General features: G+C 65.8%; 218 protein-coding genes, 2 tRNA genes and 2 pseudogenes (2 of these 222 only partly in view). 90 read left to right on the forward strand and 132 right to left on the reverse strand.

Annotation, left to right across the window (positions count from 1 at the left end; all coding sequences use genetic code 11):
• The 3 genes from E5554_RS20100 to purM all read right to left on the reverse strand — a co-directional run.
• Window positions 1-458 carry the 5' portion of a MipA/OmpV family protein gene (locus tag E5554_RS20100; RefSeq protein WP_136187866.1) on the reverse strand. Its footprint begins 334 nt before the window's first position, so only the first 458 of its 792 coding nucleotides appear in the window; its start codon is at window positions 456-458; its stop codon lies off the left edge, out of view.
• 200 nt (window positions 459-658) lie between these two features.
• A complete protein-coding gene (gene purN, locus E5554_RS20105; RefSeq protein ID WP_136187867.1) occupies window positions 659-1,609 on the reverse strand; it encodes a phosphoribosylglycinamide formyltransferase in 951 nt (316 codons plus the stop codon).
• Between the two features lie 116 nt (window positions 1,610-1,725).
• The gene (purM, locus tag E5554_RS20110; protein ID WP_136187868.1) at window positions 1,726-2,820 is read right to left on the reverse strand and encodes a phosphoribosylformylglycinamidine cyclo-ligase; all 1,095 of its coding nucleotides are present in this window, start codon (window positions 2,818-2,820) and stop codon (window positions 1,726-1,728) included.
• A 91-nt stretch (window positions 2,821-2,911) separates the two neighbouring features.
• Here purM and E5554_RS20115 point away from each other — a divergent pair, with 91 nt between their 5' ends.
• From E5554_RS20115 to E5554_RS20130, 4 genes are read left to right on the forward strand one after another with little or no spacing between them, the layout of a single operon-like run.
• The gene (locus E5554_RS20115) at window positions 2,912-4,195 is read left to right on the forward strand and encodes a hypothetical protein (protein ID WP_037510195.1); all 1,284 of its coding nucleotides are present in this window, start codon (window positions 2,912-2,914) and stop codon (window positions 4,193-4,195) included.
• Window positions 4,192-4,824: a hypothetical protein gene (locus E5554_RS20120; protein ID WP_004211120.1), complete on the forward strand. Its 633-nt coding sequence runs from the start codon at window positions 4,192-4,194 to the stop codon at window positions 4,822-4,824. Before E5554_RS20115 ends, E5554_RS20120 begins: the two co-directional genes overlap by 4 nt.
• Window positions 4,825-4,827: 3 nt before the next feature.
• Window positions 4,828-6,966, forward strand: a complete 2,139-nt coding sequence (locus E5554_RS20125) for an RNA degradosome polyphosphate kinase (RefSeq protein WP_004211118.1) — start codon at window positions 4,828-4,830, stop codon at window positions 6,964-6,966.
• A 7-nt stretch (window positions 6,967-6,973) separates the two neighbouring features.
• Window positions 6,974-8,497, forward strand: coding sequence for a Ppx/GppA family phosphatase (locus E5554_RS20130; protein ID WP_136188423.1), 1,524 nt, complete (start codon window positions 6,974-6,976; stop codon window positions 8,495-8,497).
• A 21-nt stretch (window positions 8,498-8,518) separates the two neighbouring features.
• On the opposite strand, the gene E5554_RS20135 is transcribed toward E5554_RS20130, so the two are convergent.
• The 8 genes from E5554_RS20135 to E5554_RS20170 form a co-directional block, all read right to left on the reverse strand.
• Window positions 8,519-8,704, reverse strand: a complete 186-nt coding sequence (locus E5554_RS20135) for a Trm112 family protein (RefSeq protein ID WP_247594316.1) — start codon at window positions 8,702-8,704, stop codon at window positions 8,519-8,521.
• A gap of 8 nt (window positions 8,705-8,712) precedes the next feature.
• Window positions 8,713-9,327, reverse strand: coding sequence for an LON peptidase substrate-binding domain-containing protein (locus E5554_RS20140; protein ID WP_136187870.1), 615 nt, complete (start codon window positions 9,325-9,327; stop codon window positions 8,713-8,715).
• Window positions 9,328-9,341: 14 nt separating this feature from the next.
• Entirely contained in the window at window positions 9,342-10,253 is a 912-nt protein-coding gene (locus tag E5554_RS20145) for a tetratricopeptide repeat protein (protein ID WP_136187871.1), read from the reverse strand.
• A 95-nt stretch (window positions 10,254-10,348) separates the two neighbouring features.
• The gene (locus tag E5554_RS20150) at window positions 10,349-10,786 is read right to left on the reverse strand and encodes a DUF2141 domain-containing protein (protein ID WP_136187872.1); all 438 of its coding nucleotides are present in this window, start codon (window positions 10,784-10,786) and stop codon (window positions 10,349-10,351) included.
• Window positions 10,783-11,523 carry a sterol desaturase family protein gene (locus tag E5554_RS20155; RefSeq protein WP_136187873.1) on the reverse strand — a complete coding sequence of 247 codons (741 nt, stop codon included), beginning with the start codon at window positions 11,521-11,523 and terminating at the stop codon, window positions 10,783-10,785. Before E5554_RS20155 ends, E5554_RS20150 begins: the two co-directional genes overlap by 4 nt.
• A gap of 190 nt (window positions 11,524-11,713) precedes the next feature.
• Entirely contained in the window at window positions 11,714-13,027 is a 1,314-nt protein-coding gene (locus E5554_RS20160; protein ID WP_247594453.1) for a reverse transcriptase domain-containing protein, read from the reverse strand.
• 9 nt (window positions 13,028-13,036) lie between these two features.
• Window positions 13,037-13,609, reverse strand: coding sequence for an SLATT domain-containing protein (locus tag E5554_RS20165; RefSeq protein ID WP_136187875.1), 573 nt, complete (start codon window positions 13,607-13,609; stop codon window positions 13,037-13,039).
• A 571-nt stretch (window positions 13,610-14,180) separates the two neighbouring features.
• Entirely contained in the window at window positions 14,181-15,071 is an 891-nt protein-coding gene (locus E5554_RS20170; RefSeq protein ID WP_004211109.1) for a prephenate dehydratase, read from the reverse strand.
• Window positions 15,072-15,243: 172 nt separating this feature from the next.
• On the opposite strand from E5554_RS20170, the gene E5554_RS20175 reads away from it, so the two are divergent.
• On the forward strand, window positions 15,244-15,867 hold the full coding sequence (locus E5554_RS20175) for a c-type cytochrome (protein ID WP_037510216.1): 624 nt from the start codon (window positions 15,244-15,246) through the stop codon (window positions 15,865-15,867).
• A 41-nt stretch (window positions 15,868-15,908) separates the two neighbouring features.
• On the opposite strand, the gene E5554_RS20180 is transcribed toward E5554_RS20175, so the two are convergent.
• Both E5554_RS20180 and E5554_RS20185 read right to left on the reverse strand, forming a co-directional pair.
• Window positions 15,909-16,715, reverse strand: coding sequence for a kinase (locus E5554_RS20180; RefSeq protein ID WP_136187876.1), 807 nt, complete (start codon window positions 16,713-16,715; stop codon window positions 15,909-15,911).
• A 2-nt stretch (window positions 16,716-16,717) separates the two neighbouring features.
• The gene (locus E5554_RS20185; protein WP_136187877.1) at window positions 16,718-18,034 is read right to left on the reverse strand and encodes a hemolysin family protein; all 1,317 of its coding nucleotides are present in this window, start codon (window positions 18,032-18,034) and stop codon (window positions 16,718-16,720) included.
• Window positions 18,035-18,181: 147 nt separating this feature from the next.
• Here E5554_RS20185 and E5554_RS20190 point away from each other — a divergent pair, with 147 nt between their 5' ends.
• From E5554_RS20190 to E5554_RS20205, 4 genes are all read left to right on the forward strand, one after another.
• The gene (locus E5554_RS20190; protein ID WP_136187878.1) at window positions 18,182-18,862 is read left to right on the forward strand and encodes an OmpA family protein; all 681 of its coding nucleotides are present in this window, start codon (window positions 18,182-18,184) and stop codon (window positions 18,860-18,862) included.
• Window positions 18,863-19,022: 160 nt separating this feature from the next.
• A complete protein-coding gene (fdxA, locus tag E5554_RS20195) occupies window positions 19,023-19,361 on the forward strand; it encodes a ferredoxin FdxA (RefSeq protein WP_004211101.1) in 339 nt (112 codons plus the stop codon).
• A gap of 246 nt (window positions 19,362-19,607) precedes the next feature.
• Entirely contained in the window at window positions 19,608-20,135 is a 528-nt protein-coding gene (locus E5554_RS20200) for a CarD family transcriptional regulator (RefSeq protein WP_004211100.1), read from the forward strand.
• Between the two features lie 145 nt (window positions 20,136-20,280).
• A complete protein-coding gene (locus tag E5554_RS20205; RefSeq protein WP_136187879.1) occupies window positions 20,281-21,438 on the forward strand; it encodes a pyridoxal phosphate-dependent aminotransferase in 1,158 nt (385 codons plus the stop codon).
• 38 nt (window positions 21,439-21,476) lie between these two features.
• Here E5554_RS20205 and E5554_RS20210 read toward each other — a convergent pair whose 3' ends face one another.
• The 10 genes from E5554_RS20210 to E5554_RS20255 all read right to left on the reverse strand — a co-directional run bounded on the left by E5554_RS20210 (window position 21,477) and on the right by E5554_RS20255 (window position 31,718).
• Window positions 21,477-21,722 carry a hypothetical protein gene (locus tag E5554_RS20210; protein WP_004211096.1) on the reverse strand — a complete coding sequence of 82 codons (246 nt, stop codon included), beginning with the start codon at window positions 21,720-21,722 and terminating at the stop codon, window positions 21,477-21,479.
• 81 nt (window positions 21,723-21,803) lie between these two features.
• On the reverse strand, window positions 21,804-22,307 hold the full coding sequence (locus tag E5554_RS20215) for an asparaginase domain-containing protein (protein WP_004211094.1): 504 nt from the start codon (window positions 22,305-22,307) through the stop codon (window positions 21,804-21,806).
• 62 nt (window positions 22,308-22,369) lie between these two features.
• The gene (locus tag E5554_RS20220; protein WP_069335575.1) at window positions 22,370-23,185 is read right to left on the reverse strand and encodes a pyrroline-5-carboxylate reductase; all 816 of its coding nucleotides are present in this window, start codon (window positions 23,183-23,185) and stop codon (window positions 22,370-22,372) included.
• 23 nt (window positions 23,186-23,208) lie between these two features.
• Window positions 23,209-23,715, reverse strand: coding sequence for a YbjN domain-containing protein (locus tag E5554_RS20225; protein WP_004211091.1), 507 nt, complete (start codon window positions 23,713-23,715; stop codon window positions 23,209-23,211).
• A 42-nt stretch (window positions 23,716-23,757) separates the two neighbouring features.
• Window positions 23,758-24,069 (reverse strand): accessory factor UbiK family protein, encoded by a 312-nt coding sequence (locus E5554_RS20230; RefSeq protein ID WP_004211090.1) that lies wholly within the window; start codon window positions 24,067-24,069, stop codon window positions 23,758-23,760.
• A 40-nt stretch (window positions 24,070-24,109) separates the two neighbouring features.
• Complete coding sequence (locus E5554_RS20235) at window positions 24,110-24,658, reverse strand: TspO/MBR family protein (RefSeq protein WP_136187880.1); 549 nt, start codon at window positions 24,656-24,658, stop codon at window positions 24,110-24,112.
• Window positions 24,659-24,676: 18 nt separating this feature from the next.
• Window positions 24,677-27,781: an efflux RND transporter permease subunit gene (locus E5554_RS20240; RefSeq protein ID WP_136187881.1), complete on the reverse strand. Its 3,105-nt coding sequence runs from the start codon at window positions 27,779-27,781 to the stop codon at window positions 24,677-24,679.
• Window positions 27,782-27,785: 4 nt separating this feature from the next.
• Complete coding sequence (locus E5554_RS20245) at window positions 27,786-28,850, reverse strand: efflux RND transporter periplasmic adaptor subunit (protein WP_168708744.1); 1,065 nt, start codon at window positions 28,848-28,850, stop codon at window positions 27,786-27,788.
• An 88-nt stretch (window positions 28,851-28,938) separates the two neighbouring features.
• Window positions 28,939-29,676, reverse strand: a complete 738-nt coding sequence (locus E5554_RS20250) for a TlyA family RNA methyltransferase (protein ID WP_136187882.1) — start codon at window positions 29,674-29,676, stop codon at window positions 28,939-28,941.
• Entirely contained in the window at window positions 29,676-31,718 is a 2,043-nt protein-coding gene (locus tag E5554_RS20255) for a protein-disulfide reductase DsbD domain-containing protein (protein WP_136187883.1), read from the reverse strand. The genes E5554_RS20250 and E5554_RS20255 overlap by 1 nt, the downstream gene beginning before the upstream one ends.
• Window positions 31,719-31,794: 76 nt before the next feature.
• On the opposite strand from E5554_RS20255, the gene E5554_RS20260 reads away from it, so the two are divergent.
• Window positions 31,795-33,474, forward strand: coding sequence for an alkaline phosphatase family protein (locus E5554_RS20260; protein WP_136187884.1), 1,680 nt, complete (start codon window positions 31,795-31,797; stop codon window positions 33,472-33,474).
• 37 nt (window positions 33,475-33,511) lie between these two features.
• Here the strand turns inward: E5554_RS20260 and epsC are convergent, their stop codons facing one another.
• The 9 genes from epsC to E5554_RS20305 form a co-directional block, all read right to left on the reverse strand.
• The gene (gene epsC / locus E5554_RS20265) at window positions 33,512-34,513 is read right to left on the reverse strand and encodes a serine O-acetyltransferase EpsC (protein WP_136187885.1); all 1,002 of its coding nucleotides are present in this window, start codon (window positions 34,511-34,513) and stop codon (window positions 33,512-33,514) included.
• A 115-nt stretch (window positions 34,514-34,628) separates the two neighbouring features.
• Window positions 34,629-35,963 (reverse strand): ATP-binding protein, encoded by a 1,335-nt coding sequence (locus E5554_RS20270; RefSeq protein WP_136187886.1) that lies wholly within the window; start codon window positions 35,961-35,963, stop codon window positions 34,629-34,631.
• Complete coding sequence (locus E5554_RS20275) at window positions 35,960-36,670, reverse strand: response regulator transcription factor (RefSeq protein ID WP_004211079.1); 711 nt, start codon at window positions 36,668-36,670, stop codon at window positions 35,960-35,962. Before E5554_RS20275 ends, E5554_RS20270 begins: the two co-directional genes overlap by 4 nt.
• 194 nt (window positions 36,671-36,864) lie before the next feature.
• Entirely contained in the window at window positions 36,865-37,713 is an 849-nt protein-coding gene (locus E5554_RS20280) for a TorF family putative porin (RefSeq protein WP_017500223.1), read from the reverse strand.
• A gap of 285 nt (window positions 37,714-37,998) precedes the next feature.
• On the reverse strand, window positions 37,999-39,495 hold the full coding sequence (locus tag E5554_RS20285) for a SulP family inorganic anion transporter (RefSeq protein WP_004211076.1): 1,497 nt from the start codon (window positions 39,493-39,495) through the stop codon (window positions 37,999-38,001).
• A gap of 3 nt (window positions 39,496-39,498) precedes the next feature.
• Window positions 39,499-40,197 (reverse strand): carbonic anhydrase, encoded by a 699-nt coding sequence (locus tag E5554_RS20290; RefSeq protein WP_004211075.1) that lies wholly within the window; start codon window positions 40,195-40,197, stop codon window positions 39,499-39,501.
• Window positions 40,198-40,380: 183 nt separating this feature from the next.
• Window positions 40,381-41,091, reverse strand: coding sequence for a response regulator transcription factor (locus tag E5554_RS20295; protein WP_004211073.1), 711 nt, complete (start codon window positions 41,089-41,091; stop codon window positions 40,381-40,383).
• Window positions 41,091-41,528, reverse strand: coding sequence for a hypothetical protein (locus E5554_RS20300; RefSeq protein ID WP_004211071.1), 438 nt, complete (start codon window positions 41,526-41,528; stop codon window positions 41,091-41,093). Before E5554_RS20300 ends, E5554_RS20295 begins: the two co-directional genes overlap by 1 nt.
• A gap of 126 nt (window positions 41,529-41,654) precedes the next feature.
• Window positions 41,655-42,179 (reverse strand): hypothetical protein, encoded by a 525-nt coding sequence (locus E5554_RS20305; RefSeq protein WP_247594317.1) that lies wholly within the window; start codon window positions 42,177-42,179, stop codon window positions 41,655-41,657.
• Between the two features lie 262 nt (window positions 42,180-42,441).
• Here E5554_RS20305 and E5554_RS20310 point away from each other — a divergent pair, with 262 nt between their 5' ends.
• Genes E5554_RS20310 through E5554_RS20320 form a run of 3 tightly spaced genes read left to right on the forward strand, consistent with a single transcriptional unit; the run spans window position 42,442 to window position 45,049 of the window.
• Window positions 42,442-43,128: a DUF969 domain-containing protein gene (locus E5554_RS20310; RefSeq protein ID WP_136188425.1), complete on the forward strand. Its 687-nt coding sequence runs from the start codon at window positions 42,442-42,444 to the stop codon at window positions 43,126-43,128.
• Window positions 43,125-44,063, forward strand: a complete 939-nt coding sequence (locus E5554_RS20315; RefSeq protein ID WP_136187888.1) for a DUF979 domain-containing protein — start codon at window positions 43,125-43,127, stop codon at window positions 44,061-44,063. The genes E5554_RS20310 and E5554_RS20315 overlap by 4 nt, the downstream gene beginning before the upstream one ends.
• On the forward strand, window positions 44,060-45,049 hold the full coding sequence (locus E5554_RS20320) for a DUF2891 domain-containing protein (protein WP_136187889.1): 990 nt from the start codon (window positions 44,060-44,062) through the stop codon (window positions 45,047-45,049). The genes E5554_RS20315 and E5554_RS20320 overlap by 4 nt, the downstream gene beginning before the upstream one ends.
• Before the next feature lie 8 nt (window positions 45,050-45,057).
• On the opposite strand, the gene E5554_RS20325 is transcribed toward E5554_RS20320, so the two are convergent.
• Complete coding sequence (locus tag E5554_RS20325; protein WP_136187890.1) at window positions 45,058-46,233, reverse strand: cellulase family glycosylhydrolase; 1,176 nt, start codon at window positions 46,231-46,233, stop codon at window positions 45,058-45,060.
• Between the two features lie 267 nt (window positions 46,234-46,500).
• Here E5554_RS20325 and E5554_RS20330 point away from each other — a divergent pair, with 267 nt between their 5' ends.
• Complete coding sequence (locus E5554_RS20330) at window positions 46,501-46,836, forward strand: GIY-YIG nuclease family protein (protein ID WP_136187891.1); 336 nt, start codon at window positions 46,501-46,503, stop codon at window positions 46,834-46,836.
• Between the two features lie 19 nt (window positions 46,837-46,855).
• Here E5554_RS20330 and E5554_RS20335 read toward each other — a convergent pair whose 3' ends face one another.
• A complete protein-coding gene (locus tag E5554_RS20335) occupies window positions 46,856-48,142 on the reverse strand; it encodes an HD-GYP domain-containing protein (RefSeq protein WP_136187892.1) in 1,287 nt (428 codons plus the stop codon).
• Window positions 48,143-48,390: 248 nt separating this feature from the next.
• Here E5554_RS20335 and E5554_RS20340 point away from each other — a divergent pair, with 248 nt between their 5' ends.
• From E5554_RS20340 to E5554_RS20360, 5 genes are all read left to right on the forward strand, one after another.
• Window positions 48,391-48,741, forward strand: a complete 351-nt coding sequence (locus E5554_RS20340) for a YciI family protein (protein WP_136187893.1) — start codon at window positions 48,391-48,393, stop codon at window positions 48,739-48,741.
• Window positions 48,742-48,912: 171 nt separating this feature from the next.
• Window positions 48,913-50,163 carry an NAD-dependent epimerase/dehydratase family protein gene (locus E5554_RS20345; protein WP_136187894.1) on the forward strand — a complete coding sequence of 417 codons (1,251 nt, stop codon included), beginning with the start codon at window positions 48,913-48,915 and terminating at the stop codon, window positions 50,161-50,163.
• Window positions 50,160-51,749 (forward strand): cellulose biosynthesis cyclic di-GMP-binding regulatory protein BcsB, encoded by a 1,590-nt coding sequence (locus tag E5554_RS20350; RefSeq protein ID WP_136187895.1) that lies wholly within the window; start codon window positions 50,160-50,162, stop codon window positions 51,747-51,749. The genes E5554_RS20345 and E5554_RS20350 overlap by 4 nt, the downstream gene beginning before the upstream one ends.
• Window positions 51,749-53,620 carry a glycosyltransferase gene (locus E5554_RS20355; protein WP_136187896.1) on the forward strand — a complete coding sequence of 624 codons (1,872 nt, stop codon included), beginning with the start codon at window positions 51,749-51,751 and terminating at the stop codon, window positions 53,618-53,620. The genes E5554_RS20350 and E5554_RS20355 overlap by 1 nt, the downstream gene beginning before the upstream one ends.
• Window positions 53,617-54,516, forward strand: coding sequence for a hypothetical protein (locus tag E5554_RS20360; RefSeq protein WP_063142013.1), 900 nt, complete (start codon window positions 53,617-53,619; stop codon window positions 54,514-54,516). Before E5554_RS20355 ends, E5554_RS20360 begins: the two co-directional genes overlap by 4 nt.
• 66 nt (window positions 54,517-54,582) lie before the next feature.
• On the opposite strand, the gene E5554_RS20365 is transcribed toward E5554_RS20360, so the two are convergent.
• The 7 genes from E5554_RS20365 to E5554_RS20395 form a co-directional block, all read right to left on the reverse strand.
• Entirely contained in the window at window positions 54,583-55,551 is a 969-nt protein-coding gene (locus tag E5554_RS20365) for a 2OG-Fe(II) oxygenase (RefSeq protein WP_136187897.1), read from the reverse strand.
• 67 nt (window positions 55,552-55,618) lie between these two features.
• Window positions 55,619-58,711: a TonB-dependent receptor gene (locus E5554_RS20370; protein WP_136187898.1), complete on the reverse strand. Its 3,093-nt coding sequence runs from the start codon at window positions 58,709-58,711 to the stop codon at window positions 55,619-55,621.
• A 285-nt stretch (window positions 58,712-58,996) separates the two neighbouring features.
• Window positions 58,997-59,073, reverse strand: a tRNA-Arg gene (locus tag E5554_RS20375).
• Window positions 59,074-59,109: 36 nt separating this feature from the next.
• Window positions 59,110-59,595 carry a DUF1178 family protein gene (locus E5554_RS20380; protein ID WP_136187899.1) on the reverse strand — a complete coding sequence of 162 codons (486 nt, stop codon included), beginning with the start codon at window positions 59,593-59,595 and terminating at the stop codon, window positions 59,110-59,112.
• Entirely contained in the window at window positions 59,592-60,422 is an 831-nt protein-coding gene (locus E5554_RS20385) for a carbon-nitrogen hydrolase family protein (protein WP_136187900.1), read from the reverse strand. The genes E5554_RS20380 and E5554_RS20385 overlap by 4 nt, the downstream gene beginning before the upstream one ends.
• 5 nt (window positions 60,423-60,427) lie before the next feature.
• Window positions 60,428-60,685, reverse strand: a complete 258-nt coding sequence (gene grxC, locus E5554_RS20390) for a glutaredoxin 3 (RefSeq protein WP_017500202.1) — start codon at window positions 60,683-60,685, stop codon at window positions 60,428-60,430.
• A 50-nt stretch (window positions 60,686-60,735) separates the two neighbouring features.
• Window positions 60,736-61,482 (reverse strand): ComF family protein, encoded by a 747-nt coding sequence (locus tag E5554_RS20395; protein WP_136187901.1) that lies wholly within the window; start codon window positions 61,480-61,482, stop codon window positions 60,736-60,738.
• Between the two features lie 41 nt (window positions 61,483-61,523).
• Here E5554_RS20395 and E5554_RS20400 point away from each other — a divergent pair, with 41 nt between their 5' ends.
• Window positions 61,524-62,384, forward strand: coding sequence for a class I SAM-dependent methyltransferase (locus E5554_RS20400; RefSeq protein ID WP_136187902.1), 861 nt, complete (start codon window positions 61,524-61,526; stop codon window positions 62,382-62,384).
• Window positions 62,385-62,387: 3 nt separating this feature from the next.
• On the opposite strand, the gene E5554_RS20405 is transcribed toward E5554_RS20400, so the two are convergent.
• Both E5554_RS20405 and E5554_RS20410 read right to left on the reverse strand, forming a co-directional pair.
• Window positions 62,388-63,932, reverse strand: a complete 1,545-nt coding sequence (locus E5554_RS20405; RefSeq protein ID WP_247594454.1) for an EAL domain-containing protein — start codon at window positions 63,930-63,932, stop codon at window positions 62,388-62,390.
• Between the two features lie 170 nt (window positions 63,933-64,102).
• The gene (locus tag E5554_RS20410) at window positions 64,103-65,032 is read right to left on the reverse strand and encodes an AEC family transporter (RefSeq protein ID WP_136187904.1); all 930 of its coding nucleotides are present in this window, start codon (window positions 65,030-65,032) and stop codon (window positions 64,103-64,105) included.
• A gap of 97 nt (window positions 65,033-65,129) precedes the next feature.
• Between E5554_RS20410 and E5554_RS20415 the strand changes: the two genes are divergently transcribed.
• Window positions 65,130-66,005, forward strand: coding sequence for a LysR substrate-binding domain-containing protein (locus tag E5554_RS20415; RefSeq protein ID WP_136187905.1), 876 nt, complete (start codon window positions 65,130-65,132; stop codon window positions 66,003-66,005).
• A 184-nt stretch (window positions 66,006-66,189) separates the two neighbouring features.
• On the opposite strand, the gene E5554_RS20420 is transcribed toward E5554_RS20415, so the two are convergent.
• Window positions 66,190-67,971 (reverse strand): diguanylate cyclase, encoded by a 1,782-nt coding sequence (locus tag E5554_RS20420; protein ID WP_099232367.1) that lies wholly within the window; start codon window positions 67,969-67,971, stop codon window positions 66,190-66,192.
• 166 nt (window positions 67,972-68,137) lie between these two features.
• Window positions 68,138-69,016, reverse strand: a complete 879-nt coding sequence (locus E5554_RS20425; RefSeq protein ID WP_136187906.1) for a metallophosphoesterase — start codon at window positions 69,014-69,016, stop codon at window positions 68,138-68,140.
• Window positions 69,017-69,085: 69 nt separating this feature from the next.
• Between E5554_RS20425 and E5554_RS20430 the strand changes: the two genes are divergently transcribed.
• Window positions 69,086-69,979, forward strand: a complete 894-nt coding sequence (locus E5554_RS20430; RefSeq protein WP_136187907.1) for a YegS/Rv2252/BmrU family lipid kinase — start codon at window positions 69,086-69,088, stop codon at window positions 69,977-69,979.
• Window positions 69,980-70,225: 246 nt separating this feature from the next.
• Here E5554_RS20430 and E5554_RS20435 read toward each other — a convergent pair whose 3' ends face one another.
• Window positions 70,226-71,191, reverse strand: coding sequence for an acylglycerol kinase family protein (locus E5554_RS20435; RefSeq protein WP_010337966.1), 966 nt, complete (start codon window positions 71,189-71,191; stop codon window positions 70,226-70,228).
• A gap of 7 nt (window positions 71,192-71,198) precedes the next feature.
• Window positions 71,199-71,693 carry a DUF2141 domain-containing protein gene (locus tag E5554_RS20440; protein ID WP_010337967.1) on the reverse strand — a complete coding sequence of 165 codons (495 nt, stop codon included), beginning with the start codon at window positions 71,691-71,693 and terminating at the stop codon, window positions 71,199-71,201.
• A 137-nt stretch (window positions 71,694-71,830) separates the two neighbouring features.
• Here E5554_RS20440 and lptF point away from each other — a divergent pair, with 137 nt between their 5' ends.
• Together lptF and lptG are read left to right on the forward strand one after the other, a co-directional pair.
• On the forward strand, window positions 71,831-73,042 hold the full coding sequence (gene lptF, locus E5554_RS20445; protein ID WP_004211025.1) for an LPS export ABC transporter permease LptF: 1,212 nt from the start codon (window positions 71,831-71,833) through the stop codon (window positions 73,040-73,042).
• A 4-nt stretch (window positions 73,043-73,046) separates the two neighbouring features.
• Window positions 73,047-74,147 carry an LPS export ABC transporter permease LptG gene (lptG, locus tag E5554_RS20450; protein ID WP_136187908.1) on the forward strand — a complete coding sequence of 367 codons (1,101 nt, stop codon included), beginning with the start codon at window positions 73,047-73,049 and terminating at the stop codon, window positions 74,145-74,147.
• Window positions 74,148-74,666: 519 nt separating this feature from the next.
• Here the strand turns inward: lptG and E5554_RS20455 are convergent.
• A complete protein-coding gene (locus tag E5554_RS20455; RefSeq protein ID WP_037517982.1) occupies window positions 74,667-75,734 on the reverse strand; it encodes a fatty acid desaturase in 1,068 nt (355 codons plus the stop codon).
• A gap of 301 nt (window positions 75,735-76,035) precedes the next feature.
• On the opposite strand from E5554_RS20455, the gene E5554_RS20460 reads away from it, so the two are divergent.
• Window positions 76,036-77,193 carry an N-acetyltransferase gene (locus E5554_RS20460; protein ID WP_136187909.1) on the forward strand — a complete coding sequence of 386 codons (1,158 nt, stop codon included), beginning with the start codon at window positions 76,036-76,038 and terminating at the stop codon, window positions 77,191-77,193.
• Window positions 77,194-77,209: 16 nt separating this feature from the next.
• Here E5554_RS20460 and E5554_RS20465 read toward each other — a convergent pair whose 3' ends face one another.
• Window positions 77,210-78,118: a LysR family transcriptional regulator gene (locus E5554_RS20465; RefSeq protein WP_136187910.1), complete on the reverse strand. Its 909-nt coding sequence runs from the start codon at window positions 78,116-78,118 to the stop codon at window positions 77,210-77,212.
• 231 nt (window positions 78,119-78,349) lie between these two features.
• On the opposite strand from E5554_RS20465, the gene E5554_RS20470 reads away from it, so the two are divergent.
• The 3 genes from E5554_RS20470 to E5554_RS23145 all read left to right on the forward strand — a co-directional run bounded on the left by E5554_RS20470 (window position 78,350) and on the right by E5554_RS23145 (window position 79,950).
• Window positions 78,350-78,604, forward strand: coding sequence for a hypothetical protein (locus tag E5554_RS20470; protein ID WP_004211015.1), 255 nt, complete (start codon window positions 78,350-78,352; stop codon window positions 78,602-78,604).
• Between the two features lie 23 nt (window positions 78,605-78,627).
• The gene (locus tag E5554_RS20475) at window positions 78,628-79,524 is read left to right on the forward strand and encodes a bestrophin family ion channel (protein WP_069336090.1); all 897 of its coding nucleotides are present in this window, start codon (window positions 78,628-78,630) and stop codon (window positions 79,522-79,524) included.
• 174 nt (window positions 79,525-79,698) lie between these two features.
• Window positions 79,699-79,950, forward strand: coding sequence for a hypothetical protein (locus tag E5554_RS23145; RefSeq protein WP_168708745.1), 252 nt, complete (start codon window positions 79,699-79,701; stop codon window positions 79,948-79,950).
• Window positions 79,951-80,240: 290 nt separating this feature from the next.
• Here the strand turns inward: E5554_RS23145 and E5554_RS20480 are convergent, their stop codons facing one another.
• The 8 genes from E5554_RS20480 to E5554_RS20515 form a co-directional block, all read right to left on the reverse strand.
• Window positions 80,241-80,552 (reverse strand): YdeI/OmpD-associated family protein, encoded by a 312-nt coding sequence (locus E5554_RS20480; protein WP_136187911.1) that lies wholly within the window; start codon window positions 80,550-80,552, stop codon window positions 80,241-80,243.
• A gap of 30 nt (window positions 80,553-80,582) precedes the next feature.
• Complete coding sequence (locus E5554_RS20485) at window positions 80,583-81,098, reverse strand: DUF2239 family protein (RefSeq protein ID WP_136187912.1); 516 nt, start codon at window positions 81,096-81,098, stop codon at window positions 80,583-80,585.
• Between the two features lie 67 nt (window positions 81,099-81,165).
• Complete coding sequence (gene xth, locus E5554_RS20490; protein ID WP_004211011.1) at window positions 81,166-81,942, reverse strand: exodeoxyribonuclease III; 777 nt, start codon at window positions 81,940-81,942, stop codon at window positions 81,166-81,168.
• Between the two features lie 71 nt (window positions 81,943-82,013).
• Entirely contained in the window at window positions 82,014-82,340 is a 327-nt protein-coding gene (gene erpA / locus E5554_RS20495) for an iron-sulfur cluster insertion protein ErpA (RefSeq protein WP_004211010.1), read from the reverse strand.
• Between the two features lie 82 nt (window positions 82,341-82,422).
• The gene (locus tag E5554_RS20500) at window positions 82,423-83,142 is read right to left on the reverse strand and encodes a M23 family metallopeptidase (RefSeq protein ID WP_210729778.1); all 720 of its coding nucleotides are present in this window, start codon (window positions 83,140-83,142) and stop codon (window positions 82,423-82,425) included.
• Window positions 83,143-83,251: 109 nt separating this feature from the next.
• Window positions 83,252-84,061: a ferritin-like domain-containing protein gene (locus tag E5554_RS20505; RefSeq protein ID WP_136187913.1), complete on the reverse strand. Its 810-nt coding sequence runs from the start codon at window positions 84,059-84,061 to the stop codon at window positions 83,252-83,254.
• A complete protein-coding gene (gene bcp / locus E5554_RS20510; protein ID WP_136187914.1) occupies window positions 84,058-84,519 on the reverse strand; it encodes a thioredoxin-dependent thiol peroxidase in 462 nt (153 codons plus the stop codon). Before bcp ends, E5554_RS20505 begins: the two co-directional genes overlap by 4 nt.
• The gene (locus E5554_RS20515) at window positions 84,512-87,205 is read right to left on the reverse strand and encodes a bifunctional [glutamine synthetase] adenylyltransferase/[glutamine synthetase]-adenylyl-L-tyrosine phosphorylase (RefSeq protein WP_136187915.1); all 2,694 of its coding nucleotides are present in this window, start codon (window positions 87,203-87,205) and stop codon (window positions 84,512-84,514) included. The genes bcp and E5554_RS20515 overlap by 8 nt, the downstream gene beginning before the upstream one ends.
• A gap of 86 nt (window positions 87,206-87,291) precedes the next feature.
• Here E5554_RS20515 and E5554_RS20520 point away from each other — a divergent pair, with 86 nt between their 5' ends.
• Both E5554_RS20520 and E5554_RS20525 read left to right on the forward strand, forming a co-directional pair.
• On the forward strand, window positions 87,292-87,483 hold the full coding sequence (locus E5554_RS20520; protein WP_136187916.1) for a hypothetical protein: 192 nt from the start codon (window positions 87,292-87,294) through the stop codon (window positions 87,481-87,483).
• Between the two features lie 84 nt (window positions 87,484-87,567).
• The gene (locus tag E5554_RS20525) at window positions 87,568-87,879 is read left to right on the forward strand and encodes a hypothetical protein (protein WP_247594318.1); all 312 of its coding nucleotides are present in this window, start codon (window positions 87,568-87,570) and stop codon (window positions 87,877-87,879) included.
• A gap of 6 nt (window positions 87,880-87,885) precedes the next feature.
• On the opposite strand, the gene E5554_RS20530 is transcribed toward E5554_RS20525, so the two are convergent.
• Window positions 87,886-88,779 carry a neutral zinc metallopeptidase gene (locus tag E5554_RS20530; protein ID WP_017502757.1) on the reverse strand — a complete coding sequence of 298 codons (894 nt, stop codon included), beginning with the start codon at window positions 88,777-88,779 and terminating at the stop codon, window positions 87,886-87,888.
• A gap of 152 nt (window positions 88,780-88,931) precedes the next feature.
• On the opposite strand from E5554_RS20530, the gene E5554_RS20535 reads away from it, so the two are divergent.
• The 4 genes from E5554_RS20535 (at window position 88,932) to E5554_RS20550 (ending at window position 92,770) form a co-directional block, all read left to right on the forward strand.
• On the forward strand, window positions 88,932-90,110 hold the full coding sequence (locus tag E5554_RS20535) for a DUF3734 domain-containing protein (RefSeq protein WP_069337711.1): 1,179 nt from the start codon (window positions 88,932-88,934) through the stop codon (window positions 90,108-90,110).
• Window positions 90,107-90,898 carry a 3-hydroxybutyrate dehydrogenase gene (locus E5554_RS20540; protein ID WP_136187917.1) on the forward strand — a complete coding sequence of 264 codons (792 nt, stop codon included), beginning with the start codon at window positions 90,107-90,109 and terminating at the stop codon, window positions 90,896-90,898. Before E5554_RS20535 ends, E5554_RS20540 begins: the two co-directional genes overlap by 4 nt.
• Before the next feature lie 94 nt (window positions 90,899-90,992).
• Window positions 90,993-91,859, forward strand: a complete 867-nt coding sequence (locus E5554_RS20545; RefSeq protein ID WP_136187918.1) for an SDR family oxidoreductase — start codon at window positions 90,993-90,995, stop codon at window positions 91,857-91,859.
• Window positions 91,856-92,770: an LLM class F420-dependent oxidoreductase gene (locus E5554_RS20550; protein ID WP_136187919.1), complete on the forward strand. Its 915-nt coding sequence runs from the start codon at window positions 91,856-91,858 to the stop codon at window positions 92,768-92,770. The genes E5554_RS20545 and E5554_RS20550 overlap by 4 nt, the downstream gene beginning before the upstream one ends.
• Here E5554_RS20550 and E5554_RS20555 read toward each other — a convergent pair.
• Entirely contained in the window at window positions 92,767-93,297 is a 531-nt protein-coding gene (locus E5554_RS20555; RefSeq protein ID WP_234792423.1) for a hypothetical protein, read from the reverse strand. The two genes, E5554_RS20550 and E5554_RS20555, sit on opposite strands and share 4 nt — an antisense overlap.
• Window positions 93,298-93,508: 211 nt before the next feature.
• Here E5554_RS20555 and E5554_RS20560 point away from each other — a divergent pair, with 211 nt between their 5' ends.
• On the forward strand, window positions 93,509-94,930 hold the full coding sequence (locus E5554_RS20560) for an amino acid permease (protein ID WP_048939004.1): 1,422 nt from the start codon (window positions 93,509-93,511) through the stop codon (window positions 94,928-94,930).
• Window positions 94,931-94,934: 4 nt separating this feature from the next.
• Here E5554_RS20560 and E5554_RS20565 read toward each other — a convergent pair whose 3' ends face one another.
• From E5554_RS20565 to glmM, 5 genes are all read right to left on the reverse strand, one after another.
• Window positions 94,935-95,537 carry a L,D-transpeptidase family protein gene (locus E5554_RS20565; RefSeq protein ID WP_210729779.1) on the reverse strand — a complete coding sequence of 201 codons (603 nt, stop codon included), beginning with the start codon at window positions 95,535-95,537 and terminating at the stop codon, window positions 94,935-94,937.
• 79 nt (window positions 95,538-95,616) lie between these two features.
• Entirely contained in the window at window positions 95,617-96,216 is a 600-nt protein-coding gene (locus tag E5554_RS20570) for a ribonuclease HII (protein WP_136187921.1), read from the reverse strand.
• Window positions 96,209-96,970 (reverse strand): bifunctional hydroxymethylpyrimidine kinase/phosphomethylpyrimidine kinase, encoded by a 762-nt coding sequence (gene thiD, locus E5554_RS20575; RefSeq protein WP_136187922.1) that lies wholly within the window; start codon window positions 96,968-96,970, stop codon window positions 96,209-96,211. The genes E5554_RS20570 and thiD overlap by 8 nt, the downstream gene beginning before the upstream one ends.
• Window positions 96,967-97,191 (reverse strand): DUF1272 domain-containing protein, encoded by a 225-nt coding sequence (locus tag E5554_RS20580; RefSeq protein ID WP_004210980.1) that lies wholly within the window; start codon window positions 97,189-97,191, stop codon window positions 96,967-96,969. The genes thiD and E5554_RS20580 overlap by 4 nt, the downstream gene beginning before the upstream one ends.
• A gap of 126 nt (window positions 97,192-97,317) precedes the next feature.
• A complete protein-coding gene (gene glmM, locus E5554_RS20585; protein ID WP_069337719.1) occupies window positions 97,318-98,658 on the reverse strand; it encodes a phosphoglucosamine mutase in 1,341 nt (446 codons plus the stop codon).
• Window positions 98,659-98,751: 93 nt separating this feature from the next.
• Here glmM and E5554_RS20590 point away from each other — a divergent pair, with 93 nt between their 5' ends.
• Window positions 98,752-100,119, forward strand: a complete 1,368-nt coding sequence (locus tag E5554_RS20590) for an amino acid carrier protein (protein ID WP_004210978.1) — start codon at window positions 98,752-98,754, stop codon at window positions 100,117-100,119.
• A gap of 159 nt (window positions 100,120-100,278) precedes the next feature.
• Here E5554_RS20590 and E5554_RS20595 read toward each other — a convergent pair whose 3' ends face one another.
• The 7 genes from E5554_RS20595 to E5554_RS20625 all read right to left on the reverse strand — a co-directional run bounded on the left by E5554_RS20595 (window position 100,279) and on the right by E5554_RS20625 (window position 106,790).
• Window positions 100,279-100,461, reverse strand: coding sequence for a CsbD family protein (locus tag E5554_RS20595; protein WP_004210977.1), 183 nt, complete (start codon window positions 100,459-100,461; stop codon window positions 100,279-100,281).
• 87 nt (window positions 100,462-100,548) lie between these two features.
• On the reverse strand, window positions 100,549-103,314 hold the full coding sequence (locus E5554_RS20600) for a DUF3857 domain-containing protein (protein WP_136187923.1): 2,766 nt from the start codon (window positions 103,312-103,314) through the stop codon (window positions 100,549-100,551).
• Between the two features lie 184 nt (window positions 103,315-103,498).
• Window positions 103,499-104,035, reverse strand: a complete 537-nt coding sequence (gene rpsI / locus E5554_RS20605) for a 30S ribosomal protein S9 (protein ID WP_004210975.1) — start codon at window positions 104,033-104,035, stop codon at window positions 103,499-103,501.
• Window positions 104,035-104,514, reverse strand: coding sequence for a 50S ribosomal protein L13 (rplM, locus tag E5554_RS20610; protein ID WP_004210974.1), 480 nt, complete (start codon window positions 104,512-104,514; stop codon window positions 104,035-104,037). Before rplM ends, rpsI begins: the two co-directional genes overlap by 1 nt.
• 130 nt (window positions 104,515-104,644) lie before the next feature.
• The gene (locus E5554_RS20615) at window positions 104,645-105,436 is read right to left on the reverse strand and encodes a hypothetical protein (protein ID WP_136187924.1); all 792 of its coding nucleotides are present in this window, start codon (window positions 105,434-105,436) and stop codon (window positions 104,645-104,647) included.
• Window positions 105,433-105,750, reverse strand: coding sequence for a divalent-cation tolerance protein CutA (cutA, locus tag E5554_RS20620; RefSeq protein WP_136187925.1), 318 nt, complete (start codon window positions 105,748-105,750; stop codon window positions 105,433-105,435). Before cutA ends, E5554_RS20615 begins: the two co-directional genes overlap by 4 nt.
• Window positions 105,747-106,790, reverse strand: coding sequence for a COX15/CtaA family protein (locus E5554_RS20625; RefSeq protein ID WP_136187926.1), 1,044 nt, complete (start codon window positions 106,788-106,790; stop codon window positions 105,747-105,749). The genes cutA and E5554_RS20625 overlap by 4 nt, the downstream gene beginning before the upstream one ends.
• A gap of 134 nt (window positions 106,791-106,924) precedes the next feature.
• Between E5554_RS20625 and E5554_RS20630 the strand changes: the two genes are divergently transcribed.
• The gene (locus tag E5554_RS20630; RefSeq protein ID WP_136187927.1) at window positions 106,925-108,964 is read left to right on the forward strand and encodes a PAS domain-containing sensor histidine kinase; all 2,040 of its coding nucleotides are present in this window, start codon (window positions 106,925-106,927) and stop codon (window positions 108,962-108,964) included.
• Between the two features lie 5 nt (window positions 108,965-108,969).
• On the opposite strand, the gene E5554_RS20635 is transcribed toward E5554_RS20630, so the two are convergent.
• Together E5554_RS20635 and E5554_RS20640 are read right to left on the reverse strand one after the other, a co-directional pair.
• Window positions 108,970-109,602, reverse strand: a complete 633-nt coding sequence (locus E5554_RS20635; protein WP_004210969.1) for a 2-dehydro-3-deoxy-6-phosphogalactonate aldolase — start codon at window positions 109,600-109,602, stop codon at window positions 108,970-108,972.
• A gap of 3 nt (window positions 109,603-109,605) precedes the next feature.
• Window positions 109,606-110,508: a 2-dehydro-3-deoxygalactonokinase gene (locus E5554_RS20640; RefSeq protein ID WP_004210968.1), complete on the reverse strand. Its 903-nt coding sequence runs from the start codon at window positions 110,506-110,508 to the stop codon at window positions 109,606-109,608.
• Between the two features lie 135 nt (window positions 110,509-110,643).
• On the opposite strand from E5554_RS20640, the gene E5554_RS20645 reads away from it, so the two are divergent.
• The 5 genes from E5554_RS20645 to E5554_RS20665 all read left to right on the forward strand — a co-directional run bounded on the left by E5554_RS20645 (window position 110,644) and on the right by E5554_RS20665 (window position 116,848).
• Window positions 110,644-112,446, forward strand: a complete 1,803-nt coding sequence (locus E5554_RS20645; protein WP_010337622.1) for an IlvD/Edd family dehydratase — start codon at window positions 110,644-110,646, stop codon at window positions 112,444-112,446.
• A gap of 158 nt (window positions 112,447-112,604) precedes the next feature.
• Window positions 112,605-114,182, forward strand: a complete 1,578-nt coding sequence (locus E5554_RS20650; RefSeq protein WP_136187928.1) for an aldehyde dehydrogenase (NADP(+)) — start codon at window positions 112,605-112,607, stop codon at window positions 114,180-114,182.
• Window positions 114,179-115,159 (forward strand): AraD1 family protein, encoded by a 981-nt coding sequence (araD1, locus tag E5554_RS20655; protein WP_136187929.1) that lies wholly within the window; start codon window positions 114,179-114,181, stop codon window positions 115,157-115,159. Before E5554_RS20650 ends, araD1 begins: the two co-directional genes overlap by 4 nt.
• Entirely contained in the window at window positions 115,156-116,079 is a 924-nt protein-coding gene (locus tag E5554_RS20660) for a Gfo/Idh/MocA family oxidoreductase (RefSeq protein ID WP_037509830.1), read from the forward strand. Before araD1 ends, E5554_RS20660 begins: the two co-directional genes overlap by 4 nt.
• Window positions 116,080-116,095: 16 nt before the next feature.
• Window positions 116,096-116,848, forward strand: a complete 753-nt coding sequence (locus E5554_RS20665) for an FCD domain-containing protein (RefSeq protein WP_004210963.1) — start codon at window positions 116,096-116,098, stop codon at window positions 116,846-116,848.
• Here E5554_RS20665 and E5554_RS20670 read toward each other — a convergent pair whose 3' ends face one another.
• The 9 genes from E5554_RS20670 to E5554_RS20710 form a co-directional block, all read right to left on the reverse strand.
• Window positions 116,849-117,538 carry a S8 family serine peptidase gene (locus E5554_RS20670; protein ID WP_247594319.1) on the reverse strand — a complete coding sequence of 230 codons (690 nt, stop codon included), beginning with the start codon at window positions 117,536-117,538 and terminating at the stop codon, window positions 116,849-116,851.
• Window positions 117,504-119,204: an ABC transporter ATP-binding protein gene (locus E5554_RS20675; protein WP_136187930.1), complete on the reverse strand. Its 1,701-nt coding sequence runs from the start codon at window positions 119,202-119,204 to the stop codon at window positions 117,504-117,506. Before E5554_RS20675 ends, E5554_RS20670 begins: the two co-directional genes overlap by 35 nt.
• Window positions 119,201-120,193 (reverse strand): hypothetical protein, encoded by a 993-nt coding sequence (locus E5554_RS20680; RefSeq protein WP_136187931.1) that lies wholly within the window; start codon window positions 120,191-120,193, stop codon window positions 119,201-119,203. Before E5554_RS20680 ends, E5554_RS20675 begins: the two co-directional genes overlap by 4 nt.
• Window positions 120,194-120,296: 103 nt before the next feature.
• Complete coding sequence (locus E5554_RS20685) at window positions 120,297-121,388, reverse strand: hypothetical protein (RefSeq protein WP_136188430.1); 1,092 nt, start codon at window positions 121,386-121,388, stop codon at window positions 120,297-120,299.
• A gap of 8 nt (window positions 121,389-121,396) precedes the next feature.
• Entirely contained in the window at window positions 121,397-121,777 is a 381-nt protein-coding gene (qhpC, locus tag E5554_RS20690; protein WP_136187932.1) for a quinohemoprotein amine dehydrogenase subunit gamma, read from the reverse strand.
• Complete coding sequence (peaB, locus tag E5554_RS20695; RefSeq protein WP_136187933.1) at window positions 121,774-123,222, reverse strand: quinohemoprotein amine dehydrogenase maturation protein; 1,449 nt, start codon at window positions 123,220-123,222, stop codon at window positions 121,774-121,776. Before peaB ends, qhpC begins: the two co-directional genes overlap by 4 nt.
• The gene (gene peaA, locus E5554_RS20700; protein WP_136187934.1) at window positions 123,219-124,955 is read right to left on the reverse strand and encodes a quinohemoprotein amine dehydrogenase subunit alpha; all 1,737 of its coding nucleotides are present in this window, start codon (window positions 124,953-124,955) and stop codon (window positions 123,219-123,221) included. The genes peaB and peaA overlap by 4 nt, the downstream gene beginning before the upstream one ends.
• Window positions 124,956-125,131: 176 nt before the next feature.
• Window positions 125,132-127,315: a molybdopterin cofactor-binding domain-containing protein gene (locus E5554_RS20705; protein ID WP_136187935.1), complete on the reverse strand. Its 2,184-nt coding sequence runs from the start codon at window positions 127,313-127,315 to the stop codon at window positions 125,132-125,134.
• A complete protein-coding gene (locus E5554_RS20710) occupies window positions 127,312-127,779 on the reverse strand; it encodes a (2Fe-2S)-binding protein (protein ID WP_004210954.1) in 468 nt (155 codons plus the stop codon). The genes E5554_RS20705 and E5554_RS20710 overlap by 4 nt, the downstream gene beginning before the upstream one ends.
• Window positions 127,780-127,967: 188 nt before the next feature.
• Here E5554_RS20710 and E5554_RS20715 point away from each other — a divergent pair, with 188 nt between their 5' ends.
• Window positions 127,968-129,794, forward strand: a complete 1,827-nt coding sequence (locus E5554_RS20715) for a DUF885 domain-containing protein (protein WP_136187936.1) — start codon at window positions 127,968-127,970, stop codon at window positions 129,792-129,794.
• Between the two features lie 69 nt (window positions 129,795-129,863).
• Here E5554_RS20715 and E5554_RS20720 read toward each other — a convergent pair whose 3' ends face one another.
• The 3 genes from E5554_RS20720 to E5554_RS20730 form a co-directional block, all read right to left on the reverse strand.
• The gene (locus E5554_RS20720; protein WP_136187937.1) at window positions 129,864-132,035 is read right to left on the reverse strand and encodes a TonB-dependent siderophore receptor; all 2,172 of its coding nucleotides are present in this window, start codon (window positions 132,033-132,035) and stop codon (window positions 129,864-129,866) included.
• 301 nt (window positions 132,036-132,336) lie between these two features.
• The gene (locus tag E5554_RS20725) at window positions 132,337-133,104 is read right to left on the reverse strand and encodes an energy transducer TonB (protein WP_136187938.1); all 768 of its coding nucleotides are present in this window, start codon (window positions 133,102-133,104) and stop codon (window positions 132,337-132,339) included.
• A gap of 4 nt (window positions 133,105-133,108) precedes the next feature.
• Window positions 133,109-135,202, reverse strand: coding sequence for a TonB-dependent receptor (locus tag E5554_RS20730; RefSeq protein WP_004210946.1), 2,094 nt, complete (start codon window positions 135,200-135,202; stop codon window positions 133,109-133,111).
• A gap of 133 nt (window positions 135,203-135,335) precedes the next feature.
• Between E5554_RS20730 and E5554_RS20735 the strand changes: the two genes are divergently transcribed.
• A complete protein-coding gene (locus E5554_RS20735; RefSeq protein ID WP_136187940.1) occupies window positions 135,336-136,142 on the forward strand; it encodes a DUF4198 domain-containing protein in 807 nt (268 codons plus the stop codon).
• Between the two features lie 17 nt (window positions 136,143-136,159).
• A complete protein-coding gene (locus E5554_RS20740) occupies window positions 136,160-136,651 on the forward strand; it encodes a hypothetical protein (protein ID WP_136187941.1) in 492 nt (163 codons plus the stop codon).
• A 228-nt stretch (window positions 136,652-136,879) separates the two neighbouring features.
• Here the strand turns inward: E5554_RS20740 and E5554_RS20745 are convergent, their stop codons facing one another.
• Together E5554_RS20745 and E5554_RS20750 are read right to left on the reverse strand one after the other, a co-directional pair.
• On the reverse strand, window positions 136,880-137,158 hold the full coding sequence (locus tag E5554_RS20745) for a DUF2218 domain-containing protein (RefSeq protein WP_004210943.1): 279 nt from the start codon (window positions 137,156-137,158) through the stop codon (window positions 136,880-136,882).
• Between the two features lie 4 nt (window positions 137,159-137,162).
• Window positions 137,163-137,831: a PadR family transcriptional regulator gene (locus E5554_RS20750; RefSeq protein WP_210729780.1), complete on the reverse strand. Its 669-nt coding sequence runs from the start codon at window positions 137,829-137,831 to the stop codon at window positions 137,163-137,165.
• 295 nt (window positions 137,832-138,126) lie between these two features.
• On the opposite strand from E5554_RS20750, the gene E5554_RS20755 reads away from it, so the two are divergent.
• Window positions 138,127-140,331 (forward strand): TonB-dependent receptor, encoded by a 2,205-nt coding sequence (locus E5554_RS20755; protein ID WP_136188431.1) that lies wholly within the window; start codon window positions 138,127-138,129, stop codon window positions 140,329-140,331.
• 39 nt (window positions 140,332-140,370) lie between these two features.
• Here the strand turns inward: E5554_RS20755 and E5554_RS20760 are convergent, their stop codons facing one another.
• The 3 genes from E5554_RS20760 to hrcA all read right to left on the reverse strand — a co-directional run bounded on the left by E5554_RS20760 (window position 140,371) and on the right by hrcA (window position 143,303).
• Window positions 140,371-141,612 (reverse strand): threonine synthase, encoded by a 1,242-nt coding sequence (locus tag E5554_RS20760; protein WP_136187943.1) that lies wholly within the window; start codon window positions 141,610-141,612, stop codon window positions 140,371-140,373.
• 87 nt (window positions 141,613-141,699) lie between these two features.
• Window positions 141,700-142,263, reverse strand: a complete 564-nt coding sequence (gene grpE, locus E5554_RS20765) for a nucleotide exchange factor GrpE (RefSeq protein ID WP_004210939.1) — start codon at window positions 142,261-142,263, stop codon at window positions 141,700-141,702.
• A complete protein-coding gene (gene hrcA / locus E5554_RS20770) occupies window positions 142,260-143,303 on the reverse strand; it encodes a heat-inducible transcriptional repressor HrcA (RefSeq protein WP_037510582.1) in 1,044 nt (347 codons plus the stop codon). Before hrcA ends, grpE begins: the two co-directional genes overlap by 4 nt.
• A gap of 328 nt (window positions 143,304-143,631) precedes the next feature.
• Here hrcA and E5554_RS20775 point away from each other — a divergent pair, with 328 nt between their 5' ends.
• Window positions 143,632-144,546, forward strand: a complete 915-nt coding sequence (locus E5554_RS20775) for a hypothetical protein (protein ID WP_136187944.1) — start codon at window positions 143,632-143,634, stop codon at window positions 144,544-144,546.
• Here E5554_RS20775 and E5554_RS20780 read toward each other — a convergent pair.
• Window positions 144,523-145,347: an IS5 family transposase gene (locus E5554_RS20780; RefSeq protein WP_125990377.1), complete on the reverse strand. Its 825-nt coding sequence runs from the start codon at window positions 145,345-145,347 to the stop codon at window positions 144,523-144,525. The two genes, E5554_RS20775 and E5554_RS20780, sit on opposite strands and share 24 nt — an antisense overlap.
• A gap of 573 nt (window positions 145,348-145,920) precedes the next feature.
• The gene (locus E5554_RS20785; protein ID WP_210729781.1) at window positions 145,921-146,457 is read right to left on the reverse strand and encodes a DUF6438 domain-containing protein; all 537 of its coding nucleotides are present in this window, start codon (window positions 146,455-146,457) and stop codon (window positions 145,921-145,923) included.
• A 96-nt stretch (window positions 146,458-146,553) separates the two neighbouring features.
• Between E5554_RS20785 and rph the strand changes: the two genes are divergently transcribed.
• Both rph and rdgB read left to right on the forward strand, forming a co-directional pair.
• The gene (gene rph, locus E5554_RS20790; protein WP_004210935.1) at window positions 146,554-147,270 is read left to right on the forward strand and encodes a ribonuclease PH; all 717 of its coding nucleotides are present in this window, start codon (window positions 146,554-146,556) and stop codon (window positions 147,268-147,270) included.
• Between the two features lie 96 nt (window positions 147,271-147,366).
• Window positions 147,367-147,996, forward strand: coding sequence for an RdgB/HAM1 family non-canonical purine NTP pyrophosphatase (gene rdgB / locus E5554_RS20795; RefSeq protein ID WP_136187945.1), 630 nt, complete (start codon window positions 147,367-147,369; stop codon window positions 147,994-147,996).
• 27 nt (window positions 147,997-148,023) lie between these two features.
• On the opposite strand, the gene E5554_RS20800 is transcribed toward rdgB, so the two are convergent.
• The 3 genes from E5554_RS20800 to E5554_RS20810 form a co-directional block, all read right to left on the reverse strand.
• Window positions 148,024-148,644 (reverse strand): CAP domain-containing protein, encoded by a 621-nt coding sequence (locus E5554_RS20800; protein ID WP_136187946.1) that lies wholly within the window; start codon window positions 148,642-148,644, stop codon window positions 148,024-148,026.
• Window positions 148,645-148,778: 134 nt separating this feature from the next.
• Window positions 148,779-149,504, reverse strand: coding sequence for a hypothetical protein (locus tag E5554_RS20805; protein WP_136187947.1), 726 nt, complete (start codon window positions 149,502-149,504; stop codon window positions 148,779-148,781).
• Between the two features lie 119 nt (window positions 149,505-149,623).
• Window positions 149,624-150,184 carry a CAP domain-containing protein gene (locus tag E5554_RS20810; protein ID WP_234781600.1) on the reverse strand — a complete coding sequence of 187 codons (561 nt, stop codon included), beginning with the start codon at window positions 150,182-150,184 and terminating at the stop codon, window positions 149,624-149,626.
• 67 nt (window positions 150,185-150,251) lie between these two features.
• On the opposite strand from E5554_RS20810, the gene hemW reads away from it, so the two are divergent.
• On the forward strand, window positions 150,252-151,427 hold the full coding sequence (gene hemW, locus E5554_RS20815; RefSeq protein ID WP_136187948.1) for a radical SAM family heme chaperone HemW: 1,176 nt from the start codon (window positions 150,252-150,254) through the stop codon (window positions 151,425-151,427).
• Window positions 151,428-151,433: 6 nt separating this feature from the next.
• On the opposite strand, the gene E5554_RS20820 is transcribed toward hemW, so the two are convergent.
• The 8 genes from E5554_RS20820 to E5554_RS20855 all read right to left on the reverse strand — a co-directional run bounded on the left by E5554_RS20820 (window position 151,434) and on the right by E5554_RS20855 (window position 157,798).
• A complete protein-coding gene (locus tag E5554_RS20820) occupies window positions 151,434-153,032 on the reverse strand; it encodes a M56 family metallopeptidase (protein ID WP_136187949.1) in 1,599 nt (532 codons plus the stop codon).
• Complete coding sequence (locus E5554_RS20825; protein ID WP_004210924.1) at window positions 153,029-153,397, reverse strand: BlaI/MecI/CopY family transcriptional regulator; 369 nt, start codon at window positions 153,395-153,397, stop codon at window positions 153,029-153,031. Before E5554_RS20825 ends, E5554_RS20820 begins: the two co-directional genes overlap by 4 nt.
• Window positions 153,398-153,831: 434 nt before the next feature.
• Complete coding sequence (grxD, locus tag E5554_RS20830) at window positions 153,832-154,164, reverse strand: Grx4 family monothiol glutaredoxin (RefSeq protein WP_004210908.1); 333 nt, start codon at window positions 154,162-154,164, stop codon at window positions 153,832-153,834.
• Between the two features lie 65 nt (window positions 154,165-154,229).
• On the reverse strand, window positions 154,230-154,463 hold the full coding sequence (locus E5554_RS20835; RefSeq protein ID WP_004210906.1) for a BolA family transcriptional regulator: 234 nt from the start codon (window positions 154,461-154,463) through the stop codon (window positions 154,230-154,232).
• Window positions 154,464-154,476: 13 nt separating this feature from the next.
• Window positions 154,477-154,800 carry a DUF1476 domain-containing protein gene (locus E5554_RS20840; protein ID WP_004210904.1) on the reverse strand — a complete coding sequence of 108 codons (324 nt, stop codon included), beginning with the start codon at window positions 154,798-154,800 and terminating at the stop codon, window positions 154,477-154,479.
• A gap of 57 nt (window positions 154,801-154,857) precedes the next feature.
• Window positions 154,858-155,451 (reverse strand): 3-isopropylmalate dehydratase small subunit, encoded by a 594-nt coding sequence (leuD, locus tag E5554_RS20845; RefSeq protein ID WP_004210902.1) that lies wholly within the window; start codon window positions 155,449-155,451, stop codon window positions 154,858-154,860.
• A gap of 109 nt (window positions 155,452-155,560) precedes the next feature.
• Entirely contained in the window at window positions 155,561-157,012 is a 1,452-nt protein-coding gene (gene leuC, locus E5554_RS20850) for a 3-isopropylmalate dehydratase large subunit (protein WP_010337588.1), read from the reverse strand.
• A 99-nt stretch (window positions 157,013-157,111) separates the two neighbouring features.
• Window positions 157,112-157,798, reverse strand: a complete 687-nt coding sequence (locus tag E5554_RS20855) for a glutathione S-transferase family protein (RefSeq protein ID WP_048938740.1) — start codon at window positions 157,796-157,798, stop codon at window positions 157,112-157,114.
• Window positions 157,799-158,527: 729 nt separating this feature from the next.
• Here E5554_RS20855 and E5554_RS23540 point away from each other — a divergent pair.
• Together E5554_RS23540 and E5554_RS20870 are read left to right on the forward strand one after the other, a co-directional pair.
• A pseudogene (locus E5554_RS23540) lies at window positions 158,528-158,850 on the forward strand (LysR family transcriptional regulator).
• Between the two features lie 310 nt (window positions 158,851-159,160).
• Entirely contained in the window at window positions 159,161-160,969 is a 1,809-nt protein-coding gene (locus E5554_RS20870) for a DUF885 family protein (protein WP_136187951.1), read from the forward strand.
• Between the two features lie 443 nt (window positions 160,970-161,412).
• Here the strand turns inward: E5554_RS20870 and E5554_RS20875 are convergent, their stop codons facing one another.
• Window positions 161,413-163,005: an isocitrate lyase gene (locus E5554_RS20875; RefSeq protein WP_136187952.1), complete on the reverse strand. Its 1,593-nt coding sequence runs from the start codon at window positions 163,003-163,005 to the stop codon at window positions 161,413-161,415.
• Between the two features lie 147 nt (window positions 163,006-163,152).
• Here E5554_RS20875 and E5554_RS20880 point away from each other — a divergent pair, with 147 nt between their 5' ends.
• From E5554_RS20880 to E5554_RS20900, 5 genes are all read left to right on the forward strand, one after another.
• Window positions 163,153-164,550, forward strand: a complete 1,398-nt coding sequence (locus E5554_RS20880) for a helix-turn-helix transcriptional regulator (protein WP_136187953.1) — start codon at window positions 163,153-163,155, stop codon at window positions 164,548-164,550.
• A gap of 144 nt (window positions 164,551-164,694) precedes the next feature.
• Window positions 164,695-165,972 (forward strand): MFS transporter, encoded by a 1,278-nt coding sequence (locus E5554_RS20885; RefSeq protein WP_136188434.1) that lies wholly within the window; start codon window positions 164,695-164,697, stop codon window positions 165,970-165,972.
• 67 nt (window positions 165,973-166,039) lie between these two features.
• Window positions 166,040-167,554 carry a peptidase S10 gene (locus E5554_RS20890; protein WP_136187954.1) on the forward strand — a complete coding sequence of 505 codons (1,515 nt, stop codon included), beginning with the start codon at window positions 166,040-166,042 and terminating at the stop codon, window positions 167,552-167,554.
• A gap of 228 nt (window positions 167,555-167,782) precedes the next feature.
• Window positions 167,783-168,790, forward strand: a complete 1,008-nt coding sequence (locus tag E5554_RS20895; protein ID WP_136187955.1) for a DUF2279 domain-containing protein — start codon at window positions 167,783-167,785, stop codon at window positions 168,788-168,790.
• Window positions 168,791-168,885: 95 nt separating this feature from the next.
• Window positions 168,886-170,262 (forward strand): amidohydrolase, encoded by a 1,377-nt coding sequence (locus E5554_RS20900; RefSeq protein ID WP_136187956.1) that lies wholly within the window; start codon window positions 168,886-168,888, stop codon window positions 170,260-170,262.
• Window positions 170,263-170,264: 2 nt separating this feature from the next.
• Here the strand turns inward: E5554_RS20900 and E5554_RS20905 are convergent, their stop codons facing one another.
• From E5554_RS20905 to bdcA, 3 genes are all read right to left on the reverse strand, one after another.
• Window positions 170,265-171,245: a phosphatase PAP2 family protein gene (locus E5554_RS20905; RefSeq protein ID WP_136187957.1), complete on the reverse strand. Its 981-nt coding sequence runs from the start codon at window positions 171,243-171,245 to the stop codon at window positions 170,265-170,267.
• An 87-nt stretch (window positions 171,246-171,332) separates the two neighbouring features.
• A complete protein-coding gene (gene chrA, locus E5554_RS20910; RefSeq protein WP_136187958.1) occupies window positions 171,333-172,523 on the reverse strand; it encodes a chromate efflux transporter in 1,191 nt (396 codons plus the stop codon).
• 172 nt (window positions 172,524-172,695) lie between these two features.
• A complete protein-coding gene (bdcA, locus tag E5554_RS20915) occupies window positions 172,696-173,409 on the reverse strand; it encodes an SDR family oxidoreductase (RefSeq protein ID WP_037510644.1) in 714 nt (237 codons plus the stop codon).
• A 72-nt stretch (window positions 173,410-173,481) separates the two neighbouring features.
• Here bdcA and E5554_RS20920 point away from each other — a divergent pair, with 72 nt between their 5' ends.
• Complete coding sequence (locus tag E5554_RS20920; RefSeq protein ID WP_136187959.1) at window positions 173,482-174,075, forward strand: TetR/AcrR family transcriptional regulator; 594 nt, start codon at window positions 173,482-173,484, stop codon at window positions 174,073-174,075.
• A 1-nt stretch (window position 174,076) separates the two neighbouring features.
• Here the strand turns inward: E5554_RS20920 and E5554_RS20925 are convergent, their stop codons facing one another.
• The 5 genes from E5554_RS20925 to E5554_RS20945 all read right to left on the reverse strand — a co-directional run bounded on the left by E5554_RS20925 (window position 174,077) and on the right by E5554_RS20945 (window position 177,989).
• A complete protein-coding gene (locus E5554_RS20925; protein ID WP_136187960.1) occupies window positions 174,077-175,066 on the reverse strand; it encodes a nucleotidyltransferase family protein in 990 nt (329 codons plus the stop codon).
• Complete coding sequence (locus E5554_RS20930) at window positions 175,063-175,926, reverse strand: HprK-related kinase A (protein WP_136187961.1); 864 nt, start codon at window positions 175,924-175,926, stop codon at window positions 175,063-175,065. The genes E5554_RS20925 and E5554_RS20930 overlap by 4 nt, the downstream gene beginning before the upstream one ends.
• Entirely contained in the window at window positions 175,923-176,207 is a 285-nt protein-coding gene (locus E5554_RS20935; RefSeq protein ID WP_136187962.1) for an HPr-rel-A system PqqD family peptide chaperone, read from the reverse strand. Before E5554_RS20935 ends, E5554_RS20930 begins: the two co-directional genes overlap by 4 nt.
• A gap of 65 nt (window positions 176,208-176,272) precedes the next feature.
• Window positions 176,273-177,451 (reverse strand): glycosyltransferase, encoded by a 1,179-nt coding sequence (locus E5554_RS20940; protein ID WP_004210875.1) that lies wholly within the window; start codon window positions 177,449-177,451, stop codon window positions 176,273-176,275.
• 97 nt (window positions 177,452-177,548) lie between these two features.
• Window positions 177,549-177,989 carry a hypothetical protein gene (locus tag E5554_RS20945; RefSeq protein ID WP_048938756.1) on the reverse strand — a complete coding sequence of 147 codons (441 nt, stop codon included), beginning with the start codon at window positions 177,987-177,989 and terminating at the stop codon, window positions 177,549-177,551.
• A gap of 99 nt (window positions 177,990-178,088) precedes the next feature.
• Between E5554_RS20945 and E5554_RS20950 the strand changes: the two genes are divergently transcribed.
• From E5554_RS20950 to phoB, 7 genes are all read left to right on the forward strand, one after another.
• The gene (locus E5554_RS20950) at window positions 178,089-179,342 is read left to right on the forward strand and encodes an ATP-binding protein (RefSeq protein ID WP_136187963.1); all 1,254 of its coding nucleotides are present in this window, start codon (window positions 178,089-178,091) and stop codon (window positions 179,340-179,342) included.
• A gap of 143 nt (window positions 179,343-179,485) precedes the next feature.
• On the forward strand, window positions 179,486-180,541 hold the full coding sequence (locus tag E5554_RS20955) for a substrate-binding domain-containing protein (RefSeq protein ID WP_004210869.1): 1,056 nt from the start codon (window positions 179,486-179,488) through the stop codon (window positions 180,539-180,541).
• 7 nt (window positions 180,542-180,548) lie between these two features.
• Window positions 180,549-181,943: a phosphate ABC transporter permease subunit PstC gene (gene pstC, locus E5554_RS20960; RefSeq protein ID WP_004210867.1), complete on the forward strand. Its 1,395-nt coding sequence runs from the start codon at window positions 180,549-180,551 to the stop codon at window positions 181,941-181,943.
• The gene (gene pstA / locus E5554_RS20965; RefSeq protein ID WP_010337565.1) at window positions 181,943-183,187 is read left to right on the forward strand and encodes a phosphate ABC transporter permease PstA; all 1,245 of its coding nucleotides are present in this window, start codon (window positions 181,943-181,945) and stop codon (window positions 183,185-183,187) included. The genes pstC and pstA overlap by 1 nt, the downstream gene beginning before the upstream one ends.
• Window positions 183,188-183,195: 8 nt before the next feature.
• On the forward strand, window positions 183,196-183,984 hold the full coding sequence (gene pstB / locus E5554_RS20970) for a phosphate ABC transporter ATP-binding protein PstB (protein ID WP_004210863.1): 789 nt from the start codon (window positions 183,196-183,198) through the stop codon (window positions 183,982-183,984).
• A 23-nt stretch (window positions 183,985-184,007) separates the two neighbouring features.
• Complete coding sequence (gene phoU / locus E5554_RS20975) at window positions 184,008-184,703, forward strand: phosphate signaling complex protein PhoU (protein WP_004210862.1); 696 nt, start codon at window positions 184,008-184,010, stop codon at window positions 184,701-184,703.
• 3 nt (window positions 184,704-184,706) lie between these two features.
• Entirely contained in the window at window positions 184,707-185,405 is a 699-nt protein-coding gene (gene phoB, locus E5554_RS20980) for a phosphate regulon transcriptional regulator PhoB (protein ID WP_004210860.1), read from the forward strand.
• An 85-nt stretch (window positions 185,406-185,490) separates the two neighbouring features.
• Here phoB and def read toward each other — a convergent pair whose 3' ends face one another.
• Complete coding sequence (gene def / locus E5554_RS20985; RefSeq protein ID WP_004210855.1) at window positions 185,491-186,021, reverse strand: peptide deformylase; 531 nt, start codon at window positions 186,019-186,021, stop codon at window positions 185,491-185,493.
• Window positions 186,022-186,120: 99 nt separating this feature from the next.
• On the opposite strand from def, the gene E5554_RS20990 reads away from it, so the two are divergent.
• From E5554_RS20990 to E5554_RS21000, 3 genes are all read left to right on the forward strand, one after another.
• Window positions 186,121-186,729 carry a TetR/AcrR family transcriptional regulator gene (locus E5554_RS20990; RefSeq protein ID WP_136187964.1) on the forward strand — a complete coding sequence of 203 codons (609 nt, stop codon included), beginning with the start codon at window positions 186,121-186,123 and terminating at the stop codon, window positions 186,727-186,729.
• 90 nt (window positions 186,730-186,819) lie between these two features.
• Window positions 186,820-188,013: an aromatic ring-hydroxylating dioxygenase subunit alpha gene (locus E5554_RS20995; RefSeq protein WP_247594321.1), complete on the forward strand. Its 1,194-nt coding sequence runs from the start codon at window positions 186,820-186,822 to the stop codon at window positions 188,011-188,013.
• Window positions 188,010-188,348, forward strand: coding sequence for a hypothetical protein (locus E5554_RS21000; RefSeq protein ID WP_136187965.1), 339 nt, complete (start codon window positions 188,010-188,012; stop codon window positions 188,346-188,348). The genes E5554_RS20995 and E5554_RS21000 overlap by 4 nt, the downstream gene beginning before the upstream one ends.
• Window positions 188,349-188,469: 121 nt before the next feature.
• On the opposite strand, the gene E5554_RS21005 is transcribed toward E5554_RS21000, so the two are convergent.
• The 6 genes from E5554_RS21005 to E5554_RS21030 form a co-directional block, all read right to left on the reverse strand.
• Window positions 188,470-188,922 (reverse strand): hypothetical protein, encoded by a 453-nt coding sequence (locus tag E5554_RS21005; protein WP_136187966.1) that lies wholly within the window; start codon window positions 188,920-188,922, stop codon window positions 188,470-188,472.
• Between the two features lie 183 nt (window positions 188,923-189,105).
• Window positions 189,106-189,960, reverse strand: a complete 855-nt coding sequence (locus E5554_RS21010; protein WP_136187967.1) for a hypothetical protein — start codon at window positions 189,958-189,960, stop codon at window positions 189,106-189,108.
• Window positions 189,961-190,064: 104 nt separating this feature from the next.
• Complete coding sequence (locus E5554_RS21015; protein WP_136187968.1) at window positions 190,065-190,658, reverse strand: histidine phosphatase family protein; 594 nt, start codon at window positions 190,656-190,658, stop codon at window positions 190,065-190,067.
• Complete coding sequence (locus E5554_RS21020; protein WP_281729013.1) at window positions 190,655-191,422, reverse strand: NTP transferase domain-containing protein; 768 nt, start codon at window positions 191,420-191,422, stop codon at window positions 190,655-190,657. The genes E5554_RS21015 and E5554_RS21020 overlap by 4 nt, the downstream gene beginning before the upstream one ends.
• A gap of 41 nt (window positions 191,423-191,463) precedes the next feature.
• A complete protein-coding gene (locus tag E5554_RS21025; protein WP_136187969.1) occupies window positions 191,464-192,471 on the reverse strand; it encodes a KpsF/GutQ family sugar-phosphate isomerase in 1,008 nt (335 codons plus the stop codon).
• A gap of 298 nt (window positions 192,472-192,769) precedes the next feature.
• Window positions 192,770-193,768 carry an NAD-dependent epimerase/dehydratase family protein gene (locus E5554_RS21030; protein ID WP_136187970.1) on the reverse strand — a complete coding sequence of 333 codons (999 nt, stop codon included), beginning with the start codon at window positions 193,766-193,768 and terminating at the stop codon, window positions 192,770-192,772.
• A 172-nt stretch (window positions 193,769-193,940) separates the two neighbouring features.
• Between E5554_RS21030 and E5554_RS21035 the strand changes: the two genes are divergently transcribed.
• Together E5554_RS21035 and E5554_RS21040 are read left to right on the forward strand one after the other, a co-directional pair.
• Complete coding sequence (locus E5554_RS21035; protein ID WP_136187971.1) at window positions 193,941-195,077, forward strand: GNAT family N-acetyltransferase; 1,137 nt, start codon at window positions 193,941-193,943, stop codon at window positions 195,075-195,077.
• Window positions 195,074-195,946, forward strand: a complete 873-nt coding sequence (locus E5554_RS21040) for a cupin-like domain-containing protein (protein WP_136187972.1) — start codon at window positions 195,074-195,076, stop codon at window positions 195,944-195,946. Before E5554_RS21035 ends, E5554_RS21040 begins: the two co-directional genes overlap by 4 nt.
• On the opposite strand, the gene E5554_RS21045 is transcribed toward E5554_RS21040, so the two are convergent.
• The 3 genes and pseudogenes from E5554_RS21045 to E5554_RS21055 form a co-directional block, all read right to left on the reverse strand.
• Entirely contained in the window at window positions 195,924-196,994 is a 1,071-nt protein-coding gene (locus tag E5554_RS21045; RefSeq protein ID WP_136187973.1) for a GNAT family N-acetyltransferase, read from the reverse strand. The two genes, E5554_RS21040 and E5554_RS21045, sit on opposite strands and share 23 nt — an antisense overlap.
• 149 nt (window positions 196,995-197,143) lie before the next feature.
• Window positions 197,144-197,507 (reverse strand): annotated as a pseudogene (locus tag E5554_RS21050) (DUF962 domain-containing protein).
• 31 nt (window positions 197,508-197,538) lie between these two features.
• On the reverse strand, window positions 197,539-198,606 hold the full coding sequence (locus E5554_RS21055; RefSeq protein ID WP_247594323.1) for a serine hydrolase: 1,068 nt from the start codon (window positions 198,604-198,606) through the stop codon (window positions 197,539-197,541).
• 96 nt (window positions 198,607-198,702) lie between these two features.
• Between E5554_RS21055 and ung the strand changes: the two genes are divergently transcribed.
• Complete coding sequence (gene ung, locus E5554_RS21060) at window positions 198,703-199,395, forward strand: uracil-DNA glycosylase (RefSeq protein WP_136187975.1); 693 nt, start codon at window positions 198,703-198,705, stop codon at window positions 199,393-199,395.
• Window positions 199,392-200,468, forward strand: coding sequence for an ATP-grasp domain-containing protein (locus E5554_RS21065; RefSeq protein WP_136187976.1), 1,077 nt, complete (start codon window positions 199,392-199,394; stop codon window positions 200,466-200,468). The genes ung and E5554_RS21065 overlap by 4 nt, the downstream gene beginning before the upstream one ends.
• Before the next feature lie 90 nt (window positions 200,469-200,558).
• Here the strand turns inward: E5554_RS21065 and rpoZ are convergent, their stop codons facing one another.
• Window positions 200,559-200,903, reverse strand: coding sequence for a DNA-directed RNA polymerase subunit omega (rpoZ, locus tag E5554_RS21070; RefSeq protein ID WP_004208279.1), 345 nt, complete (start codon window positions 200,901-200,903; stop codon window positions 200,559-200,561).
• An 87-nt stretch (window positions 200,904-200,990) separates the two neighbouring features.
• Between rpoZ and E5554_RS21075 the strand changes: the two genes are divergently transcribed.
• Entirely contained in the window at window positions 200,991-202,220 is a 1,230-nt protein-coding gene (locus tag E5554_RS21075; RefSeq protein ID WP_136187977.1) for a phospholipase D-like domain-containing protein, read from the forward strand.
• On the opposite strand, the gene E5554_RS21080 is transcribed toward E5554_RS21075, so the two are convergent.
• A complete protein-coding gene (locus tag E5554_RS21080) occupies window positions 202,180-204,231 on the reverse strand; it encodes an FUSC family protein (RefSeq protein ID WP_136187978.1) in 2,052 nt (683 codons plus the stop codon). The genes E5554_RS21075 and E5554_RS21080 overlap by 41 nt on opposite strands.
• 355 nt (window positions 204,232-204,586) lie before the next feature.
• Here E5554_RS21080 and E5554_RS21085 point away from each other — a divergent pair, with 355 nt between their 5' ends.
• A complete protein-coding gene (locus E5554_RS21085) occupies window positions 204,587-206,020 on the forward strand; it encodes a M20/M25/M40 family metallo-hydrolase (protein WP_136187979.1) in 1,434 nt (477 codons plus the stop codon).
• Window positions 206,021-206,085: 65 nt separating this feature from the next.
• Here the strand turns inward: E5554_RS21085 and E5554_RS21090 are convergent, their stop codons facing one another.
• The 6 genes from E5554_RS21090 to ald form a co-directional block, all read right to left on the reverse strand.
• A complete protein-coding gene (locus E5554_RS21090) occupies window positions 206,086-206,478 on the reverse strand; it encodes a hypothetical protein (protein ID WP_004208283.1) in 393 nt (130 codons plus the stop codon).
• A gap of 175 nt (window positions 206,479-206,653) precedes the next feature.
• Window positions 206,654-207,217: a hypothetical protein gene (locus E5554_RS21095; RefSeq protein WP_097384343.1), complete on the reverse strand. Its 564-nt coding sequence runs from the start codon at window positions 207,215-207,217 to the stop codon at window positions 206,654-206,656.
• A complete protein-coding gene (locus E5554_RS21100; RefSeq protein WP_136187980.1) occupies window positions 207,210-208,562 on the reverse strand; it encodes a HAMP domain-containing sensor histidine kinase in 1,353 nt (450 codons plus the stop codon). The genes E5554_RS21095 and E5554_RS21100 overlap by 8 nt, the downstream gene beginning before the upstream one ends.
• The gene (locus E5554_RS21105) at window positions 208,555-209,253 is read right to left on the reverse strand and encodes a response regulator transcription factor (RefSeq protein WP_069338082.1); all 699 of its coding nucleotides are present in this window, start codon (window positions 209,251-209,253) and stop codon (window positions 208,555-208,557) included. Before E5554_RS21105 ends, E5554_RS21100 begins: the two co-directional genes overlap by 8 nt.
• Window positions 209,254-209,366: 113 nt before the next feature.
• Entirely contained in the window at window positions 209,367-210,197 is an 831-nt protein-coding gene (locus tag E5554_RS21110) for a sulfite exporter TauE/SafE family protein (protein ID WP_004208288.1), read from the reverse strand.
• 360 nt (window positions 210,198-210,557) lie between these two features.
• A complete protein-coding gene (ald, locus tag E5554_RS21115; RefSeq protein WP_136187981.1) occupies window positions 210,558-211,673 on the reverse strand; it encodes an alanine dehydrogenase in 1,116 nt (371 codons plus the stop codon).
• A gap of 175 nt (window positions 211,674-211,848) precedes the next feature.
• On the opposite strand from ald, the gene E5554_RS21120 reads away from it, so the two are divergent.
• The gene (locus E5554_RS21120) at window positions 211,849-212,316 is read left to right on the forward strand and encodes an Lrp/AsnC family transcriptional regulator (protein WP_069338080.1); all 468 of its coding nucleotides are present in this window, start codon (window positions 211,849-211,851) and stop codon (window positions 212,314-212,316) included.
• Here E5554_RS21120 and E5554_RS21125 read toward each other — a convergent pair.
• Window positions 212,313-213,215, reverse strand: a complete 903-nt coding sequence (locus E5554_RS21125; protein WP_136187982.1) for a peptidylprolyl isomerase — start codon at window positions 213,213-213,215, stop codon at window positions 212,313-212,315. The genes E5554_RS21120 and E5554_RS21125 overlap by 4 nt on opposite strands.
• 138 nt (window positions 213,216-213,353) lie before the next feature.
• On the opposite strand from E5554_RS21125, the gene E5554_RS21130 reads away from it, so the two are divergent.
• Window positions 213,354-213,444: transfer RNA gene (locus tag E5554_RS21130), tRNA-Ser, on the forward strand.
• 240 nt (window positions 213,445-213,684) lie between these two features.
• Window positions 213,685-213,996 (forward strand): Arm DNA-binding domain-containing protein, encoded by a 312-nt coding sequence (locus tag E5554_RS23425; protein WP_234781465.1) that lies wholly within the window; start codon window positions 213,685-213,687, stop codon window positions 213,994-213,996.
• A gap of 299 nt (window positions 213,997-214,295) precedes the next feature.
• Here the strand turns inward: E5554_RS23425 and E5554_RS23545 are convergent, their stop codons facing one another.
• Window positions 214,296-214,595 (reverse strand): winged helix-turn-helix domain-containing protein, encoded by a 300-nt coding sequence (locus E5554_RS23545; RefSeq protein WP_081260945.1) that lies wholly within the window; start codon window positions 214,593-214,595, stop codon window positions 214,296-214,298.
• 253 nt (window positions 214,596-214,848) lie between these two features.
• Between E5554_RS23545 and E5554_RS21145 the strand changes: the two genes are divergently transcribed.
• The 13 genes in view from E5554_RS21145 to E5554_RS21205 are tightly spaced (at most 22 nt apart) and all read left to right on the forward strand, a layout consistent with a single transcriptional unit that may run on beyond the window.
• Window positions 214,849-217,440, forward strand: coding sequence for an ATP-binding protein (locus tag E5554_RS21145; protein ID WP_168708746.1), 2,592 nt, complete (start codon window positions 214,849-214,851; stop codon window positions 217,438-217,440).
• Entirely contained in the window at window positions 217,440-218,012 is a 573-nt protein-coding gene (locus tag E5554_RS21150) for a Pvc16 family protein (RefSeq protein ID WP_063976147.1), read from the forward strand. The genes E5554_RS21145 and E5554_RS21150 overlap by 1 nt, the downstream gene beginning before the upstream one ends.
• Window positions 218,009-218,740 (forward strand): hypothetical protein, encoded by a 732-nt coding sequence (locus E5554_RS21155; RefSeq protein WP_017498961.1) that lies wholly within the window; start codon window positions 218,009-218,011, stop codon window positions 218,738-218,740. Before E5554_RS21150 ends, E5554_RS21155 begins: the two co-directional genes overlap by 4 nt.
• A 19-nt stretch (window positions 218,741-218,759) precedes the next feature.
• Window positions 218,760-219,758, forward strand: a complete 999-nt coding sequence (locus tag E5554_RS21160) for a hypothetical protein (protein ID WP_017498960.1) — start codon at window positions 218,760-218,762, stop codon at window positions 219,756-219,758.
• A gap of 18 nt (window positions 219,759-219,776) precedes the next feature.
• On the forward strand, window positions 219,777-221,309 hold the full coding sequence (locus E5554_RS21165; protein WP_017498959.1) for a phage tail sheath family protein: 1,533 nt from the start codon (window positions 219,777-219,779) through the stop codon (window positions 221,307-221,309).
• Between the two features lie 22 nt (window positions 221,310-221,331).
• On the forward strand, window positions 221,332-221,766 hold the full coding sequence (locus tag E5554_RS21170; RefSeq protein ID WP_125987001.1) for a phage tail protein: 435 nt from the start codon (window positions 221,332-221,334) through the stop codon (window positions 221,764-221,766).
• A gap of 22 nt (window positions 221,767-221,788) precedes the next feature.
• Entirely contained in the window at window positions 221,789-222,187 is a 399-nt protein-coding gene (locus tag E5554_RS21175) for a hypothetical protein (protein WP_125987003.1), read from the forward strand.
• Entirely contained in the window at window positions 222,187-222,366 is a 180-nt protein-coding gene (locus tag E5554_RS21180) for a DUF6760 family protein (RefSeq protein WP_017498956.1), read from the forward strand. Before E5554_RS21175 ends, E5554_RS21180 begins: the two co-directional genes overlap by 1 nt.
• 3 nt (window positions 222,367-222,369) lie before the next feature.
• Window positions 222,370-222,822 (forward strand): phage tail protein, encoded by a 453-nt coding sequence (locus tag E5554_RS21185; protein WP_017498955.1) that lies wholly within the window; start codon window positions 222,370-222,372, stop codon window positions 222,820-222,822.
• Window positions 222,822-223,886 carry a hypothetical protein gene (locus E5554_RS21190; RefSeq protein ID WP_168708747.1) on the forward strand — a complete coding sequence of 355 codons (1,065 nt, stop codon included), beginning with the start codon at window positions 222,822-222,824 and terminating at the stop codon, window positions 223,884-223,886. Before E5554_RS21185 ends, E5554_RS21190 begins: the two co-directional genes overlap by 1 nt.
• Window positions 223,887-224,588, forward strand: coding sequence for a LysM peptidoglycan-binding domain-containing protein (locus E5554_RS21195; RefSeq protein ID WP_136187985.1), 702 nt, complete (start codon window positions 223,887-223,889; stop codon window positions 224,586-224,588).
• Entirely contained in the window at window positions 224,566-225,690 is a 1,125-nt protein-coding gene (locus E5554_RS21200; RefSeq protein WP_136187986.1) for a phage late control D family protein, read from the forward strand. The genes E5554_RS21195 and E5554_RS21200 overlap by 23 nt, the downstream gene beginning before the upstream one ends.
• Window positions 225,687-226,280: the 5' portion of a phage baseplate assembly protein V gene (locus E5554_RS21205; RefSeq protein WP_136187987.1), read on the forward strand. The gene runs 42 nt beyond the window's last position; 594 of the gene's 636 nt are visible here — the first part of the coding sequence; its start codon is at window positions 225,687-225,689; the stop codon falls past the right edge of the window. Before E5554_RS21200 ends, E5554_RS21205 begins: the two co-directional genes overlap by 4 nt.

Genomic DNA, 226,280 nt, shown 5'->3' on the forward strand with positions numbered 1-226,280 from the left:
ATGAAGCCGCCGGTGCTGCCCGTAATGCCCTGCGTCGCGCCCAGCGTCGCCACCACGCCGCCGCCGGTCAGATTGGCGAACACGCGGCCACCCACGCCCCAGGACAACCGATCGACGCCCGTGGGCACGTCGCGCCGGCGATAGCCGGGCATCGGCGTGACACCCGCGCCGATGGTCAGCGCCCGGTCATCGACCAGATTGAGCCCCACGCCATTGCGGAAATTGGCGAAGAAGCGCCCCTCGACAATGTCGATCGCGGGCAGCGGCAGCACGCGATAATCGTCGGCGCCCTGATAGACCGGCGTCACCGCCGCACCCAGGCCGATGACGATCCGGTCCTTGCTCGGCTGCCCCACCGACTGGCGCGAACTGCTGAGATCCTGCGCCTTGACTGCCACCTGCGCTGCTGCGCCCATGGCAAGCAGCGCGATGCTCGATCGGACCATCGTCGATTTCATTATGCAAATCCCTGTCGAAACGGCCGTCCGAAGATCGACCAGCCCCCGTGCCGGCGCACGGGCACCATGGCCCGGCACAATAATTTCCAAGCAATATACTGTAAATACAGCACAATGTTTCCGGACAATGTCCAGCATCGGCCCGACGCAGGAAGATCACAACTCATCCTGCATATTTGTTCGGCCCATCGAGCAGATGGTCAGAACTGGTCGGCGATATCCTTCAGGCCCAGCAGCTTCTTCGGCGCAATCTGGCGCCAGCTGGCGTGGAGCCGCTCGCCGATATGGTCCCAGTCGGTATCGCCCAGGTCGAGGCGGATGCCGACCCAGTCATTGCCGAAATAGGCGGGGCGATAATAGCGGGCCGGGTCGGCTTCGATCAGGGTCGCCTGCTCTTCCGGCGCGGTGGTCTTCACCAGCACGGCGATGATGCCGTCGCCATGATGGTCGCGGGTGAAATAGGCGAATTTCTTGCCCTTCACGATGCCGAAGCAGGGCATGCCGTGCGACACGATCTCGTCCGCCTGCGGCAGCGCCAGCGCGGCTTCACGCACCTTGTTCAGCAGCCAGTCGGGCTGACGCTCGCGGGTGACGAAATCAGCGAGCGTGCGCGAATAGAGCTGATGTTCGGCGATCAGGATGCGCCCGGCCAGGCTGTCGGCCGTGTCGCCGGGCAGGATCGCCACCGGGGTCAGGCCCAGCACCGGGCCATCGTCCAGTTCGGCGGTAACGATATGGACCGAACAGCCGGCGTGGCTGTCGCCCGCATCGATCGCGCGCTGATGGGTGTCGAGGCCCTTATATTTGGGCAGCAGGCTGGGATGGATATTGAGCATCCGGTCTTCCCAGCCGGACACGAATTCGGGCGAGAGCAGGCGCATATAGCCGGCCAGCGCGACATATTGGACGCCGGCAGCACGCAGTTGCGCGTCGATCACTGCGTCGAACTCCGCGCGCTTTAGCCCCTTGTGGCTCTGGCCGAAGGTGGTGATGCCCTCGGCCGCGGCAAGCGCCAGGCCGGGGGCTTCCGGATCATTGGCGGCGACCAGCACGATCTCATAGGGGCAGTCCGCGGCCTTCGCCGCGTAGAGCAAAGCCGCCATGTTCGAGCCGCGACCGGAAATCAGGACGCCGATCTTTGCTTTGGTCATAGGGTCTCCCCTCCCGCTGGCGGGAGGGGTCGGGGGAGGGCCTGTCTTAAAGGCGATCCCCTGGAAAACCCTCCCCTAACCCCTCCCGCAGGCGGGAGGGGGATTGGTGGTGCTTGTCAGCCCAGATGCGTGGCGGACCAGTCGGCCTTGGCGCTCCAGGTTTCGGTGCTGCCCCTGACGGTGCAGCCCTTGTCGCCTTCGCTGACAGTGCCGACGCGGAACACGGTTTCGCCCGCATCCTCCAGCGCCTGGGTGACGCCCACAACATGCGCCTCGTCCACGGCCAGGATCATGCCGATGCCGCAGTTGAAGGTGCGCGCCATCTCTTCCGGCTCGATATTGCCCTGGGCCTGGAGGAACGCCATCAGGCGCGGCTGTTCCCAGGCGTCGGCGTCGACCGTGGCATGGGTGCCTTCGGGCAGGACGCGCGGGATATTTTCCAGCAGGCCGCCGCCGGTGATGTGGGCGAGCGCATTGATCATGCCGGCGCGGACCAGCGGTAGCAGGCTCTTCACGTAGATCTTGGTCGGCGCCATCAGCGCGTCGATCAGCAGCACTTCATTGTCGAACAGCGCCGGGCGATCGAGCTTCCAGCCCTTGTCGGCGGCGAGGCGGCGGACCAGCGAGAAACCGTTGGAGTGGACGCCCGAGGAGGCGAGGCCGATGAGGACGTCGCCAGCCTTCACCTTGTTGCCGGTCAGCGCCTTGGAGCGCTCCACCGCGCCGACGCAGAAGCCGGCCAGGTCATAGTCGCCGTCAGCATACATGCCCGGCATCTCGGCGGTCTCACCACCGATCAGCGCGCAGCCGGCCTGGCGGCAACCCTCGGCGATGCCGGCGATGACGCGCTCGGCGACGCCCGACTCCAGCTTGCCGGTGGCATAATAGTCGAGGAAGAAGAGCGGCTCGGCGCCCTGCACGATCAGGTCGTTGGCGCACATGGCAACGAGGTCGATGCCCACGCCGTCATGGCGGTCATGGTCGATCGCGAGCTTCAGCTTGGTGCCGACGCCATCATTGGCCGCGACCAGCAACGGGTCGTCATAGCCCGCGGCCTTCAGGTCGAAAAAGCCGCCGAAACCGCCCAGTTCGGCGTCCGCGCCGGGGCGACGGGTGGCCTTGGCCAGGGGGGCGATGGCACGGACAAGGGCGTTGCCCGCGGCGATGTCGACGCCAGCCTTGGCGTAGCTGTAGGATTCGTTGTCGCTCATGAGGCTGCGCCCTAGAACAATAGCGCCGAAAACGGAAGGCTGGATGGGTTGGCGCTTGGCAGGCGAGGCTAAACTCGCCAAAAGGACGCCCGTGATCCTTGCCAAGACTCTTCGTCGCCTGTCGTTTCCGCCAGCGCTTGCTCTCCACGCCCTGTCCCGCCCGGCGCAGATCGTCGGCGCGGTAGGAATCGGCTTGGTCGGCGCGGCGCTGTTCGCCCAGATGGAGGGCGAACGCGGCGTCCCGCCGATCGCCAGCGGCGGCGATTATGAGGTGCGCGGCGTGAAGGTCGACGTCCAGGCCGGCAGCGCCGACGCAGCCCGATATGCCGGATGGCGGCTGGCCCAGCGCCAGGCGTGGAAGATGCTGTGGACCCGCACCCATGGCGGCACCGGCGTGCCTAGCCTTTCCGATTCGCAGCTCGAAGCCATGATCTCGGGCATCGAGGTCGAATATGAGCAGGCCGGTCCCGGTCGCTATGTCGCGACGCTCGGCATCTTGTTCGACCGCGCGCGCACCGGCCAGTTGCTCGGTGTTTCCGGCAATGTGATGCGCTCGCCGCCGCTGCTGGTGATTCCGGTCATGTGGGATGGCGGCTCCGCCGTATCCTATGAACGGGTCAATGAATGGCAAAAGGCCTGGGCGCGTTATCGCACCGGCGACAGCGCGATCGACTATGTCCGCGTCGCGGGCTCGGTCGCCGACCCGGTATTGCTCAACGCCGGCCAGACCGGGCGGCGCGGCCGCCTGTGGTGGCGCGTGCTGCTCGACCAATATGGCGCGGCCGATGTGGTGATCCCGATGGTGCGGCTCGACCGGCAATGGCCCGGCGGCCCGGTGACGGCCAATTTCACCGCGCGCTATGGCCCGGACAACAGCCTGATCGGCAGCTTCGCGCTGCGCGCCTCGAACGACAGCGGCATACCGCAGATGCTGGACGAAGGCGCGCGCCGGATCGACGAGCTTTATATCCGCGCGCTCAATGACGGCCGCCTGCGGCCCGATCCGTCGCTGATCATCGAGGAACCGGTCGATCCCAGCGCGCTGGCGATCGAGAATGCGACCGAGGCGCCGATCGAGGCGGTCGACATGCCGCTGCCCACCGCCGGCGCCAGTGTCGCCAGCTTCGCGATCCAGTTCGACACGCCCGACGTCGGATCGGTTACCGCCGGCGAATCGGCCTTGCGCAGCATTCCGGGCGTCCGCTCGGCCGCGACCAGCAGCCTGGCGCTGGGCGGCACTTCGGTGATGCAGGTCAGCTTCGAGGGCACGGCCGACGCGCTGCGCACCGGATTGCAGGCGCGGGGCTATAGCGTGGCGGTATCGGGCAACACCATGCGCATCTCGCGCCGGCAGGCGCCCGCAGGACAGCCATGAGCCAGATCAGCCTGCCCTTCGAATGGCAGGGCCAGGGCGAGGAGTTTCTGGTGAGCGAGGCCAATCAGCTGGCCGTTGCCCATCTGGAACGCTGGCGCGACTGGCCTGTGTCCGTGACCGTGCTGACCGGCCCGCCACTGTCGGGTCGTTCGGCGCTGGGCCGCCAGTTCGTCGCGATGAGCGGCGGCAGCGTGATCGACGATGCCGAGGGGCAGGACGAGCATATGCTGTTCCATGCCTGGAACGAGGCGCAGACCGAACATCGCCCGCTGCTGATGATCGGTCGCACGTCCCCGCTGCGCTGGACGGTGGCGCTGCCCGACCTGCGATCGCGGCTGGCCGGATCGCCCCATGTCGCGATCGAGGAACCGGACGAGGCGCTGGCGCTCGCGCTGATCGAGCGGCGGCTGGGCGCATCGGGCGCCAGCTTCGCGCCGGACCTTGCCCCCTGGCTGCTCCGGCGGATCGAGCGCAGCTATGGCGCGATTGCGGCGGTCACCGCGCTGCTGGATGAGGCGTCGCTGTCATCTGGACGTAAGATTTCGGTCGCACTGGCGAAAGAGGCCCTGCAATCTGCAGGAATCTTGCCTATAGTCCCGCCCGATCCCACCAACGACCAGCGCGAGTAATCCGTGGCCGAAGCCGATCCCATCGCCAGCCTTTCGCCCGCGGGCGAGCGCTATTTCAACCGCGAGCTTTCCTGGCTGGCCTTCAACCAGCGGGTGCTGGAAGAGGCGATGAACCGGGCCCACCCGCTGCTCGAACGGCTCCGCTTCCTGTCGATTTCGGGCGCCAATCTCGACGAATTCTTCTCCGTTCGCGTCGCCGGCCTCAAAGGGCAGCAGTTGCAGGATGTCGATCTGCGGTCGGCCGACGGCCTGACCCCGGCGCAGCAGCTCGGCGCGATCACCGAAACCACGGCCAGCCTGATGCGCGCCCAGCAGAAGGTCTGGGGCGCGCTGCATGGCGAGCTGGTGCAGGTCGGGATCGAGGTGATCGGTCCGTCCGCGGAAATGGATGTCGGCTGCGCGGGGTGGCTGCGCGAGCATTTCCTGACCCAGATCTTCCCGATCCTGACGCCCCAGGCGCTGGACCCGGCACATCCCTTCCCCTTCATCCCCAATCAGGGTCTGTCGATCGTCTTCGATCTGGAGCGTCTGTCGGACAAGCAACCGATCCGCGAACTGGTGATGATCCCCTCCTCGCTCGCCCGCTTCGTGCGCATTCCGGGCGAACCGATGCGCTACATGGCGCTGGAGGCGGTGATCCGCCGCTTCTCGGCCGATCTCTTCCCCGGCTATCGCGTCCGCAACAGCGGCGTGTTCCGCATCATCCGTGACAGCGACATCGAGATCGAGGAAGAGGCGGAAGATCTGGTCCGCTATTTCCGCAGCGCCATCAAGCGCCGTCGCCGCGGCCGGGTGATCCGCATGGAGATAGAGGAACGCATCCCCGAACCGGTCGAGGAAATGCTCCAGGACATGCTCCAGGGCCATGAGGCGATCGTGGTCGAGGTGGAGGGCTTCATCGGCATCGGTGACCTTAGCGGCATCGTCGACGCCGACCGGCCGGACCTCAAGTTCGAACCCTATGCGCCGCGCTTCCCCGAGCGCATCCGCGAATATGGCGGCGACTGTTTCGCCGCGATCCGCGCCAAGGACATCGTCGTCCATCATCCCTATGAGGCGTTCGACGTCGTCATCTCCTTCCTGAAGCAGGCCGCGTCCGACCCGGACGTGGTCGCGATCAAGCAGACCCTCTATCGCGCGGGCAAGCAGTCGGCGATCATCCGCGCCCTGATCGACGCGGCCGAGGCCGGCAAGTCGGTGACCGCCGTGGTCGAACTGAAGGCGCGTTTCGACGAGGAACAGAATCTGATGTGGGCCGACGCGCTGGAACGCGCGGGCGTGCAGGTCGTCTATGGCTTCATCGACTGGAAGACCCATGCCAAGGTGTCGATGGTGGTGCGGCGCGAGGGCGACCAGTTCCGCAGCTACTGCCATTTCGGCACCGGCAACTACCACCCGATCACCGCGCGCATCTATACCGATCTCAGCTTCTTCACGGCTGACCCCGCCTATAGCCGCGATGCCGCCGCTTTGTTCAACTACATCACCGGCTATGTCGAGCCGCAGCGGCTGGAAAAGCTGGTCATGTCGCCCCGCGACCTGCGCGACACGCTGTGCGCCTGCATCGATGCGGAGATCGACCATGTCCGCGCCGGCCGCCCCGGCACCATCTGGGCCAAGATGAACAGCCTGGTCGACCCGGCGATCATCGAGAAACTCTATGCCGCCAGCAATGCCGGGGTGCAGATCGACCTGATCGTGCGCGGCATCTGTTGCCTGCGTCCGGGCGTGCCGGGCATGTCGGAAAATATCCGGGTCAAGTCGGTCGTCGGCCGCTTCCTGGAACATAGCCGCATCACCGTCTTCGGCAATGGCAAGGCGCTGCCCAATAATGGCGCGAAGGTCTATATCAGCTCGGCCGACTGGATGCCGCGCAACTTCGACCGCCGCGTCGAATTCCTCGCCCCGGTCGAAAATCCCACCGTCCATGACCAGATTCTCGACCAGGTGATGGTCGCCAATCTGATCGACACCGAACAGAGCTGGGTGCTGGACCGCGACGGCCATTATACCCGGCTGGAGCCGGGCGACCGGCCGTTCAACCTGCACCGCTATTTCATGACCAACCCGTCGCTGTCCGGGCGTGGCGCAGCGCAGGAGCATGGCGCGGTGCCGACCCTGCGCCTGCGTGGCCGGGCCTGATCGCGCGATGAACTCGATGCTCAGCCGCGTGCGCGCCATGGCGGAGACCATGGCGACCTCGCCCGAACCCGCTACCGCGCGCTCGGCGATCATCGACATCGGCTCCAACAGCGTCCGCCTGGTCGTCTATGACGGGCCACGCCGCATCCCCTTCATCCTGTTCAATGAAAAGGTGATGGCCGGTCTGGGCGCGTCGCTCGCCAAGACCGGTGCGATCGAAGCGGAGGCGATGGAACGCGGCCTGCGCGCCATCGGCCGCTTCGCCCATCTGTGCCGCGACATGCGCGTCACCGACATACGCTGCGTGGCGACGGCCGCCGTGCGCGACGCCACCAATGGCGCCGAGTTCATCACCCGTGCCAAGGCGATGGGCCTGACCGTCGAACTGCTGTCGGGCGCGCAGGAGGCGATCGGCGCCGCCATGGGCGTGCTGTCGGGCATTCCCGATGCCGACGGCATTGTCGGCGACCTGGGCGGCGGCAGCCTGGAACTGGCCCGCGTGCGCGAGGGCGCGGTCGAACAGACCATCTCGCTGCCGCTGGGCGTGCTGCGCCTGCCGCAGATCCGGGCCAAGGGGCCGCGTGCGCTTGATCGCTGCGTCGCCAAGATGCTGGAAAAGGCCGGCTGGCAGGCGGAACCGGACCTGCCCTTCTATCTCGTTGGCGGCTCCTGGCGCTCGCTCGCCCGCTTCGACATGCAGCTCACCCATTTCCCGCTACCGGTCGTCCATCAATATGAGATGAGCGCCGCCCGTGCCGAGCAGCTTACCCGCATCATCTCCCATGTCGACAAGGGCCGGCTGAAGCAGATCCCGGCCATGACCGGATCGCGCGTGCCGACCTTGCCGGATGCCGCCGCGCTGCTGTCGGTGGTCGTGCGCCAGCTCAAGTCCAGCCGGATGATCGTGTCGGCCTATGGCCTGCGCGAAGGGCTGCTCTACGAAAATCTGCCCGACGACATCCGCGCCCATGATCCGCTGCTGGTCGCGGCCGAGGCGGAGGGCGAGGCACAGGCCCGCTTCCGCGGCCATGGCGACCGTATCGACCGCTGGATCGCCCCGCTCTTCCCCGACGATGACAAGGGTGCGCGCCGCATCCGCCGAGCCGCCTGTCTGCTGGCCGATGTCAGCTGGCGTGCCAATCCCGATTTCCGCGCCGAACGCGGCGTCGAAATCGCCCTGCACAGCAATTGGGTCGGCATCACCGCTGCCGAGCGGGCGATGCTGGGCCAGGCGCTGCACACCCATTTCGGCGGCGATGTCGGCACGCTGCCCAACCTCGACCGCATGGCCAGCCCCGACGCGCTGCGCCGCGCCGCGCTCTGGGGCCTCGCCATCCGCCTGGCCCAGCGCCTGTCGGGCGGCGTCGAAGGCCCGCTCGCCATTTCCCATCTGGAACGGCATGGCGACCGCATCGACCTCCACCTGCGCGACGAGGATGCCGATCTCTACGGCGAAGCGGTCGAACGCCGCCTGCGCAACCTCGCCCAGGCCATGGGCCTCAAATATCAACTGCTGGGCGGGCAGGGTTAGGCCGACACCGACCGCGCCCGGTCAGGAAAGGGCGGTCGCTTCCCGCACCACCAGCACCGGCACGCCGTCGCGCACCGGATAGGCGAGGCCTGCCGCATCCGACACCAGCGCCTGGCGCGTCGCGTCCCAGCGCAGCGGCGTGCGCGTCGCCGGGCAGACCAGCTTGTCCAGCAGCCAGGGATCGATCGGGGCCGTTTCTTCGCGCATAATCTCGCTCATTGCATCGTCGCGCCGCCGTCGCGCTCGGCGCGGCCGACGATCTGCATCAACTGGATGATCCGGTCGGCCCGCTCGCTCAGCGTGTCGGCCTCCAGCAGCGTCTGCTTGGCCGCCGGGTCGAACGGCGCGATCTGGGCGATGCCGTTGACCAGCGCGGCATCGTCCAGCCGCGACACCGCCGTCCAGTCGACCGCATAGCCCAGCGCATCGGCAAAGCGGCGCGATTCCTGCTCCAGCGCCGCCCGCTCGACCATGTGCAGCGCCTCGTCCTCGGGCGGCGCCTGCTCGACCTCCGCCTCGATCTGGCGGAACAGCGTCGACACCTCCAGCTCGCGCACCAGCCGGAACCGGGCCAGCCCGGTCAGGATGATGTTGAACCGGCCATCGTCCAACGCCTCGATATGGCTGATCCGCCCCAGGCAGCCGACGTCGAACAGCGCCGGCTTCTGCCCCTCGCTGCGTGGCTGGATCATGCCGATGCGCCGGTCGCGCGCGGACGCATCCTGCACCAGCGCGCGATAGCGCGGCTCGAAGATATGCAGCGGCAGCTCCATGCCCGGCAGCAGCAGCGCGCCGGACAAGGGAAAGATCGAGATGCGCGCGCGATTCACCGCTCACCGATCCTTTAGGAAAACAGGATCTGCGACAGCTTGCGGCGCTGCGCCGACACCCACGGATCTTCCAGCCCGACCGCCTCGAACAGGGTCAGCAGCTGGGTGCGCGCGGCGCCGTCATTCCAGGCCCGGTCGCGGCGCACGATCTCCAGCAGCTGCTCGGCCGCACCATCGCGGTCGCCATTGCCCATCAGCCCGGTCGCCAGCTCGAAGCGCGCCACATGATCGTCACCATCGGCCGCCAGACGCGCCTCGACCCCCGACAGGTCGGCCACGGGCTTGGCATTACGGGCCAGCGCCAGCGCCGCCTTCGCGCGCTCGATCGCCTGGTCCTTCTGCATCTCGGCGGGCAGTTCGGCGAGCAGCGCATCAGCCTCGTCCAGTTGCCCCAGCGCCACCAGCGCGCGCAGCAGGCCGCTCAGCACTTCGGCATTGTCCGGCGCGATGTCGGCAATCTGCTGGAACACCGACAGGGCGCGCTCCGCCTCGCCGCCGGCCAGCATCTCCTCGCCCATCGCGATCAGCGGCGCGATCTCCTGCGCCTGCGCCTTCTCGTCCGATTCGATCGGCAACTGGCTCAGCAGCTGGTCGAGATATTGCTTCAGCTGTCCCTCGGTCCGCGCCTGGCTCAGGTCCGCGACCGGCTGGCCCTGGAACACGGCATAGACGGTCGGGATCGACTGGACGCGGAACTGGCTGGCGATGAAGCCATTTTCATCGACATTCACCTTCACCAGCTTGACGCCCTTGCTGGCATAGTCGGCGCAGACCTTCTCGATCACCGGCGCCAGCTGCTTGCACGGGCCGCACCATTCGGCCCAGAAGTCGACGATCACCAGGCTCGTGCGCGAAGGCTCCACCACATCCTGGCGAAACGCCTCCACGGCCGCCTTGTCGGCCTCGCTCAGTCCCAGGGTCGCCACGCTTCATTCTCCTGCAATGCGGTTAGTCGCCGCCGTCATACAGCGCCTTATGTGGGGCGTCACCCCTTGCCGACAAGTCGCGGCGGCCCGCATCGTTACAGGAAATATTTGAGCCGGATCGCCTGCCGCACCGGCGCGCCGCTCACCACGAACTCGGCCGACCGAAAGCTGGGCGCGCCAAAGCGCAGCACCGGATTGCGCGAAAAGCCCACGCCTTCGCGCGGAATGCCGGCAAAAGTGTCCAGCTTGCCATTGCCATTTTCGTCATGGATGATCGCGATCGCATAGTCGCCCGGCGCCAGATTGCCGAGCGGGATGGCATTGCCCGTCGTCGCCACGATCAGGTGGCGCTTGTCGGGATCCTTGCTGCAATCGGGGAAATAATCGGCCGATCGCGCCACGCAGATCAGGATGCGCCCCTTGGCCGATCGCAGCCCCTCGGCCGTCATGCTGATCGGCTGGGCCAGGTCCACCGGCGCCGCGCCCGCCAGCCCTGCCAATGCCGCCACCGCAAACAGCACCCGACCGATCACGCCTGTTCCTTCCTCAAATCACCGCCAAATTCACCCAGCCCCCGGTCGGTGCCGCACAGCCGGTCCCAGACGCGAAAATAGAGGCCATAATTGCACCGATATTGTTCATGATGCCGCTGATGATGGCTGGCGGTGATCAGCCAGCGGCCGATCGGCCCGCGCACCATCCAGCGCGGAAACATCTCCCACCCCATATGGTTGGACACGCCCATGATCGTCATGATCGACAGCACCACGCCCAGCGCGCCGACATGGATCGGGATCAGGAAGACCAAAGCCGGGATCACCACCGCCCCGGTCAGCGCCTCCCACGGGTGAAAGCTCATCGCCGCCCAGGCGGTCGGTGGCCGGCTGGCATGATGGACGGCATGGGCGATGCGGAACAGCCGGGGAGCGTGCATCCACCGGTGCGTCCAGTAGAACCAGGTATCATGCGCGGCGAGAAAGAGCAGCACCGACACCGGCAGATACCAGAGCGGATAGCGGCCCATATCCTCATAGATGCGCGTCCACCCCCGCGCCTGCCAGCCCCAGGCGACGATACCGGCGGGAATGCCATAGATGGCGGCGGACGCCAGCGACCAGCCAATCTCCCGCCCGATCTGCCGCCCCTGCCCGCGATAGAGGCCGGGCTGCCGCATCCGCGTCGCCAGCGCAAAACCGCCACTGGCAATCAGATAGCGCACCCCGACGATCAGCGTCATCGCCAGCGCGGACAAGAGGATCGCAGCGACCATGGCGGGGCTATAGCGGTGATTGCGGGGCAGCGGAAGCGGAGGGGTGGGAGGGGGTGGCCCAGCCAAGTAAAGCGCTGAACTTCGTTCTAGAAAGCCGCTATTCGTCATTACAAGGCAATTGGACCATGAGCATTATCACACGTGGCCGAATTTCAGTTTAGCAACTAGGCGAAACCCAAAACACCCGCGATCATGATATCGCAGTGAGAACGTCTTGTTCCAGATCAGCTACCTCTTTCGCAACCAGATTACGAAAATCTGCCTGCGTTACCTCTACTGATCGGCTGTCCAGTTCTTCGAACGGAACTCCAGTAAGATTATTTATAAGCGCATACTTCTGTTCAAGAGTAAAATTGTCGAAGTTTGGAATGTATCCGTTAACGACCCCCTTGAACCTGATCTCGTGGTAAGCTTTAACGAAGCGCGCGATATCGGAGGCTTTAGGGTTGATGCCAACGCGTCGACACTGAGTCGCAACAAACTCATCCAGATAACGAAGTTGGGATAAATCATCCGTTTGCGAAAAGAAAAGCAGCCACCCTTTTCTTTTACCATCAACAACACAACCTGTTATTCTTAAATTTAATTTGAACAAAAATTGCTGTAAGTTTTTCTTGTATTTATACTGAGTAAATACCTTACTAAGATTTTTGAACATTCGATGATAAGATGACGTTCGCACGGAAATTTTCCGGGGCGTAAGATGATATCCCAAATAGTCTATGCCTTCAGAAATCCGCTTTATTTCAGTTTTTCCGGAACGCCCCATCGGATGGGGATCAAGCCTCAGCTCGAGCAGGCCAGCATGTATCTCCTTAAAGCGGGCAGTTATCTCATGGGAGGGCGCAACAACCAATATGTCGTCCACGTACCTGTGGTAAACTGAACGCTTCGCGGCCTCAGCATCAAATTCTTGCATATACACAGATGCGAGCAGATTTGAGATACTGAGCCCTTGCGGCACACCGACACCGGACACAACGTAGTCAGGAGCCGAGCCTGTCTGATTTTCTATTGCCTTCTGAATCTGGGTCAGGATCAATGATTCAACGCCAAGATCTTTCAGCTTGGAAAGTAAAATATTGTGCTGAATCGAAGGAAAGAAATCACGAACATCCACCCGGAGAAAAGATAGAGGCTCGCTTGTCCCTTTGATCAGGCTGGCAATGGCCTTGATGTAGCTATGCGGCGGCGCCGAACGAGCGCCCGGAACCGCTTCAGCGAGCAGATTGCAAATCGCTCTCAAAGCTAGCCGGTCTCTGACAGTAGGTATGGAAATGCGCCGGGGTAATCGCGTCGCCCCCTTCAGGATCAGCTTCTCGCGATAGCGGGTGAAGGTATAAGTGCCACAAAGCACCTTCCGCTCAATGAGCGCACACTCTTCGTCTAATCGGCTTGTGAATGCCTCCAGCCGCGTACCATCTAAACCGACAGCGCGAGACTTAATGATGCGCGAGCTAAAAAGCGCTTTAAGCGATGACTCGCTAAAATGAAGCTCCTGCACGGTAGCCAACTACGAACCCCAAAGGCCAAAAAAGGAAAAACCTAAAGGAATAAAAAATAGAGAAAATGTAACCAAGTTTCGAACAAAATGACGAAAATATGATGCGACCACTTTCCGCCAACCAAACAGGATTGGCTGACCGTCCGTCCCACTTAGTGTTCTTCCAAACCGCCAAGCATCGAACAATAAATCATCGTAGTCACTATCCGAGTGATTTGGATAATGCTCAAGAAGACTGCTGTATCTTTCTAACTTAACATCGTCAGATTCTGGTGATTGGTAAACTCTCTGCATCGATATGTAGCATTCTCGATGGATTCGAGCGAGATCATCAAATCTCAAGCCATAAATAATCAGCGACAAACCAAAGGTAAGAACCGACATAACCAAGGCAGCTTGAGAAGCGCCAACCACTCCTAAGCTTTGGGCAAAACGATCTTGATAGATGCTAAAAACGATTGAGAGAAATGCATACCAGCTAAGAGCTAGATGGCTTACGATCGCGTATCGTTGATAACGCCGCTCAGATATGATCCGCGTTTTGTAAGTTAACCAAATACGCGAAATCGGATCGGCAGCCATCAGGCACCAAGACTAAAAGTGGTACGGGCACGATAGATTGGAAGGATCTTTTTCCTCAAACGAAGAAAGCCAAGGCTGGAAAACCCGACATATAAGAACAGCTCGTGAGAGCTGACGCCGCGTGGCGTCCTGCCCGTACCATTGTGCGCGATACAGTAGCTCGATAGCCTGCACAAGTACCACGTTTGCCGCATCTACTTAGATGCCAAGCAACGAACAGAAGTCAATGTGCTCCTGCTAGCGCAGCCACTCCCTTAACGGCCAATCCAACCCCAGCTTTCCTACTCAGCCAATATCTGATCTATCCTCCGCGATGGAGCAGCCGCGATCCCGCCCCTATGCGCACACCGATGCGCCGCCACCCCCGCAACCCAACAGGCGCGTCACCGTGACCCTGATGGCGCTTCGCCATGCCCCGGATGTGATCCAACAGGCGCGTCGGCGGCGCGTGGCAGGCGCGAAAACGGCGAAAAACGCCGATATCGTCGCGTCACGACACTGTGAACTTCGCGCCATGCCCCTGGAGAGACCCAGGCGTGACCCAAAAACCGCCCTTTATCGGGCGCACCACTCAGGTACGGGGGCGGGCCTGGCGGTAGCTGCCCAGCACGCGCACCCATTTGGTGTGGAATTCCAGTTCGGCGAGCGCGCGGTCGACCGCCGGGTCGCCCGGCATCCCTTCGATATCGCAGTAGAATTCGGTCGCGGCGAAGCTGGCGCCGCGCTGGTAGCTTTCCAGCTTGGTCATGTTGACGCCATTTGTCGCAAAGCCGCCCATCGCCTTGTAGAGCGCGGCCGGGATATTCTTCACCTCGAACAGGAAGGTGGTCATGACCGGGCCGACGCCCGCCGCCGGTGCCTTGGGCTCGCGCGCCAGCACCAGGAAGCGGGTCATGTTGTCGTCGCTATCCTCGATATTCTCGGCGATCAGGCGCAGGCCATAGATTTCGGCGGCCAGATAGGGGGCGATCGCCCCCTCGCCCGGCGCCCGCGTCTCCGCCACCAGCGCGGCGGCGCCGGCGGTGTCGGCATAGGCGACCGGCTGGATGCCGCGCTCACGCAGATAATGGCGGCACTGGCCCAGCGCCTGCGGATGGCTGATCGCGCTCTTCACCGGCACCGTGTCGGGCGCCATCAGGCAGTGGCGGATGCGCAGGAAATATTCGTCGACGATGTGCAGCCCGGATTCGGGCAGCAGGAAATGCATGTCGGCGACGCGGCCGTGCAGGCTGTTCTCGATCGGAATGATCGCTCGGGCGGCAAGGCCATTGCGCACGGCGTCGATCGCATCCTCGAACGCAAAGCTGGGCAGCGGCACGCAATCGGGGGCGTAGCCAAGCGCGGCCAGGTGCGAATTGGCACCGGGCGCGCCCTGATAGGCGACGGCGCGCGCCGGATCGGCAGCGGCCTTTTGCGACATGTCGGCGACCAGCGCGCGAGCGGGGGCGGGATAATTTTCCATGCGTGCCTGCGCGCTTAGGCAGTTGGGGGATCGCGCGCAAGCATCGGCGGGGCGGCGGGGCGCGAAAAGCGCCACGGCGGGTTGCACCCCGGCCTATCCCCCATTATGGCAAGTGCTTAAGTGGGGGAGCGCACGACAGCCTCCATAACAAAGATGCGAGGGAAATCTGCGGATGGGCGATCGATTCAACACCGTTGCAGGGTGGGCGTTGTTTGCAGGCATCATCGCGCTGGGTGGCGCGATCGTCAGTTCCAAATATTTCCACGATGAACGGCCCGAAAAGATGGGCTATGCGATCGAGGGCGTCGAGGTGGAAGGCGAAGGTGGCGGCGACAGCGGCCCCGGCCTCAACACCCTGCTCGCCAGCGCGGATGTCGCGGCCGGCGAAAAGGTGTTCGCGAAATGCGCCGCCTGTCACACCGTCAATCAGGGCGGCGCCAACGGCATCGGTCCCAATCTCTATGCCACCGTCGGCGAAGGCATCGGCCAGGGCAAGGGCGGCTTCGCCTTCTCCGAAGCGCTCAAGAGCAAGGGCGGCGAATGGAGCTTCGACAATCTCGACCATTGGCTGAAGAGCCCGCGTGAATTTGCCCCCGGCACCAAGATGACCTTTGCCGGCCTCTCCAACCCAGCCGATCGCGCCAACCTGATCGCATGGCTGAACACGCAGGGGTCCAACCTCCCCCTGCCCGCCGCCGATGCCGCGCCCGCTGCGGCGGACAATGCGGCCCCGGCCGAAGGCGGCGACAACGCCGCCAACGCGACCGAGGCCCCGGCCGAGAACGCGGCGCAGTAAGATTTCTGGAAGGGCGCGGCCGGTGGCGGCGCTCTTTTCGGCTATCGGCCGCGAACCGCCGTCACGCCGCGCTGGGCATCCAGCGCCACGACCAGATCGGCCCGCCCCGGCATCTCGTCCAAGATATGCCGGGTCAGCCGCTCATAATGCTGGATGAAGCGGGCAACCTGCGCATCGTTCATCACCGCGCTGCCACCGCCACCCGCGCGCAATTCGGCCTCCTGCTGCGTCCGCCAGCCCTGCACCACGTCGAACCCCGGCGCCGCCAGCAGCGCCAGCGCATCGATCCGCCCGAACAGCGTCTGATAGTCCCCCGCCAGCGCATCATTGACGAAGTGCCGCCAGCGCCCGTCGCCATCCTCGTCCCGCTCCAGCGCGTTGACCGGGGCATCCAGCTCACTTGTCTCCTGCGCCCGCGCGCCCACGCACCAGCCCTCCAGGATCAGCAACCGCAGCCCCGCCCCTGCCTCCGGCCACGCGCTTTCAGGCAAGCGATCATCCACCGCCTTGTCGAACCGCGGCAGCCGCACCGCTTGCCCCGCCGCCAGTGCATCCAGCACCCGCAGCCCCAGCGCGACATCATGCGTCCCCGGCACGCCCCGAGTCCGCAGCAGCGGATGCACGCTCTGCGCCAGCCCTTCCCGCTCACGCTTCGTCAGATACAGATCATCGATCGACAGGATCGCGCTCGCCACGCCACGCGCGCCCATGCGCGCCTGCAGCGCCTGCGCCAATGTGCTCTTGCCGCTGCCCTGCGCCCCACACAGGCCGAGCACGGCCAGGCCGTCCTTCTCTTCCAGCAGGCGCAGCGCCAGGCGGTCGACTGCATCGAGCGCCGACGCCACCATCGTCAGAGCTGCGCGACCAGCAGCTTGTCGATCTTGCGCCCGTCCATGTCGACAATCTCGAAGCGCCAGCCCTGATCCTCGGCATAGTCGCCGACTTCGGGCAGGCGCTTGAGCAGCCAAAGCACATGGCCCGCGACCGTCGCATAATCGCGGTCCTCGGACAGGTTGATGTCGATCTTCTCGGCCAGTTGGTCGATCGGCATCTGGCCCGACACCAGCAGGCTGCCATCCTCGCGCTCGACCAGATCCGGCTCGTCATAGACGTCGCGGTCGGATGCGAAATGGCCGGCAATGGCGGACAGCAGGTCGGCCGGGGTCACGATCCCCTCGAAATGCCCATATTCGTCATGCACCATCACCATCGGCACGTCGGACTTGCGCAGCACTTCCAGCGCATCCATCGCGTCGACCTGGTCGGGCACCACCTCCGCCTTGCGCAGCAGCGCCTCGATATTCAGCGCCTCGCCCCGGAACAAGGCGGTCATGATGTCGCGCGCCTGGACGATGCCGATAATATCCTCCACCGATCCGCGCCCCACCGGCAGGCGGGTATGCGGCGTTTCCAGCAGGCGCAGGCGTACTGTTTCCTCGTCGGCGTTGATGTCGATCCAGTCGACATCCATGCGCTGGGTCATCACCTCGCGCACCGGCCGGTCGGCCAGCCGCACCACGCCGGAGATGATCGCCCGCTCGCTTTCCTCGATGATGCCCGACCGGCTCGCCTCGGCGACGATCAGATGCAGTTCCTCGACCGTGACATGATGTTCGGATTCGCGGTCCAGCCCCAGAATCTTGAAGATCAGGCCGCTCGACTTGTCGAGCACCCACACCACCGGCGCCGTCAGCTTGGCCAGATACAGCATCGGCGTCGCCACCAGCACGGCGATCGGCTCGGGCTGACGCAGCGCGAACTGCTTGGGCACCAGTTCGCCGATGATCAGCGAGGCATAGGTGGTGAGGCCGATGACCAGCGCAAAGCCAAGATTTTCCGCCATATTGGGCGACAGGCCCAGCGCCGCCAGCCGCTCGCCGGTCGGCCCGCCCAGGCTGGCGCCCGAATAGGCGCCCGAAATGATGCCGATCAGGGTGATGCCGATCTGGACGGTCGACAGGAACTTGCCGGGGTCCGCCGCCAGCTGCAAAGCCGACTTGGCACCGCGCTTGCCCGCCTTCTCCATCGCCTGCAGCCGCGGCTTGCGCGCGGACACGATGGCCAGCTCCGACATCGCGAAGACGCCGTTCAGCGCGACCAGCGCCAGGATGATGATGAGGTCTACCCAGGGGAAGGGCGTCGGAGCGGGAGGGGGGATCGTGGCCATGGTGGTCCCCTCCCCTATAACCTTTATTCTTTCGTTTTCACAACCATCCCATCATCACCCGTTCAGTTCACTTGTGGAACAATCCATCGCCTGGGTTATTAGGGACGCATCCATCCACGCGGATGCCAAGGACAAGGGAATAGAAGAATGAGGATTTCGCACCGGATCATGATGGCCGCCGGCCTGGCCGCGATGCTGACCACCACGGCCTGCACCACCGACCCGGAAACCGGGCAGAAGCGCATGTCGAAGGCGGCGATCGGCGGCATTGGCGGCGCGCTGGGCGGCTATCTGCTGGGCGATCTGGTCGGCGGCCGGCATGACCGCACCGAAAAGATCCTGGGCGCCGGCATCGGCACGATCGCGGGCGCCGGTATCGGCTCCTACATGGACGAACAGGAACGCAAGCTGCGACAGCAGACCGCCGGCAGCGGTGTCGACGTGATCCGCCAGGGCGACGACCTGCTGCTGCGCATGCCCTCGGGCATCACCTTCGCGTTCAACGACGCCAGCGTCCAGCCGCAGTTCCGCCCCACGCTGGACGAGGTATCCTCGATCCTGTCGCAATATCCCAAGACCTATATCGACGTTTATGGTCACACCGACAGCGACGGGTCGGACGCCTATAACCAGACGCTGTCGGAACGCCGCGCCCAGTCGGTCGCCGGCTATCTGACCAGCCATGGCGTCCAGTCGGCGCGCATCGCCACGCGCGGCTTTGGCGAAACCCAGCCGATCGCGTCGAATGCGACCGAGGAAGGCAAGGCCGCCAACCGCCGCGTCGAAATCAAGATCTCGCCCGTCACCGAATCCGACGTGCGCAACTGACGATGGCTCGGGCCGCTCGAACGGGCGGCCCGACCGACCATCTGCGCTGCCGACAGCACAAAACCGCCCCTACGCGCCCGTCAACATTATCCTCATTGACCTTCGCGCGCGCCGGGCATAGCAGGGCCGCCGCTGTCGCAACCCAAAGAGTGCCCTGACAATGACCTATGTCGTGACCGACAACTGCATCCGCTGCAAATATATGGATTGCGTCGAGGTCTGCCCCGTGGACTGTTTCTACGAGGGCGAGAACATGCTGGTCATCAATCCCAACGAGTGCATCGACTGCGGCGTGTGCGAACCGGAATGCCCGGCCGAGGCGATCCTGCCCGATACCGAGAACGGCCTCGAAAAATGGCTGGAACTCAACACCAAATACTCGGCCGAATGGCCCAACATCACGGTCAAGGGCGAGGCCCCGGCTGACGCCGACGCGATGAGCGGCGTAGAGAACAAGCTGGAACAGTTCTTCTCGCCCGAACCCGGCGAGGGCAGCTGATCGATATTATCCTGCGCCATCAAGGCGCAGCGTCCCATTTTGTGCCGCACCCCCAGACTTTGTGTCCGGGGGTGGCAATTTTGTTACGAATCTGCTAAATAGCGCCCAGCGGACGAACATGGTCGCGTTCGTCCTGGAGTATTCGCATCATGTCTTGACGGTGACGCCGCGGACTTTCCCCGACTCGTGCCCCTGCTGCACCTGCCCCGCGACGGCCCGTTCCCCGGTTGAATAGAAAGGTTTCAAATGGCTGCCAAGGCGCTGTCCTTTGACGTTGGTGATTATGTCGTTTACCCCAAGCACGGCGTGGGCCGTGTGATCGAACTCCAAAAGGAGCAGATCGCGGGCATGGAACTGGAGCTGTATGTGCTCCGTTTCGAAAAGGAGCGCATGACGCTGCGCGTCCCCACCAACAAGGCCGAAGGCGTCGGCATGCGCAAGCTGTCCTCCAACAAGACGCTGGAGGAGTCGATGGAAACCCTGAAGGGCAAGCCCAAGGTCAAGCGCACCATGTGGTCGCGCCGCGCCCAGGAATATGAAGCGAAGATCAATTCGGGCGACCTGGTGTCGATCGCCGAAGTGACCCGCGACCTGTTCCGGGCCGACGACCAGCCCGAGCAGAGCTATTCCGAGCGCCAGATCTTCGAAGCCGCTTCCAGCCGCCTCGCCCGCGAACTCGCCGCGATGGAAGAGACCGACGAGCCCACCGCGCTGCAGAAGATCCTGCGCATCCTCAATGAGGCCGCGCCGAAATATGCCAAGGTCGAAGGCTGATCGCTTCGCCCGAACAGGCTGAAACATGACGAAGGGCGCCCTCCCAGGGGGCGCCCTTCTTCGTTACAGCAAGGCCATTGCGGGAATCCCGTCCTCGTCCGTTGACTCCCCCGAACCGTTCTTCAGGACGCATAGGGGAATAGCCATGAACGACCAGAATGACGCGCAGCAGGATCTGATCCAGCGCGGCTATTCGCGCCGCGACGCCGCCCGCATATTGGGCGTGCTGGGCGCGGGCGTGGCGGTCGCCACCGCCGGCACCCCGGTCTGGGCGCAGCGCAATGACGGCCCTGAAGAAGGCAATTTCCCCAAGGTGCGGATCGGCTCCAACGAATGCTGGACCGGCCCCTTCCCCGTCGCCCAGGCCGCCGCGGCGAAGATCGTGTCCCACGCCAATTTCTACCATCCCGGCACCGAAGTCACCGACTTCAAGAAGACGCTCGCGACCATCGAGGGCGTGCCGGTCGATTATGTCCTGCCATGGCCGGGGTCCAGCGACCCGCTCTCGCGCATCGTCGTCGCCTTCTGCTCGCCGCAAAAGGGGCTGGTGACCGCCGATGTCAGCTATGAACAGCCCTGGGGCACGGCGGAATGGGCCGGTGCCAAGGTAACGAAGGTGCCACTGACGCCCGATTATCGCCATGACGTGAAGGCGATGCTGGCCGCCAATCCGGACGCCGGCCTCTATTATATCTGCTCGCCCAACAACCCTACCGGCACGCTGACGCCGGTGGCCGACATCGAATGGCTGGTCGCCAACAAGCCGGCCGGATCGATCGTCCTGGTGGACGAAGCCTATCTCCATTTCTCGCACGGCCAGTCGGCCGCGCCGCTGGTTGCGCAGGGCAAGGACGTGATCGTGCTGCGCACCTTCTCCAAGCTGTTCGGCATGGCCGGCATGCGGCTGGGCGCCACCATCGCGCGACCGGACCTGCATGCCAGGATGATGCGCTATGACGGCAAGCGCATGTCGACCAACCTGCCCCTCCCCTCGGTCGTGTGCGGCACGGTGGCGCTGACGCAGAAGGCGCTGATCGAGCAGCGCCGGGCCGAGATGATCGCCGCGCGCGACTTCACCTTCGCCCACCTCACCAAGCGCGGGGTCAAGTTCATCCCGTCGGACGCCAACATGTTCATGGTCGACTGGGGCAAGCCGGCGGCCGGCGTGCAGGCCCAGTTCCTGGCGGCGGGTGTCGGCATCGGCCGCAACTGGGCGCCCTGGCCCACCATGTCGCGCGTCACCGTCGGCTCGATGGCCGACATGCAGGCCTTCTGCGCCGCGCTCGACAAAATCATGGTCTGAAAAAGGGCCGGCTTCGCTGTGGAAGCCGGCCCCTTGGATCAATTGCCCTTTACCGAATCGGCGGCATCCTTGGCGGCGTCGCCGACATCGCTCGCGGCCTGCCCGACCTGGCTCGCCGCGCTCGACACCGCATCATCCTTGCGGGTCTGGCTGCTGATCAGGAAGAAGGCGGCAACCGCCACCACCACGACCAGCAACAGGATCGCGATGGTCGTGCCACCGCCGCCGCTGCGCTTTTCGATGATCGTCGTCGTGGGCGCCGGGCGTTCCTGATAATCTGCCATATAGTCTCTCCTCTTTGTCACCCCGTGGGGGCAACAATGCCGGAGAGCGGGCAAAGGTTTCAGCCGCCCCGCTGGCCCGCCTTACTCGCCGGTCGGGACAAAGGCGCCCTTGGCGCGGTCCTTGACCACCTTGTCGGCGCGGAACACCGATCCGCTCATGGTGATATAGACGCCCGGCTCGGCGACCTGCGCGGTGGCAAAGGCCATGCCAAGGTTGAAGCTCGCATCGCTCTCGCCAAAGCGCGCCGGGGCCAGCGCACCGACCAGCACGACGGTCTTGCCGGGAATATCCTGCAACAGCTTGGCCGTCTCGGTCATGGTGTCAGTGCCATGGGTGATGACGATATGCTTCTCACGCGCTGCAGCGACGCGGGCGGCGATCAGCGCACGATCCGTGTCGTCCAGTTCCAGGCTGTCCTTGCGGGTAATTTCCTCGATGCGGAAGGGCCGCTTGACCCGCGCCACCTGCAACAGCTTGGCCATCACCGTCTCGCCGACCTGATAGTCGGACAGGGCGTCGAAATAGACCTTGTCGATCGTGCCACCGGTGGTGAGCAGCAGGATGGGGGTTTCGGGGGACAGCATGAACGGACTCCGTATATCGATCGCGCCCCCTTAACGGATAATGGCGCCGACCGGAACCGTCCCTATTCGCCCCGCGCCATCGCCGCACCCCGGTCACGCGCGGCGACCAGCGTGTCGGTCAGAAGGTCGAGCAGGCGATTGTCGGCGTCCAGCACATTGAGGCCCTGGCGCGTCATGCCGCCGGGGCTGGCGACCTGATCCGCCAGGGTGGCCGGACTGACGCTGGCGCGCGCCGCCATGTTCGCCGATCCCTGCACCGTGGCCAGCGCCATGCGTGCGGCCTGATCGGCAGGAATGCCCAGCGCCTCGCCGGCGCGCGACAACGCATCGATGAAGCGGAACAGGAAGGCCGGACCGCAGCCCGACAGGGCCGTCACCTGATTGAACAGGGCTTCGTCACCCATCCATTCCGCCAGACCCAGCGGCGCGATCAGCGCGGCAATGTCGGCCTTGGCCACCGCATCCGTCGCCGCATCGGTGTAGAGCGCCACCACGCCCTCGCCCAGCCCGACCGGCAGGTTGGGCATGGCGCAGACGACATCGCGCGGCGCCGGGAAATGCCGGCGCAGATCCGCGATCGGCGTGCCGGCCAGGATCGACACCAGCCGCGTTTCCGCCGTCAGCAGCGGCGCAAGCCCCGCCGCTACGTCGGCAATCTGATAGGGCTTCATGCCCAGCAGCACGGTCGTGCCGGCCGGCAGCGCCGCGGGATAGGCGGTGACGACGGTCACGCCGTGCGCCACCGGCTTGCCGCTTGGCCGCAGCACGGTGACGCGGGCGGGATCGAGCCCGCACGCCAGCCAGCGGGTCAGCATCTGCCCCGCCATATTGCCGCAGCCGACAAGGAAAAGATGATCGGGCCAGCAGGCAATGGTCATGGTCAGGCTTTCAGGCAGAAATGTCAGGCTTCGCCGCGGGTTTCGATCAGGCTCGCGCTGATCGCCTCGCTCGGGCTCTTGCCGCCCCACAGGACGAACTGGAACACCGGATAGAAACGCTCGCACTCGTCGATCGCGGTCTCGATCAGCACCTGCGCCTGGTCCAGCGTCAGCGTGCCGCCCTGCCCCAGCAAGGCGCCATGGCGGAACAGGATGATGCCGCTCGACGACCACAGCTCGAAATGGCCGAGCCAGAGCTGCTCGTTGATCAGGCCCAGCGTCTCGTAGATGACGGCGCGCTTGTCGTCATTGACGCGGATGTCGGGCAGCGCGAGAAGCTGCAGCACCTGATCCTCGTCACGCCAGATGCCGCGCAGCTCATATTGCGCCCACGACCCTTGGGTGCTCGCGACGATCTCGTCCTCGCCGACCTGCTCATAGCTCCAGCCATGCGCCTCGTAAAAGGCCGCCAGCATGTCGATCGGCGCGGCCTCATGGCCGCCATTCTCAAATTCGTCGCTATCCATCATCGGCGCGCCTTTATCACCGCAAGCGGCGAAAGGACAGGGCGCTTACTCGGCGCCCGCATCCTTATCCACAGCTTTCGTCTTGGCGGCGCGCACGGTCTTGGTGACCGGCTCGGGTGCCTTGCCTTCCAGCGCGTCGAGGCGAGCCTTGAGCAGTTCGACTTCCTCACGCGCGGCGGCGGCCATCGCCTTGACCGCGTCAAATTCCTCGCGGCTGACGAAGTCGACGCCGCCGATCCATTCCTTGGCACGTTCGCGCGCGTTGGATTCGAACTCGCGGGTCATGCCCGCGACCGTGCCGGCAGCGCCGTTCACCAGCTTGGCCAGGTCGTCGAAAAAGCGGTTCTCGCTCTGCATGATCGTCTATCCTCGTATCAGGCGCGTGGATGCGCCGAAATCATATCTGGGTCTGGAGTGCCGGCGCGACAAGCCTGTGCGCATCCGGGTTCAGGCGGCCGACCTCATAGTTGAGGTAGGAGGCAAAGACCAGCCAGACCAGATAGGGCAACATCAACGCACCGGCAAAGGGACGGATCCGCCAGAACAGGGCGGTGGTCAGCGCCACCAGCAGCGCCAGCACCAGGATCAGGCCCAGCGCCGCCCCCACCTGATGCGCGCGAAAGAAGAGCGGCGACCAGGCAAGGTTGAGCGCCAGCTGCACCAGGAACAGCGTGACCGCCGCCCCCCGACCCCTGGCCCCGCGCGCATGCAGCACGATCGCGAAGGCCAGCGCCATCAGCACATAGAGGATCGTCCAGGCGACGCCGAAGGCCCAGCCCGGCGGCATCAGCGCGGGCAGGTTGAGCGAGGAGAACCAGCGATTGCCAAAGCCGCTATTGGCGAGCCTGCCCGACAGGAAGCCGAGAAAGACGATCGCGGGCACCGTGACCAACGCCCAGCGCAGATAGGCAAGACGCAACTGACCCTGGGACGCGATCTCGTTCATCGGCAACGCAGCTCCAAGCTATTCGGCGGGTTCGGGCGAATCCTTGAGCGCCGAATCCAGTTTGCGACCAACGGTTTGCGGAGAAACCGTGCGCTTGGCAACGCGCGAATAGAAAATGGGAATGAGGAACAGGGTGATGAGCGTCGCCAGGCTGACACCGAACACGATCACCACGCCGATCGAATGGCGCGCCGCCGCGCCGGCCCCGCCGCGCAGCACCAGCGGCACCGCGCCGATGACGGTCGCGATCGACGTCATCAGGATCGGGCGCAGACGCCGCTTGGCCGCCTCGCGGATCGCCTCGGCAATCTCCATCCCCTCGTCGCGCAACTGGTTGGCGAACTCGACGATCAGGATGCCATTCTTGGCGGCCAGACCCACCAGCATGACGATGCCGATCTGGCTGTATAGGTTGATCGACCCGCCGGTGATCGCCAGGCCCAGCGCGCCGCCCGCCACCGCCAGCGGCACCGTCGCGATGATGACGCCGGGGTGGATGAAGCTTTCGAACTGGGCGGCGAGCAACAGATAGACGATCAGGATGGTGAGGCCGAAGACGATCCAGATCGACCCGCCGGTCTCACGCAGCGACTGACTTTCGCCGCGATAGCCGATCGCCAGCACCTCGGGCGACTGGCGCGCCTGATCCTCCAGGAAGGCCAGCCCCTGCCCCAGCGATGTGCCCGGCGCCAGCGCGGCGGTCAGAGTGATGGCGCGCAGCTTGTTATAGCGGTTGAGCTGACGCGGCCCGGCCACTTCGCGCACGGTCACGACCGCCGACAGTGGCACCAGCACGCCGCTGCGGCTGCGCACCTGGATACGTTCCAGATCGGCCAGCGTCTGACGCCCGTCACGCTCCGCCTGCACCAGCACGCGATATTCCTCGCCCCGGTCGACATAGGTGGTGACGCGGCGCGAACCGAGCAGGCTCTGCAGCGCCTGGCTGACATCGTTCACCGACACGCCCAGGTCGCCGGCGCGCTGCAGATCGGTTTCGATCCGCATCTGCGGCTTGGTTTCCTTGTAATCGCTGTCGAGGTTGATGAGGCCCGGATAGCTCGCCGCCGCCAGCATGATGCGGTCGCGCGCCGCCACCAGCCCTTCATAGGTAGAGCCGGCCAGCACGATATTGACCGGCAGGCCGCGACCACGGCCCAGCCCCGATCGCGGCGCGGCATTGCCGCGCACGCCCGGCTGGTCGGCGATCACCTTGTTGATGATGGTCGCGACTTCCGCCGTGGTGATGGTGCGGTCTTCCCACGGCCTCAGGAAGGCGATGACATTACCATTGTTGTAATCGTCGGTGGTGCCGAAGCCGCCGGGGGTGCGGATCACCAGATTCTGCAGCGTGCCGTCCTTGCGCAGGAAGGCGAGATCATTCTCGATCTTCTGCATATAGGCCATCATCCGGTCGAAGCCGGTGCCTTCGGGCGCGTTGACATTGGCCTCGACCACGCCGGTATCCTCGGCCGGGGCCAGTTCGGCCGGCAGGCGGGTGAAGAGGAAGAAGGCGACGCCCAGGAAGATCGCGACGCCCAGCAGCGGCATCAGCGGCTTCTTCAAGGTCCAGTCGAGCCAGCGGCCATAGCCATGCTCGATCCGCTGGAAGCGATCATCGACCCAGCGCGCCAGCCGGCCGCGCTCGGCATTTTTCAGCAGCTTGGAGCAGAGCATCGGCGCGAGGCTCAAGGATATGAAGCCCGAAAAGCCGATCGCCGCGATCATCGCGATGGCAAGTTCGCGGAACAAGAGGCCGGTCTGGCCGGCCAGGAACATCACCGGCACGAACACGGCGCAGACGACCAGGGTGGTCGAGATGATGGCAAAGCCCACCTGCCGCGTGCCGAGATAGGCGGCGACCAGCGGATCATCGCCCTGCTCGACGCGGTGATAGACATTTTCCAGCACCACGATCGCGTCGTCGACCACCAGGCCGATGGCGAGGACGAAGGCGAGCAGGGTCAGCAGGTTGATCGACAGGCCGAGCAGCCACATCACCGCGCAGGTGGCGAGCAGGCAGATCGGCACCGTCACGGCCGGCACGATCGTCGCGCGCACCGATCCCAGGAACAGGAAGATGACGAGGATGACGAGCAGCGCCGCCTCGATCAGCGTGTCATAGACATTGTCGATCGCGCGTTCGATGAACAGGGATTCGTCGGTGCCGATCGCCACCTTCATGCCCTTGGGCAGGGTCGGCGCCAGCTCCTTGATCAGCGCCTTGGCCTTCTGCGCCACTTCCAGCGTGTTGGCGCCCGACTGGCGGATGATGCCGATGCCGATCGCCGTGCCCTGGTTGGAACGGAAGCTGCTATAGGGGTTTTCGGCCCCTTCCTCGATCCGGGCGACATCGCCCAGCTTCACCTGATAGCCATCCTCGCCCCGGCCCACGACCAGCTGCGCGAACTGGTCCGGCGTGGCGAAGGGCCGCTCGACGCGCAGCGTCTGGTTCTGGTCCTTCGATTCAAAACGGCCGGCGGGCAGTTCGACATTCTGGGTGCGCAGCGCCGCCTCGACATCGGCCGGGGTCAGGCCGAAGGCGGCCAGCTTTTCCGCGTTGAACCAGATGCGGGTCGACGGGCGCGCCTCGCCGCCGATGGTAACGCGGGCGACGCCGTCGATCGCGGCAAAGCGGTCGGCAATGTTGCGGTCGAGATAGTCGCTGATCTGGATCGGCGACCAGCCGGGGCGCGAGAAGGCCAAGAACAGGATCGATCGCGCGTCGGAATCGACCTTGCGGATCTCGGGCGCCAGCGCATCCTCGGGCAGATCCTGCGTCACCGACCCGACACGGTCGCGCACGTCATTGGCGGCGCTGTCGATGTCCCGCGAGGGATCGAACTCGATATTGATGTTGGACGTGCCGTCCTGCGAGGTCGAGGTGATGGTCTGGATGCCCTGCACGCCCGCGACCGCATCCTCGATCTGCTGGGTGATGCGGGTTTCCACCACCGACGCGGCGGCGCCGGTATAGGTCGTCTCGACCGAGACGATCGGCGGATCGGTATCGGGATATTCGCGGACCGACAGGCTGAAATAGCCAACCAGGCCGACGATGCACATCAGCACCGCGACCACCGCCGAAAAGACCGGCCGGCGGACCGAGAGATCGGAGAGCTGCATCGGCTTAGCCGGCGGCCTTGGCGGCCTTGCCGCCCTTGTCGTCATCACCCTTCTTGTCGCCGGCCAGGCGCACCGGTGCGCCATCGGTCAGCTTCACCACGCCCTCGGTCACGATCTGCTGGCCGGCCTTCACGCCGCCCAATATCTCGACCAGGCCGTTCTGGCGGATGCCGGTTTCGACCTTGGTCCGCTTGGCGGTGCGACCGTCCAGCACGAAGACGAAACGCTCGTCACCATCGCCGATCACGGCCAGTTCGGGCACGCCCAGAGACTGGCGCTCGCGCGAGAAGACGCTGACGGTCAGCAGCATGCCGGGCTTCAGCGCCTTGTCGGGATTGGGCATGATCGCGCGGACCCGCACGGCGCGGGTGGCGGGATCAATCACCGGATCGATCGTCGCGATCGTGCCGTTGAAAGGCCGGTCGGGCCAGGCGGCGGACAGTGCCTTGATCGGCATGCCCTCGCGGATCATCGACAGGCGCGTCTCGGGCACGGTGAAGTCCAGCTTGATCCGCGAAATGTCGCTGACCGTGGCGATCGCGGTGCCGGCGGTGATGACCGCGCCGGGCGAGACCGTGCGCAGGGAAACCCAGCCGCTGAACGGCGCGCGAATGGTGCGGTCGCCGATGCCGGCACGGGCGAGGTCGGCATTGGCGCGGGCGCTGCTGGCGAGCGCGATCTGCTGCTCGACCGTGGCACCGGTGGCAAAGCCGCGCGACTTGAGCGCCTGGATGCGCTTCAACTGCTGGTCGGCCTGCAGCGCGGTCGCCTCGGCGGCAGCCAGTTCGGCCTTTTCCTGGCCCACGGCCATGCGGGCGATCACCTGCCCCTTGGACACGAAGCCGCCATCGGTGAAGTTCAGCACGTCGATCCGCTCGGTCACCGGCGCGGACAGCACCACCTGCTCATTGGCGAGCGCGGTGCCGACCGCCTCGACATTGTCGGTGAAGCGGGTGGGCGCAATCGCCACCGCCTCCACCAGCGCCGGCGGGCGAGCTTTCTTTTCCTTCTCTCCGCCGCAACCGGCAAGACAAAGGGCAACGAGAATGACAGGCAGGGTCGAGCGCATGACGAGGGGCTAACGGGCCTTTGTGACGGACACAACCGCATGGAATGTGTCAAAATGTATCGCAGGGCGGGTAACGAAGCTGGCGCGATTATCCGCCAAGCCGCGCGTGAATCAGAAATTCGACATTGCCTTGCGGTCCGGTGATCGGACTGGTCGTGATTCCAAGCACTTCCCAGCCCTTCTCACGGACCCAGGCAGCGACCTCGTCGCAGACGCGCTGGTGGATGGCGGGATCGCGCACCACCCCGCCCTTGCCCACTTCCTCGCGCCCTGCCTCGAACTGCGGCTTGATGAGGGCGACCATCTGCGCGCCGGGCCGGGCGAAGCCGATCGGCTTTTCCAGCACCTTGGCCAGGCTGATGAAGCTGGCATCGCACACGATGATGTCGACCGGCTCGGTTATGTGGGCGTCGGTCAGGATGCGGGCGCTGGTCTGTTCATGGACGATGACGCGATCGTCGGAGCGCAGTTTCCACGCAAGCTGGTTGGTGCCGCTGTCGACGGCATAGACCTTTGCCGCGCCCTTGGTCAGCAGCACGTCGGTAAAGCCGCCGGTCGAGCTGCCGACGTCGATCGCGACGAAGCCAGTGACGTCGATGCCATATTCATCGATCGCATGCGCCAGCTTGATGCCGCCGCGCGAGACCCAGGGATGGTCGCGCCCGCGCACGTCCAGTTCGGCGTCGGCCGCCACCTGCTGTCCCGCCTTCTCCACCTTCTTGTCGCCCATATAGACGAGGCCGGCGAGAATAAGTGCCTGCGCCCGCGCCCGGCTTTCGGCGAGGCCATTGTCGACGAGCAACTGGTCGGCGCGAATCTTGGCCATCAGCGCACCAGTCCGGTGAGGGTCGACGGAGTAAGCAATTGCGGCAATGTCTGGGCCTCCTTGCCCGGTGCGTACCAAAGGTAGAGCGGCACGCCCGAACGGCCCTGCGCTTCGAGGAAGCGGGTAATCGCCGGATCGGCATTGGTCCAGTCGCCCATCATGACGGTGACGCCCGCCTTCTCGAACGCCGCGCGCACCTCCGCCCGCTCGATCGCGGCGGCCTCATTGGCCTTGCAGGTCAGGCACCAGTCGGCGGTGAAATAGAGAAAGACCGGCTTGTTCGCGGCGCGCAGCCCGTCGAGTTTCTCCGCGTCGAAGGCGACGACGTTGCCTTCATCCTGATGTTGGAGGCGAGGGTCGGCATAGGGCACCGAGGCTATGGCAACAACGCAGATCAGGGCAGCGCCAACCAGCCATGTCATGCCGCCCTTTTTTCCGGATCGCTGCCTTTCGCCATAGAATGCCAACGCACCGCCGAACACCAGCACGGCGAAGAAACCAATGCTCAAGCCCTCCAAGCCCCGCTGCCGCCACAACAGCCAAGCAAGGCCCAAGGCTGTCAGGAACATCGGGATCGACAGGATACGCTGCAAGCGGCCCATCCACGCACCAGGACGTGGCAGGCGATTGCGCAAAGCCGGCAGATAAGCGAGCAACAGGAAGGGCAGCGCCAGACCAAGGCCAAGGCCGGCAAAAATCGCCAGTGCCGCGCCCAGGGGCAGCACCAGCGCTGTGCCCATCGCCGCGCCCATGAACGGCCCGGTGCAGGGCGTCGCAACGAAGGCGACCAGCGCGCCGGTCCAGAAGGCACCGGCCGCGCCTTGCTGGCGGGTCAATCGATCGCCACCACCAAAAGCGGGCAGGTCGAACAGACCGGCAAGATTGAGCGCTATGGCCGTCACGAGCAGAAGCAACAGGATGATAATCTCGGGCCGTTGCAACTGGAACGCCCAGCCCAGCGCCGCGCCACCAGCACGAAGTCCGAGCAAAAGACCGCCCAAAGCCAGACAGGCGACGATCACGCCAAGGGTGTAAGCCAGCGCCTCGCGACGCGCCGCCCGCTCGTCGCCGCCCGCCTTGGCCAGGCTCAGTGCCTTCAACCCCAGGATCGGGAAGACGCAGGGCATGACGTTGAGCAGCAGCCCGCCCAATATCGCCCCGCCCAGCGCCAGCAAGATCGTGCCCGCCAGCCCCTTGGACGCGATCGCCGCGACCTCGCCGGGCTTGGCGCTCAGCAGGAAGCCGACATGGTCGCCGGTCCGCAGCACCGCCTGCGCAGCGCCGCCCTTGAAGCCCTCGCCCGCCTCGGTCTCGACCAGCAGCCGGTCGCCATCGCGGCTGACCTTCTGCGCGGCGGCGAAGCGAGCCAGCCCGTCGCTCAACGGGAAGAGGTGAACCTCGCGCGCCTGCGCATCGGCGGGGAACGGCACCGACAGGCGCAGCTTGCCATCGACGATCTGATAGATCGCCTCGCTGCCCAGCGGCCGGGGCAGATGGCCGCGCCAGCCATCGAAGCGCGCCTGCATCGCCGGCACGACCTTGCCATCGCCCGCGACCAGTTCGAGCGCCAGTTCGCCGCTTTCGGGCACGCAGATCTTGTCGGTGCAGGCCAGCCATTCCGCCTTCACCCGGATCGGCAGGCGGGTGCCGGCCGCCACGTCCGGCGCGACGCCCAAATTGGCGAGCACCGCATAGGGGCCTTCATAGACATGGTTCATCAGGCCCGAAATCAGCAGCGTCTCGGGCACCGGATAGCGCAGCGCGCCAATCGTCACGCCCTTGGGCAGCGTCCAGGTCACGGTCATGCCCAGACCCGCATCGCCCGGATTTTCCCAATAGCCGTGCCAGCCCTTTTCCGGCTTCATGGCGAAGGCGATGGTCGTGCCCTTGCCGGGCGCGGGCGCCGCACTTTCGGCCATCAACTGCGCGGCGATATGCGCCGGGCCGCCGCCAAAGGCCGCCTGGGCCTGCACCACGGGAGATGCGATCGACAGCCCCGCCAGCATGGCGAGCGTCACGAATATGACTTGAAAAATCCGCATCGGGCCTCTGGTCGGGTGGATGCAAGGGGGCTAGGTCGCTCCCTATCCGCCGTCAAGGCATGAGAAGGTACCCATAATGTTGAAACACGTCGCCGCTGCCCTGTTGCTCGCCACTGCCATGCCCGTCGTGGCGCAGAGCCCCGCGCCTGCTGCCGCTCCTGCGCCAGCCGCCAGCAGCATTGCCGCGACGCCGCCCAAGCTGATCGTCGCCATCTCGGTCGACCAGTTTTCGGCCGACCTGTTCAGCGAATATCGCCAATATTATACCGGCGGCCTCAAGCGCCTGACCAGCGAAGGCGCGGTCTTCCCGCGCGGCTATCAGAGCCACGCCGCGACCGAGACCTGCCCCGGCCACTCGACCATCCTGACCGGCAGCCGCCCGTCGCGCACCGGCATCATCGCCAATAACTGGTTCGACCTCGACGCCAAGCGCGAGGACAAGAATCTCTATTGCGCCGAGGATGAAAGCCAGCCGGGCAGCAGCAGCGACAAATATGAAGCCTCGCCCCTGCACCTCAAGGTGCCGACGCTGGGCGGCCGGATGAAGGCGGCCAATCCCGCCACCCGCGTCGTGTCGGTCGCTGGCAAGGATCGCGCCGCGATCATGATGGGCGGCGCGACCGCCGATCAGGTCTGGTGGCTCGGCGGGCCGCAGGGCTATGTAAGCTACAAGGGCGTCGCCCCCACCCCGCTCGTCACCCAGGTCAACCAGGCCTTTGCCCAGCGCCTCGCCCAGCCCAACCCCGGCTTCGAACTGCCGGCCCAGTGCGTGTCGAAGGATTTCCCGGTCCAGGCCGGCAACCGCACCGTGGGCACCGGCCGCTTCGCGCGTGACGCGGGCGACTATAAGGGCTTCCGCATTTCGCCCGAGCAGGATGCGATGACCCTCGCCTTCGCCGCCGCTGCGATCGAGAGCATGCAGCTGGGCAAGCAGGCGCAGACCGACATCATCTCGATCGGCCTGTCGGCGACCGACTATGTCGGCCACACCTTCGGCACCGAAGGCACCGAAAGCTGCATCCAGGTCGACCGGCTCGACACCGAACTCGGCGCCTTCTTCGACAAGCTCGACAAGGACGGCATCGACTATGTCGTGGTGCTGACCGCCGACCATGGCGGCCATGACCTGCCCGAACGCCACCGCATGAACGCCATGCCGATGGAACAGCGGGTCGACATGGCACTGACGCCCAAGGCGCTCAACGCCACCATCGCCGAGAAGGCCGGCCTGCCCGGCAAGAAGGTGATCTGGAGCGACGGCCCGTCGGGCGACATCTATTATGACAAGGGCCTGACCGCCGCGCAGCGCGCCAGGGTCGAGACCGAGGCGCTCAAATATCTGCGCGCCCATCCGCAGGTGCAGACCGTCTTCACCAAGGCGGAAATCGCCGCCACCCCCTCGCCCTCGGGTCCGCCCGAAAGCTGGAGCCTGATCCAGGAAGCGCGCGCCAGCTTCTACCCCAGCCGCTCAGGCGACCTGCTGCTGCTGCTCAAGCCACGCGTCATGTCGATCCCCGAACAGGCGGTGATGGGATCGGTCGCCACCCATGGCTCGCCCTGGGATACCGATCGCCGCGTGCCGATCCTGTTCTGGCGCAAGGGCATGCAGCATTTCGAGCAGCCGCTCGGCGTCGAGACGGTGGACATCCTCCCCAGCCTCGCCGCGCTGATCAAGCTGCCCGTGCCCAAGGACCAGATTGACGGCCGCTGCCTCGACCTGGTCGCCGGCAACGGCGACAGCTGCGCCGGGCAATAAGCCCTTGCCGATCCTCCCCCCGTCAAAAGGGGGAGGATCAGATATTCTCGCCGATCCCGTCCGTGCTTTCCAGCAGCGCATGGACGCGATGCGGGGCAGATACCTCGACCCGGCTGGTCACTTCATGCCGGGCCTTGGCCTGGCGCACATTGCTGTCGGCCGGCACGCTCTCGGTCAGCCAGACATTGCCGCCGATGACCGATCGGCTGCCGATGATGATCCGGCCCAGCACTGTCGCGCCGGCATAGATGACGACATCATCCTCGATGATCGGATGGCGCGGCTGCGCCTTTTCGAGCGCGCCCTTCTCGTCCGAGGGGAAGCTGCGCGCGCCCAGCGTCACGCCCTGATAGAGCCGCACCCGATCGCCGACGATCGCCGTCTCGCCGATGACCACGCCGGTGCCATGGTCGATGAAGAAGCCGTGGCCGATGCGTGCGCCGGGATGGATGTCGATGCCGGTATGGGAATGGGCGATCTCGGAAATGATCCGCGCCACCAGCGGCGCGCCCAGTTCATAGAGGCGATGCGCCAGTCGATGATGGATGATCGCCAGCATCGATGGGTAGCAGATCAGCACCTCGTCCACGCTGCGCGCGGCCGGATCGCCCAGGAAGGCCGCCTCGACATCGCTGTCGAGCAGGGTGCGCAGCGCCGGCAGGCTGCGCGCGAACTCGCCGATGATCCGCGCCGCCGCCGCGTCGACTGCGGCAATCGGATCGTCCTTCATCGCATAGATGAGTTCGAGCCTGATCTGGCCATAGAGGCGGCTGAGCACGGTCTGCAGCGTCTCGGCGACATAGGCGTCCTCATTATGCAGTCGCACGAAGCTCGGCCCCAGCCGCAGCGGGAACAGCGCGCCGCACAGCGCACCGGTGATCTTCACCAGATTGGCGCGAGACGGGAATCCTTCGGCGCCATATTCGGCATGATGCTGCTGTTCCTGCCGCCAGCGACTGCGCGCGGCGGCCAGGTCCGTGACCAGCCGGTCCAGATCCCAATAGCCCACGCCTTCACCCTGCATATCGCCGTCCGCCATTCCCTGCGCCTCTTGTCCGATGGGCAACCGGAATAACCCGCGTCTGCACGCCAGGATAAACGAGTTTTGCTTGGGGGTCGCGAGATTCTCTTTGCCGAACGCGCCGGGAGGCCGATCAGACCTTGGCTTCCGGCCTGTTCAGATAGAGGCAGATTTCGACGCGCAGCCCGCCCTCGGGTCGGTTGGCCAGCGTCAGGCGACCGCCCTCCTGCTCCACCGTCTTGGCGACGATGGCCAGGCCCAGCCCCATGCCGCGCGTGTTGCGCTGACGCGCCGTATCGAGCCGGTGGAAGGGTTTCAGCACTTCCTCCAGCCGGTCGCGCGGAATGCCGGGGCCATCATCGTCGACGCGGATCAGCACCTCATTATCGTGCCGCGCCACGCTGACCCGCGCACGCACCCCATAATGGAGCGCATTCTCGATCAGGTTGCGCACGGCGCGGCGCAGCGACAGCGGGCGAACCTCCATCTCCAGATGATCCGGCCCGTCATAGATCACATCGTCGCCATGATCCTGGAAGGCGTCGACCACCGTCGCGATCGTGACCGCCAAGTCGATCCGCACCGCCGGCTCGGGATTCTTCTCGCCGCCCAGAAAGGCCAGCACGGACTCGATCATCTCGCCCATCTCGGCCAGATCCTCGCCCATCGCCTCGCGGATTTCGGGGTCGTCCACCGCTTCCAGCCGCAATTGCAGCCGGGCGAGCGGCGTGCGCATGTCATGACCGACCGCCGCCAGCGTCTCGGTCCGCTCGTTGATCAGGCGATGGATGCGGGTCTGCATCGCGTTGAAGGCGCGGATCAGGTTGCGCACATCATTGGTGCCCGCTTCCGCCACCGCCACCTGTTGGGCCAGGCCGATCCGCTTGGTCGCATGCGTGAGGTCGCGCAGCGGCGCCAGGGTCCGCCGGATCAGCACGCCGCCCGCAATCAGCAGCGCCAGCACGGGGATCAGCGCCAGGCCGAAGCGGCCGAAGGTGAAGGCCCATTTGCCGCCACTATGGTGCATGCCGAAATAGAGCCAGCTGCCGTCCGCCAGCTGCAGCCCGCCATTGATCTGCGAGGAACGGCCGGGCGAATTGAGCCGCAGCCACAGCCGCGATTCATGCAGGCTGGGTTCCCAGTCGACGATCTGCTGCCGCATCCGCGCCAGTTCGGGCGACAGCGGCGGCGGCGGCGGCGCGGCCAGCGTCCAGTGGATATCATAGCGGTCGGTGGTCAGTTGCGCGCTGACCCCGCCGCGCTGGCTGACCGGCGCCTTGGCCACCAGCTTGCGCGCGATCACCAGATGCTCGGCCAGGCGGCGCGCCTCGTCATCCTGCAAAGACAAATGGCTGGCGCGCTCATAGATGAGCGTGCCGACCACGAATTCCAGCAGGACGGTCAGCAGCAATATGCCGAAGATGCGGCCGACCAGCCCGAGCGACCGGCTGAACCGCTGTCGTCTCAAGCGCGCGCGACTTCCGCGTTGAACATGTAGCCGACGCCGCGCACCGTGGTGATCGGCGCTGGCCGGTCCTCGGTCGACAGCTTGCGGCGCAGGCGGCTGACCAGCACGTCGATGCTGCGGTCGCTGCTATCACCCATGCGGGTACGCGACAATTCGATCAGCCGCTCGCGCGCGATCACCCGCTGCGGATGGCTGAGGAAGCTGCCCAGCAGGTCGAATTCGGCGCCGGTCAGGTCGACGATCGCACCAGTCGGCGACCGCAGTTCACGACGCGGGAAGTTGACGATCCAGCCGTCGAAGCGCGCTTCATTCTCGCGCTGCTCGTCCGGGCCACGCTCCACGCCGACGCGGCGCAGGATGGCGCGGATACGGGCGATCAGTTCGCGCGTGCCAAAGGGCTTTGGCAGATAATCGTCGGCGCCCAATTCCAGCCCGACGATACGGTCGGTCTCGCTGCCCTTGGCGCTGATGAAGATGATGGGCACGTCGCTCTTGCGACGGATCTGGCGGCACAGGTCGATGCCGTTGGTGCCGGGCAGCATGACGTCCAGAACGACCAGGTCGACCGGGCCGGCATCGAAGGCCACCCACATTTCCGGGCCGGACGAGGCCGGACGGACCTGATAGCCATGTTCCTGCAACGCGCGCGCCGTCAGCGTGCGGAGCGGCGGATCGTCTTCGACAAGGATGATCGAGGGGGCGGTCATGCGCGGAGCAACATCAGGCTGTTCATGATGTTGGGAGATAAGCAGCGACCGGTGGAGGGTCAACCGCAGCTTGCTGCCGAAACAGTTGACGGGGGCCACAGCAACAATTTGTCACGCCGGCGACAGCTCGGCACAAGATAAGGCCCGGAAATACAGCAGATCGGGCCCGCGCGAACGGGCCCGATCCGTAAAGATCAGAAAGCGGCCGAGATCGAGAAGACGACCGTGCTGCGTGCGATCGACTTGCCGAAATTGTCGCCGTCCGCGACCTGGAAGTTGGGACGCAGATAATTTTCCTCGACGCGGGCAATGTCGGTGTCGACATAGGCGATGCTCAGCGTGAGCGGCGTGCCCGGCACGGCCAGGTCGGCTCCGACCAGCCAGTCGAGATATTTGCCGGTCGGCGCGACCGACGTGCCGTTCGGGCCCAGGCCGCTATTGCCGTTCGACCAGCCCAGATGCGCCTTCAGGCTAACCGGGGTGTTCGGGATCGCACCGCTGACATCGCCCCAGATGTAGAAATTATCTTCCTTGTCACCCGGATCATAGACGGTGCAAGCCGCGTCGCTGCACCACTTGCCCAGCGCTTCCTGCTTGGGGGCATAGGCCACGCCGAGCAGACCCTTGACCGGGCCGACCTGGCTCGACAGCTTCACATAGGGCTCGGCGAAGTCGGTCTTGTCGGCGCCCGACGGGTACATGTACCAGGTCAGGCCGAGGTCCAGCGTCGCGCCGCTGTCACCCAGAGGAATGGCATAGCCTGCGAACAGGTCCAGTTCCATGTTGGCGCCGCCGAAGGTGCCCCAGCCCGACAGGTTGGAACCCCAGGTGCCGACATAGACGCCGCTTTCATGGGTTGCGGTCAGGCCACCCTGGATCGCCATGCCGCGATCGGACTGCGAAACACCACGGAAGCGATAATCGGAAACCAGGCCGACGCTGCCGGTCACGGTGACCGGGCCTGCGGGTTCTTCCTGGGCGAAGGCCGGCGCACTCGACATCAGAGCCAGAGCGGCACAAGCGATTTGATACTTCATGAACATTCCCCTTTTACGAAAGAATGTTCCGTCCTGCATCCGCGGCCCGAAGATCTGTTGGAATATCGTCTTCCGTACCGGCGGATGACTACTCGACTATTCTCGCCAGCCCTCGGCGCAAACCTCTATCTTCGCATCTGCACAAGGGAAGAGGGGCGCTGTGATATAGCGATCACGGTTCTTTTCCAAAGACCGTTCATATTGTTTCTATTCGATGTCCAAATTGCGTCTGAACATGAAAAAGCCGCCGCATCCGGGGATGCGGCGGCTTTTCTATCATGCAGGCTCGTGTCAGGCGACGAGCTGGCGCATCCGTCCGGTCGCGCCGAACAGCTCCACCTTGGCGCCCGCGCCGGTGCGGCGATCGGCCCATTCGCGCACCATTTCGGCGCAGGTATGGTCGATATGGGTCAGGCGCTCGACATTGAGGATGACCAGTTGTCCCGCCGGCACCGATTCCAGCTTGGCCGACAGCTTGGGCAGGCTCAGGAAGCTCGCCGTGCCGTGCAGCGCCACTTCATGCGCATCGCCGCGGCTGGCTTCCTCGACGCCCAGACGCAGGCGGCTGGCATGGGGGATCAGTTCGATCAGCGACAGGCCGATGCCCACCAGCACGCCGGTCAGCAGGTCGGTCGCGACAACGCAGATCAGCGTCGCGGCCCACACGATCGCCGGCAGCGGACCATAGAGGTGGAACAGATGCTTGACGTGCGACAGGCTGACCAGGCGGAAGCCGGTCACGACCAGAATGCCGGCCAGCGCCGCCATCGGCACTTCGCGCAGCAGCCAGGGCAGCAGGGCGACGAAGCCCAGGATCCAGGCGCCGTGCAGGATCGCCGACAGGCGGGTCTTGGCGCCGGCCTGGACGTTGGCGGACGAACGGACGATGACGCCAGTCATCGGCAGCGCGCCAGCCACGCCGCAGAGCAGGTTGCCCACGCCCTGCGCGCTCAGTTCGCGGTTGTAATTGGTGCGCACGCCATCATGCATGCGGTCGACCGCCGCGGCCGACAGCAAAGTCTCGGCACTGGCGATGAAGGCGATGGCAATGGCGGTGGTGATGATGGTCGGGCTCATCAGCTGCGCCAGCAGGCCCTGTTCGGGCAGGCTGATCGCAGACAGGATCGATTCCGGCACCACAACACGGGCGACCGGCAGGCCGAGCGCGAAGGCGACCAGCGTCGCGGCGACAACGCCGACCAGCGCCCCCGGCACCAGCTTCATCGATGCAGGACGGAACTTCTCCCAGCCCAGCATCGCGCCGATGGTGACCAGGCCGACAGCGAAAGCGGTGGCTGCGTCCTGATTGGTCAGGCCCAATATCTGGCCCGGCATCGCGATCAGATTGTGCAGGCCGCTCGACAGCGGCTTGTCATCGAACAGCACATGGAACTGGCCGACGACGATCAGCACGCCGATGCCCGCCAGCATGCCATGCACGACCGCCGGCGAAATGGCGCGGAACCAGCCGCCGACCTTCAGCAGGCCGGCGACGATCTGGATCGCGCCTGCCAGGATCAGGATGGGGCCAAGGGCCGACAGCCCCTGTTCCCGCACGATTTCGAAGACGATGACCGCAAGACCGGCCGCCGGACCGCTGACCTGCAGCGGCGAACCCGCCAGCAGGCCGACGACCAGGCCGCCGATGATGCCGGTGATCAGGCCTTTTTCCGGCGGCACGCCGGAGGCAATGGCGATGCCCATGCACAGCGGCATGGCCACCAGGAACACGACGATCGACGCCGTGAAGTCGCGGCTGAACGTGCCGCCGGAAAAGGCCTTCAACATGATTTACTCCGCAGCTTGTGCGATGAGCGATTCGCCGGCCAGGCGACGCCCATGCGGCAGCGCCACGGGCAGCTTCTGCCCTTCGCGCAGCACCGAGAAACGACCGGTTTCGCCGTCCAGGCCCAGGACCTGACCGGCATGGATGTCGACATACCAGCCATGCAGGGCGATCTCGCCGCGGGCGATGCCCGACGCGACCGACGGATGGGTGCGCAGGTGCGACAGCTGTACGACGACATTTTCCAGCGCCATGTTGCGCAGCTTTTCGGCGGCATCCAGGTCGGCAGGATAGGATTCGCGGCACAGCTTCTGCGCGGCATGGCTGTGGCGCAGCCAGGCGGCGACATTGGGCATGCCGGTCAGATCGGCGTCGGTGGCCAGCGCCTTCATCGCGCCGCAGTCGCTGTGACCGCACACGATGATGTCGCGCACGCCCAGCACCATCACGGCATATTCCACCGTGGCGGTCACGCCGCCCAGCTGGCTGTCATGCGGCGGCACGATGTTGCCGGCGTTGCGGCAGACGAACAGGTCGCCCGGCTGGGCCTGCATGATGTGCTCGGGAACGATGCGCGAGTCGGCGCAGGAGATCATCAGCGCCTTGGGGCTCTGACCATGGCTGGCCAACTGATTGTAGAGCGTGCTTTCGTTCGGGAAGACCTTGGTCTCGAAACTGAATACACGACCGATAAGCTCGTTCATGGCTTTCATCCTCTTATTGCTATTGCGTTGCCGGTCAGGGGGCGGACCGGCCTAGCTTGCAAAATACGCAGCAGATTTTGCTGCGGCGCAGCGGAATTGTTAAAAATCATGTCTGGGATGCAAAGCGCCCGACAGGCGCGCCAAATGGCGGAAAACCGCCATCAGCGCGCCTTTTCGAGGGGGTCAGCGCCGGTCGACGACCGCGCTGAACATGTATCCGACGCCACGAACAGTCACGATCGCGGCGGGCCGCCCCTCATGGGACAGCTTGCGCCGCAACCGGCTGATCAGCACGTCGACACTGCGGTCGGACGAGGGCGCGTCGCGCACGCCCGCCAGTTCCATCAGCCGCGCACGGGCAATCACCGCCTGGGCATGATCCAGCAACACGGCGAGCAGCGAAAATTCCGCTGCCGTCAGTTCGACCAGCGCGCCGGCCGGGTCGGTCACTTCGCGCCGGGCGAAATCGACCACCCAGTCGTCGAAGCGCGCCTGAGTCTGGCGCCGCAGGCCCAGCGCCCGTTCGCTCCGCCCGCGCCGCAGCACGGCGCGCAGACGCGCCGCCAGTTCGCGGGTCGAATAGGGTTTGGCCATGTAATCGTCGGCGCCCAGCTCCAGGCCGACCACCCGGTCCACCTCGCTGCTGTCGGCGCCGACCAGAATGATCGGCACGTCGCTACGCTCACGCACGTCGCGGCACAGGTCCATGCCGTCCGGCCCGCGCAGTCCTGCATCCAGCACGACCGCGCCGACCGGCATCCGGTCCATGGCACTGAATATATCGCTCGACGAGGCCGCAGGCAGAGCGCGAAACCCGCTCTGCTCCAGGAATTCGCGCACCTTGTGCCGCAAATCCTGCTGCGTCTCGGCGACCAGTATCAGCGGTGGACTCATCAGCCCTTCACGGTCAGCGCGCGTACGCTGTCCAGTTCATTCACCAGCACGGCACGGTCCTGCTGCGCGACCGACACGGCCTCGGCATTGCGGGCGCTGGCATAGCGGGCGACCTCGGCGTCCACCTGGCTGCGGGCGGCGGCGCAGGTGCCGGCATAGCTGCCCGACAGCGGGGCGAAGCGATGGACCGCCTTGCCGAAGGCCGGCACCGACTGGCCCTGGGCCGCGACGGCGCGGTCAACGCGCACATCGGCCTGCCAGCGGCAGACCGGGATGGCGTTGCGATTGCCGAAGCGCGGCTCGACCTGGGTGAAGCGCACCGACGATGCGGTGTGATAGCTGGCCGTATAGGCCTGGGCGCCGTGGGTCAGTTCAGCGCTGTGGATCGGGGTGGAGGAAGCGGCGAGCGCCGCGACACTGGCAAGGATCGGCAACATGGGTGGCTTCCCTTCGAAACAGACAATATCCAGCAATAAGCGGGATCCTTCCGACGGGTTTAGGCAAGGAGAATGTCTCCCCAATATGCCGAACGTTACAAATTATTGCTGTGTCGCAGCATGCCGTCAAGCGACCCTTGCGATCACCGGGCTGGCCTGAAGCGGCCGCGCCGCCCCCGACAGGGCCTCGATCAGCCCGGAAAGCCACAGCGCATCGGCCACGGCGCGGTGCCGCGCGCTATGCAGCGCATCGGCATGGGCCATGGCCGCCGCGATCCGCGGCTCGTCCGCGCCCCATTCATCCAGCAACAATGAGACATGATCGATCGCGAACGGCGCCACCACGGCCTGCGTATCGGCCAGCGTCTGCAGCCAATATTGGTCGATCACGCTGTCGGCGACCACGCGGCAGCCGGCCACCGCCGCCGCCAGTTGCGCCAGCACCACGTCCGCCGGCTCGCCCTCCGCCTCGATCCGGGCGCGCGACAGGCCGTGCAGCGCCTCAGCTTCGGCGGTCCAGTCCCAGCCGGCCCAGGCTGCATGCGGTCGAATGATCCAGCTGCGGGCAATGCCGCCGCCCGCTATGCCCACTTCGATCGGGAAGGACCGTCCGTGCCGGGGCAGGCACGACGCCTCGAAATCGATCGCCATGATGGTCAAAGGCTCTCTCCGAATAATTCCACGTCCGCCCCATTTTTGGGTCTGGCCGTCCACGTCTGATACGCCCCTGTCTCCTCCAACTATGTCAGGCCGATGTCATTGGCCATCAGGATTTTCGGAAAAGATGCGAACCGACGGTCCGGTGCGACCGGTGCGACCATCGCACCGGATTTCAACCGCCTATGGCCAGCGGCCTGCATTGCCGCTACCCCATGGCGATGACGGACGGACGACTGCGGGACGCGAACGACTGATGTGGGTGTTGCTGGGCATCGCCCTGATCGTCGCGGGCTTCGTGCTGCGCTTCAATCCGCTGCTGGTGATCCTCGCCTCGGCCATCGCCACCGGCCTTGCCGCCGGGCTCGATCCGCTCACCATCCTCGCCGCCTTCGGCAAGGCGTTCAACGACTCGCGCTATGTCTCGGTCGTCTGGGTGGTGCTGCCGGTGATCGGCCTGCTCGAAGCGCATGGGCTTCAGGAACGGGCACGCGGGCTCATCGACCGGATGCGCGGCGCCACCACCGGCCGCTTCCTCCTATTCTATCTGGTCGCGCGCCAGATTTCCGCCGCCATGGGCCTGATCTCGGTTGCCGGCCATGCCCAGACCGTGCGCCCGCTGGTCGCCCCGATCGCCGAAGCCGCGGCCGAGAAACAGGCCGGCGCGCTCGATGAGGAGCAGCGCGACGAGATCAAGGCCTGGGCCGCCGCAACCGACAATGTCGGTGTCTTCTTTGGCGAGGATATCTTCCTCGCCATCGGGTCGATCCTGCTGATCAAGGGACTGCTGGAGCAATATGGCATCCTCCTTGAACCGCTCCAGCTCTCGGTCTGGGCGATCCCGACTGCGATCGCCGCGCTGCTGATCCACGGTTTTCGCCTGTGGCGGCTCGACCGCCGGCTGAACGCGCAGGGTGCCAAGGAAGCGGAGCACATGGCATGATCACCCTCCACTGGGTCTATGCGCTGATGGGCGCGGTGTTCGCCGGCTATGCCCTGCTCGGCGCCGCCGACCGCAGCAATCCGCGCCGCTTCACCACCGCCGCCTTCTGGGCCCTGCTGGCGCTCAGCATGTGGGCGGGCGACCGGATCGGCGACATCGGCAATGGCGTCCTCGTCCTCGGCCTCGTCGCGATTGCCGGCTTCAAGGGGCTGGGGCGCGGCAGCGGCGGCGTGCCGCTGGCGGAGCGGCAGGCGCGGGCCGACCGCCATGGCAATGGCCTGTTCGCCATCGCCCTGGTCATCCCCGTCACCGCGCTCGCCGGCACCTTCCTGTTCAAGGCGTTCCCCGCCTGGATCGATCCCAAACAGACCACCCTCATCTCGCTGGCGCTGGGCGTCCTGATCGCGCTCGCCATCGGCTGCACCTGGCTGCGCGCCCGGCCGATCGTCGCCCTGCAACAGGGGCGGCAATTGATGGACTCGGTCGGCTGGGTCGGCATCCTGCCGCAAATGCTCGCCAGCCTCGGCGCGGTGTTCGCGCTGGCCGGCGTTGGCGATGTCGTCGGCGGCATCGTCCGCCTCGCCATTCCCGATGGCAGCCTGCTCGGCGCGGTGATCGCCTATGGCCTGGGCATGGCGCTCTTCACCATCGTCATGGGCAATGCCTTTGCCGCCTTCCCGGTGATGACCGCCGCGATCGGCATTCCGCTACTGATCCACCACTATCATGGCGATCCGGCGATCATCTGCGCAATCGGCATGCTGGCGGGCTTCTGCGGCACACTGCTGACCCCGATGGCCGCCAATTTCAACCTCCTCCCCGCCGCGCTGCTGCAGCTCAAGGATGAATATGGCGTGATCCGCCGCCAGGTCGGCACCGCCCTCCCCCTGCTCTGCGTCAACATCCTCCTGATCTATTGGCTGGCTTTCCGATGACCCGACTGACCCAAGATATTGCCGATCGCTTCGCTGCGCTGACCCTCTCTCATCTGGGGCGGCAATATCCCTACAAGATGGACCTGACCTATCAGGGACCGGAGGATGCGCGCATCCCGGCCGACCATCATCCGATCTTCCATGGCAGCTATGACTGGCATAGCTGCGTCCATGGCTGGTGGCAGGTGATGCGCCTGCGCCGCCTCTATCCCGCCATGGCCCAGGCCGATGCCATCCGCGCCCGCGCCGACGCGATGCTTGTGCCGGACAAGGTCGCGGGCGAACGCGCCTTCCTCACCCGCCCGACCGCCGGCGGGTTCGAACGGCCCTATGGCTGGGCCTGGCTGCTCGCGCTCCATGCCGAACTCGCCCGGCAGGACGGTCCCTGGGCCGCCGCGATCGAGCCGCTGGCGCTGGACTTCGCCGCGCGCTTCCATGCCTTCCTGCCGAAAATGACCTATCCGCTGCGCGTCGGCACCCATTTCAACAGCAGCTTCGCGCTGATCCACGCCCATGGCTGGGCCAAGGACCGCGATCCCGCGCTCCAGGCCCTGATCCGCGAGCGCGCCCTGGCCTGGTTCGGCCAGGACCGCGCCTGCCAGGCCTGGGAACCGGGCGGCGACGAGTTTCTCTCCTCGGCGCTCACCGAAGCGCTGCTGATGAGCCGGCTGCTCGCGCGCGATGAATTTGCCGACTGGTTCGGCGCCTTCCTGCCCGATCTTCTGACCGGCCAGCCGGCCACCCTGTTCACCCCGGCCACCGTATCGGACCGCAGCGACGGCAAGATCGCCCATCTCGACGGCCTGAACCTCAGCCGTGCCTGGTGCTGGCGCGGCATCGCCGCCGCGCTGGGCGCCGACGCGCCGATCGCACCGATTGCCGAGCAGGCGGCCATCGCCCATCTCGACGCCGCGCTCCCCCACATAGCCGGTGACTATATGGGGGAACATTGGCTGGCCAGCTTCGCCCTGCTGGCGCTGGAGTAACCCCAGCCTCAGGGCATGTTGGCGAGCAGCAGCTTCATATGTGCCGTCGGCGTGGTCGTGCGCGACTGGAGACGGAACATATAGTCATAGGCCCACCAGGCGCCGCCGCCCCAGGCGGTCCAGCCCAGCACAGCCGAAGACGTCTTCAGACGGCGCAGCATGTCGGGATATTCCTTCGCGCATTGCGGCTGGCCCGACGCGGCGATCTCGCCGAAGAACAGCTTCACCTTGTATTTCTCGGCCCAGGTCAGCGCGGCATTCACGCGCTGGCCTGCCTTGACCTCGCACTTGTCGGTGGTGCCGGTCGACCAGGCATCCAGATATTGATGCACTTCAAAGGCGTAATTCTTGCCGGGATCGACGAACTTCACCGCCTGCGCGGCATTGCCCGAACTCACCCAATTATGCGCCCCGGTCCAGGCCGTGCCGGGGATCAGCAGCTTGTTGCTGATCTTCTGGGCGCGGATATCCTTGGTCACCTGCCCGGCAATGGCCCACCATTGCGCCGCCGTCTGGCGATTGGGCTCGTTCATCAGGCCGATCCAGACCTTGGGGTTGGACCGATAATCCTCCATGATCTTGACCCAGGCATTGGTCAGCGCCGTCGTCGCCAGCGTGCCGCTGCCGACCAGGGCCGCAGAGCCGTTCACCTGGCGCGCACCATAATTATGCATGTCCAGGATCACCGTCAGGCCGAGCGCATTGGCCTGGGTCACCACCGACTTCAGCGCCTTGCGATCGACCTCCGACAAGGGGCCGTAGAGATTGGGCTGCAACCGTTCCCAGCGGAACGGCACGCGCAGCAGCTTGAAGCCCTGCGCCGCATAGCTGCGCATTTCCGCCGTGCTGGGATAGATATAGTTGGTGCCCAGCTTGCCGCCGGCGCCGCCAAATTCGCCGCCGGAAATATTGATCCCCGGCAGAACCTTGGACGTGCCGGTCGCCGTAGCCGCCGGCACGGCGGCCGCTGCCGCCGCAGCATAGGCCTGCGCCGCCGTCGTCGTCGGCACCGTCGTGCTGGCGCCAGTGCTGGCGGCTGACGCAGAACTGGCCGATGACGGGATGGTGATCACCCGTGCGTCCGGCGCATCCGCCTCGCCCCCCGATAGTGTAACGGCCGCAAGAACACCCGTCGCGGCCAGCGCAACCACAGCGGCGGCAACGCCGCCCCCCATCTTCTTCATGAATTGCCTACCCTGTCAGACCCAAAAGGAGGCGGGCCCTTAGCTAGCCTAGTTAGACAATGTCTTCACCCGGTTGCGGGATTTGGTTAAGCCTCCGACAGGCTGTTCCAATAATGCGCCATACGGGTTTTTCCTTAGGCAAAACTCCCGATCCGCCAGGGAAAACGGGGGCAGACCATTATTCCCATGACCGCAAAATCAAGCCGGCCCATTTGACCCGGATAAATATCATTTGCCAATATATCCGGGTAATATTAAAGGCGCCTCATGACCGAAGAGGAAAAGCGGGCCGCGATCGCCGCCTACAGGGAGCAGAAAGTCGAAAGCGGCATCTATGCCCTATCCTGCCTGCCCTCGGGCCAGCGCTGGGTCGGCAGCGCGCTCAATCTCGGCACGATCCGCAACCGGCTCTGGTTCACCCTGCGACTGGGCCATGATCAGCACCCTGGCCTGCAGGACGCCTGGAATACCCATGGCGAAGACGCCTTCGACTTCGAGATTCTCGAACGACTGAAAGCGGATGATCTCGGCGCCGGCCGCGACCGCCGGTTGAAGGAGCGCCTGGTCCAATGGACGGAAGAGTTACAGGCGACGCGGATCTGACCGAGCCGCCCGCCCTGTTTCAGCTTGCGACTGCCAGCAGCTTGGCACTCATCGCCGGCCATTCGCTCATGTCCCATCCTTCGGGCGTCTCGCGGGTGATGATCTGGTCCGCGCCGAAGCAATTGCCAAGATCGATATCCTCGCTCTTCTCGAACGCCCGGTCGGAGAGCGAATAGAAGGGACGGACCTTGGGCAGGGTCAGATCGTCCGGATTCTGCTCGACCACGATCGCCAGCCGGTGCGATCGCAGCCGCACCAGCGATCCGATCGGATAGATGCCGACCGCGCGCTGGAACGCCTGGAAGATTTCCGCGTCGAACAGCGCGCCGCCATCCTCATCGATCTTCAGCAAGGCGCGCGACGGGTCTTCGCCACTGCGGTGCAAACGATTGGACGTCATGGCGTCATAGCTGTCGCAGATCGCGGCCATGCGCGCGAACATGCCGATCTGCTCGCCGGCCAGGCCATTGGGATAGCCGCTGCCGTCCAGCCGCTCATGATGGTTGAGGCACACGTCCAGCACTTCCGCCGGCATTTCGCCACCCAGGGTCAGGAATTCATGCGCCAGCGTGGTGTGGCTCTTGACCACGTCCCACTCCTCCGGCGTCAGCGGTGCGTCCTTGTCCCACACTTCCTGCGGCACATGGGCCATGCCCATGTCCATCAGCAGGCCGGCCAGGCCAGCCTTGCGGATATCCTCGGGCGACAGGTGCATCTGCTGGGCAAGGCCGATCATCAGCGCGCAGACCGACAGCGCATGCTGATACAGATATTCGCCGCTATTCTTCATCCGCGTGATCGCCATGAAGGCGTGCGGGTTGCGCTGCACGGAGCTGGAAATCTCGTCGACCATGGTTTCCAGCTTGGCCGCCTTCACCGCCTTGCCCAGCCGCACATCCTCATAGAGTTTGCGCATGGTGCGACCCGACTTGCGCGCCAGCCGCTGGGCATGGACCATCTCGGCGCGGATCGGCAGCTTGTCCTTGGACAGCGGATCGAAGGGACGGTCGACCGGCTGGGGCGCGGCGCGGCGCACGATCGTCGGCCCGGCGCGACCGAACACCCGTTCGCGCGGCTCGGCCATCTGCACCACGCGGGATGGCACCGGCTGGGCCGGGGCCACATCCGCACCGCGCGACACGTCGATCGTCACCCACTCGACCTTGCTGGCATGCAGGTCCGCCAGTTGCTCGGGATCGTCGAGCAGCATCTTGCGCTTCCAGAAGGGGTGGGAAAACCACGACCCGTCCAGCTTGTGCAAGAACATCCCCAGTTTCACGTCCTGGGTGCGGATTTTTTTCAACATTTATACGGCCCCGTAGTCCCCGCTTTCATTTCGCAGGTCGTGCCTTTCCAAAAGGTTAAGACACATGATCCCGGCAGCAAAAGGGCCGCATCGTTTCACCGCATAAACGCGCGCCAACTGCTTGAAAGTCGTCAATTCTCTTCCTGGTTGCGGGAGACGGCACCTCGCGCCGACCAATGATGTCGCTGCGCCTACCGCAACCGGCCATTTTCGCTTATCCTCCTGCGGTCCGGACAGGGAGGCGATCGATGCGCGTGATGGTGCTGGTGAAGGCAACGCAGGACAGCGAGGCAGGCGGCCCGCCCGATCCGGAGATGATGGCGGCGATGGGCCGCTTCAACGACGAACTGGAAGCAGCCGGCATATTGCGCATGGCCGACGGCCTGCTCCCCTCCTCTCATGGCAAGCGTATCGCCTTCGACGGCGCCGATCGCCGCGTCATCGACGGCCCCTTTCCCCAGGTCGGCGAACTGGTCGCCGGCTTCTGGCTGTGGGAGGTGGCCGATATGGACGAAGCGGTCGCCTGGGCGATACGCTGCCCCAATCCCATGCCCGGCCCCAGCGAGATCGAGATCAGGCCGTTCCACGAATGGGCCTAGCGCCCCTCATATCCTTGCATTGCATTGATCTGCTGCCGTTTTTCCCGGCACTCGGTATTTACCCCGATAGCTCTTGGGCCGACGAAGCGGAATCATCCGACCTCCCTTCTTCTCGATTGCCGGCCGCCCCGCACATTTCCGCTCCGGGGCACGCCAGGGACAGGAGATCGTGTGGCGAAAAAGATTTTCGTGCTCGGCGGCGACGGCTTTTGCGGCTGGCCGACAGCGTTGCATCTGTCCGAACTGGGCCATGAGGTCGTCATCATCGACAATCTTTCGCGTCGCCGGATCGACGCGGAACTGGGCGTCCACAGCCTGACGCCGATCGCCATGGTCGACCAGCGGCTGGATGCCTGGCACCAGGTCAGCGGGCGGACCATCCGCTTCCATTATCTCGACGTCGCCCAGGATTATGCCCGCCTCCTTGCCCTGCTGGCGGAGGAGCGCCCCGACGTGATCGTCCATTTCGCCGAACAGCGCGCCGCCCCCTATTCGATGCGCGGGCCGGCCGAGAAGCGCTATACCGTCAACAACAATGTCGGCGGCACCCACAATGTCCTGGCCGCGCTGGTCGCCTGCGACCTCGACGCGCATCTCGTCCATCTCGGCACCATGGGCGTCTATGGCTATGGCGGCGCCGGCTTCGAAATTCCCGAAGGTTATCTGACCGTCCAGATCCACGACGATGCCGGTGCCCCGCATGACTGGGAAATCCTGTATCCGACCCGGCCGGGCAGCGTCTATCACATGACCAAGTCGATCGATCAGCTGCTGTTCCAATTCTATGCCCAGAATGACCGGCTGCGCATCACCGACCTGCACCAGGGCATCGTCTGGGGCACCCAGACGGCGGAGACGCGGCGCCACCCCGCGCTCGTCAACCGGTTCGATTATGAGGGCGAATATGGCACCGTGCTCAACCGCTTTCTGGTGCAGGCGGCGCTTGGCCATCCGCTGACCGTCCATGGCACCGGCGGCCAGACCCGCGCCTTCCTCAATATCCAGGACACGGTGCGCTGCATTGCGCTCGCCGTCGCCCATCCGCCGGAGCGCGGCGACCGGGTCAAGATCATCAACCAGATCGCCGAAAGCCTGCGCGTGCGCGACCTTGCCCGGCTGGTATCCGACCTGACCGGGGCGGCAATCGAATATCTGCCCAACCCCCGCAAGGAAGCGGCAGAAAATGATCTCGACGTCAGCAACGCCACCTTCCGCGCACTGGGCCTCGACCCGATCCTGCTGACCGACGGCCTGCTGGCCGAGACGCTGGAAATTTCCGCCCGTTATGCCGACCGCGTCGACCAGCGCCACATCCCGGCGCGCACGGCCTGGACGCGGGAGCAGCAGGCGGCGCTCGACCAGGCGGGGCCGATCGAGACGATCCGCCCCGTCCTGCCCGGCGTGGCGGGAGCGGGCCGATGAGATTATGGGTCATCTGCCTTCAGGCGCTGCTGTTCATCGGCCTGCTCATCGCGATCGGCCAGAGCGGCCTGTTCGACACGATCATGGGCCGCAACGTCCGAATGGGCGACCCTCTGTTCGAGGATTATCAGCGCGGCTCCATCCCCTTCATCGATGTCGATGGACGCGACGTGTTCGTCGCTCAGTCGCACCCGGACAATCCCCTGATCCTGTCCGGCTTCCCGGCCTATGCCAGCAAGCTCTTCCGCCTGCCGACCGACAGCCGGCCGCTCAGCGGCACCTATAATATCGCCTTCGCGACCGACGCCGTGCCCGATGCCGAGGGTGCGCTGCGGATCAGCATCAACGGGGTCAAGCGCGCCGACGTCGTGCTGAACCAGGGGCGCTTCAAACGGCGTGCCAAGATCGAACTGACCCCCGCCGAACTGGCCTCGGGCCAGCTGGAGGTCAAACTGGCGCTGGTCGGGCGTGGCCCGATGGCCGAATGCACGCCCAATGAAGCGCTGGCCGCCGTCGTCACGATCCTGCCGGAAAGCGGCCTGCACCTCAAACTGGACAAGGCGCCGTCCACCACCCGCGACCGGCTTGCCTTGTGGGGCGACCTGATCCCGGTCAAATGGGACGAGGATGACAAGGTGGCGGATCTCGCCACCCTGCTCGCCGCCGCACGGCTGAGCGAGAAAGGCTATGGCATCTATTTCGGCGAAAGCGGCTATGCCGCCCAGGCACTGACCGACATCGACAAGGGCGCAGCCATCCGTCCCGGCCGGACGCAGGCGCTGCGCTATCCGGTCAGCCTGGTCAGCGCGATCGAGAATGGCGGCGCACGCCGCTTCGATCGGGAAACCACCTGGCGCTATCGCTATGATGTCGGGCAATTGCCCAATGGCGAACTGCCGTCCGCGCTCGACCTGCGCCTGCTGCTCGGGCCGATTGCCGAAACCCGCACCGCGCTGTTCGTGACGCTCAACGATCATCTGCTCTTCACCCACACCCTGACCGATGAGGATCAGCGCTTCAGCCATTCGATCGCTCTGCCGACCGCCGATCATCTGGATCGCAACCTGTTGGAAATCACCCTGACCGCACATGAGCGGGAAGAAATGCGGTGCGGCGCGCGCCGTCTGATCGCCGCGGAAATGCTGCCGGAAACCATCTTGCGGGGCGGCGGCGAACGGCTTGTGCCGGCGATCGTCCAGTTGCGGGGCCTGCTTGCCGCCAATCGCCCGGTCGCCTTGAAGGCCGGCGCACTGACCGCACCGCAGGGACAGGCCACAGCCCAGTTGCTGGGTCAGATGCGGCCCAGCGCCCTTGCCTTCGGCACCCAAAGGCCGGGCACCACGATCGAGGTGCTGACGGGCGACATTGCCGGCGCGCTGGCACGGGTCCGCCCCGCCGGACGGCAATGGCTGCTCCACTTCCCCGATGACCGGCGCGAAGGCGTCATGGTGGAACCCTTCGCGCGTGGTGCATCGGCGGCCAGGGCGGCCGTGGCCCTGCTGGTGACGGTCCATCGCCCGGTTCCCGTCCCGCCGCCCGCCACGCCGGCGACCACCCCGCTACGCGCAACAGCCCCTGCCCCCTGATGCCGCCGCCCCCGGATTATGACCGGACCCAGGCCAATTTCCAGTCGACGGACAGTTTCGCCGGCGGGCTGGCCCGCCCGGTATCGATGTTGCGCGCGCCCGCCCTGCTGCTGACCTTCACGACCATCGCCCTGTTCCAGCTATGGCTGTTCGAACTGGGCTTTCTCGACCGCTTCTTTCGCACCCATGATTATGTGTTCGGCCCCTATCTGGGCTTCAGCGCGATCTCGATCCGAACCTTCATCTATTCCTATTTCATCTCCTTCTCGCTCTATGCGGCGGGATCGGTGCGGGCGCGCATCCTGCTCTGCCTCGACCTGTGCCTGCGCTACATGGCGCTCTGCACCATCCTCGACCTGGGCAGCGTGGCGCTGTTCGCCTATGTCGGCACCCCCTTTTCGCTGGCCGCGATCCAGATCATGGCGGGCCTTGCGGGCATGGCGGTCTTCGCCTTCGTCATCATCCGGCGCGGCACCATGCCTGCCCCGGTGCCGGTGCTGCGCGGCCCCCAGCCCAAGGGGCGCGCCCTCTACCGCCTCGCCATTGCCGGCACGATCGCGGCGATCATCGCCATCTGGGCGGCACAGCAACCGATCCTGCTGTTCGAGGAGATGCGCGACATCAGCCTGCTCGGCGGCATCGGTCCGGGCGTCATCCTGTTCGTGCTGCTGACCTTTGCCCAGCTGTACATCGTTGCCGTCGCGGAACGCTATCGCCTGTCGCGCCCCGACTTCGCCGCCCCGGTCAGCGTCATCGTACCCGCCTTCAACGAGCAATATGTGATCGGCCAGACGATCCAGCATATCGACCGCGCCGCCGCCCATTATGGTGCGGAGGTCGAACTGATCGTGATGGACAATGGCTCGGTCGATGGCACGGCGGACATCGCCCGCGCCGTCATCGACGCCTGCTCCGCGCTCAAGGGGCGGGTCGTGCATGTCGCGACGCCCGGCAAGGCCCATGCCCTGAACGAAGGCGTGCTGCATGCGCGCCATCCGTTCATCGTGCGGATCGACGCCGACACGCTGGTGGGCGAGGACAATCTGACGCTGGCAATGCAGAATTTCGCCGATCCCGATGCTGGCGCGGTCGGCGGCGTGCCCTTGCCGCCAGGCGGCGCGATCTTCGATGCCGGGCGCCTGGTCGAGGTGATCGTCAAGCATGGCTATTATTCGCCCGCGCTCAGCGTCATGGCCGGGCTGGTCGGCATTCCCGGCATGTTCGTCATCTATCGGGCGGACGCGCTGCGCCGGGTCGGCCAGTTCGCCTCCGGCATGAATGGCGAGGATACCGACATCTCGCTGCGCATCGCCGAACTGGGCTATCGCACGCTGGTCGATCATCGGGTCAGCTATGTGTCCGAAGTGCCGACCAGCTTCGCCCATCTGCGCGAACAGCGGCTGCGCTGGTTCCGGTCGGTCTATCATGTCAGCGCGCGCGCCCATTCGCTCATCAGCGCCCCGGACTTCAGCATCCGCGGCAAGCTGGTCCTGCCCTATATGCTGATGAACACCGCGCGCCGGGCGATGATGATCCCACTCGTCATCTTCGGCCTGCTCGAACTGTTCATCACGTCGAGATCGATCGCCTTGCCCCATTGGCAGGCGATCGTCGCCGTACTGGTCGGATCACCCATGGTTGCCGCGGCGATCGCGATCCTGGCGAATAACCGCCCGCGCGCCCTGCTGGCGCTGCCTCCCTATATCTTCTTCCGCGCGCTGCGCGCCTGGTACACGCTCGAATCCGCGCTCACCATCCCGATCACCTCGATGTCCACGCGCATCCAGATCGGGCGCGACCCTTGGCCGCAAAGCCCGCCGCCCGATCCGCTTCCCCCGCCATCCCCCCCTTCATCGCCGGAGGTCTCATGAAACAGATCGTCATTCCCGCCGCCCTGCTGGGCCTCGCCGCCATGCCCCAGGCCGGCTGGGCCAAGCCGGGCGACCTGTCGGTCGAGGGTGAACTTTCCTACGGGCTCGACGTGGTGCCACCCGACGTGGTCGACAACAGCCCCGATCAGGATCGGATCAAATCGCTGTTCACCGGCGAAGTGGGCCTGGCCTATGATGCTGGCCCGGCGATCCTGCGCGCGTCCGCGGGCGCCCACATCTATCCGTCGGAAGCCGATTATAATCGCTATCCGCTGACCGTCGGCGCGCAGATCGACTGGCCACTGGCAGCCAGGGGGCGGACCAGGCTGCGCTTCCAGCCCAGCTATGAATATGTGCTGGGCGATGATGGCCGGGTGTTCGATCGCGCGCGCATGGATGTGCAGCTCATCCACCGCCACAATCCTGCCCACACCAGCACGGTGCGCCTGCGTTACGGCTATCGCAACCAGAGCGAACAGCGCTTCCAGGGCTATGACCAGAGCGAGTGGCTGGGCGAACTGCGCCATCTCTGGCGGCCGGGCGGCGGCCAGACCCGCATCATGGGGTCGCTATTGGGCCTGCACGCCAATGCCCAGGCCAACCGCTTCAGCTATAATGGCTATGGCACCATGCTGATCGCCCGCACGCCGCTGCGCGAGGGGCTGGAAGTCTATGGCCGGCTCTATCTGGTTCATCGCAACTACAAGGCGGCCTTCTCCAACGCCTATCCCTTCAAGCGGGAGGATACGCAATTGCGCCTGACCGGCGGCGTCGAACAGGCACTGACCCGGCGGATCAACCTGTTCGGCGAGGCCGGCTATGCCAGCAATGATTCCAACGTCCCCACCCGCGACTATAGCGGTTTCGTCGGCCGCATCGGCATCCGCTTCCACTGAGCGTGAAAATGCGGAGAAGCTCCGATCGGGCGCAGCCCCGACACGACTTGGGCCCGCCCCGCATGCTCACGGGTCCCAGGGATCGTGACGATCATGCCTGATCCAGCGGGTGCATAGCCATTTCTGTCCCGCCATGACCGGCGCGCCCAGATGCATGGCGGCTTCCGCCGCCTGCCCCTGCGCATCGGTGTTGCGGAACAGCAGGGCATCGCCCTTCCGCCCCTTCACCGACAGGCCCAGCCGCGGGAAGATCGTTTCCCCGCCAGCATAGCCTTCGTTGAGATAGATCAGCATCGTCCATGCCCGCTGGTTGCGGACATGGGGCAGGCAATCATGATGCTGCCGATATTGCTGGCCGACGGCATAGCGCAGCAATGTCAGCGGCTCGCCGCCCGACAGCATCGTCCCGCTTGCCGCCGCAATCCGCCGGTTGATCGCCTGGATCACCAGATCCTCGCGCGCCGGGCCGAAAATCCCGCCATCCGACGTGCGGACCGGATGCGGCATGGGCCGGCCACTGCGCGGATCGATCACCATTGCCGGTTCCAGCAGCGCCTGGCCTTCGCTGATGACATGATGGCATTCATCGCCCGTCAGGAACTGGCGGAACAGCCGGACATCCCAGCCACCGGCCAGCGCTTCGCCCTCGGGCACGGCCACAGGCGCACCGTCCGGGGCCAATGCCATGCGATCGATCAGCGCCAGTTGCTGCTGCGCGACCGGATCCCCCTGCGCCGCGATCTTCAACCGGGCCAGCGCCTCCGTCCAGTCGACCGGCCCGCCGCTGCCATTGGCGGTCAGCGCGATTTCCATCAACGCTGCATCGACATGGCCGATCTCGACCGCGCGGCGCAGCAGGCCCCTCGCCCGTTCCAGATCGCGCACCACGCCATGGCCCGCCAGATGCCAGGTGGCGAGGCAGAAGAGCGCATCGACATCGCCCTGCAACGATGCCTGTTCCAGCCGGGCGACAGCCTGCGCCACTTGGCCGGATGCGGCCAGTTGCCGGGCATGGGAAACGATGGGGGAAGTCATGGCCAAGCAGAAAACGAAAAGGGCCGGAAGTCAATCCGGCCCTCTCCCTTACAGCATGTCGCTGCGATCAGAACTTGGCGACGGCGCCGATATAGCCATAGCGGCCGCGGACGTCGTAGATGCCCGAACCCGCACCCACGCCGGTCAGGCCGAAGGGCGGTGCGCGGTTGCCGATATTGTCGACACCGACATAGATGTTGAACTTTTCGGTCACGTCATAGCCCATACGTGCGTCGTGATAGAAGACGTCGGGATATTTCTTGAGCGAGGCATAGTCCGCATTCTGCGGCGGCAGCCCGTTGACCGAGTTATAGTCCTCATAGGTGTTGAGGTACATCTTGTCGATCCAGCGCATCTGATAGCCGATCGTCAGCTTGCCGAACTTCACGTCGCCGTTGAAGTTGACCTGGTTCTTGGGATCGCCCAGTTCTTCCAGGATCTGGTTGCGGAAGCTCGGATCAGCCGGATTGAGATATTCGTTCCGCTTGATCATGCGCGTGTAGACCGTCTTGAAACCAGCCGAGCCCCAGCTGAAATCATGACGATAGTTGAGTTCGGCGTTGATGCCTTCCGCGGTCAGCTTCGCATAGTTGAGCGTGGTCTGCTGCAACGAACCCTGAAGCACCTGATAGGCCGCTTCACCCGACGGACCTTCGGTCGCGCCGTTACGCGTGAACAGGCCGCAGAACGGATTGTCCAGATTGGGTGCGTCATAGCAGGCGTTCAGGATCTGCTGGGCCGACGGCGCGGTGATGACGTCGTCCACCTTGATGTTGAAATAGTCGACCGACAGCGACAGGCCCGGAATCCAGCGGGGCTGCAGAACGCCACCGACGGTCCAGCTGGTCGAGGTTTCTTCCCGCAGATTGGGGTTGCCGCCCGAAATCAGCTCGATCGACGAGGTGTAGACGAAGTCATAGTTGGTCGGCACGCCGGCCGCACGGCAATTGGCCTCGCGATAGGAGGAACCGGTGCCGATGTTGCGCAGCGAGCAGGGATCGTTCGGCGCAGGCGCAAAATTCTGGCTCTGCTCCGAATAGAGATCGACCACGTTGGGCGCACGGATCGCCTTGTTGTAGGTGCCGCGGAAGCGGATGTCCTGAACCGGGGTCCAGGTCAGTTCCGTGCCCCAGGTGTAGACGGTGCCGGTCGCGCCCTTATAGTCGGACACGCGGCCCGAGGCATTGGCGGTCAGTTCCTTGAAGAAGGGAACGTCCTTCAGGATCGGCACGCTGATTTCGCCGTACAGTTCCTTCACTTCGAACGCCGGGGCGCGGAAGGTCGGGATCGCGTTGTAGAAGGCGTAGCCCTGCTGGGTCAGCTCATCCAGGTCATAATAAACCTTCTCGCGGCGATATTCGCCACCGACCGAGAAGCCGACCGGGCCGCCGGGCAGTTCGAACCAGGCGCTGGTGTCGCCCGCCACGAAGCCGGACGCCACGAACTGCTTGATCTTGCCGGTCGCGACCGTGTCCATCAGCACATAGTTGCGCGCAGCCTGCGAGACCGAGCCCTGGCCGAAGGGATTGATCGGAACGCATGCCGCAATGTCGGCGGCCAGGATGGCCGCATCCGCGCCATAGTCGACCGTGCCGGCCGGATTCAGCTTCGAACGGCAGACGATGTTGCCGGCGGCGTCGCGGGTGGTGTCGATACCCAGGAGGTAGCGCTGGACGTTGACATTGCCCTTGACGACATTCTTCTCGCGATGCTCGCCATAGTTGACGGACAGTTCATAGTTCCAGTCGTCGTTGAAGTCGCCGCGGACACCGACAACAGCGCGATAGGTTTCACGACGGATGGCTTCGTCACGAATGCCGAAGTCGACCCAGTTGCGACGCAGGTTGAACCGGAACGTGCCGGCGTTGATCGCGGCGCGCTGCGCGTCGAGCTGCGCCGCCGTCAGGGCTGCGCCGGTATTGGCGTTGACGGTCGTCGCCAGCAACTGCTGGGTCAGGAGCGTGCGGGCCTGGTCCGACAGGAACGGGTTGTCGAGACGGATGCGTTCGCGACCGCCCGGATCGCCCAGCGTCGTGCCCTGCGAGAAGAAGGGACCGCTCTGCGAGCCATAGGCATCGGCCCGGACATATTTCGCTTCCCAGAAGGGCACGAAGGACGGGCTGAACTCATAATGGCCCATCAGGTTGACCGAAATGCGTTCCAGATTGGGGCTCAGCGCCAGTAGCTTGCCTTCGCGGCTGCTCGTGCCGTTGCCGCCGACATAATTGCCGTTGGGGCCCAGACCGATGCGTTCACCGGTCTGCGGCACCAGCGTGCCGTCGGGCTGGAACAGCATGTTGCAGACGAAAGCCGCGCCTACCGCATCACGACCGCAGGCCGCGTTGCCGGCGCTCTGGAAGATGCCGGTCTGGCCGCCCAGCGAGATGGTGGCCGAACGCACGTCGCGGAAGAACTGGCGGTCGAACACGCCGTCCGAACCGTTGGCGGTGCCGGCCGGATCGGTGTCGACGACGATGAACGCATTGTTCTGGCGCATGGTCGGACGGTTGGAACCGTAGAAATCGTCCGACTGGGCATATTCGACGTTGATCGCGATATTGCCGCGGCCATCGGCGAAATTCTTGCCCGCCAGGATCGAAGCATAGCGGTTGCCGGCGTCGCCATATTTGCTCGCGCCATTCTGGCCGCGCACCTGGACGCCTTCATAGTCCTGCTTCAGCACGAAGTTGACCACACCGGCGATCGCGTCCGAACCATAGACCGACGATGCGCCACCGGTCATCACGTCGACGCGTTCGATCAGGTCGGTCGGGAAGGTGTTGGTGTCGGGCGACACGCCGTTCGACAGGACGTCGGAACCGACATGGCGGCGACCATTGACCAGCACCAGCGTGCGCTGCGTGCCCAGGCCGTAGAGGTCGAGCAGGTTGAGGCCGCGCGTGCCCAGGAAGCGGGTCGAGTTCTGCTGGCTGAAGGTGCTGCGCAGCTGCGGCAGCTCGTTCAGCGTATCACCGACCGACAGCTGGCCCGTCTCGAAGAACTGCTCGCCCGAAATGGTGGTGATCGGCGCATTGGCTTCCAGATTCGGACGACGAATGCGCGAACCGGTCACGACGATCGACGACGCGACCTCCCCGGTCGCTTCCGGATTGCGATCGGCTTCGGTCGTCTGCGGCGTGGCGCTGCTCCCCTGCGCCATGGCCCCCGTTGCAAAGGCAAAACTGCCCGCCAGGGCAGTAAATGTCAGAAAGCTATATTTTTTCACGAAGCTTCGGTCCCTGTTAAGACGTACGCGGGCCCTCTCCCGCGCCGCTGCGCACAGGGTGCCCCAACTGGGACGCAAGACAAGCGATATTGTAATATCCTTGTCACACATTGAAATTTTCGTGAAACATGTGACCGTCGTGCAACAGCATGACGCGCAACAAAATGTCACGCTCGCGCCCCACCGATGAGCGCGCAAGTCATTATAATTTCAGGAAAATGGTGCATCCGACGGGATTCGAACCCATGGCCCTCAGATTAGGAATCTGATGCTCTATCCTGCTGAGCTACGGATGCACGCAGCGCCGGCTCTATTATGCGCGGCGCGCGCGGTCAATTCTTCGCTTCGGGCGGAATCACGGGAAAGGGCAGTTGCGCGACATTGATGCCTTCCTCGGCCAGCGCCTTGGCCTCGGCCGGGGCAACCTCGCCATGGATGCTGCCCTTGTCCTGCTCGCCATAATGCATGGCCCGCGCCTGCTCGGCAAAGCCGCGCCCGACCCAGGTGGAGCCTTCCAGCACCTTCTTCTGTGCGTCCACCAGCGCCTCGACCAGCGCGCGCATCTTCGCCTCGTCCGGCCCGGCCGCCACCGGTGCCGTCTCCGCTTCGGCCGCCGGCTGCTGCTGGACGATCTCGCGCCGCTGGTTGCCCTTGGCCGCCACCGCCGGCGCCATCAGCGCCTTGCCGACACGCGTGTCGCCGCACAGCGGACAGGCGAGCAGGCCCCGTTCCTTCTGGTCCGCATAGTCTGCGCTGGAGCCGAACCAGGCCTCGAAGACATGGCCCTGGCCCTCGCACTTAAGGTCGAAAACGATCACCTGATCTCAACATCCTGCGGTATCACGCGCCGATTGGCGATGGCGGGCACCCGCCCGCGCACCGCCTCTACGCGGCTGAGGTCAAGATCGGCAAGGGCCAGCCCCGCGCCCTCGCCCATGTCCAGCAGCACATCGCCCCATGGATCGACCACCAGGCTATGGCCATAGGTGGTGCGCCCGTCCTGATGCTCGCCGGCCTGTGCGGCGGCGATCAGGAAACAGCCCGCCTCGATCGCGCGGGCGCGCAGCAGCACATGCCAATGCGCCTGCCCCGTGGGCACGGTGAAGGCCGCTGGCGCCAGCAACACGGTCGCCCCCGCATTGGTCAGCGCCCGATAGAGGTCGGGAAAGCGCATGTCGTAGCAGATGGAAAAGCCCATCCGCGCCCAGGGCGTATCGACCGCCACCACGCTTTCCCCCGGCCCATAGACCGAGGATTCGCGCCAGCTTTCGCCCGATGCCAGGTCGACGTCGAACAGATGGATCTTGTCGTAGCGCGCCCGTATTTCGCCCTGATCGTCGATCATGAAGCTGCGATTGGCCCAGCGCCCGTCGCTGCGCGCATCTTTCAGCGGCAGCGATCCGATATGAACCCACAGCCCCTCGCGCGCCGCCGCCTCGCGCACCGCCGCCAGCACGATGTCGTCCGCCTCGCCGCGCAGCGTTTCCGCCGCGCGCTTGCGATCACGGTCCAGATAGCCCGCCATTTCCGGGGTGAAGAGCATGTCCGCCCCCTCCCCCTTGGCGCGCTTCGCCGCCTCCTCAATCGCGGCGGCATTGGCGGCCGGGTCGATCCCGGTCGTCATCTGGAAGATCGCGGCGCGCATCGGGCTTACAGCCCCAGCAGCGGGTCGAGCTTGCCCTCGCGGTTCAGCGCAGCAAGGTCGTCGCTGCCGCCGATATGCTGGCCGTCGATGAAGATCTGCGGCACGGTAGTGCGTCCGGGCGCCCGCTCCAGCATTTCCTCGCGCCTGGGACCGCCCAGCGAGATATCATATTCCTCGAAGGCAACACCCTTGCCTTCCAGCAGTGCCTTGGCCCGCGCGCAATAGCCGCACCAGTCCTTGGTATAGATTTCGACCTTTGCCATTATCTCGGTAAAACTCCTTTGCCCCGAAATTGGGGGGAATGCGCGCTTTGTCAATCGTCGCCGGTTCTGGGCAGGGCCCGCGCCCAGCACAGCAGATGCACCTCGCGCGCGCCGCCGGCCTTCAGCAACTTCGCGCAGGCCGCCGCCGTCGCCCCGCTGGTATGGACATCGTCGACCAGCCATATCACCCGTCCCGCCAGCCCGTGCCCCTGCGCCAACGCAAAGGCGCCGCGCACCGCTTTTTCCCGCTGCTTGGGGTTCATCCCCCGCAGCGGCTGCGTCCGCTTCACCCGGCGCAAGCCATGCTTGTCCACCGCCAGCCCCGTCAGCCGCCCCAGATGATCGGCGATCAGCGCCGCCTGGTTGAAGCCCCGCCCCCATAGTCGCCAGCGATGCAGCGGCACCGGCACGATCAGCGCCTCCTCCATCTCCGGCCGCACATGGCGCAGCATCTGCCCCGCCACCAGCCGGGCCAGGCCGATCCGCCGCCCATATTTCAACCGCAGCGCCACCGTCCGCGCGACATCGCCATAGGCCAGCACCGCCCGCGCGCTGTCGAACGGCGGCGGATTGGCCAGGCAGGCGCCACAGGCCGCGCCCTCGCCCATCTCATGCTCAAACGGCAGGCCGCAGCGCGCGCAGCAAGGCGGCCCCAGAAACCGCATTCCGCTCCAGCAATCGAGGCAGAAACCATGGTCCGCGCCAACGATCGCGCCGCAGCCGGGGCAGCGGGGCGGAAGGGCATAATCCATGACCGGACGCATCACGGTCTTGAGAAGCGGGACCAGCGACATCATCTGCCTTGTCCCCGCTTCGTCCCCGATGCACAAGGCCCGCCATGACTGCCCCCGAAACCCGCCCCGACATTTTCGACCGTGCCCTGCGCGCCCGCCACCGCGACCGGATGCTCGGCGCCTTTGCCGATCACGACTTCCTCCACCGCGCGATGCTGGACGAACTGCTCGAACGGCTGGCTGATGTGCAGCGCGACCTGCCCGAAGTGTTGCTGGTCGGCTGCCCGGACGGCAGCGCGAAGGCTGCGCTCGAAGCCATGGGCAAGCGCGTCGCCTGCGCCGATCCCGGCTTCCTCGCCGCGCAACGGGCCGGCGGCGTGCAGGCGGACGAGGATGCGCTGCCCTTCGCCGACAATAGTTTCGACCTGGTCATCGCCTGCGGCACGCTCGACAGCGTCAATGATCTGCCCGGCGCGCTGATCCTGATGCGCCGTGTGCTGCGGCCTGACGGGCTGATGCTCGCCGCCTTTGCCGGCGCCGGCAGCCTGGCCCGCCTCAAATCCGCCCTGCTCGCGGCCGAAGGCGACCGGCCCGGCCAGCATGTCCATCCCCAGGTCGATGTCCGCTCGGCCGGCGATCTGCTGAGCCGCGCCGGCTTCGCCATGCCAGTCGCTGATGGCGAGACGCTCAATATCCGCTACGGCGACATCGTCCGGCTGATGCATGATCTGCGCGGCATGGGCGCGGGCAATGCGCTCGCCACCCGCCCGCCCGCCCTGTCGCGCGATGTGCTGATGCGCGCAGCCGCCCATTTCGCCAACGCCGCCGATCCCGACGGTCGCACCGCCGAACAGATGGCGCTCATCTATCTGTCCGGCTGGAAACCGGACGCCAGCCAGGCCGCCCCGGCCCGCCGCGGCAGCGCCACCGTCTCGCTGGCCGCCGCCTTGAAGGGCAAGGACTGATCCTCAGGCCGCGACGCTCAGGAAACGGGACCGCTTGCCGCGATTATAGTCGCGATAGAAGGCCATGAACTCGTCTGCCGGCAGCGCCTTGGCATAATACCAGCCCTGCGCGAACTGGACGCCGGCCTTGCGGACATAGGCATCCTGTTCGCGCGTCTCCACCCCTTCGGCGATCAGGTTCAGCTTCAGCGCCCGCCCCATCCCGATGATATGGGGCGTGACCACGCTGGCCGCCGCATCCCGGCCGATCGCGTCGATGAAGCATTTGTCGATCTTGAGCGCGTCGAGCGGCAATGTCTCCAGCAGCGACAGGCTGGAATAGCCGGTGCCGAAATCGTCGATCGCCATCAGATGCCCGGCATCGCGCGCACGGGCAATGGTCGCGCGCGCCGTGTCCGGGTTGATCAGGCTGCGCTCGGTCACCTCCAGCCAGATCTGGCCCGGCGCGATGCCGGCCTTGGCTATCTCGCGTTCCAGCACGTCCAGGAAGCGGCCGCTTTCCAGGTCGCGCGCGGAAATGTTGATCGCCACATGCACCTGCTGCTCGGCCAGCAGCATGGCGTGCAGGTCCGCCACCACCTGCTCGATCACATGGTCGGTAATGTCCAGGATCAGCCCGCTCTGCTCGGCCAGCGGGATGAACAGGTCGGGTGCTATCCACCGGCCATCGGGCCGCCGCCACCGCACCAGCGCCTCGGCGCCCACGCAATAGCCGGTCGCAAGCTCGATCAGCGGCTGATAATGAACCTGGAACTCACGCTTGCGGATGGCCAGCTTCAGTTCCTTTTCCGGCGACAGGCGCTGGCGTGACACCCACAGGATCAACAGCATCAGGATCGCGGACGCCACCAGCCCGATCGGCAATAACAGGCGCATCTCGCTGCCCAGCTTCGCATCGATGGCGCTGCGGTCGGCAATGGCAAAGGCGGTCAGGTCGCCGCGCTGCACCGACGCATAGATGTCCGTCTCGTCCATCCCGGTCATCGCCTGCCGGCTCAATTGTCCCACCAGCCCGTCATTGGCCCGCCCGGTAATGGCGATCAGCGTCCCCTGCCGCGTCGCGATGCCCAGGATCATGTGGCTGTCGGACAATACATCGACCAGCCGCTGCGGCAGGATCAGCACATTATGGTCGCGATAGCCCAGCACCATTACCTCGCGGGCATGGCTGATGCGCGGCTTCACATGCAGATGCAGCGCATAACCGCCCGCCAGCGTCGCCGAAGGCGTCCCGCGCCCGATGACGACATCCGCCGGCACCTTGCCCCAACCGGTGCAGGCCAGCCGATCGCCCTCATAATGGCCCACCTCCTCCACCGCCCCGCTGTCGATCGCCAACTGGCGCATCCGCTCGATATGGCCGACGGAACAATCGCCCTCGCCGACCTGCGCCAGCACATCCTTGGCGTCGGTCAGCACCTGCTCGGCGCGCAGCAGCGTCCAGTTGGCATATTCCTGCATATGCACGCGCTCGGCGGCGATCGCCCGCTCGCGCGAAAAATGGACGGTCAGTGCCAGTGGAATGACGATCGCCAATATCGCCAGCATCAGGGCCAAAAAGATAATGATCCGTCGCCGCAAGTCCGGCCCCCATCTTCATTCGCCATCGGAGCAGCAAAACCTGCGCCGTCAGCAGAGCAAAGACGAGTATTTATTTTGTTAACGGCCTGTCCTTGCGCGCGAAAGCGCAACGCCCTGTCGCCCTGTCGCCCTGATGCTCAGCGCAGGCTCAGATAGAAGGTGATGGTCGCCAGCGAGGCGATGGTGGAGAGCAGCACCACCCGCGCGGTGATACCCGCTTCCCGGCCATAGAATTCGGCGACCATGAACGGACCGGTGCCGGTCGGCAGCGCCGCCATCAGCACCGCCGTCGCCGCCAGCGCCGGCGGCAGGCGGAAGATCAGCGCCAGCGCCCCGGTCAGCAGCGGCTGCACCAGCAGCTTCATGCCCACCAGAAAGCCAACCGCTCCCGCCGCCGGCGGCGCGCCCTCCCGCTTCTCGGCGATGAACAGGCCCAGCGCGACCAGCGCACAGGGCGATGCCGCGCCGCCCAGCAGCGACAGGAACTTGTCCAGCGGCGCCGGCAGCGGAATGGCAAAGGCCAGGAACAGCCCACCGACCAGCGGCGCGACCAGCAGCGGATTGGTCGCCAGCGACCATGCGACCTTGGCCATCATGTGCCCCGGCCGTCGCTCGCTCTGCACGCCGATCTCGATCAGGATCAGCGCTACCGCAAACAGCAGGCAGACGGTAATGATCGTCGCCACCAGGGTCGGCGCCAGCGATGCCGGCCCCAATATCGTCGCCGCCAGCGGAAAACCGATGAAACCGGTATTGGCATAGCCCGCGTTCAGTCCGTCGACCGTCGCATCCGCCAGATGCCGTCCCCTACGTCGCCGCAGCAGCAGCGTCGCGCCAAAGGTCAGTCCCGCGCCAATGCCGAAGACAGCGACAAATCCGGGCTGCCAGATGTCGCTCCACCGCGCCTTGGCGACAATATCGAACAGCAGCGCCGGCAGCGCCAGCCACACCACGAAGCGATTGATCTCGCCGGTCGCATGCGGCCCCAGCACGCCGCTCCTGCGGGCGATCCATCCCGCCCCGATCAGCGCGAAGATGGGCAGGACGATCAGCAGCACGGACAACATCGGACGGACTTTCGAGACAGCGGAAACAGCGCTCGCCTACGCCGCCGGATCGATGCATACCAATGCCATTGCATGGAATGATTGATACTGTTTCCGTATGATTGATATTCGCCAGCTCCGCTATTTCGTCGCCGTCGCCGAAACGCTGCATTTTGGCCGCGCGGCCGAACGGCTGCATGTCACCCAGCCGCCGCTCAGCCGCCAGGTGGCCGCACTGGAACAGGATTTGGGCGTCCGCCTGATCGAGCGCCATTCGCGCCGCGCCGTGCTGACCCCGGCCGGCGCCCGCTTCCTGGAGGATGCGCGACAGATCATCGCCGCGCTCGACCGCGCCTGTCGCGATGCCCGCGCCTGGCAGGCGGGGGATCTGGGCGAACTGACGATCGGCTTCATGATGCATGCCGCCTATAGCAGCGTGCCCCTGCTCACCCGTCGCTTCGCCACCGCCCATCCAGACGTGACGCTGCACCTGCGCGAAACACTGCCGATGATGCTCGCCGACGGCGTGATGGAGGGGCGCTTCGACGCTGCCATCGGCTTCGATCCCGGCGCCCGGCGCGGCCTTGCCACCAGCCCGCTCTATCGTGAGCCGCTCGCCGCCGTCGTCCCGTCGGACCATCATCTGGCCAGTGCCAGCGCCCTCACCCCCGACCAGTTGGCCGGCGAACGCTTCATCCTCTCGCCCGCGGATGTGACGCCCACGCTGCGCCGCGCGATCCTGGGCTGGCTGGCCGCGCCACCCGCCATATTGCTCGAAACCCAGTTGCAGCAGACGATCGTCAGCCTGGTCGGCGAAGGGCTAGGCGTCGCGATCGTGCCGGAATCGCTGCGGCGCCTCGCCATGACCAGTGTGCGCTTCGTGCCGCTGATCGACGCGCCGATGGTCGAACAGTTGCTGATGGTCCGCCCCGACGCGCGCAATCCGGCGCTCACCCATCTGCGCGCGATCGCCGACAGCCTCCAGCCCGCATGAAACGGCCCGCTGTCCTACAGCGCGCCGAACTGCCATGATCGCGCCCGGCTCTTTCTCAACTCAGGCAGGCGGGACGACGTAAGGAAATTTCCAACCATCGACATAAAATGTCGAAATGTGCAGGAAATATGCGAAGTTAAGCGGCGATTTTCCTATTTCCGCCGCCCCTTTCAGGCCACCTAGATCAGGCTGATAGCGCTTCCGCCCGCGCGTCCAGCACCACCCGGTTCCGCCCCTCGCGCTTGGCGCGATAGAGCGCAGCATCGGCCGCCTTGATCAGCGTCGAGCCGTCGCGCTCCATGCTCTCTTCCCAAGTGGCGACGCCGAAGGACATGGTCGTCGACCCCAGCGTGCGCCCACCCTGGTTGACCATCAGCTCGCTGATCGCCTGGCGCACGATCTCCACCCGGTCGGCCAGCACCACGGCCGACGTGCCCGGCGCGATGATGGTGAACTCCTCGCCGCCAAAGCGGCAAACGACGTCGCCGTCGCGGAAGCGGCTGCGCATTTCCGTCGCGACCGCCTGCAACACCGCGTCGCCCGCCTCATGGCCGAACTCGTCGTTGAAGCGCTTGAAATGGTCGACGTCGCACATCACCAGGCTCAGCGGGCTGCCGGTGCGCGTCGCCCGCGCAATCTCCAGCGCCAGCGTCTCTTCCATGTAGCGGCGGTTGAACAAGCTGGTCAGCGGATCGCGGATCGTCTGTTCGCGCAGGCCGCGCTGCAGGCGGTGATTGACCAGGGCCGACGCGATATTCTCGGTCAGCACGGTCAGGCGGAACCGGTTTTCGGCCCCCACCACGCCGCGCAGATACAGCACGCCGATCACCTCGCCACCGGCCAGCAGCGGCTCGCAATGATAATGGTCCGCCTCGGCCCCGACATGGGCACAGACGATGTCCGATCCCTGCTCGGTCACATAATGGCTCTGCCCGCGCCGCAGCGCCCAGCACTGGTCGGGCGCAAAACCCGCCTGCTCGACCTCCAACCCGCCCCAGGCCGCGATCGGCACCAGCAGGTTGCGGGAATTATTATGGGCATAGAGGGCGCCGGGAATATCGGGCAGCACGCGCGGCACGAACACCCGGATGATCGACGCCAGTTCCTCGTCGGTGCGGGCCGCCTGCATCCGGTGGGCCATGCCGCCCAGCAGTTCGATCACCTCGCCCCGTTCGCGCAGCACCTGCGCATTGGCGCTCAGTTCCTGGTTGGCGATCTTCAGCCGCCCCTCGCTGTCCACCTGGTCGGCAACCGCCGCCTCCAGTTCGCGCGCCATTTCATTATAGCCGCCGGCCAGCCGCTCGAACTCGCTTGACCGCATCTCGACATCGATGCGCGCGCTGCGGTCGCCCGCGCCCAGCTTGCCCATCACCGTCATCATCGCATCGACCGGACGGCGGATGCCGCGGATCAGCGCAACGCCCATGATGACGATGATCGCCACCGTCAGCGGCGTGCCCAGCAGCACCAGCCAGCGAATATAGTTGAGCCGCCGTTCCACCGCGCCCATGCGCTCGACCGACAGCGAACGCTCCTCGGCCAGCAGGTCGCCGACCCGCGCCTCGACCATCAGCATCAGATAACGGCCCCGCCCGGTCGCGGTCGATGCCTGCGCCCCGGCAAAGTCGCCCGCGCGGGTCATGGCCGCCGACTTCTCCAGGCTCGCGGCCCGTTCCGTCACCAGCGCACGCACCTGCTGCGCCCGTTCATTCTGCGGCGGATTGTCGGCCGTCAGCCTGACCAGCGCGGCCGCATCATGCTTGGCGGCGGCGATCTCGGCGGCGACGGTCTCGGCAAATTCGGGATTGCGGGTCAGCACATAGCCGCGCTGTCCCGACTCCGCTTCCTGCAGATGGCCCAGCGTCCGGTTCGCGGTCTTGAGCACCTGCGAGGAATGGGTCACCCAGCCCAGGCTGCCGCGCATCTGCGCCGACCCGTCGAGCAACAGCCCGGCGAGCAGCACCATAACCACGCACAATATGCCGCACAGCACCACAATCCGATGGGACAATGATCCGACCAACTGACACTCCCTGGGTCCGCAAGCCCATCGCCTTTGGTCAATCGCTTCGCCGATGCAACATGAATCATTGTTTTTTAGGGAGAATTGCGACCGATCGAAGACTCCTGCCTCAGCCCGCCCCTTGTAGCACAGCCAGACTGCCAACCGTTGGCGGATCGATCACATCCCGTCCCGTCCATGCCTCGCCTTCCCGCACATAGTCGACATGGCTGGCCCGGCGAAAGGCGTTGCCGTCCCAGACGATCACCTGCAGTTCGATCGCATTGTTACGCCGGACATGCAGCCAGTTGAAGCTTTGCGGCTCGGCATTGCGCAGCCGGGTCGATGTCGCCGTCCCCGCCTGGATCACCAGCGCCCCGCCGCTATGCGCCACCATCTTCTGCGCGGCCTCTGCATAGGTACGATGAAAATGCCCCGCCAGCGCGACATGCACCCCCGCCTCGCACGCCGCCTGCACCGCATCCTCATGCCGCCCCACCGCCTCGCTCAACTCCCCGCCCCGGCCGATCGGCATGGCGAACAGCGGATGATGGGTCACAAGGATGCGGGTCTTGGCCGGCGCGACCTGCGCGAAACTCTCGCGCAGCCGGTCCATCTGGTCATGGTTGATCCGCCCGTCCTTGATCGTCAGCGACCGGGCGGTGTTGAGGCCCAGTATCGCGACCTCGTCATCCTCGTAGAAGGGACAGAGATCGCGGCTGATATAGCGTTTGTAGCGCGCCAGCGGCCGGGCGAAGCGCCGCACCACGTCGAACAGCGGCACGTCATGATTGCCGGGGATCACCAATATCTTCAGCCCCGCCCCGCGCAGGCGATTGAGCCAGGCCGCCGCCGCCCTGAACTGCTCCACCCGCGCCCGCTGGGTCAGGTCGCCGCTGATGACGACCAGGTCGGGCCTGCGCTCCTCCAGCCAGGCGGTGGCGGCGTCGACGATGCGCGGATCATGCGCGCCGAAATGAATGTCGGACAGATGGGCGATACGGGCCATGCCTCCCCAACGAATCCATCGCTATTCGTTTCCGATGGACCCGAATTGGTTGCGCGGTGTTATTGCGGCATGGAAACGAAAACGCTCCCCCAGCAGGCGATCCTCGTCGTCAACGCCCATAGCCGACGCGGTCAGGACAATTTCAATCAGGCAAGGGAAAAACTCGAAGCCGCCGGCGTCGAGCTGATCGCCGCCCATGCGGTCGATGACCCCGAACAGATGGCCACCACCGTCCGCCAGGCGGTGGAGAGCGGCGCGCCGATGGTCATCGTCGGCGGCGGCGATGGCTCCATGTCGGGCACGGTCGACGAATTGGTCGGCAAGGATTGCGTCTTCGGCGTGCTACCGCTCGGCACCGCCAACAGCTTCGCCCGCACATTGGGCCTGCCGCTCGACCTCGATGGCGCGGTCCGCGCCATCGCCACCGGCCAGCGCCGCCGCGTGGACCTCGGCATGATCGATCGCGACTATTTCGTGAACGCCGCTTCATTGGGCCTGTCGCCGATGATCGGCCAAACCGTGCCGCACAAGCTCAAACGCTATCTCGGCCGCATCGGCTATCTGCTCTGGGCGGTCAAATGCTCGGTCGGCTTCCGCGCCTTCCGCCTGACCATCGACGACGGCGTCAAGGAACGGCGCCTGTGGTCGACCGAGGTGCGCATCCTCAACGGCCCCTATCATGGCGGGGTGGAGCTGTCGGACCATGCTGCCGTCGATACCGGCGAGATCGTGATCCAGGCCGTCGTCGGCCGCTCCAAGCCGCGCCTCGCCTGGGACTGGTATGCCAAATTCTTCAAGCTGCGCGACCGCAATGCCCATACGGAGGAATTTCACGGCCGCCAGTTCAAGCTCGCCTGCCACCCGCCGCAAAAGATATCGATCGACGGCGAAGTGCTGGCAAAGACCCCGGTCACGGTAAAGATCGCCCCCGGCGCGGTCGATGTAGCGGTGCCACGCGACTAGGGGCGAGGACAAGTCTAAATTGTCGTGAAACGATCAGGAGCGGACGTTCCTCCCCGGAACGGGGAGGTGGCAGCGCGAAGCGCTGACGGAGGGGCAGGTGCCTCTTGCGCTGCGCTATCCGGCCTGTGCCCCTCCACCACTCGCTACGCGAGCGGTCCCCCTCCCCGTGCCGGGGAGGAATGTCTTGTCCCCACCCATCTCGACCATTCAGCGGGCGCCGAAACAGCCCCCGCCGCTCGACCGATCTCAGGCGGCCAGGCGCAGGAAGGGCACCGGTTCGGTCGAGCGCAGCAGTATCGGCTTGCCTTCCGACGCGCGGAAGATTTCGCCGTCCAGGATGACGCTGCTCTGCGCACCCTCGATGCGGATCGTGTCGCCCTGCTCCAGATGGATGCCCTGCATCTGCTGCTTGCCCATCCGGCGGAAGACGCTGGCCCACACCAGGCGCAACAGCGCCGACACGCTCTGGTCGACCGCCATCAGCTTCATGTTGCCGCGACGGCTGTCACCCGGATCGACGCCCAGCAGCAGCCGCTCCAGCGTGGTCACGATCAAGACCGAAAAGCGCCCCGCCAGCTGCCCCTCGCGCATCAGCGAGATGCTGACCGGGTGGCTGGATTGTGGCAGGAATCGGGCACGAATGCCGAAAACCAGCGACGCCAGCACGGCGAGCGCGGTCAGGAAATGGCTGAACCCGTTGGACAGGCCCAGCGGATAGATCTTGTCCCGGCAATAGAGGATATAGTCGGCCAGGCCCGCACCGCCCAGGAACATGCCCAGCACCGGACGGGTCGTCTGCCCGTCGGTCAGCGCGATCAGCTCGCGCTGCACGACATGGTCGCCCAGCCCCGACTTGGCGATCTCGACGATGCGCTCCAGCGCCTTGATCGGGTCGCCATGGATGCCCAAGTCCAGCGCGATCAGGTTGGTCTTGCCATTGGGCAGCACCGCGATCGGCGGCACCCGACCGCAGAAATGCTCGCCCTGATAGAGTTCGGTCAGCGCCGCCTGCACCGTCCCGTCGCCGCCATTGATGACGATGACGGCCGGATCGACCCGCGCAATCGTCTGCAGCGCGCGGCCGATCTGGTCGACATGCTCGACCTCATAATGGAAGATGTCCGGGTTGTTGGCACAAAAACTGCGCACGCGCGGCAGGGTCTGCCGGTTGCCCGTGGACTTGGGATTGGACAGGAGCGCGACGCGAACCATGACGACCTTACATATATTTGAGGTTGATGGTGATCCGGGTCACGCCCGGTCCAGCATAGAAGGCGGCCTTGTCGACCGACGGCTTGCCCAGATTGAAGATGTTGATCGACGGATTGTTCGAAAAGCCGCCGCCATCCCGCGAAATGTCCGTCTTGCCATTGCCGTCCCGGTCATGCCGCACGGCGATGCCGTATTTGCCCGGCTCCGGGATCGGCATGCAGAATCGCATGCCGCCTTCGGACGGGCGGACCACGGTGTCGATCCGGTTCAGCCATTCGCCCTTGGTCAGCCAGCTCGCCTTGGTGGCGTGATAGGACTGCATGCGCACGCGGCCGGTCGCCTCGGCAAAGCCGCGCACATCGACCAGCACCGCCGGCCCCTTGGCCGACGCGGCGCAACGGGACAGATCGTTCGTGATTTCCTGACCATGGGCCAAGGCAGGCGTTGCGGCCAACAGAACCGCCACCGGCATCAGACCCATTGCAACTTTCAACATGACCATCAGACTCCTGGAAGCTATAGCCGCCCGATGTGATCGGACGGCGAGCCCCTGTTCGCCCCGCGACTCTTTTATTAGCTGACTCGCATATGGGCGGGGTTTGCGGCCAAAACATGGTGATGGGACGACGACATAGAGAAATGCTGACTGCCATCGACCGATATCTCGCCCGCCTGATCGCGCTGCCATTGCTTGGCACGCTGGTGATCGCCGCGATGCTGCTGGTGCTCGACAAGATGTTGAGCCTGTTCGATTTTGTCGCGGCCGAAGGCGGCCCCGTCAGCGTCGTGTGGCGCATGCTCGCCAACATGCTGCCCGAATATCTCTCGCTCGGCATTCCGATCGGGCTGATGCTCGGCATCCTGCTCGCCTTCCGCAAGCTTGCCACCTCGTCCGAACTCGACGTGATGCGCGCCGTCGGCCTCTCCTATGGCCGGCTGCTGCGCGTCCCCTACATGTTCGCCTTCGCCCTCGCCCTGCTCAACCTCGGCATTGTCGGCTGGGTCCAGCCCTTGTCCCGCCACGCCTATGAGGCATTGCGCTTCGAACTGCGCTCGGGCGCGCTGGGCGCGTCGATCAAGGTCGGCGAGTTCACCAGCCTGGGCAAGCGCATGACCCTGCGGATCGAACGCAGCCTGGACGAAGGACGCAACCTGCGCGGCATCTTCGTCCGCGCCGTCGGCAAGGATGGCCAGTCGGTCGCGGTCACGGCGGCCCAGGGCGCCTTCCTCGCCACCGACGATCCCGACACCATCATCTTCCGCCTGCGCGACGGCGTGCTGGTGAACGATGCACCCAAGTACAAGACGCCGCGCATCCTCTCCTTCTCCAGCCACGATCTGCCGATCGACCTGCCGCAGATCGAGAATTTCCGCGGCCGCGACGTCGACCGGGAAAAGACCCTGCCCGAACTCTTCTCGATGGGGCGCGATCCCGCCACGCCGACCAAGCTGCGCAACGAGGTCCGCTCCAACTTCCATTTCCGCATGGTCGAAGTGGTGATGATGATGCTGCTGCCGATGGCCGCGCTCGCCTTCGCGATCCCGCCCAAGCGCTCGACCTCGGCGCTCGGCGTGTTCCTCTCGATCGTCTTCATCGTCACCTATCACAAGATCAACCAATATGGCGAAAGCATCGGCTCGCTGGGCAAGATCGACCCGATCATCGCGCTATGGGGGCCGTTCCTGCTGGCATCCGGGCTGATCTTCTGGATGTATCATGTCATCGCCCACCGCCCCGGCGGACAGCCGATCGCGGCGCTGGAATATGCCTTCGCCAAGCTCGGCAAGCAGATCGGCCGCCTGCTGCGCTTCGTGACGAGGCGCGGCGAGCCGGCGCAAGGAGCAGCCTGACCCCATGCAGTTCGATTTCTTCCCCTCGCGCCAGATCAGCTGGTACATGGTACGGCTGTTCCTGACCCGCACGCTCGCCGTGCTGGCGATGCTGGTGGTCGTGCTGCAGATGCTCGACCTGCTCGGCAATTCGGGCGACATCCTCGCCTATCCGGGCAATGGCGATGCACAGCTCTGGCATTATGTCGGCCTGCGCGCGCCCCAGATCGTGGCCCGCTTCCTGCCCTTCTCGGTGCTGCTCGGCACCCTCATCATGCTGGCGACGCTCAACCAGAATAGCGAAATCATCGCGATGAAGGCGGCGGGCCTCTCCGCCCAGCAGATCCTCGCCCCGCTGATCGCCGCCGCACTCGGCGTCTCGGTCCTCAGCTACGCCTTCAACGAACGGATCGTCGCCCGCTCGACCGCGATGCTCAGCGCCTGGCAGGCGGTCGACTTCGGCCCCGTGCCCGCGGACAGCGGCATCAAGACCAATCCCTGGGTGCGCGACGGCAATAATCTCGTCACCGCGGCAATCGTCGCGGGCCATGGCCAGGACGTGCAGCTGCGCAAGGTCGAGATCTTCAACCGCATCAACAACAGCCTCACCACCATCATCACCGCGCCCAAGGGCCATTATGACGCCGCCAGCAAGAGCTGGGTGCTGGAAGGCGCGCGCCAGTTCGACGTCGCCCGCGGCACGCTCCAGAATGTCGGCACCGTGCGCTTCGGCAGCGACATCCGTCCCGACCAGTTCACCCTGGCCAAGGTCGATCCCGACGCCCTGACCTTCAGCGAGTTGCAGGCGGCGATCGGCGACCTGCACGATGCCGGGCGACCGACCGCGGAACTGGAAGGCAGCCTGTGGCACAAGCTGTCCGGGCCGCTCTCGGCCGTGCTGATGCCGATCCTCGGCTCCGTCGCCGCCTTCGGCCTCGCCCGCTCGGGCCAGCTCTTCCTGCGCGCGGTGATGGGCATGGCGCTGGGCTTCGCCTATTTCGTCGCCGACAATTTCTCGCTCGCCATGGGCAATCTGGGCGCCTACCCCCCCATTCTCGCCGCCTGGGCGCCCTTCCTCCTCTTCCTGCTGCTCGGCGAGACGGTGCTGTTCAGAACCGAGGAATAGGCGTGGTTAAGGGCTGGCAAATCCCGTCATGCCAGCGAAGGCTGGCATCTCAGGCAGGCGAACGCCACGTCAACGAATAGCGAGACGCCCGCCCTCCCTCGACCACCGCCTGAGTCCCCAGCCTTCGCTGGGGTGGTGGAGTTGGGTGGGAACAAGACATTCCTCCCCGGTACGGGGAGGGGGACCACTCGCGCAGCGAGTGGTGGAGGGGCACAGGCCCAATAGCTCAGCACTAATAGGCTCCTGCCCCTCCGTCAGGCGCTCCGCGCCTGCCACCTCCCCGTGCCGGGGAGGAATGTCTGCTTCTGGTCGCTTCCCGCCATCCCCGGTGCGCAGTTTTCCTGCTCGGACATTCCCTGTTCTGGAAGCCAGGCCCTCCGCTTTGCCGGTTGGATCGCGACCACCTGATCGCCGCAAAAGCGTCGCCCCACGGTCGCCTTGCAAACCGTCTCCCTCATCCGCTCACAAAAAAAGGCCAGTATTTCCACCGGCCTTCTTTCCTGTCCCGATTCACCGCGATCAGCGCGCGTGCATCGTGCTCCGGGCGATCTTGGCGACCAGCGGGAACATGCCGGTATAATTGCCCTGGCGATAGGGCGAGTCGATGTCGAGCGTCGCCATCAGTTGCCGATGCGCGGCCGCCAGATTATGATAGGGCACGCTCGGCAGCAGATGATGCAACGCATGATAGCGCAGGCCGACCGGCGCCCACAGTTCGGGCAGCGTGCCGGGCGGCGGCACATTGACCGAATCCAGATATTGCGCCGTCACGGTCATCGCCTCGCCCTCATTCTCCCACAGATGGGCGACCAGGGTGCGCAACTGGTTGATGACGGTCATCGCCGAATGGATCGCCATATAGACCAGTAAGGGCTTCCAGCCGAAGGCGAACACGCTGCCGACCAGCGCCAGCGCGAACAGGCAGGCGCCCGCTTCCTGCCAATGCCACATGCGGGCAAACTCGCCCTCGGGCGCACGGCGGCGATAGGCGGGATTGATCGACAGCGCCGAAAACTCCGCCACCACCTTGCGCCGCAGCGGCGGGATGAGGAGGCTGAGCGGCGTCAGCACGCCAAAGCGCAGGATCAGGCCAACCGGCGCCAGCGCGGCGACGACGATGAACAAGGGCAGTGACCAGGGCTTCATCAGCGCCAGCGGCAGATATTCCGGGTCTTCCGCCGTGCCATAACGGGTGCGGGCATGATGCTGGGTATGCACGCCTTCATACAGGAAGGACGGGATCATCAGCGGAATGCCGACCAGCAGATTCCAGCCGAAGCGGAAGCCGGGCAGCGCGCCCTTGCGGATATGGGTCAGCTCATGGATGAAGCTGGCCGCGCGATAGAGCGCCATCATCGACAACAGGGCGCAGCCGATCGCGATCGCCACATTCTGGGCCAGAATCGCGCCGGCCAGCGCGCCATAGCCGATCAGCGCCGACGCCAGCATGTCCGGCCAGTAGATGGCCGGGTTCGCGGTCGACAGGGTGCGCGTCAGATCCGCGGCAGCGCGCAGCATCTTCGTATCGTCGGGTATAGCCGACCGCGTACGCGACGCGGCGGCCAAAATGGGATCATGCACAGTCATGCTGCCTTCCCTACACTCCAAATGCGCTGCAATCGTGGCAGCAACGTGACATATTCACCCCGGCTTGGGCTGTTTGAAAATGCGCGAAAGAGCGCATTTTCAAGCGCCGCACCGGCCCACACCCCCACCCGACCTCCCATCAGGCTACCATGTCTGGGTGGCCGGGTGAGGGTGTGGGCCGGTACAGATGCGCAAGACGCGCATTTCCAGACCGACTCTTAGCGCTCCTGCCCCGGCCCGAGATTGACATTCCGCAAACAAGCGCCGAACTGCTCGACACATTTCTTCAAGGGCCTGCGCCGTGGCATCTACCGATCTCCTCATCACCCCCGTTTCCTCCAAGGCCGATCTCAAGGCCTTTGTCGACCTGCCCTGGCGGCTCTACGCCAATGATCCCAATTGGGTGCCGCCGCTCAAGTCCGAAGTCTACGGCCTGCTGACGCCGGGCAAGAATCCCTTCTTCGACCATGCCGAGGCCCAATATTTCCTCGCCAGGCGCGGGAACAAGGTGGTCGGCCGCATTTCCGCGCATTTCGACAAGCTGGCGCTGGCCCAGCCGGTCGAACAGGGCATGGGTCCGGGCACCGGCAATTTCGGCCTGTTCGAGGCGGAAGATGCCGAAACCGGCGCCGCCCTGATCACCGCGGCCGAAGGCTGGCTCAAGGCCAAGGGCATGACCCGCGTGCTCGGCCCGATCTCGCTGTCGATCTGGGAAGAACCTGGCCTGCTGATCCAGGGCCATGACCATCCGCCGACGGTGATGATGGGCCATAACAGCGCCGCCTATCAACCGATGGTCGAAGGCGCCGGCTATCAGCCGGTCAAGCAGCTCAAGACCTATGAGCTGGACATCACCAAGAATTTCCCGCCGCTGATCGAGCGCATCGTCGCCTCCGGCGAAAAGAGCGCGCGCATCACCATCCGTAAGGTCGACAAGTCGAAATTCGATCAGGAAGCCGCGATCATCCTGGGCATCCTCAATGACGCCTGGGGCAAGAATTGGGGCTTCGTACCGATCACCGACGCCGAAGTCGCCTTCACCGGCAAGAAATTGAAGCCGCTGGTGTTCGAGGATCTGATCATGATCGCGGAGCTGGAAGGCGAACCGGTCGCCTTCATGATGACCCTGCCCGACCTCAACGAGGCGTTGAAGCCGCTCAACGGTTCGCTCTTCCCGTTCGGCTGGATCAAGTTGCTGCGCTGGCTGCGCAAGCCGCAGGTCCGCACCATGCGCGTGCCGCTGATGGGCGTGGTCCAGCGGCTGCAATCCACTCGCATGGCCAGCCAGCTCGCCTTCATGATGATCGAATATATCCGCCGCAACGCCCTGGCCCATTACAGCGCGACGCGGGGCGAGATCGGCTGGGTGCTGGACGATAATCAGGGCATGAACGCGATCGCCGACGCCATCGAATCCAGGGTCAACAAAATCTATCAGGTCTACGAAAAGACGCTGTAATCCAGTCAGCGCGCCATCAGGCGGCGGCCGGGGTTGCCTCGGCCGGCTTCAGATGGCGCGCTAGGAAGTCGAGGCAACTGCGCACCTTGGCACTGTCCCCCTGCGCCGGCAGATAGAGGGCAACGATCGGCGATTCCGGCAGCGCGACGGCGGGCAGCACCGTCTGCAACCGCCCCTCTTCCAGATCGTCCGACACCGCCCATAGCGACTTGATGACAATACCGGCGCCATTGAGCGCCCACATCCGCGCCAGTTCACCATCATTGGTGCTCAGCACCCGGCTCGCCCGGCTGTTGTCCCGCCCCATATCCATGTCGATCGCGCGCCACATATCCTGCCCGCCGCCAATGACGATCCGGTCATGGCTGGCCAGATCCTCGATCGTGCGCGGCACGCCGCGTCGGCTGAGATATTCGGGCGAGGCGCAGAGCATGCGCGGATTGTCGGCCAGCCGCTTCATGATCAGGCCGCAGTCGGGCGGCGGATCGAAACAGATGGCGATGTCATGGCCGGTCTCGACGATATTGGCCGCCTGCCCCGCCGCCTCCAGATGCACCGCCACCTCCGGGTGCAGCGTCGCATAATGCTGGAACAATGGCGCCAGCCGGCTGCGGCCCGAATGCAGCGTCGTCACCACGCGCAGCGCCCCGACCGGTTCGGTGGCGTTGCGCATCACGACATTTTCCGCCTGGTCGATGTCGGACAGCGCCTGCCCCGCCTTCTCGTAGAAGATCTGCCCTTCCTGGGTCAGCGTCATGTGCCGGCTGTTGCGGCGCACCAGCATCACCCCCAGCCGCGACTCCAGTTGCGACAGGCGGCGACTGGTCGCGGCAAGCGACAGGTCCAGTCGTTTGGCCGCTTCGGACAGGCTGCCCGATTCGGCAATTTTCACGAAGGACAGGATTTCAGCATAGCGATCGGCCATGCGCAAAAAGCTATGCGCGTTACGCTGCATTGCAATAGGCGCAAGGTTGCAGTTCCGTGTGAAAACATTGCCACGTCTCCCAAACGGCACGGAAATGCGACGGAATTTTGCTGGCGTTACCGCTACCGCAAGGCTGGCTTGCATGGCGTGGACCACGTTGACCCTCGCTTGTGCGTCGCATCATTTTTCCAACAAAGGCCGCCCGTCGGCTCCATTTCGGAAAGGACCGCCATGATCCGCACGCTCGCCGCAACGCGCGCCGCGCCCACGCCCAAGACCAATCAGCGTCTTGCCTGGAACGATATCGAGGCGCTGCCCATCTATGCCGCCATGGCGCTCTGCTTCGCCTGCGCCTGGCTGGCGATCAGCGACAGCACCCCCACCATCTATGCGACGATCCTGAAGGCGGTCGGCATCATCGGCGGCATGGCGCTGCGCCATGCCTGGCTAAAACTGGATGAAGCCGACGGCACGGACATCGCCTGATCCTGTAGAGAACCGCTCCCCCTATGATCGTCGGACGTGCTCCACGTATCCGCCAGAGTTTCCAGACCGCGTGGCGCGCGCTGATCGCGCTGTTCTTCTGGGATCTGGCGGTCACCATCTTCTACTTCATCTCGCCCTTCAAGGCGCCGGCCCTGCCGCTCACCATCTTCGGCACCGCCCTCGCCCTGGTACTCGGCTTCCGCGTCAACTCCGCCTATCAGCGCTGGTGGGAAGGCCGCATCCTGTGGGGTGCGATGGTCAATGTCTCGCGCAGCTGGGCACGCGCGGTGATGAACTTCATCCCCGACCGGGCCGAAACGGCGGACCTGCGTCAGACCCTGGTCGAACGCCATATCGCCTATGTCCAAGCGCTGCGCTGCCAGCTCCGCCGGATCGATCCGGCGCCCGATGTGCGCCGCGTGCTCGCCGGCCCGGAGATTCCGGAGGAGATTCCGGAACTGGGCCGCCGTAACCCCGCCAACGGCCTGCTCGACGGATCGGGTCGCCGGGTCGAACAGGCGCGCGCGGATGGCTGGATCGACAGCATCCAGCAGACCCAGATCGAACGGCTGCTGGTCGACATGTCGAACGCGCAGGGCGGCATGGAGCGGATCAAGAACACGCCGCTGCCCGCCCAATATCGTAGCTTCCCCAAATTCTTTACCCGGCTCTTCTGCATCCTGCTGCCGATCGGCCTGGTCGAAACGCTGGGCATCGCCACCCCGGTCGGATCGGCGGTCGCGGGCTTCATGTATCTTGCCGTGCTGCAGATCGGCGACGACCTGGTCGATCCGTTCGGCAACGACGTCCACGACCTCCCGCTCGACAGCATCACCACCACGATCGAAGCGGACATGTGCGACACCCTCGGCCGCGAAGGGCCTCCGCCGGTCCAGCCGGTCGACGGCGTACTCTGGTAAAGCCAAAGATCGTCCGCCAAACCCACCGTCATCCTGCATTCGATGCGGGATCCATTCAGCGCTCCCTATCTGACCTAGCGCAGAATGGATCCTGATTTTCGTCAGGATGACGCCCGTAGAGATTGGCAGGCTTCAACCACTTGCGGTCGCTTCATATCGCCATATGTTTGCCCAATGACTACCATTCGTTCCTTCCTACTAGAAGCGCTTCAGCGTGTCGTTGACGGCGGCGATATCGAACACGAAGAACTTGACGCCGCGGTGCCGAACCCGTTGACCCTTGGTCCTGTCGAGAAGGATGCTTGGCAGCAATTGAGCCATTGGGCAGACGACGCGGACATTCGGCAAAGGGACGCGAATTACGCGACGTTCAAACGTGACTGGATGCAAGATCGCATAGCGGCATTAAAAGCGAACGGCAGCTAACCACCCTCGATCGCTGTCCACAGAGCCGATCGCACAAAGCGCTCCCCGCAGCGGCCTGTCCGCTTATGGCCGGAAAAACTGTCCGGCGCGACACGATCAGAAGTGGACCTGTTCCCCCTCCCGCAGGCGGGAGGGGGTTAGGGGGTGGGCTGGACGTCGCGAAAGCCCACCCCGCTGCGACTAGCGCGCTGCGCGCGCAAGTCTCGCTGCCCCTCCCGTTTACGGGAGGGGAAAGGCGGGAAACCACCCATCCCGGCCCGTCGGCGAGCGTCGAATCTGTCCACGCCGGCCTAGCGCCGCTTCCCCCTCCCCTCGATCAGCACCGCCTGCTGCCAGCGGCTTGGCGCCTTGTCGGTGCGGTGGATGCAGCCGGCCCAGCAGCAGGGCCGCTTCTTGCCCTCCTGCAACTCCTCGACAGTGCGTGCAATGCGTCGCGCGCGGGTCGCGGCCTGCTTGGCATCCTCGACCCAGCAGATGAACTCGTTGCGGCCAAGCGGCGTCAGCCCCTGCCACAGCGCGAAGATGCCGGCATCGGCCCGGATCGCCGCCTGCATGTCGTCGGCCGCCTCATGCACTATGCCCCGAAGGAAATCGTCCGCCATCCAGCCTCTCCGATCATTGCGATGCGCAGGCTAGGCGGAAAAGGCCGGCTCCGCCAGCGCCAGACCATGCGCCCGGATCGCGCCGGGCCAGCCTTCCGCCGCCGCGTCGAACGCCGCCCTGTCCCTGGCATAAAGCGCACGGATCGCCGCTTCATAGCCGGGCCGGTCGCCCGCCATCGCGGTCAGGAAATGATAGGCCGCGTCCATCGCCGCGCGGGGCGACGGCCTGTCCGCGCCCGCCTTCATCGCATCCTCCACCAGTTGCCGCAACGTGGCGGAGGCGCCGCGCGGCTGCGCCGCCAGCCAGTCCCAATGGCGCGGCAGCAGGGTGATCTCGCGCGCCTGCACCCCCATCTTGGGTCGCCCCCGCCCCCGCGGTGCCGCATCGGCCTGCAGGTCGATATCCACCTGCCGTCCGGTGCGATCGTCGAACAGCAGGATATTCTGCGCGTCGTCCCCCATCGCACGCAGCGCCGCGCGCACCTCATCCTCGTCGCCGGTCGCGATCCAATAGTCGCCCGAAAAGGCCGTCAATGTGCGATCCATGCCGAATCTCCTTCGACACGGATTTTATTACCCGGATATAATAGAGTCAATAATATCCGGATTAAATTCAGATATCGCGCAGTTCGACCCAGGTCGGCGCATGGTCGCTCGCCTTTTCCCGGCCACGAAACGCCTTGTCGACCTGGGCATCGACCAGCCGGTCGGCGGCCGCCGGGCTCAGCAGCAGATGGTCGATGCGGAAGCCCGCGTCGCGCGGCCAGGCGCCGGCCTGATAGTCCCAATAGGTCCACACGCCCCCGGCCGGATGGCGGGTCAGGATCGAATCGGTCCAGCCGTCGCCCAGCAGCCGGCGATAGGCCTCCCGGCTTTCGGGCTGCATCAGCGCATCGTCCGCCATCGCCTTGGGCGAATAGATGTCCACGTCGCGCGGGATGACATTATAGTCGCCGGCCAGGATGGCGGGCACTTCCTCCGCCCAGATTTCCGCCGCCCGCTCCCGCAGCCGCTTCATCCAGCGCAGCTTGTAATCGAATTTCGGCCCCGGCTGGGGATTGCCGTTGGGCAGGTAGATGCTGGCGACCCGCACCCCCTTCACATCGGCTTCCAGATAGCGGCTCTGCTCGTCCTCGGGCTCGCCCTCCAGGCCGCGGCGCACTTCCACCGGCTGGTCGCCGCGCGCCAGGATGGCCACGCCGTTAAAGCCCTTCTGCCCGTGCCAGATCACGCCATAGCCGGCATCCTCGATATCCTTGACCGGGAAGGTCTCGTCGGACGTCTTGATTTCCTGCAGGCAGGCAATATCAGGCCGGGTCTCGTCCAGCCATTCCAGCAGGCGCGGCAGCCGCGCCTTGATGCCGTTGATGTTGAAGGTGGCGATACGCATAATGGACCTGTCTCGTTCGCTGTCCACTTCCCTTTAGAGAAGTGGGCTGCGTCTACAAGCCAATGCGCCGATCAGACCGAGAAGCTGGTGCCGCAGCCGCAACCGGCGGTCGCGTTGGGATTGGTCACCTTGAACGCCGCGCCGCCCAGGTCTGACACGAAATCGACCGCAGAGCCGCGCACCAGGTCCAGACTGACATCGTCCACGACCAGCGTCACGCCATCGCGCTCCACCGCCAGATCCTCGGCCTCCACCTGCTCGGCCAGGCCAAAGCGATATTGGAAGCCCGAACAGCCGCCGCCTTCCACGGCCAGCCGCAATATGGCGGGCTTGCCCTGCTTGGCGGCGATCGCCGCGACGCGCGCAGCAGCGGAGGGGGTGAGGTCAATATCGGCCATGGCGCCTAGATAGGATCAAGCAAAAGCCCCGGCAACCCATGGGCGCCGGGGCTTTGGAAAAGTCGGGATCAAAAGCGGTCGATCAGTCGACGGCCTTTTCGTCCGCCTTGGTCGGGCCGCCCATGGCGACCGGCGGCTTGGTGTTCATCGCGATCAGATAATCGGGACCGGCGACGAACGGGATCGGGTTGATCGCCGCGCCATCGACGCGGACTTCATAATGGAGGTGGCTGCCGGTCGAACGGCCGGTCGACCCCATCAGGCCGATCACCTGGCCGCGATGGACATAGGAGTTGGGCGCAACCAGCAGCTTGGACATATGGCCGTAGCGGGTTTCCATGCCATTGCCGTGCGAGATCTGGACCAGGTTACCATAACCGCTGGCCCAGCCGGCGCGGCTGATGATGCCGTCTGCGGTCGCGTGGATCGGGGTGCCGATCGGGCCGGGGATATCGATCCCCTTGTGCATGCGGGCGCTGCGGTTGAACGGGTCGGAACGCACGCCGAAGTTCGAGGTCAGCGACAGCTTCTCGACCGGGCGGCCCGAGGGGATATAGGCCGCGGTCTTGGCGTTGCCGTCCATGCGCTGCAGGCTGGAGAAGATATTGGAGAAGCCGACATCGGCCGGGCCGAGCGCGCTGGTGTTGATTTCCGACGCGTCGCCATAGGGATCATCTTCATCCTTGGCGTTGGCCGGGGCTGCGGCGCACATCACGCCTACCATCCCGAAAATCTTGGCCGTCTTGCTGGCCGATTGGAACCAACGCGCACCCAGCGCATTCACAGTACGAAGAATCAACATGCCGACCCCGACTTATGCCCGCGAAGGCTTTTGCCTCTCGTGGGTTCCCCATGTTCAATAAAATGGCGACCTAGATCGCCCCCGCTGGATGCAGACTGCAAATCGCCGCTCAGCTTGCAAGCGCGTCGTAGAAATCCCGCGTCAAACCGGCCTGCCGACGCGCCGAGTCGTTGAACGGTGGCTTAACGCTCCCCCGAAAATGGCGTTTCACAAGGATTTGGTAATGTTTGACGGGGTCTAGCCCCAATCGGTTCGTCGCCTGGTTGAACCATGTCGTCCCGGCCGACACATGGCGAATCTCATCCGTCATGATCCGCTGCAACATCCTTGCGGATATATGGTCGCCCACCCCCTCGAACCGCGCGATCGTGGCCGGCGTGATATCCAGCGCCCGCGCCTCCAGCACCATCGGCACCACGGCCAGCCGCGCCAGCGCATCGCCCGCCGTCTCGCTCGCCGCCTGCCACAGCCCGTCATGCGCGGGCAACGCGCCATAATGGCTCCCCAGTTGCCGCAGCCGCCGGTCGAGCAGCGCGAAATGCATCGCCTCGTCCGCGCCGACCCGCATCCATTCATCGGTAAAGCCTGCCGGAAATTCGCCGCCGAACCGCCCGATCAGGTCGAACGCCAGGTCGATCGCGACAAACTCGATATGCGCCAGCGCGTGCAGCATCGCGATCCGCCCGCGATCCGTGCCCATCTTGCTGCGCTTGGGCATTTGCCCCGGCGGCAGCAGTTCGGGCGCATCGGGCCGGGCCGGCCGATCGGGCATCGCCACGTCGAACCGATGCGCCAGCCGGCCCAGTCGCCAGCTACGCGCCACCGCCCGCGCCGCCATCAGCTTGGCGGTCGGGTCGGCAATGGTCAGCACATGGGCACACCCCGCGCCCACGGAATCAATCGCAGGTGGCAGGGTCAAAGCGCCTTCGCCGCCTCCAGCACCTCGGCGGCATGGCCCTTGACCTTCACCTTGGGCCAGACCCGCACGACCTTGCCGTCCGCGTCCGCCAGGAAGGTCGCCCGCGCGATCCCCATATATTGGCGGCCATAGAGCGACTTTTCGACCCAGGTGCCGAACGCCTCGCACGCCGTGCCCGGCTCGTCCGACGCCAGCGTCACCGCCAGCCCATATTTGTCGCCGAACTTCTGCAGCTTTGCCGGCTTATCCTTCGACACGCCAACCACCGCCACGCCCAGCGCTGCAAATTCGTTCGCCAGTTCGGTGAAGTCCTTCGCCTCGCTGGTGCAGCCGGGCGTATCCGCCTTGGGATAGAAATAGACCACCACCGGCTTGCCGCGATAGCGCGCCAGGCTGAAGTCCGCGCCATCCGCATCCTTCAGCGCCACGTCGGGCAGCATCGCTCCCTGTTCAAGCATCTTGATCCTCCTGATAGGGCGCGGCCAGCGCGCGCCATGCGTCGCCGACGCTTTGCCGGGCCTTGGCATAGCTTTCAAGCAGCGCGTCCCAATCGGCCGCGCCACAGGCCCGCGCCACCAGCGGCCGGGTCGCCTCCGGCGGCTCGGTCGACTTGGGCGATACCAGCCGCGACACGATCAGGAAGCGGGTGATCAGCTCCTGCGCCGGGATCAGCTCGGCGGGCAGATGGCCGGCCGCCACCAACTCGGCCAGCGCCTCGCCCAGATCCGGGTCGAACCCCAGGCGATAATGGAACTGGCTGATGTGGATCAGGAACTCGATGTCGACCAGTCCGCCGGGCACCAGCTTGACGTCCAGCTCGCTTGCCGGCGGCTTGTGCCGGGCAATGTCGCCGCGCATCTTCACCGCCTGCCGCGCCAGTTCGTCGAAGTCGCGCGGCCGTTGCAGCGTCTCGGTCAGGATCGCCTCCAGCGCGCTACGCGCCTGCGCCGATCCGAACACCGGCCGCGCCCGCGTCAGCGCCAGATGCTCCCAGGTCCAGGCTTCCTCGCGCTGATATTTGGCGAAACTGTCGAGGCTGACCGCCAGCAGGCCCTGCGCGCCCGACGGCCGCAGCCGCGTATCCACCTCATAAAGCGGCCCCGCCGCCGTCGATACCGACAGCGCATTGGTGATGCGCTGGCCAAGGCGGTTGAAATATTGGGTCGCGCCCAGCGGCCGCGCCCCATCCGATTCCGTCAGGAAATCGCCGGTGAAGAGATAGACCAGGTCCAGGTCCGACGCATGGGTCAGCACCCCGCCGCCCATCCGCCCCAGCGCCAGGATCACCATCTCGCCGCCCGGCACCTTGCCATGCGCGCTCTCGAACTCGGCGACGGTGGCCCCCGCCAGCGCCTCGATCGCCGCTTCCGCAACCCGGCCATAGCCGCGCCCGGCTTCCAGCGGATCGCCGCCGCGCACGATCTGCACGCCCAGCGCGAAGCGGCGATCATTCACCCGCTGCCGCACCCGGTCGAGCAGGGCCTGATAATCCTCGCCCGCCTCCAGCGCGGAAAATTGCTGTGCCAGGACATCGACCGGCGGCACCGGGTCGAAGGCCGACGCATCGATCAGCCCTTCGAGCAGTTCGACCCGGCGGCTCAGCACATCGGCCAGCGCCGGCGCATGGCTCAATATCTCCGCCAGCAGTTCGACCAGCCCCGGTCGCGCACCCAGCAGCTTGAAGAAATTGATCGCGCTCGGCAGCCGGCCGATCATGTCGTCCAGCCGGTTGAGCGCCCGGCCCGGATCGGGCGCGGTGGCAAGCGCCGGCATCAGCACCGGCAACAGCCGCTCCAGCGCCTCGCGCGATGCGCCGCTCCGCAGCGAGCGGATCGTGCCGTCGCGCCAATGGGCGACCCGCGCCGCCGCCCAGTCGGCATCGGCAAAGCCCATCTCCTTGAGCTGCGCCTTCAGCCTGTCCTCGTCATGCGACAGGCTGCCATCGTCGGGCGCGGCGGTCAGCCGGTCATAATTGGCGCCGACCCATTCGACATGGGGCCGCAGCAGGTCGAGCAGCGCCGCCCCGTCCGTCAGGCCGTGCAAGCGCGCGACATTATCCAGCGAGTCCGGATTCTTGGGCAGTTCATGGGTCTGGCGATCCTCGACCATCTGCAAGCGATGCTCGATCGTGCGGAACAGGACATAGGCCTCGTCCAGCCGCGCGGCCACCTCCGCCTCGATCACGCCCGCCGCCGCCAGCGCCCGCAGCGCCGTGCGCGTATGGCCCGACCGCAAACTAGGGTCGCGCCCGCCATGGATCAGCTGATGGACCTGCGCGAAAAACTCCACCTCGCGAATGCCGCCGCGCCCGCGCTTCAGGTCATAGCCCGGCCCGAACGCCTGCCCCTGCGCATAATGGTCGCGGATGCGCCGGCTGATGTCGGTGATCGCGTCGATCGCACCGAAGTCCAGGCTGCGTCGCCACACGAAAGGGCGGATCTGGCGCAGAAAATAATCGCCCAGCGCCATGTCGCCCGCCGCCGGCCGGGCGCGAATGAAGGCGGCCTGCTCCCATCCCATCGCGGTCGATTCATAATAGCCGATCGCCGCCTCCACCGGCAGCGCGATCGGCGTGGCTTCCGGGGACGGCCGCAGCCGCAGGTCGACGCGGAAGACATAGCCGTCGCCATCACGCGCGTTCAGTATCTCGCTGACCCGCCGACCGATCCGTACCGCCGCGTCGGCCACATCCTCCCGCTCGCCATGTGGCAGGGTGGTGGGATCATAGAGCAGGATCGGGTCGATATCGGACGAATAATTGAGTTCCCGGCTGCCATGCTTGCCCAGCGCCAGCACGACGAACCCCTGTGGCACGGCATCGGGATAGCGTTCGGCGAAGGTCGCCGCCAGCGCCTCCTCCAGCGCCTGGTCGGCAAAGTCGGACAGGGTGCGCGTCACCCGGTCCATGTCCCAGGCCCCGGCCAGGTCTGCTGCCGCCGTCACCAGCGCGATCGCCCCGCGCCGCCGCCGCAGCGATTTGGCCACGCCGTCCTCCGGCACGCCCTGCGCCTGCGCCGCCGCCATCGCCGCGTCGAAATCGCCCGCCGCCAGCAGCGCGACGACGGCCGGATAGCGGTCCATCTGCCGCGCCAGAAAAGGCGAATGCGCGCGTATCCGCGCCTCCAGGTCGATCCAGTCCGTCACGCTTCCGTCTCCTTGTTGACGGCGATATCGCGTCCGAATGCGACGAAATCCAGAAACTTTTGGCTTAGATGGCCGTTCCGTCTCTCATGGAAATGCAGCGCAAACCTCTTGGCCGATCGGCACCGGGACAGGACAGCGGCGGCGCCCGCGTCGTCAACGTCGCCCTGCCCCTGCCCTATGAGGGCGTGGGCAAGGCGCTGCGGTCCAGCTTCTCCACGCAGCGCGACACTCTGCCGGACGACATGCTGGCCCTGCTGGCAAAGCTTGATCAGCATTAACCAATAAAGCGCAGACATTTTTTCATGTCTTCCCGCTAAGGCCCGAATCTCTTTCCATTTTCAGGCGGGAATGCGGGTCAATCGATGATGTACAAGGTCTTTGCCGGCGGCACGCTGGTGGTCGCACCGATGATCGTCCTGGCGCTGCAGAATTTCGCGCCGCATCACCAGCCGGTTTCCCAGCCTAGCGAAGCTCAACCGGTCGCCACGCCGGTCGCGCCGCCGCCTCCGCCCGTCGCCCCCAGTGCGCCGCAGGACTTTGCCGTCCCGGCTTCGGGTGAGCCCATGGCCGATGCCGGCCAGCCCAGCATCATGCCGCCGCTGGACGCGACCGCGTCCGTCAGTCCGGGGTCATCAGATTTGCCGCCGCCAGGTTCCCCCAACGCCGAACATTGATCGCGCCTACAGCGCCCCCTTGAACGTATCGCACTGGGCCGGATCGCCACTGTCCAGCCCCTTGCGCAGCCAGCTCATGCGCTGCTCGCTGGTGCCATGGGTGAAGCTTTCGGGCACGGGCCGCCGCCCGGCCGACTTCTGCAGCGTATCGTCGCCGATCGACTGCGCCGCCTTCATGCCCTCTTCCAGGTCGCCCGCTTCCATCAGGCCCGTGCGCTTGGCCCAGACACCGGCATAACAATCGGCCTGCAGCTCCACCTTCACCTGCAACGCATTGCCCTGTGCCTCGCTGACGCGGCGCTGCTGCTGGTTCACCTGGCCCAGCGTGCCTTCCAGATCCTGGACATGATGGCCCACCTCATGCGCGATCACATAGGCCTGGGCGAAATCGCCCGGCGCGCCGAAGCGGTCGCGCAATTCGGTGAAGAAATCGGTGTCGAGATAGACCTTCTGGTCGTTGGGGCAGTAAAAAGGCCCCATCGCGCTCTGCGCCGCGCCACAGCCCGACGTGCCGCTCTGCGCATAGAAGGACAGGATGGTCGGCTGATAGGTCTGGCCCGCTTCCTTGAAGATCTGGCCCCAGACCCGCTCTGTCGATCCCAGCACCTTCAACGACCAATGCTGGATCTCGGTCAGCTTGCTCGCATCCTGGCTGCCCGCCGGCGCACTCTGCGGCGCCTGCTGCTGCACGCCGCCACCGCCGCCCAGCAGGCTGAGCGGATTGACGCCCATCACCGCCAGGATGATCAGCACAACGACGATGCCGCCACAGCCGAAGCGACTGCCGATCAGCGGCAGCAGCAATCCCAGGCCGCCCATCCCGCCGCCGCCGCCGAAACCGCCGCCGCGTCCGTCCTGCACCTCGAAATTGCTGCTTTCCTGTTCGTCGTCGAGCCGCACCCTGGCCTCCCTCGCATCCTGTTCCCGTGCCTACTGCATAACCGGCTGGCTGCAAACCATCGGCTGACGATGCACGTTCCATCGACGGGAAGGACTTTGTTACGAGACATTAAGTTGGAATGGCCGGACCAAAACCTATATTGCAGTGCGACATGGCCGACACCGAATCCCGACCGCGCCGCCGCGCCACCACGCCCCTCCCCCTCCCCCGCGAAGTCGCATTGCTGTTGCAGGGCGGCGGCGCGCTCGGCTCCTTCCAGGCTGGCGTCTATCAGCGGCTCGATGAACTGGGGGTCGATGTCAGCTGGGTCGCGGGCATTTCGATCGGCGCGGTCAATGCCGCGATCATCGCCGGCAACCCGCCCCACCGGCGCCTGAGCCAGCTCAAGAAATTCTGGCTGACCGTCTCGGGCGGCATGCCCAACATGATCCTGCCGGAAATCGACCATATCCGCGAAGCCGCCCATCTGATGGCCGCCGGCACGGTCGCGACCCTGGGCGTGCCCGGCATGTTCCGCCCGCGCCTGTGGCCAGCGCCGCTGATGCCCGAAGGATCGGCCGGCGCGATCAGCTTCTATGACAGCGCGCCCTTGAAGGACACGCTCGACGCCTGTGTCGACTGGGATCTGCTCAATGACGGGCCGGTCCGCCTGTCGGTCGGTGCGGTCGATGTCGAAAGCGGCAATTTCGCTTATTGGGACACGCGCGGTCCTGGCGGCAACACCCGCATCGACGCCCGCCATATCATGGCCTCGGGCGCGCTGCCGCCGGGCCTGCCCCCGGTCGAGATCGATGGGCGCTGGTATTGGGATGGCGGCATCGTCTCCAACACGCCGCTCGCCCATGTGCTCAACCACCAGACCGACGACATGCTCGTCTTCCAGGTCGATCTCTTCCCGGCCGAAGGGCCGATGCCGCGGCAGATGACCGATGTCTATTCGCGCATGAAGGACATCCAGTATAGCAGCCGCACCCGGCAGGTGACCGACCAGTATCTGCGCCTGCGCCGCGAGCATGGCGCGATCAAGGCGCTGCTCGACAAGCTGCCGCCCGAACTGCAGGACGGGCCGGAGGCGCAGAAGCTGCGCGACATGCTCGATGGCGGTTCGGTCAATATCGTCCACCTCATCTACCGCACCCGCGCCTGGGAAAGCGGCGCGAAGGATTTCGAATTTTCCCGCGCGACCATGCTCGACCATTGGAGCCAGGGTCGCGAGGCGGTGGAAGAAGTGATGCACAAGGGCGACCTCATCGCCCGCAACATTCTCGACGGAAAGAGCGCGACCTTCGATCTCGACGCGCCGGATCATCTCAAGGAGAAAATGGCATGAGCAAGTCCCTCGCTGGCAAGACCGCCCTGATCACCGGGTCCACCTCGGGCATCGGGCTTGCCTATGCCAAGGCGCTGGCCGGCGAAGGCGCCAATGTCGTGATCAACGGCTTTGGCGACGCGGACTCGATCGAGAAGGAGCGCTTGGGCCTTGAAGCCCTTTCGGGTGCCAAGGCGCTCTACAGCGGCCATGACCTGACCAAGGTCGACCAGATCGAGGCGATGATGAAGGAAGCGGCCGATGCCTTCGGCGGCATCGACATCCTCATCAACAATGCCGGCATGCAGCATGTCGCCCCGGTCGAGGAATTCCCGCTCGACAAATGGGATCTCATCATCGCGCTCAACCTCAACGCCGCCTTCCACACGACGCGCCTTGCCATTCCTTACATGAAGGACAAGAAGTGGGGCCGGATCATCCAGACCGCTTCGGCCCACTCGCTGGTCGCCTCGCCCTTCAAGAGCGCCTATGTGACCGCCAAGCATGGCCTCAACGGCTTCACCAAGACGGTCGCGCTGGAAGTCGCCACCTTTGGCATCACCGCCAACTGCATCTCGCCCGGCTATGTCTGGACCCCGCTCGTGGAAAACCAGATTCCCGACACGATGAAGGCGCGGAACATGACCCGCGAGCAAGTGATGAACGACGTGCTGCTCGCCGGCCAGCCGACCAAGCAGTTCGTCACCGCCGAACAGGTCGCCGCCACCGCGCTCTATCTCTGCAGCGACGCCGCCGCCCAGATCACCGGCGCCAATCTCTCGATCGACGGCGGCTGGACCGCCCAATAAGCGCCATCGCCCGGTCGATATGACCGGGCACGCGATTGACTCCCCTTCCCCCTTGGCCGCGAACTGACGGCCAAAAGGGGAAGAGGATCGCGCCATGGCGCCAGACCAGTGCCGCATCACCGATCAGGTCGCCATCGTCACCGGCGGCGGCGCGGGCATAGGCCGCGCCATCGCGCTCGCCCTGGCAGAGGCCGGCGCCGACATCGTCATTGCCGACATCATCCCCGAACGCGGCGCGGAAGTGGCGGCGCGGGTCGCGGAGCATGGCCGCGCCTGCCTCGCCATCCCGACCGACATGGCCCAGCCCGATCAGGTCGCCGCCATGGTGGACGCGGCCCAGGCCCGCTTCGGCCGCATCGACATCCTGGTCAACAATGTCGGCGGCGTCAGCCGGAAGGCCTTTCTCGACCAGAGCCAGAATAGCTGGCGCCGCCATATCGACCTCAACCTCGTCTCGATGCTCGCCGCCACCTCGGCCGCCGTGCCGCACATCATCGCGGGCGGGCGCGGCGGCGCCATCATCAACGTCTCCAGCATCGAAGGATCGCGCGCCGCGCCCGGCTATGCCGTTTATGCCGCGTGCAAGGCGGGGATGAACAATTTCACCCGGACCATGGCGCTGGAGCTGGCCGACCATGGCATCCGCGTGAACGCGATCGCGCCCGATTTCACGACGACGCCGGGCACACGCGGCAATCCCCCCGGCCCGGTGGACGAAGCGACATGGTTCCCCGTGTCGCCCGCCATGGCCGATGCCACGGCGCGCCGCATCCCGCTGCAACGGCCCGGCATCGACCGCGAATGCGGCCAGGCCGCCCTGTTCCTCGCCTCGCCCATGAGCAGCTACATCACCGGGACCATATTGCCGGTCGACGGCGGCAGCTGGGCCTCGTCCGGCTGGATCCGCAATGCCGCCCGCCAATGGGTGCTGGTCGAACCGCATGGAGTGTCCGACACATGAAGATCAACGTCCCCCTGCCGTTCGATCATGCCGATCTGCCCGACGAGTTCGGCACGATGGAGGCCGTGGCCCAGATTGGCCGCACGGTAGAGCAGGCCGGGTTCCACGCCGGCCTCGTCACCGACCATCCGGTGCCGACCGACCGCTGGCTCGACGCCGGCGGCCATCATGCCCAGTCGCCCTTCGTCATGCTGGCCCTGCTCGCCGCCCATACCACGACCCTGCGGCTGCAGACCGGCATCCTCGTCCTGCCCTATCGCAATCCCTTCATCGTCGCGCGCGATATCACCACGCTCGACGCCTTCGCCGGCGGCCGGGTCACGCTCAGCGTCGGCGCGGGCTATCTCAAGGGCGAATATCGCGCGCTCGGCGTCGATTTCGACCAGCGCAACGAGCTGATGGACGAATATCTGCGCGCCATCCGCGCCGCCACGACCGGCGAGGAGTTTGTCTTCGAGGGCAACGGCTATCAGGCGTTCGGCAATCGCATCATCCCCGGATCGCCGCAAAAGCCGGGCCTGCCCCTCTATGTCGGCGGCAATGCCAAGCGCGCCATCCGCCGCGTGGTCGATCTCGCCGATGGCTGGAACCCCTTCTTTACCGCCGGCGACGGCGTCAACAGCGCCACCACCCGCACCGCCGCGATGGAGAATGAGGCCGATCTTCAGGCCGGCATCGCCTATATGCGCGACTACGCCGCGCAGGTCGGCCGCACCGACCTGCCCGATGTGATCCTGGGCGGTGTCAACAAGCCGGGCGAGGATCTCTCCAACCAGCAGATCGTCGACCGCATCGGCACCTATGCGGAATTGGGCGTCACCGCGTGCGGCGTCACGGTCAAGGGCCGCAGCCGTTCCGAATGGTGCGACAATGCCGCCCGCATCGGCGAAGAGGTGATCACGAAAATCTAGGGGACGCCGATCACCGTTTCGGGCTGTTCGGGATAGGCACGCAGCAGCGCGTTGCACAGCGCCGTGGCAGCACTAGCCCGCTTGTCGGCCGGGCGGACCGTCACCGCGCTGCCGCTCCAGATCACCGCCGCGTCGCCACGCCGATGCAGGCGCATCTCCAGCTCGGTGCGTTCGAGCGCGACATGGCGCGTCTTGCCGGACGGCACCGCCAGCGAGAGGCTCGATCCGACCGCGCCGGACACGCCGCCAGGCATCAGGTCGGAATTGCTCTTCTCGACCTTGCCGGTCCCGGTCCCGACCTCGGACGCGCGAATGACCAGTTCCATGACCAGCGCGGCATGGCCGTCGTCCAGCAAGGTGAAGCCCTTGTCCGACAGGGCCAGGGTGGCCGCATCGACAAAGGCATCCGCCGCGCCCGCCTGCCCGCTCGCATCCTCCCGCATGGACACCGATATGGTGCCGCCGCTCGGCACATCCGCCGCCGATGCCATCGCCGGCAGCAGCAGCGCCGCTGCAACCATCAGCATGGATCGCGCCCATTTCCGCGCGCCAGGCAATCGCTTCTGATCCATCAAGGCTCGATCATCCATCCCAAGCCGAACAGGTCGGCGGCCAACACCGCCATGCCTAGCCGAGCAGCAGCCTGCCGACAATCGCGCGCCCTAGCACTGGTCCCACCGCGCCAATCTCACACGATATTCATTTGCCTTCCCGCGCGCGGCATGACAGCGGCGGAGCATGACGAACCGATCGCCCCGCCATCCGCTCCTGATCGCGCTGCTGCGCTGCAAGCCGGTGCTCGACTTCATCGGCGACGATCCCGACGCGAAACCGCTCGCCCGCAATATCGGCCTGTTCCAGCTGACCATGTTGGGCGTCGGTGCGACCATCGGCACCGGCATCTTCGTGGCGCTGACGACCGCCGTGCCCGAAGCGGGGCCGGCGGTCACCTTGTCCTTCGTCATCGCCGGCATCACCGCCGCGCTGACCGCGCTCTGCTATGCCGAAATGGCATCGGCCGTGCCGGCGTCGGGTTCCTCCTATTCCTATGCCTATGCGACCATGGGCGAACTCGCCGCCTTCCTGATCGGCAGCTGCCTGCTACTGGAATATGGTGTCTCCGCCTCCGCCATTGCCGTGGGATGGGGGCAATATCTCAATGAACTTCTCTCGATCAGCACCGGCTGGCGCCTGCCCGACATCATCGCCCGGCCACCCGGTGCGGGCGGTATCGTCAACCTGCCCGCCGTGCTGCTGGTGGGCCTGTGCCTCATCCTGCTGCTGCGCGGCACGCGGGAATCGACCACCGCCAACGCCATATTGGTGATCGCCAAGCTCGCCGTGCTGGCGCTGTTCGTGGTGGTCGCGCTCGCCCATTTCCAGCCGACCAACTTCCACCCCTTCGCGCCCAAGGGCATGGTCGGCATCGGCGCTGCGGCCTCCTCCATCTTCTTTTCCTATATCGGCATCGACGCGGTCTCGACCGCCGGCGAGGAAGTACGCAATCCACGCCGCGACCTGCCGCTTGCCATCATCCTGTCGCTGCTGATCGTCACCGCCGCCTATATATTGGTCGCGGTCGCGGCGATCGGCGCCCAGCCCTGGACCGAGTTTGCCGGGCAGGAAGCGGGCCTGGCCGTCATCCTCCACAACCTCACCGGCGCGGGCTGGCCGGCGGTGATCCTGTCGCTGGGCGCCATCGCCTCGATCTTCAGCGTCACCCTGGTGGTGATCTACGGCCAGACCCGCATCCTCTATGCCATGGGTCGCGACGGGCTGCTGCCCGCCTTCTTCTGCCGGGTCGATCCGGTGCGCCATGTGCCGCGACAGAATACGTGGATCGTCGCGATCGGCGTCGCCCTGCTCGCCGCCTTCGTGCCGTTGGACGTGCTGGTCAACCTCACCAGCATGGGCACGCTGATCGCCTTTGCCACCGTGTCGATCGGAGTCATCATCCTGCGCCGCACCCGGCCGGACCTGCCGCGCGGCTACAAGGTGCCTTTCTATCCGGTCCTGCCGATCGCCAGCACGCTCTTCTGCGCCTATCTGATCTTCGGCCTGCCGGCCGACACCTATGCGCTGTTCGCGGTCTGGGTTGGTGCGGCGGCCCTGCTCTATTTCGGCTATTCGATGCGGCGTTCGGCACTGGCCCAGCGCTGACCGTTTACCTCCGCGATACCCTCGGCACGAAGATGATCGGGTCGATATCCAGCACCGGCTTTGCCGGGGCCGGCGCAGCGACCTTGGCCATGGAATCCGCCGCCGCCATCTGCTCGATCGTCAGCGAGGGATGCAGCCGATCCCTGGTCACCGTCACCAGCCCTCCCAGGCTGGTCATGCCGAACAGCTTCTGGGCAAAGGCATAGGGCAGGCGGATGCAGCCATGGCTGGCCGGATAGCCCGGATTATGCCCGGCATGCAGCGCAATGCCATCCCAGGTCAGCCGCTGCATGAAGGGCATGGGCGCATTGCTGTAGAGATTGGATCGGTGCCACTGGTTCTTCTGCAGGATCGGATAGTCGCCGGTCGGCGTGCTATGCCCGGCCATGCCGGTCGACACGCTCGCCATGCCGACCAACCGGTCCCCGCTATAGACATGGGCCATCTGCCGATCGATGCTGATGACCAGATGGATCGGCCCATCGAGCGGCCCTTCCTCCAGCCAGCGATAGCCACCCGGCGCCAGCGCACCAGCCTTGGCCACCGGCAGCGATAGCGCGCCGACAAGCAGGAACAGGCAGGAAAGGCCGGAACGGGCGAAGGACATGAATCCCTTCTTAAGCATGCGCCACACCCGCGCCAGCCCTCAAATCATCCCCATCCCGCCCCGCGACGGGACAGCATCGTCAGATCAGCAGCAGTTGCGCCACCGGCGAAAAACTGCGCCGGTGCAGCGGCGTCGGCCCATGCTCACGCAGCGCCGCCATATGCTTGGCGCTGCCATAGCCCTTGTTGCTCTCCCACCCATAATGCGGATGCTCGGCGGCCGCCGCGATCATGATCCGGTCGCGCTCTTCCTTGGCCAGGATCGACGCGGCGGCGATCGACAGGCATTTGGCATCGCCCTCCACCACTGCGGTCGAGGGCCAGCGCCAGTTGGGACAACGATTGCCATCGACCAGTATATGGGCGCACTCCTGCGAAAGCGCCTCGACCGCGCGGGTCATGGCCAGCATCGTCGCCCATAATATGTTGAGTTCGTCGATCTCGGCTACGCTGGCGATGCCCAGCCCCCAGCACAGCGCACGAGCCTTGACCTCCCCCTCCAGCGCGGCACGGCGCTTGGCGGTCAGCTTCTTGGAATCATTGAGGCCCTCGGGGCAATCCTCCTGCCGCAGGATGACGGCGGCCGCGACCACCGGCCCCGCCAGTGGCCCGCGCCCGGCTTCGTCCACCCCCGCCACCAGGCCGGGATGATGGATCAGTTCATGCGCAAAATCAGGCATAGGCGTGGAAGCCGAAGGGATTGCCCATCGGGCCATGGCCCGCGCCAAGCCCCGGCGCCAGCGCCAGCGCCTCGCGCACATATTTGCGGCCACGCTCGACCGCCTCGATCAGGTCCAGCCCCTGCCCCAGGCCGGTCGTGATGGCGCTAGCCAGGGTGCAGCCGGTGCCATGGCTGTGCCGCGTATCGATCCGTGCATTGCTCCACGCCTTGCGCACGCCCTGCGGCCCGATCAGCCGGTCGGTCAGCATCGGCCCCTCGCCATGGCCCCCCTTGGCCAGCACATGGGTGGCGAAACGGATCGCGATTTCCTCGCCGCCCAGCGCCGCCAGTTCGGGGATGTTGGGCGTCACCAGTGTGGCGATGGCCATCAGCCGCTCGAACGCCGCGATGGTCGCGTCGTCGGCCAATAGCGACCCGCTGGTCGCGACCATGACGGGATCGAAGACGATCGGCACATGCTCCAGCAGCGCCAGCCGCTCGGCGACGGCGGCGGCCGTCTGCGCCGAACCGATCATGCCGATCTTTACCGCATCGACACCAATGTCGCTGATCACGCTGTCCATCTGCGCCAGCACCATCTCGGTCGGCACCGGGTGGACGCCCTGCACGCCCAGCGTGTTCTGCGCGGTGATCGCGGTGATCGCGGTCATGGCGTGGCCGCCCAGCAGCGTGACCGTCTTGATATCCGCCTGGATACCGGCACCGCCGCCGCTGTCCGACCCGGCAATGATGAGAATGCGGGGCACGCTCATCCCTTGAACTTGCGCTCCGTGGAGGCGGGGTTGTTCGCCAGCGCCTTCCCCATGCGGGTCGGCCGGTCCATCAGTTCGCCGCCGCAATTGGGGCAGCGATCGTCCAGCGCCTCGGCACAGGGCGCGCACCAGGTGCATTCGAACGAACAGATGAACGCGCCGGGCTCATCGGCCGGCAGGTCGGTGCCGCAGCGTTCGCAATCGGGCCGCATCTCAAGCATGGTTCATAACTCCGTTCGGGCTGAGCGAAGTCGAAGCCCTTGTCTGAGCGGAGGCGAAGACACCTCCCTGCGGTCGGCGCTGCCCTTCGACTTCGCTCAGGGCGAACGGGATAATAGCGGCAAGCATCACGCCGCCGCCTTCTCGACCGCGGCGCAGATGCGTTCGACCACATCCTTGACCTGATCCTCGCGGTCGCCTTCCGCCATGACACGGATCACCGGCTCGGTGCCGGACGGGCGGATGACCAGCCGGCCCGATCCGTTCAGTTCCGCCTCGGCCTGGGCGATCACGCGTTGCACCGCCTCATCCTCCAGCGGCTTGCCGCCGGCAAAGCGGACATTCTTGAGCAATTGAGGCACCGGATCGAACTGATGCAGCGTCTCGCTCGCGGGCTTGCCCGAGCGGACCAAAGCGGCCAGCACCTGCAGCGCCGCCACCGTGCCGTCGCCGGTGGTCGCATAGTCGGACAGGATCATGTGGCCGGACTGTTCGCCGCCGACATTGAAGCCGCCCTCGCGCATCCGCTCCAGCACATAGCGATCGCCTACCTTGGTGCGTTCCAGGCCGATGCCCTGCCCGGTCAGGAAGCGTTCGAGGCCCAGGTTCGACATGATCGTCGCCACCAGCCCGCCACCGCGCAGCGTGCCGGCGCGGGCGAAATTGGAGGCAATCAGCGCCATGATCTGGTCGCCGTCGACAATCTGGCCCTTTTCATCGACCACGATCAGCCGGTCGGCGTCGCCGTCCAACGCGATGCCGATGTCGGCGCCGGAGGAGACGACGGTTTCCTGGCACAGCAAGGGCGAGGTCGATCCGCATCCGTCATTGATATTGGTGCCATTGGGCGTGACGCCGACCGCGACCACTTCCGCGCCCAGTTCCCAGAAGGCCGACGGCGCGACCTGATAGGCGGCGCCATTGGCGCAATCGACGACGATCTTGAGGCCGTCGAGGCGCAGGTCGGCGGGGAAGCTGGACTTGACCGCATGGATATAGCGGCCACGCGCGTCCTCGACCCGGCGGGCGCGGCCGATATCCTTGGACGCGGCCAGCGGCACGTCCTGGTTCAGCAGCGCCTCGATCTTCAGCTCATCCTCGTCCGACAGCTTGTAGCCATCCGGGCCGAACAGCTTGATGCCATTGTCATAATAGGGATTGTGACTGGCCGAGATCATGACGCCCAGGTCGGCGCGCATCGAATGGGCCAGCATGGCGACGGCCGGCGTCGGGATCGGCCCGAACTGGACCACGTCCATGCCGACCGCGGTGAAGCCCGCAACCAGCGCATTTTCGACCATATAGCCCGACAGGCGGGTATCCTTGCCGATCACCACCCGGTGGCGATGGCTGCCGCGCTGGAAATGGGTGCCGGCCGCCATGCCGACCTTCATCGCCAGTTGCGGCGTCATCGGCCACTGGTTGGTGCGACCACGAATACCGTCAGTGCCGAAATATTGTCTGCTCATGCGATCCTGCCCCAGGGCGGCTATGGGTAAAACTCACCTCCCCCATAGCAATCTTTGATCGACTTTCCACCGCTGTCCCGGCATCGCCGCCGCATGGAAAATTTCAATGCCGCCGTCGATGCGCTGTCCAGCGCGGTCTTCTTCAAGGTTCCCCTGTTCGGCGCGCAGATCGAGCTGATCGTGCTCTATCTGGCGCTCCCCATGCTGTTCTTCACCATCTGGCTGGGCTTCCCCAATGTCACCCAGGTCGGCCGGGCGATCCGCATCCTGCGCAGCCAGCCGCATGAGGGCGAGGCGAAGGGCGATGTCAGCCAGTGGGGCGCGCTGTCCACCGCCCTGTCCGGCACCATTGGCCTGGGCAATATCGCCGGGGTCGCGGTGGCGCTGACCATGGGCGGGCCGGGCGCGATCCTATGGATGTTCATCATCGGCTGGTTCGCGATGACGGTGAAGATGGCGGAGGTCACGCTGGGCCTCAAATATCGCGTCTTCGACGAACGCGGCCATGTCCATGGCGGGCCGATGTATGTGCTCAAAGCCGTCGGCGCGGCGCGCGGCTGGCCCAAAGTCGGCCTGGTGCTCGGCGGCGCCTATGCCTTCTTCGCCCTGTTCGGCGCCATCCCGATGGTGCAGGTGAACCAGAGCTTCGCCCAGGTGAAGGTGGTCACCGGCATGACCAATGGCTGGGCCTATGGCGTGTTCATCGCCGCCGCCGTCGCGCTGGTGACGATGGGCGGCGCGGCCTGGCTGGGCGAAGTGTCGAAGCGCCTGACCCCACTCAAGGTCACCGTCTATCTCGGCGGTGTCGCGGCGATCCTGATCCTCCATGCCGACGCCATTCCCGGCGCGCTGGCGCTGATCTGGCACGGCGCCTTTTCCAGCGATGCGGCCACCGGCGGCGCGATCGGCGCCTTTGTCGCGGGCATGCGCCGCGCGGTCTTCGCCAGCGAGGCGGGCGTCGGCTCCGCCGTCATGGCGCACAGCCTGGCCCGCGCCCGCCATCCGGTATCCGAAGGGCTTGTCGCGCTGCTGGAGCCGCTGCTCGGCACCATGATCGTCTGCGCGCTGGGTGGCCTCGCGCTGGTCGTCGCGGGCACCTGGAACAATGGCCTTGAGGGCATCGCCATCACCTCCGCCGCCTTTGCCAAGGTGTCGCCCTGGTTCCCCTGGCTACTCGCCGTCGTCGTCTTCCTCTTCGCCTATTCGACACTGGTCGCCTGGGGCTTCTATGGTCTTCAGGCCTGGGGCTATCTGTTCGGCAATGGGCCGCGCGCCCAGTGGGTCTACAAGATCCTCTATGTCGTCGCCCTGCCCCCGGCCGCCGCGATCGACCTCGGCCGGGTGGTCGGCATCGTCGACAGCAGCTTCTTCCTGATGGCGATCCCCAATGTCATCGCCCTCTATCTGTGCGCCGGCGAACTGCGCCGCGACGTGAAGGCCTATCTGGCGGAACAGGCTTAACTTCGCACATTTCCCGCACATTCTGACATAATATTGCGGGGCCGCGATCCTATCGGAAAGCGGCCCCGTTCTTATAGCATGAGCTTAACCAGATAGGACAGAAACGAAAAAGGCCCCGCCTGTTGGCGGAGCCTCTTCGATCGTGCAGACGGTGGGGCGTCAGATCTTGTCGCCGAGCGCACCCTTGACGGAGCCGGCCACATCCTGGGCCGTACCCTTAGCCTTCTGCAGCTTGCCTTCGGCTTCCAGGCGTTCATTATCCGTGGCCTTGCCGATCGCTTCCTTCGTGGCACCGGCGGCCTTGTTGCCCGCAGCCTTCACCTTGTCGGTCAGTTCACCCATATGGTTTCTCCTTGGAAGTGGCTTTCCCCCTGTCAACCATCGGGCAGGGGGAAAGGTTTCCATCGAAACGCGGGCGTCACGACAAAATCAGGGCTTGATCCCGTAGCGCGCATAGACGGCGTCGATGCGCGGATCGATGCGGCGGGCGACCGCGATTTCCGCATCCCCCTCGCTCGCCCGGCCCAGCCGGTGCAGCACGATGCCGCGCATGTAGCGGCTCGGCTCCTTGCCCGGCTCCTGCGCGACGACGACATCTAGGTCGCGCAGCGCATCGTCGAACCGGCCCATGCGGAACCACAGCATCGCCCGGCTGTCGAGCGCGGCCATGCTGCCCGAACTCAGCTCCACCGCCTTGGTGCAATCCTGCATCGCGCTGTCCAGTTCGACATTGCGCGATCCCTTGACCCAGCAGCGCTCGTTGAACAGCCCGGTCATGCCCGGCTTTTCCGCCAGTTGCGCATCGATGATCTCGATCGCCTTGGCCGGATCGCCATAGGTGCCGAGCAGCGTCGCCTTGAAGCTGCGATAGCCGTCGCGCGCCTCGCCACCGATCGCGATCTTGGCGTCGACCATGCCCAGCGCATCGTCCAGCTTGCCGCTTTCCGCCAGATAGGTCGCGACCGTGCCGACCGCCGCGCCCGACGCCGGGTCGAGCTGGCGCGCCATGCGGCCATCGGCCAGCGCGCCGGTCACGTCGCCGGTCTGGAACCGGCGATAGGCCCGCTGCAGATAGAGGTCGACGTCTGGCTTGATCCCGATCGCCTTGTCGAGATCGACCAGCGCATTCTTGTAATCGCCAATGCCCCAGCGGAAATTGCTGCGGCTGGAATAGCCGGTCGCATCCTCCGCATCGGCGGCGATCGCCTTGGCAAAGGTCGCCTCGACCGCCTTGGACTGCGGCCAGGCGGCGATGGTCGCCGGGCTGTAATCCCACAAATAGGTGGGCTTGGCCGGGCCGATCACATGCGGCGACATGGCCTGCACCGTGGCCAGCGCATCGCGCTCGTCGGGCAGGCGATCGGCCGCGATCTCGACGCCGGTGGCGTCGGTCCGCTCCTCGACATCCAGCACGCCGTCCTTCAGCTGCACGGTCCGGCGCAGGTCATAGCCGGCCACCGTCTTGCTGAGGCCCTGCTCGCCTTCGATCGCATAGCCCTTGCCGCCCTGGGGCAGGCGCAGGCGCAGATGATAGCGAATGCCGATCGGCGCGCTCGTCGCCACCGGGATCGCCAGCCAGGCGGGGCGTGCCCGGTCCGGCGCGAAGCTGATCTCGTCGATCAGCTTGCCGGCGTCGCGGCGATAGCGCCGGTCGCTGAGCTTCCAGGGCGAGCTGGTAACGCCATGGGCGGTGAAGGTGACGGTGGCCGACGCCGCATCAGTGGTGACGCCAACCTGGCTATATTGGGCGGTGCCGACCTGCTCGCTGAAAAAGCCCTGCACCATCTCGTCGCGCCGCTTGGCATCCATCTGGCCAAGGCCGGTGCTGATCATCGTCGCGATCTGCCCACGCAGCACCGCCCTGGCATCGAACACGGTCGGCAGCTTCTCATGCCCGCTCTCGTCCGCCTCGACACTGACGTCGATCGTCGGCCGGGCATTGGCATGGGTCTGGATCGGCATCAGTTCAGCGCCGGCGGTGCGCACCGGCAGCACCGATCCGAAGCGCGGCGTATCGCCGATATCCTCCAGCCGCGATCCCAGGCCCGTGCCGTCGAGCCAGTAGGACTGGCCATCGATCACCGCACGCACCAGCACATGGTCGAAGGCCGCGGCCGTGGGCAGCCGTTCCGGCACGGAATCGCCCAGGGTCGAACTGGCCAGCACCGGCTCCGCCTCGATCCCCAGCCCGCGCAGCAGCGAAAGCAGCAGCAGCGTCTTCGCCTTGCAGTCGCCATAGCGCAGCGTCCAGGTCTCGGCCGGCTTCTGCGGGACATAATTGCCGCCATTCATGCCGACCATCAGATAGCGGACATGGTCCTGCACCAGTTGCAGCGCGGCCGCAGCCTTTTCCTTCGGCGATCCCGGCAGCGCCTTGAGCTTGGCCAGTTCGCCCGCCAGCGGAGATCCATCGGCGATCAGCCCGTCGGTCGCATAGAGCGGCGCCATCGTCTTCGACACATCGGCCCAGCTGGCGAAGGTCGACAGTTCGAACAGCGGTGGATGGGTGAAGCGGGTCGGCGCGTCGGCCGGCATTTCCGGCTGCTTGGCCAGCGGCACGGCAAAGCTCAGCTCGGTGAGGCCACCCTTCTTGACCGGCTTGGCATCGACGCCGCTCGCCAGCAGCTTCCAGCGCGGCGCGTCCGCATCATCCCAGAGCAGGCGGACCCGGCCATAGCCCAGCCGCAGCGGCGCGGCCGGCAGGGCCGAGACATTCTGGACATGGCCGCCCAGCGCATCATCCTTGCTGGTGGTCGAATAACGCAGCCGCACCACATCGCCCACCTGCACCCCTTCGACCGCCATGGTCGCGGTCAGGATGCCACTGATCTGCAACGCTTCCAGCCCCTGCTCGCGGCGCAGCACGGTGAATTTCTTGCCGCTGGCCAGCGCATCGATCACCTGATCGCCGCGCAGGATCGACAGTTCATGGATGATGAGGTCGCCCTTGTCCGGCGCCCAGGGCAGCGTCAGCGACGACAATTGGGTCAGCGCCTCGGCCGAACCGGCGCGGGTGGCGATGTCTGCATAGCTCCACAGCTGGCCCTTCTCGACCCGCTGCTGGCTGTCGAGGATCATCATCGAAGGCGGATCGCCATCGGCCGCCAGCTTGGGCATCGCCGCCTTGTCGATCCAGCCGGGGGCCGGCTGATACAGCGGCACCTCTCCGGCAAAGGCAGGCGCCACAACCGTCATGGCCGCCGAAGCCGCCAACCACCCAAAATGTCTCATTTCCCCCCGAACTTCCTTTTGCACTAAGCCCCGTTTGACCGAAGGCTATGGCATCGCGGCGAAGCGCTCAAGGGGAAGCATCACGCGCAAAGAAAAAGGGGCCGGAAAACCGGCCCCTTCTCGAAATTCGCGGCAGTCGCGAAGCGGATTAGCGCTTCGAGAACTGGAAGCTGCGACGGGCCTTGGCCTTGCCGTACTTCTTACGCTCGACGACGCGGCTGTCGCGGGTCAGGAAGCCTTCGGCCTTGACCGCGCTGCGCAGCGCCGGCTCATACTTCGACAGAGCCTGGGCGATGCCGTGCTTGACCGCACCGGCCTGGCCCGACAGACCGCCGCCCTTGACGGTGGCGATCACGTCATACTGACCTTCGCGGTCGGTGACGCCGAAGGGCTGGTTGATGACCAGACGCAGGGTCGGGCGAGCGAAATAGACTTCCTGGTCACGGCCGTTGACCGTGATCTTGCCGGTGCCGGGCTTCACCCACACGCGGGCCACGGCGTCCTTGCGGCGGCCGGTGGCATAGGCGCGGCCGAGGCCGTCGATTTCCTGGGCGCGCAGCGGAGCCGAGGGCTGGACCGGCGCGGCAGCGACGGGCGCTTCGCCTTCGACGGCAGCCGGGGCAGCGGCAGGAGCGGCAGTGGCCAGCGACGCGAGGTCGGACAGGGACTGACGGTTATCGGACATTATGCACCCACCTTGTTCTTGCGGTTGCGCGACGCGAAGTCGAGCACTTCGGGGTTCTGGGCTTCATGCGGATGCTCGGTGCCGGCGAAGATGCGCAGGTTGCGCATCTGCTGGCGGCCCAGCGGACCACGGGGGATCATACGCTCGACGGCCTTTTCCAGGACGCGCTCGGGGAAACGACCTTCCAGGATCTTCTGGGGGGTGGTTTCCTTGATGCCGCCGGCATAACCGGTGTGCTTGTAGTAAACCTTGTCGGTCAGCTTGCGGCCGGTGAACTTGACCTTGCCCGCGTTGATGATGATGACATTGTCACCGCAATCGACATGGGGGGTGAAGCTCGGCTTGTGCTTGCCGCGCAGGATATTCGCCACAGTCGAAGCGAGACGACCCACGACCAGCCCTTCGGCGTCGATCAGGATCCACTTCTTTTCGACCGTTGCCGGGGTTGCCGGCTTGGTGGTCTTCATCAGCGCCTTCATGGTGCCAATTCTCCAAGAATGAACAGTGAACCAGCTACCCTAGGGTCGCCGGAAGATGGGCGCTAATGACGTTTGGGGGCCGACAAGTCAAGAGATTCGGCGGCTTTCACGACGGGTAAAATAATACCACTCACTTGCCGGCGACGGTCAGGCTCCGCTTTTCGGTCAGCGTCTGGGCGCCCAGGGTCAGGGTGCGCTCCTGCGCATCGACCAGTCCCGTCTGCGCCGACACGATATAGCGCATCGCGACATGGGCGCCCTCCCCCTGCAGATCCTCCTGCAAGGTCAGGCGCTTGCCGTCATGGGCAGCAAGGACGGAATCACCCTCCACCGCGACGGCGCGGCCCAGCGGCGGGCCGGCCATGGTGCGCACGCCACGCGGCCTGGCATCGTCAACTTCGCTGTCAACGAACAGCAGCAATGGCTGCACCTCGCCCGACAGCAGCGCCAGCCGCCCTTCGGGCGTCAGCCCGTCGAGCAGGGTCAGGACATTCTTCGCCGTGCGCTGCCCCGCACTGCCCTCCGGCGCCTTTGCCACCATGGCGTTGAGCGCCTTTTCCATCGTCGCCCGGACATCGTCGATATTGTCGAGGCCGACAATCTTGCCATGGACATCGAGGCGGAAGCGATGCTCCACCCCGATCAGCGGCGACAGGGCGGCGCGATAGGCATCGGCACCCGCGCCGGGCGCATCGCTGTCTAGGCTGCGCAGCGTGACATGCAGGATGTAACCGTCCCCTGCCTTCTCGAAACGCAATATCCGGTCGGCCCGGAACAGGCTGTCACGGCCGTCGACCGGCCGATGCTGCTCGATGCGATAGAGCAGATCCTGCCCGGTCGGCGGCGCGAAGCCGATCGCAACCGGAGCGGCCAGCGCCGGTGAGGCGAGTACCAGCGACAGGAAGGCGATCGCTCGCTTCATGCCAGTTGCTCCGCGACCCAGGCGGCGAAGGGCGGATGGGCAGCATCGACCGGCAGCGCCAGGATCGCCGGCACATCATAATCGTGCAACTGCGCGATCCGCGCCATCAGCGCGTCGCGCCGGTCAGCGCTGGTCTTGAACAGGACCGGGACTTCGGCGCCTTCCTCCACCTTGCCCTGCCATTCATAGATGGAGGTGCAGGGACCAAGGATATTGGCGCAGGCGGCCAGCCTCTCTTCGACCAGCGTGCGGGCGACGGCACGCGCCTGCTCGGCCGATCCGAAAAGGCTGTAGACCAGCACGACCCCACTCATGCCCGGCGCGATCCCACGGCATGGGCGCCCCAGGCGGCCGAGGCCACCACCAGCGCGCCGACCGCCTGGTGCAGCACGGCCAGCGGCAGGGCGATGCCGCTGATGACGGTGGCGATGCCCAGCAGCACCTGCGTGCCGACCGCCGCATTGATCGCGATCGACGCGCCGCGATGGCCCGCCGCCTTGGCCTTGCGCGCCAGGATGATCAGCATCGCCGCCGCAACCCAGGCCCACCAGCGGTGGATGAAATGGACCAGATAGGGATCGCTGGAGACGGTCGCCCAGAGCGAGCCGAGCCATTGGATGCCTTCGGGCACCAGATGATCGTTCATCAGCGGCCAGGTGCTGGAGACATAGCCGGCGTCGAGGCCCGCGGTGAAGGCGCCGAACATCAGCTGGACCAGCAGCACCAGCAGGGTCGCCAGCGCAAAAGGCTGCAACGCGGCGGGCCGGGCATAGGGATTGCGTGCCAGCGCCAGCAGGTCGAGCGCGGTCCAGATCAGCCCGCCAATGATGAAGAGCGCGGTCAGCAGATGCACGGCCAGCCGATAATGGCTGACATCGGTGCGCACCGACAGACCCGACTTCACCATCCACCAGCCGATCGCGCCCTGCAACCCGCCCAGCGCCAGCAGCGCAACCAGCCGCCAGCCATAGCCGGCCGGGATAGCCCGGCGCGCCGCGAACCAGATCAGCGGCAGGGCAAAGGCGACGCCGATCAGGCGGCCGAGCAGCCGGTGCAGCCATTCCCAGAAGAAGATGAACTGGAAGGCCGCCAGGCTCATGCCCTTGTTGATCTCCTTATATTCGGGGATCTGCTGATAGTCGCGAAACGCCTCCATCCACTGGTCGTGGGTCAAGGGCGGGATCGCGCCGGTGATCGGCTTCCACTGGGTGATCGACAGGCCGGATTCGGTGAGGCGCGTGATGCCGCCCACCACCACCATGCAGAAGACCAGCGCCGCCACGATGAGCAGCCAGCGGGCAATGGCAACGGGACGCGGAGCCGCGCTGAACGCGGTCGGGGAAGAACGTGTCATGCCCGGTCCATGCGCCCATGCCGCCCCCTATTCAAGAGGCACGGACTGGGACAAAAGGTCATGGGGCTGCCATCGCCGGGGGATACAAATCGGCGCACGGGCGTCTCCCACCAACGCATTGCAACGACAGGGTTATGATGAGCCAGCAGAGGGACATTGCCGACATGATCGCCGAACAGGGGCCGATGGGCGCCCTGACCGCGACGATCGACGCATCCTCGCCTCTGGGACCGGCGTCGGACTGGTCGCCATCGCTCGTCTCGACGGTGCGGCTGATGCTGTCGTCGCGCGCGGAGATCGTGCTGTTCTGGGGGCCGGATTATTGCGCCCTCTATAATGAAGCCTATGCCCCCACGATCGGCGACAAGCATCCGCGCGTGCTTGGCCGCCCGGCCCGCGAAGGCTGGGCCGAGCTGTGGGATGATCTTGGCCCGCTGCTGCAATCGGTGCGGGACACGGGCGAAACCTTCCATGCCAAGGACCGCCCCTTCTATATCGAGCGCGATGGCGGACGCGGCGAGGAGGTCTTCTTCGACATTTCCTATTCGCCGGTGTTCGAACTGGATGGGTCGATCGGCGGCGTGCTGTGCATCGTCAGCGAAACCACGGTGCGCGTGCTGGCCGAGCGCGAGGCACGCGCCGACCGCAACCGCCTCTGGGCGCTGGCGCGCGACCCCTTCCTGATCGCCGACAGCGAGGGGATCTGGCTGTCCGCCAGCCCCGCCTGGACCGACATATTGGGCTGGTCGCAGGAGGAACTGATCGGCCGCACATCGGAATGGATGGAGCATCCCGACGATGTGAAGCGGACGCGCGGCGAGGTGCAGGATCTGGCCGACGGCCATCCGACCATCCGGTTCGAAAACCGGTTCCGCACCAAGCGGGGCGATTATCGCATCTTCAGCTGGACCGCCGTGCCCGAGGGCGACCTCATCTATTGCGTCGCCCGCGACGTGACCCGGCACCGCGCCGACGCCCAGGCCCTGGCCGAAACCGAAGCCGCACTGCGCCAGGCGCAGAAGATGGAGACGCTGGGCCAGCTCACCGGCGGCGTCGCGCATGACTTCAACAATCTGCTGCAGATCGTCACCGGCAATCTGGACCTGCTGCAACGCGCCCTGCCCGACGACCAGCCGCGCCTGCGCCGCGCCGCCGACAATGCCATGGCCGGGGCCGAACGGGCGGCGATACTGACCCAGCGGCTGCTCGCCTTTTCCCGTCGCCAGCCCCTGGCCCCCGACCGGGTCGATCCCAACCGGCTGATCGCCGGCATGTCGGATCTGCTGCACCGGACGCTGGGCGAGATGATCGAGGTGGAAACGGTGCAGAGCCCGCGGGTCTGGCCGGTCGAGATCGACGTCAACCAGATGGAAAATGCGCTGCTCAACCTGGCGGTCAATGCGCGCGACGCCATGCCGCAGGGCGGCAAGCTGACGATCGAGGTCGCCAACACCCATCTCGACAGCCATTATGCCGCGACCGAACAGGAAATCACGCCCGGCCAATATGTGCTGATCTGCGTGTCGGACACCGGCATGGGCATGGACGCCGACACGCTGTCCCACGCGATCGAACCCTTCTTCACCACCAAGGATGTCGGACGCGGCACCGGCCTTGGCCTGTCGATGGTCTATGGCTTCGTCAAGCAGTCGGGCGGCCATGTCCGGGTCTATTCGGAGGCCGGCCATGGCACGACGGTAAAAATCTACCTGCCGCGCTATCATGGCCTGCTGCCGGTGGCCGCGGAGATCGTGCAGGCCCCGCCCCCGCCCTGTCCGCAGGCCGGGCGGGAGGTGATACTGGTGTGCGAGGATGACGAGAATGTCCGCGCCTATTCGGTCGAGGTGCTGCGTGACCTGGGCTATCGCGTGATCGAGGCGGGCGATGGCCCGACTGCGCTGGCCGCACTGGACGCGGCGGCGGAGCCGATCGACCTGCTGTTCACCGATGTGGTGCTGCCCGGTGGCATGACCGGGGCGGACATTGCCCGCGCCGCCAAGGCGAAGCAGCCGGGACTACGCGTGCTGTTCACCACCGGCTATGCCCGCAACGCGATCATCCATCATGGCCGGCTTGATCCGGGGGTCGAGCTGCTGACCAAGCCCTTCACCTACAGGGCGTTGGGCGAGAAGATCCGCGATATGCTGGACCGGGTGGAAAGCCCGGTCCAGTAAAAAGGTCAGCCCTTGGCGCGCTGCCAGGCGGCGACCAGATCGACCGCGCGTTCGCGCACGGTCAGCGCATCGTCGCCCGGACGATAGAGCGCGCCGCCCACGCCGATCCCTTCGCAGCCACCGGCGAGCCAGTCGCCGATCGTGTCCGCGCCGGTGCCGCCCACGGCCCAGACGCCGACATGCTTGGGCAGCACATCCTTGACCGCCTTGACATAGGCCGGGCCGAGCTGGGCGGCGGGGAACAGCTTCACCCGGCGCGCGCCGGCCTCGACCGCGCGGAACGCCTCGCTCGGTGTCATGAAGCCGGGCAGCAGTTCAAGGCCGAGTTCCGCGCCGCGCGCGATGACGTCGGGAACGGTATTGGGCGTCACCATGATGCGGCCGCCCGCGCCCGCCAGCGCCTCGACCGCCTCGACCGTCAGCACCGTGCCGCCGCCGATCAGCGCGCGATCGCCAAAGGCCTGCTGCATCGCGGCGATGCTGACCAGCGGCTCGGGCGAATTGAACGGCACCTCGATCACGCGGATGCCGGCTTCCACCAGGGCGGCGGCGATATCGAGCGCCTCTTCAGGCTTCACGCCACGCAGAATGGCGGCGATCGGCGGCGCGCCGTCGGCCAGCAGGTCGTCGAGGATCATCGGTCAGTTCTCCAGAAAGCCAAGGCCAGCCCGCGCACAGGCGTCGCCGTCCAGCGATTGCGAAGCGATGCCCTGCGCATCGAGGGCACGGGCATAGCGATCCGAAAGCCGCGCGTCACCAATCAAGACGACGCCGGTGTCGCCAGCCAGCGCGGCGCGCGCTTCGGCAATCTCGCAGCCGATGACGAGGCCCGACAGATAGCCCAGCGCCCAGTCGGCCGAACGCCCGGCGCGCAGCCGCATCGCCCGCGCCGCAAACAGCGAGGCAAGCAGCCGGCCCGCGCCGGCCCGTTCCAGCCCCTCGGCAAAACCGGCCGCTTCCTCCGCCGGATCGGCATCGGCGGCGGCGATATTGGGGCTGAGCGTCGAACGATCGCGCAGCAGCGCAAACAGTTCGCCGGTCGGCACGGTGCGGAAGCGGATCACCCGACCATCCTCGACCAGCGTCCATTTGCTGTGGGTGCCGGGCAGCACGATCAGGTGACGGCCGGTGGCGAGCCGGGGATCGAGCGCCATCGCGCCGAAAATCTGCGCCTCCTCGCCGCGCATCACATCGGCAATGCCGTCGGCGTCGGTGCAGGCCAGGCCCGCCATGATCGCCAGCGGCGCGCCGCGCCAGTCGAAGCGCACGGCAACCTCTGCCCAGCTATCGGCATCGGCGGGACAATCGGCATAGGGTGCCTCGACCCAGCCGTCGCGCGCGCCGACCATGCCGCACAGGCGGATCGATGTCGGCAGGCCGTCTTCCAGCCAGGGGGCGATCGTCTCGGCAAAGGCCGCTTCCGCCTCGCGGCCGACCACGCCGATGCCCGGCCCGTCGCGGCGCGCCACGATCCGCCCCGCTTCCACCCGGAACAGCCGCAGATTGCTGGTGCCCCAGTCGCCGATCACTGCATAGTCGCTCATCGATGGTCCGCCCGATTTTTCGCGTTCAACCGCACTTTCCCTCTCTTTGTATCCTTGAAAAGTTATTTGTCTGAGTATATCGGAGAGGCAAGCGCGTCAACGTGCCAAGCCTTTTCAAAGTGTCAGGATGCCCACATGAGCGATTCGTCCAAGCCTACTCCCAAGCTGCGTAGCCGCGCCTGGTTCGACAACCCAGACAATATCGACATGACCTCGCTCTATCTGGAGCGCTACCTGAACTTCGGCCTCAGCCTCGAAGAGCTGCGCAGCGGCAAGCCGATCATCGGCATCGCCCAGACCGGCAGCGACCTGTCGCCCTGCAACCGCCATCACCTCGTGCTGGCCGAGCGTATGCGCGAAGGCATTCGCGAAATGGGCGGCATCGCCCTCGAATTCCCGGTCCATCCGATCCAGGAAACCGGCAAGCGCCCGACCGCCGGCCTTGACCGCAACCTCGCCTATCTGGGCCTGGTCGAAGCCATGTATGGCTATCCGCTCGACGGCGTGATCCTGACCAGCGGCTGCGACAAGACCACCCCGGCGCTGCTGATGGCCGCCGCCACCGTCAACATCCCGGCGATCGCTTTGTCGGTCGGCCCGATGCTCAATGGCTGGCACAAGGGCGAGCGCACCGGTTCGGGCACGATCGTGTGGCATGGCCGCCAGCTGCTGGCCGCCGGCAAGATCGACGATGAAGGCTTCATCAAGCTGGTCGCCTCGTCGGCTCCCTCGACCGGCTTCTGCAACACCATGGGCACCGCCAGCACCATGAACGCGCTCGCCGAAGCGCTGGGCATGATGCTGCCGGGCAGCGCGGCGATCCCCGCCCCCTATCGCGACCGTCAGGAAGCCGCCTATCGCACCGGCAAGCGCATCGTCGAAATGGTGCATGAGGATCTCAAGCCCTCTGACATCATGACGCTCGACGCCTTCCACAATGCCATCGTCGCCAACTCGGCGATCGGCGGCTCGACCAACGCGCCGATCCACCTGGCCGCCATCGCCCGCCACATGGGCGTCGACCTGCCGCTCAAGGATTGGGAAACCGTCGGTCACAAGGTGCCGCTGCTGGTCAACATGCAGCCGGCCGGCGAATATCTGGGCGAGGATTATTACCGCGCCGGCGGCCTGCCCGCCGTCATCAGCCAGCTGATCGACCAGGGCCTGATCAAGGAAGGCGCGATGACCGTCAATGGCAAGACCATGGGCGAGAATTGCAAGGGCGTGGAGATCGAGGATGAAAAGGTCATCCGTCCCTTCGGCCAGCCGCTCAAGCAGGAAGCCGGCTTCCTGGTGCTGACCGGCAACCTGTTCGACGAAGCGGTCATGAAGACCAGCGTCATCAGCGAAGAATTCCGCATGCGCTACCTGTCGAACCCCGACGATCCGGAAGCCTTTGAAGGCCCGGCGGTCGTGTTCGACGGTCCGGAAGATTATCACCACCGCATCGACGATCCGTCGGTCGGCATCACCGCCGACACGCTGCTGTTCATGCGTGGCGCCGGCCCGATCGGCTATCCGGGCGCGGCCGAGGTCGTGAACATGCGTCCGCCCGCCTACCTCATCACCGAAGGCGTGTCCGCCCTGCCCTGCATCGGCGATGGCCGTCAGTCGGGCACTTCGGGCAGCCCCTCGATCCTCAACGCTTCGCCCGAAGCGGCGGCGATGGGTGGCCTGGCGCTGCTGGAAACCGGCGACCGCGTCCGCATGGACCTGAAGGCCGGCGTGGTGAACGTGCTGATTTCCGACGAGGAACTGGAAGCCCGCCGCGCCAAGCTGATCGCCGAAGGTGGTTACAAATACCCCGCCTCGCAGACCCCCTGGCAGGAAATCCAGCGCTCGGTTGTCGGTCAGATGAACACCGGCGCGATCCTGGAAGGCGCGGAGAAATATCAGCGCATAGCCCAGACCATGGGCCTGCCGCGCGACAATCACTGATTTGGCATTGATCCGGTAAACGGCGCGTCATTCAAAGGAGGCAACAGGACGTAATTTCCATGCAGCGATGCTCGAAATTGCGTCCCCTCGTCCCCATCTGATGGGCGCGCCGTTCCGGCAAATATTACCCCCTTTCCACGACATTTCGGGAGATATCCATGTTCAACGGAGCCATTCTGGTCGGTGCTGCCGAGCGCACCGGTGGTGAGCCCTTCTTCGCGGTCGATCCGTCGACCGGCGCCAAGGGCGACGTCGCCTTCCACAACGCCTCGACCGCCGATGTCGCCGACGCCTGCGCGCTGGCCGACAGCGCGTTCGAGGGCTTCTCGACCCTGTCTCCCGAAACCCGCGCTTCCTTCCTGGAAGCCGTGGCCGACCAGATCATGGAAATCGGCGACCTGCTGATCACCACCGCCATGAGCGAAACCGGCCTGCCGCGTGGCCGCCTGGAGGGCGAGCGTGGCCGCACCGTCGGCCAGCTGCGCCTGTTCGCTTCCTATGTCCGTCAGGGTGACTGGCTCGACGTGACCATCGACAAGGCGCTACCGGAACGCACCCCGCTGCCCCGCAGCGACCTGCGCCGCGTCAACCATGCCGTCGGCCCGGTCGCCGTGTTCGGCGCCTCCAACTTCCCGCTCGCCTTCTCGGTCGCGGGCGGTGACACCGCATCGGCCTTCGCCGCCGGCTGCCCGGTCGTCGTGAAGGGCCACCCGGCCCACCCCGGCACCGGCGAACTGGTCGCCCGCGCCATTGCCGCCGCGGTCAAGGCCAGCGGCCTGCATGAAGGCGTCTTCTCCTACCTGCCCGGCACCACCAATGATCTGGGCGGCGCGCTGGTCGCCGACGCCCGCATCAAGGCGGTCGGCTTCACCGGTTCGCGCGGCGGCGGCATTGCGCTGATGAAGATCGCCGCCAACCGCGAAGAGCCGATCCCGGTCTATTCGGAAATGTCGTCGATCAACCCGGTCGTGCTGCTGCCGGGCGCGCTCGCTGCCCGCGCCGAAGCGCTGGGCACCGCCTTCGTCGGTTCGCTCAGCCTGTTCGCTGGCCAGTTCTGCACCAACCCCGGCATGGTGATCGCGCTCGACAGCCCCGATCTCGACCGTTTCGTCGCTTCGGCGGCAACGGCCCTGTCGGCCAATCAGCCCCATGTCATGCTGACGCCGGGCATCCACGCCGCCTATGAAAAGGGCGTCGCGGCGCTGGCCGGCGCGGAAGGCGTCACCACCGTGGCGCGCGGCGCCGAAGCCGAAGGCGTGAACCTGGCCCAGTCGGCCCTGTTCGCCACCAGCGGCGAACAGTTCCGCACCAACCCGGCGCTGTCGCATGAAGTGTTCGGTTCCTCGTCGATCCTGGTGAAGTGCGCCACGATCGAGGAAGTGATCGCCACCATCGCCCAGATGGAAGGTCAGCTGACCGCCACGCTGCAGATGGACGAAAGCGACAATGACAATGCCGCCAAGCTGCTGCCCACCCTGTCCCGCAAGGTCGGCCGCGTGCTCGCCAATGGCTGGCCGACCGGCGTCGAAGTGACCCATGCCATGGTCCATGGCGGTCCCTTCCCGTCGACCTCGGACGGCCGCACCACCTCGGTCGGCACGCTGGCCATGATGCGCTTCCTGCGTCCGGTCTGCTATCAGGACGTCGTCGACGCCGTGCTGCCGCCGGCGCTGAAGGCGGCCAACCCCTGGAAGCTCAACCGCCGCATGGAAGGCAAGCTGGAGCTGGCGCAGTGACCGTCATTTCGCTGGTTCAGTTCAAGGATGGCGACGCACGGGGCGTCGCCGCCATTGACGAAAACGGCGCGGCGAAGCGGGTGACGGGCGCAAGCTCCACCCGCCAGCTGGCGCTGGACGCGATCGCGGCGGGCCAGGGCCTGGCCGCCTTTGCGGAAGGCAAGCTGGGCGACGCGGTGGACCTGTCCGCCGTCACCCTGCTGTCGCCGATCGACCATGAGGATGCGGCGCATCTGCTGGTCGCCGGCACCGGGCTGACCCATCTTGGCTCGGCCGAAGGCCGCGACAAGATGCACAAGGCCGCCACCTCGGGCGACCTCACCGACTCCATGCGCATGTTCCTGATGGGCGTCGAAGGCGGCAAGCCCGCCGATGACGGCATCGGTGCGCAGCCCGAATGGTTCTACAAGGGCGACGGCCAGATCCTGGTCGATCCGGGCCAGGACTTCACCATGCCGGCCTTTGCCGAGGATGGTGGCGAGGAACCCGAAGTTGCCGGCATCTACCTGATCGACGCCGACGGCACGCCAGTGCGTCTGGGCTTTGCGATCGGCAATGAATTTTCCGATCACATCACCGAACGCGGCAATTATCTGTGGCTCGCCCACTCCAAGCTGCGCCAGGCCTCGCTCGGCCCGGAACTGCTGCTGGGTGACCTGCCGCAGGATCTGCGCGGCACCAGCCGCATCGTCCGCAATGGCGAGACGGTGTGGGAAAAGCCGTTCCTGTCGGGTGAGACCAACATGTCGCACACGATCGCGAACCTGGAACATCATCATTTCAAATATGGCCTGTTCCGCCGCCCCGGCGACATTCATGTCCATTTCTTCGGCACCGCCACCCTCTCCTTCTCCGATGGCTTCGCCACGCAGGAAGGCGATATGTTCGAGGTCGAGGCCAAGCCCTTCACCCTGCCGGTCCGCAATGGCCTCACGCGCGCAGCGGACGAGGGCAAGACCAAGGTAAAGGCGCTATGAGCATCAAGGCCGGCCTCGTAGGCTTGGGCAAGATCGCCCGCGACCAGCATCTGCCCGCGATCGCCAAGATCGACGGCATCGACCTGGTCGCCGTCGCCAGCCGCAACGCGCAGGGCGAAGGGGTAAATAATTATCCCGATCTCGGCGCGATGCTGGCGGGCGAGCCCGACATGGATGCCGTCATCCTGTGCCAGCCGCCGCAGGTCCGCTATCAGGCGGCCCGTCAGGCGATCTTGGCCGGCAAGCATGTCTTCCTGGAAAAGCCGCCGGGCGCGACCGTGTCGGAAGTGGACGCGCTGATCGCCCTGGCCAAGGCCAAGGGCGTCACCCTCTATGCCAGCTGGCACAGCCGCTATGCCGCCGCCGTGGCCCAGGCCAAGGACTGGATGGCGTCGCGCACGGTCGAGCGCATCTCGATCCAGTGGCGCGAGGATGTCCGTCACTGGCATCCAGGCCAGCCCTGGATCTGGGAAGCGGGCGGCTTTGGCGTGTTCGATCCGGGCATCAACGCCCTGTCGATCCTGACCGAAATCGTCGCCGAACCGATCACCCTGCTGTCGGCCGAACTGGAAGTGCCGTCGAACAAGCAGGCGCCGATCGGCGCGACGCTGGCGATGGCGACCGCTTCGGGCGCGCCGATCGACACCGTGTTCGACTGGCGCCAGACCGGTCCCCAGACCTGGGACATCGCGGTCGAAACCAGCAATGGCAAGCTGCTCCTGTCTGAAGGCGGCAACACGCTGACCCTGGACGGCGAAGTCCAGTTGAAGGCGCCGGACGAGGAATATCCGACCATGTATCGGCGCTTCGTCGGGCTGGTGGCGGACAAGGCGATCGACGCCGACACCGCGCCGCTGCGCCTGGTGGCCGACGCCTTCCTTTGTGGCCGGCATTGCCCTACGGCTGATTTTGAGGACTAAATTCAACGGAGGTAGAATGGGGAGCGAGCGCAAGGACGGACCGGAACGCAAGTTCGCGTCGGACGAAGGCTCGCTCCGCATTCACCAGGCGATCGCCCGCGACATGGGCACCGCCATCCTGACCGGCAGGCACAAGCCCGGCGACCTGTTCGAGGGCGAGATCGAGGCGTCCGAACGCCTTGGCGTATCGCGCACCGCCTATCGCGAGGCGATCCGCATCCTGATCGCCAAGGGCATGTTGGAAAGCCGCCCGAAGGCCGGCACCCGCGTCCTGCCGCGCGCGCGCTGGAACGTGCTCGACCCCGAAATGCTCGCCTGGATGTTCGCCGGCGAACCCGACCGCGCCTTCATCCGCGACCTGTTCGAGCTGCGCGGCGTGATCGAGCCGGCAGCGGCAGAATTTGCCGCGCGCCGCCGCACCGACGATCAGCTGGCGATCATGGACGCGGCGCTGGCCGAGATGGAACGCTATGGCCTGTCCACGCCGGAAGGGCGCGCCGCCGACCAGCGTTTCCACAATGCGATCCTGGCCGCGACCCATAATGACGCGCTGGAGGCGCTGGCCAGTTCGGTCGGCGCGGCGGTGAGTTGGACCACCACCTTCAAGCATCGCAAGAAGCTGTTGCCGCGCGATCCCCTGCCCGATCATCAGGCGGTGCATCGCGCCATCGCCGCGCGTGACACCGCGGCCGCGCGCAACGCCATGGCCGAACTGCTGCGCCTGGCCTTTGCCGACATGGATATTGCGCTCAGCGAACCGGGCGCCTGATCAACCGGCCTGTGCGCGGGCGCCGGCCGGCATCCATTGGGCCAGCCCCGCCCGCCCCTGCCGCGCGATCAGACCGGTCATGTTGGCGACAGCGAAACTGACACCATGAAGATTGCGGCGCTGCGCCACGCCGGGGATCGGCCGGGGATGGCCAGAGGCGAAGGCCAGCCCCGCCCGCAGCCGAAAATCGTCGCGCGGACACTCCCAGTCGAGGCCGACGCCCAGCACCATGTCCAGACTGCCGGGATAGCAGGGCGTGCCGTCATTATCGCGCGCCGCGACGATCAGTATGCCGGCCTCCAGCGCCCGTTCGGCCGCTGCCGCGAACGCCTCGCCATGGGCCGGATTGATCGTACCGAGGCTGAGGTTGATGAGGTCCACCCGTGCCACGACCGCCCGGTCGATCGCCGCGACCAGTGCCCGCGCCGTAGTGCTGAGCGCATCATGGAACACCCGGATCGGCAGGCAGAGCGCATCGGGCGCCTGATCCTGAATCGCGGCGGTGACGGCGGTGCCATGGCCCAGCCGGTCACCTGTGTCAGCTTCGCTGTCACCTCCATCCCTGGCGATGGCGAGGCCGGGCAATAGCCGGGCGGCGTCGATATGGGGATGGGCGGGATGGACGCCGCTGTCGATCACGGCGATGCGCAACGGATCAGGCATGGGCAGGCTCGGGCTGTTGCGCCACATGCGCCTGCCCGTCGGTGATCGTCACGATCCGGTCGGCGACCCGCGCCAGCGCCGGCTTGTGGGTGATGAGGATGATCGTCGCATCGGGCAGCGCACCGCGCAGCCGTTGCGCCACCAGCGCCTCGGTCTCGCCATCCAGCGCCGATGTCGGCTCGTCCAGGATCAGCACCGATGGCCGGCGCAGCAGCGCGCGGGCGATGACGATGCGCTGCCGCTCGCCCGCCGACAGCGCCAGCCCGCGCTCGCCGGTGCGGGTGTCCAGCCCCTCGGGCAGGCGCGCCAGGAATGCGTCCAGCCCGGCGGCATGGGCCGCCGCCTCGATATCCTCGATGCGCACATCCAGCAGGGCAAAGCCGATATTGGCGGCGATACTGCCGTTGAACAGCCAGGGCGACTGGTCGACCAGCATCACCTCGCGCCGCACATCGTCGAGCCGCAGGTCGCGCAGATCATGGCCGTCGAGCAAAATACATCCCGCGGTCGGATCGGCATGGCGCACCATCAGGTCGGCCATGGTCGACTTGCCGACGCCGCTCGGCCCCAGGATCGCGCAAATGCTGCCGGCGGATATGGTCAGGTCCATGTCGCGCAGCACCGGATCGCGATCATAGCGCATCGCCACCTGCTCGAAGCGGATGTCGCCGCGCACCCGGCCGATCGGCGCGGCATCGGCGCGCTCCTCGACTTCGGGGCGGGTATCGAACAGTTCGAAAATGCGACCCAGCGACACCCGCGCCGACGCCAGCCCCGAGGTCAGCCCCATCAGCGTCTGGATCGGCGACAAGAGCCGCATATGATAGGTCATGAAGGCGACGAGCGTGCCGATGCTCATGTCGCCCTCAATGATCCGCCAGCCGCCATAGAGGATCACGGCGGAGGTCGCCCCGGTCATCAGCGTGCCGGGCAGCGCCCCGGTCATGTAGGAGGCGAGCTGCATCCGCAGCATCGCGCCGACAAAGGCGTCATTCTTCGCCTTGAAGCGCCCGACCTCATGCTCGCCGGCGCGCAGCGCGGTGACCACGCGCATCCCCATCACCGTATCGACCAGCAGACTGCCGAGATCCGCGCCCCGCTCACGCATGTCGCGGGTCAGCGCGGTCAGCCGCCGCTGATAATGAGTGAAGGCGGCAAGGCTGGCCGGCACCAGCAGTATGCCGACCAGGAACAGCCGCCAGTCGAGCCAGAGCATCATCGCGACGCAGCCGATGAAGAAGAGCAGATTGCTGACCACCGAGAGCAAGGTGTCGGACGCGATCCGCTGCACGTCGCTCACATCGCTGTTCATGCGCGAGACGAGATCGCCCAGCCGGAAGCTCGCATAGAAGCGGGGCGAGAGCGTCTGGAGATGGCGCAGCAGCGCGGCCCGCATGTCATAGAGCATCGCCGCCGACAGCCGGACATAGCGATAGCTTGCGAGGATGTTGACGCCAAAGCCGAGTATCGTGACCGTAATCATGATGCCGGCGATCCGCCACAGCGCACCCATGTCCCGCCGCAGCAGCGCCTGATCGATCATCAGCTTGGACAGATAGGGCTGCGCCAGCCCCAGCGCGGTCGACAGCACACTGATCGCCAACACCAGCATCAGCCCGCGCCGATAGGGCCGGATATAGGGGAGCAGCCGGCGATAGCTGCGCCATTCGGCGACAGGCGCAGGCCCGTTCATGCCGCCACCCGCCGTGGCACCAGCCGCAGACCATGCAGCGCATATTGCGGCTCGGGCAGCTTTGCCAGCAGCCCGGTACACCAGCGATGCCCCTGCATCAGCGCCTCATGCTGGGTGCGCCACCAGTCGCCCCGGCCGCCATCGGCGTAAAATTGGGCACAGAGCAGCAGATGCCGGCGCATCGCCGCGATCAGCATCGCCTGATAATGGCCGAGCAAAGCGGCCCGGTCGCCGCCTGCCGCGATGCCCGTCAGCACCGCACTCGCCAATATCGCCTCGCGCACCGACTGGGCAGTACCGTCGCCGCAGATCGGATCGAAACCGATCGCCGCGGTGCCACAGGCCAGCCAGTCGTCGCCGACCAGCGGCAGATGCAGACGCGGCGCGGCGAGAAAGGGGCGCGACGACCCGCCGATCGGATCGACCACCGGCGCGATCAGCCGACTCTGTGCCAGCAGCGCGTCGATTTCGCCACCGACACCCAGCAACCACCCCTCGCCCCCGTTCGCCGGCACCAGGAACAGCCAGCCACTCTCGACCGCCTCGACCCGGCCTTCCTCGCGGCAGGCCGGGTCGCGCAGCCGCACGCGGGCAGCGACGGCATGGCGCTCGCCAAAGACGTGCAGTTCGCCCATCGGCAGCGGCGGCGCGGCATGGATGGTGAAATCGGGCGCAGCCATCGGCGCTGTCTCCGCCACCGCGAACGCGGCCTGCACCCGTTCTTCCGACGCCAGCACCGCCTCATGCGGCACCATCACCGGCGCCCCGCCCCAGGCGACCAGCCGGCGCCGCACGCGCGGCGCGTCCGCGAGCAGGTCCGGCCGCGCGAACAGCTCCCGCATCAACGCCAGCGCCGCCTCGCTCAACAACAGGCTGGGCACGGGCGGGCGATGGGCGGGCTCCTGTCCGACGCAAAGCCCCGCCCCTTTCAGCAGATGCGCGCAGGCATTGGCGGCCATCCCGCTACCCCGGATGGCCACGGACCTCATGCCCCCAACCCCCGTTCGTTTCGAGCGTGTCGAGAAACGGGCAAAATTGTGCTTCGCACTTCTCGACTTCGCTCGAAGCGAACGGAAAGTGAGCGTATTACTTTCACGGCACCGCCACCATGCCGGCGCCGGTCGCGTCATTGCCCAGATCCCAGGTCGCTTCCAGCTTCAGCGTCTTCGCGTCATAGACTTCGATGTCGAAGCTGGCGCCGTAGATATAGAGCTTGGCCCCATCCATCGACATGCCGAAGCGGAAGCGCGATCGGCAGGGGAACTCCGCCTTGTCGACCACCGCGTTGGTGGAAAGGTCCATGTGCCAGAATTCGCAGCGCTTCGATCCCAGCGTGCCGTTGGTCACGACGGTATAGGCCTGCTTGCCGTCTGGCGTGATTTCCAGGCCCGCCATGGCGGCCGGCGCCGGGCCGATCGGGGTGAAGTCGAACTGGCGGCTGTTGAGGTCGAACCGGGCCAGGCCGAACATTTTGCTGTGGATATAGGGGTCGGCCGCGTTGAACAGCGACACATATTGGCCGGGCGTCCGCAGCGTTTCGAGCGATCCGCCAAAGCCGACATTCTCCAGCCCCGTGCCTTCGGGCCGGGCGAGATCGATGCGGTCGGTGGCCTTCAGCGTCGCGGTGTCGATGACGATCACCTTCTCGCCAAAGGCATAAAGATATTTGCCGTCGCCCGACACCTTGAAGGCGACGCGAAAGCCGCCGATCGCCTTCTCGTCCTCCTTCTCGATCTCGGCGGTACGCACCAGCTTGCCGAGCTTCAGGTCGACCACGCCATAAAGCGGCTTGCTGACCTTGTAGCGGTCCATTTCCTTGTCGATCCTGGTGATGATCGTGTAGAAATAGCGGCCCGCCGGGTCCGCCACGCCGCCATAGAAGCGCACGCGATTGGGGCCGTCGTTCAGGCTGAACTTGCTCACCACCTGCCGGCTGGCGGCGTCGATCACCTCGATCCCGCTGGTGGTGATGGTCGACACATAGATGCGCTTGCCATCGTCCGACAGGCTCATGGCGGTCGGCAGGCCGGTATCCAGCTTGATCTTCTGCGTGACCGCGCCCTTGCCCTCGTCAAAGACCAGCAGGACGTCGGGATAGGCGCCCATGAACAGGGTCGCCGCATGGGTGGGGATGGTCGCCAGCGCGGCGAAGCCCGCCGTCAGGACAAAGCGGATTTTCTGCATCGCGCGCCTCATGGGAATACCAGGTCGAGATTGCGCCAGTCCTTGGTCGCGGTGGCGCAGTTGCTGGCCCAGTCGGGCGAATAATTCACATGGTCGGGCACCTGCACCGGCCAGAAGCAGGTGACGTAGCAGTCATAGATGTCGCGCTCGACCGGCTGGCACAGGCCCGCCGTGCCGCCGCCCGCATCCACTTCCCAGCCGGGCGAGAAGGACAGGGTACAGCCCATCGGCACATGCGGACGCGGCGCCTGTTGCAGGGCGACGACATCCTCCTCCATGTTGGATGGCGTGGTGCCAGACGCAGCAGCGGCCTCGCTCGCCGCCTCCATCTGCGTCACGGCGTCGTCGATCCGCCGCGCCTTTTTGTTGATGGCACGAAGATGCTTCATGACAGCCCCTTTCGTTCAGCGAAATGCTCGAGGAAGCCGGGATTCTTCACCGCCAGCTCGCCATAGATATGCAGGCAGGTATCGGTCCATTGCCGGATCCAGTCGCAATAATGGAGATTGGCATGGCCGGTGTCGCCATAGCGGACGAACGCCTCATGGTGGCAGCCGCCGGCGCAGAGCGGCCGCGCCCAGCAGCTCTGGCAATCATATTTGGCGCCGACATGGCCCCGGCTCAGGAAATCGCCCTGCTTGGCCCGGTCGATGCCGCTCGAAACATGGCCCATCACATGGGTGTCGGCGTCGGTGAAGCGGTGGCAAGGCGACAGGTCGCCCGACGGGCTGACCCCCATCAGCCCCATGCCCGCGCCGCAGGGATGCGATTTGTTGACGCCCGAAATCAGCTCGCTGATGGTCTCGCTGACATTGGTGAAGCCATGGACCTGCCCGCGCAGCGCATATTCCAGCCATTCGCGCGCCAGCAGGTTGAACTGCGCCAGCACGCTGTCCATGCCGTCGGCATCGATCGAATAGGCCCGCGTCTCGCCTGTGGTCACCGGTGCGAAGCCGACCTCGTGAAAACCCAGATCATCCTTCAGATGGCGGAAGATGCGCACGACATCGGTCACGCCCTCGGTCAGGGTGACGCGCGCGGTGACGGCGCGGGTGCGATGATGGGCGATCAGCGTGCGCAGCCGCGGCTCGATCACCGCATAGCTGCCCTTGCCATTCTTGTAGACGCGATGCTTGTCCTGCAACTCCGGCGGGCCATCCATCGACACGGTCACGCCGACCCGATTGTCCGACAGGAAGGTGACGATCTCCGGCGTCAGCAAGGTCGCATTGGTGGTGAGGCTATAGGTGATCCCCTTGCCCGCTGCCGCCGTCGCGCCATTGGCATAATCGACCACATCGCGCAGAAGCTTGAAATTCATCAAGGTTTCACCACCGAAGAAGGTGATGTGGACCGACGGACGATGGGCCGCCTCGGTGATCAGCAGGTCGACCGACGCCTTCGCCGTGTCCAGCGTCATATATTTGGGCTTGCCGGCCGGGGTCGCGATCTTGTCCGCGCCAAATTCATAGCAATAGGTGCAGGCAAGGTTGCATTGGTTGGTGATGTTGAGCACCAGCGCCTGCAACGGGAAATCGGCCGGCGGCGCTTCGGGCACCGACACCGGCGCCGCGCCCAGATGGATCAGCTGCACCGCGCGCAATTCACGCACCAGCGCCTCCGCCTCGGCCAGGTCGCCATCTTCGCCGGCCAGTTCGCGGACCAGCGCGGCATGGCCCAGTTCCTGCCCGTCGATCCGGTCCAGCACATCCTGCACCTGCACATCGATCTCGAAAATCGCGCCGGCGCTCACCAGATAGACGAAGTCGCTGCCGCCGGCGGCAAAGCCATGATATTCGGCGCGGCGATAGGCGGGGGCCTGCATGACGGTCATCGCGACACCTCCGGCTGGTCGAAGCGCTGATACATGGGCACGGTCACGACCAGATAGGACCGCGCGCTCAGGGGCTTGCCGAATTTGTCCTTTTCCGCCTTCGCCGTGGCGACGACCCAGACCTCGCCATAATTGTTGCGGCTGAACCGGCGCTCGGGATTGGGGCCTTCCAGCCCCGGCGTGAAGAAGGCGGTGGGGCTCAGCGCCCCCACATATTTCATGTCGTCATCATAATAGACCGACATGAATTCCTGCATCGACCAGGTCGCGTCGACCGGGCCGATGGCTACGTCGTCGCTCGTGTTCGGCTTGCCATCCAGGCCATTGTCGTAACCGATCGCCTCGAACTGCTGGTATCCCTTGGCGAACTTGGTGCCGCCCAGCCGCGCCAGGCTCGTTTCCGGCGTGACCTTGAGATAATCGACCTTGCGATAGACCGGGAACGCCTTTTCCAGCACCGCGCCGCCAATGCCGACATCGCGCTGGCCGGCGGGCGCGCTGGCCGCGACATCGACGCTCAGCACCGCCTTGCCCGGCGTCGCCGACACGACCCTGGCGACGGTAACGCCCGCGCCCAGATCGACGTCCGCCGCCGTCAGCGAGGCGGGCAGATTATGGCCCCAGATGGTGACATCGACGCCCTTCGCCCCGGCCTTCACCGCGCCCGGCGTCACCGCCAGGATCGCGGGTGCCGCGGTCGCGCGGACCAGCTTCACATCATAGCCGAATTCCTGATATTCGCCCCAGAACCAGCGCCCTTCGGCGCGCTGCTGGTCGGGTGCGAACCACATGGTCTCGCGCGCCGGACTGCCCAGATCATCGGGCTTGCCCGGCGTCGCGCTGCCCTTGGACGAGCCGCGCCAGCTATAGCCGGAATAGACGAGGCCGGTGCCGCTGCGGCTGATGGTCGCGCCATTGCTTAGTGAGGTGAGCGACGCACTGGTCTTGAACTCGTCGGCCGCCGCGCCCGGCGCCACCGTCATCGTGCCGACGAAGCGGCCCTGCCCCGGCACCGACGCCACCACCAGCCAGTCACCCGCCAGCCGCGGCGCGCGCAGGCGCGAGCTCCAGGCGGCCCATTCGGACGTATGCAGCCCCGCCACCTTGGGGAGATAGGTCAGCGCATATTCGCCGCGCGTCATCTTGTCCTTGGGGTCGCGGCCGGCGGGCTGCTCGCTATCCTCGGCTGGGCGGCGATATTGGGCGTCGGCCTGCGAATAGAGGGCGACGTGCAGATCCTGCAGCGTCTTCCATTCCAGTTTCGACCGGCGCCAGGACAGGGGCTGGGCAAAGGCATGGCAACTGGCGCAGGCGCCGCGCATCGTCTCGTTGGGCAGCACTTCGTCGATGATCCGCTTTTCGGGCAGATACATGACCGGCCGCGCCTCCTCCGGCGCCAGCCCGTGCGAGGCGGAGAGCGACTTGATGACCGCGCGCGATTCCTCGGGGGTGATCCCCAGACCGTTCAAGCGCACCATCCGCTTGATCGCCTGCGCCCAGCCCTCCGGCGTGGTGCGCACCCAGCTGATGCGGGACAGGTTGCCCTTGGCATCGGGGGCGTGACAGCTGCCGCATTTTTCCTGGACCAGCGGATCGGTGACGGGGATGCCCTCCTCCGTCTCCTTCATCGTCGCGCCGTCGGGACCGCCATCGGCCCCGCTACCCCCTTGGGCCAGCACAACCGACGCAGAGAACAACGCCAACAGACCGAACTTCACCGGAAGCTGCTTCACCCTGATGTCCCCCTTTGGCGTCCGGTCTTTTGCCCTGGACGCGGCCCAATCTCAGGCGGGGGCTTTTTTGCCCCTCTGACCGGCATGACGGATGACGCCATGTCGATCCGCCATCAGATTCTTGACGATCATCAAGATTTTTCAGACCAAGTAAAGAGGGGGTCGGAAAACAGGGTTCAGGCGAACATCTCCGGCACGATCGGCAGGGTGCGGATGCGCTTGCCGGTGGCCGCGTGCAGCGCATTGACCAGCGCCGGGATCACCGGGGGCAGCGCCGGTTCGCCCATGCCGGTCGGCGGATAATCGGTCTTCACGAACTCGACGATGATCTGCGGCGTATCGGGGATGCGCTGCAGCGGATGGGTGTCGAAATTGGCCTGCTCGACAGCCCCCGCCACCTGCGTGATCTTCTGCCCGGCCAGCGCCTGGCCCAGCCCCTCGATCACCGACCCCTGCGCCTGGTGCAGCGCATTCATCGGGTTGATGATCTGGCTGCCGGCATCGCCCGCGACCCACACGGTCGCGACCTTCGGCATGCCATCGACCAGCGCCACCTCCAGCACCTCGGCGAAATAGCCCATATGGCTATAGTAAAAGGCAAAGCCCTTGCCCCGCCCCTTGGGTAATTTCCCGCGATCGGCCCAGCCGCTCATCGCCACCACCTTCTCGACCACGCCCCTGGCGCGGCCGGTGACGAAGGGCGGCGCATTGGGGCCGCGCGGCAGTTCGCGCGGGTCGCCCAGCAATTCCAGCATCAGCGTCGGCAGATCCTTGCCCGCCGCCTGGGCCACTTCGTCCAGGAAGGCCTGGGTGACGAAGGCCAGCGCATTGGAGCCGGGCGCGCGCAGCCAGCCGGTCGGCATGTTGGAGCTGAGGAAACTCTGTTCCAGCAGCACCGTGTCGATCAGGCCGGCGGGGATTTCGGTCGCCGGCATCTCGGCCGACCGCACCGGCTTGCCGTCCTTGCCGAAAGTCACGAAATGATCGTGGAAGGCGGTCAGCTTGCCCGCCTTGTCGAGCGCCGCGCGAAACCCGTGCCAGCCGGCCGGACGATAGAAATCCCGCTGCATATCCTGCTGCCGGCTATAAAGCAGCTTCACCGGCACGCCCGGCACTTGCGCCGCGATCGCCGCCGCCTGCACCATATAATCATTCATCAGCCGTCGACCGAAGCCGCCGCCGATGCGGGTGAAATTGATGCGGATTTTCTCCGGCGGCAGGTTCAGCGCCTTGGCCACCAGCCCGCGCCCGCTTTCCGGATTCTGCGTCGGCGCCCAGATTTCGATCGCCCCATCCTTGAACAAGGCGGTGCAGTTCTGCGGTTCCAGCGTCCCATGCGCCAGGAACGGATAGTCATAGCGCGCGCTGACCGTCTTTGCCGCAGCGGCAAAGGCCCCATCGACATCACCGGCACGGACGATGTCTCCGTCGGCTTTGCCCTTCAGCCGCTCGGCCGCCTGCGTGGCATAGCCCTCGGTCGAAAAGCCGCTCACCGCGCGCATATCCCATTCGACCTTCAGCGCCTCACGCGCCTGATTGGCGCTCCACCAGCTTGTCGACAGGATGGCGACGCCGTCGAACAGCGATTCCGGCGTGCCATCGCCCTTGATCGTCAGCACATGGGCCACGCCGGGCAGTGCCTTCACTTCGTCCAGATTGGCCGATTGGAACGTCCCGCCAAAGGCCGGGCAGGTTTCGAGCACGGCATAGAGCATGCCGGGCAGCTTGAAATCGATCCCGAACAAGGGCTTGCCCGCAACGATCGCGGGCGTGTCGACGCCGCCGATCGACTGGCCGATGATGCGGAAATCCTTGGGGTCTTTCAGCGTCAATGTCGCCGGATCGGGCGCCGGCTGCTGCGCGGCAGCAGCGGCGAGCGCGGCATAGCTGATGCTCCTGCCCGACGCCGGATCGCTCACCTTGCCGCTGCCGGTCTTCAGCGTCGCGGGCGCCACGCCCCATTGTTGCGCCGCCGCCGCGACCAGCATCGCGCGCGCTGCCGCCCCGGCCTTGCGCGTCGGCAGCCATTCGCGCGGCGTCGTGCGACTGCCGCCGGCCGTCTGCCCGCCGAAAATCTTCTGGTCGGCATGGGTCTGCTCGATCGTCACCTGCGCCCAGTCGACGTCCAGTTTCTCGGCGATCAGCATCGGCAGCATGGTCTTGGCGCCCTGCCCGATCTCGGCATTTTTCGCGCCGATGATGACGCGATTGTCGGGCAGGATGCGCACGAAGGCGGTCAATATCTGCGGCGCACCCTCGGCCGCGCCCACCAGCGGGATGTTGAGATCGAACAGCAAACCACCGCCCGCAACCAGCGAGGCGCTCAGGAAGCGGCGGCGCGACAGGATCGGCGCGTTCATGCCTTCGCTCCCGCCCTGGCCGCATCCTTGATCGCGGCGCGGATACGGACATAGGTGGAGCAGCGGCAGAGATTGCCCATCATCGCCGCATCGATGTCCTCGTCACTGGGATCGGGCGTGGTCGCCAGCAGCGCGCTCGCGCTCATGATCTGCCCGGCCTGGCAATAGCCGCATTGCGGCACGTCCAGCTTGACCCAGGCATCGGATATCCGCTTGCCCGCATCGCTCTGCGCCACCGCCTCGATCGTGGTGATCGCCATGCCCTGCGCCTCGCCGATCGGCGTCTGGCAGGCCCGCGCCGGGCTGCCGTCGATATGGACGGTGCAGGCGCCGCACAGCCCCGCGCCACAACCGAACTTGGTGCCGACCATGTCCAGATCCTCGCGCAGCGCCCACAGCAAAGGCTTGGCCGGATCGGCCTCCACCGTGCGCGTCTGTCCATTGACCTTGAGACTGATCGCCATCGCCCTACCCCCGCTCAACCTATGATCGTCGCGCGCAAAATAGATGGCAGAAAGGCACGGCCTGTCCAGAGGCTTCGAGGACGGCCGCCCAAGCCCCGGAAAAGCGATCGCTTTCGCATGGCCCGGCTTGACTTGGCGCCCGCGCGCCTGTCTCTCCCTGTCCATCCCTATTCGCGACAGGAATTGCCATGACCGTCCGTATCTCGCTCGCGCTGCTCCTTGCCCTCGGCGCCTCCGCCCCGATCCTGGCCCAAGCCCCAACCGCGTCCCCAACCACGGCGACCGCTCAGGAAGACAAGGCGCTGCTCGCCTTCCTCGACCAGGCGTTCGACCAGCAACTGGCGCTCAGCCCGGAATCGATGACCAGCCTTGGCCTCAAGACCGACTATGGCAAGCTGGACGATTATAGCGAACGGGCCGACGCCCGCAGCCTGGCGCTGCAGGAACAGCAGCTTGCCGAACTGCATCGCCGCTTCTCGCCCGAACGGCTCGGCCCTTCCGCGCGCCTCAGCTATCGTCTGTTCGAAGCGCAGGTAGCGACGTCGAAGCAGCAGGCGCCCTTCGCCAAATATGCCTTTCCCGTGTCCACCAATGGCAGCCCGGCCGGCAATATCCCAGTCTTCCTGATCAACGAGCATCGCGTCGACAGCGTCGCCGATGCCCAGGCCTATATTGCCCGCCTGCGCGACAGCGAGCGGGTGATGAACGAGGTCGCGACCAAGATGCGCGACCAGGCCGCACAGGGCATCGTCCCGCCCAAGATGGTGTTCGCCCCTGCCCGCGCCGACGCGAAGAAGGTGATCAGCGGCGCCCCCTTCGATCAGGGGCCGGACTCCACCCTGTTCGCCGATTTCAAGAAGAAGGTCGGCGCGCTCAAGGCATCGGACGCGGAGAAGGCCAAGCTGATCGCGGACGCACAGGCCGCGCTGACCGGCCCCTTCGCCAAGGGCTTCCAGACCCTGTTCGCCGCGCTCGATGCGATCGAGCCCAAGGCCAAGGGCAATGACGGCGCCTGGAGCCTGCCGGGTGGCGAGGCCTATTATAACGCCCGCCTCGCCTTCTACACCACCACCAGCCTCAACGCCGACCAGATCCACCAGATCGGCCTCGATCAGGTCAAGGCGATCCGGGCGGAGATGGAGGCGGTAAAGGCGCGGATCGGCTTTGCCGGATCGCTGACCGATTTCTTCCAGGCGCTGCGCACCGATCCCAAGTTCAAATATCCCAATGATGCCGCCGGCCGCGAAGCCTATCTGGCCGATGCCCGCGCCGCCATCGCCCAGACCATGGATGCCGCGCCGCGCTTCTTCCGCGTCCTGCCCAAGGCGAAGCTGGAGGTGCGCGCGGTCGAGGCTTGGCGGCAGGAAACTGCCTCGGTCGCCTTCTACAACCAACCCGCGCCCGACGGATCGCGCCCCGGCATCTTCTACGTCAACCTCGCCGACATGAATCAGGTGCAAAAGCCCCAGGTCGCGGCGATCGCCCATCATGAAGGCGCGCCGGGCCATCATTTCCAGATCGCCCGCGCGCAGGAACTGCCCGACCTGCCCAAATTCCGCCGCTTCGGCTATTATGGCGCCTATACCGAAGGCTGGGGCCTCTATAGCGAGCGCCTGGCCAAGGAAATGGGCGCCTATCAGGATCCCTATTCGGAATTCGGCATGCTCTCGCTGCAGATGTGGCGCGCGATCCGCCTGGTCACCGACACCGGCATGCACGCCAAGCGCTGGACGCGCGAACAGGCGATCCAGTATTTCCGCGACAATGCGCCCCTGTCGGAACGCGACATCGTCAAGGAAGTCGATCGCTACATCAACAATCCGGGCCAGGCGACCAGCTACATGATCGGCCAGATCCGCATCGCCCAGTTGCGCAAGGAAGCCGAGCAGGCGCTGGGCCCCAAGTTCGACATTCGCGACTTCCATGAAGTGGTGCTGGCCAATGGCGCCCTGCCGCTCGACGTGCTGGGCGAACAGGTCCAGGCCTATATCGCCGCCACCAAGGCCAAGGGCTGAACCAGCCTACGCACCCGGCTTGTCCCGCCAGCAGGGGGCAAGCCGGGTAAAGGCGGCGCTCCCCTGCCCTTACAGCGTGCCGCGCAGGGTGAACTTCACCGCACGGGGTTCGCCGTAGCGGGCGCTGCCGAGATAGAGGCCCGAATAATAGGTCTTGTCGAAGATATTCTCGACATGGACCGACAGCGAGAGATGGTCGGTGAAGCGATAATTGGCGAGCAGGTCGACCACCGCCAGGCTGCCCTGGCTGTAGGTTTCGCCATTCGGCCCTTCGCCATCGGCCGTGGTCTTGCCCTGCCACTCGACATTGCCGCCGATCGTCAGCGCGCTGAAATTGCCGGGCAGCGTATAGGCGCTGAACATCTTGAAGCTGTTCTTGGCGATCTGCGGCATCTGGCGCACGCCGTCGCGATCTTCCGCACGAGCATTGGCAAAGCCGCCGGCGATCCGCCAGCCGGGCAGGATTTCGCCCTTCACCTCCAGTTCGAAGCCCGACGACTTCATGCCCGACACCGCATGATAGGCCGAACTGCCATCGGGCGCGAAAATGCCGGGGCCGTCGGCCAGGGCATAATTATCCTGCTGCATCTTAAACACGGCGGCGGTGGCGCTAAGGCGGCCATCGAGGAAGTCGGCCTTGAGGCCGGCTTCATAGGTATTGCCTTCGAGCGGGGCGATGACGTCGCCATCGACGGTGCGCGATGTTTGCGGCGTGAACACGCTGGCATAGCTGACATAGGCCGAGAGGGTCTTGGTAAAGTCCAGCACCAGCCCGGCATAAGGGGTGAAGACCGCCTTTTCATCGACCACCGGGCTCCAGACCTTGGGGCCGGTGACGTCCTGCGCATAGCTGTCCTGCTTCCACCAGGTGAGGCGGCCGCCGGCGATGATCGAGAGCGGGCCGATCGGCTTCAGCCGGGCGACACCGGCGAGCGAACTGGTCTCGATCCGGTTGCCGGCGGTGCCGCCCGATGGCGTCAGGTCGGGCTTGGCCACGTCGCCGGTCGGGAAATAGCTATAGGCATTGATCGGATACATATAGTCGCTGCCACCCCACCAGCCGGGATAGGGCGTCTGGTCATCGTCGAAACGGGTGTGGCTCACGGTCAGGGCGACATGCTGTTCCTGGCCCAGCGCCTCGAACGCGCCGCGCAGATTGGCATAGACCGCGTCGAGCGTCAGGTCCGACGCCCAGCGGGTGGCGTAGAAGGTGCCGCCATCACCGGTTTCCTTGTCGATCGCGGTGCCGAAATAATAGCCGATCGTCTCGTCATAGGAGCCAGACTTGTGCTCGGCATCGACCTGCAAATGCCAGTTGGCGTCGAAATCATGGGCGATCGAGGCGAAGATGTTGACGCTCTTGCGGCTGAAGTCGGACCAGTCGGCACCGCCATTGGTGGAGCGGGCGAAATCGGTCTTCGTGCCGTCGGTGAAGAAGAGCGGCACGCCGCCGCGCGAGGCGCCTTCGTTGCGGAAATTCTGATATTCGATGCCGGCGGTCAGCAGCGTGCTGGGGCCAAGATCGGCCTCGATCACGCCATAGAGCGCCTGGCGCTTGGCATGTTCGCGGTCGATGAAAGTATCATTATCCTGCCAGGCGCCGGCGACGCGGGCGCGGATATGGCCGCTGGCGGTCAGCGCGCCGCCGATATCGCCTTCCAGCCGGTACTTGTCCCAGGAGCCGATGGTCGCCGCGATCGTGGCGCTCAGGTCCGCGCCGGGGCGCTTGCGGATCATGTTGATCGCCGCCGACGGCTCGCCGGTGCCGGTCATCATGCCGGCCGAACCGCGGATCACCTCTATCCGGTCATAGGCGATCATGTCGGCGGTATCTTCGGTGAAGCCATAGATGTTGGACGGTCGGGCGACGCCGTCGACCAGATAATTCTGCACCGCAAAGCCGCGCGCGGTATAGTTGGTGCCGTCGGTGCCGAGCGCGCTGGAGCGGTTGGTCTGGATGCCGACGATCTGCTGCATCACTTCGGAAATGTCGGTCAGCCCCTGTTCCTGCATGCGCAGGCTGTCGAGGCTGGTGACCGACTGGGGCGTTTCGCGGGCGGTGAGGTTGAGGCCGTTGGTCTCATTCTGGCCGGTGACGACAATGGAGTCCGGGGCGGGCGCGTTTGCATCAGGCTCGTCCGCTGGCGCCTGGGCCTGGGCGCCGGTGTTAGCCAGCAGCAAGCAGGCAGCGATCGACGCCGCGCCGTAGCGGACGAAATTCTTCTTCGATGCAAAGGACATAAGGCACTTCCCCCATATTTCGCCATGCCCTGAACATGGCGCCCTGGATGTTGGGGCGGCGCTTTAATGCGATTGATTTGCAAATGCAATGATTCGGAAACAAGCTGATGCGAAATATGCGTCGGGGCGCAATATGGCGCTATCGATCAGTCATATTGGCTGCCGGGACAGCTCCGGCCGTTGCTTTCGTCTGCCTCTTCGCATCGCTGCACGGGATCGTTTCGCGCGGAGTCGCAGACAAGAATAGTGAGGATGGGAAAAGGCAAGGCCCGCTTCTGCTCGCTTTCAGACCATCCCCCCGCTACACCGGCAGCACGAACTCCACCGGCGCGGTGAATTCGATGCGGTCGCCGGATATGTCGGACGGGGCCTTGGGATAGGGCGAGGCGCGGTGCAGCATGGCGGCGGCTTCCTCGTCGAGCGAGGCGCGGCCGGAACTGCTGATCACCCGCCCTTCGATCAGCATGCCGGCGCGGTCGATCACGAAGCGGACCTTCACCACCCCTTCCTCATGCCGCATCTTGGCGCGGCGGGGATAAATTTTGTGGGCATAGAGCCAGGAACGCACCCGCGCGGCATAGGCGCGGCTGTTGCCGGCCGGGGCGTTGGCGTCCAGCCCGTCGGAGATCCCGCGCCGGGCCGGCGGCGCGCCGGCGCTGGCGGCCATGACCGGCGCCGCCCTGGCCGCAGGCTGCGACGACGGCGCCGCCGCGGCCGCCGGCGTGGACGGAGCAGCCGGCGCCACCGCGACGGGCAGCGACAATGCGGAAGGGATCGCCACCATCGGCGGCGGCACCGGCTGCGGCGGGCTGACCGGCGTGGGGGGCGGCGCCTGCGTCGGCACCGGGGCTTCGGGCTGCGCCGTCGCCTCCGCTGCCTCGGCCTGCTCCGCCCCCTGCTCTACGCCTTTCAGCGCCGCCAGCGACATGACGGTCAGTGCAGCCCCCTCCTCGCGCTTCGGCGCGCGGCCCATGCCCAGGTTCAGCAACGCCGCGATCAGCAGCGCGTTGATCCCGAGCGAGGCCGCCGCCGGCCCCGTGACGCGAAAGGGACGCCGCACGCCCGTCATGGCGTCAGAAGGTGTTCGCCACGGTGAAGCGGAAGCTCTGTCCCTCGGCGGCGAGCGACGACAGATGGCGGCGATATTGCTTGTCGAAGATATTATCCATGGCGATGCGGAATTCGAAGCCCTTGGCCACGCCACCCTGCGGCTTGAAGGCGAAGAACAGGTTGTGGACGCTGTAGCCCGGCGTCGCCAGGCCCGACCCGGCCGAGGCGAAGCTGCCCGGCGTCACCTTGTCCTGCCGCTCGGCAAATTCGCCGGTCCAGCCGCCCGACAGGCCGCTCGCCACATCATTATAGCCCAGCGTCAGGCGATAGTCGTTCGCCGGGATGGTGTTGAGATAATCGCCGGTCAGCCGGTTCTTGCCATCGATGAAGCTGGCATTGCCGCGCGCATAGAAGCCGCCCATGCCATATTCGGCTTCCAGCTCGATGCCCTTGAAGCGCGACCGGTTGATATTCTGGAAATAGGGCGTGCCCGCCGCGGCCGAGACATTGACGATCAGATCCTTGACGTCGTTCTGGAACAGGGTGGTCTTCGCGCGGAAGCGGTCATTCTTGCCCAGCATATCGTCGAAGGACAAAGTGAAGCCGGCTTCATAATTGTCCGATTTCTCGGGCTTCAGGTCCGGATTGTTCGGCCGGGTCGCGCTGCGGGTGAAGATTTCGTCGATATTGGGCATGCGCACGGTGCGCGCGACCGACCCGAACAGACCGAACCAGGGCGTGATATTGTAGAGCGCCGCGAGCTTGGGCGACACGCCGCTATCCTTCACCTTGTCGGTCAGGACAGTGCCGCCGACCACCGTGTCGCCCGGCGTCAGGCGGGTCCAGTCGACGCGCACGCCGGGCATGATGGTCAGCTTGTCGGACCAGACGATCTCCAGCTGACCGAACAGGCCATAGCGGTCCATGTCGCCTTCGGGATGGGTGCCCGCGCCCGGCGTCACCGTGCCGTCGAAATTGACGCGCGGGTTGCGCCGTTCCTGCGTGCTCCACTGGCCGCCCAGGATCAGGAAGGTCGTCCAGTCGCCGCCCATGGCGAACTCGCTGGTATTCTGGACCTTGGCCTGCCAGCTTTCATAGGAGAAATCGGAATATTCCAGGTTCGCGCCCAGGAAGGTCGTCTCGGTCTGGTGGACCTTGGACAGCGAATAGGCGACCTGCGCCTCGACATTGAAGAATTTGCTGCCGTTAAAGTCGTTCACATAGCCCAGCACGGCGGTCTTGTCGTGGACCCGGCGGCGCATCAGCGAGCTGCCGGTGGCGGCCGAAATCTGGTCATAGACCTGCGGCGCGTCGCTGATCCAGTCCTGGTAGGACGCCCAGATCGCATGCTTCTTGTTGCCGCCGATCGCGACCCGGCCCTTGACCAGCCAGCTGTCGGATTCGGTGGCGGAGGCAGCGACGGTGTCGCCATTGCCGCTCTTGTAATCGTCGGTGCGGCGATAATTATAGCTGCCCAGCAGTTCGACGCCGTCGACCGGCTCGGTCGCGACGATGCCCGACAGGGTATGGCCCTGCGCATTGGTTTCGGTCGCGCCCTTCAACCGCACGGCCAGCTTGTCGCCGTCGCGCAGGAAGTCCGACGCATCCTTGGTGGTGAAGTTGATCACGCCCGCCAGCGCGCCCGCGCCATAGAGGGTGGAGGATGCCGGCCCGCGCAGCACCTCGACCCGCTTGTAGAGTTCGGGCTCGCTGAAGAAGGCGCCCATGCGATATTGTTCGTAGAATTTGGTGACGCCATCGACCGTCATCAGGATGCGGTTGTCGCTGTCGCCGATCGCCGTGCCCATGCCGCGAATGTTGAAGCCCTGGCCGAGCTGGCCGACGCCGCCCTGCACATTGACGCCCGGCATGCCTTCCAGCAGGTCGCCGATCGTCGTCGCCTGCAGCTGGTCGATATCCTCCTGGTCCAGCGCGGTCACCGCCTGCGGCGTGTCCAGCGCGACCTTCTCGACGCCTGCGGAGATGATCATCCGGTCGAGCGCGAACTGCGAATCGCTCGCCACCGCGATGTCGTCACTCTGCGCCTGGGCCATTGCCGGCAACGGCAGTGCAATCAGCGCGGTGCCCAGCAGAAGCAGGGTCTTGGACTTGGTCATGAAAAATGCCCCCGTATCATTGTTGCGGCGCATCACGCGCCGGGTTGGCCGCTCTCTACCGGCATTAAATGCTATTGCAAGTGATTCTCACTATATATTATAGAGGCGCGTAACGAAACCAAGGGGAACCCCATTGTCCAACCATCGCCGCCCGGTGAACGCCCTGTTCGCCGCCGCCTTGCCTGTGCTGCTATTGGCCGGCGCCACCGCTGCCCAGGCGCATATGCCCTATGTGCTGCCGACCCTGTTCGACGCCGGAAAGGCCGATCATGTCACCGTCACATCGGCCTTTGCCGAGGACGCCTTCGTCCCCGAAGTCGCGATGCGCGACGCGCCCTTCCACCTGGTCGCGCCGGACGGCAGCCAAGCGACCACCGGCCCGGTAACCTATCTGCGCGACCTGTCGGTGTTCGAGGCCGATCTGAAGGCGGACGGCACCTATCGCATCACCACCGGCCAGCGCGCCGGGCGCAAGGGCAAGATGTTCCGCGTCGGCGATGCCTGGGTGATGCGCGGCGAGGGCGGCGATCCCAAGCCCGGCGCGCAGGAGGTCGAGGTGCAGAGCATGACGCTGGCCGACGCCTATGTCACCCGCGGCCAGACGACGCAGGCCGCGCTCAAGCCCGTCGGCACGGGCCTCGAAATCCAGCCGGTCACCCATCCCAACGCCATCGTGTCGGGCAGCGACGCCACCTTCGTGCTGCTGTTCGACGGCAAGCCCCTGCCCGCCACGCAGGTCACCCTGTTTCGCAGCGCCGGCGTGCATGACGGCCGCAAGGTCGCGACCGAGACCAAGAGCGACGCGCAGGGCCGCTTCAGCCTGAAGCCGGACGACGCCGGCACCTATCTGATCCTGGTCCGCCATCGCGGCGCCGCGCCGGCCGGGTCGGAAACACCCTATCGCAGCTACACCTACACGCTGGCCTTCGACGCCGCCTGATATTCCGGAGACACATCATGAACACCCGTTCCATCCTGATCGCCGCCGTCGTTGCCGCCGCCGGCACGCCCGCCTTCGCCGCCCCGCATGAAGGCGGCGCCTTCGTCCACGACTATGACAGCGACCATGACGGCCAGGTCACCCGCGCCGAATTCGACGCGGTGCGCGTCACCCGTTTCAAGGCGACCGATGCCAATGGCGACGGTTGGGTGTCGGAGGAGGAATATGTCGGCGAATATGCCGCCCGCCTCGAAAAGCAGCTCGCGGAATCGAGCCTGACCGAAGAGAAGAAGACCGAGGAGCGCCAGCGCCAGATCCGCCAGGCCCATGTCCGCTTCAACGTCCTCGACAAGGACAAGGACGGCAAGATGGCCCAGGCCGAATATGACGCATCGGGTGCGCGTGCCTTTGCCGAGCAGGACGCCGACAAGGACGGTATCGTCACCGCCGCCGACGTGCAGGCGACCAACGCCCGCATGGCCGCCATGCGCGCCAAGACCGACAGCTGACACAAAGAAGGACCGGGTTTGCCGGTCCTCATGGAGCTTACCAGGGAAGGGGCCGGGCCGTGCAGACCCGGCCCCTTTCGCGTGTCAGAGACTGTTTGAGAAAGCCGGCTCCAGCCCGCTCCCCCGCCCAACCACCCGATCCAGTGTCATCCTGTCGGGCGGTTGGGCGGGGGAGCGGGCTGGAACCGCGCTGAAAAATCGCTCTTTCGCGATTTTTCAAACAGGCTCTCAGGCCCAGTTGAAGGGCAAGGGCGCCTCGCGGAAGGCGAAGCGGTCGAGATGGTCGGCGACGACCTGCTTGAACTTCTCGACATCGGCGTCCGCATTGGGCTCCAGCACCACGGTCAGCAGCTCGGCATCGGCGGAGAGGTGGATCGGCCCCATCGGAAAGGCGATCTCGCCCTTGTCCGCGTCGAAGCTGGTCTCGAACTTGTGGCTCCAATGCTTGCACAGCTGCTGCAGGTAACGGCTGCCATGGGTGGTGGGCACGGTGGCGGTCAGCGTCATGGGGTCAGAGCCTTTCGATCTTGCTGGCGGCCTCGTCGATCAGGGCCGCGACGTCGAACATGGTTTGGGAATCGGCGCCTTCCTTTTCAAGCCGATGCTGGATCGCCACGCGCATATTCTGCAGCGCGCGGCGGACCGGCGCGGCATCATTGCGCTGCGCCTTGCTGGCCAGATGCGCCAGCTTCTCCATCACCTCGGCAACGCCGGCCTCATGCTCGGCCAGATGGGCGGTGCCCGCGTCGGTGATGGCGAACAGCTTGCGGCTGCCTTCGCCGGGCTGCTCGGCGATCAGGTCCATGTCGGCCAGCAGGGTCAGGGTCGGATAGACGACGCCCGGACTGGGCGCATAGACAGACCCCGACAGGCTCTCGATCTCGCCGATCAGGTCATAGCCGTGGCGCGGCGCATCGGCGATCAGCTTGAGCAGGATGAGCTTGAGCGCATCATTGCCGAACAGCCGGCGGCGCCCACCGCCACGCCCGCCCCGGCCACCGCCGAAGGGACCGTCACCAAAGCCGTCCTCACCGAACGGACCGCCCCGGCCACCTGCCCGACCGCCGCCGAAACCGCGTCCAAACCCCTCAGGGCCAAAGCCACCCGGTCCGAAGAAGCGGCCATGGCCGCGTTCACCGCGATGGCCAAAGCCCCGCGGATCGAACCCGCGATCGGCCATGGCGTCATCCATGTGCCGGCCCGGCCGGCAACCCCGGCGCCCAGCGCCGCGATCGGAATGGGAAAAATGCATATTCTCTCTTTCAAAATGCTTCATGATGCATTGTGATATATCTTAAAACTCACCAGCGTCAACACATGAGATATATCTTTAAGCATCTTATGATAGAGGCACCCACCCGAAACGCCGGAAAACCAGGCTTATCGCGTCAGGGCATAAGCGTTATGCAGAATGTGATTGTTCTTGCGATCGATTGTCGTTAGCAGCCCTGCCCAACATGGATCAGGGGATCGCGATGCTGCATCATATCGAAATTCGTCACTCTGCAATCGCGCTGGCGGCGCTGACCATCGCCCTCGCATCGCCAGCCATGGCGCAGCAGGCCGAGGCCGACGCTGACACCAAGAGCAGCGAATCGATCGTCGTCACCGCGGCCCGCTCGATCCTGCCGCCCAATGCGCTGCCGCTGACGATCGACCTGATCGACAAGCAGATGCTGGACCAGCAGATCGCGATTTCCGGCTCGGTCACCGATGCCATCTCCACCCTCACCCCCAGCTTCTCGCCGACGCGCGGTAAGCTGTCGGGCGCGGGCGAAACGCTGCGCGGCCGCTCGCCGCTCTACGCCATCAACGGCATCCCGCAATCGACCCCGCTTCGCGACGGCAGCCGCGACGGCTTCACCATCGACGGCTTCTTCATCGACCGGGTCGAACTCATCTATGGCTCCAACGCGCTGCAGGGGATTGGCGGCACCGGCGGCATCGTCAACCAGGTGACGGTCGGCGCGCCCAAGCAGGAGGGCATCAGCGGCCGGGTGCTGCTGCAGGGATCGGCAAGCGACGATTTCGACGGCGACGGCTTCGGCGGCAAGGCGGCCGGGCTGGTCCAATATAAGGCCGGCGCTTTCGATGCCACGGTCGGCGCCTCCTATGAAAAGCGCGGCGCCTTCTACGACGCGCGCAACCGCCGCATCGGCATCAACCTGACCCAGGGCGAGACCCAGGCATCGCAGACCACCGATATCTTCGCGCGGCTGGGCTATGCCGTGGGCGATACCGGCCGGCTCGACCTGATCCTCAATCGCTATGAGCTGAAGGGCGATGGCGATTATGTCCCGCTCCCCGGCAGCCGCGCCAACGGCCTCCCCACCACCGCGGTCAAGGGCGACGCCCCTGGCACGCCGGGATCGAACCGCACCGAAAGCGCGTCCCTCTCCTACACCGACAGCGATGTCGCCGGCGGCAACCTCGTCACCCAGCTTTTCTTCAACCGCAGCCGCGACATTTTCGGCGGCGAATTCGCCGCGATCGCGACCTTCCAGGATCCCGCCATCGCGACGCCCGGCACCCTGTTCGACCAGTCGCAGAACCGGTCGCGCAAGATCGGCGGCAAGATCAGCTATGAACGCGCCCTGCCCGGTTTCGAGGCGCTGACCACCACGGTTGGCCTCGACGTCCTGTTCGACAAGACGGAACAGCGACTGATGGTCACCGGCCGCACCTGGGTGCCGCCCAGCGATTTCCGCTCCATCGCCCCTTTCGCTCAGGCCAATCTCAAGATCGCCGACGGGCTGTTTCGCGTGGCGGGCGGCGTGCGCTGGGAAAATGTGCAGGTGAAGATCGACGATTTCCACACCTTGGCATCGACCACCTATGACGGGAAGAATGTAGCGACCTATGGCGGCGTCGATGTCGCGGGCGGCAAGCCCAAATTCTCCGATGCGCTGCTGAACGGCGGCCTCATCTTCGAGCCGCTTGAGGGCATTCGGGCCTATGCCAGCTATGCCGAAGGCTTCACCATGCCCGATGTCGGCCGCGTCACCCGGTCGATCGGCGTCGCGGGCGTCGACCTCGACGATTATCTCGACATCAGCCCGATCGTCTCCAACAACCGCGAAATCGGGCTGGAGGTGAAGCGCGGCCCGATCGACGCCAGCGCCACCTATTTCTGGTCGTCCAGCGACAAGGGCCAGATATTGATCGCACAGGGTGACGGCATCTTCACCGTGCAGCGCCAGCGGGTCGAGATCGAAGGGCTGGAAATCAACCTGGGCGTGCAGACGCCGCTGCCGGGGCTCAAGCTCTCCACCGGCTATGCCCATCTCAAGGGCCGCTATGACAGCGACAGCGCCAATCCCGACGGCATCGTCGATACCGATCTGGACGGCACCAACATCTCGCCGGATCGCCTGAACGTCGCCGCCGACTATCGCCATGGCGCCATCTCGGCGCGGCTACAGACCCAATATTATCTGTCGCGCAATTTCCATGGCAAGGCGAACCCGGACCGGAGCAACAATTTCGGCGGCTATGCGGTCACCGACGCCTATCTCCGCTACGACACCACATCACTGGGCGGCGTCTATCTCAGCGTCCAGAATCTGTTCGATAAATTCTATATCGACTATAATAGCGACACGCGCCTGCCCAACGACAGTCTGGCCTTCTTCGCCGGTCGCGGGCGGCTCTTCACCCTGGGCTGGGACTATCGCTTCTAACGGCGAATGGGCGGGTTCAGGCCCGCCCATCCCGCCTTTTCAGAGCGACGCGAAATCGATCGGCGCGTGCCGGTCGAGCGTGCGGCTCTGGTCCTCCAGCGGATATTTGAGGCCGCTGGCGCAATTGAACAGCACCGCGCGTTCATCCCGCCCGATCAGCCCCTCGTCCAGCGCTCGGCTGTAGGCCGCCAGCGTCGCCCCACCCTCGGGACAGAGCAGCAGCCCGTCGTCGCGCGCCACGTCGCGCACCGCCGCCGCGATCGCCGCATCCGACACCGCCAGTGCCGCGCCGCCGCTTTCCCGCACCGCGCGCAGGATCAGGAAGTCGCCCACGGCCTTGGGCACGCGAATGCCCATGGCTATGGTCTGCGCATCCTCCCAGCGCTCGGCAAATTCCACGCCTTGCTCGAACGCACGGACCATCGGCGCGCAACCCTCGGCCTGCACCGCGAACATCTTGGGGCGCTTCGATCCGATGAAGCCGATCTTCTCCAGCTCGTCGAACGCCTTCCACATGCCGATCAGGCCGGTGCCGCCGCCGGTGGGATAGAAGATCGCGTCGGGCAGTTCCCAGCCAAGCTGTTCAGCCAGTTCCAGCCCCATCGTCTTCTTGCCCTCGATCCGATAGGGCTCCTTGAGCGTCGAGAAATCGAACCAGCCGCGTTCCTTGACGCCCTGGCCGACGATCGCGCCACAATCATCGATATAGCCGTTGACGCGATAGACCCGCGCGCCCTGTGCCGCGATCTCGCGCACATTCACTTCGGGCGTGTCGGCCGGGCAGAAGATCACCGATTCCATGCCGGCGACCGCCGCATAGGCGGCCAACGCCGCGCCGGCATTGCCATTGGTCGGCATCGCCACCTGGGTCACGCCCAGTTCCTTGGCCATGGAGACCGCCATGACGAGGCCGCGCGCCTTGAACGACGCGGTCGGCAACCGCCCCTCATCCTTGGCGAGCAGTTGCGCCCCGCCCAGCCGCTTCGCCGTGCGCGGCAGCGGAATGAGCGGCGTCGCATTTTCGCCCAGGCTCACGATGTTGCTGGTCTGCCGTACCGGCAGCAATTCGCGCCAGCGCCACAGGTCCATCGGCCGCGCGGCCAATGCCTCCTTGGTCAGCGTGCCCCGCACGCCGTCCAGATCATAGCGCACCAAGAGCGGCTTGCCCGCCGCCGACAGCCCATGCAGCCGATCCGCCTCATAACGCTCGCCGGTCAGCGAACATTCGAGATGGGTGACAAAGGTCGGACGGTCGGTGGTGAGGTTCAGGTCGTGCAGCAAAAGGGCCTCCGTTCGGGCAAGGATTCGGTGCGTTCGCGGCCCCACGGGGGACCCTGACCGATCCAGCCCGAACGGGGCGGATATTTGTCAGTCCGGCTTCTTCGCCACGCTGACCATGGCGGGGCGCAGCAAGCGGTCCTTGATGCTGTAGCCGGCCTGCATTTCCACCAGCACGGTGCCCGGCTCGGCGTCCGCCGACGGCAGTTCCATCACCGCCTGATGCTTGTTCGGGTCGAGCGGCTGGCCGACCGATTCGATCTTGGTGATGCCGTTGCGGCCGAACACCGCCTCCAGTTCGCGGCCGGTGGCTTCCAGGCCGGTCACCAGCCCCTTGAACTTGTCGTCCTCGCGCAGATCGGCGGGGATGGCGGCCAGTGCCCGGCCCAGATTGTCGGCCACCGACAGCATGTCGCGGGCAAAGCTGGTCGCGGCATAGGCGCGCGCGTCGGCGAGTTCCTTCTCCAGCCGGCGCCGTACATTCTGCGTATCGGCATGGGCGTAGAGAATGTCCTGCTTGGCCGTTTCCAGCTCGGCTTCCAGCGCTGCGATACGCTCGGCATTGGCGTTTTCAGGGGCGTCCACGGGGGTCTCCTCCTCGGGCAGCTGGTCCAGGGTTTCGGTATTTTCGATAGTCTGCTTGTCTTCGCTCATCTCATCAATCTCGACAGCGTCTGTGCGGTGAAATCCACCATGGGGATCACCCGGGCATAGTTCAAGCGCGTGGGGCCGATCACGCCGACCACGCCGACGACCCGGCCGTCCCCGCCGCGGTAGGGGGCGGCTATGACCGATGAACCCGAAAGGGAAAAGAGCTTGTTTTCCGAACCGATGAAGATTTTGGTCGCGCTGCCCGCCAGCGCGCTCTCCAGCAAGCGCGAAATCTCCTGCTTGCCCTCCAGCTGCTCCAGCAATTGCCGCACCCGGTCGAGGTCGGCGGCGGTGCCATCGTCGATCAGATGCGCCTGGCCCCGCACGATCAGCACGGGCCTGTCATCGGCGTCATGGCTCCAGATCGCGATGCCTCGCGTCACCAGCTCGCGCGCCGCGCCCTCCAGCGTGGAGCGCTCCTGCTCCATCTCGCGCGCCAGCAGGTCGCCGGCCTGGCGCAGCGTCAGCCCGCCAAAGCGCGCCGACATGAAATTGGCCGCCTCGTTCAGCATCGATGGCGTCACCCCGCGCGGCAGGTCGAGCACGCGATTCTCGATCGATCCGTCCTGACCGACCAGCACGGCCAGCGCCTGCCGATCATTCAAGGGCACGAAGCCGAACTGGCGCAGCACCGGCTCGCGCCGGGGCACCATGACGATGCCGGCACAGGCAGACAGGCCCGACAGCGTCGCCGTCGCCGCCGACAGCGCTTCCTCGATCGGCCCGCCCTCGGCCAGCCCCGCCTCGATCGCGCGGCGCTCCTCGACCGATGGCTCGGCCGCCTGCATCATCCCGTCGACGAACAGCCGCAGCCCGGTCTCGGTCGGCATCCGCCCGGCCGAGGTGTGCGGCGCGGCGAGCAGCCCCAGTTCCTCCAGATCCTGCATCACATTGCGGATCGAGGCGGCAGAGAGGCTGAGCCCCATCTTGCTGATCGTGCGCGATCCCACCGGCAGTCCGGTGCCCAGATAGCTGTCCACCACCATGCGAAACACGTCGCGCGCGCGGTCATTCAGTTCGGCGATGGAGGCAGTGGCGGCCATGGCGATGATGTAGGCGGCTTTGATCGCTGGCTCAACGGGGGAGATTGGCCATTTCCCTATCCGTCATGCCGGGCCTGCCCCGGCATCCCGCTTTTCTTGGTCCAAGAGGAAAGAAGCGGGACTGCAACTCGAAGCCGAGGTGGTGATACCCGCAAATGGCCGGTAGGGGAATGACTGGTTCCGGACGTGAATCCGCTGAAGAAGACACTCCGCCTAAGCCCACCATTGTCTATTCATTGGTCATCTCGCTCCGCTTAGAAACGCTCGTAGCAGAGGTTGCAAAAGGGATCAGTAAAAAGCACTAAAAGTTCATGACGAGGTTCAATCTATGACGGTTTCAGTCGATCTCATGCGTGCAAGGCTTCGCATCCATGAAGAGCGGCACACCGAATTCGAAAATCGTGCCAAGGCGAACGGTGGCAGCCTGCCAAGGAGCGATTGGTGGCGGTTCGAATATGTCGCCAATCCCTACCTGCTAGGCTGCCCGGACGATCGCCTTGCAATCCGTTTTCATGACGTTTTCACCAACCAAACAGAATTAAGCCGGGAGGCGTTGATCGGGATATTGCCGGTTGATGACGGCAACCACTTCATACGGAAGTTCACGCACCTACTAGAGGAATATGCCGTTCGGGGTGGGCTACCAAACCTCAACGATATTCCGAGAACTAACGTCGATTATTTTGCCGATGGCGGCCCCATCGCCAAGCGCATCTTTGCCGACTATGTTGAACCCCCACGCCCCTTTCTAGTCAAGTACGGTAGCCGACAATTCCTTGAGCCGATGCTGCGGAAGGGCGAGATTCGGATCTGCCCCGCGAGCTATTACAGCGATACCAGCCACAACGCCGCAATTCAGGACGACGAGGTTAGCCGAGTTTTTTGTATTCCGACTTGGCGGGAACGCTTGGCTGGAAAAAATTACACAGACATTCAAGGGCATAGGATCGAATACAAGCACGACGACATCGTCTTACCGGTCGTGTTCGACGACTATTATCTCTACAGTCTGTGTGACCATATCTATTACCGGATGCCAACTGACTTCGGTGCAGACGCTGCGCTAATTATCCATGATCCTGTCCGTTTCACTCAACGATTCATCTCCACTTTTCTCGCCGCTTACCCTGATTGGGAGCCATTAGAAGGGCCAGTCACGTATTATGACCCTTACTTGGACTATACCGGATTTCGGGTGCCTGAGAGTCCGTTTGGAAAATCAGGGATGAGCGTTTCGGCGTAGTAGGTTTCCACCCATGGCGACGAGGATCATCGCCTGTGAGACGTCGATGCGCTTTTCGTAGTCGCGGACCAGACGGCGCCATCGGGTCATCCATCCGAAGGTGCGTTCGACGACCCAGCGGCGCGGAAGCACCTTGAAGCCCTGCTGGCGATCGCTTCGACGGATGACCTCCACGACAAAGTCGAGGTAGCTGGCCTTGTCCATGAGCTTGAGGCGATCATAGGCGCCATCGGCAAAGAGATGCTTCACCCACGGCCAGCGCTTGCGGATGCCATCGAGGATCGCCTGAGCGCCTGCACTATCGGAGATATCGGCGGTAGTGAGGTTGACCATCAGCAAGCGTCCATCGGTGTCGACTGCGATATGCCGCTTGCGACCGACGATCTTCTTGCCTGCGTCAAAACCGCGCTTTTCTGCGGAAGGCGCCTTGACCGACTGGCTGTCGATGACCGCCGCACTGGGGCTGGCTTCTCGCCCCTCACGTTCTCGGTCCAACATCAATTCGATGTCGTGGATCGTCTGGAACAGGAACCTGCGTGCCAGCTCCCGAAACCAGCCATAGACCGTCTGCCAGGCGCCAAAATGGATCGGCAGCATCCGCCAACCACACCCCGATCGCACCAGATAGCGGACCGCGTTGATCACTTCGCGGAAATCCACCTCGCGGGGACGGCCTCGACGACCCGGCTTGGGCATCAACGGCGCAAGGCGATCCCATTCCTCATCGGTCAGGTCACTGGGATAACGCTTCGTCTTCTTCGCAATCTGGGCCATCCGCCCCCGGCTCTGCTGCGTCCACATCCAGAGCCTGAATCACGCAGATACGCCTATGACAACCCCTGCCGCCGATTTCCCAAACAGCCTCTGAAATGGCAAAGCCTTTCGGCTACTCATACCAGCGGGAAGTAAGGATCGCATTCAAACCTCGGCGGCGCCCTGCGAAGAAGCTGGAGCCTGTTTTCCTAAACATCGGACAAATGGACGACTATGCTGAACTCCTTTGGGCTTGATGTCGGACCTCTAGGTCGGAATGTCCGTTGCTAGGCGCGAAAAAATCTTCGCTAAGGACCGGCTTGGGCGCAACCCCGCCTTCCCTTTCCTACTCGCCGCTCTTCTGATCTACCCTACACGATGGAACAGGCCGCTCTCACGCCCCGCTTAACACCCCCGCCCCACGCGCGAACCTGTCGCGTCGCTGTCGTTTCAGTGTCGCCTCGCTGTCGCGTCAGAGGCGCGCTACTGTCGCGTCGGCGTGCCCCGCGTGTGACGTGCCTGTCGCTTCGCTGGCGCGCGGCAGGCGCAATTCGCCGGAATCGACGCAATTTACCCCTGCGACACTGTGAACTTCGGACTGTCGCGTCGCGGGGCGGCGGTTCAGCTGGCCGGCTTGGGCTTCAGCATCGGTTCGATGCCCAGCGTCTTGGGTATCCCGCCGATCGTCGTGCGGAGTTTCGCATAGCGGCTATCCATGCAGCCCGACTGGAAATCGAGCCGGGTCGGTTTCGTCCCCTTGCCCCCGCCCTTCCCGTCACCGCGTGTCCATTCGATCGTGTAGCTGGGCATGTCGGTGGCGAAGCGGGTGCAATTCTCGCCCTGGGCGATGCGCTTTGCCGTGCCGGTCGCCGGCTTCCACGGGGCAAGGCCGTTGCGCAACTGGCGATATTGCGCGGCGCTGACGGTGAAGCGGGTCGGACCGGGGACGGAGGTGAAGCGCTCGGGCTCCAGCAGGCCCGAGCCATCGGGCGTCACCGTGAGCCTATAGGCGGGACAGGCGCCGAAGCAGCGACCGGCGGTGAAGCGGATCGTGTCGCCGGCGGCCGTCGGCGGCTCCAGCTCCACCTTCTCCCGGTCGGTCACGCATCCCGCCAGCGCCAACATCGCAACCGGCCCCATCATCATCGCTCTCTTCATGGCGCCTCTCTTATCGCAACTTTTGGCGGATGGCACTGGCATGACGCGCATCCCGGCGCTATCCCCCGCCACCTGACCGCTTCGGAGTAGAATATTATGCGTCCTTCCGGCCGCGCGCCCGACCAGATGCGCGACATCACCATGGAACCCGGCTTCACCATCCATGCCGAGGGCTCGTGCCTCGTCAGTTTCGGTGACACCCGCGTCCTCTGCACCGCCTCGATCGAGGAAAAGGTGCCCCCCTTCCTGCGCGGCAAGGGTTCGGGCTGGGTCACGGCCGAATATGGCATGCTGCCCCGCGCCACCCACACCCGCGGCAGCCGCGAGGCGGCCAAGGGCAAGCAGTCGGGCCGCACCCAGGAAATCCAGCGCCTGATCGGCCGCTCGCTGCGCACCGTCGTCGACCTCAAGAAGCTGGGCGAGCGCCAGATCGTGATCGACTGCGACGTGATCCAGGCCGATGGCGGCACCCGCACCGCCGCTATCTCGGGCAGCTGGGTTGCGCTGCGCATCGCCGTCGACAAGCTGCTCGCCTCGGGCGCGCTCAGCGAAGACCCGATCATCCAGAAGGTCGCGGCGATCAGCTGCGGCATCTATGAAGGCACGCCGGTGCTCGACCTCGACTATGCCGAGGACAGCAATGCCGAGACCGACGCCAACCTGATCCTGACCGGCGACGGCAAGTTCGCCGAAGTGCAGGCCACGGCCGAGGGCGCCGCCTATGACGAGGAAGAGCTGCTCCGCCTGCTCCGCCTCGCCCGCATCGGCTGCGCCAAGATCTTCGCCGCGCAGGATGTGGCGACGGGTCGGTAATTGAAATCCGTTCGCTTCGAGCGAAGTCGAGAAGCAGATAGCGCATTCGTGCGTTTCTCGACTACGCTCGAAACGAACGACACAGGGTAGAGCCAGATGAGCGACGAATACGGACAGGAACAGGCGATCCGCAAGCTGAAGCCCGGCAAGCTGGTGATCGCCAGCCACAATGCCGGCAAGGTGCGGGAAATCGCTGCCCTGCTCGCCCCCTATGGGATCGAGCCGATCTCCGCCGCGTCGCTCGACCTACCCGAGCCGGAGGAGACCGGCACCACCTTCATCGCGAACGCCGAGCTGAAGGCGATGCAGGCCGCCGACCTCTCCGGCCTGCCCGCCTTAGCCGACGACAGTGGCCTGTGCGTCGAGGCGCTGAACGGCGATCCGGGCCTCTTTTCCGCCCGCTGGGCCGGCCCGGACAAGGACTTCGGCATGGCGATGCAGAAGGTGTGGGACGGGGTCCAGGCCAAGGGGCCGGACGCCGGCCATGGCGCGCATTTCATCTGCGCCCTCGCCCTCGCCTGGCCCGACGGCCATGTCGAGGCGTTCGAGGGCCGGGTCGACGGCCTGCTGGTCTGGCCGCCGCGCGGGGCAAATGGCTTTGGCTATGACGCGATGTTCCAGCCCTTGGGCCACGACATCAGCTTCGGCGAGATGGACCCGGACGCCAAGCACGCAATGAGCCACCGCGCCGACGCCTTCGCCCAGCTGGTGAAGGCGGTGCTCTGATCGGATGGGGGGCGGTCCCGGCCGCCCCTATTCCTCGCCGCCCGCCAGCACCGGCGCCGCATCCAGCGGTCCCATGCCGAACATGTTGCCGGCGGGGTAATAGCGGCAGACGAGATAATCGAAGCTGCGCCCCTCGGCCAGCGCGCAGCCAACCGACCGGGTGCCGCGCCAGATGATCTGGGTATAATGGGCGACATCCTGCCAGCGGCCGGTGGTGCTGAAATTGGGCATCTTGCCCGCCCGCCGGAAATAGCGCCGTTCATTGAGGAAGGCGCCGACCATCACCTCATAATCATAGAGGCCCCGGCTTCCCATCCACAGATTTTCGCCGCTCGGCACCGCGCGGGTCGCGCGCGGGCTGTGGGCAAAGATGTTGGTCCGCGCCATCTGCCGCGCATAGCGCGCCGCATCCGCCGCCAGCGTCCGGTCCCAGCTAAGCGGGGTCAGGCCCCAGCGGCTGCGTTCGTCATTATGCATGCCCAGGACCACGTCCTGCAGCAGCCCATCGTCGCGATCGGCCTCTTCCATGCCATATTGTTCGGCCGGGCTGGGCGCGTGCCGCGCCGGCACCGCCTGCCCCTTGTCACCGAAAATCCCCAGCATCATGGCGGCCGTCGCAACGGCCAGCCCCCATTTCCACCCGCGCATCGTCTTTATTCTTTCGACCCAATAGCCCGCGCCTCTCCCCCGGCCCGGCCGGTTCGGAACGCGATGCTGCGGCTAAACGCCCGATCGTGTGAAGCAGGGATGAATGGTCCGGCACAGGCGATCGCCTGTCCACGTCACTCCGACGAAACGGGTCGCAGCTTCGCCGAATCGATATGCCAGCGCCGCTGCGCGGCCGATGCCCCGTCGACATCATTGACGCGCCGCACGACATAGGTGCCGGCAAAATGCTGGCGCGTACCATCCGCCAGCTCCGCGTCGATCGTCACCGGCACCGGCTGGTAGACGGAGCCCGCACCCGCATCGCCCGGCGTCATCCGGCCGATCGTCACATGGGTCGTGCGGGTGGCGGCAAAGCCGGCCTGGAATCTTTCCATCGTCTGCCCTGCCGGCCCAGTCTCGCCCCACTGGCTCCAGGCGGTGCCATAGTCGCGCGCGTTGATCGCGGCATAATAACGCTGCACCACGGCCGCCGCGGCCGCCATGCTCTTGGGTTCGGGCGTGCATCCCGCCATCGGCTCGCCCTGGCCGTCGAACAGCGCGCAACTGCGCGCGATCTCGTCCTCGATCATCGCACAGCTATTGGCGGCAGTGCAGGGCGGATGGGTGGCGGGCGACACGCTGATGCACAGCTTGACGCGGCGCTCGGCGGCAGCAGCGCCAATCTCGGCGGTGCAGGACAGGGGCGACAGGTCGGCCTGGGTGGATTGGGGGACCGGTGCCTTGTCCGGCTGGGCGGCGTTGGCGGAGGCACTTTCGGGCGCGGCGGGCGCAGCTCCCTGATTGTCGGGCGTCGGGGACGGTGAACCGCACGCGGCCAGAGCCAGCAGCGCGATCGTCATGCTGAGGCAGGCCCATGGCCTTGTTCTTGAAACGGGCTGCATTTTTCCTCCCCCCCTTTTGCCGACTGCGCTTCAAGGCATAATCGACAGAGAGGAAAAATGATCCGCTTGGGAAAACGTCAGCCCTGCCAGCCGCCAAAGTCGCGGTCGAACGGGCTCATGCCATAGACATTGCCGGCCGGATAATAGCGGCAGACCAGATAATCATATTGGGCGCCCTCGCCCAGCGCGCAGCCGACCCGACGGGTGCCGCGCCAGATCATCTGGGTATAGTGGCCGACATCTTCCCAATTGCCGGTCGTGCTGACATCGGGGAAGCGGGCCTTGAACACGAAGGCGCGGCGTTCGTCCATGAAGGCGTCGAGCATGGCGGTATAGCCATAGGCCCGGTGCGTCCCCATCCACAGATTTTCGCCGATTTCCTCGTCGCGCTCACCGCCGTGCGAATGGCGGAACTGGTTGGTATGCACCATCTGGCGCGCATAGCCGGCCGCATCGGCCGCCAGGCGATCGTCCCAGGCCAGCGCGGGCACGCCCAACGACTGGCGCTCGCGATTATGCACGTCCATCACCACCTGGCGCAGCATCGCGTCGGAACGCGGCGCCGGCTGGATATTATAATAATTCCACACGTCGCGATTGACCGAAGCCGATGCCGGTGCGACCGCCCCTGCGATCATCCCGCCGAAAAGCATAAGTGCAGCCGCTAGCGGGCCGCGCTGAACGCGTCTAAAGATATGTCCACTCATGTCACCCGAAGTCCTTCTCGCCCCACCGGCTTTCACCGAGGCTCTTGGCCTATATGTTCATTGGCCATTTTGTGTTTCGAAGTGTCCTTACTGCGATTTTAACAGTCATGTGCGCGACCGGATCGACGCCGATGCGTGGCAGGCTGCGCTGCTCGCCGACCTTGCCCATGAGGCGAAAAAAACCGGCCGGCGACCGCTCCGTTCGATCTTCTTTGGCGGTGGCACGCCGTCGCTGATGCCGCCCCGCATCGCCGCTTCCCTGATCGAGGCAGCGGAAAGACATTGGGGCTTTTCCAACGACATAGAGATCACGCTTGAGGCCAACCCGAACTCGGTGGAAGCCGCGCGTTTCGGCGATCTGGCGGCCGCCGGGATCAACCGTGTGTCGCTCGGCCTGCAGGCGCTCGACAATGAGGCGCTGGCCTTCCTGGGGCGTGCTCATGACGTCGATGAGGGGCTGGGCGCACTCGACACGGCTCGTCGCATTTTTGACCGGGTGAGCTTCGATCTCATCTACGCGCGCCCCGGCCAGAGCGAATCGGACTGGGAAGCGGAGCTGGCACGCGCCCTCTCCTTCGGCACCGGCCATCTGTCGCTCTATCAGTTAACGATCGAGCCGGGCACGCGCTTCGCCACGCTCGCCGCGCAGGGTAAGCTGACACCGGTCGACCCGGATCATGGCGCCACCCTTTATGAGCTGACCCAGGCGATGACGGCGCAGGCCGGCATCCCTTCCTACGAGATCAGCAACCATGCCCGGCCGGGGCAGGAAAGCCGCCATAACCTCATCTACTGGCGCTATGGCGACTATGTCGGCATTGGCCCCGGCGCCCATGGCCGCCGCGGTGGCATGGCGACATTGCGCCACAAGAAGCCGGAAAACTGGATGGGCGCGGTCGATCGCAACGGCAACGGCCTGCAACAGGAAGTGCCGCTGCAGGCCGAGGACAAGGCGCGCGAGGCGCTGCTGATGGGATTGCGGCTGGGCGAAGGGGTCGATCTGGCCCGGATCGCCGGCCTGTCGGGCCTGCCGATCGGCGCACTGGTGGATGATCGGGCGATCGACCGGATGAATGATCTGGGGCTGGTCTGGCGAACCGGCAACCGGCTTCAGGTCAGCCCGGCGGGCATGTTGCTGCTCGACGCCATCCTGCCCGAAGTGGTGGCGGTCTAAAAAGCCTCAGTCCGGATTGCGATCGAGATCGGCCAGTTCCTGGTCGATGTCGCGCAGTGCCTCGGCCCGATCGCTTTCCGGCATGCGGCTGGCGGCGATCTGGGCACGGGCGGCGGTCAGCCCGGCACGCGCGGCATTGCGCCCCGCCCGTTCGGCATTGCGGGACATGCGCTCGGCATCGCGGGCGTTCAGCATGGCGATCCGCTCCGCCTTGCGGGCCTGCGCCTCGATCGCCCGCTCGCAGATGCGCACCCGGATGTTGCGGCGGCCATTGGCATCGACAAATTCGCGATGGCTGGTGACCTTGTCGCCCTCGCAGCCTTCGCGCACGTCGACCACCGGCACCATGCGGGCGATCTCCGCCTCGGTCGGGATGCGATGGGTTTCGACCCGGCCATTGGCATGGGTGACGATCACCCGGCCCGGCTCGCTGCGCACCGTCACCGGCGGCACGGGCGGGACCGGCGGAACCGGGGGCACGATGTCGGCGGCCGGAACCGGCGGCACGGGCGCTGCAGGCGGCACGCGATCGGCATGGGCGACCGGCACGGGCGCTGTCGCCGGCATGGGCGCGGCGGCGGGAACCGGCGCGGCCTGCGGCAGGGCCTCCCGCGCCGATACGGGCTGCGACACCAGGTTGGTCAGCCTGGCGAAATCGGCCTGATCGACCTTATCGGTGATTGCCGCCATCTGCTGCGCAGCGCGGCTGCCCGATGCGGTGAGGGCCAGGCCCGTGGCAACGACCATGGCGACGGCGGCCATGCCCCAGCTGATGCGCTTCAACGATGTTTCATGGCTCGAAAGCATTTTCAGCCTCCCCTTGAGCGTGGTGATGCGGGTGAGATGGCAGGCGCCGGCAAATTGGCGACCACCGGCGGCCTTCAATATGGCGCGGCCATAGGCATGGGCCTGATCCTGGCCGTAGAGCGAGAGGACGCGCGCGTCGCAGGCGGTTTCCTGATCGGCGCGATAGGCGCGATAGGCGATCCAGGCGACCGGATTGCACCAGTGCAGCGCCAGCAGCAGCAGCGCGACCATATTGGCGGCCAGATCGCCGCGCTCATGATGGGCGCGTTCATGAGCGATCGCCATATCCTGCTCCTGCGCGTCATAGCGCAGCCCGAAATCGGCCGGCAGGACAATATAGGGCCGGAAAATACCGAAGGCGAGCGGTCCCGATGCCTGCGGACTGGTGATCAGGCGGATGCGCCCTTCCTCGCCCAGCGGCGTCGATCCGGCCAATATGTCGCGGCGAAACCGGGCATAGCCGATCGCCTGCACGACCAGGAACAGGACGACGCCCAGCGCCCACAGGCCGATCGCCATTTCCAGCCAGGGGATGCTTGTCGCGGCGGCCTGGGGCGCGGGCGAAGGCGCGATCTCCAGCAGCGCCGGCAGGCCCGCCTGGTCCACGACATTATGCAGCGGCGAAGGCGCGGCGACCTCGCGCGGCAAGGTCGGCAACAGCATCCGGGCCAGCGGCAGCAGCCACAGCCAATAGGCCGCCCCCGCCCCCAGCCAGCGCGCCACCGGGCGTCGCAACATCATCACCATCGCCATCAGCAGGGTCGTGGCGATCAGCGTTTCGGCCATCCAGACGCTCATGATTTCAACCCCTTCAGGATTTCCTCAAGCTCCGCGATATCATCCGCGCTCAACTGGTCCTGGCTCGCCAGCTGGGCGACCAGGGGAGAGATGCGACCGCCGAACAGGCGATTGACCAGCCGGCCGGACTCGCTCGCCACATAATCCTCGCGCGCCACCAGCGGGCGATAGAGGAAGCGGCGGCCATCCTGGTCGGCGGCGATCACCTCCTTGGCCATCAGCCGCGACAGCAAGGTCTTGACCGTCTGCAGGCTCCAGTCACGTTCGGCGGTGACGCGATCGGCGACGTCATTGGCGGTTGCCGGCGCCTGTTCCCACAGCGCTTCCATCACCACCAGTTCCGCTTCGCTGATCTTCTCGCTCACTGCCTGATCCCGCCCCTGTTCCGACTCTCCAACTACACATGTAGTCGCATCGATTACGGATGTAGTCAATCAGGAAAGCGGCTCGGCCCAAATGGCTTTTCGACGAAAGTGTCGGGCGACCTTACAAACAACCACGGACGACTGGCGGCATTAACCCTTGCACCACGCACGAATGCGTGGCTTTCCGCGTCTGGCACGCCGGATGCTTCTCTTTCCGCATTCCCACCGTTCAACTACCCGGGGGATGCAGGCACGGTCTCCGCAGGCATCCCCCACCCGGTGGCCGTTCCCGAAGCTTTCACAGACCTTATCGCCAGCCGGGCTTGCAGCACATTGAACCGGCCCTGGCCGGCTTCATATGCACGCACTGCAGACAAGAAAAAGGGCGGCCCGACCAGCGGACCGCCCCTTAATCTCTCATCCTGAGCCGGCGATCAGTTCGCAGCAGCGACGCCGTTGTCGGTCATCAGCTGCTGAAGCTCGCCGGCCTCATACATTTCCATCATGATGTCGCTGCCGCCGACAAATTCGCCCTTCACATAAAGCTGGGGAATGGTCGGCCAGTCGGAGAAGGTCTTGATGCCCTGGCGGACCGCCTGGTCCTGGAGCACGTCGACCGTCTCGTAATTCACGCCCAGATGCTCCAGGATCGCGATCGCGCGGCTGGAAAAGCCGCACTGGGGGAAGAGCGGCGTGCCCTTCATGAAGAGCACCACGTCATTACCGTTGACGATGTCGGCGATCCGCTGCTGCACGGCGTCGGTCATTTCACTGGGTCCAATTCTCTTGTCTGGCGTCGCCGCGCGGCGGGACGCATATGTCGCTATGGCGGTTAGTTGGGAACGGCGGTGGTCAGTTGCAAGGCGTGAAGCACCCCGCCCATGCGTCCGCCCAGCGCCGCATAGACGGCGCGCTGCTGCGCCACCCGGCTCATGCCCCGGAAGCTTTCGGACACGACCTTCGCCGCATAATGATCGCCGTCACCGGCCAGGTCGGTAATCTCGACCTGCGCATCCGGGATCGCGGTCTTGATCATCTCGGCAATATCGTCTGCTGCCATCGGCATGGCGATACCTGCCTTACTGCGCTTCGATGAACATGCGGCGGGCGATCACCGCCTGCTCGTCGAGCGCGGTGCGCACGCCCGCTTCGTCGATGTCGAGGCCGGCCTGGGTCATGTCGCCCAGCAGCTTGCGGATGACGTCCTCGTCGCCCGCTTCCTCGAAATCGGCCTGCACGACGGCCTTGGCATAGGCGTCGGTTTCCTCAGGCGTCAGGCCCATCTTCGCGGCCGCCCATTCGCCCAGCAGGCGGTTGCGGCGCGCCTGGATGCGGAACTGCATCTCCTGGTCGTGCGCGAACATATTTTCAAATGCGCGCTCGCGGTCGTCGAAAGTGGTCATGCGTGAAGCCCTGTTGAAATGCGTCTGTCGCGTTCAGAGATAGGCGGAACCGCGCCTTTAGGCAACGGCCGGCACCAGCCAGGGGCGCAAAGCCGCATCCTTCGCCTCGAACGCGTCGATCACATCCGCCTCGTCCAGGGTCAGGCCGATCTCGTCCAGGCCGCCCAGCAGGCAATGCTTGCGGAACGGGTCGATCTCGAAGCTGAAGCGATCCTGATATTGGGTGGTGACGCTCTGCTGCTCCAGATCGACATGGATCGGGTCGGTCTTCGCCACTTCCATCAGCCGGTCGATCGCCTCCTGCGGCAGCACCACGGTCAATATGCCGTTCTTGAACGCATTGCCCGAGAAGATGTCGGAGAAGCTCGGCGCGATCACCACCTTGATGCCCAGGTCGCCAAGCGCCCAGGCGGCATGTTCACGGCTGGAGCCACAGCCGAAATTGTCGCCCGCGATCAGGATCGGGCTGCCGGCATATTCGGGATCGTCGAAGACATTGCCCGGTTCCTTGCGCAGCACCTCGAACGCGCCCTTGCCAAGGCCGGCGCGCGAAATCGTCTTGAGCCAGTGCGCCGGGATGACGATGTCGGTGTCGACATTCTTCATCCCGAACGGATAGGCTCGGCCGTCAACGGTAGTCAGCTTGTCCATCAGTGCGCCCGCTTCGCCTCCACCGCGGGACCGTCCTCAGCGCGGCCCAGCGTCGCGGCCATCGCCGCACTGGCCAGCGCGCCCAGCGCCAGCACCCAGAATACCTTCTTCATGCGACCATCCCCTCTTTTTCACCCATCAATGCGCGCACATCGGTCAGCCGGCCGGTCAGCGCCGCAGCCGCCGCCATTTCCGGCGAGACCAGATGCGTGCGCGATCCCGGACCCTGGCGGCCCATGAAATTGCGGTTGCTGGTCGATGCGCAGCGTTCGCCGGCCGGCACCTTGTCCGGATTCATGCCCAGGCATGCCGAACAGCCCGGCTCGCGCCATTCGAAACCGGCGTCGAGGAAGATGCGGTCCAGCCCCTCGGCCTCGGCCATGCGCTTGACCAGGCCCGAACCCGGCACGACCATCGCATGCTTGATGCCAGCGGCGATATGCCGCCCCTTCAGCAGGCCGGCGGCGGCGCGCAGATCCTCGATCCGGCTGTTGGTGCAGCTGCCGATGAAGACATGCTCGATCGCGACATCTTCCATCTTCTGCCCGGCGATGAGGCCCATATAGTCGAGCGACTTCTGCGCGGCGGCGCGCTTCGACGCATCGGCGAAGCTTTCCGGATCCGGCACCACGCCGGTCACCGGCACCACATCCTCGGGGCTGGTGCCCCAGGTGACGTTGGGGACGATGTCGGCCGCGTCGATCACGACCGTCTTGTCGAACACCGCGCCTTCATCGGTGTGCAGCGTCTTCCACCAGGCCACGGCCGCATCCCAGTCGGCCCCCTTGGGCGCCATCGGGCGACCTTCGATATAGGCAAAGGTCTTTTCGTCCGGCGCGAACAGGCCGGACCGGGCGCCCGCCTCGATCGACATGTTGGCGACGGTCAGGCGGCCCTCGATCGACATGTCGCGGAACACCGACCCGCGATATTCCATGACATATCCGGTGCCACCGGCGGTGCCGATCGTGCCACAGATTGCCAGCGCCACATCCTTGGGGGTGACGCCATAGCCCAGCTCGCCCTCGACCACGACCTGCATGGTCTTGGACTGTTTCAGCAGCAGGGTCTGGGTGGCCAGCACATGCTCGACCTCGGACGTGCCGATGCCGAAGGCCAGCGCGCCCAGCGCGCCGTGCGAGCTGGTATGGCTGTCGCCGCAGACCAGGGTAGTGCCCGGCAAGGTGAAGCCCTGTTCCGGGCCGACGACATGGACGATGCCCTGTTCCGGGTCCGCGTCACCGATCAGGCGTACGCCGAATTCGGGCGCATTGCGTTCCAGCGCGGCAAGCTGCTGCGCGCTTTCCGGGTCGGCGATCGGGATGCGATGGCCATCGGCGTCGCGGCGCGGCGTGGTCGGCAGATTATGGTCGGGCACCGCAAGGGTCAGGTCGGGCCGGCGCACCTTGCGCCCGGCAAGGCGTAGGCCTTCAAACGCCTGCGGGCTCGTCACTTCATGCACGAGGTGACGATCGATATAGATCAGGCAGGTTCCATCGGGACGCCGTTCAACGACATGCGCGTCCCAGATCTTCTCATAGAGGGTGCGTGGCTTAACCATGGTCCCCTCCCCCTAGACCCGTAAGGCGCCAGGGGAAAGGGGGAGAAACAGGCCCCGCGATGGAAAATGTGCGTTTTTCGCAAGGCTGAAGCAATAATGTTACGCCGCGCGATAATCCTCGACCACGCGGCCGACCGCCGCCAGTTCGGCCTCATGGCCCTCCTCGCGCCAGGTCTCGGCCAGCGCCGCCTGTTCCCATTCGCGCATCGCCGGATGGGCCAGCATGGTCTCGACCCAGCCGCGCGCGATCGGCCCGACATCCAGGCCATAGCTGCGCACCCGGAAGGCGACCGGCGCATAGAAGGCGTCGAGCGCGCTGAACTCCGCGCCGGCCAGATAGGGCCCGCCAAAGCGCGCCAGCCCCTGCTCCCAGAGTTCGCGCAGCCGGGCGATATCCTTGTTGAGCGCCGGCTCGATCAGGTTCAGTTCCACCCGCACCCCGACATTCATCGTGCAGGTCGACCGCAGCGCGGAAAAGCCGCTGTGCATTTCCGCCACCGCGCACTGGGCAAAGGCGCGCGCATCGGCATCGGCGGGCCAGACGCCCGCATGCCGGTCGGCCAGATAGAGAAGAATGCCGAGCGAATCCCAGACCGTCCGGTCGCCATCGATCAGCGCGGGCACCTGCCCCGTCGGCGAAAAACTGCGAAAGGCGCTGTAATTGACCGGCGCGGCAAAGGGTTCGATGCGATCGACGAAATCGATCCCCAGCCCCTTCATCAGCAGCCAGGGCCGCAGCGACCAGCTCGAATAATTCCGGTTGGCGGTGATGAGCGTATAGGCCATCGATCAATCTCCCCTTGGCGTGGTGCGCGTCCCCTTAGCGCAACGGGGAACCGCCCGACAGGCGGAACGATCCACGGGTCTGACAAGCTCAGCTTATCAGGCAGGATTTAGACGCTCGGCATGCCCCTGACGAGCGAGTGGGAAGCGGACCGGTTGCTTACCCTCTCCCGTTCGCGAGAGAGGGAGGCGCCCGCGCCACAGGCGCGGGAGGGTGAGGGTCTTCTGGAACAAGTGGCCCTCATCCAACTTCGCCTGGCCGGCTTTGCCGGCAAGGCTTCCTATCCTTCTCCCGCCAGCGGGAGAAGGAATGATCGCTTCTGATCGGTTGCGGCTGGGTGGCTTTCGCACCCTGATTTCGATCTGCTGGGCAATACGAACGGGTGGATCAGGGGACAGCCATTTTTATGCCGTCATCCCCGCGGAGGCGGGGATCCATCTCTCCAGCATGGGGCCAGATGCAAGGTCAGGAGATGGATTCCCGCCTGCGCGGGAATGACGAATAAGGGTGGGAAGCGGACTGTCCGAAAATCCTCCCCAAGCTTGCTTGGGGAGGGGGACCGCCGAAGGCGGTGGAGGGGCAATAGCGTTGCGCTTGCGCCATTTCCCCTCCGTCAGCGCTTCGCGCTGCCACCTCCCCAAGACAAGCTTGGGGAGGACTGGGAACGTCAGCTTGGGTCGCTTCCAGACCGACAGCTATCCCTCCCTGCTCTTTCCTACACAGGGCTTTTTCTGTTCTATCCTGCCGGATGGAGTAACCTCTTCGCCCTTCGCCCTTCGCCCGCCGCGCCTGCCCGGCGCCCTCGCCGCCAATGGACGCCCGATCGTCAGCGCCGCTTCCTCGCCGCGCTGCTCGAAACCGGCAATATCAGCCATGCCGCGCAGATGGTCGGCATGTCCCGTTCCAGCGCCCACCGGCTGCGCGATCGGCTCGCGGGCACCGGCTTCTACCGCTGCTGGGCCAATGCGCTGGCGCTCCACACCGCGCGCCTGACCGATCCGCTCGCGCCGATCCGCCCCCCCTCTACCCGCACAGGGGGCCGATCGGCGGATAAATGTCGCTTGGCTGTCCCCTGACTGTCGCGTCGCTGTCGCCTCGGCGTGACCCCAATGTCGCCTCATGGGCGCGCGACAGGCGCGTTGTCGCCGGAATCGCCCCGAAATCACGACGCATGACGGTGTGAACTTTCAACTGTCGCGTCATTTCCTCCTCGCCCCTAGAGCGATTTCCAAGCAATCGGCATCGATTGCCGATTAAGAAATCGCGGTAAAACAAATAATAGCCAAGCCCTTGCATGCGCGGCACTAAGGCGACCCCGACGAGCGGGCGACCGTTCGTGCCAGGGCCAGAACAGGGAGCATTTCGTGAACCGACGCCAATTCCTCACCACCAGCGGCGCCACGGCGCTGGCCGCATCCGCCCCGCGCGCCTTTGCGCAGTCGGGATCGCAGGATGCCCGCCTGCGCGCCATGCTGGACGGCTTCTTCTATGAGCGGCTGGACGACAGCCCGGAACAGGCGACCCGCCTTGGCCTCGACACCGGTGCCCGCGCGGCGCTGCGCGGCAAGCTCAGCGACACCAGCGCTGCCGGCGCGGCCCGCGATCTGGCCCGCAGCAAGGCGCAGGCGAAGCAGCTTGCCGGTCTCGATCGCGCGGCGCTCAGCCCGGCCAGCCAGCTCGACTATGATGTCGTCGCCTATCAGCTCGACCGCGCCGTGGGTGGCGAGCGTTTCGCCTATGGCGAGACGGCGGGCCGCTATGCGCCCTATATCCTGAGCCAGCTGACCGGCTCCTATCGCGAGACGCCCGATTTCCTCGACAGCCAGCACCGGGTGAAGGACGCGGCCGATGCCGATGCCTATCTGGCGCGTTTGGAGGCCTTTCCCGTCAGCATGGACGGCGAGCTGGAGCGGCAGAAGGCGGATGCGGCCAAGGGCGTGTTCGCGCCCGACTATATTCTCGACACGACGATGAAGATGCAGGCGGCGCTGCGCGACCAGCCCGCCGCCCAGACCGTGCTGGTGGCGAGCTTCGCCAAGAAGCTGGCCGCCGCCGGCCTGCCGCCCGAACGCGCGGCCCAAGCCGAGAAGATCGTCGCGGAAAAGGTCTTCCCCGCCGTCGATCGCCAGCGCGCGCTGGTGCAGCAGTTGCGCGCCAAGGCGGTGCATGATGCCGGCTGCTGGCGCCTGCCCGACGGCGAGGCCTTTTACGCCGCCGCCGCCGAGGCCGCGACCACGACCCGGCTGACCGGCGACGAGATCCACCAGATGGGCCTGGATCAGGTCGCCAGCATCTCGTCGCGGATCGACGCGATCCTGAAGGGCGAAGGGATGAGCCAGGGCACGGTCGGCGACCGTCTGGTCGCGCTCAACAAGCGCCCCGACCAGCTCTATCCCAATACCGATCCGGGCCGCGAAGCGCTGCTGGCGCAGCTCAACAGCCAGATCAAGGCGATGCAGGCGCGACTGGGCGAGGCGTTCAACACCGTGCCCAAGGCGCCGGTCGAGGTGCGCCGCGTGCCGGTGACGATCCAGGCGGGCGCGCCGGGCGGCTATTATCAGAATGCCTCGCTCGACGGGTCGCGGCCGGCCATCTATTTCATCAACCTGCGCGACACGTTCGACCGGCCGAAATTCGGCCTCGCCACGCTGACCCATCATGAGGCGGTGCCGGGCCACCATCTGCAGGTGACGGTGGCGCTGGAATCGGATTCGATCCCGATGATCCGCCGCCGCGGCTTCTACAGCGGCTATTCCGAAGGCTGGGCGCTCTATTCGGAACAGCTGGCCGACGAGATGGGCATGTACAAGGGCGATCCGCTGGGCCAGGTCGGCTATCTCCAGTCGCTGCTGTTCCGCGCCACCCGGCTGGTGGTCGACAGCGGCATGCATGCAAAGCGCTGGAGCCGCGAGAAGGCGACCGATTACCTGATCGCCACCACCGGCATCGCGCGCGGCCGCAGCCAGGGCGAGATCGACCGCTATACCGTCTGGCCGGGCCAGGCATGCAGCTACAAGATCGGCCATACGGTGTGGAACGACCTGCGTGAGCAAGTGAAGAAGGCGCAGGGCGACAAGTTCGACCTCAAGCAGTTCCACGAAGTGCTGACACTGGGCGCGATGCCGCTCGACATCCTGAAGCAGGCGGTGCGCCAGCGGGCGGGGATCGCCTGACACAACCGCCGTTCGTTTCGAGCCTGTCGAGAAACGAGGGCACTGCGCTACGCACTTCTCGACTTCGCTCGAAGCGAACGGAGCAGAGTGGGCGAAATTAAAAAAAACGGCCCGGTGGTGCGCCACCGGGCCGTCGAGGGTCCTTCCACCCAAATCGCGAAGGGAGTGTCGAATTCCCCGCGAACTGGCTGTCTTCACGGCCCCGGCCGCGAAACTCCAATCTTCCATGCTTGTTACGCTTGCGGAACCCATCTTCCCGACGAGCATCGGGATATCGCCGGGAAGATGGGGCGCCTGCGGTCAACTCCAACTCGTCATTCCCGCGGAAGCGGGAACCCATCTCCCAACGCTGGTTCCTTATGGGAGGTCGGGAGATGGATCCCCGCCTTCGCGGGGATGACGGGGATGGGGCTTAGGCCGCGAACTGGTTCCCCCTGCGGCCTTTAGGCCGCAAACTGGTTCATCGTGTTATGGGCGCCGCCGGCCTTGAGCGCGGCTTCACCGGCGAAATATTCCTTATGGTCGTCGCCAATGTCGGAGCCGGCCATATTCTGGTGCTTCACGCAGGCGATGCCCTGACGGATTTCCTGCCGCTGAACACCCTTGACGTAGCCCAGCATGCCGGCCTCGCCGAAATATTCCCTGGCGAGATTGTCGGTGCTGAGCGCGGCGGTGTGATAGGTCGGCAGGGTGATGAGGTGGTGGAAGATGCCTGCCTGCGCCGCCGCATCCTTCTGGAAGGTACGGATGCGTTCGTCCGCCTCGATGCCGAGGTCGGTGGCGTCATAGTCCGCGCTCATCAGCCTCGCCCGGTCATAGGCGCTGACATCCTTGCCGGCTTCGACCCAGGCATCGAAAACCTGCTGGCGGAAGTTCAGCGTCCAGTTGAAGCTGGGCGAATTGTTATAGACCAGCTTGGCGTTGGGGATCACCTCGCGGATGCGGCTGACCATGCCGCCGATCTGGCCGATATGCGGCTTTTCGGTCTCGATCCACAGCAGGTCGGCGCCATTCTGGAGCGCGGTGATGCAGTCGAGGACGCAGCGATCCTCGCCGGTGCCGGCCCGGAACTGATAGAGGTTCGACGGCAGGCGCTTGGGGCGCATCAACTGGCCGTCGCGGCTGATAAGAACATCGCCATGGCCGATCGCAGTCGCATCGACGGCATCGCAGTCGAGGAAGCCATTATAGAGGTCGCCAATGTCGCCCGCTTGCCGGGTGAAGGCGATCTGCTTGGTGAGACCCGCGCCCAGCGAGTCCGTCCGCGCGACGATCACGCCGTCGTCGACGCCGAGTTCCAGGAAGGCGTAGCGGACCGCCCGGATCTTCGCGAGGAAGTCCTCATGCGGGACCGTGACCTTGCCGTCCTGATGGCCGCACTGCTTTTCGTCCGAGACCTGATTCTCGATCTGGATGCAGCAGGCGCCGGCCTCGATGAACTTCTTGGCGAGCAGGTAGGTCGCCTCGGCATTGCCGAAGCCGGCATCGATGTCGGCGACGATCGGGACGATATGGGTTTCGTAATTGTCGATCTGCTGCTGCAGCTTGGCGGCGCGGACCTCGTCCCCTTCCGCGCGGGCCTTGTCGAGATCGCGGAACAGGCCGCCCAACTCGCGGGCGTCGGCCTGGCGCAGGAAGGTGTAGAGTTCCTCGATCAGCGCCGGGACGCTGGTCTTTTCATGCATCGACTGGTCGGGCAGCGGGCCGAATTCGCTGCGCAGCGCCGCGACCATCCAGCCCGAGAGATAGAGGTAGCGGCCCTTGGTGGTGCCAAAATGCTTCTTGATGGAGATCATCTTCTGCTGGCCGATGAAGCCGTGCCAGCAGCCCAGCGACTGGGTGTAGTTGGCCGGATCGGCATCATAGGCGGCCATGTCGGCGCGCATGATCTTTGCAGTGTAGCGGGCGATGTCGAGGCCGCTCTGGAACCGGTTTTGCAGGCGCATCCGGGCGACGGATTCGGGCGCAATGCCGTCCCAATGGCCCTGGCCACCGATCAGCGTGTCGGCCTTCGCGATTTCACTTTGATAGGTCATGTCGTCATTCCCTCGGGGTGAGCTGCAAGAAAGAATGACAGCGAAGTAGACACAGGAAACGGGGTGCGGCACCCCCGCCAAAGTCCAGTTGTCGATCTTTACAAAAATCTGCTGTAAAGTTGTAAAGAGCGTACAGGAGTCGGTGTCATGGCCAAGGATCGTCCCGTCTATATGGGCCCGCGATTGCGGCGGCTGCGGCGCGAGCTGGGCCTGACCCAGGCGGACATGGCCAATGATCTGGAGATCAGCGCCTCCTATGTCGCGCTGCTGGAGCGCAACCAGCGGCCACTGACCGCCGACATGCTGCTGCGCCTCGCCCGTACCTACAAACTCGACATGGCCGAGGTTGCGGGTGACGGCGGCGCGGAACAGACGGCTCGACTGCACGCCGTACTGAAAGACCCTATGTTCGCCGATATCGACCTGCCGCAACTGGCGACCGGCGATGTCGCGGTCAATTATCCGGGTATTACCGAGGCGCTGCTGCGACTTTACACCAGCTATCGCGAGGAACATCTGGCGCTGGCGGACCGGGGGGCGGAGGCGGAGCCGCAGGAGGATGGCGCCGATCCGGTGGCGGAGGCCCGGCGCTTCATCGCCGCGCGGCGCAACAGCTTCCCGCTGCTCGACGATGCGGCCGAGAAGCTGGCGGCGGAAGCGGAGGCCGAGGGGGGGCTGGCCGGCTGGCTCAAGGCGCGGCACAATTTGCGAGTGCGACGATTGCCGTCGGACGTGATGGCAGGATCGATGCGGCGGCTCGACCGGCATCGCGACGCGGTACTGTTGGACGATGCGCTGGACGGCGCCAGCTCGGCCTTTCAACTGGCGCTCCAGATCGCCTATCTGGAGATGCGCAAGGGCTTCGACGCGCTGCTGAAGGACGGGCAGTTCGCCAGCGAAAGCGGGCGGCGGCTCGCCCGCCGGGCGCTGGCCAGCTATGGCGCGGCGGCGATATTGATGCCCTATGGTACCTTCGCCAAGGCGGTGGAGGCCAAGCGCTATGATGTCGAGGCGCTGGCCCGGCAGTTCGGCGTCAGCTTCGAGCAGGCGGCGCATCGGCTGACCACGCTGCAGAAGCCGGGGCAGGAGCGGGTCCCCTTCTTCTTCCTGCGGGTCGATCCGGCCGGCAATGTCTCCAAGCGGCTGGATGGCGCCGGCTTCCCCTTTGCCCGCCATGGCGGTTCCTGCCCGCTCTGGTCGGTGCATCGCGTGTTCGAAACGCCGCGCGAGGTGGTGACGCAATGGCTGGAACTGCCCGACGGCCAGCGTTTCTTCTCGATCGCGCGCACCGTCACCGCCGGCGGCGGCAGCTGGGGCGCAGCCAAGGTGGAGCGGGCGATCGCACTGTGCTGCGCGGCCGACCATGCCCATCGGCTGGTCTATAGCCAGGATGCGCCGCCGCCCGCACCGACGCCGATCGGCGTTACCTGTCGCCTGTGCCACCGCAGCCAGTGCATGGCCCGGTCTGCCCCGCCGATCGGCCGCGACATGCTGCCCGACGATTATCGGCGGACGCGCGCGCCGTTCGGCTTTGCCGATGGTTAGGGAGATAGGGCGCTTACCTGTCTCCGTTCGTTTCGAGCTTGTCGAGAAACAAAGCGGAACGGCCAGGTCGGCGCTTGCCGCTTCTCGACAGGCTCGAAGCGAACGGATTGGGGGGAGGCTCTGATGGATGAGGAAACGCCACCGATGGGGCAGCCACCCGGCCTCTCGAAGCGATCGCTGGCGATTGCCGGGCTGTCGACCATCGTCGAATGGTATGACTTCACCCTCTATCTCTATCTCGCCACCTTGTTGTCGCGCATCTTCTATGGCGGCGGCGCGGCGGGCGTGGGCCATGTGCTGGCGGGCTTCGCGATCGCCTATCTGATGCGGCCGCTGGGCGCGATCGTCTTTGGTCATATCGGCGACCGCCATGGCCGGCGGCCGACCATGTTGCTGTCGATGGCGCTGATGAGCGCAGCGATGCTGGCGACCGCGCTGCTGCCGACCCAGGCACAGGCCGGAGCGATGGCCGGCTGGCTGCTGCTGGCGCTGCGCTGTGTCATGGCCTTCTCGGTCGGGGGCGAATATACCGGCGTCGTCGCCTATCTGCTGGAAGGCGCGCCGCCCGGCCGGCGGGGCCTCATCACATCCCTGGCATCGGCGGCGAGCGAGGTCGGCGGGCTGCTGGCAGTGGCGCTGTCGGCTCTGACTGTGGCGCTGCTAGACGAGGCGGCGCTGGCCGACTGGGGCTGGCGCATTCCCTTTCTGGTCGGCGCGGGGCTGGCGGCGCTCATCCTGCTGGCGCGGTCGCGGATCGAGGAATCGCCCGATTTCCTGGCGCAGCGCGCCCGTGGCAGCATCCCGGCCCAGCCCCTGCGCCTCAGCCTGCGCGCCTATCGGCCAGCGATCGGCCGCGGCTTTGCCATTTCGGCGCTGGGGTCGATCACTTATTATGTCGGCATCGTCTATGTGCCGAGCTTCCTGATCGGGACTGGCCGCATGGGCGAGGCCGATGCGCTGACACTCTCGACGCTGGCGGCACTGGTGGTGATATTGGTGACGCCGCTGGTCGGGGCCTTGTCCGACCGGATCGGGCGGCGGCCGGTGCTGGTCGCGCTGGCACTCGCCGGCGTGGCGCTGCCGGCCCTGCTCTTTGCCCTGATGGCGCAGGGCAGCGCATTGGGCGGCGCGCTGCTGGGCGCGGTCCTGCTGGCGGCGCTGGGCGGGGCAGTGAGCGCGGTCGGCGCCGTGACCACGGCCGAGCAGTTTCCCGGCGAAGGGCGGCTGAGCGGCCTCGCCTTTGGCGCTACCGGAGCGACCGCCCTGTTCGGCGGCCTCACCCCCTATCTGTCGCACCAGCTGACGCAGGCCAGCGGATGGGCGTCAGCGCCCGGATGGCTGATCGCGATCGTCGCGCTGGGCGCATTGCCGGTGCTATGGCGCCTGCCCGAAAGCGCGCAAAAGCGACAACTGCCCCACTGAGCCCCCCTTCCCGCATGGCCCTCTCTCCGCTAGCGCATGCGCCACAAAAGAAAGGGGAGCATCCTTAATGCGTTTGACGATTTCGCTGACCGCGCTCGCGCTGGCCATCATGCCCATGGCCGTCCAGGCCCAGGACGGGGACAAGAAGAAGGATGAGGCACCGGCCGCCGAAGCTGGCGTGCCCGCCCCCAATGTCTCGGTCACCCATCATAAGGGCGTGTTCGGCGGCAAGGCGATCAGCTACACCGCGACCACCGGCGAAACCTATCTGAAGGACAAGGATGGCAAGCCGCTCGCGGCGATCTATGCCACCGCCTATGTCAAGGATGGCGGCGACAAGAAGCGCCCGATCACCTTCCTCTATAATGGCGGCCCCGGCTCGGGTTCGCTCTGGCTGCACATGGGCGCCTTCGGCCCCAAGCGCGTGGTGCTGCCCGACGCACAGGATGACGGCGCGCCGCCCTATCCGCTGGTCGACAATGCCGAATCGCTGCTCGACGTCACCGATCTTGTCTTCATCGATCCGGTCGGCACCGGCTTTTCCCATGCCATCGGCAAGAAGGATCCCAAGGATTATTGGGGGGTGTCGGCCGACGCAAAGTCGATCGCCGAATATATCCGCCTGTGGCTCAATGAGAATGGCCGCTGGTCCTCGCCCAAATATATCGGTGGCGAAAGCTATGGCACCACCCGTTCGGTCGCGCTGATCAACGAGCTGGAGGGCAGCTATAACGACGTCGCGGTCAACGGCATCATCCTGATCTCGTCGATCCTCGACTTCGGCGCATCGGCCGAGGTGCAGGGCAATGAAATGCCCTATATCCTCAACCTCCCCTCGATGGCGACGACCGCCTGGTATCACAAGAAGATGGGCAATCCGCCCGCCACCGTGGCCGAAGCCGCGCAGCAGGCCCGCGCCTTCGCGATCGGCCCCTATGCCGCCGCGCTGCTGAAGGGCAATCAGCTGTCGGACCAGGAACGCGCCAGCGTCCGCACCGAACTCGCCCGCCTCACCGGCCTGTCGGAGCAGTTTGTCGACCATGCCGAACTGCGTATTTCGCCCGGCCGCTTCTACAAGGAATTGCTGCGCGATCGGGGCGTTTCCATCGGCCGCCTCGACACCCGCTATACCGGCAAGGATTATGATGCGGCCGGCGAGGAGCCGGACAACGACCCCAGCTTCTACGCGATCGACGGCGCCTATACCGCCGCGATGAACAGCTATGCCCGCGACGAGCTGAAGTACAAGACCGACCGCAGCTATGTGACGATCGGCGGGGTCAGCGGCTGGGACTGGAAGCTGCAGGGCCAGCGCGGCCGCGACAGCGAAGTTTACGCCAGCGTCGCGCCTTATCTCAGCAAAGCCTTGCGCGAGAATAGCGGGCTCAAGGTGTTCGTCGGCCAGGGCTGGTATGATTTCGCTACCCCCTTCTTCGGCGCCGAATATGCGATGAGCCGCACCGGCTTCGACGCCTCGCGCATCCAGTATCATTATTATGATGCCGGCCACATGATGTATGTCCGCCCCGACGACCTGCGCAAGCTGAGCGCGGATATCCGGGCGTTCATCTCTCAGCGATGATGATGCCGCCCGCCCGGAAATCAACCGGGCGGGCGCTGTCTTCGCCTTCGAGGCCATCCAGCACGCTTCCTGCCCGCCTATAGGCATTTCACACGAATATATCCGCTGCCGCCCGTCGGATAATATGTCTTCCAGAACAAGGGTCGCTTTGTCTTTTCACAGGGGCAAGGGGCGTTGGCGCGACAATCGGACCATGCAGGCCTAAGCGGGCGATCATTACGCGCTGCGATGCTGGCGGTGTTCCTCGCAGCCGTCGCACCGTCGCAAGTCAGCGCCCAGGAAAGCGCCGACCTCTCCCCGCTCGCACATGATTCAGGCGAAACGGCTTCCCCTGCCGCCCTGACCGTGAACGAGACCATCTCCTTCGATCTCGCCAGCCTCACGCCGGAAAAGCAGCCGGAGACTGCACTGCCGGACAGTGCCGGTCCACCCATCGTCGTCGATACAGATAGCCCGGCTGCAATCGATCCCGACCGCTATCGCTCGCTCGGCAGCCGGATGGCGGCGGCCAGATGGGAAACATTGGGGCTTTTCGCCTATATCACCGCGACCCAGGCCTATTGGACCGACGACACGACATCCTTTCACTTCAAGGATGAAGGATGGTTCGGCAAGAACACCAACAATCTTGGCATCGACAAGCTGACGCACGCCTTCAACGCCTATCTCTTCGCCGAATTTCTCGGCGCGCGCATCGCCCGCAAGACCGGCGACCGGGCTGCCGCCGCCTTGCCGGCAGCCCTGCTGTCGACGGCGCTGCAATTCTACGGCGAATTATGGGACGGCCATAAGACCGACAGCGGCTTCTCCTACCAGGACATTGTCTTCAACACGGCTGGCGCCGCCTTTTCCGTACTGCGGCACACCGTACCGGGGCTGGAGGAGAAGCTCGATTTCCGGCTGATGATGGTGCCCAACTCCGACGTCTACAGCTTCAAGGGGAAGCGCCATTATGAACAGCAGCATTTCCTGCTGTCGCTCGAACTGGCCGGGTTCAGGAAATTGGAGGCCACCCCATTACGGCTCATCGAATTGCAGGTCGGCTATCGCGGCAAGGATTTCACCCTTGCCGACCGCGCCGCCGGCATCCCCCCGAAACGCGACATTTTCTTCGGCGTCGCGCTCAACATCAAGCAACTCTTCTTCCGGAACAGTCGATCGCGCCTCGGCCGCATGATCGGTAGTGGCCTCAATTATTTCCAGCTCCCCTATACCGGTATCTATGACTATTATTGAACCTTGCCGCGCGCGCAGGCCAGCACCGTAACAATCCCCCTTTAACGCCCGTAAAATCCCCCTATGCTCCTGCCCAGCAAGGGAGATTCAATCATATGCGCCACGCGCTCACGGCCTTTCTGGCCGCTGTCAGCTTTTCGTCCATCGCCGTCGCCCAAACCCCGACTGCACCGCCGCCGGCTCAGCCGGCCATGGTGCAGCCCACGCCTACGCCGCAGAGCGAACTGCCCGGCCTGATCGCCAGGGACATGGAGGGGCTGATGACCCTCTATCGTGACCTGCACGCCAATCCCGAACTCTCGCTGCAGGAGGTGAACACCGCCGCCAAGCTGGCCAAGCGCCTGAAAGCGATGAAGTTCGACGTGACCGAGAAGGTCGGCGGCACCGGCGTCGTCGCGGTGATGAAGAATGGCTCGGGCCCCGTCCTCCTCATCCGCGCCGACATGGACGGCCTGCCGGTGGTCGAGCAGACCGGCCTCGACTTCGCGTCCAAGGTCCGCACCAAGACGCCCGAGGGGGTCGAAACCGGCGTGATGCACGCCTGCGGCCATGACACCCACATGACCGCCTTCATCGAGACCGCCAAGCTGCTGTCGAGCCAGAAGGACAAGTGGAAGGGCACGCTGGTGATGATCCTGCAGCCGGCCGAGGAAGTGGGCAAGGGCGCCCGCGACATGCTGGAGGACGGGCTCTACACCCGCTTCCCTCGCCCGACCCATGCCATCGCCTTCCATGACGCCGCCAATCTCCAGGCCGGCGTCGTCGGCTATACGCCGGGCTATGCCCTCGCCAATGTCGACAGCGTCGATATCGTGGTGAAGGGGCTGGGCGGCCATGGCGCCTATCCGCAGACGACCCGCGACCCGATCGTGCTGGGTTCGCGCATCGTCACCTCGCTGCAGACCCTGGTCAGCCGCGAACAGGATCCGCAGGATCCCGCCGTCGTCACCGTCGGCAGCTTCCAGGCCGGCGCCAAGCACAATATCATTCCCGACCAGGCGCTGCTCCTCCTGACCGTGCGCAGCTATTCGGACGAGACCCGCGCCAAGCTGATCAAGGGGATCGAGCGGATCGCCCGTGGCGAGGCGATTGCGGCGGGCGTGCCCGACGACAAGATGCCGGTGGTCAGCGTCAAGGACGAGTTCACCCCGTCCACCTACAATCCGCCCGAATTTGCCGAACAGATGGGCGCGCTGCTCAAGGGGCATTTCGCCGAGGGCCGCGTGGTCAAGACCCCGGCGGTGATGGGCGGCGAGGATTTCGGCCGCTTCTACCGCGCCGACAAGTCGATCAACAGCTTCATCTTCTGGGTCGGCGGCGTGCCGGCGGACAAGATGGCAGCGGCGCAGGCTGGCCAGATCACCCTGCCCTCGCTGCACAGTCCGTTCTGGGCGCCGGAGGCAGACAAGGTGATCGCCACCGCCAGCGAGGCGATGACCGTCCTCGCCATGGACATCCTGAAGAAGGATTGAGCTTATACGCTGGCCGCGCAGCGGCGCCGATGGACCTCCATCAGCGCCAGCGCGGTCAGCGCCACGCCCAGCCCCAGGATCATGTCGATCAGATAATGGGTGCCCTCGACCGGCGTCGACAGCAGCATCGCCGCATTGAGCACGACGATCGGCCAGCGCAGCGCCGCGATCCGCCACCCCGCCGCGATATAGAGCACCGCCGCCGCCGTATGAAAGCTGGGCGCCGATACGATCCCGCGCAACTGCCCCAGATCGATGGCATGGACCGCATGCGTCCGCAACGCCGGAATCAACCCCTGCTGCCACAGCTCGCTTTCGGGCATGTAGCGGATCGGTTCGTGCCACAGATAGGAAAAGGGGCCGACCGCCGGCATCAGGCTGAACAGGATCAGGGTGATGACCGCCGCCAGCCAGAAAGTGGCGATGAAGCGCCAGGCCCGTTCCTGCTCGCCCGCCCGCGCCATGCACCATAGCAGCAGGGCCGGCGTCACATAGATGCTGCGATAGGCGGCCGTTTCCAGGAATTGGAGTGTCCGGTGCGACGCCGTCAGCCGATACCAATGGAGCCAGTCGAACCCCAGTGCTTCGTCGATGCGCTGCAAGGTCGCGTCGGCATAGCCATGGGTCAGCGCCGCCACGGGATAGCTGGCCGCCGCGCCCATGACCGAGATCAGCGTGAACAGGCCGACATAGGTGGCAAATGGCGCCACCGTCCCGGCATGGCGCCAGCCGCTACGCGGCAGGCCGAAGCGCAGCACCAGCAACAGCGCCGCCGCCGCGCCATAGGCGATGCTGCTCACCTGCCAGAAATCGATGCGCAGATCCGCCATGTCCAGCAGCAGGGCGAGCAGCAGCATGCTCACGCCCAGCGCCGCCAGAAAATGCCGCCGGATCGCCAATGGTCGCGTGACAATCGGCACCCGACGCGCCGTCTGCGCGGCAACAGGCTCAGCCAGGGGCCAGGAGGTTTCGATCGACGGCATCACGCATATGTCCGGGAAGAAAGGCGGAAAGGCCGCCCTTCCGCCTCCCGCGCTTAAGCTGCGATGAACCGTTGCATGGCGCCCCTGTCAGGGCTGCAGCAGCCAGCCCGCGCCACCGCCCAGCGCGATGATCGCCGGCATGCTCCAGCGCCCCTTGATCCGCCAGGCGCAGAGCGCGCCGACCAGCAGGATCAGGCCCGCCGCCCAGAGCCGGTCCGCCCGCATCGCCGCCGCCCAACCCAGTTGCACCAGCGTCGCCGCGATCACCCCGACCACCGCTGCCGCGACCCCGGCCAGCAGATGGTGGAGCGCCGGATTTTCGACCAGCGCCTCCAGCCGCTCATAGAAGATCAGGGAAAAGGCGAAGGCCGGCAGGAACATGCCCGCCGTGATCGCCACCGCCCCGCCCAGCCCCCCGGCCATATAGCCGGCAAAGGTCGCGAAGATGACCAGCGGCGCCGGCAATATGCCGGCCAGCGCCACCCCGTCGAGGAACAGCCCGTCCGACAGCCAGCCGCGCCCGACCGTATCGCCGCGCACATAGGGAATGGCGGTATAGGCGCCGCCAAAGGTCAGCAGCCCGCCCTTCAGCCCGGCTATGAACAGCAGCAGCATGTCGGGCCGCGCGGCACCAGCCGCCATCGGGATCGGCGCAACCGCCACTGTTCCTTTGTGCAGCAACAGCGCCAGCATGACCGCCCCGACCAGCACCACGCCAATGACCATCGGCCGCGCGCGAAAGCCATAGACCAGCCCCGCCGCCAGCAGCGGAATCCAGAAGGGTGTGCCCAGCAAAGTCGCGGCAAAGGCGCCGATCGCCAGTGCCCAGAGCAGCCGGTCCTCCAGCACATGGCCGCCGATCCGCTGCACCGCGCGCGCGATGATCGCCAGCACCACCAACTGGATGCCGAACAGCACCGGCAGCGCCCAGCCCGCGCCAGCAACCCAGTCGCGATAGAGCCAGGCGGCGACCAGCATCAGAGCCAAGCCAGGCAGCATGAAGCCCAGCCCCGCCAGCAGCCCGCCGATCCGCCCGCGCGCCATCATGCCCATATGGACGCATAGTTCATGGGCTTCGGGCCCCGGCAATATCTGCATCACTGCCAGCAGGCGGTTGAAGCGCGGCCCGGACAGCCAGCGCTCCTCCTCGACCAGGGTCTGGCGCAACATCGCGATCTGCGCGACCGGCCCGCCAAAGGCCAGGCAGCCAAAGCGCAGGAATTTCAGGAACAGCGGGAACAGGCGGATCGGCGGCGGACCATCATCCAGTGTCGTCATCGTCATCGGCTCCTGCCGCAGGCGCGGCGCATGGAGCGGAACTTGGACGATCATCGCCTGAACGGGCGCCCGCACGGCCCGTTGGCGCTCATCATAGCATCGCGCGCCGCGAAGAAAAGAGGCGGCGCAACAGGATGGGGCGGCCGTTCAGCCGCCCCTCTCGAATGGCCGATCAGGCGCCGAAACCGCCGTCGATCGTGTGCATGGCACCGGTGATGATGCCGGCTTCCGGCCCCGCCAGATAGGCGGCCAACCCGGCAATTTCCTCGCCCGTGGCATGGCGCTTGATCGCCATGAAGCCGTGCATGGTGGCGCTCATCGGGCCATCGGCCGGGTTCATGTCGGTATTGGTCGGGCCGGGCTGGATGATGTTGACGGTGATGCCGCGCGCGCCGAAGTCACGGGCCAGGCCACGGGCCATGCCCTGCAGCGCCGACTTGGTCAGCGCATAGGCCGCGCCGCCCTCGAACGGCATGCGGTCGCCGTTGACCGAACCGATGACGATGATGCGGCCGCCATCATTCATCTGCCGCGCCGCCTCGACCGCCGCATGATAGGGCGCGCGGACATTGATATCGATCATCCGATCGACCGCATCGGCGTCCAGCGTCAGCGGATCGCCCAGCACCAGCGTGCCGGCATTGACGACCAGCACGTCGAGCGCGCCCTCGCCCGCCACCACGTCGATCACCGCCTGGCGATCGGCCGCGTCGGAGCGGATGGCACGGGCGCCGACATCGGCAGCAAGCGCGGTAGCAGCGTCCTGCGACCCGGCATAGGTGAAGGCGACATCGGCGCCGTCACCGGCGAAGCGCCGCACGATCGCGGCACCGATACCCCGGCTGCCGCCGAGGACGAGGACTTTCTTGGCAGTGAAATCGGTCATGGGACAATTCCTTGCTAAATTTGTAATGATCGCTATATAAATTACCGATCGCGCCCGTCAAGGATTTTTGTAATGACCATTAAAGAAAAAGCCAAGAGCCGGGGCCGCCCGCGTTCCTTTGACGAGGATGCGGCCCTTTCCGCGGCGCAGGCGCTGTTTCATCACCATGGCTATGACGGTGTCGGCGTCGCCGCGCTGGCGCAGGCGATGGGGATCAATCCGCCCAGCCTCTATGCCGCTTTCGGTGACAAGGCAGCCCTGTTCGACCGGGTGCTGGCGCGCTACGCCCGCAATGCCCTGCCGGTGGACGATATCCTTGTGCCCGGCACGCCGCCAGCCACCGCACTTACCGAACTGCTGCGCACCGCCGCGCGCATCTATGCCACCGACCCGGCCGCGCCGGGCTGCATGGTGCTGGAGGCAGCACGCGGCGCCGACGCCATCGCCGCCGCCCAGGCGCGCTGCTGGAAGGACAAAAGCGTCGACCGGGTCCGGGACTATCTGACCCCCGACCATCCCGACCAGGCGCTGCCGGTCGCCGATTATATGGTGGCGGTCATGTCCGGCCTGTCGTCCGATGCCCGTGACGGCAAGCCGATCGAGCGGCTGCTCGCCATCGCCGACATGGCCGGTCTCGCGCTGGAAGCGGCCCTGGCCCAACCCTGACCTATTGCGGCCGATGCCCCTTGCGCCATTTGGTCAGCAGATGGCGCGCCAGCATCAGCGTCGGCATGCGCAACCAGTGCGACCGCACGAAGAAGGCGAAGACCAGCGCTTTGTGCGTCTCCTGCCCCCAGCCGTTGCGCGCCAGCAGTCGTGCCCGCACCAACCAGTCCCACAGGGCCAGCCGCCCGCCCGCGCCATAGATCGCCGCCGCCAGCCGCTGCGCCTGCCGCACATGCCGGGCAATGCCATGCCGCGCCGCCCGCGCCTCCAGCGCTCCGAGATCGACATCGGCCAACAGGCAGTGAATATCCCACAGATTGCGCAGGCCACCCTGTAGATCGCCGTCCGCCAGCAGATGCGCTACCGCATGACAGACCCGGTCCTCCGCGCACAGCATATATAATCCGTCGGTTATCAGCACCGCATCCGCCATCATCGCGGCCGCGTCGGGCGTCGGCCGCGCCGTCAGCGGCAGCACGGTATGATGCACGTCGATCATCCGGTCGCGCTCGGTGTGGATCATCGGCGGCAGCTCATGCATCCACTGCCGATAATAGGCGTCGTCATAGGGGTCTTCCTTGACCCATTCCCAGCCGGCCGCGATCAGCGCATCGGCCGCCGCATCGATCCGGTCGCGCGGCACCAATATGTCGAGATCGCCGATGAAGCGCCCCTGCCCCGCCGGCAGGCCCGCCGCCGCATAGGCCGTGCCCTTGAGCAGGATCACCGGCAGGCCGATCGGCGCGAGTGCCGTCCGCGCGCGGTCCGCCTCCCATATCGCCTGCCGCGCCTCCCGTGCCGCATCCGCCTTCGCGTCCGTCAGGATCGGCCGCACCGCATCGGGCACGGCCTGCCCCTCCAGCCGGAAGGCGAGCGTGCCGATCAGCCGCTCCGCCCGCGCCATGGCGATCAGGCTGTTCCAGCCGGCTGCATCCAGCCCCGTAGTCGTCGCCGGATCGCGCAAGGCCCCGACCAGCAGCGCTGCGCTCATGCGATCTCGCTCCACAGCCGGTCGACCATGGCGATCGCCGCCTCGCCCGAGGGGAAGTCGATCGCCCGCGCCGGCACCTGCGCCACGAAGCGCGTCAGCGCGGCGAACGCCGGTTCGCCCAGCGCGACATAATTGGTCGATGCCTGGGTCAGGCGCATGAACACCTCCCCCTGCCCCACCGGCCGTTCCGCCGGCCCGGAGCCGAAGCGCGGGAACAGCAGCAGCGCCGGCATCCCGCCCTCGCCCATCCGCGCCACCGCGTCGGCGCGCGGCACCATATGGCGAATGTCGCCCTTGGCCGTCGCGCCCAGCAGCGGCCCCATGCGCGCGCTCGGCACCTCGCCCGCGATCACCTCGATCGCCTTGTTTTTGAGCGACACCAGCCGGGGAAAGGGCAATATCGCCCCGCTGTCGAGATCCAGCAGCGCAAACTCGTCGCCCATCAGACGCCAGCCGCGCTCGCCCAGTTGCGCCGCCAGCGTCGACTTGCCCGACCCGGACTCGCCGGTCATTACCAGCACCCGCCCGTCCTTCTCGACGCTCGACGCGTGGAGCAGCAGATGCCGGCGCCAGCCCAGCGCCATCTGCAGGTTCATCCCCATCTCCGCCGCCAGTAGCCCATGCGCCAGGCTCATCGGCGCGGCGTCGGCCAGGCCATGGTCGCCGGTGATGAAGATGGACGGTCGCACCCAGCGCCGGACAGCGCTGGTTGGCTGCAACCGCACGGTGAAATCGGCGATCGCGCTACCGACGTCGGGATAATCGGCGTAGAGGCGCTTCAACTGGTCGATCGGCTGCGCCCAGGCGGAACCGATGCGGAAGGTCGCCGGGCCGATGCGCAGGGTCAGGCTGTGCCTCATGCCGGCCGCACCAGCCCGATCCGGTCGAGATAGGCGAGATGCTGGCCGATCTCGCCCACCACATCGCCCTCGCCCAGATCATAGAGCAGGGCCAGCCGATCGCGCAGCATCGCCGCGCTCGCCGGCAGGCCGTCGGCCATGGCGTCCAATATCTCGGGCACCGGGCTGATCACCATATGGGTCTGGCCCGACGGGCGATGATAGAGCAGGACGATATCATCCAGCGGCCGGACGATGATCGCCTCCCCCCCTTCGCGACGATAAACTTCTTCCCTGACCACGCGTCCGGCACCTCCATGGCTCCCTCTTGCCCTAAAGCCAAAAGGGTAGCCAAGTGCCTAACGCATCAGGGAAAGGCCTGCAGCGCAACGCCGACCGGAAGCTCCCGCGCGCCGACCGTCATCAGCGCGCGCATATAGGTGTCGAGCGCCCGGTCCAGCCCATGTTCGCGCACCGCCTGCGCCAACTGCTCGGGCGGCGCAGGATGGGCCAGCGCCCATTCGATCGCACGGGCAAAGCCATCGACATGGCCGACCGGCACCGGCGGATGCTGGCCGGCGGCGGCCAGCAGCGGATGGATATTGCGGGTGCAATCGGTCGCCACCACGCCCGCGCCACAGCCCAGCGCCTCGATCATCGTGCCGGCCAGCCCTTCCCAGCAGGACGGCTGCAACAGCAGGTCCGCCTCGGCAAACAGGCTGGCCATGCGGTGCGGGCAATCGACGAAGCCCAGAAACTCGACCCGGTCCGACAGGCCCAACCGCGTGCATTGCGCCTCCAACTGGGCGCGCAGCGGTCCCTGCCCGACGATGCGCAGCCGCCAGTCGCGGCCCCGCAATTGCGCCAGCGCGGCCAGCGCGGTCGCCTGGTCCTTCTGCGGCGCCAGCCGCCCGACCATCAGCAATTGCGCCGGGCGCTGCGGGCAGCAGGCGGTGCCGCGATCGTTGCACGCCTGTTCCATCAGCCGGGTGACGGTGGGACGCGGCATCAGCCGCACGTCGCGACCGCCAAGCGGCCCCTCCTCGGCCAGCAATTGCCGATCGGTCTCACCCATGACGATGGTCATGCTGCAGGCCCTGGCAATTGCGCGAAACCGGGTCTTGCGCGCCCAGGCGGACAGGCCCTGCTGTCCCGGCCGGACGATCGGGTTGGAAATGCGGCCGACCGCGCGGGTCTGGGTGCCCAGCGTCGCGGCGGCGACCAGCATGTTGCTCTGGTTACCAGCCGAATAGACGACATCGGGCCGATGGCGCCGCACCATCGCGGCCAGCGGCAGGAATTGCGCGATCATCGACAGCCGCCGCACCCAGCGCGGCGCACAGACACGGCGAACCGTCAGGGCCGGGTCGATCATCCCGGCCAGCGGCCCGTCCAGATGCGCCAGCCACAATTCGACCCGCAGGCCGCGCCGATGGAGATGATTGGCAAGCTGGATCGCGACCCGGTCCAGCCCACCGTCACCGGGGCGATAGAGATAGACGACCGCGAATGGAGAATGTGCCGCCACCTGGCGTGCATGGAACATGGTGTCGCCCTTGCGCTCGACGGAAATGTCGATGCTTCGACGCCGTCAACGCGGGCGACCCGTAATCGGTTCTTTCAGTTCAACCCGGCTTTGGGGCTTAACGCGGCATTTGCAGCGATGCGAAACAGGTAAAGCCGCTCTGTCCCGACTGGAGGCGGCGAATATAGTTCAGATAGGCCTGATTCTGCTCATAGCTGGTGCCCGGCAGCGGCCGGCCGCGCAGCGCCTGCTTGACCTGCTCACCGGTATAGGTGCGCCCGCTCGCCGGATAGGCGCCCGGCGTCCCCGCCGGAACCATCTGGCCATTGGGGGCGATATAATTGCCCGACCGCGACGGATCGGGAACCGGAATGGTGCAGTTGAGAACAGACGCCGCCGTATTGGCCAGCGCCGGGCGGATCGACACGATTGCCGATGCCGCGACCGCGCCGCCCATCAGCAACTGGCGCCGCGAGGCAACAGCCAGATCGGGTGCAGATACGTCCGTTGCCGCCTTTTCAGGCTCCACGCTTTCCGGTCCGGGGATGGGCTCGCTCATGTCACAATGTTCCGCTATCGCGCTTGCCAAAGCGTAAATATTGGGCGCTATTGATCACAGCCATCGCAGCAAATGCGCGAAGAATCCAGCGCGGTAACCATGAATCGACTGACTATTTCTCAGATTACGGCCTCGCTGGCCGTGCTTTTGCTGGGCACGGGCGGTGCCCTGATTCTCGGCGGATCGCCGCTCGCCATCGCCCTGCCGGTGCTCGCCGGCCTGATCGTGCTGGTCATCACGGCCGAAGGCGTGCCGGTCGGCCGCGACGTGCCGACGATCGCGCTCGATGCGCCCGACCTGTTCGCCCATCCCGATTTTCCCGGCCTGCTGGAAGCCATTTCCGATCCGCTCATGCTGGTCGAACGGGGCCGGATCGTCCATGCCAACCAGGCCGCCAAACGCCTGCTCGGCAGCCATATCGAGGGGGAGGATGCGCGCATCGCGATCCGCCACCCCGCCGCCGCCGAACGGCTGGCCAGCGTTGCACCACTGGCCGAACCGGTGATGATCGAACTGGTGGGCCTGGGCACCCGCGAACAGCGCTGGCAGATGCGCATCGCTTCGGTCGGGGCGGTCGGCGACATGCGCCGCCTCGTCCATCTGGTCGACCATAGCGGCACCTACGCGGCCGAGCGGATGCGCGTCGATTTCGTCGCCAATGCCAGCCATGAACTGCGCACCCCGCTGGCCGGCATATTGGGCTTCATCGAGACGCTGGCCGACCCGGAACTGGGCAAGGATGTCGAAACCCGCAAGCGCTTCCTCAAGATCATGGACGGCGAAGCGCGCCGGATGCAGCGGCTGATCGACGATCTCATCTCATTGAGCCGGATCGAGGCGGAGAAATATCGCCTGCCCGAAGCCGCGGTCGACCTGTCGGAACTGACCGCCGAAGTGGTCGGCGTGTTCCGCACCAGCAATGGCGATCGCGGCCGTGAGGTGGAGATGGAGATCACGCCCGGCCTGCCCGCGATCCAGGGCGACCGCGCCCAGCTGTCGCAGCTGATACACAACCTGGTCGGCAATTCGGTCAAATATGGCCGCCCCGGCACGCCGATCCATGTCACCCTGGGCGAAGGGCCCAGCGGCATGGTGCGCCTGTCGGTCGCGGACGAAGGCGAAGGCATCGGCCCCGATCACCTCCCTCGCCTCACCGAGCGATTCTATCGCGTCGATTCGGGCCGCAGCCGGGCAATGGGCGGCACGGGTCTGGGCCTGGCCATCGTCAAACATATTGTCGAACGGCATCGTGGCCGGCTGGATATTTCCAGCGTCCTTGGAAAAGGCACCAATGTCAGCATCTTGCTGCCCGGCGCCCCGACCGACGACACGGCGACCAAGACCAGGGCGTAAGAAAATTTCACTCCGAAGACGCGATCCGCCCCCTGTGTCATGAAAATGCAATCTGACTGTCACAAAGGCGCGATGGTCCGCGGCTAGGCGCCTCCCTGAGGGGCGCGACATTGCGAATCGCGGCCTGTTAGTTGGAGGTTTCCGTGAAGCAATTCGCCCTTTTCGCCGCGACCGCTGTGGCCGCTCTTTCGCTTGCCGGCTGCGGCGACCAGTCGGGCGGCGGCGCTGGCGCGACCCGTGACCAGATCCGCGCGGTCGGTTCCTCCACCGTCTATCCCTTCGCCACTGCGGTCGCCGAACTGTTCGTGCAGGGCAATCCCGGCATGAAGTCGCCGATCATCGAATCGACCGGCACCGGCGGCGGCATGAAGCTGTTCTGCGCCGGCGTCGGCGCCCAGCATCCCGACATTGCCGACGCCTCGCGCCGCATGAAGAAGGCCGAGTTCGATCAGTGCCAGAGCAATGGCGTGAAGGACATCATCGAGATCCAGGTCGGCGTCGACGGCCTCGCCTTCGCCGAGAGCAAGCAGGGCCCCGGCCTCAAGCTCACCCCCAAGATCGTCTATGAGGCGCTGGCCGCCAATCCCTATGGCAAGGGTCCGAACAAGGCCCAGACCTGGAAGGATGTCGACCCCAGCCTGCCCGCGATCGCCATCTCCGTGTTCGGCCCGCCCTCGACCAGCGGCACGCGCGACTCGCTCGCCGAACTGATCCTGACCAAGGGTTGCGAGACCGACCCGGCGATGGAAGAACTCAAGAAGAAGAGCGAGGACGAGTTCAAGGCCACCTGCACCCGCGTGCGCGAGGATGGCAAATATGTGGACTCGGGCGAGAATGACAATCTGATCGTCCAGAAGCTGGGCGCCAACCCGAACGCCGTCGGCGTCTTCGGCTACAGCTTCCTGGAAGAGAATAAGGACACGCTGAAGGACGTGCCGATCAACGGTATCGAAGCCAGCTACGAGACCGTCTCGACCGGCCAATATCCCGGCGCCCGCCCGCTCTACATCTATGTGAAGAAGGCGCATATGCAGGCGATCCGTGGCCTGCAGGGCTTCCTCGACACCTTCGCCGCCAACTGGAACCCCGACGGCGCGCTGACCAAGCGCGGCATGGTCGCGGCGCCGGAAGACGTGCGCAAGAAGAGCGCGGAAATCGTCAAGTCGCTCAGCGTCCTCGACGGTTCGCAGCTGAAGTAAGGGCATCATGACCGGTCCTGCAATCCTCCTGCTGCTGGCGGGCCTGGGCGCGATCGCCTGGGTCAGTGCCCGCGCCCGTGCGCTGCGCCTTGCCGGCGTGGCGCGCGCCAGCGGCCGCCGCGACGCGGTACACAGCCTGCCCGGCTATCATGGCTGGTATGTCGCGCTGTGGACGCTGATCCCGGCCGGCATCTTCCTGGCGGTCTGGGCCAATGTCTCGCCCGGCCTCGTCACCCAGTCGGTTCTGGCCGACCCGGCGGCGCAGAGCCTGCCGATGGACGGCTTCTCGCGCTCCGCCATCCTGGGCGAGGCACGGGCGATCGCCACCGGTGCGCAGGCCGGCGCCTTCAACCCGGCCGCCAACGCGCTGGTCGAACCCTATCGCACCGCGCTCAGCCATTATGGCATTGCCGGCGCGGTGCTGGCGCTAGTGCTCGCCTTTGCCGGCGGCGCCTATGCCTTCACCCGCGTCCGTCCGGACTTCCGCGCCCGCACACGGGTCGAGCGACTGGTCATGGCGACGCTGCTGATCGCCTCGCTGATCGCGATCATCACCACGCTCGGCATCGTCGCCTCGCTCTTGTGGGAAAGCTTCCGCTTCTTCTCCATGGTGAACCCGATCGACTTCCTGTTCGGCACCAAATGGAGCCCGCAGTCGGCCGCCATGGGTTATGGCAATGAGGATGCGTTCGGCGCGGTGCCGCTCTTCTGGGGCACGATCTTCATCGGCGCGATCATCGCCATGATCGTCGCCATCCCGCTCGGCCTGATGAGCGCCATCTACCTCACCCAATATGCCAGCCCCACGGTGCGCAAGTGGATGAAGCCGACGCTGGAGATGCTCGCGGGCGTGCCCACGGTCGTCTATGGCTATTTCGCCGCGCTCACCATCGCCCCCGCCCTGCGCGACTTCGCCGTGATGATCGGCATCCATGGCGCCTCTTCGGAAAGCGCGCTGGCCGCCGGCCTCGTCATGGGCGTGATGATCATCCCGTTCGTCTCCTCCATGGCCGATGACAGCATCGCCGCCGTGCCGCAGTCGATGCGCGACGGCAGCCTGGCGATGGGCGCCACCACCAGCGAGACGATCAGCCGCGTGCTGATCCCCGCCGCCCTGCCCGGCGTCGTCGGCGGCGTGCTGCTCGCCGTCAGCCGCGCCATTGGCGAGACGATGATCGTGGTGATGGCCGCCGGTCTGGCTGCCAACCTCACCCTCAACCCCTTTGCCAGCGTGACCACCGTGACGACCCAGATCGTCCAGTTGCTGACCGGCGACCAGGAATTTGATAGCGCCAAGACGCTTGCCGCCTTCGCGCTCGGCCTGGTGCTGTTCATCGTCACCCTGCTGCTCAACATCGTGGCCCTGCGGGTCGTGAAGAAATATCGCGAGGCTTACGAATAATGAGCGCCGAACGCCTCCCCACCGACTGGAAGTCGGACGCCATGCGCAAGCGGATCGCCCGGCGCTATGCCGCCGAGCGCCGCTTCAAGGCCGCCGGCATGGCCGCCGTGCTGCTCAGCGCCGCCTTCCTTGCCTTCCTGCTCTTCACCATGGTCGGCAATGGCATGCGCGGTTTCACCCGCACGGAAATCGCCCTCAAGGTCGATTTCCCGGCCTCGCCGCTGCTGCTCGATCCGGCCAACATCACCGACGAGGCGCTGGCCAACGCCAATCTGCCGATGGTGACCAGCACCGTCGCGCAGAAGGCATTGGGCAAGGATGCCGACGCGATGATCTCGCCCAGCGCCTGGATTGCGATCCGCGACGCGATCAAGGCCGATCCCAAGATCCTCGCCCGCACCGAGACGATCGACGTCCCCGCCGCAACCGCGATCGACCTCGCCGCCAAGAGCAAGGGCTCGCCCGAGGCCGAGGCGCAGGTCGCACGCCTGCGTCAGGCCGGCCTGCTCGCCACCGGCATCAACTGGGGCTTCCTGACCGCCAGCGACGGCACTGATCCGACCCAGGTCGGCATCTGGGGCGCGTTCAAGGGGTCGCTGCTGACCATGTTGGTGACGCTGGTGCTCAGCTTCCCGATCGGCGTCGCCACGGCGCTCTATCTGGAGGAATATGCCCGCAAGAGCTGGTGGACCGACATCATCGAGGTGTCGATCAACAATCTGGCGGCCGTGCCCTCGATCATCTTCGGCCTGCTCGGCCTGTCGATCTTCCTCAACCTGCTGCACCTGCCCCGTTCGGCCGCGCTGGTCGGCGGCATGACCCTGGCGCTGATGACCATGCCGGTCATCGTCATCGCCGGCCGCAACGCGATCAAGTCGGTGCCGCCCAGCATCCGCGACGCCGCGCTCGGCATCGGCGCCTCGCCGGTCCAGGTCGTGTTCCAGCATGTGCTGCCGCTGGCCCTGCCCGGCATCCTCACCGGCACGATCATCGGCATGGCCCGCGCGCTCGGCGAAACCGCGCCGCTGCTGATGATCGGCATGCGTGCCTTCATCGCCACGCCGCCCGGCGGCATTGTCGATCCGGCCACCGTGCTGCCGGTGCAGATCTTCCTCTGGTCCGACGAAGTCTCGAAGGGCTTCGTCGAAAAGACCTCGGCCGCCATCATCGTCCTGCTGGCCTTCCTGCTCGCGATGAACGGCCTCGCCATCTACCTGCGCAACAAGTTTGAAAAACGGTGGTAATGACCCCCATGACCGAAGAACAGCAAAGCCTGGCCGTGGCCAATCCGAAGATGACGGCCCGTGACGTCAAGGTCTTCTATGGCGAGAAGCAGGCGATCAAGGGCGTGTCGATCGATGTCGACATGGACCATGTCACCGCCTTCATCGGCCCGTCGGGCTGCGGCAAGTCGACCTTCCTGCGGACCCTCAACCGCATGAACGACACCGTCGCCTCGGCGCGGGTCGAAGGCACGATCACGCTCGACGGCGAAGATATCTACGCCCCCTCGATGGACGTGGTGCAGCTGCGCGCGCGGGTCGGCATGGTGTTCCAGAAGCCCAATCCCTTCCCCAAGTCGATCTACGAGAATATCGCCTATGGCCCCCGCATCCACGGCCTCGCCGCGGGCAAGGCGGACATGGACGTGATCGTCGAAAAGTCGCTGCGTCGCGCCGGCCTGTGGGACGAGGTCAAGGATCGCCTCAATGACAGCGGCACCGCCCTGTCGGGTGGTCAGCAGCAGCGTCTGTGCATCGGCCGCGCCATCGCGGTCGAACCCGAAGTCATCCTGATGGACGAACCCTGCTCGGCGCTCGACCCGATCGCCACCGCCAAGATCGAGGAACTGATCCACGAACTGCGCGGCCGCTATGGCATCGTCATCGTCACCCACAACATGCAGCAGGCCGCGCGCGTGTCGCAGCGCACCGCCTTCTTCCATCTGGGCGAACTGGTCGAATATGGCGTGACGAGCGACATCTTCACCAACCCGCGCCAGGAGCGGACCAAGGACTATATCACCGGGCGCTACGGCTGATCCCGCGCGGAGAGAGACAAGACATGGCTGAACATACGATCAAGGCATTTGACGAGGAAATCGACCGGCTGCGTGGCCTGATCGCCGAAATGGGCGGTCGCGCCGAAGCGGCGATCGAGAATGCGATGCTGGCGCTCCAGCGCCAGGACCAGCGCCTCGCCGCCGAAGTCGTCGCCGACGACAAGCGCATCGACGCGCTGGAAGCGGAAGTCGAGAAGCTGGTGGTGCAGATCATCGCCCTGCGCGCGCCGATGGCGAACGACCTGCGCGACGTGATCGCCGCCTTGAAGATCGTCAGCGTGGTCGAGCGGATCGGCGACTATGCCAAGAATATCGCCAAGCGCGTGCCGCTGATCGCTGCCAACCAGCACAAGCTGGAACCGGTGTCGCTGCTGCCCTCCATGGGCCAGGTCGCGGCCGAGATGGTGCATGACGTGCTCAACGCCTTCGCCGCGCGCGACGCCGAACTGGCGCTGGCGGTGGTGGAGCGCGACCAGGTGGTCGACGATTTCTACGACAGCGTGTTCCGCACGCTGGTGACCTATATGGTCGAAAATCCCAAGACGATCAGCGAGTGCGCGCACCTGCTGTTCATCGCCAAGAATATCGAACGCATCGGCGACCATGCGACCAATGTCGCGGAAATGGTCTATTATGCCGCAACGGGCCAGACCCTGCCCGAACGCGAACGCGGCGGCACCCAGCAGCAGGAGAATTGAGGCATGGCGCGGGCGAAGATGCTGTTGGTGGAGGATGACGCGGCGCTCGCCGAACTGCTCATCTGGCATTTCAAGCGTGAGGATTTCGAGGTCGCCCATACCGTCGATGGCGAGGAAGCGCTGCTGATGGCGCAGGAAAACACGCCCGACATCGTGCTGCTCGACTGGATGGTCGAAAGCCTGTCGGGGATCGAGGTCTGCCGTCGCCTGCGCCGCATGAACGGCACTGCCAATGTGCCGATCATCATGCTGACCGCGCGCGGCGAGGAAGAGGATCGCGTCCGCGGCCTGGAAACCGGCGCCGACGATTATGTGACCAAGCCCTTCTCGCCCCGCGAACTGGTCGCCCGCGTCGGCGCAGTGCTGCGCCGCGTCCGCCCGGCGCTGGCCGGCGAGACGCTGACCTTCGCCGATGTCGAGATGGACACGGTCGGCCACAAGGTTCGCCGTGGCGGCCAGGTCATCCCACTCGGCCCCACCGAATTCCGCCTCTTGAAGCATTTCCTGGAGCATCCCGGCTGGGTCTTCTCGCGCGAACGGCTGCTCGACAGCGTCTGGGGCCAGGACAGCGACATCGAACTGCGCACCGTCGACGTCCATATCCGCCGCCTGCGCAAGGCGATCAATGTCGATGGCCGCCACGACATCATCCGCACCGTCCGCTCGGCCGGCTATGCGCTGGATACTGACGGCCTGAACTGATCGTCGCCCCGCGCATGCGGACAAGAAAAAACCTCCCCGGCAAGCTGTGCCGGGGAGGTTCTTCTATTTCGGCAATGGGCCGCGATCAGGCCGCGCGGCGGGCCTTGTTCAGCTTCTTGAGCAGCATGTCGCGCTTCAGGCGCGACAGATGGTCGATGAACAGCACGCCTTCGAGATGGTCCATCTCATGCTGCAGACAGGTGGCGAGCAGCCCTTCCAGCTGCTCCTCATGGATACGGCCGTCGCGGTCCATCCAACTGGCGCGGATCACCGCCGGGCGCTCCACCTCGGCAAACTGGTCGGGCACCGACAGACAGCCTTCATTATAGACCGACTGCTCGTCCGATTCCTTCAGGATTTCCGGATTGATGAACACCATCGGCTTCTTGACCGGCGGCGCGCCTTCCTCATCCGATTCCGGTTCCTGCAGATCCATCACCAGAATACGCTTGGGCACGCCCACCTGGATCGCGGCCAGGCCGATGCCCGGCGCGTCATACATGGTTTCGAACATGTCGTCGATCAGACGCTGCAGATCGTCGTCGATCGCCTCTACGGGGGTCGAGATGGTACGCAGGCGCGGATCGGGCGCCTCAAGGATCGGAAGAATGGCCATGGCCAAAACATAAGCGGAACGGGGGAAAATTTCAAGCGACACGGGCGCTGGCCCACGCGCCGCTTGCCGCCCCGCCCGGCGGGGTCTAGGCGAAGGGGCGTGACCGACGAAACCGCACAGCAGCGCCGCTACAAATCCTTCGAGGATACCCACCAGATGCTGATCGAACTGGCGGTCGGGCTGATCGCCGATCGCGGCATCGATGCGCTGTCCCTGTCCGCCCTCGCCCGCGCCGCCGGGGTCAACCGCACCACCATCTATTATCATTTCACCGATCGTGACGCGCTGGTCGCGGCGGTGAAGCTCTGGTCCTCGCAGCAGATCGTCGCGGCCTTCCGCCCGGAACTGCCGCGCCAGGCGCGGATCGACTATGTCACCCGCTTCGTGCTCGACAATCCCGCCATCATGTCGCTGTGGATCGAGGATTTCATCGCCCCCGGCGACATCCGCGCCAGCTATCCGCATTGGGACGCCCTGGTATCGGGCATCGGCACCAGCCTTGCCGCCGCCTTCCCCGATGAGCCGATCGACACCGAAGTCTATTGCGTGATGCTGCTCACCAGCGCGCTGATCGGCCCGCGGGTCTTTCGCCATCGCGTCGCCCCCGATCTCGACACCGAAGCCACCATCGCCCGCTTCCGCCAGGAACAGCAGCGGGTGCTGCGCCGGGATGGCATCGCCGACGACCGACAAGATTTGCAACAATAGTGTTGCAAATTCAGATTGACCCGCTCATGCTGGCGAAAAGACAGACAGCGGAGAGCGATGATGCACGGCGAACGGCCCGGCTTTCAGGGCATGAGCGACGACAGTCTGGCCTGGCTCGGCACCGCGCCGATCCCCGCCGCCCCCTATCATGATCCGGCCTGGTTCGAGCTGGAACGGGAAGCGGTGTTCCGCCGCGCCTGGTTGCAGATCGGCCATGTCTGCGAACTGCCCGACAGCGGCAGCTTCATCCGCCGCGAGATCGAGGCACTCAATGTGTCGCTGCTGATCGTGCGCGGCCGCGAGGGCGAGATTCGCGCCTTCCACAATGTCTGCACCCATCGCGGCACCCAGCTGGTCGAGGAGGAAAGCGGCAGGCGCAGCACCTTCTCCTGCCCCTATCATCGCTGGTCGTTCGGCACCGATGGCGCGCTGCTCGCCGCCCCCGATTTCGATCGCTTCTTCGTCGACAAGGCCGACTGCGCCCTGCCCCGCGTCGCGCTCGACATCTGCGGCGGACTGATCTTCGTCCATCTCGGCACGCCGGACAAAGGCCTGCGCGACGATCTTGGCCCCTATGCGACCATGCTCGACGGCTTCCCGGCGGCACAGGCCACCACCTTCTCCGAATATGTCTATGAGATCGACGCCAACTGGAAGCTGACCTACGACAATTTCCAGGAAAATTACCATCTCCGCTTCATCCATCCCCGCTCCGGCGCACCGGCGGTGGGCGAAGACAATCCCTTCGGCTATCCGGCGAAGATGGGCTTTCACGGCCCCCATCGCACCCAGACAATCTGGACCAATCCCGATCCCGCGCCCAAGCCGGTGCAGGCGCAATCCTTCGGCCGCGCCGCCCGCTTCGCCATGGCCGACGGTACCGCCGGCCCGCACAGCCGCGACTATCTCGCGCTCTTTCCCAATTTCTTCATCCTCGGATCGCCGGCCCAGCCCTTCTCCCACACCGTCTGGCCGATCGACGCGCGCCGCTCGCGCGGCGTGATCCGCCTCTACTGGAAGGGCGAGGATGACTGCGCCAGCCGCCGCTATGCCCGCGAATATGCGATGGCCAGCGCCCGCGACATCCATGCCGAGGATCGCGACGTGATCGAGGCGGGCCAGCGCGGCCTCAACAGCGGCGCGCTCAAACATATCCATTTCCAGGCGCAGGAGGCGCTTTGCCGCCACCTCTTCAACGCCGTCGACGAACGGGTGCAGGCCTATCGAGCAGAACGGACCAGCGCTACGCCCCGGCCCGTCTCGCGGGCGGAGGCAATTGCATGACCACGCTCCTTCCCACTGGTTTCGAGGCGCTTGCCCCCTTTGCCGATCGCTGGGCGATCGACGGATCGATCGCCCGCGCCGCCCGGCGCGGCGATGCCGCCCCCGCCGACCGCGCCGCCTTCTTCGCGGCGGCCGCGCCCCTGCTCGACGCCGCCCTCGCCCATCTCGACCGCTACCCGATCGACGCCCTGCCGCCGGCCGAGCAAAGGCTGATGGACATGATGCTGACCCTCGCCCATGTCTCGCTGACCGAAGAGATATTGGGCGACCAGGAACCCGCCCACGCCCGTCAACGCCAGCACATGCGCATTACCCGGACCCCGGCAGGCGCCTGAGAGACGCAGGCCCGCCCCGTCATTCCGAGCGCAGCAAAGCAATGACGAGGATCGGGTTTTGACCGCTGACGACCATTTGTGGTCCCTGTCCCGCCGAAAATCATCGGTAGGAAGCTGCCGCTCAATACATAGTGGTGATGTGCAGCATCAGATCAGGCAGATGGATTACCTGTTGATCTATCCAACTGATGGCCTCGGCCGGAATATCCGCAGCAAGCGATACAAATAGCAAGATCATTGCCCACCGTTTCGTATGCTCGCCGCATGTGTTCCACAGCCAGCCGCTCGCCACATACAGTAGGGCGGGAACAGCAAAGCCAGACCAAAGAAAGGCCAAGAGGGCGGCTATTCCCCTAACGTTGGCGAAATATGCTGCAAGACACCATCCCAAGCCATAAACGCTGCCCCATACCAAATTGGTGCCCCATTGGCCGAGTAGAACGCCATAAATTAGACTAGGGATTAAACCCGCGCTCACGAAGCTGCCAGCTATCAGCCAGACGCGGAATGCTGAAAGACTCGTGTCGATACCGAAACGGCCGCTCAAATCATTGTGAGTTGCGCTGAATGGCATGAGCCATGTCTGCTATCGCTTTCTACGATTTGCAAGAAGCCAGTCCGCTAACCACCCATCCTGACCATTTAGCCGGCATCGTGCCGATGCCCTCCCATATCCGGGGCAGTCGCCCCATGGCTCCGGATGTTGCTTGCTCCGCGCCAGGGACGCTGGCCTTCGGCTTCGTGACTGCGCAATCCGCTATTTCTTCGGGAACAGCAGGGTGAAGATCATGCGGATGCCCCATTCGGGGCCGCCGTCGGGCGAGACGGCATAATATTTGCCGCCAAGGCCCACCTGCACCGCCTGATCGCCGACCTTGGTCAGTTGCGTGACGGTGAGATTGACCGGGATCAGCCAGTCCTTGCCCTTCCAGTCATAGGCGGCTTCGGCATTGATGCCATAGGTGGTGGCGTGGGACGTGGTGTGGCTGAAGAAGGGCTGCATGAAGCTGGCGCTGACGTCGGAACGGTCATCCTTGCCGGCGATCGACCAGATATGGTTGCCGAGGAAACCGACCGTGTTCTGGCCCATCTGCTTGAGCAGCACGACGGTCGGGCCGGCGCCCCACTTGTCCCCGCCCAGATAGCGATCGGTTGCCGAAGGATAGAGGATGGCGGGGCCAACGCCCCAGATGATGCCCTTATTCTCCTTGGGCGAGAAGAAGAAGCTCTGGGTGATATCGCCAAGGCCGAAGGCATCCGTGCCCGGTCCCTGATAGCTATTCTGCGCGACGACCGGCACGATGGTGCGCACGATCATGTTCCAGTCCTTGCCGACGCTGATCGGCACCACCGGCTGGATATTCAGCGTCGACTTGATGCCGTCATCCCCGGCGCCGAAGTCGAGATTTTCCTGGAACGGCACGCTGATCAGCGAGGCGACCGGGTTGGACAATTGCAGGGCCAGATCCTGATCACTGCCGCCGGCCGGCGGTGGCCCGGAGGTGATGGCAGGCGCTGCCGACGATCCCGCATCCTGCGCGATCGCCGGCAGCGGCGCCATGGCGGCCAGGCCTGCGAGCCAGGCGATCTTGCGATGATATCCGGTCTGCATGGCCAAGCGCCTTCCCCTTTCGAACATTCTGCGCGGGGACAGAATGACCCGATCAAGAGCGAGGGCCAATCGCGGGCTTTGCGGAGATCGGCCGGGAATAATCCCTAGGGGCGCTCGTCCCAGCGCAACAGCCGCACCTGGCCCGGCGCATCGACGACCAGTTCGCCAAAGGCCCCGGTGCGCAGCTTGAGCTGGCCATAAGCGAGGCCCAGCGCCAGCAGGGCGAAGCGGGCGGCGCCGTTGCTGGTGACCAGCATTTCCGTGCCCTCCCCTTCAGCGGCGAACCAGGTGCGCCAGGCAGCGATGCGCGCGGGGGCGTCTACGGCCCAGCCATCGGGCACGATGCCATCCCGGTCCCAGGCGGCGATCGCCGCTTCGCCAAGACGCGCCACCACGGCCGCCTCTGGCTGCCCCTCGTCCGGGCCATGGTCGATCTCGTCGAGCCAGGGCAGGATGGCGTCGACCGGATGGTCGAGCGCGGCCGCGATCGGCGCCGCGGTCTGGCGCGCGCGCTGCAACGGGCCGCTGTAGAGGCGCACGGGCCCCAGCGATCGGGCCGCGAAATAGCTGGCGAGACGCTGGGCCTGGGCCATGCCGCTGTCGACCAGCGGAATGTCGGTACCGGCCCCGACCCGACGCGCATCGGCGCCGGAGGCGAAGGTGTTGCCGTGGCGGATGACGAAGATGCGCCGGCTCATGACAGGGCCGGCGTCGGGTCTCCATGGGCGGCGATCAGCGCCTCGACCCGCTGGATGTCGGCCTCGGTATCGATGCCGCTGCTGTCGAAAACGGGCGAATCGACCGGAACGGTCATGATATCGATGCCCAGTTCCAGCAGCCGCAACTGCTCCAGCCCTTCCAGATTTTCGAGCGCCGTGGGCGGCGATGCCTCGAACCGGGCGAGCGCATCATAGGCATAGCCATAAAGGCCGACATGGCGCCAGACGGGGGATATGGGGCCGGCGGCACGCAGCCTGTCCTCGTCGCGGATGGCGGGAATGATCGTCTTGGAGAACCAGAGCGCCCGGCCATCCGCGCCGCGCGCGCAGGTCGTGCCGCTGAAGGGCGAGCGTTGCTTATGCTCGCGCAGCGCATCGAGCGCGGCCCAGTCGAGCCCGATCACCGGGGTCGCGACCTGCGCGCCGGCATCCAGCGCCTCGATCACCGCGCCCAGCGCCCCTTCGGGCTGGAAGGGAGAATCCCCCTGGAGATTGACGACGAAGTCGGGCTGGGTGGTCTGCGCGCGGGCGGCGGCGAGAGCGCGGCCCGAGCCGGTGGCGATCGCGCTGTCGGTCATCACCGCGTCGCAGCCGGCGGCCTGCGCATGGGCTGCAATCTCGTCATCATCGGTGGCGACGACCAGAGCCACGCCGGCGCGCACGCCGATCGCCGCGCGTGCCATGGCGATCGTGCGATGCAACAGGCTGCGCCCCGCAATGAGGCGCAGCGGCTTGCGTGGCAAGCGGGACGACCCCGCCCGCGCCGGAATGACCACCAATATGGTCAGGCGACCCCGGCGTGCAGCAGGTCGTGCATGTGGAGCGCGCCGACCAGATCGCCATCCTCACACACGAACAACAGGGTGATGTTGCGATCGTGCATGATGCGCAGCGCTTCCGACGCCAGTTCATCCGGACCGATCGTCTGCGGCGTCACGGTCATGAAACGGCCGACCGCGTCGGTCAGATTCTGCTTCCCGGTCACGGCCCTGCGCAGATCACCATCGGTGAAGGCGCCGATCAGTTGACCGCCCTGGTTGACGACGGCCGTGCCGCCCAACCGCGCACGCGTCATCTCGATCGTGGCGTCGAGCAGCGAGGAATCTTCGCACACCCGCGGCACGTCGCTGCCCGCCGACATCAGCTCGCGCACCTTGACGAGCTGTGCGCCGAGCCGGCCATTGGGGTGGAATTTGTAGAAATCGTCAGCCGAAAAGCCGCGCATTTCCATCAACGACATCGCCAGAGCGTCGCCAAAGGCCATCTGCAAGGTGGTCGAAGTGGTCGGCGCCAGCATATTGGGGCAGGCTTCACGCACCGCCGGCATCAGCATGCAGACATCGGCGGCCTCGGCCACGGTGCTCTGCGCCTGCGCCGTCATCGCCAGCAGCGGGATGCCGAAGCGCTTGCAATAATGGATGATCGGCCCGAGTTCGGTGGATTCACCCGAGTGGGACAGCATCAGCACGACATCGTCCGGCGTCACCATGCCCAGATCGCCATGGCCGGCATCAGCCGGATGCAGGAACAGCGCCGGCGTGCCGGTGGAGGTCAGCGTCGCCGTCATCTTGCGCGCGACGATGCCGCTCTTGCCGATACCGGTAACGATCACGCGTCCACGAACATTGATGATGATTCCGACGAGCCGCAGAAAGGCAGCGGAAAATTCCCGGTCGGAAAATTTGGCTTCGAGTGTATTGAGCCCCCTGGCTGCCAGGGCGAGACTGCTGCACGCTGTCTCCACAATATGTACACCCGAGCCGAAAGGAACGATCTTCGAAACTGTCGACACGCTTCTTGCCCTTTTTTCCGCGCATCGTCGCCGATATGTTCCGACTGACGCCCGCGGTGTCGATGCGCCTTGACCAGCGCAACGTCCATCCCTTGTTCCGCGACCCCAAGCCGATTTCTCAATCAGCACCCGGCAACTGTCTACGCCGTTTCAGGCACTTATGGCAATGCGTTTCGCAAGTGCAAAAAAGGCTCGCAGCATTGCGCGTCGGGCGAATTTCCCGAAAATTTCCGATGAGACGCCCCAAATCAGAGGCGAGTTGAGGAACCTTTCCGCCTTTCGACACATGCCGAAATAGTCATCGGCCATGATAGTCGCGATACCAGTTGACGAATCGGGGCACGCCCGACTCGATCCCGGTGGTGGGCGCAAAGCCGATATCCTGGGCAATCGCACTGATGTCGGCGAAGGTCGCCGGCACGTCGCCCGGCTGCATCGGCTGGAAGTCCAGCTGCGCCTTGCGCCCCACAGCCTCCTCCAGCACGGCGATCAGGTGCATCAGTTCCTCGGGCCGGTTATTGCCGATATTGTAGAGCCGATGCGGCGCCCGGCTGCCGCCCGCCTTGAGCGCGCCATCATCGCCCGGCGGGGAATCAAGGCAGCCGATCACCCCGGCGACGATATCGTCGATATAGGTGAAGTCGCGCTGCATCCGGCCATGGTTGAAGACCGGGATCGCTTCACCGGCGAGGATCTTCTGGGTGAAGATCCACATCGCCATGTCGGGCCGCCCCCAGGGACCATAGACGGTGAAGAAGCGCAGCCCCGTCATCGGCACGCGGAACAGATGGGCATAGGTCTCGCTCATCAGCTCGTCCGCCCGCTTGGTCGCGGCATAGAGAGAGACCGGATGATCGGTGCGATCCTCCACGCGGAAGGGCAAGCTCTCATTGCCGCCATAGACGGATGAGGAGGAGGCGTAGACCAGATGACGCACCCGCCGTTCCCGCGCCAGTTCGAGCATGTTCACATGGCCGGCAAGGTTGGAGCGGACATAGGCATGGGGGTTGATCAACGAATAGCGCACGCCGGCCTGGGCGCCGAGATGGACGATCGCCTCGATCGGATGATCGGCGAGCAACGCCTGAAGTGCCGGCATGTCGGCAAAGTCCAGTTCGGCGAAGGTGAACAGCTTGCCATGGCGCTGTTCGAGCGCCGCGATCCGATCGCGCTTGAGCGAGACCTGATAATAGTCGTTGAGATTGTCGATGCCGATCACGGCGCGCCCGTCGGCCAGCAGCCGGTCGGCCACCGCCATGCCGATGAAGCCGGCCGCGCCGGTTACCAGGATCGTCAAAGCGTCATCCTCCTTGATCGGGCCGGCAGGCGCGTCGCCGCCAGAGCCATGGCGGTTCACAGACAATCCGACGCGCGATGTAAAGCCCTTTCCCTCATAAGCCGTTCGATACAGGCTTCCATGCGGCGGAATACTTAGGCATTCCCTAATCTTTCCCGGCTAAGGCGAGGCGATGGACATGGCAGCGCACCCATCTCCCCCCTTTGCATCCGACAGCCTGCCGCTGACGGACGCGCGCGCGCGCTGGGCGACCTTGGCCGCAGAGGCGGCCGAACCCAATGCCTTCTACGCGCCCGACCTGCTGGCAGCGGCGATCGACCATCTGGCCGGCAGTGGTGACGTGCGTTTGATCGAGGCGCAGGCGGATGGCGAGTTGATCGGCCTGTTGCCGGTGACGGTGCAGGCGCGCCATGGCCGCTTGCCGATCGGCTGCGTCGCCAACTGGATGCACGACCATTGCTTCTTCGGCGCGCCGCTGATCCGGCGCGGCCAGGAGATGGCGGCGTGGCGCAGCCTGCTGGCGCAGCTGGACGCGGCGGAATGGGCGCCCCATTTCCTGCATCTGCGCGCACTGGATGCGGCCGGCGCCAATGCCGCCGCGCTGGAAGCACTGTGCGTCGAACAAGGGCGCGGCCGGCGCGAGGTGCATCGCCATGACCGGGCGATGCTGCGATCCGACCTGTCGGCCGACGCCTATTGGGAAACCCATGTCCGCGCCAAGAAGCGCAAGGAAATCCGCCGCCTGCAGAAGCGACTGGCGGAGCTGGGGTCGGTCGAGCAGCGATTGTTGGACGATGGCGCGGACCTGCCGCGTTGGTGTGGCGACTTTCTGGCGCTGGAGGCGTCCGGGTGGAAGGGCCGCGAGGGCAGCGCATTGGCGAGCAGGCCGGATGACATCGCCTTCTTCCGCGCCGCCTGCGCCGCGGCCTTTGCGGCGGGCCGGCTGCATTTCCTGCGCATCGACCTGGATGGCCGGGCGATCGCGATGCTGGTCAATTTCCGCCATGGCGACGGCGCCTTTTCCTTCAAGATCGCCTTTGACGAGGAGATGGGGCGCTTTTCGCCCGGCGTGCTGATCGAGATCGCCAATCTGCACGCGGTGCAGGATGACCCGGCGATCGGCTGGATGGACAGTTGCGCCGCCGCCGATCATCCGATGATCGACAGCCTGTGGGCCGAGCGCCGTAGCATCGTGCAATATCGTATCGCCCTGCAGGGCAAGGGCGCGACGCGCCTGCGCCGGGCAGCGGCCTTTGCATTGGCCGGCGGGGTCGAACGGATCGCCAGCCGCATGAAAGGACAGGAATGACCGTGCATAGCCCGATGGCGCCCGCCACCGACGCGCCGCATTTTTCGGACAGCGCGCGCGCCACCTTTGCCGCCGCCTATCCCGACCAGCCGACCAAGCTGACGCATCAATTGGTCGGGCATGCGCTGCTGACGCTGGATGCGCTGGCGACGCTGGCCGAGCGGATGCCGGCAAGCGCGGTCGAGTATAATCTGGGCAAGCTGCCGCTGGGCGTGCGGCCGGAGGATACGCCTTCCAATGGACTGAGCCTGGGCGAGACGATCCGCACGATCGAGAGCAATGGCAGCTGGGCGGTGCTGAAGAATGTCGAGCGCGACCCGGCCTATGGCGCGTTGCTGGACGCGGCGCTGGCGGAGCTGGAGCCGATCGTCGCGCGCAGCACCGGGCCGATGCTGCACCGCGAGGCCTTCATCTTCCTGACCTCCCCCGGCAGCGTCACCCCGTTCCACATGGACCCGGAGCATAATATCCTGCTGCAGATCATGGGGACCAAGGTGATGACCGTGTTCCCGGCGCGCGACGAGGAACTGGTGCCGGCGCGCAAGAGCGAGGAATTCCACAATGGCGGCCATCGCAACCTGATCTGGCAGGACGGGTTCAAGGCGCGCGGCACCCCCTTCCCGCTCAGCCCCGGCGAGGCCGTGCATGTGCCGGTCAAGGCGCCGCATTTCGTGGAAAATGGCCCGGCCGTGTCGATCAGCCTGTCGATCACCTGGCGGTCCGACCGCAGCGTGGCGGAGGGCGAGTTGCACAGTTTCAACGCCCTGCTGCGCAAGCGCGGCCTCCCGACCGGCGCGGTGAGCGACCGCCCCGAACAACAGGCCATTCGCCGCTTCGTCTATCGCGTCATGCGGAAGCTGGGCGTTTAAGGATCCTGCGCGCCAGCGCCTCGGCCTCCAGCCGGGGGCTGAAACGCTCGACATGCCACCATTCCAGCGCCTCTTCGCGCGTGGAGAGGCTCTGCTTGTAGCGATCCTTGCCGGCGAGCAGCGAATAGAGCCGGAAATCCTGCGTGGCATAATGGCCGACGGCAGCGGCGTGACAGAGCAGGCCCGGCTTGTCCTTGGCGGTGCGTGGCGGGGCGAAGGCGGACTGATAGTTCATCGCCTGCCCGTCCTGCACGAAATTGACCAGCAGGCCGACCACGCCGCCGGCATCGGCAAAGCGCAGCAGTTCGACCGCGCCCGATGGCAGGCCGCGGGCCGCGATGGTGGCGACGAACTGGCGAAAGCCCTGATCGTCCCAGGCATTGTCGACATGGCGCCCCATGTTGAGCGCGGCCATCTCGTCCAGCCAGGGGGCGATGTCATCCAGCGTGCCGACCGCGACATCGGGCAACGGCCCGCCATGATCCTTCATCGCGCGGCGAATCTGGCTGCGCGTATTGCTGCTGAGCAGCGAGAGATAGTCGCCACCGGCAGCGCGCACGGCGTCAAGATCGACCTGGTAGACGGGCGAGGCATCGACCCGCAATTTGCGGCGAGCAGGCAGGCCCAGCAGCGGCGAATCCGGGGCGATCCCGCTCAGCCGCAACACACGCCAATCACGGCGCCGGGCGATGGCGTCGATCGCCGCAGCGACGGCCGCCGCGTCCTGCCCGCGCGCGGCGAGCAGGCCATTATATTCGACATAGGGCCGGTCGATCGCCGGATCGCCCGACTGGTTGAGGCTGAGCGTCGCCACCGGCCCCAGCAGGCGCGGGCGCATCGCATGGCCGACCAGCGCCAGCGCGACATCCTGGCCAGCACCGTCGGTGACGGCGAGCAGTTCGGGCCGGACGCCATAGCTGTCGAGCCAGGCACCCACCCAGGTCCAGCGCAGGAAGAAGGACGCATCGCTGCGCGCCTCCAGCGCCTGCCAGCGGGCGGCCAGCGCCGACCGGTCGGTCGGCAGGGAGAATGTCGCGGTGAGCCCCATCGCGCCCCTCTTGTGACAGAGCGGCGGCGGGAATCAAGCGCTTGCGCGGTGGCTAGAGCCTGCTCCCCCGCCCAACCACCCGATCCAGTATCATCCTGTCGGGTGGTTGGGCGGGGGAGCGGGCCGGAACCGGCCTTCTCAAACGACTCTCAGCCGCGAATGCGGCGTTGCGGATCGACCGTGCCGTCGGCGCGGATGCCGGCCCGGACCAGATCGCGACGCATATGGCCGGTCAGGAAGCGCTGAAGCATCACGAAATCGGCGCGCAGCGACCAGAGCGGATAGCGGAAGGTGGCGGGGCGATTGCGCTCGATCAGCATATGGCTGACCCAGGCGAAGCCATAGCCGGCGACCGGCAGCCCAGCGGCCAGCCACCATCGACCCGTAATGGCCGCCGTGGCCGCGATGCCGACCACCAGGCTGGTCCCGGCATAATGCATGGCGCGTCGCGGGCCGGGCATGTTCCTGCAGATAATAGGGCCAGAAGTCCCGAAACCGGGTGATCTGGGTCATAAGGGGCATCCTCTCTGTTATGCCCCATCTTTTATACGTGGACGTTCAACTTGTTAAGCGCCACGCGCCGCTTGGGCGCAAAGAGGAAATAATCATAGGCCGCGCGGGCCGCCTGGGCCATGATCTGGTCGCGCGAGACATGGCCCCGGCTGTCCTTCATCACGAAGACGGTGATGGCAAAGCGGCGGCCATCGGGCAGGCCGATGATGCCGACATCATTGCCGACGCCGTTGAGCGACCCGGTCTTGTGCGCGACCGGGGTGCCGGGCGGCAACATGCCCGACAGGCGCAGTTTGCCGGTCTGGCAATGGCCCATGATGGTGAAGAGCAGTTGCGTGCTTTCCGGCTTCAATGCCTTGCCCGATTCATAGGCGACCAGCAGCTGGTTCATCGCCAGCGGCGTCGCCGTGTCGCGCGGATCGAGCATGAAATCCATGTTCGGCAGATCGCGCACGTCGCGCCGCTGGATCATCGGATCGGCGCGGCGGGCGGCACCGGCATTCTGCTGGAAGGTGCCGGACCGGGGATTGATGCCCATGGCGCGGTAGAGAAGATGCGCGGTATCGCTGTCGACGCGCAGGCCATGGATGCCGAGGCCGGCGACGAAATCGCTGACCGCCTTCGGCCCGCCGGCGCGGGCGACCAGCACGTCGGTCGCATTATTGTCGCTGCGCGTCAGCATCAGGTCGAGCAACTGGCTGACCGGCAGGGTCGCGCCGGGACGCGAGAACATCCAGGCGATGCCGCCTTCGCTCGCCAGCGCAGGATCGAGCACGAGCCGGTCGTCGAGTTTTAGGCTACCCGCATCGACCAGCGAGAGGATACGGCCCGCGACCGCGACCTTGTAGGCGCTGGCCATGGGGAACAGCGTGTCGCCATTGCGCGATTGGACCTCGCCGGTCTGCAGATCCTGCACCGCGAGGCCGACCGTGCCGTCCGACAAAGCGGCGAAGCGGTCAAACTCGGCCAGAAGATGCGCCTCCGCCGTCAGCAGCACCTGTGGCCGGGGCGGCGGACCAAAGGCATCGGCGCTCGGCAAGGGCGCAAAGAACAGGCCAAGGGCGGCGCAGCTGGCGCCAATTTGACGGAGAGACGGCATGGCCCGTCTGTCGCCCATCATGGGTCGGGTGGCAAGATATTTGATCGGCTTTTCCCGCGGTTGACGCAGGCATGCCGGGGGTTCATCACGCCGGCCATGAACGACACCATCAAGCTGCACGAAAGCTGGCGCGCGCCGCTGCGCGACCAGTTCGCCAGCCCCCATATGCAGGGCCTGAAACAGTTCATCGAAACGGAAAAGGCGGCCGGCAAGCGCATCTTCCCCAAGGGGAATGAATATTTCCGGGCGCTGGACCTGACGCCGCTGGACCAGGTGAAGGTGGTGGTGCTGGGGCAAGACCCCTATCATGGCGAGGGCCAGGCGCATGGCCTGTGCTTTTCGGTCCAGCCCGGCGTGCGGACGCCGCCATCGCTGGTCAATATCTACAAGGAGCTGGAAAGCGACCTCGGCCTGCCGCGCGCGCGCCACGGCTTTCTGGAGCATTGGGCGCGGCAGGGCGTGCTGTTGCTCAACAGCGTGCTGACGGTCGAAATGGGCCGGGCTGCGTCGCACCAGGGCAAGGGCTGGGAGACGTTCACCGACGCGATCGTCCGGCTGGTGGCGCAGAAGGAGGAGCCGGTCGTGTTCCTGCTGTGGGGCGCCTATGCCCAGCGCAAGGCCGGCTTCGTCGATTCCGGGCGCCATCTGGTGCTGAAGGCCGCCCATCCTTCGCCGCTGTCGGCGCATAACGGCTTTCTGGGATGCCGCCATTTCTCGCAGGCCAATGACTTTCTGGAGGCCAAGGGGCGCGGCGCGATCGACTGGCGCCTGCCGGAGGTGGTAGCATGAGCGGGCCGGCGGTCGCCCTGCTCTATCAGGCGCTGCCGCCACCGGTGATCGACGGGCTGCGCAAGGATGCCAAGCCCGGCGGCTATTCCGACGGTGGGGCCGATATCGGCTTTGCATTGATGGGGCTGGGCCGCACGGTGATAACGCCGGTGCCTGCGCCTGATCCGGCGCAGGCGATGCAATGGGTGTTCCCCGACACGGCCAACGGGATAGCAGCCGCGATCGCGGCAGGCGCCGACACGATCTGGGCCAATAGCGTCCTGTTTGAGGGACATCCGATCGAGGCCGTGATGGGCCAGGTCGCGATCGTCGGCCAGACCCCGGCCGCCACGCAGAAATATGACGACAAGTTCGCCACCAACCGGATGCTGGAACAGGCCGGCTTGCCGGTGGCGCGCGGCTTTTTGCTGGCTGATCGGCCGAGCGAAGGCGTGCATGCGCTGGCCGATGTCGGGCAGGTTCTGAACGATCTGGCCATCCCCTTCCCGCTGATCGTGAAGCCCGTGCGTGGCCGGGGCAGCCAGGGCGTGACGCTGGTGCGCGATGGTGATGCGCTGAACGCCGCGGCCCGCAGCCTGATCGACGAGGGCAAGTTCGGCACGCTGCTGATGGTCGAGGAGTTTCTGGACGGGGAGGAAATGACCATCACCGTCCTGCCGCCCGCCGCGCCGCGCCCGTCAGGCGAAAAGGGCGACCGCCATTTCGCGCTGCGCCCGGTGCTGCGCTTCGACCAGAAGGACGGTGTCGCCCCCTATAATGGCGATGTCGCGGTGACGCAGAACAGCGTCGCGATCGGCCCGGAGCGGATGGAAGAAGCCCCGGTGCTGGCGATGCTGGAAGCCTGTGTGAAGGCAGCGGGGCTGGTGGAATCGCGCGCGGTGATCCGCATCGACTGCCGCGCGGATGCCAGCGGCCAGTTCAAGCTGTTCGACCTCAACATGAAGCCGAACATGACCGGTGCGGGCCGGCCGGGTCGCGCGGACCAGGATTGCCTGTCGGCGATCGCCGCGCGGGCCGATGGCTGGTCCTATGCCCAGATGCTCGACGCGATGCTGGCGACGGCCTGGAAATAACGCACCAGAATCCGGTGCCCAGAATCATTGAGGCCCGGTCCCGCTTGCGCGGGCCGGACCCCTTCCCTCTCCAAACCGGAAAGTGGAAAATCAGCCGTCGTAATCGCCGCCGATATTCTGGTTGCGCGGCGGCGCCGCTGCGGTCAGGCGCAGGGCCTCCGCCGACTGGGCGATCGAACCGATTTCATCAGGCGTATCGTCGTCGTCAATCTGGACCTTCTGCAACGACGCAACGACCGAATCATGCAGGTCGGCGGGCAGAATGGTTTCCTCGGCGATTTCGCGCAGGGCGACGACCGGATTCTTGTCGCGGTCACGCTCAAGCGTCAGCTCGGCGCCACCGGAAATTTCACGCGCGCGCTGGGCGGCGAGCAGGACGAGATCGAAACGGTTGGTAACCTTGTCGACGCAATCTTCGACGGTGACGCGGGCCAATCGGGCCTCCTGAAAAATCAATAGGGAATCTTGAACTTGGCGCCTAGCAGTGGCGGCCTGTCGAGTCAATGAAAAGCCCATAAAGCCATGGCGCGCCGCGGCAAAGCAGCGCATGTAGGGGCCATGGCGTCGCGACAACAGCAAGCCCCGACCAGCCCGATCAGCGTCACGCTGAACGGCAACCGACTGACCGTCATCGAAGAAGGCGCGGCGCTGCGCGATGCGCTGGTCAGACTGATCGACGGTGCGCGCACGAGCCTGAAACTCTATTATTATATCTTCGCCGACGATGGCAGCGGCCGGCTGATCTGCGAGCGGCTGGTGGCGGCGCGGGCACGCGGCGTGGCGGTGACGCTGATGATCGACGGCTTCGGATCGTCCGATACGCCCGACAGCCTGTTCGCCCCGCTGATCGCGGCGGGCGGCCATTTCGGCCGGTTCGGGACGCGCCGGTCGACCCGCTACCTGATCCGCAACCATCAGAAGATCGCCCTGGCTGACGACAAAAGGCTTATGATCGGCGGCTTCAATGTCGAGGATGGCTATTTCGGCATTCCCGCCGACGATTGCTGGCGCGACCTGGGGCTGCTGCTGGAAGGGCCGCAGGCCGAGGCGATGGCGCGCTGGTATGGCCAGCTATGGCGCTGGGTCACGAGCAAGGGGCAAAGGTTCCGCACCCTGCGGGCGATGGTGCGGCACTGGCACCCATCGCTGCATCATGATCCGGCCGATCCGTTCCGCTGGCTGATCGGTGGGCCGACCCGGCGGCTGAGTCCCTGGGCGCAGGTGGTGAAGCATGACATGGACCGGGCGCAGCGGCTGGACATGGTCGAGGCCTATTTCTCGCCCGGCCGGGGCATGATGAAGCGGATCGCCCGCGCTGCCCGGCGCAAGGGCGCGCGCCTGATCCTGCCGGCCCTGTCGGACAATGGCGCGACGATCGCGGCGGCACGGCTGCTCTATGGCCCGCTGCTGAGACGCGGGGTCGAGATATATGAATATCAGCCCTGCAAGCTGCACATGAAGCTGATCGTGATCGACGATGCGGTCTATATCGGATCGGCCAATTTCGACATGCGCAGCCTGTTCCTCAACCTGGAGCTGATGCTGCGGGTGGAGGATGCCGGCTTTGCCGAGGCGATGCGTGGCTTCATCACCCAGCGGACGGGCGAGAGCCGGCAGATTTCGCTGGAGACCTATCGCGCCAGCCGCACCGGCCTGACGCTGATCAAGCAGTGGATCAGCTATCTGCTGGTCGGCGTGCTGGACTATACCGTCACGCGGCGGCTGAATTTTCGCGATCCCGACGCGGACTGAGCGGAATATCGGGCGCGATGTTGCGGCGCAGGCTGGTGAGCGCCAGCAGCGCCAGCCGCCGATCATCGACCGCGCCGTTCCGGCCGATGGTAGCGAGCGCGGTGTCGATGGCCCGCACCAGCGCAGGATCGGGATCGCCCTGCCCCCTGGCGCCAAGCCGATCGAAATGCTGGCGCACGCGCCCCAGCACGACATCGAGCAGCCGATCGTCGCGAGCATGGGCGCGCACCCGGAAGCGGTGGAGATCGTCGAGCGACATGCCCACGCGCGTGTCGCGCAATATATCAAGCAGCGGCGCTGTGGTGTCGCTGCCCAGTTCGGCAAGGCGCGGGGTCAGCAGGCCGATGCGGTCGAGCATGGTGTTGATCCATTTGACCGTGTCAGGCTGCTGCCGCGGATCGGTGCGCAGGGCAAGATCGCGCCAGCCCGCCCGGAGCAGGCGCAGCGCGGACTGTTCGGCGCCCACGGTGCGGACCATCTTGAGCGCCCAGACCGCGAGCAAGGCGCCCAGCATCTGGGCGATGGCGGCATTGGCGAAACTGTCGAACTGCCCGGTATAATAGCCATCGAGGCCCATCAGGCCGGGCAGCGAAAGGATCATGCCGATCGCCATCGCCGCCAGCCGCCGCCGCACCATCATCGCGCCGACCAGCAGGAAGGCCGGCGCCAGCACCGCGACCAGCACCGGGAAGTCGGACACGCGCGGCAGGATGGCAAAGGCATAGGGCGCGGCCACCAGCACCGCGCAGCAGGTGCCCTGCCACACTTTCCAGGCGGCGGGCGCGGGATCGTCCATATTGCTGAACAGGGCGCAGATGATGCTGGCGATGACTACCGCCCCTGCCCCGGCCGGCCAGGCCGACAGGATCCAGAGCAGGCAACCGATCAGCACGGTGAGGCTGGTCGCCAGCGCGCCGCGCAGCGCCAGCCCATAATCGCGGTGCAGGACGCGGCGGCGGGCGTTGCGGATCGCTTCCCGCGCGGGCGGTGACAGGGGAATGCGATCGGCGCCCATCGCCGCCTGCAACTCGCGGCAGATGGCATGGACGGCGACCAGTTCGGCCAGCCGGTCGAGCATGCTCAGTTGCAATGCCGCGTGCCAGGCGAAGGGCAAGCGGCAATCGGGCTCGCAGGCGCGGGCGCGGGCGCGGAGCGCTTCGGCCGCCCCGCCCTCCCCGTCCGGCGCGCCCAGCCAGGCGACGACATCGTCCAGCAGGACATGGACGGCCGGCGGCAAGGCATTGGCGCGCTGCAACTGGCGACAGCGATCCTCGACCGCGCTGGCCAGCGGCAGCAGCAGGCAAAGCTGCGTCTCTAGCGCGCGCAGCACCCCGGCCTTCAGCCGCAGCGCGCTGCTTTCGAACGGCAAATGGGTGGCAAGCTGGTGCAGTTCGTGGATGTCGGTCGCCAATTGCCGGCGGTCGCGGGTCACGACTGCATCGCCATGGTCGACCCGCAGGGAATCGCGCGACCAGCGTTCGGCGTCGATCATGATCGCATCGATCCGCGCCTGGAGGCGAGCCGACACGGTGCGCGGGAAGACGAGGCTGTGGACCAGCGTGGCCGATGCGATGCCAATGCCGATTTCCTGGGCGCGCAGGCTGGCCGCCGTGAAGATCGTCGCCTGCGCCTCGACCGCCGGGAAGGCGACGATGCCGGCGGTATAGCCCGCCAGCAGGAAGGTATAGGCGCGCGGCGTCCGGTCGAGCAGCGCGACAAAGGTGCAAAGCCCAAGCCACAGCGCCAGCGCGAGCGAGAGAAGTTCGGGGGCATTGCCGAGCAATGGCACCAGCAGGATCGCCACGCCCGCGCCGATGACGGTGCCCAGCAGGCGGAACAACGCCTTGGACGACACCGCGCCGGCGAGCGGCTGGGCCACGATATAGGCGGTGATGATCGCCCAATAGGGCCGGTCCAGCCCGATCCGCAGCGCGATATAATAGGCCAGCATCGCCGCGAGAAAGGCCTTGAGCGTGAACAGCGCGTCATGGCCGCCGTAGCGATCGGCCATCCAGCGCGCTTGAGGCAAGGCAGGCGTCACGCGGCACATCCAGCATCATCGGGCGGGGCCAGGCAGGGCGGCGACGCCGGTCGGGGGAATGAAAGCCGGACGCGTCGGCCCGCCACGCCGGATCGGGCGCGCATTGCTGGAGCTTCAGGCAAACCCTCTATGCGCCTGTCCAGGTAGCGAAACAATATGAGCCCAAGGCACAGCCATTGTGCATGATATGCACAACCAAACAGGGCCAGCAGGCATCAATCATCCCCTTGCCGCCGCCCCCGGCTTTCTGCACAGTCGCGCCGCCCAGCCGGGCCAGGGAGACGCATTTCCAAGCGTCGCACAATCAGAACAAGGACATCGCCCCATGCCATCCCGTCGCTTAGTTGCCGCCTTGCCCGCCGCCGCGCTGCTGGCCGCCAGCCTCAGCCCGCTGCACGCCGCCACCGCAGCCGATACGCAGGCCCGCGCCGGCGAGGCCGCCTTCCGCACCCTCTACAAGGAACTGGTGGAGACCGATTCGAGCTGGCCCAATGGCAGCTGCACCGTGGCCGCCGAACAGATTGCGACGCGGCTGAAGGCGGCCGGCTATGCCGATGGCGATATCGCTGTCGTGGTCGATCCCGCTCATCCCAAGGAAGGCAATCTGACCGCCGTGCTGCGCGGTTCCGATGCCAAGCTGCCCGCGCTGCTGCTGCTCGCCCATATCGACGTGGTCGCGGCCAAGCGCGCCGACTGGACCCGCGATCCCTTCACCCTGATCGAGGAAGGCGGCTATTTCTATGGCCGGGGCACGTCGGACGACAAGGCGATGGCGGCGAGCTTCGCCGACGCCATGATCCGCTTCAAGCAGGAAGGCTACAAGCCCAAGCGCAGGATCAAGATGGCGCTGACCTGTGGCGAGGAGACGGAGAAGGCGCTGAACGGCGTCGAATATCTGCTGAAGAACAAGCCCGATGCGATGGCGGCAGGATGGGCGCTCAACGAAGGCGGCGGCGGGTCGCTGGACGAAAATGGCAAGCCGGTCAGCCACGGCGTGCAGGCGGGCGAGAAGGTCTATCAGGACTTCACCTTCACCGCGACCGCGCCGGGCGGCCACAGTTCGCGCCAGGAACCGCATTTCAACGCGATCGGCTGGATGGCGCAGGCGCTGGCCAATGTGAACGCCTATGATTTCCCGGTGAACCTGACGCCGGCGGCCAAGGCCTATTTCGGCGCGTCGGCGCCGCTCTATCCCAAGCTGTCGCAGCCGATGGCGGCGGTCGGCGCGGGCAAGGCGACCGAGGCGGACTATGCAGCGATCTCGGCTGCCAATCCGAGCTGGAACGCCACCCTACGCACCACCTGCATTCCGACGCTGATCAATGGCGGCCATGCCCCCAATGCCCAGCCCCAGTCGGTGACTGCGAACGTCAATTGCCGCATCATTCCGGGCGAGGATGTCGAGGCCGTGCGCGCCAAGCTGGCGCAGGTCGGCGGCGACGAGAAGGTCAAGGTGACGCTGGCCGATCCGCCGCAGCCCAAGTCGTCGGCGCCGCAGCTGACGCCGCAGATCATGGCGCCGATCGAGGCGCTGACCAAGGAGATGTGGCCGGGCGTGCCGGTGATCCCGCGGCTTGCGACCGGGGCGACCGACGGGCGCTTCACCAATGCGGCGGGCATCCCCACCTATGGCGTGTCGGGCATGTTCGCCGATCCCGATGGCCAGGGGGTCCATGGCCTCAATGAGCGCATCCGGGTCAAGTCGCTGCTCGACGGCCGCGCCTTCCTCTATCGCCTGACCAAGGCCTATACCCAGTAATGCGAAAAGGGCTGGCCCGGATGACCGGACCAGCCCTTTCTATATTTGGATCAGCGCCGCGCGGATCAGCGGCCGCTGCTGCCCAGCACCCGGACTTCGCCGACCGGATAGCCCTTCTCGGCCATTTCCTTGGCATAGTCGCCACGGGCATCGGCCAGTTCGGTGCGATATTCCTCCCAGGCGTCGCGATTATCCTCCGCATCGCTGGAATGGCGCAGATCCTTGGTCAGTTCCTTGCGCGCCTCGGCCAGGTCGGTCTGGTAATTGAACCAGTAGTTGTTCTCCACGCCGGCGATCGGCGCTTCATAGACAAGCTGGTCCTCGACCGACGCCAGTTGTTCCTCATAGCTCACCGGGCCTTCACCCGGAGCCGGGCCACGCGCCTGGGGCTGGGCCATGGCGGCGATCGGGGTCATGCCGACCATGGCGATGGCGGTCAGAAGCATCGAACGGTTCATGACGTTTCTCCTCTTTCCTCATCGAACCTGCGGCAATAACGCACCGGGACCGGCATTTTGCGCCTGAACGGATGTGCAGAATGGACGAAGCGAGGCGCGACGGCGGTGGGCCGCAGCGCCAAAAAGGGCCGAATATCGGGCTTTTTCGCCCTGATTTCAGGCGATTGGGATTAGATCAGCGGATCACCAGATAGAAGGTTGCCGGCGCGCTGCCACCATTTTCTATCTCGATCGCATAGCGTTCGGTGAACAGCGGCAGCCAGGCGCAATCGGCCTGCGGCGCCGCCACCGGCTTGGCGCACAGCGTGCCGCCATCGGCATTGCGCACCCGGACCGACAGGGATGCGGCGATGCCGGTGGCGCGTGCCACCGAAATCTGCGCGCGCTGGCCGGCAAGGAACAGCTGGCGCAGCGTCACCCGCCCGCCGGCCGCCAGAGACCCGCGGCGATAGGCGGGGCCGAGCGCCCGGCCGCGATAGACCGGCCCGGCATGGACCGCGCCGCCGGCCTGCGCCTGCTGCGACCAGAGGGTGGACAGGTCATCCTGCCCCTCCGCCGGGCGCGCGCCGAGCAGCTTGAGAGTGTCGGCCGCCGCCGCGAGTGCGGCTTGATCGCCGCGCGCCTGCGCCAGATCGCCCTCCGCCAGGGTGCGCATCAGCGCATCGGTCGGCATCGGCTCCTCGACCACCGCGACCGGACCGACGCCCAGCATCAGCAGGGGCAGGAAGAGCCTAATCATCCGCCATCTCCGGCTGCACGACGAAGCGGGCGCCGGGCGCGGCATCCTCGACATGGATGGTCAGGCCATGGCGTTCGGCGATCGCGCGGGCGAGCGCCAGCCCCAGACCATGGCCGCTGCCGGGCGACGGATCGAGCCGGACATAGCGGTCGAAGACTAGTTCGCGCGCATCGGCCGGGATGCCCCGGCCATTATCCTGGACAATGATCAGCGGCCCCGGCGCCAGGCTGAGCAGCACGCTGCCGCCACGCGGCACATATTTGAAGGCATTGTCGAGCAGGTTGGACAGCAGCCGGGTGATCTGCATCGGATCGGCGCGGAAGGATATGCCCGGCGCCACCATCGCGTTGAAGGCGATGCCAAGATCCTCTGCACTGGCGCCATAAAGGTCCGCCAGATTGTCGGCAATCTCGCTGAGGTCGACATCGGCCAGGCCCCGGCGATCGCCGCGCAGCGCCTGGGTGCCGGCAATGTCGAGCAGGGAATCGAGCAGCCGCACGACACTGCGTATCTCGTCGCGCGACCGGCCGAGGGTGCGCAACAGCCCCTCATCCCCGGTCCGCTCCATCGCCTTTAGGATACGCGTATCGAGATGCATCAGCGGGGTGCGGATCTCGTGCGCGGTCTGATCCGACACGGAGCGCTGGGCCTCCATCAGCCGCTGCACCTGGTCCAGCATCGCATTGGTGTTGGCGGCCAGTTCGGCCAGTTCGTCGCTCGCCCCGGTGGCGCGTGCGCGCACACCGATATCGCCGGCGCGCACCGCGTCGAAGACATGGTTGATCCGTTCGACCCGGCGACGCAGGCGGCGCGCCGCGAAATGGCCGGCGGCAAGGCTGAGCAGGGCAACGATGGCGCCGGCAATGGCAAAGGCGATGGCGAGCCGGGTCTGCAGCGCCCGCGCCCGAATGTTGCTGCGCCCGACGATCAGCCGGGTGTCGGGACCAAGCAGCGTCGCCCGCGCGAACATGCGGTCGCCGCCGGGCAGGCGGATCAGCCGCGCTTCGGATACTTCGGACGCCAGGGCGGGCCAGTGATCGATATTGCCCGCCACCCGGCGCCCGGCCGCATCGGCGAGCAGATAATAGGCCTTTTCGCTGTCGCCGCGCTCCATCGCCAGCCGATCGGCGATGCGCGCCCTCAGTTCCGCCTCGCCACTGCTGACATAGATGTCGGCCAGGCCCGCCAGATCGGTATCGACCTCTCGCCCCAGCATCACGCGCCCGTCGGTCTCGACGATCCGTTCGACCACCAGGAACAGCACTAGCGTGGACGCCAGGCTGACCAGCAGGGCCGACAGCGTGACCCGGCCAAAGACCGAGCGCAGCAGGCCGAACCTAGCCATGGGCGGCGATCAGCCGATAGCCGGTGCCCCAGACCGTCTCCAGCACGGCGCTGTCGAACCCTTCCTCCAGCTTGCGGCGCAGGCGGCCGACATTGACGTCGACGACATTGGTCTGGGGATCGAAGCTGAGTTTCCACACATGGCGCAGCAGCATTTCGCGCGTGACCACTTCGCCGGCATGTTCCATGAGGTAGCGGAACAGCGCAAATTCCTTGGGCGACAGCGGCACATGGCGGCCCGCGCGATGGGCCGTGCGCGCCTTCACATGGCATTCCAGATCGCCGAACAGCAGCACCGAATCCTGCTGCAACCGCCCCGCCCGGCGCCACAAAGCGCGCACGCGGGCGACCAGTTCGTCTGGCTCGAAGGGCTTGGCCATATAGTCATCGACGCCGCTTTCCAGCCCCTCGACCCGATGCTCGCTGCGGCCGAGCGCGGACAGCATCAGCACCGGCGCCTCGATCCCGGCGACGCGCATGCGCGTCACCACATCGATGCCCGAAAGATGCGGCAGGGTGCGATCGAGGATGATGACATGATAGCGGCCCGATGCGGCGCGCTTGAGCCCCTCCGCGCCATCCTCCGCCAGGTCGACGACCATGCCGGCGCGGACCAGTATTTCGGCAATATTGGCGCGGGCCGCCGGGTCATCTTCCACCAGCAGCACGGAAATCGGGTCGGTTTGCGCCATCTTCACCGCCTGTCAGATAGCGCGAACGGCCGCCAGTGACAAAGCCTGTTAAGGCGGTCACTGGCGGCCGTTAAGAAATACAGCCGGATTATCAGATCATTATCAGATCATTATCAGATCTTGAGCCCCGCGCGCAGCATCAGCGCTCCGATGATCAGCAGATAGACGCCGAAAATCTTCTTCAGCGGCCCGGCGGGCAGGCTATGGGCGGCGGCCACGCCCAGCGGCGCGGTCAGCATCGACATCGATGCGATCGCTATCGTCGCGGGGATGTTGATATAGCCCAGCGAACCCCAGGGCAGGCCGCCTTCGCGGAAGCCGATGATGGCAAAGCCGATGGTGGTCGGGATGGCGATCAGCGTGCCGATGCCCGATGCGGTGGCGATGGCGCGGTGGATGGTGCGGCCGCACAGCGTCATCGTCATGATGGCAATGGTGCCGCCGCCGATGCCCAGCAGCGAGGAAAAGGTGCCCAACCCGCCTGCAATGCCGATGCGCGCCAGCCCCGACGGCATCTGGTCGCTGATCACCTTGCCGTTCAGCACCGGGATCAGGAAGTTGAGCGACATCAGGATGACGCCTGCGCCGAAGATCATCTTGAGCGTGCGGCCATCGACATGGCCCGCCAGCACGACGCCCGCGCCACAGCCCAATATGATCCAGGGCGCCCATGTCTTGAGGACGTCGAACTCCACCGCCCCGCGCTTGGAATGCGCCAGCAGCGATCGGATCGAGGTCAGGATGATCGTCGCAGCCGACGTGCCGATCGCGACATGGGCGATGCCGTCCTTCGTCCCGCCCAGCAGCGGCAGCACGACCAGCAGCGCCGGCACGACGACGAAGCCGCCGCCGATGCCGAAGATGCCGGCGGCAAAGCCGGCGAGCAGGCCAGCGGCCAGCATGGCAACCAGCGGCACGAGCCAGGTCATGATATCACCGGACATCAGCACGCCCCTTTCTGCAGTGCGCGACCGGCGCGCATGATGGAGCGATCGCCTTTTTGGATCAAGGCGGCGAATGTGGGGAAATCGACCATGATGTTAAACCATGCCTCTCTTCGGCGGAACCAGGATGCATGGGGGGCATGTGGTCATGTCCCCCTGCCCGACTAGACGAACGAGATCTTGGAACCCGCAAGAGAATCCATGGCGTTTATTTGACAATCGGGAAACAAAGCCCGGCGACGCGACGTCGCGCCAGACGAAAAACAGCGCAAAATAAAAGGACGCCAGCCCCGCAAGGGAAGGCTGGCGTCCTTTTGCCCGGCGCCTGTCGGGGACGCCGGGAAACAGGGGGCGGCGCGATCAGGCGATCGCGTCTTCCGCCGGGGTGTAGGGCAGGCCCAGATCGTCAGCGACGGCCTTGTAGGTGACCTTGCCGGCCCAGACATTGAGGCCCGCGAGCAGGTGCGGATCGCGACGCAGGGCGTCCTTCCAGCCCAGTTCGGCGATGCGCAGCGCGTGCGGCAGGGTCACATTGTTGAGCGCATAGGTGCTGGTGCGGGCGACCGCGCCGGGCATGTTGGCGACGCAATAATGGACGATGCCGTCGATGATGTAGGTCGGGTCGGCATGGGTCGTGGCATGGCTGGTTTCAAAGCAGCCGCCCTGGTCGATCGCGACGTCGACCAGCACCGCGCCCTTCTTCATGGTCTTGAGCATGTCGGCGCTGACCAGCTTGGGCGCGGCGGCGCCCGGAATCAGCACCGCACCGATCACCAGATCCGCCTCGGCCACGCATTCGGCCAGGTTTGCGCGGTTCGAGAAACGGGTCTTGGCCCGCGCCTCGAAATACATGCCCAGCTTTTCGAGCACTTCGGGATTGCGGTCGAGAATGGTGACGTCGGCGCCAAGGCCGGCCGCCATCTGCGCCGCGTTGAAGCCGACGACGCCGCCGCCGATCACGACGACCTTGGCCGGCAGCACGCCCGGCACGCCGCCCAGCAGCACGCCGCGGCCCCCATGCGCCTTTTCAAGGGCTGTGGCACCGGCTTGGATCGACATGCGGCCGGCCACCTGGCTCATGGGCTTCAGCAGCGGCAGGCCGCCGCTGGCGTCGGTCACGGTTTCATAGGCGATGCAGGTCGCACCTGAGGCGATCAGGTCGCGGGTCTGCTCCGGATCGGGCGCGAGGTGGAGATAGGTGTAGAGGATCTGGCCGGGGCGCAGCATCGCGCGCTCGACGGCCTGGGGCTCCTTCACCTTGACGATCATCTCGGCGCGCGCAAACACTTCGGCCGCGGTGGCGATGATGGTGGCGCCGGCCCGCTCATAGAGCGCGTCATGCGCGCCGATGCCCTCACCCGCGCCGGTCTCGACCAGAACCTCATGGCCATGGGCCGTCAGTTCATGGACGCTCTCGGGGGTCAGGCCGACGCGATATTCGTGATTCTTGATTTCCTTGACGGTGCCGACGATCATGAGACGCTCTCCATTTTGCAGCGGGATGGCCCATCCTGAAAGGACAACGCAGCCCCGCCGGTTGTGGCCCCATCATATCGCCAAGCAGGTGGCGATTGTTCCCTGATTTGCGCTTGCGATCGCCCGCATGCAGGACAATATATCGCGAAATCTTATTTCATCGGGATGACATTGCATGGATCGGTTCGACATCGCGTTGCTGGAGGCGCTGCAGAGCGATTCCCGCCGGTCGATGAATGAACTGGGCGAGCAGATCGGCCTCTCCTCCTCCGCCTGCCATCGTCGCATCCGCGCGCTGGAGGATGCCGGCATGATCGAGGGCTATGCCGCCCGGCTCGATCCGGCGGCGCTGGGCCTGACGCTCCAGGCCTTTGTCGAGATTTCCCTGACCAGCCAGAGCCGCGAGGCGATGGAACGGTTCGAGACGGCGGTCGCGGGCTTCCCGGAAATATTGGAATGCCATCTGATGGCGGGTCAGGCCGACTATCTGCTGCGGGTCGCCGCCGCCGACCTCAAGGGCTTCGACGCGGTCCATCGCGACTGCCTCGCCCGCCTGCCCGGCGTGTCGGCGATCCGCACCAGCTTCGCCATCCGTCGCATCCGCGACTGGCGCGGCTATCGGCTGCGCGATCTTCCTCTTTAAGGCGCCAATCGCACCGGCACCGGCGCATTGCACAGATCGACGCCACCCGCCGGCCGGTCGTAGAAATCATCCTTGCGGTTGGCGCGTAGCCGCAGATAGTCGGCGAAGCTGGCCGAACCGGTATCCATCACCTGGACATGCGGCTGCTCCGCCTGCGGCAGATCGCTTGCGAGGCGCACCGAGACGATCGGCAGCTTGCGCTCGGCATCGGTGTAGAAGCCCAGCTCACCGCTGCCGCGCGGCAGGCTGGTGAGCGCGGTCATCCCCTCGACGATGCGACCGACGACGGCGATGTTCCGATCGAGCTGGCGCGGCGCCTGGCCGATCACGGTATAGAGTTCCGCGCCCGTGCCGGCATCGGGCGACATGTTGCGGCCGACGCCGATCATGCCATAGCAGTGCGGCAGCCAGGCGGCGTCCCCGTCGATCGCCACCGGCCAGCCACCGATGAAGCCGGTCGCGCGCGCATAGGGATCGGGATAGGGCAGCGGCGTCAGCTTCGCCTTCATGCCCTCAAGCGGCTGGACATAGTCGGCCGGACTGGTCGGCGCGAGGCCGGCGGGCAGCGGCTTCTTTTCGGTCGCGTCGCCCCATTGGACAACATAATTGTCCTGCACCCGGTTGATGCTGGTGCCATCCCACCAATGGGCGGCGGCGAGCGCGCGGATATTGGCGACATGGCGCGGACCGAATTGCGGCGCCAGCTGGATCACCACGCGCTTGCCACCCTCGATCGTCATCACCAGCAGATCCTGCGCCGGGACGGCGCGCCAGGCACTGGCCGGCGCCTGCGCCACGACCGCGCTGGGCGTGGCCGGCGGATCGGCCGCATCGGCAGCGGCAAGGGGCAGGATGGCGATGAAGGGCGCGAGCAGCGCGGCACGGCGGCGAAGGGTCATGACGCGATCAAACAATTGCTGCGCAAGAAAGTAAAGCATCCCCTTGCCTAGTGCGTTGTCGCGCGATAGGGAGCCGCCTCCAGTGCGATGGAATATGAACCCGATTCACGCCGCTTACAGCGACGATGGGGTTCCTGCGGAGCGGTGGCCGAGTGGTCGAAGGCGCTCGCCTGGAAAGTGAGTATACGTCAAAAGCGTATCGAGGGTTCGAATCCCTCCCGCTCCGCCATCATCCTGTTATTTCACATCCGTTTCGAATCAGAAAAGCCCAGCTTTTCTGCGGCTTTCAGCGTGCTTCGCATCCACGTTCATCCCTGCCAGTCCACCGGTGACCGATTGGAAATGTGGGAGATTTGGTGGCATGGGAAAACTTTCCGCAACCGCTGTGAAAGCAGCAACATGACCTGGGCGGCTTAGCGATGGCGATGGCCTGTTCCTCTTCATCAAACCCGGCGGTGGGAAAAGCTGGATGTGCCGGGCGCAGAAGGATGGGAATCGAGGCGATTTTGGTTTGGGGAGCGCGTCGAAAGTCTCGCTGGCAACCGCTCGGGAGCGGGCGCGAGAAATCCGAACCTGGGTGGAGCTAGGGCTGGATCCAATCTTCGAGCGGCGCAAGGCACAGGGCATCCCCACATTTCGCCAGGCGGCTGCCAAGGTGATCGCGGCGCACAGCAAGACAGGCGGAACCAGAAGCACGAGAAACAGTGGCTCCAGACGCTCGAGGCCTATGTGTTCCCGCACATCGGCCATGTGCGGGCCAATGAGATTACAGGGCCCATGATCCGCAACGCGCTGGCGGATATCAGGCTCGCCAAGCCCGAGACGGCGCGACGGGTCCGGCAACGGATCGGCACTGTTGTCCATTGGACATATGCGTCGGACTATCGCCAGACTGAAGCCCCCATGCGCGCGATCACCAAGGGGCTGCCGCGACAACCCAAGCAAGAAGGGCATTTCGCAGCCATGCCTTTACCGGCATGGGCCAGGATGTTTTCCAGCAGATTGGCGACTGGGTGCTTGAGCGATTGCGCATCGCCCCGCACCTCTACCGCCTGCAGGTCCACTGTCAGACCGCGACCATCATCGTCGAAGGCCGGCCGAGCATCTGGTTGAGGATGGTCGATATCCGGTCGAACTCGCTGCCCGTTCAACGACCGGCATCCGGCGGACATAGTCGCCTTCGATGATCCCCTGCGCCGTGCCGCTACTCAACACCATATAGCCCGATCCCCGGACCGTGCGGATCGCATCCCCACGTCCACCCTCGTTCAACTTGGTGCGCAGTCGGCTCATATGGGTTTCGACCAGCCGGGATTCTCCCGCGACATAGGCCTCGCGCCACCAGGGACCGATAGAGATAGCGCCGCCCCTCCACCTCATGGGCGAACGCCCTTGTTAACGAGCCGGGCGAGCAGCGTCTTGACGGTCTGCAAGCTGATCCTCGCAAGGCAGTGCACAGACCTTTTCTGAACCAAAAGGTCTGTCTTCGATCCATCCCTCAAGCCTACGTCCTGATCCTTTCGATGGAGGCCCAGCCATGCAGGATGGGCCGGAATGGTCTGATCCGTCGTGAGCCATATCGTCTGGGCACCGGAGCGCTACCCTGACAGCCTTGACCAGGGAGGCCGCGCTCTTGGAGACCTGCAACATTCTTCTCGTGAAAGATGGGCCGCAAGATCCGTTCGACGCTATCGGGCAACGACTTGCGCTCGATCCCAATGTCACCCTGGCGAGCGAGGCCCCCGTCAGCGTGGAGCAGGCCGTCGTCATGATCTGGGAGCAGCCCGAGATCGCCGTAATCCTCATCATCGGGCAGGAATCCGCCATTCCGGCGATCGCGTCGGCCATCCGTGCGGCCCGTAGCGACGTTCACATGCTAGCCGTTTCCATCGAGACCGGCATCACCAACCTGTCGATGCGCAATCTCAGTTTCGATCAGCTCCGCCGCATCATTCACATGCTGGCCCGCCCCGCGGCTCCCGCGAACGAAGGGCGTGTCCTTCGCTTTCATCTGCGCACCGAACCGAACGATGCCGAACAAGCGGAAGAGGCCGCGCCGGCCGCCTATCACCCGGCCCCACTAGCCGTCGAAGTGGACGGGCGGATCGCGGACCTGATTGATCAGTCGCTCGACTGGGTTGAAGCGGCGACGCGCGTGCTGCTTGATGTCTGGTCGCCCCGGAAGGATGAGGCACCCGGCTTTGTCCCAGGCCTGGAACTGATGGAACGGCTTCTCGAGGGCTTCGTCAGCCTGTTCGGCGAAGCGCCGGAGCGGCCCGAAAAGCTGTTCCGTAAGCTGGTCGCGTCGCTGCGTGCCCCCGAGAACGCTCAAGCGCCGCTCGCTATCCTGTTCCGCAAGATCGATGATGATCAGCAGGCGCTCAAATTCTTGCTGCTCGCAGGCGCGAGCGATTTCGACATTCGCTTCCACCGCCTGTTCGGCACGCTACACGACGATCTCTCGCGGCGTTATCCGTCAGTCGGGCTGGCCTGTGCGATCATCGCCGCGGGCATTCGCAAGACGACGCCTGCGAGCATTCGCGGCGCATTTGCGCTGAACGACCCGCTGCGCCGGCTCGGCATCGTTCCGCGTGCCGGGCCGGCCACTTTGGCGGGCGACATGCCGCTGCGCCTGCCGCCGGCCTTGGCCGACTGGCTAGTAACCGGCGATTCCGATGCCCTGCTGGGCGCTGAGATCCGGCGGCTGTATCGGCCCGCGCCCGAAGACGCCGCTGCTTTGCTCTCTGCCGACCGCAAACGGCGGATCCGTGCGGCCGTGCGCCATGCGCTGATCGGCCGCGATCTGGTATCCGCGATTTTCCTGACCGGATCGTCGCCCGGCTGGACAGTGGTCGAAGCGGCCGCCATCGCCGATAAGCCACTCGTCCTGGCGCCGCCCGCGAGCCCGTTCGCGCCCGAAATGCTCGCAGAGACTCTTGCCGAGCTCGCCAGCGCCGCGCGACTGGCGGGATGGACCTTGATCTTCGATCTGGGCGGAAAAAGTCCGGAAAGCGATGCGTTGTGGAGCGCGCTGAATGCTACCTGGCCGCAGTTCGCGCAGCCGCCCTATCTCATCGCCACCAATGCGACCGAGCGGCTCGCTGGCATGGCCGAATCCCACATCGTCTCCGCGGACCTCCCTGTGGTGACGCGTCATGATCGGCAGGAAGTCATCGCCAACGCCTTGTCGAGTCACAATGTCGAAGACGACGCGCTGGCCGAACATATTGCTGACGCCTTCCCCATCGCACTCGATCGCATTCCCCAGGCGATCGCGCTCGCGCAGACGCTGGCGGCTGCCAATGGCCGGCCCAGCAGACCGGAGGCGGATGACTGGCTCGGCGGCTTCCGCCGCATGGCGGGCGCGCGCCTGCCCAGCCTCGCTCGCCGCGTCGAGCCTGCGCCCCGCGTCGCGGGCGCCCCGCCGGCAATCGAGGCGGTCGTCCTGCCCGCCATCCAGCGCGGCCAGCTTCGCGAACTGGTCAGCCATGTCCGCCACACGCGCGAAGTGCTGGAGGACTGGGGCTTCGCCGATCTCACCGACGGGCGCGGCGTCGCGGCGCTGTTTTCCGGCGAAAGCGGGACCGGCAAGACCACCGCCGCCCACGCCGTCGCGACCGAACTCGGCGCCGACCTCTACGTCATCGAACTGGCGCAGGTGGTCAGCAAATATATCGGCGAGACGGAGAAGAATCTCGACCTCATCTTCGGCGACGCGCAGGACGCCGGCGCCGTGCTGCTGTTCGACGAAGCCGACGCCCTGTTCGGCAAGCGCAGCAGCATCACCGACGCGCACGACCGTTACGCCAATATCGAGGTCGCCTATCTCCTCCAGCGCATTCAGCGCTTCACGGGCCTCGCCATCCTCACCAGCAACCATGCGGAATCGATCGACGCCGCCTTCACCCGCCGCCTGCGCTTCAAGGTAGAGTTCCCGCGCCCCTCGGCCGGCGACCGGCTGCTGATCTGGGAACAGTCGATCCCGGTTCCCCTGCGCGCCAGGCCGCTCGCCCTGCGCCCTCTCGCCCTCGCGCTCGACGTCACCGGCGGCGTCATTCGCCAGATGGCGCTGCACGCCGCCATGCTCGCCGCCGAGGCGGATCGGCTGATCCTGATGGAGGACGTGCTGGCGGGCGCGCGCAGCCAGCTCGTGCGGCTCGGCCGCTTCGCCGATCTCGCCCGCGTCGACGCCGTAGAGGCGGCGTGCGGCAGGGAGGCGGCGTGATGGCGCTCGACCTCGTCACCGCCGCGATCATCGACATGCTGCGGCTGTCGCTCGCCAATCAGCCGGGCGTGCCGCCCAGCGCCTATAAGATCAGCCTCGCCTCGCCCAATGAAGGCGCGGCGGACGCCGACCTCGTGCTGTTCCTCTATCTGGTGACGCCCGCCGCCGACCTGCGCAACGCGCAGCGCATCCGCCCCTGGCCCACCGCCAATGACAACCCGGTGCTGCTCGAACCCGCCGTGCCGCTGGAGCTGCATTATCTGCTCACCGTCGGCGCTGGCGCGCCGGCGGGCGCGGACGGCCTTGGCCGTCTGGCCGACGCGGTGCGCGCGATCGAGACGGGATCACCCCTCGCCGTGCCCGCCGCCTTTCAGGAGGCGGTGTGGCTGTCGCTCCTCCCGCTTAATTCGGACGAGATGGCGCGCATCTGGGGCCTGTTCCCCAATGAGAATTGCCGCTCCTCCATCGCCTTTCGCGCCAGCCCGGTCTGGATCGACCCGCGCGCGCCGGCCCCGTCCGCCGCGCCGGTCACGGACGGCGACATGCGCCACGCCCGGATGGAAAGCGCATGACCGCGCCTTTCCCCCTCGCGCATGCGGATCGCGTCAAGCGGCGCGTGCTGCTCGCGCTTGAACTGGTCGATCCCGTCACCGGCCAGCTGGCCGGCGGGCAGATGACGGTCACGGCGCCCGGCTTCCGGCCGCCCACCATCACAAAGCTCGGCCAGTTCGTCTGGGTCGATCCGGAGCCGCCCGCCGCCCGGACCGTGACGATAGAGGCGGTGGCGACGCGCGGCCAGTTCGCGCCCTATAGCGCCACGGTCGCGGTGCCGATGCGCGCGCCGCAAGTTCCCGTTCTCGTCCAGCGCGCCACGCTGACGCCCACCGGCCTTTACGAGCCGCCGGCCGGCCGGCTCGGCGTCGCTGGGATGCTGGTGGAGGATGCGGCCGTCGATCCGCCCGTCCCCGTCGCCGACGCCAATGTGAAGGTCATGCTCCAGTCCGCCAGCGACGCCGGCCCGCTCGACGGCGCCTATACCGGCGTCACCGACGTCCGCGGCGGCTTCGTCGCGATGGTCAGATCGCTGGGCGACGACGCGCCGATGCCGCGCGTCCCCACGACCGCCGACCCTCGCGTCGCGGACGGCGCGATCATCGGCTGGATCAGCGTGGAGCGCGCCGGCGCGACCCGCTTTTCGGCCCTGCTGCCAATGCGCCGCAACCAGCTTTTCCGCGCCCCGACGCCCTTCGGCTGGGCCGCCCTTTCCGCCACCGAGCCAACCCTGCCTCCGGCACCGTGAGGCGATGAGGAGAATTCGCATGACCGGCGACACTGACACCATCGACTCCGCAACGACCGCCGACCCTGCGGGCGGCGATCAGGCCGTTACGCCCCCCGGAGCGGCCGGGGGAGGCGCTGCTGCGGCGCCCGCCCCTCCGCCTCCGCCTGACTATGTTCGCGACATCGCGATCAGCCGCGCGCTCGCCGATCTGATGAAGCCCATCGAAACGGCGGCGACGGACCTGTTCGCGCCGGAGAAGCAGGCCGCGCGCGACGCCATCGTCAAATCCTATCGCACGGCTTGTGCGACCGACGGCGCGCTTGGCGTCAAGATGAAGCAGGCGGACAAGGAGTTCGACCGCGCGGCGGCCGACATGCTCGCCGCGCTCAACAACTGGACGCCGCTGATCGGCGACGCGACCAAGCCGCTGGGCAAGCTGCTCAAGGCGCGCGCCGCGCTGGCGACGAAAATGGCCACCTTCGTCGGCGCGAAGGAAAAGGCCCGCGCCGGCGCGCAGCAGGCGACCAAGGACTGGGCGGCGCGCCATGCCGACTGGTCCGCGCCCGAAGCCGCGATCGGCAAGATCGTCGACGGCTATCTGCCGCAGATCAACACGCTCAGCGCCGCCATCAACACTGCGGACAATGTGGACGCCCCGATCCTCAGCTTCTGGATGGAGGTCGCGCCCAAGCATCTTCAGATCAGCGACGGAACCTTGAGCGCCAACGCCAAGGCTGCGCTCGACAAGGTGACGGGCGCGCTCAAGACCGCCGGCTATGCTGATCTCGCCGACTGGCTCGACCCCGCCAAGAGCCAGGCCAATGGCGCGGTCCATCTGATCGACCCGGACGCGCTCGACCAGCAGCGCAAGGACGTCTTCGCCGGCTGGAAGGCCGCCGCCGAGACGCAGGCCGCCGCCGACTATGACTTCAAGCTCAACCCTGACGACCTCGCGACGCTCAAGGCCGCGTGGGACAAGCTGAAAGGCGACGTCTGGATCAAGGACGCCAAGGCGTCGCTCACTCCCGCATCCTGAGATTGAACGGAGGCTGACATGGCAGAATATCTGGCGCCCGGCGTCTTTATCGAGGAAATCGAGCGTGGTCCCCGCCCCATAGAGGGCGTCGCGACCAGCACCTCCGCCTTTCTGGGCGAGACGGAGCGCGGGCGGACCAAGCCCCGGCTCGTGACCAGCTTCAACGAGTATCGCCGGCATTTCGGCTCGGTCTTCGCGGACGGCAAATATATGCCGGACGCCGTCTCCGGCTTCTTCGAGAATGGCGGCCGCCGCGCCTTCATCTGCCGCATCCTCGGTCCCGACGCGACCGTCTCCACGCGGACCGCGGGCGGGCTGCAGATCGACGCGATCGGTCCCGGCGCCTGGGGCGACCGGGTGTTCGTGAAAATCGTGGAGAGCAGCACCAAGAAGGGCGACACGCCGATCGGCTTCCGCCTGCAGGTCGCCTATTGGCAGACGCCCTCGCCCGACGGCAATTACGCCGATCCGTTCGACCGCACCCAGCCGCCGCGCCTGCCGCTGCCCACGCTCGCGGAGGATTTCGACAATCTCGTCTGGGACGACCGCACCTCGCCCGATTATTTCGAGAAACGGCTTCAGGACAACAGCGCGCTCGTCACCGTCACCGCGCCGGCACCGCTCACCACGCTGCCTTCCGCCGGCTTCGACAAGCTGACCGGCGGCGCGGACGCCAGCGCCGCGCCCGGCGTCAACCAGTTCAAGGGCGAGGACGCCGACAGCAATCTGCGCACCGGCCTCTCGGCGCTCGACCTCGACGATTATCGCGAGGTCGCGCTGGTGCAGGCGCCCGCCGCGCCCGACGACGTCGTCGCCGCCGTCATCACCCATTGCGAAAAGAGCCAGTTCCGCTTCGCCGTCGTCGACACCGCCAAGAATATGGGCGACCCCAATTCGGTCGATCCGCGCAGCAAGTGGGACACGCAATATGCGGCCTTCTATTATCCGTGGATCTGGGTGTCCGATCTGCAGAGCGGCCAGCGCAAGCTCGTCCCCCCCGGCGGCCACACGCTCGGCCTCTACGCCCGCACGGACACCGACCGCGGCGTCTGGAAAGCGCCCGCCAACGACACGCTGCGCGGCGTCTTCGACCTTGAATATCTGGTCGACGACAATGTGCAGGAGGTTCTGAACCCGCGCGGCGTCAACGCCATCCGTCGCTTTCCCGGCCGCGGCATCCGCGTCTGGGGCGCCCGCACGCTCTCGTCCAACAGCCTGTGGAAATATGTCAGCGTCCGGCGCCTGTTCATCTTCCTCGAACGCTCGATCTACGAGGGCACGCAATGGGTGGTGTTCGAACCGAATGACGAACGCCTGTGGGAGCGGGTGAAGGACACCATCCGCCTGTTCCTGCGCACCCAGTGGCGCGCCGGCGCGCTGATGGGCGTGACGGAGGAGCAGGCCTTCACCATCGCCTGCGACCGCTCGACGATGACGCAGGACGACATCCTGAACGGCCGCCTGATCTGCGAGATCGGCATCGCGCCCGTGCGCCCCGCCGAATTCGTGATCTTCCGCATCTTCCAGAACACCGCCGAAGCCCAGAGCTGACCGGCGCGCAAGGAGACGCAGCATGGCACGCAACGACCCGATCCGGAACATGCGCTTCCGGGTGGAGATCGACCAGATCACCCAGGCCTATTTCAGCGAGGTGATGATCGGCGAGACCACCAACGAGGCGATCGACTATCGCGAGGGCATCGACCCCACCCATGTCCGCAAGCTGCCGGGCCTGACCAAGTACGGCAACATCACCCTCAAATGGGGCGTGACGGACTCGCAGGAACTCTACGAGTGGCACAAGAAGATCGTCGGCGGCGGCATCAAGGAAGGCCGCAAGTCCGTGAAGATCATCGTCATCGACGAATCCGGCACGGACAAGGCGAGCTTCCTCGTCTCGGAGGCCTGGCCCACCAAATACGATCCCAGCGACCTCAACGCCAAGGGCAATGAGGTGTTCATCGAGCTTCTCGAGCTGGTGAACGAAGGCATCGAGCGGACCCGCTGACGGCCGCGAGAGGAGAGCAGACATGGACCGCATATCCGCCGCCGGCTTCCGCACCGAAGTCGAGTTCACTTTGCCCAAGGGCTATATCGACGAGACCGGCCTTCTCCACAAACGCGGCGTCATGCGCCTCGCCACGGCAGCGGACGAGATCCTGCCGCTGCGCGATCCGCGCGTGCAGTCGAACCCGGCCTATCTCACCGTCATCATCCTCGCGCGCGTCATCACCCGGCTCGGCAATATGCCGCATGTCGACACCGCGCTGGTCGAGGGGCTGTTCGCCTGCGACATCGAATATCTGCGCCAGCTCTACGAGGACATCAATTCGGCCGAGGAACCCGATGGCGTCCCCGCCGCGCCCGTCGCCGCAGCATCCTCCAATGGCCGCACCGTCGGCGGGATGCCCGTGCTGGGGGAAGCCTGATGGCCTACCCCGTGGCCGAACTTTACGGGGAAATGGCGTTCATCGCCGCGCATTTCCACTGGAGCAGCGAGACGCTGATGACCATGGAGCATGGCGAGCGCCGCCGCTGGTGCCGGGAGATTTCCGGCATCAACCGCCGGCTCGGCGGCGCGCCCGACGATCCGTTCGCGGGGCTGTAGGCAATGGCGCTGCACGATCCCTATGCGGGCTTCCGCTTCACGGTTCTGGTGGACCAGATCGTCAAGGGCGGCTTCACCAAGGTGCGCGGCCTGACCCGCGAGACGAAGGTGGAGAGCTTCCGCGAGGGCGGCGTCAACGACCATGAGCACAAGCTCGCCTCGCTCACCAGCTATGGCAATTTGGTGCTGGAGCGCGGCCTCGCCGACCCCTTTCTCTACATCTGGCATCAGGCGGTGGTGGAGGGCGTCATCAAGCGCGCGGTCATCACCGTCACGCTCAAGGATCCGCAGGGCAAGGACGCCTGGAGCTGGAACATCCTGAACGCCTATCCGGTCAAATGGTCGGTGGCGGATTTTGACGCCAATTCGGGGCAGGTCGCGGCGGAATCGGTAGAGTTCGCGCATCATGGCTATCTGCTGCGGCCCGGCCTCGGCAGCCTGACGAGCGCCTTTTGATGACGCCGCGCCCGCCCCTCGGCCTCGTCCGCCCGCTGACCCCGGTCATGCCCCTGCCGGACGGCCGCGCTGCACCCCAGCCGCGCCGGGGCATCCTGCTTCGCTGGCGCCGCATCGCCCGCCATCGCGCAGAGCGTACGGCGCCGGTCGCCGTGACGCAAAGCTGGCCGATCGCGATCCACCTACATTGCCGCACCCATGTCCACGCCGCGCCGATCCCGCCCACGCCCGCGCCGGATCGCATCCAACAAATGCCTGCATCGCCCGCCGCCGCCGTCCGCCTGCACTGGCTCCGCTCGCCGGACCTTCGCCTGCCAGTCACGGCCCTCGCCCCGGCCGCTCCGCACAGCGGCCGGACGCCCCAGCCGCCCGACGCGGCCGCGCCGCGCGCCCGGCCCCGGCGAGCCGCACCGCGTCTGCCCTCGCCCGCTTCGATCCTCTGGCGCCCGGCCGCAGAGGCCCACGCCCCGGACAATCGCACGCCCCTGCGCCTCGCTACCCAGACCCACCGCACCGAACGGCGCTTCGCGGCCACCGCCGCGACCCTCATTCATCGTGAGAAGCGCCGCCGCATCGTCGCCGTCCTGCCGCAGCCCCACCTCGCCACGTCCCAGCCTGCCCCGTCCGCTCCCGCACGGCGCGCGCGCCTCGCTCTGCCCTACGCCGCCCCGACCATGCGCCCGCTCGCGCCGCCCCCGGCCGCCATGCCGCAACAGCCCCCCCGTCCGACCCAGGCAAGCCCCGCCCAGCCCCGCGCCCCGCTCCGCCTCGTCCACCGCGCTCATGCGCCCGCCGAACGCCCCCGCGTCACCGCCGGCCGCCGGGCGAGCGCAGACCTCCTCTGGGCCGATCCGAAATCTGGTGGCGCGCTCCCCGGCTTCGGAACCGCCTTCCAGCCCGCCTTCTCGCCTGCGACCGCCTCCGCTCCGCTCGCGCCGCCGCACGCATCTGCCTTCGCGCCGCCCCCGTCCGCGCCGCCGCCCGACGTCGACCGCCTCGTCACGGAGGTGATGCGCCGCATCGAACGCCATGGCCGCACCGAAAAGCTGAGAAGGGGTCTTTAGATGTTCGGAAGATCCCTTGAAAAAGCCTATATAGAGGTGCTGGCGGGCGTCCGGCAGGGAACGCGCATCAAGGTGCTGTTCAACCCCGCCGAATATAGCCTCGAACGCGCCAACGCCTATAAGGCGACCGCCCTTCCCGGCCTTGGCAGCCCGCTCATCCAGTTCGTCAACGGCGACGCCGCCACCCTGTCGATGGACCTGTTCCTCGACGACTGGGCCGATCCCAACGGCCCGCCCAGCGACATCCCGCTCCTCGGCGGCGCCGACGGGGCCAAGAGCGTCAAGGACCGCATAGACGAGATCATCGCGCTGCTCGACATCGACCGGACGCTGCACGCGCCGCCGCCGGTGCGCTTCGTCTGGGGGCCGCTGCGCTTCGAGGCGGTGATCGAGAAGATCGGCCGCAAGACCAGCCTGTTCCGTCCGGACGGCACGCCGGCGCGCGCTTCTCTCTCGATTTCCTTCAAGGAATTTCGCGCCGCCTTCGACATCCGCCTGGAATCGCCGGACAAGACCAAGCGCCGCCAGATCGACTTGTCCGAATCCATCTGGACCATCGCCGACAAGGAGTTCGGCGATCCGCGCCGCTGGCGCGTCATAGCCGCCGCCAGCGACGTGGACGATCCGCGATCGCTGCGCCCGGGCGACTGGCTGCGCGTCCCCCCGCTGGAGGTGAGCAATGCTCTTAACCGAACGCAATAGCGCCCCCGGCGACTTCTACGTCCCCGGCGCGTCGATCTGCATCGGCATGGACGGCGCGAACATGCGGGAACGCTATGGCATGCATTTCACGCAGGTGGAGGTGGACCTGCAAGTGAGCGTGCAGGGCACCTTCCGCTTCACCATCCCGCGCGCCTTCGACAATGAACGCAGCGACTTCTTCACCCCCTCGGGCGATCCGCTGATGCCGCTCATCAAGCTGGGCGCGCGGGTCTGGATCCGCATGGGCTATGGCGATCTGCGCGCTACGACGCCGCTCATCTCCGGCTACATCACCGCCGTCTCCACCGGCTTCGCGGAGGGCGGCGCGCCCGACATAGAGGTGACGGGCATGGACGCCACCTTCGTGATGACGCTGGGCACCAGCGAGCATCGGCTGGAAAACCGCACGGTGCAGGACGCGGTGCAGGAGGTCGCGCAGAAGAACGGCCTTTCGCTCGACTTCTCCGGCAATGCACCCGCCAACATCACGCTCGACTCCAACCTCCAGTCGGACCTCGACTTCCTGCGCAAGGTGGTGGAGATCTTCTCCAAATCGGGCGCGAAATGGGAGTTTTTCGCGCGCTCTTCCTTCGGGCGGGACATGCTCGTCGTCCGCCCCCGCACCGCGCTCGAACGCCCGCTGCTCACCCTCGTCTGGGGCGGCGACCTCATCAGCTTCAAGCCGGAGATCAACCTCGGCAATCAGGTCCAGAGCGTGAAAGTCTATGGCTGGGACGAGGTGAAGAAGAAGGAGATCATCGGGACGGCGCCCACCGCGTCGGGTCCGAAAAGCGAACCCTCCGGCGGCGACATCCTGCGCAGCGCCTTCGGCCGCGACGCGGTGCTGGAACTGCGCCTGCCGGTGAAGACCCAGCAGGAGGCGGACCAGCGCGCCGCCGCCGCCTTCGCCAACCGCTCCAACGATCTGCTGAAGGGCGAAGGGGAGACCTTCGGCCGGCCCGACCTGCTGCCCGACAGCTGCATCGAACTGACCGGCATCGGCCAGCAATTCTCGACCTGCTATTATGTCGCCAAGACCGTGCACCGCTACGACACCACGGGCTATCGCACGCGCTTCTCCGTCGAAAGGCCGGTCGCATGAGCGCACTCGCCTTCGAGCTGGAGGTCAACCGCGAGTCCGGCGGCGCGGTTGCCGGCGTCGCGGTCGCCACCGTCACCGCCAATGACGATCCGCAGGGGCTTGGCCGGGTGAAGCTGAACTTCCCGTGGCGCGACAAGAGCTTCACCTCGGACTGGGCGCGCGTCCTCGCCCCCATGGGCGGCAAGGATCGCGGCGCCTATTTCCTGCCCGAAGTGGGGGATGAGGTGCTCGTCGCCTTCGACCGCGACGACATACGCTACCCCTATGTGCTGGGCGCGCTGTGGAGCGACGCGGACAAACCGCCCGAGGCCAATTCGAGCAAGAAGAACGACATTCGCGTCATCAAGTCGCGCAAGGGCCATATGCTGCGCTTCGACGACGCCGACGCGAAGGGCGTCATCACCATCCAGCTGAGCGACGGCAAGAAGATCGAGGTGGATGACGACGGCATCCGCATCACCGACAAGAGCAACAGCATCACCATCGACACCAAGGGCGGGTCGATCAACGTCAGCGCGCAGACCTCGCTGTCGCTCAAGGCTCCGCAGATCAGCATCGAGGCGTCCGGCACGCTCGACCTCAAGGGCGGG

The sequence above is a fragment of the Sphingobium sp. PAMC28499 genome (assembly GCF_004795815.1).
GTDB classification, from domain to species: domain Bacteria; phylum Pseudomonadota; class Alphaproteobacteria; order Sphingomonadales; family Sphingomonadaceae; genus Sphingobium; species Sphingobium yanoikuyae.

Excerpts from the sequence above, each read along its gene's own strand:
- purN (WP_136187867.1), bottom strand. The coding sequence starts at position 1,609 with ATGACCAAAGCAAAGATCGGCGTCCTGATTTCCGGTCGCGGCTCGAAC.
- purM (WP_136187868.1), bottom strand. The coding sequence starts at position 2,820 with ATGAGCGACAACGAATCCTACAGCTACGCCAAGGCTGGCGTCGACATC.
- E5554_RS20120 (WP_004211120.1), top strand. The coding sequence starts at position 4,192 with ATGAGCCAGATCAGCCTGCCCTTCGAATGGCAGGGCCAGGGCGAGGAG.
- E5554_RS20130 (WP_136188423.1), top strand. The coding sequence starts at position 6,974 with ATGAACTCGATGCTCAGCCGCGTGCGCGCCATGGCGGAGACCATGGCG.
- E5554_RS20135 (WP_247594316.1), bottom strand. The coding sequence starts at position 8,704 with ATGCGCGAAGAAACGGCCCCGATCGATCCCTGGCTGCTGGACAAGCTG.
- E5554_RS20155 (WP_136187873.1), bottom strand. The coding sequence starts at position 11,523 with ATGGTCGCTGCGATCCTCTTGTCCGCGCTGGCGATGACGCTGATCGTC.
- E5554_RS20165 (WP_136187875.1), bottom strand. The coding sequence starts at position 13,609 with ATGGCTGCCGATCCGATTTCGCGTATTTGGTTAACTTACAAAACGCGG.
- E5554_RS20170 (WP_004211109.1), bottom strand. The coding sequence starts at position 15,071 with ATGGAAAATTATCCCGCCCCCGCTCGCGCGCTGGTCGCCGACATGTCG.
- E5554_RS20175 (WP_037510216.1), top strand. The coding sequence starts at position 15,244 with ATGGGCGATCGATTCAACACCGTTGCAGGGTGGGCGTTGTTTGCAGGC.
- E5554_RS20180 (WP_136187876.1), bottom strand. The coding sequence starts at position 16,715 with ATGGTGGCGTCGGCGCTCGATGCAGTCGACCGCCTGGCGCTGCGCCTG.
- E5554_RS20185 (WP_136187877.1), bottom strand. The coding sequence starts at position 18,034 with ATGGCCACGATCCCCCCTCCCGCTCCGACGCCCTTCCCCTGGGTAGAC.
- E5554_RS20190 (WP_136187878.1), top strand. The coding sequence starts at position 18,182 with ATGAGGATTTCGCACCGGATCATGATGGCCGCCGGCCTGGCCGCGATG.
- fdxA (WP_004211101.1), top strand. The coding sequence starts at position 19,023 with ATGACCTATGTCGTGACCGACAACTGCATCCGCTGCAAATATATGGAT.
- E5554_RS20200 (WP_004211100.1), top strand. The coding sequence starts at position 19,608 with ATGGCTGCCAAGGCGCTGTCCTTTGACGTTGGTGATTATGTCGTTTAC.
- E5554_RS20205 (WP_136187879.1), top strand. The coding sequence starts at position 20,281 with ATGAACGACCAGAATGACGCGCAGCAGGATCTGATCCAGCGCGGCTAT.
- E5554_RS20210 (WP_004211096.1), bottom strand. The coding sequence starts at position 21,722 with ATGGCAGATTATCAGGAACGCCCGGCGCCCACGACGACGATCATCGAA.
- E5554_RS20215 (WP_004211094.1), bottom strand. The coding sequence starts at position 22,307 with ATGCTGTCCCCCGAAACCCCCATCCTGCTGCTCACCACCGGTGGCACG.
- E5554_RS20220 (WP_069335575.1), bottom strand. The coding sequence starts at position 23,185 with ATGACCATTGCCTGCTGGCCCGATCATCTTTTCCTTGTCGGCTGCGGC.
- E5554_RS20225 (WP_004211091.1), bottom strand. The coding sequence starts at position 23,715 with ATGATGGATAGCGACGAATTTGAGAATGGCGGCCATGAGGCCGCGCCG.
- E5554_RS20230 (WP_004211090.1), bottom strand. The coding sequence starts at position 24,069 with ATGCAGAGCGAGAACCGCTTTTTCGACGACCTGGCCAAGCTGGTGAAC.
- E5554_RS20235 (WP_136187880.1), bottom strand. The coding sequence starts at position 24,658 with ATGAACGAGATCGCGTCCCAGGGTCAGTTGCGTCTTGCCTATCTGCGC.
- E5554_RS20240 (WP_136187881.1), bottom strand. The coding sequence starts at position 27,781 with ATGCAGCTCTCCGATCTCTCGGTCCGCCGGCCGGTCTTTTCGGCGGTG.
- E5554_RS20245 (WP_168708744.1), bottom strand. The coding sequence starts at position 28,850 with ATGCGCTCGACCCTGCCTGTCATTCTCGTTGCCCTTTGTCTTGCCGGT.
- E5554_RS20250 (WP_136187882.1), bottom strand. The coding sequence starts at position 29,676 with ATGGCCAAGATTCGCGCCGACCAGTTGCTCGTCGACAATGGCCTCGCC.
- E5554_RS20255 (WP_136187883.1), bottom strand. The coding sequence starts at position 31,718 with ATGCGGATTTTTCAAGTCATATTCGTGACGCTCGCCATGCTGGCGGGG.
- E5554_RS20260 (WP_136187884.1), top strand. The coding sequence starts at position 31,795 with ATGTTGAAACACGTCGCCGCTGCCCTGTTGCTCGCCACTGCCATGCCC.
- epsC (WP_136187885.1), bottom strand. The coding sequence starts at position 34,513 with ATGGCGGACGGCGATATGCAGGGTGAAGGCGTGGGCTATTGGGATCTG.
- E5554_RS20275 (WP_004211079.1), bottom strand. The coding sequence starts at position 36,670 with ATGACCGCCCCCTCGATCATCCTTGTCGAAGACGATCCGCCGCTCCGC.
- E5554_RS20280 (WP_017500223.1), bottom strand. The coding sequence starts at position 37,713 with ATGTTCATGAAGTATCAAATCGCTTGTGCCGCTCTGGCTCTGATGTCG.
- E5554_RS20285 (WP_004211076.1), bottom strand. The coding sequence starts at position 39,495 with ATGTTGAAGGCCTTTTCCGGCGGCACGTTCAGCCGCGACTTCACGGCG.
- E5554_RS20290 (WP_004211075.1), bottom strand. The coding sequence starts at position 40,197 with ATGAACGAGCTTATCGGTCGTGTATTCAGTTTCGAGACCAAGGTCTTC.
- E5554_RS20295 (WP_004211073.1), bottom strand. The coding sequence starts at position 41,091 with ATGAGTCCACCGCTGATACTGGTCGCCGAGACGCAGCAGGATTTGCGG.
- E5554_RS20300 (WP_004211071.1), bottom strand. The coding sequence starts at position 41,528 with ATGTTGCCGATCCTTGCCAGTGTCGCGGCGCTCGCCGCTTCCTCCACC.
- E5554_RS20305 (WP_247594317.1), bottom strand. The coding sequence starts at position 42,179 with ATGGCGATCGATTTCGAGGCGTCGTGCCTGCCCCGGCACGGACGGTCC.
- E5554_RS20310 (WP_136188425.1), top strand. The coding sequence starts at position 42,442 with ATGTGGGTGTTGCTGGGCATCGCCCTGATCGTCGCGGGCTTCGTGCTG.
- E5554_RS20315 (WP_136187888.1), top strand. The coding sequence starts at position 43,125 with ATGATCACCCTCCACTGGGTCTATGCGCTGATGGGCGCGGTGTTCGCC.
- E5554_RS20320 (WP_136187889.1), top strand. The coding sequence starts at position 44,060 with ATGACCCGACTGACCCAAGATATTGCCGATCGCTTCGCTGCGCTGACC.
- E5554_RS20325 (WP_136187890.1), bottom strand. The coding sequence starts at position 46,233 with ATGAAGAAGATGGGGGGCGGCGTTGCCGCCGCTGTGGTTGCGCTGGCC.
- E5554_RS20330 (WP_136187891.1), top strand. The coding sequence starts at position 46,501 with ATGACCGAAGAGGAAAAGCGGGCCGCGATCGCCGCCTACAGGGAGCAG.
- E5554_RS20335 (WP_136187892.1), bottom strand. The coding sequence starts at position 48,142 with ATGTTGAAAAAAATCCGCACCCAGGACGTGAAACTGGGGATGTTCTTG.
- E5554_RS20340 (WP_136187893.1), top strand. The coding sequence starts at position 48,391 with ATGCGCGTGATGGTGCTGGTGAAGGCAACGCAGGACAGCGAGGCAGGC.
- E5554_RS20350 (WP_136187895.1), top strand. The coding sequence starts at position 50,160 with ATGAGATTATGGGTCATCTGCCTTCAGGCGCTGCTGTTCATCGGCCTG.
- E5554_RS20355 (WP_136187896.1), top strand. The coding sequence starts at position 51,749 with ATGCCGCCGCCCCCGGATTATGACCGGACCCAGGCCAATTTCCAGTCG.
- E5554_RS20360 (WP_063142013.1), top strand. The coding sequence starts at position 53,617 with ATGAAACAGATCGTCATTCCCGCCGCCCTGCTGGGCCTCGCCGCCATG.
- E5554_RS20365 (WP_136187897.1), bottom strand. The coding sequence starts at position 55,551 with ATGACTTCCCCCATCGTTTCCCATGCCCGGCAACTGGCCGCATCCGGC.
- E5554_RS20370 (WP_136187898.1), bottom strand. The coding sequence starts at position 58,711 with ATGGCGCAGGGGAGCAGCGCCACGCCGCAGACGACCGAAGCCGATCGC.
- E5554_RS20385 (WP_136187900.1), bottom strand. The coding sequence starts at position 60,422 with ATGCGCGCCGCGATCTTCCAGATGACGACCGGGATCGACCCGGCCGCC.
- grxC (WP_017500202.1), bottom strand. The coding sequence starts at position 60,685 with ATGGCAAAGGTCGAAATCTATACCAAGGACTGGTGCGGCTATTGCGCG.
- E5554_RS20395 (WP_136187901.1), bottom strand. The coding sequence starts at position 61,482 with ATGATGTCGCTGGTCCCGCTTCTCAAGACCGTGATGCGTCCGGTCATG.
- E5554_RS20400 (WP_136187902.1), top strand. The coding sequence starts at position 61,524 with ATGACTGCCCCCGAAACCCGCCCCGACATTTTCGACCGTGCCCTGCGC.
- E5554_RS20405 (WP_247594454.1), bottom strand. The coding sequence starts at position 63,932 with ATGCTGGCGATATTGGCGATCGTCATTCCACTGGCACTGACCGTCCAT.
- E5554_RS20410 (WP_136187904.1), bottom strand. The coding sequence starts at position 65,032 with ATGTTGTCCGTGCTGCTGATCGTCCTGCCCATCTTCGCGCTGATCGGG.
- E5554_RS20415 (WP_136187905.1), top strand. The coding sequence starts at position 65,130 with ATGATTGATATTCGCCAGCTCCGCTATTTCGTCGCCGTCGCCGAAACG.
- E5554_RS20420 (WP_099232367.1), bottom strand. The coding sequence starts at position 67,971 with ATGGTGCTGCTCGCCGGGCTGTTGCTCGACGGGTCGGCGCAGATGCGC.
- E5554_RS20425 (WP_136187906.1), bottom strand. The coding sequence starts at position 69,016 with ATGGCCCGTATCGCCCATCTGTCCGACATTCATTTCGGCGCGCATGAT.
- E5554_RS20430 (WP_136187907.1), top strand. The coding sequence starts at position 69,086 with ATGGAAACGAAAACGCTCCCCCAGCAGGCGATCCTCGTCGTCAACGCC.
- E5554_RS20435 (WP_010337966.1), bottom strand. The coding sequence starts at position 71,191 with ATGGTTCGCGTCGCGCTCCTGTCCAATCCCAAGTCCACGGGCAACCGG.
- E5554_RS20440 (WP_010337967.1), bottom strand. The coding sequence starts at position 71,693 with ATGGTCATGTTGAAAGTTGCAATGGGTCTGATGCCGGTGGCGGTTCTG.
- lptF (WP_004211025.1), top strand. The coding sequence starts at position 71,831 with ATGCTGACTGCCATCGACCGATATCTCGCCCGCCTGATCGCGCTGCCA.
- lptG (WP_136187908.1), top strand. The coding sequence starts at position 73,047 with ATGCAGTTCGATTTCTTCCCCTCGCGCCAGATCAGCTGGTACATGGTA.
- E5554_RS20455 (WP_037517982.1), bottom strand. The coding sequence starts at position 75,734 with ATGACTGTGCATGATCCCATTTTGGCCGCCGCGTCGCGTACGCGGTCG.
- E5554_RS20465 (WP_136187910.1), bottom strand. The coding sequence starts at position 78,118 with ATGGCCGATCGCTATGCTGAAATCCTGTCCTTCGTGAAAATTGCCGAA.
- E5554_RS20470 (WP_004211015.1), top strand. The coding sequence starts at position 78,350 with ATGATCCGCACGCTCGCCGCAACGCGCGCCGCGCCCACGCCCAAGACC.
- E5554_RS20475 (WP_069336090.1), top strand. The coding sequence starts at position 78,628 with ATGATCGTCGGACGTGCTCCACGTATCCGCCAGAGTTTCCAGACCGCG.
- E5554_RS23145 (WP_168708745.1), top strand. The coding sequence starts at position 79,699 with ATGACTACCATTCGTTCCTTCCTACTAGAAGCGCTTCAGCGTGTCGTT.
- E5554_RS20480 (WP_136187911.1), bottom strand. The coding sequence starts at position 80,552 with ATGGCGGACGATTTCCTTCGGGGCATAGTGCATGAGGCGGCCGACGAC.
- E5554_RS20485 (WP_136187912.1), bottom strand. The coding sequence starts at position 81,098 with ATGGATCGCACATTGACGGCCTTTTCGGGCGACTATTGGATCGCGACC.
- xth (WP_004211011.1), bottom strand. The coding sequence starts at position 81,942 with ATGCGTATCGCCACCTTCAACATCAACGGCATCAAGGCGCGGCTGCCG.
- erpA (WP_004211010.1), bottom strand. The coding sequence starts at position 82,340 with ATGGCCGATATTGACCTCACCCCCTCCGCTGCTGCGCGCGTCGCGGCG.
- E5554_RS20500 (WP_210729778.1), bottom strand. The coding sequence starts at position 83,142 with ATGTTGATTCTTCGTACTGTGAATGCGCTGGGTGCGCGTTGGTTCCAA.
- bcp (WP_136187914.1), bottom strand. The coding sequence starts at position 84,519 with ATGCTTGAACAGGGAGCGATGCTGCCCGACGTGGCGCTGAAGGATGCG.
- E5554_RS20520 (WP_136187916.1), top strand. The coding sequence starts at position 87,292 with ATGGAAATGCAGCGCAAACCTCTTGGCCGATCGGCACCGGGACAGGAC.
- E5554_RS20525 (WP_247594318.1), top strand. The coding sequence starts at position 87,568 with ATGATGTACAAGGTCTTTGCCGGCGGCACGCTGGTGGTCGCACCGATG.
- E5554_RS20535 (WP_069337711.1), top strand. The coding sequence starts at position 88,932 with ATGGCCGACACCGAATCCCGACCGCGCCGCCGCGCCACCACGCCCCTC.
- E5554_RS20540 (WP_136187917.1), top strand. The coding sequence starts at position 90,107 with ATGAGCAAGTCCCTCGCTGGCAAGACCGCCCTGATCACCGGGTCCACC.
- E5554_RS20545 (WP_136187918.1), top strand. The coding sequence starts at position 90,993 with ATGGCGCCAGACCAGTGCCGCATCACCGATCAGGTCGCCATCGTCACC.
- E5554_RS20550 (WP_136187919.1), top strand. The coding sequence starts at position 91,856 with ATGAAGATCAACGTCCCCCTGCCGTTCGATCATGCCGATCTGCCCGAC.
- E5554_RS20555 (WP_234792423.1), bottom strand. The coding sequence starts at position 93,297 with ATGCTGATGGTTGCAGCGGCGCTGCTGCTGCCGGCGATGGCATCGGCG.
- E5554_RS20560 (WP_048939004.1), top strand. The coding sequence starts at position 93,509 with ATGACGAACCGATCGCCCCGCCATCCGCTCCTGATCGCGCTGCTGCGC.
- E5554_RS20565 (WP_210729779.1), bottom strand. The coding sequence starts at position 95,537 with ATGTCCTTCGCCCGTTCCGGCCTTTCCTGCCTGTTCCTGCTTGTCGGC.
- E5554_RS20570 (WP_136187921.1), bottom strand. The coding sequence starts at position 96,216 with ATGCCTGATTTTGCGCATGAACTGATCCATCATCCCGGCCTGGTGGCG.
- thiD (WP_136187922.1), bottom strand. The coding sequence starts at position 96,970 with ATGAGCGTGCCCCGCATTCTCATCATTGCCGGGTCGGACAGCGGCGGC.
- E5554_RS20580 (WP_004210980.1), bottom strand. The coding sequence starts at position 97,191 with ATGCTTGAGATGCGGCCCGATTGCGAACGCTGCGGCACCGACCTGCCG.
- glmM (WP_069337719.1), bottom strand. The coding sequence starts at position 98,658 with ATGAGCAGACAATATTTCGGCACTGACGGTATTCGTGGTCGCACCAAC.
- E5554_RS20590 (WP_004210978.1), top strand. The coding sequence starts at position 98,752 with ATGGAAAATTTCAATGCCGCCGTCGATGCGCTGTCCAGCGCGGTCTTC.
- E5554_RS20595 (WP_004210977.1), bottom strand. The coding sequence starts at position 100,461 with ATGGGTGAACTGACCGACAAGGTGAAGGCTGCGGGCAACAAGGCCGCC.
- E5554_RS20600 (WP_136187923.1), bottom strand. The coding sequence starts at position 103,314 with ATGACGGTTGTGGCGCCTGCCTTTGCCGGAGAGGTGCCGCTGTATCAG.
- rpsI (WP_004210975.1), bottom strand. The coding sequence starts at position 104,035 with ATGTCCGATAACCGTCAGTCCCTGTCCGACCTCGCGTCGCTGGCCACT.
- rplM (WP_004210974.1), bottom strand. The coding sequence starts at position 104,514 with ATGAAGGCGCTGATGAAGACCACCAAGCCGGCAACCCCGGCAACGGTC.
- E5554_RS20615 (WP_136187924.1), bottom strand. The coding sequence starts at position 105,436 with ATGAAGCGAGCGATCGCCTTCCTGTCGCTGGTACTCGCCTCACCGGCG.
- cutA (WP_136187925.1), bottom strand. The coding sequence starts at position 105,750 with ATGAGTGGGGTCGTGCTGGTCTACAGCCTTTTCGGATCGGCCGAGCAG.
- E5554_RS20625 (WP_136187926.1), bottom strand. The coding sequence starts at position 106,790 with ATGACACGTTCTTCCCCGACCGCGTTCAGCGCGGCTCCGCGTCCCGTT.
- E5554_RS20630 (WP_136187927.1), top strand. The coding sequence starts at position 106,925 with ATGATGAGCCAGCAGAGGGACATTGCCGACATGATCGCCGAACAGGGG.
- E5554_RS20635 (WP_004210969.1), bottom strand. The coding sequence starts at position 109,602 with ATGATCCTCGACGACCTGCTGGCCGACGGCGCGCCGCCGATCGCCGCC.
- E5554_RS20640 (WP_004210968.1), bottom strand. The coding sequence starts at position 110,508 with ATGAGCGACTATGCAGTGATCGGCGACTGGGGCACCAGCAATCTGCGG.
- E5554_RS20645 (WP_010337622.1), top strand. The coding sequence starts at position 110,644 with ATGAGCGATTCGTCCAAGCCTACTCCCAAGCTGCGTAGCCGCGCCTGG.
- E5554_RS20650 (WP_136187928.1), top strand. The coding sequence starts at position 112,605 with ATGTTCAACGGAGCCATTCTGGTCGGTGCTGCCGAGCGCACCGGTGGT.
- E5554_RS20660 (WP_037509830.1), top strand. The coding sequence starts at position 115,156 with ATGAGCATCAAGGCCGGCCTCGTAGGCTTGGGCAAGATCGCCCGCGAC.
- E5554_RS20665 (WP_004210963.1), top strand. The coding sequence starts at position 116,096 with ATGGGGAGCGAGCGCAAGGACGGACCGGAACGCAAGTTCGCGTCGGAC.
- E5554_RS20670 (WP_247594319.1), bottom strand. The coding sequence starts at position 117,538 with ATGTGGCGCAACAGCCCGAGCCTGCCCATGCCTGATCCGTTGCGCATC.
- E5554_RS20675 (WP_136187930.1), bottom strand. The coding sequence starts at position 119,204 with ATGAACGGGCCTGCGCCTGTCGCCGAATGGCGCAGCTATCGCCGGCTG.
- E5554_RS20680 (WP_136187931.1), bottom strand. The coding sequence starts at position 120,193 with ATGAGGTCCGTGGCCATCCGGGGTAGCGGGATGGCCGCCAATGCCTGC.
- E5554_RS20685 (WP_136188430.1), bottom strand. The coding sequence starts at position 121,388 with ATGCAGAAAATCCGCTTTGTCCTGACGGCGGGCTTCGCCGCGCTGGCG.
- qhpC (WP_136187932.1), bottom strand. The coding sequence starts at position 121,777 with ATGAAGCATCTTCGTGCCATCAACAAAAAGGCGCGGCGGATCGACGAC.
- peaB (WP_136187933.1), bottom strand. The coding sequence starts at position 123,222 with ATGACCGTCATGCAGGCCCCCGCCTATCGCCGCGCCGAATATCATGGC.
- E5554_RS20705 (WP_136187935.1), bottom strand. The coding sequence starts at position 127,315 with ATGAACGCGCCGATCCTGTCGCGCCGCCGCTTCCTGAGCGCCTCGCTG.
- E5554_RS20710 (WP_004210954.1), bottom strand. The coding sequence starts at position 127,779 with ATGGCGATCAGTCTCAAGGTCAATGGACAGACGCGCACGGTGGAGGCC.
- E5554_RS20715 (WP_136187936.1), top strand. The coding sequence starts at position 127,968 with ATGACCGTCCGTATCTCGCTCGCGCTGCTCCTTGCCCTCGGCGCCTCC.
- E5554_RS20720 (WP_136187937.1), bottom strand. The coding sequence starts at position 132,035 with ATGTCCTTTGCATCGAAGAAGAATTTCGTCCGCTACGGCGCGGCGTCG.
- E5554_RS20725 (WP_136187938.1), bottom strand. The coding sequence starts at position 133,104 with ATGACGGGCGTGCGGCGTCCCTTTCGCGTCACGGGGCCGGCGGCGGCC.
- E5554_RS20730 (WP_004210946.1), bottom strand. The coding sequence starts at position 135,202 with ATGACCAAGTCCAAGACCCTGCTTCTGCTGGGCACCGCGCTGATTGCA.
- E5554_RS20740 (WP_136187941.1), top strand. The coding sequence starts at position 136,160 with ATGAACACCCGTTCCATCCTGATCGCCGCCGTCGTTGCCGCCGCCGGC.
- E5554_RS20745 (WP_004210943.1), bottom strand. The coding sequence starts at position 137,158 with ATGACGCTGACCGCCACCGTGCCCACCACCCATGGCAGCCGTTACCTG.
- E5554_RS20750 (WP_210729780.1), bottom strand. The coding sequence starts at position 137,831 with ATGGCCGATCGCGGGTTCGATCCGCGGGGCTTTGGCCATCGCGGTGAA.
- E5554_RS20755 (WP_136188431.1), top strand. The coding sequence starts at position 138,127 with ATGCTGCATCATATCGAAATTCGTCACTCTGCAATCGCGCTGGCGGCG.
- grpE (WP_004210939.1), bottom strand. The coding sequence starts at position 142,263 with ATGAGCGAAGACAAGCAGACTATCGAAAATACCGAAACCCTGGACCAG.
- hrcA (WP_037510582.1), bottom strand. The coding sequence starts at position 143,303 with ATGGCCGCCACTGCCTCCATCGCCGAACTGAATGACCGCGCGCGCGAC.
- E5554_RS20775 (WP_136187944.1), top strand. The coding sequence starts at position 143,632 with ATGACGGTTTCAGTCGATCTCATGCGTGCAAGGCTTCGCATCCATGAA.
- E5554_RS20780 (WP_125990377.1), bottom strand. The coding sequence starts at position 145,347 with ATGTGGACGCAGCAGAGCCGGGGGCGGATGGCCCAGATTGCGAAGAAG.
- E5554_RS20785 (WP_210729781.1), bottom strand. The coding sequence starts at position 146,457 with ATGAAGAGAGCGATGATGATGGGGCCGGTTGCGATGTTGGCGCTGGCG.
- rph (WP_004210935.1), top strand. The coding sequence starts at position 146,554 with ATGCGTCCTTCCGGCCGCGCGCCCGACCAGATGCGCGACATCACCATG.
- rdgB (WP_136187945.1), top strand. The coding sequence starts at position 147,367 with ATGAGCGACGAATACGGACAGGAACAGGCGATCCGCAAGCTGAAGCCC.
- E5554_RS20800 (WP_136187946.1), bottom strand. The coding sequence starts at position 148,644 with ATGCGCGGGTGGAAATGGGGGCTGGCCGTTGCGACGGCCGCCATGATG.
- E5554_RS20805 (WP_136187947.1), bottom strand. The coding sequence starts at position 149,504 with ATGACGATCGCGCTGCTGGCTCTGGCCGCGTGCGGTTCACCGTCCCCG.
- E5554_RS20810 (WP_234781600.1), bottom strand. The coding sequence starts at position 150,184 with ATGATCGCAGGGGCGGTCGCACCGGCATCGGCTTCGGTCAATCGCGAC.
- hemW (WP_136187948.1), top strand. The coding sequence starts at position 150,252 with ATGTCACCCGAAGTCCTTCTCGCCCCACCGGCTTTCACCGAGGCTCTT.
- E5554_RS20820 (WP_136187949.1), bottom strand. The coding sequence starts at position 153,032 with ATGAGCGTCTGGATGGCCGAAACGCTGATCGCCACGACCCTGCTGATG.
- grxD (WP_004210908.1), bottom strand. The coding sequence starts at position 154,164 with ATGACCGACGCCGTGCAGCAGCGGATCGCCGACATCGTCAACGGTAAT.
- E5554_RS20835 (WP_004210906.1), bottom strand. The coding sequence starts at position 154,463 with ATGCCGATGGCAGCAGACGATATTGCCGAGATGATCAAGACCGCGATC.
- E5554_RS20840 (WP_004210904.1), bottom strand. The coding sequence starts at position 154,800 with ATGACCACTTTCGACGACCGCGAGCGCGCATTTGAAAATATGTTCGCG.
- leuD (WP_004210902.1), bottom strand. The coding sequence starts at position 155,451 with ATGGACAAGCTGACTACCGTTGACGGCCGAGCCTATCCGTTCGGGATG.
- leuC (WP_010337588.1), bottom strand. The coding sequence starts at position 157,012 with ATGGTTAAGCCACGCACCCTCTATGAGAAGATCTGGGACGCGCATGTC.
- E5554_RS20855 (WP_048938740.1), bottom strand. The coding sequence starts at position 157,798 with ATGGCCTATACGCTCATCACCGCCAACCGGAATTATTCGAGCTGGTCG.
- E5554_RS20875 (WP_136187952.1), bottom strand. The coding sequence starts at position 163,005 with ATGACCTATCAAAGTGAAATCGCGAAGGCCGACACGCTGATCGGTGGC.
- E5554_RS20880 (WP_136187953.1), top strand. The coding sequence starts at position 163,153 with ATGGCCAAGGATCGTCCCGTCTATATGGGCCCGCGATTGCGGCGGCTG.
- E5554_RS20885 (WP_136188434.1), top strand. The coding sequence starts at position 164,695 with ATGGGGCAGCCACCCGGCCTCTCGAAGCGATCGCTGGCGATTGCCGGG.
- E5554_RS20890 (WP_136187954.1), top strand. The coding sequence starts at position 166,040 with ATGCGTTTGACGATTTCGCTGACCGCGCTCGCGCTGGCCATCATGCCC.
- E5554_RS20895 (WP_136187955.1), top strand. The coding sequence starts at position 167,783 with ATGCTGGCGGTGTTCCTCGCAGCCGTCGCACCGTCGCAAGTCAGCGCC.
- E5554_RS20900 (WP_136187956.1), top strand. The coding sequence starts at position 168,886 with ATGCGCCACGCGCTCACGGCCTTTCTGGCCGCTGTCAGCTTTTCGTCC.
- E5554_RS20905 (WP_136187957.1), bottom strand. The coding sequence starts at position 171,245 with ATGCCGTCGATCGAAACCTCCTGGCCCCTGGCTGAGCCTGTTGCCGCG.
- chrA (WP_136187958.1), bottom strand. The coding sequence starts at position 172,523 with ATGACGACACTGGATGATGGTCCGCCGCCGATCCGCCTGTTCCCGCTG.
- bdcA (WP_037510644.1), bottom strand. The coding sequence starts at position 173,409 with ATGACCGATTTCACTGCCAAGAAAGTCCTCGTCCTCGGCGGCAGCCGG.
- E5554_RS20920 (WP_136187959.1), top strand. The coding sequence starts at position 173,482 with ATGACCATTAAAGAAAAAGCCAAGAGCCGGGGCCGCCCGCGTTCCTTT.
- E5554_RS20925 (WP_136187960.1), bottom strand. The coding sequence starts at position 175,066 with ATGAGCGCAGCGCTGCTGGTCGGGGCCTTGCGCGATCCGGCGACGACT.
- E5554_RS20930 (WP_136187961.1), bottom strand. The coding sequence starts at position 175,926 with ATGAGGCACAGCCTGACCCTGCGCATCGGCCCGGCGACCTTCCGCATC.
- E5554_RS20940 (WP_004210875.1), bottom strand. The coding sequence starts at position 177,451 with ATGTTCCATGCACGCCAGGTGGCGGCACATTCTCCATTCGCGGTCGTC.
- E5554_RS20945 (WP_048938756.1), bottom strand. The coding sequence starts at position 177,989 with ATGAGCGAGCCCATCCCCGGACCGGAAAGCGTGGAGCCTGAAAAGGCG.
- E5554_RS20950 (WP_136187963.1), top strand. The coding sequence starts at position 178,089 with ATGAATCGACTGACTATTTCTCAGATTACGGCCTCGCTGGCCGTGCTT.
- pstC (WP_004210867.1), top strand. The coding sequence starts at position 180,549 with ATGACCGGTCCTGCAATCCTCCTGCTGCTGGCGGGCCTGGGCGCGATC.
- pstA (WP_010337565.1), top strand. The coding sequence starts at position 181,943 with ATGAGCGCCGAACGCCTCCCCACCGACTGGAAGTCGGACGCCATGCGC.
- pstB (WP_004210863.1), top strand. The coding sequence starts at position 183,196 with ATGACCGAAGAACAGCAAAGCCTGGCCGTGGCCAATCCGAAGATGACG.
- phoU (WP_004210862.1), top strand. The coding sequence starts at position 184,008 with ATGGCTGAACATACGATCAAGGCATTTGACGAGGAAATCGACCGGCTG.
- phoB (WP_004210860.1), top strand. The coding sequence starts at position 184,707 with ATGGCGCGGGCGAAGATGCTGTTGGTGGAGGATGACGCGGCGCTCGCC.
- def (WP_004210855.1), bottom strand. The coding sequence starts at position 186,021 with ATGGCCATTCTTCCGATCCTTGAGGCGCCCGATCCGCGCCTGCGTACC.
- E5554_RS20995 (WP_247594321.1), top strand. The coding sequence starts at position 186,820 with ATGAGCGACGACAGTCTGGCCTGGCTCGGCACCGCGCCGATCCCCGCC.
- E5554_RS21000 (WP_136187965.1), top strand. The coding sequence starts at position 188,010 with ATGACCACGCTCCTTCCCACTGGTTTCGAGGCGCTTGCCCCCTTTGCC.
- E5554_RS21005 (WP_136187966.1), bottom strand. The coding sequence starts at position 188,922 with ATGCCATTCAGCGCAACTCACAATGATTTGAGCGGCCGTTTCGGTATC.
- E5554_RS21010 (WP_136187967.1), bottom strand. The coding sequence starts at position 189,960 with ATGCAGACCGGATATCATCGCAAGATCGCCTGGCTCGCAGGCCTGGCC.
- E5554_RS21015 (WP_136187968.1), bottom strand. The coding sequence starts at position 190,658 with ATGAGCCGGCGCATCTTCGTCATCCGCCACGGCAACACCTTCGCCTCC.
- E5554_RS21035 (WP_136187971.1), top strand. The coding sequence starts at position 193,941 with ATGGACATGGCAGCGCACCCATCTCCCCCCTTTGCATCCGACAGCCTG.
- E5554_RS21040 (WP_136187972.1), top strand. The coding sequence starts at position 195,074 with ATGACCGTGCATAGCCCGATGGCGCCCGCCACCGACGCGCCGCATTTT.
- E5554_RS21045 (WP_136187973.1), bottom strand. The coding sequence starts at position 196,994 with ATGGGGCTCACCGCGACATTCTCCCTGCCGACCGACCGGTCGGCGCTG.
- E5554_RS21055 (WP_247594323.1), bottom strand. The coding sequence starts at position 198,606 with ATGCCGTCTCTCCGTCAAATTGGCGCCAGCTGCGCCGCCCTTGGCCTG.
- ung (WP_136187975.1), top strand. The coding sequence starts at position 198,703 with ATGAACGACACCATCAAGCTGCACGAAAGCTGGCGCGCGCCGCTGCGC.
- E5554_RS21065 (WP_136187976.1), top strand. The coding sequence starts at position 199,392 with ATGAGCGGGCCGGCGGTCGCCCTGCTCTATCAGGCGCTGCCGCCACCG.
- E5554_RS21075 (WP_136187977.1), top strand. The coding sequence starts at position 200,991 with ATGGCGCGCCGCGGCAAAGCAGCGCATGTAGGGGCCATGGCGTCGCGA.
- E5554_RS21080 (WP_136187978.1), bottom strand. The coding sequence starts at position 204,231 with ATGGCCGATCGCTACGGCGGCCATGACGCGCTGTTCACGCTCAAGGCC.
- E5554_RS21085 (WP_136187979.1), top strand. The coding sequence starts at position 204,587 with ATGCCATCCCGTCGCTTAGTTGCCGCCTTGCCCGCCGCCGCGCTGCTG.
- E5554_RS21090 (WP_004208283.1), bottom strand. The coding sequence starts at position 206,478 with ATGAACCGTTCGATGCTTCTGACCGCCATCGCCATGGTCGGCATGACC.
- E5554_RS21095 (WP_097384343.1), bottom strand. The coding sequence starts at position 207,217 with ATGATTAGGCTCTTCCTGCCCCTGCTGATGCTGGGCGTCGGTCCGGTC.
- E5554_RS21100 (WP_136187980.1), bottom strand. The coding sequence starts at position 208,562 with ATGGCTAGGTTCGGCCTGCTGCGCTCGGTCTTTGGCCGGGTCACGCTG.
- E5554_RS21105 (WP_069338082.1), bottom strand. The coding sequence starts at position 209,253 with ATGGCGCAAACCGACCCGATTTCCGTGCTGCTGGTGGAAGATGACCCG.
- E5554_RS21110 (WP_004208288.1), bottom strand. The coding sequence starts at position 210,197 with ATGTCCGGTGATATCATGACCTGGCTCGTGCCGCTGGTTGCCATGCTG.
- ald (WP_136187981.1), bottom strand. The coding sequence starts at position 211,673 with ATGATCGTCGGCACCGTCAAGGAAATCAAGAATCACGAATATCGCGTC.
- E5554_RS21120 (WP_069338080.1), top strand. The coding sequence starts at position 211,849 with ATGGATCGGTTCGACATCGCGTTGCTGGAGGCGCTGCAGAGCGATTCC.
- E5554_RS21125 (WP_136187982.1), bottom strand. The coding sequence starts at position 213,215 with ATGACCCTTCGCCGCCGTGCCGCGCTGCTCGCGCCCTTCATCGCCATC.
- E5554_RS23425 (WP_234781465.1), top strand. The coding sequence starts at position 213,685 with ATGTGCCGGGCGCAGAAGGATGGGAATCGAGGCGATTTTGGTTTGGGG.
- E5554_RS23545 (WP_081260945.1), bottom strand. The coding sequence starts at position 214,595 with ATGAGGTGGAGGGGCGGCGCTATCTCTATCGGTCCCTGGTGGCGCGAG.
- E5554_RS21150 (WP_063976147.1), top strand. The coding sequence starts at position 217,440 with ATGGCGCTCGACCTCGTCACCGCCGCGATCATCGACATGCTGCGGCTG.
- E5554_RS21155 (WP_017498961.1), top strand. The coding sequence starts at position 218,009 with ATGACCGCGCCTTTCCCCCTCGCGCATGCGGATCGCGTCAAGCGGCGC.
- E5554_RS21160 (WP_017498960.1), top strand. The coding sequence starts at position 218,760 with ATGACCGGCGACACTGACACCATCGACTCCGCAACGACCGCCGACCCT.
- E5554_RS21165 (WP_017498959.1), top strand. The coding sequence starts at position 219,777 with ATGGCAGAATATCTGGCGCCCGGCGTCTTTATCGAGGAAATCGAGCGT.
- E5554_RS21170 (WP_125987001.1), top strand. The coding sequence starts at position 221,332 with ATGGCACGCAACGACCCGATCCGGAACATGCGCTTCCGGGTGGAGATC.
- E5554_RS21175 (WP_125987003.1), top strand. The coding sequence starts at position 221,789 with ATGGACCGCATATCCGCCGCCGGCTTCCGCACCGAAGTCGAGTTCACT.
- E5554_RS21180 (WP_017498956.1), top strand. The coding sequence starts at position 222,187 with ATGGCCTACCCCGTGGCCGAACTTTACGGGGAAATGGCGTTCATCGCC.
- E5554_RS21185 (WP_017498955.1), top strand. The coding sequence starts at position 222,370 with ATGGCGCTGCACGATCCCTATGCGGGCTTCCGCTTCACGGTTCTGGTG.
- E5554_RS21190 (WP_168708747.1), top strand. The coding sequence starts at position 222,822 with ATGACGCCGCGCCCGCCCCTCGGCCTCGTCCGCCCGCTGACCCCGGTC.
- E5554_RS21195 (WP_136187985.1), top strand. The coding sequence starts at position 223,887 with ATGTTCGGAAGATCCCTTGAAAAAGCCTATATAGAGGTGCTGGCGGGC.
- E5554_RS21200 (WP_136187986.1), top strand. The coding sequence starts at position 224,566 with ATGCTCTTAACCGAACGCAATAGCGCCCCCGGCGACTTCTACGTCCCC.